Consider the following 230686-nt stretch of genomic DNA (forward strand, 5'->3'; position numbering starts at 1 on the left):
CAAGCACCACTGATGCTGAGCCAGGCAAGCATGCTGCTGCCGGCCATGGGCTGAAGCGGCAAAGCGGACGCACAGGAAGAATATGATGAACAAGCAAGATTATCTCGACTCTCTGCGGCGCGCGCTGGCAGGCTTGCCACCGGACCTGGTGGCCAAGACGCTCGATTATTACGAACAGACCTTCATCGAAGGCGCTGCGGCCGGCCGCAGCGAGCATGAGATCGCCGACGACCTGGGCGAACCGAAAAAAATCGCCCTCACCTTGCGCAGCAGCACGCACCGCCAGGCCTTCGAACAGAAGAAAACCCCCGTCAACCTGCTGCGCCTGCTCGTGTCGCTGGTGGGCCTGGCCATCTTCAACCTGTTCATGGTCGTACCTGCCGCCGTCTACGCGGCCCTGCTGGCCACCCTGTATGCGGTCGGCCTGAGTTTTTACCTGGCCGGCATTGCCATCACGGCCAGCGGCTTGTCCGGCGCCAACGAACTGGTGCTCGATGGCCCCTTGCGCCACGTCTTCATCCATGACGATGACGGCGGCGAAGGCGGCGAAGGCGGCGAGCGGCGCGAAACGCGCATCACCATCGGCGACACGGGCATCGAAATCGACCACGTGCCCGGCCCCTTGCAGCGTGACCCGGCCGAGTCCGAGGCCGGGGCGCCCGGGGCTTCCTCGCGCATGTTGGAGCGGGCCGAAGCGCTGGCCGGCGGCGGTATCCGCATCTCCACCGACATGGACCGCGATGCGCGCACCACGCAAACCATCTTTGGCGCGGGCATGCTGCTCGGCGGTATCGCCATCTTCCTGCTCAGTCTGGTGGTCACGCGCTATACCTTGATCGGTATCAAGCGCTACATCGCCATGAATGTCTCCCTGCTCAAAGGTCACTAGAAAGGCTGCCATGAAACGCTTGCTCAAAGTTGGCCTGTCCATGCTCTTGCTGGCCATAGTCCTGATCGCCATGTCGTATGCGGCGCTGCGCGCCAAAGGGATCAGCAATCCCAGCAGCGCTGCCGGCCGCGCCGTGCGCAGCGAAACGCGCCCCATTTCCGCCAACATCAACAGCATCGACCTGGCCGGGCCCATCGACCTGGTGCTGCGCCGCGGCGCCACGCCATCGATGAAGGTCAGCGGCGAACAGCGTCTGCTGTCGAATGTCGACACTACGCAGGATGGCACCACCCTGCATATCGGCCCGAAAGGCATGCTGTTCCACCATCGCCAGCCGCTGCAGGTGGAACTGGTGCTGCCATCGCTCACGCGCGTGGAAGTGCACGGCAATGGCGACAGCAAGATCACGGGATTTTCCGGCGACAGTTTCATCCTGGAATTGACGGGTTCGGGCGACGTCAGCTTCACGGGACGCTACAAGCAGGTCCAAGCCACCGTCAACGGCAGTGGCGACCTCGACATCAATGCCGGCAACAGCGACAGCGTGGTGCTGGAAATGGTGGGTTCCGGGCGCATCGCCGCCAGCGGCAACACGAAATTCCTGCGCGCCGACCTGAGCGGCTCAGGCGATATCGATGCCGAGCACCTGGCGGCCGACAAGGCCAGCGTCAGCCTGCAAGGCTCCGGCACGAGCACCGTCTTCGTGCGCGACGCCACCAACCTGACCTTGCGCGGCAGCGGCGACATCCACATCCACGGCAACCCGCGCCAGCGCGATGCGCAGAAAAGCGGGTCAGGCGATATTATCTGGCATTGACTTTCTCTTCCAGCCACGCCACCGCCTGCTCGCCAGCCGCCTTGCCTTGCGCCAGGCAGGCCGTCAGCAGGTAGCCGCCCGTGGGCGCTTCCCAGTCCAGCATTTCACCGGCGACAAACACGCCCGGCATGGCGCGCAGCATGCTGCCGTCGACGCCGCCGAAGTCCACCCCGCCGGCGCTGCTGATGGCTTCATCGATGGGACGCGGGCGCTGCAAGGTGACGGGCAGCAGCTTGATGGCGGCAGCCAGTTTGACTTCGTCGGCAAAGTCGGCCGAGCCCAGGCATTCGCGCAGCAAGCCCGATTTCACGCCTTTTATCCCCAGCCGGCTTTGCAGGTGGCTGGACATGGAGCGGGCGCCACGCGGGCGCGTGACTTCCTCGAACACGCGCTGATGACTGTGGTCAGGCGCCAGGTCGAGCCAGATGGTGGTGCGGCCGTCACGCGCGATCTGCTCGCGCAGCGCGGCCGATAGCGCATAAATCAGGCCGCCTTCGATGCCGCCCGCCGTGATGACGCACTGTCCCTGGCGCTTGACCGTCAAGCCATCGAGGTCATGCGCGGTGATGGCCAGCGTAGCCAGGTGCTCGCCCGCGTAACGGCTGCTGAAATGCTCGCTCCAGTCCACGTCGAAGCCGCAATTGGCCGGCGCCAGTGCTGCCACGGCCACGCCCTGCCCTTGCAGCAACGGCACCCAGGCGCCGTCCGATCCCAGGCGCGCCCAGCTGCCGCCACCGAGCGCCAGGATCACGGCATCGAAGGAGCGCAGGCGTTCGCCGTCCGGCGTGGCGAACGCCAGCTGGCCGTCGTGCCAGCCCGTCCAGCGGTGGCGCATGTGAAACTGCACGCCCGCTTCGCGCAAGCGGTGCAGCCAGGCGCGCAGCAAAGGCGCGGCCTTCATATCGGTCGGGAAAACGCGGTTCGAAGAACCGACGAAGGTCTCCACGCCCAGGCCGTGCACCCAGTCGCGCACCTTTTGCGGACCGAACTGGTCCAGCGCCGGTTTCACCCGGTGCGCTTGCCTGGCGTAGCGCGAGACGAAGGCCTGGTAGCCTTCCGCGTGCGTGATATTCATGCCGCCGCGCCCGGCCAGCAGGAATTTGCGGCCGACAGACGGCATGGCGTCGAACAATTCCACCTGCGCCCCCTGGTCGGCAGCCGCCTGGGCGGCCATCAGGCCGGCGGGGCCGCCGCCGATGACGGCGATGTGAAACGGAGGGGAACTGAAATGGGTCATGGCAAGCTGGAAAGACGGTGAAAACCCCGGCATTTTAGTCGAGATAAGGTCCGGGGATGGCAAGAATGCCGAAAAATGATGCATACTGCGCGGACATGCTGCAGCGATCAGTACTTTGACTTCACCAGACAACGCGACGACAAGAGGAGAAACACATGGGTGCAGGATTCTGGATTTCCCGTTATTTGCTGGCCAGTTCGATCTTATTCATCATCCTGACGGTGGTCGAATACAGCAAGGGCACCACCAGCAACGCCGACATCCTCAGCGCGCTGGCCTGGTCGCTGGTGGCGTCGGCCATCTTCATCGGCTCGAAATACTGGCGCTACAAGAAAGCCATCGCCTGCGCCACGTGCAGCGGGGACAAACCAACAACCAAGTCGTCATAAGAAAATGGCCGCTTCAGCGGCCATTTTCTTGAGTGGACATTTTCAGCCGCCCGTCACGGGCGGGAAGAATGCCACCTCGTCGCCTTGCGCAATCACGGTATCGGCATGGCACATCACCTGGTTATGCGCCATGCGCAGCGCACGCCCCTGCGCCAGCGCATATTCCCAGTTGCCGCCACGGGCGATCAGCAGGGTTCTCACCTCGCCCACCGTCAGCGGCGCAGCCACTTCCAGCACTTCCTGGCCCGTGCCCACCAGCTCGCGCACGCTGGCGAAAAATCGCAGATTGATCTTCATCGATACTTCCTTAGTACAGCAATTCGTTAAACGGGATAAAACGCAGCATGTCGCCGCGCGCAATCGACAGCCCAGGCGGGCAATCGATCAAGCCGTCGCCCCACACGGTGGAGGTCAGCACGCCCGAACTCTGGTTGGCGAACAGTTCCAGCTCGCCGTCGTCATTGACCTTGGCGCGCAAGAACTCGTTGCGCCTGTCCGCCTTCAGGCGCTCAAACGCGGCCGGCAGCTGGTAGCTGCGCGGCGCCAGATTGCCCGCCACGCCTTGCAGGCGCAAAATGAACGGACGCACGAACAGCAGGAAGGTAACAAAGCTGGACACGGGATTGCCGGGCAAGCCGACAAAGAAGGCCTCCTGCACTTCGCCGAACGCCAAGGGTTTACCCGGTTTGACGGCGATCTGCCACATGTTCAAGCGCCCTTCCGCTTCCACAGCCGGCTTGATATGGTCTTCCTCGCCCACGGACACGCCACCCGAGGTGATGATCAGATCATTGCCCTGGGCCGCCTGGCGCAGCACGGCTTTTGTCGCTTCCAGGCTGTCTGGCACGATGCCCAGGTCCGTGATCTCGCAACCCAGATTTTCCAGCAGGCCCCGCAGGGTAAAACGGTTCGAGTTGTAGACGGCGCCCGGCGCCAATGGCTGCCCCGGCATGGCCAGTTCGTCGCCCGTGAAAAACACGGCCACGCGCAGCTTGCGCAGCACGGGCACTTGCGCCAGGCCCACGGAGGCGGCCAGGCCCATTTCCTGGCTGCGCAAACGCCGGCCCGCACCGAGGATGACGCCGCCGGCGCGGATATCCTCGCCCTGGCGGCGCACCCATTCGCCCGCATGCGGCACGTGGTTCACCGTCACCACGCCGTCCGCCAAGGTGCACTGCTCCTGCATCACTACGCAATCGGCGCCGTCCGGCAGCAGCGCGCCAGTAAAGATGCGCGCCGCCGTCCCCGGCTGCAGTGGCTGGCCCACGTGGCCGGCCGCGATGCGCTGCGACACGGGCAGGCTGGCCGCGCCGCTGGCGCAGTCAATCGCGCGCACGCAATAGCCATCCATCTGCGTGTTGTCGCGCTCGGGCACGTTCAAGGTCGACGTCTGCGCCGTGGCCAGCACGCGGCCGTTGGCGCGCATGGTGTCGACCAGCTCGACTTCGGCCACCGGACGCGCCGCGCCCAGCATGAAGGCTTGCGCCTCGGCCACCGACAACATCGGTTTACGGGGTGCAGCCGGATCGCTCATCACAGGCCCGCTCATCACAAGCCCGTGTTGGCGGCGATGTACGCCTTCATTTTCTCGACGTCGGCATCCATCACGACAAACTTTTGCGGCAAGTCTTCGATGTTGTCGAAGCCGGCCGGGCGCTCGGCGTCCACGCCCAGCGCTTCGAGGATGGTTTCGTTGAACTTGGCCGCCAGCGCCGTTTCCAGCACGATCATCGGCACGTTCGGTTCCAGGTGCTCGCGCGCCACCTTGATGCCGTCGGCCGTATGCGTGTCGATGGTGATGCCATAGTCGTCGGCCACGTCGCGGATGGTATCGAGGCGGTCCTGGTGCGTGGACTTGCCCGACTTGAAGCCGTATTTGGCCACCAGCTTGAATTCGTCGCCATCGCTGCCAGGCTTGCCGGACAAATCAAAGCCGCCGTGCGTTTCCACTTTCGTGAACAGTGCGCGCACGCGCTCGCTGTCGCGGCCCACCAGGTCGTACACGAAGCGCTCGAAGTTCGACGCTTTCGAAATATCCATCGACGGGCTGCTCGTATGATAGGTCTCGGCGGACTTGCGCACGCGGTAGACGCCCGTGCGGAAGAATTCGTCGAGCACGTCGTTTTCATTCGTGGCCGCCACCAGTTTCGAGATCGGCAAGCCCATCATGCGGGCGATATGGCCGGCGCAGATATTGCCAAAGTTGCCAGACGGCACCGTGAACGACACTTTTTGCTCATTGCTGGTGGTGGCCGCCAGATAGCCGCGGAAGTAGTACACGACCTGCGCCACGACGCGCGCCCAGTTGATGGAATTGACGGTGCCGATCTTCTGTTTCGCCTTGAACGGCAAGTCGTTCGACACTGCCTTGACCATATCCTGGCAATCGTCGAACACGCCTTCGACGGCGATGTTAACAATGTTCGGGTCTTGCAGGCTGAACATCTGCGCCGTCTGGAAGGCGCTCATTTTCTTGTGCGGCGACAGCATGAAGACGCGGATGCCCTTCTTGCCGCGCATCGCGTATTCGGCCGCGCTGCCCGTGTCGCCGGACGTGGCGCCAAAGATATTGAGTTCGGCGCCCGTCTTGGCCAGGGTGTATTCGAACAGGTTGCCCAGCAGCTGCATGGCCATGTCCTTGAAGGCCAGGGTCGGGCCGTTCGACAGCGCTTGCAGCATCAGGGTGGTCGATCCGCCCTTGACGAGGTTTTCTTCGAGCACGCGCAGCGGCGTGATGTCGGCCGCGTTTTCGCCGGCGCGAGCGTTCTTGTAGACTGCCTTGGTATAGGTTTTCGCCGTCAATGCCTTCAGGTCCGCGGCCGGGATATCGGTGGCGAACTTCTTCAGGATTTCGAATGCCAGGTCGGCATACGACAATGTGCGCCAGGCGTTGAGCTCGGCACCAGTGACTTGCGGGTAGTGTTCTGGGAGATACAGTCCGCCATCGGGGGCCAGGCCGCCCAGGAGGATGTCGGAGAATTGCTGCAGATTCGATGGCGCTTTATCAGCGCGGGTAGACACGTAGTGCATAAATTTGAAGAGTCCAGTTGAGCTGAGTGCGGTTGATCATGAATGGCAGCGGATATTATAGTGCCAGCCGCTCCCCAAGGCGAATCCGTCGCGTTTGCCCGGGCAGCACCCGGCAGGCGCAGGGCGCGTCTGTTGTCAAACGACACACCTTGTCGCACGGCAACTGTATCATGGCCGCTTTACAGACTAGCCGGGCACGCCAGCCGGCCCACGACGACCATGCCACAGCTCATCGACCATATCGACGCCATCGCACGCCAGCGCCAGCGTGCCGTGTTGTATCTGGAGTTCCACCCAAAAAGCTACGAAGAGTCGCGCCTCTACCGCCATGACGACGATGCCGTGCGCAGCAGCATGCTCGACTGGTTTGACGCGCAGGCGATCGCCTGGCAGCCTTGCGGTCCCTACGCCGAACTGTCGGGCTTTTCGTCGTGGCGCGGCCAGATCTGCTTCGAGCTGCCGTATGACGAAACGCTGCCCGCGTATTGCCAGCTGCGCGATTACCTCGAGCATGCGGACGGCAGCATGCGCCACGCGGGCGTGCGCTTTTACCTGCTCACCCTCGATCTCGCCATGCAGAACGCGGCCCACGACGAACCCGGCTTCTGGGACCGCTGGGCGCAAGATCTGTAGGTCGGGCTCCGTTTTTACCCCAATTTAACAACACAGCAATGAACAGGAATGCCACATGAAGCGTGACGATTTTCTCAAGCAGGACGAGGTACGGGGTTTTATCGACTGGCTGGCGGCCGAACTGCCAGCGCGGCCCTTTCAGCTGAAGATGGCGCGCAGCCGCTTCGTGCCGGGCGGCCTGGACGTGCAGGCGACGGGCCTGGAAGCGGCACTGGGCCACTATATGTGGAGCACGCGCTGGACCGATGCGCAAGGCAAGGCTGTCGTCTCGGGTAACTGGCACGAGACGCGCGCCTCGCTGGCCATGCTGCGCGGCTGGCTGAAAGACGCCATCGCGCGGCAGGATGAAGACCAGGCGCTGGCCGCCTGCCTGGCCATCCTCGAATGGGGCGGCGTGCGCGGCGCCATCGTCTTCCTCAAGCGCCTGCACGCACAAGGCCGCCTGGTCGCCTACTTCACGCGCCTGGCGCCATTGATGTCGCTCGACTCGGACGCTTCGCTCGATGCGCTCGATACGGATAGCGTGGAACGCTTCGACGCGGGCATGACCAAGATCCACGCCCTGTTTGATGACAGCGGCTCGCCCATCTACGACAGCCGCGTGGGCGCCGCAATGGCCATGCTGTACGCGCAATACCGCAGCCAGGCGGGCAAGAAACTGGCAAAGAAACACTGGCTGGCCTTCCCTTCGGGCGCCGCGCGCGGCAAGCAAATCCGCAATCCCAAGGGGATCGACGTCGGCTTTGCCGGTGCACCGCAATTCTTTGGCAAGGCCGTGTCGTGCCAGGACTGGGCGCAATGGCAGGTCAAGCTGGGCTGGATCCTGCGCGCCGTGCTGGAACAGTGCGACTGGTTCAAGGCGGACAGCGCCGACATGGCCGCCCGCTGCCATGCCTTCGAAGCGTGTTTGTTCATGCTGGGGTATGACTTGCGGTGTTTTGCTGCGACACGCGTCCCGGAAGCGGTGGCCATCGCAGCGCCGGTCGAGGAAGACGAAGTGCCGCAATTTGGCTGGGTGCCGACTGGCTGCTCCTTTAAAAATGTCCTCCCCCTGTACGCACAGTTCCGCCGCGGACAGGAAAAAGACGACCTTGCCACTTTTGCCCAGTGGTATATCAGGACTCAGGGTGCCGCGCTGAAAACAGCCTATGCCTACTGTTTTCCATATTCAGAAAGCGAATTTGACCTATTTGGCAGTAACGAAGAGCGTCTGAATGACGTTTTGGCCGGTGGCAAGAGCGGGCTGTATGCCGCGGTGGCCAGTACGCAGCCTTTTGTAGAAAGCGCCGAGCGGGAACAAATCTGCCTGGTCGACGCCCTGCTGGTCGGACGCACAGCGGATATGCCGGCTCCGGTGCGCACAGCCTGGCTACTGAAAAAAGGCTATGCGGGAACGAAAAATGCAGCCGACACCCTGATGACGGTCGGACGTCAGGTCGGCCGTCATTTCGGCCTGCTCGACAAGAAAAATCGCCCCACAGCCTTCTACCACGAGTACTTCGGCGATTGCATGCGCGAGCCTTAAGTCAAAAAATCAGGCGCCCGTGCTGGCGCATGCGCCTGATTTGCGCCACACTGGTGTTTGTCGGCCCGCTTCCGGGCCATTCATGGAACCGGCCATGTCGCTGAGTAAAAAACCGTATCTGCAAAGCGCCACGCTGCGCCACGACACCGTCGTCGACCTCGATCACTATCCGTTCACCATCCCCGCCATTCGCGACTTCGTGCACATGGATTTCCACCGCGATGTGACGTTTTTCGTGGGCGAGAATGGCAGCGGCAAGTCGACCATGCTCGAAGCGCTGGCCGTGGGGCTGGGCTTCGGCAAGGATGGCGGCACGCGCAATGTGCGCATCGCCCTGCCGTCGGACGAGGAATCGGGTTTGCATGCGCATCTGCGCCTGAGCAAAAGCTACAAGAAGCCCGATGACAGCTATTTTTTGCGCGCCGAAAGCTTTTTCAATGTCGCCACCTACATGGACGACATGCCCGAGTACCTGGGCAGCTACGGCGGCAAGTCGCTGCACGCGCAATCGCACGGCGAAGCGTTCATGGCGACCCTGATCAACAAGCTGCGGGGCAAGGGACTGTATCTGCTGGACGAGCCCGAGGCGGCCCTGTCGCCCAGCCGCCAGATGGCTGCATTATCGGTGATCCACCAGCTGGTGCAGGACGACTCGCAGCTGATCATCGCCACGCATTCGCCCATCCTGCTGGCCTACCCGAACGCGAAAATCCTCAGCTTTACGGGCGGCGGCATCCACGAAGTGGCGTATGAGGATACGGAACACTATGCGGTCACGCGCGATTTTTTGAATCACTACCCGAGAAGGCTGGAGCAGTTGTTTGAGGAGGAGTGAGTTGGTGGCTGCTGCTTTGGTGATGTCGGCTTACTGCCTTGGTGATGTCGGCTTACGCCCTGCGGGCTAAGCCGACCTACGCCGACCGTGGCATAGCGTAGGTCGGATTAGCGCTGCGCGCGTAATCCGACGCCACCGCCAGCGCATCAGCAAGCGGCGTGGTTCACCGTAATCACGTGAACTGCCAGCCCGCCCAGCGAGGTTTCCTTGTACTTGTCCTGCATGTCCGCGCCCGTCTGGCGCATGGTTTCGATGACTTCGTCGAGGCTGACGAAGTGCGTGCCGTCGCCCTTCAGCGCCAGCGAGGCGGCCGTGATGGCTTTCACGGCGCCCATGCCATTGCGCTCGATGCACGGAATCTGCACCAGGCCGCCGATGGGGTCGCAGGTCATGCCCAGGTGGTGCTCGATGCCGATTTCGGCCGCGTTTTCGATCTGCTCGTTCGTGCCGCCCAGGGCCGCCACCAGGCCGGCCGCCGCCATGGCGCAGGCCACGCCGACTTCGCCCTGGCAACCCACTTCGGCGCCCGAGATCGAGGCATTGCGTTTGCACAGCATGCCGATGGCCGCTGCCGTCAGCATGAAGCGGCGCACGCCGCCGACCGGGTCGCTGGGGCGGCAATCCTGCGCGTAGTAGCGCAGCACGGCCGGGATGATGCCGGCGGCGCCGTTGGTCGGGGCAGTGACCACGCGGCCGCCGGCCGCGTTTTCTTCGTTGACGGCCATCGCGTACAGGCTGACAAGATGCACTGCGTCGTGCGGCAAGTCGTTGGCGCGGTTGTCCGACGCCTTCGCCTCCTGCGCCAGGCGCCATAATTTGGCGGCGCGGCGCTTCACGTTCAAGCCGCCCGGCAGGTTGCCCGTCGTTTCCAGTCCATGCGCGATGCAGTCGCGCATGACCTGCCAGATGCGGTCCAGACCTTCATTGAGTTCCGTCTCGCTGCGCTTGACGCACTCGTTCGCGCGCAGCATTTCCGGGATCGACAGGCCACTTTCCACGCCGTGCGCCAGCAACTGCTCCATGGTATCAAAAGGGAAGACGACGCGGGCAGCAGCGGCCGACTCCACGGCCGTTTCGGCCTGGGTCGCAGCTTGCACTTCGCCCGCTTCGCGGATAAAACCGCCGCCGATCGAGTAATACACCTTGTCGGCCCGGCTGCCATCAAGCAGTTTCAGGGTGAAGCGCATGCCGTTCGGATGCTCGGGCAAGGATACGCTCTTGTGCCAGATCAGGCCCGTGGCCGCCGTAAACGGCACCACGTGCATGCCCAGCAAGGCGATCTCGCCGGCCGCCTCGATGGCGGCCAGCTTGCTGTCGACCGCATCGGGCGCCACGTCTTGCGGCGTTTCGCCCATCAAGCCCAGAATGACGGCCTTGTCCGTGGCATGGCCCACGCCCGTCAGCGCCAGCGAGCCATACAGGGCCGCCTCAACGCCCACTACCTGGTCCAGCGGACCGTATTCGACCAGAAAACGCCGCGCCGCCACCATCGGCCCCACCGTGTGGGAACTCGACGGCCCGATGCCGATCTTGAACAGGTCAAATACGCTCATATCCATGTAGTGTCTCTTTATATTAGTATGTTTTTATGAATGCTTGTGTGGTACTCAGGCTGCCTTGGCGGCATGGCCCACGTCGACATTGGCCAGCATGTCGGTGACCATCTGCTCGACGCCGATCTGCGCCTTCCAGCCCCAGTCTGCGCTAGCCTTGCTGTCGTCCAGGCTTTGCGGCCAGCTGTCGGCGATGGCCTGGCGGCTGTCCGGCTTGTAGCTGATCTTGAAGTCGGGGATCATGTGCACGATGGCCTTCGCCAGCTGCTCGGGGTTGAACGACACGCCGGCCACATTGTAGGACGAACGGATCTTGATCTGCGACACAGGAGCATCCATCAGTTCGATGGTGGCGCGGATCGCGTCGGGCATGTAAATCATCGGCAAGGTGGTGTGCGCATCGAGGAAGCAATCATAACGCTCGCCGCGCAAGGCCGCATGGAAGATGGCGATCGCGTAATCGGTGGTGCCGCCGCCCGGAGGCGATTTGTAGCTGATGATGCCCGGGTAGCGGATGCTGCGCACGTCCACGCCATACTTGTTGAAGTAGTACTCGCACAGGCGCTCGCCGGCCAGCTTGCTGATGCCGTACATCGACGTCGGGTCCATCACCGTCATTTGCGGCGTGTTCACTTGCGGCGTGTTCGGGCCGAAGGCGGCAATCGACGACGGCCAGAAGATGCGCAGCGGTTTGCCCGCCTCGCCCCGCTCGCGCGCCAGTTCCAGGATATTGAGCAAACCATCCATGTTCAGGCTCCACGCCTTCAATGGCGCCGCTTCGCCCGTGGCCGACAGCATGGCCGCCAGCTGGTACACCTGGGTGATGCCTTCGTCGGCGATGAGCTTCGCCAGGCCGTCCTTGTCCAGCACATTCAACTGCGCGTAGCGTTTGGCCTGGTACAGATTATTCGTGCCGATGTCGCTGGCGATGACGTTGTCCGCGCCGTGCTGCTGCGCCAGTGCGCCCACCAACTCACTACCGATTTGGCCGTTTGCGCCAATGACTAAGATGCGTTCCATGCTATGTTCCTGAATTCTTGTTAGTTAGTGGTGGTAGTGGTCAGCAAACCGAGTTCCTTGCCGGCCTGCTCGAAGGCGGCCAGCACTTGCACCAGCTGTTCGCGCGTGTGCGCGGCCGACAGCTGCACGCGCACCCGCGCCTGGCCCATCGGCACGACCGGGTAGAAGAAGCCCGTCACCAGCACGCCCAGTTCATACAGGCGGGCGGCAAACTTCTGCGCCACGGGGGCGTCGAACAGCATCACAGGCACCACCGGATGCGTGCCCGGCTTGATGGTAAAGCCGATGCGCTCGATCTCGCTGCGGAAGAAAGTCGTGTTTTCATGCAGGCGGTCGCGCAGTTCCGTCGACTTGGCCAGGCGCTCGAGTACCGACAGCGAAGCGCCGGCGATCGATGGCGCCAGGGTGTTCGAGAACAGATAAGGGCGCGATTTCTGGCGCAGCGTGTCGATGACTTCCTTGCGCGCCGACGTGAAGCCGCCCATGGCGCCGCCCAGGGCCTTGCCCAGGGTGCCCGTGATGATATCGATGCGGCCCATCACATTGTGGTGCTCGTGCGTGCCGCGGCCCGTCGCGCCCATGAAGCCGGAAGCGTGGCATTCGTCGATCATCACCAGCGCGCCGTACTGGTCGGCCAGGTCGCAGATCTTGTCGAGTTGCGCTATCGTGCCATCCATCGAGAACACGCCATCCGTGACGATGACTTTATGGCGCTTGCCGGCGGCGACCGCCGCTTGCAGCTGCACTTCCAGGTCTGCCATGTCGTTATGCAGGTAGCGGTAGCGGCCAGCCTTGCACAGGCGGATGCCGTCGATGATGGACGCGTGGTTCAGCGCGTCCGAGATGATGGCGTCGTTTTCATCGAACAGGGGCTCGAACACGCCGCCGTTGGCGTCGAAAGCGGCCGCGTAGAGTATGGTGTCTGCGGTGCCCAGAAAAGCGGAAATCGCCTGTTCCAGTTCCTTGTGCACGGTTTGCGTGCCGCAGATGAAGCGCACGGACGACAGGCCGTAGCCGTATTTTTGCGTAGCGGCAATCGACGCTTCCTGCGTCTGCAGATCGCCGGACAGGCCCAGGTAGTTGTTCGCACACATATTGATCAGGGTACGGCCATCGTCGCACACCACTTCAGCGCCCTGGCGCGAGGCGATCACGCGCTCGGACTTGTACAAGCCCTGTTGGCGCAGTTGATCGAGATTCTGTTGCAGACCGCTGAAAAAGGTGTTCTTCGCTTGCTCGCTCATGATGATCCTTGTGTGTCCCTGTTGTATGCCTGTTGGCTGCATGGGCCGCCGCTTGACCGGCGCGCGCCATATGCTGTACCGTGAAGCGCTGTTTGAAGTCTGCACGTTTCCGTGTTTTTCCTCAAAATCCACTATGTCGAACTGAAATTCAATATAGTGGATATTACCCAAGCCTATTGAACTTTGCAAGCCACCTGCCGATGAAAACCAGCGTTTCGACCAATTCTCCCCCTGAAGTGGGTGCCACCCTGCAACGGCTGCGCCTGGCGCGCGGCCTGACACTCGAGGATTTGTCGCGCATCGCGGGCGTCTCGAAGTCCATGCTGTCGCAAATCGAGCGCGAAAAAGCCAATCCCACCATCGCCATTACCTGGCGCCTTGCCAACGCCCTGGGCGTGCAGATCGGCGAATTGCTGTCCAGCGCGGAAAAAGCCGTGGAAACCATCCGCATCACGGACGCCCACGAAACCCCCACCCTGCCCGGCGACCACGCGGGCTACGTGCTGCGCATCCTGGGGCCGATGGAACTGGCCGGCAAATACGAATGGTATGAAGTGACCCTGGCGCCCGGCGGCGAACTGGCGTCGCAGCCGCACGATCCCGGCACCACCGAGCATTTGACGGTGATCCACGGTAACCTGGAGCTGGAAGTGGGCACGGCGAAGAAAAAGGTCAAGAATGGCGGCACGGCACGCTATCCGGCCGACCAGCCGCATACGATACGCAATCTGGGCAAGACCGAGGGCAAGGCCCTGCTCGTGGTCATCCACAGGTAATAGCCCAAAGGCAAGAACTGGGGTCGTACCCTCAGGGTACGACCCCGGCGGCAGTGGGGTTCAAGTCAGGCACTGCATTCTCCAGTGCGCAACAAGCCCCTTTCCTCATGCTAAGATTTTAGTATAGACAAGATTTCCAGGCCTGGATGTCTTCGCAGAGCGTCGCGGCACATCCCGGCTCGTCCCTCCGCCGCAGCACGCGCGGCATCCAGGCCTCCACTGTTTTTACGGAGCCCACGCGATGACCATTTCCGACAGCACCACCACCTTCCACGACAAGCAAGTCGTCCAGTACGACCCGGACTTGCCCTTCGACGCATCACCAGACATCGTCTACCGCCTCTCGCTCGAGTATGACGACAAGCGCAAGATGCCGGACCTGATCACCGGCTTCCTGGAAAAAACCGACAAGAACACACTCGAAGCGCTGATCATCGGCATGTGGGGCGACCCGTACGAATCGGGCGCCGACGATGTGATCGCCGCGCTGATCGCCCATGCGCCACAGCTGCCCAACTTGCGCGCCCTGTTCATCGGCGACATGACGTACGAGGAATGCGAAATCTCGTGGATCGTGCAAGGCAGTTACAAGCCGCTGCTGGACGCGTTCCCGCAGCTGGAAGAGCTGCGCATCCGCGGCGGCAATGAGCTCGTCATCGAACCGTTCGCGCACCAGCACCTGCGTCGCTTCACCATCGAAGCGGGCGGCCTCGATCAAAAGATCGCCGAGGCGCTGGCGCAATCGAGCATGCCACAGCTGGAACACCTGGAACTGTGGCTGGGCACGGAAGAATACGGATTCTCGGGTGACGTGGACCTGTACCGCAAGGTGCTGGCGCAGCTGACCGTGCCGACCCTGAAATATCTCGGCTTGCGCGACGCGGAAATCGCCGACGACCTGGCCGTCTGGCTGGCCGAGGAACCGCTGGTGGCGCAGCTCGACACCTTGGACCTGTCGCTGGGCACCATCGGCGACCTGGGCGCCGTGGCCATACTCAATCACACGCAACTGGGCAAGTTGAAGCGCCTGGACCTGTCGCACCACTACATCTCGGAAGAAAACCAGGCCAAGCTGAAGGCGCTGCCCTTCGAGGTGGTACTGGACGACCCGCAGGAAGCCGATGAAGACGATGGCGAAAGCTACCGTTATGTCGCCGTCGGCGAATAAAACCTGATGCTTTTGCTGGCCACCGCCGGCAGCAAGCGCGTGCGCCTGATGCAGGCGGCGCGCGCGCAACTGCGCCTGCCGCCCGCACAGGTGCTGGAATGGCGCGACTGGCTGGCGCAGCCGGCGCTGCTGGAAGCCGCCCTGCGCCAGCCCCGCTGGCTGAAAATCGAACCGCCCGGCGACGATCCTGCCGCCCATTTGTTCTTGCTGCAGGCGGGCTGCCGGCTGCTGGAGCGTCCGCCCGTCGCTGCGCCCGCGCATGGCGAGCTGCTGGCGATGGATGCCTGGTTTGCCGGATTTGCATCCGCCATGGCTTCCCTGGCGCTGCAACTGGCCGACTTGCCGCAAGCGCGCGTGCTCAATGCGCCGGCCGAAATCACCCTCATGACGGACAAGCTGGCGTGCCAGCGACACCTGGCCGCGCACGGCGTGCCCGTACCTGCCTTGCTCGGCCCCGTGCACGGCTACGAGCATCTGCAGTCGCTGCTGCACGAACACCAGCTTGACCGCGTGTACCTGAAACCGCGCTACGGCTCGTCCGCGTCGGGCGTCGTCGCCTACCGCCGGAACAAGGCCGGGCGCCAGCAAGCCACCACCTCGGCCGCCTTGTACCGCACGGAGGGCATAACGCGCCTGATGAACAGCAAGCGCATGGCGCGCTACGAATCCGAACACGACATCGCCGCCCTCGTCGACGCGCTGGCCGCGCAGGAACTATACGCGGAAGCGTGGCTGAACAAGCCGCGCTGCGGCGACAGCCACTACGACCTGCGCGTCGTGACCCTGGCCGGCCGGCCCGCGCACCGGGTGGGGCGCATCGGCAAGCAGATGATGACGAATCTGCACCTCGACAACCGGCGCGGCGACGCAGCCGGCCTTTTGAACGCAGCCGACCTGGCCGCGCTGGAAGCGACCAGCGCCCAGGCCGCGCGCGCCTTCCCCCACAGCCACGTCACGGGCTACGATCTGGTGGTGCGCCAGGGCCAGGCACATGTGCTGGAAGCGAATGCCTTCGGCGACCTGCTGCCCGGCCTTCTGTGGCAAGGCATCGATACCTACACGGCGCAACTGGCCCATGCATAAAGAAACACCGCCCATCCCCGACATGCACGCCATCGTCGGCAGCCACGACATCGTCTTCATCACGCTCGACACCCTGCGCTACGACGTGGCGCAAGCGCTGTACGAGGCGGGCGAACTGCCCGTGCTGGGACGTTTTTTACCACCGGGCGGCTGGGAACGGCGCCACTCGCCCGCCACGTTCACCTACGCGGCGCACCATGCCTTCTTCGCGGGATTTCTGCCCACGCCGGCCACACCGGGCCGCCACCCGCGCCTGTTCGCCAGCGCTTTTGCGGGCAGCGAAACCACCTCGCCGCACACCTGCACTTTCGAGGAAGCGGACCTGCCCGCCGCACTGGCCGCGCGCGGCTATCGCACCGTCTGCATCGGCGGCGTGGGCTTTTTCAATAAACAGACCGCGCTGGGCACGGTGCTGCCGTCGCTGTTCCAGGAAAGCCACTGGAGCGCCGGCATGGGCGTGGCCAGCCGCCACTCGACGCAAAAACAGGTGACGCTGGCAATCGAACGCCTGGCGGACGGCGACCAGCGCAACTTTTTGTTCATCAACGTGGCCGCCCTGCACACGCCGAACCGCGCCTACCTGCCCGGCTGCCGTGCCGATAACCTTGACAGCCATGCGGCGGCCCTGCGCTATGTGGATGGCGCGCTGGCGCCACTGTTTGCCGCCTGCGCCGCGCGCGCACCCACGTTTGCCATCGTCTGCTCGGATCACGGCAGCGCGTATGGCGAAGACGGCTACCGGGGCCATAGAGTGGCCCATGACAGCGTGTGGAACGTGCCGTACGCGCACTTCTTCATCGCCCCCGATACATCTCCCAAGGAATCCCCACCGTGAACCCATCCGAACAGCCTGGCACCCTGGCGCAGCGCATGCGCCACACGCCCTACCAGGCGTATTCCTATTCGTATCCGCACAAGGCGGCTTACCGCGCCTTGCCGCAGGCAGCGCCGCTGGCGCCCCTGTGGGCGCAGCAAGACCGCTCCGCCCTGTTCGCGTATATCCATATTCCGTTTTGCGAAATGCGCTGCGGCTTTTGCAACCTGTTCGCCATGGCGCGCCCCAGCGCCGACATGGTCGAGCGCTACGTGCAGCAAGTGCTGGTGCAGATGCGCGCCCTGGCCGGCGCGCTGGGCGAACGGCGCTTCGCCCGCTTCGCGCTGGGCGGCGGCACGCCCACCTATCTGTCACCGGCGCAACTCGATACCCTTCTGTGCGGCGCGCGCGACATCCTCGGCATCGACTTGCAACACACGCCGGCCGGCATCGAAGCGTCGCCCGAAACCATCACGGCGGAACGGCTTGCCGTGTGCCGCGCGCACGGCATCGACCGGGTCAGCCTGGGCATCCAGAGCTTTGCCGCCGGCGAGATGCGCGCGCTGGCGCGCCCCCAGCAAAACGCCACCGTGCATCACGCCATCGGCCTGATACGCGCAGCCGGCTTTCCCACCCTGAACCTGGACCTGATCTACGGCATCGCGGGCCAAACCGTGGCCAGCCTGCTCGCTTCCATCGACAGCGCGCTGACGTTTGCGCCCGAGGAGATCTACCTGTATCCGCTGTACGTGCGAGAACAAACGGGTCTCGGCAAGGTGGCGCGCCGCCAGGGCGCGCAATCGCTCAACCCCATCATGCTGGCGCAGGACGGCGACAGCCGTTTGGCCCTGTATGCGGCCGCGCGCGACCATTTGCGCGCGCAAGGCTATGAGCAGGTCTCGATGCGCATGTTCCGCGCCCCGCATGCGCCGGAACAGAACGGGCCCTCGTACTGCTGCCAGAATGACGGCATGCTGGGCCTGGGCGCGGGCGCCCGCTCCTACACGGCCAGCCTGCATTATTCGAGCGAGTACGCGGTGGCGCGCACGGACACCATCAACATCATCGACGGGTATCTGGCACTCGATGAAGCGCGTTTCGCGCAGGCCGAACACGGCTATGTACTCGATGATGCGGAACAGCGCCGCCGCTACGTGATCCAGTCGCTGCTGACCGAACCAGGCCTGGACCGCGACGCCTACGCGGCGCGCTTCGGCAGCCGCTGCGAAGCAGACTTGCCCCAGCTGGCCGAATTGCACGCGCTGGAATTGGTGGAAGAAAATGGCCCGCTGCTGCGCCTGAACGAGCGGGGCTACAGCTACGCCGACACCATCGGCCCGTGGCTGGCCTCCGATACGGTGCGCGCGCTGATGGCCGAAGGCGGCCAGGCGTGCTGACAGCGCAAACGCAAACGCTGTCCCTGCTGTACCGCGGCACCCTGGCCAGTTGCAATTACGCCTGCGGCTACTGCCCATTCGCCAAGAAGCGCGACAGCCGTACCGCGCTGGCCCGCGACGCGCGCGAAGTGGCGCGTTTTACGGATTGGGTGGCGGCGCAAGACCGGAACATCAGTATCCTGTTTACGCCCTGGGGCGAAGCGCTGGTGCGGCGCCACTACCGCGCGGCCATGCAAACCCTGGCAGCCTTGCCGCACGTGCGCCAGGTGGCGCTGCAAACGAACCTGTCCGGCCCCTTGGGCTGGCTGGAGAACATGGACGGGCTGGACAAGATCGGCCTGTGGTGCACCTACCACCCGGACCAGACGACCCTGGCGCGCTTTCTCGCACGCTGCGCGCGTCTGGATGCCATGGGCGTGCGCTATTCCGTCGGCGTCGTGGCGATGAACGAACATCTGGAGGCCATCCGCGCCCTGCGCGCGGCCCTGCCGGCCCACGTCTACCTGTGGCTGAACGCGTATGACCGCCGTGGCCCCGGTTACTACAGCGAACAAGACCTGGTCTGGCTGGATACCGTCGACCCGTGGTTCGCGCAAAACCGCCGCCCATCGCCCTCGCGCAATAAACCGTGCCTGGCGGGCGAAGCGTCGCTGTCCGTCGATGGCGACGGCGAACTGGCGCGCTGCCATTTCGTGCCCGAGCGGCTGGGGAATCTGTACGTGGATGACCTGGCGGACATGCTGCAGGAACGCGCCTGCCCGCGCTTCAAGTGCGACTGCTATATCGGCTATGCGCAGCGCAAGGATTTGCCGTTTCAGGCAGTGTTTGGGGAGGGGGTGCTGGCGAGGATTACGCCGTTAAATGCTGGGGTCAGGAGTAGGTCGGATTAGCGGCGGCACGCCGCGTAATCCGACACATTGTTGGCGCTGGCAGTGTCGGATTACGCCCTTCGGGCTAATCCGACCTACCGTCTTACCACCTGTTTACTGCGCCGCCACCTTGGCCGGCTCCGGTGCCGCGACTGGCATCATCTTCAGCGAACGGCTGAGGAAGCCCCAGCGGTCGGCCACTTCTTCGATCTGCTTGGTCGTCGGCTTACCGGCGCCATGGCCCGCCTTGCTGTCGATGCGGATCAGCACGGGTGCCGGGCCGCCTTGCGCTGCCTGGGCGGCGGCGGCGAACTTGAAGCTGTGGGCGGGCACGACGCGGTCGTCATGGTCGGCCGTCGTGATCATGGTGGCCGGATAGCAGCCGCCTGCTTTCAGGTTGTGCAGCGGCGAGTATTTCACCAGCGCCTTGAATTGCTCGGCGTCGTCCGACGAACCATAGTCAGGCACCCAACCCCAGCCCACGGTGAACTTGTGGAAACGCAACATGTCGAGCACGCCTACTTGCGGGATGGCTGCCGCGAACAGGTCGGGACGCTGCGTCATGGCTGCGCCCACCAGCAGGCCGCCATTGCTGCCGCCGCCGATCGCCAGCTTGGATGGCGATGTGACTTTGTTGTCCACCAGCCATTGCGCCGCGCCGATAAAATCGTCGAACACGTTTTGCTTGTTCAGCTTGGTGCCAGCCTGATGCCAGGCTTCGCCGTATTCACCGCCGCCGCGCAGGTTGGCCATCACGTAGACGCCGCCCATTTCCACCCAAGCCAAGTTGGCCACGGAGAAGCTCGGCGTCAGCGAAATATTGAAGCCGCCATAGCCATACAGATAGGTGGGATTACTACCGTCGAGCTTCATGCCTTTTTTCGAGACGATGAACATCGGCACCTTGGTGCCGTCGCGGCTGGTGAAGAATTGCTGGCGCGTTTCAAAGGCGTTCGGGTCGAAATCGACCTTCGGCTGGCGGTACACGCTGCTCTTGCCCGATTTCATGTCGTAACGGTAGATGGTCGCCGGCGTCGTGAAGCTGGTAAACGAGTAGAACGTTTCCGTGTCGCCACGCTTTCCCGCAAAGCCGCCGGCCGAACCGATACCCGGCAGCGCCACTTCACGCACCAGCTTGCCTTTCAGGTCGACGATCTTGATTTGCGTTTGCGCATCCTTGAGGTAATCGAGCACCAGCTGGTTGTTGATCAGGTTGACGGCGACCAGGGTTTCCGCCGCTTGCGGCACGATTTCCTTCCAGTCGGCGGGCGCAGGTTTGCGCGTGTCGATGGCGATCACGCGCGATTTTGGCGCCTTGTTATCCGTCTTGAAGAAAAACACGGGGCCGTCGTTGTCGATGAACGAGTAGGACGCGTCAAACGCTTCCAGCAAGCCCACGACCTTGGCGTTCTTCTGGCGCAAATCCTTGTAGAAGACGCGGTTCTTGCGTTCCGTGCCCTGCGTGGCCGTGATGATCAAATAATTGCCGTCGTCGCTGACGGTGCTGCCGCCAAACGCCCATTCCTTCTGGTCGGGACGGTCGAAGACCAGCACGTCGTCGCTTTGCGGCGTGCCGATCTTGTGGAAATACAATTTCTGGAAGTAATTGATATCGGCCAGCTTGGTCGCTTCGTTCGGCGCGTCATAGCGGCTGTAGAAGAAACCGCTGTTGTCCTTGGTCCACGAGGCGCCCGAGAACTTGGCCCACTTGATGTGGTCCGTCAAATCCTTGCCCGATTCGATATCGCGCACTTTCCACTCGTTCCAGTCGGAACCGGAAGCGGACGTGGCATACGCCAGGTACTTGCCGTTCGGGCTGATCGAAGTGCCGGCCAGCGCCACCGTGCCATCCGTGGACAGGGTATTCGGGTCGAGCAGCAGACGCGGCTCGTCCGTCAGTTTTTTCACCGTGTACAGCACGGCCTGGTTCTGCAAGCCATCGTTGCGGCTGTAAAAGTAACGGCCGCCCTGCTTCGTTGGCGTAGAGAAACGCTCATAATTCCACAGCTTGGTCAGGCGCTGCTTGATCGCGGCGCGCTCGGGGATGGTGCCCAGGTACGACTGCGTCAGCTTGTTTTGCGCCGCCACCCAGTCGCCCGTCTCGGCGCTGTTGGCGTCTTCCAGCCAGCGGTAGGGGTCGGCAATGGTGGTGCCGAAGTAGCTGTCTTGCTGGTCGACTTTTTTGCTGACCGGATACGTCACGGGGGCGCCATCGCCGGCCGGGCAGGATTGTGCCAGGGCATTGCCACCGAAAGCGGCCAGCAAGCTGAATATGAGGGTTGCACTACGTAATTGCATGGGTTGTTGTCTCATTGTTGGATGTCGAAGAAAGCAGGCCGTTCACACTCACGCTGCGGCTGCCATGTTGACTTTCGCCAAGAGAAATCATAGCGCGGATTGGCACTTTTAAAGCACAGTTATCTGATGAATTTGCCGTCTTTTGTTTGGGCAATTTGCCTGAATCACCGTGATAAATCGCGTTTTTGACGAGAATCGGCAAACTGACGGGCAGGCAAGAAACATTATCAAAAGTTAATACGTTTCATCAAGCTGTCATAAATCTTCTTTACTATAGGCAACATGTTCATGGCCCGTCCAGAGGCCGTGCCGCCACATCCTCCTATGCACACTCTCGCCCTCCCTTCCACCACCGCCGCGCCGCCCGGCGCGATGCCATCGAATGTGGCGTATCTGAAGCCGCCGTCTGCCCCCATGCCCATCGAAGGAACGGATGCCTTGCACGAGATCCTGGCAGGCCGCAAGCTCAGCGCCCTGTTCCAGCCCATCATCCACATGCACAGCGGCGACATCATCGGCTACGAAGGCTTGATACGGGGGCCTTCCGACAGCCCCCTGCACGCGCCGATGAATCTGTTCAAGGTGGCGCGCGCGCATGACCTGACCCTGGAAGTGGAACACCTGTGCCGGCAAGTGGTGCTCGAACGCTTTGCCGAACTGCAGTTGCCCGGAAAACTGTTCCTCAACGTCAGCCCTGAATGCCTGCTGCTGCGCAATGCCCGCCATGGCGAGACCCTGGAATACATCGAACACATCGGCATCAATCCGGACCGTGTCATCATCGAGCTGACGGAAAACCAGCCCACCTACGATTACGAGCTGATGCGCGAAGCGGTGCTGCATTACCGCAACATGGGTTTCCAGATCGCCATCGACGACCTGGGTGAAGGCTTTTCCAGCCTGCGCCTGTGGTCGGAATTACGCCCGGAATACGTGAAAATCGACATGCATTTCATCCAGGGCATCAATCATGACCCCGTGAAACTGCAGTTCGTGCGCTCGATCCAGGAAATCGCGGAAAAATCGGGCACGCTGGTGATCGCCGAAGGCATCGAGGCGCAAACGGAATTGCTGGTCTTGCGCGACCTGGGCGTGGCGTTTGGACAAGGCTATCACCTGGGCCGGCCCAATGCCGTGCCGGCGCGCGCCCTGCCGGCCGAAGTGGTGCAGGCGCTGGGACGGAACGGCGTGGCCGTGTATCCGCAGCGCAGCAGCCTGGAAAAGAACGGCGCCAGCATTCGCAAGCTGCTGAACAAGGTGGCGGCCGTTTCGCCGCAACTCAATAACAACGAGGTGTACGATATCTTCCTGAAGGAACCGAAGCTGATGATCATCCCCGTCGTCGATGACGGCGTGCCGCTGGGCCTGATCAGCCGCTTCGAGATGATCGACCACTTCGCCCGCCCCTACCAGCGCGAACTGTATGGCAAGAAATCGTGCAGCCTGTTCATGGATGCCACGCCCCTGATCGCCGACCACGAGACGAGCTTGCAGGAACTCAGCTACACCATGGTGCAGTCCGACGCCCACCATCTGTTCAACGGCTTCATCATCACCGAGCACGGCCGCTACCTGGGCATGGGCACGGGACACGACCTGATGCGCGAAATCACGCAGATGCAGATCAATGCCGCACGCTATGCCAACCCGCTGACGCAACTGCCTGGCAACGTGCCCATCAACGAGCATATCGACCGTTTATTACACAGCGGCAGTCGCTTCTGGGTCTGCTATTGCGATCTCGACCACTTCAAGCCCTTCAACGACGTGTACGGCTATCGCAAGGGCGACGACGTGATCCAGCTAACGGGAGAAATCCTCAGCAGCCATTGCGACCCGAACCGCGACTTCATCGGCCACATCGGCGGCGACGATTTCATGATCCTGTTCCAGAGCGAAGACTGGGAAACGCGCTGCCAGGCCATACTGGAGCGCTTTGCCGCCGCCATCCTCGCCTATTACAGCACGGGCGACTGCGAACGGGGCGGCTACATCAGCGAAGACCGGCAAGGCAAGAAAGTGTTTTATTCATTGATCAGCCTGTCGCTGGGCGTCATCAAGGTCGAGGCGCACCAGTACTACACGCACCATCAGATTGCCACGCAGGCGGCCGAAGCGAAGAAACAGGCGAAGAAAATCCACGGCAACAGCCTGTTCCTGGACCGGCGGCAAGGCACGGGCGTGGCGCGCATGGATGCCTAGCCAGCGTCAATAGCAAGAGAATGAATGGGGATCAAATACGCACGAGGTCGCCAAACGCATTGCTGCTACGCGTATCGGGCACGAATGCCAGGCTGATGTGCGCGCCTTCGCGACGCGCCTGCACGCGGTAGCGGCCCGCGGGCACGTCCACGAACAGGCCGCCACAGGCCGTGTCCGGTTCCAGGCCGCCACCCGTCACATCTTCTCCGGCGCCGATGAAGACGCGGCCCGAGACGACGGCCAGATGCACGCTCGCGTGCGGCTCGGCAAGTTCCGCGTACAACGCGATGTCATATGCGCCGTCGCCACCCACGTTGAAAAACGCCACTTGCCCCGCATTCACGGCCGCCAGTTCCGCACTGGGGATGCTCCACCAGTCGCAGTCATCATCGAGTTTGTGGCGCGCCAGCGCCGGGTCGAACACGCACACGGTGGCCGTGCCGGTCACAATGGTGACGAGCTTGCCTGCCGCCATGCCGCCAGCGGCGCAGGCCCCAGCAGGGGCTGACTCTCCACGTACTGCGCACTGGCTTGCGCCTGCCAAGGGAAATGGCCATCGCGCGACGGCCAGACGATCTGGTACAGCATAAAATCATCGCCCTGATAATACCAGCGCGCATAGCCGACATAGTTGCGGTATTGCTCGACGGGCACGCGCACGAAGGCGCACTGATGGCCTTCCAGCAAGGCGTCCGTGGTAGCCGTGAAATCCGTGATGGCGCCGCTGCGCGCGGCGTCCAGCGCCACGTCGAGTATCTGGTGGGCCATGGCGCGCGGCAAGCCCATGATGAGAAATTCAGGCTGGCCGAAACTGTGGCAGGCGCCTATCGTGAAGGCATAGCCGGGACCGACTTCATCAGCACTGATATGCACGCCATGCCAGCCATGCGTGGCGATGTCGTCGATGACTTTTTGCTCGGATGCATCCTCGCCTGCCTGCCTTACCATGCTTCACCTTTCACTGTGCCTGAAACCCGCGCCGCCTTCGCGACATGCTCTTCGGCAATTATCGCATGCAGTGCGCGTCCGTGCGCGCACGCTGCCGGCGCTTCAGTCTGGCGGCGGCAGCGGCGGCAGCGGCGGAAAGCGCCCCTGGTGCCATTGCCGCATGCGCTGCTGCGCCTCTTGCAACTGTGCCGGCTCCAGCCTGGCGGCCGCCGCTTCCCTGGCCTTGGCCGCCCCGCTATCGCCGCCCTCGGCCGCCAGCGCCAGCCACATGTAGCCGCACAGCACATCTTTCTCCACGCCGCGCCCGCTGTTATACATGCCGCCCAGGTTGTACTGGGCCAGCGCATGGCCCTGGCAGGCCGCACGCGCATACCATTGCACGGCCAGGCCGTGGTCTTGCGGCACACCATGGCCGTTCGCATACATGACGCCCAAATTGTTTTGCGCGCTGGCATCGCCCTGCTCGGCGGCCGTACGGTACCAGCGCACGGCGCAGACATCGTCGCGTTCCACGCCCTGGCCATTGGCATACATCACGCCCAGGTTGAACTGCGCATTCGACGCGCCCTGGGCCGCCGCCCTGGCATACCAGTCCAGCGCCTGACGCAAGCCGCGGGCGATGCCGCGCCCGCCCGCATACATGCCGCCCAGATTGTATTGCGCCATGCAATGGCCCTGCAGCGCGGCGCGCCGGTACCAGGCCACGGCACGCGCCTCGTCCTTGTCCACGCCCTGGCCGCGCGCCAGCATCAGGCCCAGGTTGAACTGGGCGTCGGCATCGTCCTGCTCGGCCGCCCGCTGCAGCCAGGCATAGGCGCGCAGCTGGTCGGGCGCCACGCCCAGGCCTTCCGCATACGCCACGCCGAGTTGCCGCTGCGCCACCGCCAAGCCCTGGGCGGCGGCCTGGCGGAACCAGGCCAGCGCCTGCGCATCGCTTTGCGCCACGCCCTGCCCCCGCTTGTAGACGAGTCCCAGGTTCAGCTGCGCCTGCGCATCGCCCTGCAAGGCTGCCTTGCGGAACCAGGCCAGGGCCAGCGCATCGTTCTTTTTCGCGCCCAATCCCTGGGCATACGCTACACCCAGCATGGATTGCGCGCTGGCCACGCCCTGTTCGGAGGCGCGGTAAAACCACGCCAGGGCCAGCTCGTCGCTCTGCAGTACGCCCCGTCCCTTGCGGTACATCTGCCCCAGGTTTTGCTGGGCCGAGGCATCGCCCTGGGCGGCGGCGCGGCGAAACCACAGCACGGCGTCTTCGTCGCTCTGCGCCACGCCGCGGCCGTGGTAATACAGGGCGCCCAGGTGGTTCTGCGCGAACGCCAGCCCTTGCAGCGCGGCCAGGCGCAGCCAGACAAAGGCGCGCGCATCGTCCTGCGCCACGCCTTCGCCCTTCTTGTACATCAAGCCCAGGTTGAACTGGGCATAGGCATTGCCCTGTTCGGCCGCCGTGCGGAACCAGATATACGCCTGGTGGCTATCTCTGGCAGTATGGTGCTTGTCCATGTGCGCCCCCATCCACATTGCGCTTGCCGGCAGCACGCGCAAAACGGCGGCCCAGGGCGGCGAAATCGTGTGTGTTGCCTAAATTTTAAATTCGATACGGGGGAAGGATTTGAGCAGGCTCAAACGAAATAACAAAATTATATCGTTTTGATGAGCCCGCCTAGAGGCGATGCGAAGATCAGCGGCGTGATGGATGCTTCTGCAGGAATTGCGGCACTTTCGCGGCCGCCAGCTTGTTCAGCGACACCAGCAGGTCGGCGTCGACATCGGCGATGCCGTAGCTGCTGCGCAAATGGCGGCCGATATGGATCAGTACTTGCGCCGCCACTTCCGCATCGGACTCGGCCCTGTGGGCGGCGCTCTTGAAGGCGATGCCCAGCTGGCTCGACAGCAAGCCCAGCTTGTAACTGGCCATGCCGGGAAACACGCGGCGCGACAGTTTCAAGGAACACACGAGCGACTGGTGCGCGGGTGTCAGGTTCAGCCTGGCGCTTTCCGCGCGCAGGAATTTTTCATCGAAGCTGGCATTGTGCGCCGACAAGGCATCGCTGCCGATGAAATCGAGCAACTGCGGCACCACCTCGGCCACGGGCGGCGCCTTGTCCACCATCGCCTGCGTGATGCCCGTCAAGCCCGTGATGAACGAGGGAATGCGCGCATTGCAGTTGATCAGGGTCACATAGCGCTCCGTGATCCGCCCGCCCTCGATGCGCAAGGCCGCCACTTCCGTGATGCGGTCGCCCATGTCGGGTGACAGTCCGGTCGTCTCGAAGTCGATCATGACGATCGGTTTGTCAAACACATTCATGAAGTCAGGCTCTTTCTGCGATGCTACGGTGGGCCAGCTTAGCCGAACTTGCGCACGGCGTCCAGCGCGAGGCCGGCACCGATACTGCCGAACAGGTCGCCTTCGACCTTGCGCGCGGCCGGTACCAGGGCCGCGATCTTTTCACGCAGCAAGCGCACGCCGCTCGATCCGCCCGTGAAGAACACGGTGTCGACGGCTTCCGGCGCCACGCCCGCGTCGCGCAGCAGCCGCAGCACGGTTTCTTCCACGGAACCGCACAAATGGCCGATGGCGTCGTTGAATTGCGTGCGTTTGAGCAACAGGCTCTGCGCGGGCGACAAACGCTCCAGCTCCAGCTGCACTTCGGCCGCGTCGGACAGGGCAATCTTGCCCTCTTCGACTTTCATGGCCAGCCAGTGGCCGGCGCGCTCGTCGATCAGCTTTTGCAAGCGCCCCATCTTGTCTTGCTCACGCGCATCGCGGCACACGTCGGCCAGCTGGACCCAGATCTTCTTGGTGTACGCCAGGTTGATCGTGTGCCAGGTCGCCAGGTTGAAATAATAGCTGGACGGCACTTCGCTATTGTTATGCAGCCGGCTGCCATAGCCGAGCAAAGGCATGACCGAAGACAGGCTCAGGTATTTATCGAAATCCGTGCCGCCGATGTGCACGCCGCCCGTGGCGAGGATGTCGTCGCGCCGCTCAGCCTTTTTCGCCCGCGCGGGCGACAACCGCACCAGCGAAAAGTCGGAAGTACCGCCGCCGATGTCGGCGATCAGCACCAGCTCTTCGCGGTCGATCTGCGACTCGTAGTCGAAGGCGGCGGCAATCGGCTCGAACTGGAAGGCGACGTCCTTGAAGCCCACGGAACGGGCCACGTCGGCCAGCGTATCTTGCGCCAGCTGGTCGGCCTGCGCATTGTCATCGATAAAGAAGACGGGACGGCCAAACACGGCCGACGAGAATTCGCGGCCGGCCGATTGCTCGGCGCGGCGTTTCACTTCACCAATGAATTGTGCCAGCAACATGCGAAATGGCAAGGCGCGGCCGCCCACTTCCGTCTGGCCATCGATGAGACTGGTACCCAGCAAGCTTTTCAGCGAGCGCATCAAACGCCCCTCGTAACCGGCCAGATAACCGGCCAGCGCCGCGCGGCCAAAACTGACTTCCTCGTCTTCCGCATTGAAGAAGACAACGGACGGTAAGGTCGTCTTGCCATCTTCCAGGCCGAGCATGGTGCTCTGCCCGGGACGTGCCCAGCCTACCGTGGAATTTGACGTGCCGAAATCGACGCCGCAAGCATTGGCCATGTCGACCCTTCCCTGAATAAAGGGGCATTATCTTATCAGAAGGCACGCCATTGCACCAGAAAAATACTTCCGGCACGGCCAAGACAACAAGCTTGCTTTGCATCAAGTAGCGAAGGTGTGCACAAGCTACTCTTGGGATTGACGCCGAGCAACTCGGCAAGCTCCCGGAGACCCATCGTGCCCCATGCCCCCCTGCGCCACCTGCCCGCTGCTTTGCTGACTGCCATCCTCGTTTCTCTCGTCGGCTGCGGCGGCGGGGGCAGTACCGATAGCCAGGCTGGCGCCGGCTGCTCGCTGCACAGCACGGCAGGCTGCGGCGGCAGCCCGCCGCCACCCATCAATCCGCCCGTCACGCCGCCTGTCACTCCACCCGTGATTCCACCCGTCACGCCACCCGAGCCGGCCAGCCTGGCCAGCGCCGTCAACCTGGTGTTTTCCAGCACGGAACTGGCCTCGGCGGGCCTGCCCGGCAGTGAAGTGGCCGTCACGGCCCTCGTCAAGGATGGCGCCAACCTGGCCTTGCCAAACGCAACAATTTCCTTTGCTGCCGATTCCGGCATCCTCGGCAGCGTCGACGCCGTGACAGACAAGAACGGCCAGGCGCGCGCCCTGCTGGGCACCGGTGGCGCCAACAGCAACCGCAGCATCACCGTGACGGCCAATGTGGGCGCGCGCAGCGGCAAGGGCACGGTGGCGGTCACGGGCAGCAGCGTAGAGTTGCTGGGGCCGGCCGCCTTGATGCTGGGCCAGGGCGCCGACCTCACCGTCACCGTGCGCGACTCGGCAAAGCGGCCCGTGGCCGGCGCCGCCATCGCCTACAGCACGGGCGCCGGCAACGGCCTGCGCGTCAAGGATGGCGGCGCGGCGCTCAGCAATGCGCAAGGCCAGCTGCTGCTGCGCCTGACGGCAGGCAGCCTGGGCAAGGATGCCGTCTCCGTCAGCGCGCTGGGCGCTGCCGCCACGCAAGCATATGCCGTGGCCGGCAGCGAACTGCGCCTGAGTCCGGCCGTGGGCCAGGACGCCAGCGGCGCGGACGTGCTGCCGGAAGTGGCGATCCTGGCCTGCCAGCCCATCGACGTGCGCTACGACAAGGCTGGCGTGGCGCAAACGGGCAGCGCCAGCCTGTCGACCTCGCGCGGCAGCCTGTTTGCGGACAGCGCCTGCAGCCAGGCCTTGCCTGCCAGCTTGAACTTTAACAATGGCAACTTGCCACGCAGCTATGTGCAGTCGGCCAACGCGGGCGTGGCCACCGTCACGGCGGCCGTGGCGGGCGGGCCCTCGGCACAGACGCGGCTGGAATTCGTCGCTCCCCTGAGCGGCGCCAGCAAGCTGGCCGTGCAGGCGGAGCCGGCCGTGCTGCGCGCGAATACGGGCACTTCGGCGGCCTCGGTCGACAACGCCAGCAGCAGTATCAGCACAAGTATCAGCACCATCAGCGCCGTGGTGCGCGATGGCGCGGCGAACAACCTGGTCAAGAATGCGCCCGTGCTGTTCAGCATCTTGAGCGACCCCAGCGGCGGCTACCTGCGACAGGCGGGACGGGTGCTGACGGGCAGCGACGGCCTGGCGCGCGCCGTGTATGTGGCGGGGCCGGCCGATAGCGGGCGCGACGGCGTGCTGATCCAGGCACGCATCGAGGGCGCAGCGCAAGCGGCGGCCACGGCCCTCGTGCGCCTGACGGTGGCGCGGCAAGCGCTGTCGATCAAGCTGGGCACGGGCAGCCAGCTGCGCGAATACTCGACCAGCGTGCTGCAAAAGGACTTTACCGTATTCGTTTCCGACAGCGCAGGCAACGCCGTGTCCGGCGTCGCCATCACGGCTGCCGCCTGGCCCAGCCGCTATGCCAAGGGATATTATGTGTGGGAGGCGGACAAGCCCGAGTTCCCCGACACGGGCGTCTGGCGCCTGGCCCTGCCCCGCTACAGCTGCGCCAATGAAGATGTCTTGCGCAACGGCATTTTTGACGCCGCCTACGACCGCAACGGCAATGGCGTGCTCGATCCGGGCATCCCCCTGACCGTCAGCGCCAGCGGCCTGAGCGACGCGCTGGGCATGGCCACCGTCACCCTCAGTTATCCGCGCAACCATGGTTCCTGGGTGCACGTCGCCCTGACGGTGCGCGGCACGGTCAGCGGCACGGAAGCGAGCGCCACGGCGGATTTTCCACTACCCACGCTGGCCAGCGACTTCAGCGTGCGCCGCGTGGATCCGCCAGGACGCATCAGCCCCTATGGCAGCGGCCCCTGCGACAGCCCCGACTGAGGGGCAAGCATACCACTTGCCATTCAATCAAATTATTTGCAACATGGACAAGAAAACAGTCTTGCCACATGGAAATATTTTCGCTATGCTCATTTTTCCCGCCCACGCCGCCACAAGCGGCCGGGCCTGCAGGAATACTTTGAGACAGATTGCTTGCCAGACCAATATGCGAAAAAAGAATACTGTAGCCTGGACACCCGGCACCACCGTCCGCCCCGTACCCGGCGCCGGACGGCGCGTGACCTCGTATGACGTGGCCCTGCTGGCCGGCGTGTCACAATCGGCCGTGTCGCGCTGCTTCAAGCCGGGCGCCAGCATCTCGCCCGCCACCCAGGCCAAGGTCATGCAGGCGGCCATCAGTCTCGACTACATCCCCAACGCGGCCGCGCGCAGCCTGATCACGCGGCGCTCGAACCTGGTGGCCGTCATCATTTCCAACCTGGCCAACCTGTACTATCCGCAAGTGCTGTCCGACCTGAGCCAGCAGATCGCCCGCCAGGGCAAGCGTTTATTATTGTTTACCCTGGAGCGCGAAGCCGATATCGGCAAAGTCTTGAGCGATGTGTGGCAATACCAGGTCGATGGCGCCGTCGTGGCCGCCGGCCTGTCGGACGAGCAAATGCTTGAGTTTGGCCGGCGCGACGTGCCGCTGGTGCTGTTCAACCGCAGCCCCCGCGAGCACGCCGTGCATGCCGTGCTGTGCGATCAGGGGGAAGCGGCGCGCCTGCTCGTGTCGCGCCTGGCCGAGGCGGGTCACCGCCAGTTCGCCGTCATCGACGGCCCCGGCGACTCGGCCGTGGCGCAGGAACGCAAGGCCGGCGTGCTGGACCGGCTGTTCACGCTGGGCTTGCCCGCGCCCATCGTCGTCAGCGGCAACTACGATTACGCCAGCGGCGGACGGGGCCTGCGCAAAGTCATCGACCGCCTGGGCCGCGTGCCGGACGCCGTCATTTGCGGCAACGACATCATGGCCATCGGCTGCCTGGACACGGCGCGCCACCAGATGGGTATCCAGGTGCCGCTGCAAATGTCGGTGGCCGGTTTCGACGCGCTGGAAGCGTCGGGCTGGCTCAGCTACGACATCACCACCCTGCGCCAGCCCGTGCAAAAGATGGCCACCGACGCCGTCGCCATGCTGGGAGAACTAATGGAACGGCGCGGCGGCAATGCCGAACGGCGCCGCTATTGTTCCTATCTGGTGGAGGGGAGCACGGCGAGGCTGAGCAGCGAACCGGCGTATATGGCACAGCGTCTCGGCATGATGGCCGCTGCCTGAAAAACACCCGTGGCGTTGTTGCCGGCCCCTCGCAGTACTTGCGTACTGTCCTCGGGGCGGCGCCTAGCCACAGGCGTTTTTCAGACATTCAAAGTTCGCACACAAAACCTTGCACATAAAAAACCTCGCATCGCTGCGAGGTTTTTTTTGTTGTGGCTTCGGCTGCTCAACCGAAGATCTTGCCCTTGAGCATATTCAAGCCCTGGCTGACGAGGTCATTGCCTTCTGGCACTTGACCGTTCGGCGTCAGCTTGTCGATCAGCTGGGGCAGCAAGGCTGCCAGGCCGCCCGAGGCCGCGTCCGGTGCGACGCCCGCTTTTTCAGCGATCTGCGTGATCGTGTCGGCACCCAGCGCATCCTTGATCTGTTCGCCGGAGACGGGCGCATTGGCGCCGGTGCCGATCCAGCTGGCCACCTGGTCGCCCAGGCCGCTTTCCTGGAATTTCTGCAGCAGGCCCGGCAAGCCGCCATGCTGGTTGACCAGCTCCATCACGCTGGCCATCAGCCCCGATGACGCTTCCCCATCCGCGCCCTTGTTGCCCAAAGCGCTCATCGCCTGTCCTGCAAGTTGATCTAGCAAACTCATCGTATTCTCCTGAACGCTGTCGATTCATGCCGCGTGACTGCGGCGTCGGGCATGGCGCAGCCTATTCTCCGCCATGGAAATCATTATACTATGAATAATAACAGTGCCATAATTGCAATTTCAAGATGAACACACAGATAGGCTCAATGCCGAGCCGCCCACCTCTATCATATTTAGTTCAGCACAACATGCAAGCGTAAATTGACGCTTCGCAGAAACGTGTAACATTAATTTGCCTGCTTACGGAGGAGTATCAATTTCCGGGTGCTTAGCGGCTGGCATCACGCAATGCTCCTGAAGGTGCGCCCGCCCACAGTCGGCCTGGTCGCTTGTGCGTAGACTGGCCCCACCACCACCACCACCACCACCACCACGAGGACGGCCCCATGCCACACGCGCAACACCAGGATGAAGATGGCCAGCCCGGCGACGAAGGCGACTTGTCCGACCTGCTCAGCGAATTGCGCATCCTGCTGCCGGGCGCGCAGATGCTGACGGCCTTCCTCATCATCCTGCCCTTCAACGGCGGCTTCGCGAAGATCGTGCAGGCGGAAAAAGTCGTCTTCCTGCTGACGTTTTTCCTGTCCATGACCAGCCTGGTGCTGCTCAGCGCGCCAGCCATCCAGCACCGCGTGATGCGCCCCCTGCAAGACCGCGAACGCTTCAAGCGCGTGGCCGACCGCATCATGATGTGCGGCGCCTTTTCGCTGGCGTTGGCGTTCATCCTCGGCACCAATCTGGTGATGTCCGAAGTGTTCGGCCACATCGCCGGCATCGTCGCCTGCATGCTGATGGGTACACTCATCATTTGCATGTGGTGGTGGCTGCCCCTGCACTTGAAGCACGCCAGGAAAATCTAGACGGCAAGGCCCGCCTGCTTCAGCAAGGTCACGAGGAAGATCCCCCAACAGCGGATGCATTCCGTGTTATCGTTAACAACAAGAGCAAACACGGGTGTGTGCAGTGCAGCAGATTTTAGCCGTCGCCCTGCAGAGCTTGCCCGAATCTTTTACAATGTTGTCCTTGGGCAGTTGTTATAGCCCGAAAATACCGGCCATCCGTCGACTCTGGTGGCGCATTGCCACTTCCGGCCGGGCCACAGCACGCCTCTCCACCCTGTCATTCTTTACCCAACTAACAAGCACATGCACGCCTCCGTAGATCCCCTGATTCCGCGCGTCACTGCGCCTTTTGGCGCTGGCTATGCCGACCTGGCCCTGGCCCTCGGCGGCCTGGCCATCGGCACGGGCGAATTCGCCTCCATGAGCATCCTGCCCGTGGTCGCCGACGACCTGGGCACGACTTTGCCGCAGATGAGCCACATGATCAGCGCCTACGCGCTGGGCGTGGTCGTCGGCGCACCCCTGATCACGATCTTCCTGGCGCGCATGCCGCGCCGGCTGATGCTGATCTGCCTGATGCTGATGTTCGCGGGCGGCAACTTGCTCAGCGCCATCGCTCCCAATTATGGCTTGCTGGTGGTAGCCCGCTTCGTGGCCGGCATCCCGCATGGCGCCTACTTTGGCGTGGCAGCGCTGGTGGCGGCCGCCCTGGCCGAACCGGACAAACGGGGACAAGCCGTCGCCCGTGTCCTGATGGGCTTGACTGTCGCCAATATCTTCGGCGTGCCGCTGGCCACGTATATTGGCCAGACCCTGGGCTGGCGCTCGGCCTTTTTGCTGGTCGCCGCGCTGGGCTTGCTGACCATGCTGATGGTGCGCATCTTCGTGCCCATGGTGGCCGCCGGCGATTCCAGCCCGCGCCGCGAGCTGGGCGTGTTCCGCCGCCTGCAAGTGTGGCTGACCCTGCTGATGGTGGCGATCGGCTTCGGCGGCATGTTCGCCGTCTACACCTTCATCACGCCCACCTTGCTGGAAATCACGAAAGTGTCGCCCCTGGTCATTTCCATCTTGCTGGCCATCATCGGTGTCGGCATGACCTTGGGTAATCTGATCGGCGGCTGGCTGGCCGACCGCTCGCGCCTGTGGACCATCTTCGGCGTGCTGCTGTGGAACGTGGCCGCGCTGGCCGCGTTTACTTATACCAGCAGCAATGTCTGGCTGACGGCGATCAACCTGTTTGCCATCGGCGCCGGCATCGCCGTCGCTCCCGCCGTACAGACGCGGCTGATGGACGTGGCCGGCGACGCGCAAACGGTGGCCGCCGCCCTCAACCATTCAGCCTTCAACATCGCCAACGCGCTGGGCGCCTGGGCCGGCGGCATCGCCATCGCCATGGGCATGGGCTTGCGCTCGACGGGCTGGGTGGGCGCCATGCTGGCCTGCGGCGGCATCGTCGTGCTGGGTATTTCCGTGCTGGTGGAAAACCGCAGCCGCAATGTGGGCGGCGCGCAGCCGGCCTGATGCTGGCGCATAGGAATGCTAATTCTATTTGTATCGTTATCATTTCCTAAATCATGAATAGGGAGCGGATCTCGCAATTCCTGCGTCGGAATATGCATTGGCCGAAGTGGCTGAGGAACTCATTGAGGCGAATGCATTTCCCAACATCAGTCAACTAGGTAGCGGGATAGTCTTTGCCTCGAGAGAACTTCCACATCCTCAAGAGCTGACAGCGATCACACGAGACCTTGTTCCGGATCAACTGGCAAACGATGTTCTGGTTTTCGACTGGTGGCTGCATAACGAAGATCGTCATTTAACCGAGCGTGGCGGCAACCCTAACTTGCTTTGGGACATGCAGAACTCAGAATTGGTCGTGATTGACCATAACCAGGCCTTTGATCGCCACTTTAACCCGAGCAACTTCCTGAAAACGCATGTGTTTGCGAGCAGGTGGAACGTCATTTTTAGCGACCATCTTCAACGCGAGCACTACGCAAGCAAGTTAGAGGCAATTTTGCCAAGATTGGCAGGCATCCGTGCTAACATACCCGACTCTTGGTGGTATGTTGATGATGGCGTACCAGCAGACGTAACGTGGGATGAAATCGAGACCTGCCTGCAGCGTTGCCGCCAAGAAGATTTTTGGAATACCCCATGAAAAAGTTCGCCTGCCAATATGCTCTTTTGCGATTTCGCCCGTTTGTGGAAACCGGAGAGTTCGCCAACGTCGGTATTGCGCTGATCGCGCCCGAAGCGCGCTTCTTCGGCTTCCGTATACTGAAGCGGTATGGCCGTATCACGCAATTCTTTCATCAGCTTGACCGTCAAATCTACTTGGATGGCCGCCAACTTTTTAAAGAAGAGATGGATCGCTTCGCTCTTGAGCTTCGTCGGCTGGCATTGGATGGACGAAAAACGCAGCCCGATATAGTACTCGCAAGAAATCTGTTTGCTGAAGTGGTTCGTCCCCGGGAAGCGATGTTGCAGTTTGCCGATCAACGCGTCGTCCTGGCGGAGGATCCAAAGGCCAAACTTCTGCAGCTATTTGATCATTATGTCGAACGCAACTTTGTAACCAAGGAGTATCAAGAGCGTTTATTGGAAAACAATGTTCGCAAACTCCTCTTCAACGCGCAAGTCGGAGCTCGATATCAACGTGAAAAGGTTGGTACGGAAGATTTCGCCGTAAACTTTCCATTTGTCGACATGGTGGAAGGCAAAGCTGAACGAGTGATCAAACCGCTGTACCTTGCCCAAGGCGATAGCACCAAAATCCTCACACATGGCGGTCAATGGGTCGATAAAGTACGGCGCTTACGCAAACGCAATGCACTGCCGCCAAAAGTACTGTTCCCGGTCACTCAACCGGCAGCCAACACCAAGCCTTATTATGCATTCCAAGAGATCAGGCAAGACTTGCTTGCTGAAAATGTACAGGTAGTAGCTGCAGACGATGAGCGTCAGATTCTCAAGTTCGCTACTGATAGAGGCTGACTATAAGACAGGTATCCTACTCCTCAAGGGCAAACGCCACCGCCGCCACACAGTGAATGGCCGTGGTATTAAAGAGCGGCAGAGACACACGCAGGCAGCATGGTAACAACGGTGCGCCGGTTACCTTAGTGGTCCATGCAGCTCGCGCCAAAGCATGCACGCCATTGCTTGTAGCCGGCTCCGGCATTGGACACCTCGGTCAGCAGGCGCTCCACCTCATGAAAGCCGAACAGGCTGGCGCAGGTGCGCAGCGCAACGTCATCCACATCATCCTCGCAGGCATAGAGAAACAGCTCCGCCAGCAAGCCTTGCAGCGAAGCGTAGCTGCACCACACCTCGTCAACATTCTCCAGGCTGCAGCGCTCGAAGCGGCCGTTGGCGGGATTGAAGTAATCGAGCACCATGCCACATTCCCACAGGGGCACGATGCCGCGCCCGGCAATGGGAGAGGCACGCCATGCGTGTGCCTCCTGGCAACGGTAGTCGAATGGCGAAGCAACGCTGTCACCATCGAGATGGCACAGCATGGCTTCGGTGAGTCCAAGCGCGCGCAGCACCTTGTTGTCAATCATTCGCACTTTACTTAATGTCATGCACATTGGAAGTTTGTCGGCTGTATGCACGCTCGAACGCGGCCAGATTCCCCGCCTGCGCCCACAGGCTGGCGATATAGTGGAATTCATCCTCGAACGGCTGCTCGAAATCGGGTACGTCGATCGCATACTCGCAATTGCGGCTCAGCATCGTCAGCCAGTCGGGATAAGCTAGCGCCGGGTACAAGCGGGTAAAGATGGCATCGAGCGAAGATACGCTTTCCCGGCCCGCCAGGTAAGCTGCGCGCAGTTCGACGATGTATTTGCCGGCCAGGAACTGCTCGTCAAGCCGCTGCGCGCCCCGGTAGCGCGCGATGATCACGTCGGCCAGCGGCAGCACCTCGTCGCGGCCACGGGCGCTGGCCAGCAGCACGACCTCGAGGTCGTCACCTTCCTGGTCCAGGCGCAAACGCTCCACGGCCCAGTCCACGCAGCGGTCCGCCGGGCCAAAACCCATGCGCAGCTGGAAAACGGCGTTTTCAAGTTCTGTCAATTGTTCCATATCTTTCCATCCAATGCCGCTGACGGCCATGTCGTCCCCGAGCGTGCTTCAGCATCATCGCGCACCCAGGTTTCAAGCCTTTGTTTCCCGCCTGCCACTGCCACGCAAGGCTGACAGCCAGCGCGGCCACCAACCGTGCAAGCGGCCCTTGTCCACAGCTTCGCGCCAGCAGTCGTCATAGGGGAACAGATCATCGTGCGCTGTCGTGCTACTGACCAGGCATCGCTGCGTCAGCAACTCAATTCTTTGCGCCAGGGTCAGTACCGGAAACAGGCCGTCATCTGCCGTCTCGGCCGCCTGCTCCGCCAGATCATACTTGCCATCCACATTGTAAAATCGCGTATCGTCCACGACATAGTCGCGGCGGAAAGACGTGCGCCATTGCGAATTACTACCCCACCCATGCGACAGGTCGTTGACAGGGCGTCCCTTGCGGCGGTCAGCCCAGTACAGCGTCGATGCGTCGGCGATACCGGGCTTGAAAATTGTCTTGCCAGCGCAGACATCGACGCCACCACGCGCAAACAGCATGTTGCCGAGCATCACGCACGGCCATCGCCAGGCCATGATCGCGGCACGCGCATGCGCAGACCCAGCGGGCTGCAGCCCGACTATCTCGTGATAAAAAGGCGAAAACTCTGCCGGCCGCAGCACCGTCATGCCCAGCGCCTCGACGAAAGCCTCATACTCGGCGAGCGACAGCGGCGGTCCGGCCCAGCCTTCGCCATTGCCATTGCCGCGCCCCTGTTGCAAGGGCAAGACCAGCACCTGGCCTATGCGGCTGAACGCGTGGAGTACCCACAATTCCTCTTTGCTTGCTGGCGGAACAGGATTTCCTTGCCTTTGCGCAAATGAGCGCAGCCAGGCCAGCGCAGGCGGATTCGCGCGCAACCAGGGAAGGAGCAGGTCGGCATACACGCCATCGCCTTCGTAATCGAGCAAGGCATCGTGAAGCGCGCGGGCGCCATCCAGCAAATCACACAGATCCCATTCTTCCTGGATCACGCTGTGGGACGATTGTGGTTGACACGGCATGTATCGTTCACCCTGCCTGCAGCATCTTCTGCAGCACCGCATCGAGCTCATAAAAATCCACGGGCTTGGTCAGATGCAAATCAAAACCCGCGTCGGACGCCATCTGGCGGTCCTTGTCCTGGCCCCAGCCCGTCACGGCGACCAGGATGGCATGTTGGCCGCACGGCTGGGAACGCAGCAGGCGCGCCACGTCATAGCCATTCATGTGCGGCAAGCCGATGTCGAGCAGGATCACGCGCGGCATAAAGGCTTGCGCGGCCGCCATGCCGGCCACGCCATCGTAGGCCGTGCGCACGTCGTAGCCGAGGATGTCGAGCGCCAGCGCCAGGCTTTCGGCCGCGTCGACGCTGTCGTCGATGACCAGCACCTTGCCTTCGCGCGTGCCGGCCAGCAGGCGGCGGTTGGCGGGCGCAGGCGCTTGCAACGGCACGGCCGGCAGCGGCAGGCGCAATGTGAAGGTACTGCCCTGCCCCACGCCATCGCTGTGCGCGCTGATGCTGCCGCCATGCAATTCGGCCAGCCCCCGCACCAGCGACAGACCGATGCCCAGGCCACCCTGGGCCAGCGACAGGGCCGGCGGCAACTGCGAAAACAGGTCGAAGACGGTGTCCAGATGCTCGTGCGCGATGCCGATGCCCGAATCGCGCACGCTGATGCGCACCTCGTGTTCCGTGCATGCCACGTCCAGCCAGATGACGCCGTTGGCGGGCGTGTACTTGACGGCGTTGGTCAGCAGGTTGGCGATCATCTGCGCCAGGCGCGTGGCGTCGGCGTCGAGCCAGATGGGCCGCGGCCATTGCTCCACGTGCACCTTGTGGCCGGACTGCGCCGCCAGCTCGGCGACGCTGTCCAGGGCCGCGTCCACCACGGGCGCCAGTTCCACGCTGGCGCGGCGCAACTCCAGGCGGCCCCGCGTGATGCGCGACACTTCCGTCAAGTCGTCGACCAGGTGCGTCATGTGGCTCACTTGCCGGCCCAGCACGTCCCGTGCCCAGCACAGCTGCGGATCGTCCAGCTGCGCCAGGCGCAGCACTTCCAGCACATTGCGCATCGGCGCCAGCGGGTTGCGCAGCTCGTGCGCCAGGGTGGCCAGGAATTCGTCCTTGCGCCGGTCGGCGGCCGCCAGCTGCTCGTTGAGCTCGCCGGCCTCCTTGCGCGCCAGTTGCAGTTGCTGCTCGTATTTGCGCCGGTCGCTGGCGACAAAGACGGCGACCTCGTCATAACGCACGCCCTCGTGCACGCGCCGCACGGCGTTGAACAGCATGGGGATCGATAGCCCCTGGCGCTGGCGCATATCGAGCAGGATTTCCGATACGCTGCCCTGCACCTGCATCAGCGGCAGCCAGTGCGTCTGGTGGAACACGCGCCCGCCGATGGTCAGCAAGTCCTGCAGTTTCTTTTTCCCAAACAATTCCCTGGCGCCATAGCCGAGCCAGCCACAAAAGGTGGCGTTCGCCTGCACGATGGTGCCGTCGGCCGTGCACAGCAGCAAGCCGCAGGCCGCATGCTGGAACAAGGTATTGGCGTCAGGCAAGGAAGGCAGCGTGTCGCGCATTACAGGTGCAAGCCGTCGAGAAAGTGGCGGATGGCGCGGTAGCTGGCATCGGGCGCGCTCATGTGCGGGCAATGGCCCACGTTTTCGACCACATGCAGGCTGCTGTGCGGCAGCATGTCGCGCAAATACTCGCCCACGGGCGGTGGCGCGATGAAGTCGTCGCTGCATTGCACGATCAGGGCCGGCGTGCGGTTGTGCGGCAAGATGGCACGGTGGTCGGACAAGAAGGTGACTTGCGCGAAATGCCGGGCGATGGCGGGGTCCGTGCGGCAAAAGCTGCTGGCCAGGTCGTCGCCCAGCGCCGGTTGCCCGGGCGCGCCCATGATGGCCGGCGCCATGCTGGCGGACCAGCCCAGGTAATTGCTGTCCATGGCACCGAGCAAGTCGTCGATGTCGGCACGGCTGAAGCCGCCCCGGTAGCCGGACGCCGCGTCATCGATATAGCACGGTGACGGCGCCAGCATGACTTGCGCGGCGAACAAGTCCGGCTCGGCGATGCTGGCCAGCAAGGCGCTCATGGCGCTGACGGAATGGCCCACGCAAATGACGGGGCCGCCGCCGACGGCATGGATGACTTGCCGCAAATCGGCGCCATGTGCATCCAGGCGCGCATAGCGATCGACATCATAGGCGTCCAGGTCGGACGCGCCGCTGCCGACCAGGTCGAACAGCACCGTGCGGTAGCGGGGACGAAACAGCGGCTCCAGGTAGCGCCACATGGTCTGGTCGCAGCCAAAGCCATGCATGAACACCATGGTGGTTGCCGCGCCCGCCTGCGGCGCAGCGCTGCATTCGCACACGTGGATATTGTTCCGATCTTCTATGCGCATGCCTTGAGTATTTCTATGTGGAATGTAAATTAACTTCTTGCTAGCATCTTAGCATGCGCAATTTGACCCTAGGCAATACCATCGTCGCTGGACAAATTCTGCGCCACGGCGGATAATGAGAACGATTCCCATTATCAAAATACCAGGCCCGTGCCTGGCGTTCCCTGTGCGCCGCCATGGCGCCTGCTGGCGGCAACAAGCCGGTTTCATGTTGAAGGTTTGTACCGCATGCGCGCTTTCTGGACTGTCATACACCGCTGGGCCGGTCTCACCATCGCCCTCTTCCTCATCGTTGCAGGCCTCACGGGCGCCGTCACCTCATGGGACCATGAACTCGACGAGTGGCTCAACGCCGACATCATGGACACGCCGGGCCGTGGCCCCCTGCAGCAACCATTTGCGCTGGCGCAAAAGGTCGCCGCCGCCGACCCGCGCGTGGCAGTCAATTACATGACCCTGGGCCTGGAAGCAGGCCATGCGGCCGCCTTCATGGTGCGCCCGCTCACCGATCCGGCGACCAACAAACCGTTCGTGCTCGACTACAACACCGTGTACATCGACCCCGTCACCGCGCAGATCACGGGCACGCGCGATTCGACGGCCATTTCCCTGTCGCGCCGCAGCCTGATGCCGTTCCTGCGCCACTTGCACTACAGCCTGCACGTGCCCGCTTTCTGGGGCACGGACCGCTGGGGCTACTGGCTGATGGGCACGGTCGCCCTGATCTGGCTGCTCGACAGCATGGTGGCGTTTTACCTGACCACGCCACGCCGCCTTCGCCCACGCGCCCCGGACGAGACGCCGCGCCACCGCGACGCCGCCAGCTGGTGGCAGCGCTGGAAACCGTCGTGGCTGGTGCGCTGGGCGGCGGGCGGCTACAAGCTCAATTTCGATTTGCACCGCGCGGGAGGCCTGTGGGTGTGGGCCATCATCATCGTCGTCGCGTTCACCTCGTTCTCGCTGAACCTGTACCGCGAAGTGTTTTATCCCGTCATGTCGCTGGTGTCCACCACCACGCCGGGACCGTACGAAACGCAGACGCCGGCGCCCTACGGCACGTATATTACGCCCGTGATCGGCTTCGAGCAGGCCGTGGATATTGCAAAAAGACAAGCCGTGCAGCGCGGCATCACGGCGCCCATCGGCGGCATTTATTATGGCGGCAATTATTCGTTCTACAACGTCTCCTTCTTCGACCCGGCCGACGAATTCGGCGCGGCCGGCATGGGCCTGTCGAATCTGTACGTCGACGGCATGGACGGCAGCATCATCGGCCAGCACAAGCCATGGGAAGGCACGGCCGCCGACGTCTTCGTGCAACTGCAATTCCCTTTGCACTCGGGCCGCATCCTCGGCTTGCCGGGACGCATCTTGATGTCCCTCATGGGCATCATGGTCGCCATGCTGTCCGTGACAGGCATCGTCATCTGGGAAAGAAAGCGCCGTGCGCGCCGGCTGCAGGCGAAGAGCCATTGAAATTGACCTGAACGCGCGACTTCACAACGCATAGCCGCCATCGCACTTCCACACTTTGCTACCCAATAGCCGGCACATGCCGGCTGTCTGCGCTGCGCGCTTTCCGTGCGCCAGCCCGGCCAATGTCATCAAATGCAGTTTACTTGCATTAGCATTCCGCGCGAGCTATTATTGCAACTCGATTGCATCTATGCCGTCGCGCTGTGCCCGCGTCCAGCGCCAGCACCCCATTCCGCCTTTTTAGAGAGTCCCATGCGCCATCACGTATTCGCAGCTGCCATGCTGTCCACTACCCCGCTCGCTTACGCGGCAGACGACATCACCCTGCAGACCATCAACATCCGCGCAGACAGGCCGTCGGGCATCGACAGCGTCGTTGTCGTTGAAAATACGCAAGCGCAGAACAGGACGCTGGGCGGCATGCTCGAGCATGTCTCGGGCGTGCAAAGCAGCGCCTTCGGGCCGAATGCCGGCGCACCGGTGATACGCAGCCTGAGCGGCAGCCGCGTGCAGATCCTCGAAGATGGCCAGTCCATCCTCGGCATGAATGCGCTCAGCGGCGACATCAATATCCCGTTCGATCCGCTGTTTGCGCGCAGCGTCAGCGTGAACAAATCGTCCGATAGCGTGCGCTTCGGCGGCAATGCCATCGGCGGCAGCGTCGACGTCGATTCCGGCCTCATTTCCAGGAAGATGGAGGACAAGCCGAAAGACCTGGAACTGGTTCTGCGCAAGGGTTTCAATGATGCCGATGCACAAGGATTGCGCCTGAATTTCAACGACGGGCAGCGCTTTTCGACCAATCTGCAGATGTCATTCCAGAAGATCGGGCACTACACAATTCCGGGCAACAGCAAGGCCGGCGTGTGCAACAGCCAGCTGTTCCCTTCGAGCGGCGGCGTGAATACCTTTCTGGCTGACAGTTGCCAGAAAGAAGCGAGAATCCAGCAGGTCTACAACAAGGCATCGCAACCGTTTATCGACCAGTTCATGACGGAAAATCCGGATTGGGCGGACGGTGATTTTTCCTTCTACACCAATCATCCGACCTCCGTCTGGCAGCGCAAGACCTACGTCAATCCGGCCAACCCCGCATACGTGCCCGGTACGCCGTCGACGACCCAGAACAAGATCAACAAGGACGTCACCCCCGATTATCACGGCACCCTGGGCAACAGCCATGCCAGCAATTCCCACTTTGCCGTCGGCAGCACCTACTTTTTCGACCGTGGCTACGTGGCCGTCAGCCTCGATACCAAGAATAGCGAATATGGCGTGCCGGGCTTTTCCATGGAGAACAAGTCTTTCGGGGCGAATTATGACGAGGGACTGCCCGTCGGCGTGGTGATACAGCAGGATAAATATGCGCTGGAAGCCCATCTGCGCGATCCCGTCGCGTACATTGAAAGCGCGCAACTGCGCGTGTCCCGCCTGAACAATGCGTCGGGAGAACGCCTCGGTACTGCCAAGGCGAATGACTACCGGTTCAACACCAATCAGGCCGAGCTCCTGCTGGCACACCGGCGCGCCGGTCCCTTGAGCGGCATGCTAGGCCTGAGCCATCAGTCCAGGGATATCGCCGGTAGCGGCCCGCAGCTCTACCTGCCCGATGCCAGCACGCTCAGCCGCGCGCTATTCCTCAAGGAAAGCCTCGACGTCGACTGGGCCACCTTCGATGCGGGCTTGCGCCATGAAATAGTGGAGCACGACATCCGCCAGAGCGGCTTCAAGACGTCGAGGAATGCGAGCAATTCCAAACTCGAAGACAAATCGTTCAGTCTGAACAGCTATAGCCTGGGGGCCTCGGCCAAGCTGGGCCAGCTTTTCGGTGCAAAGCTGCGCTATGCCTCCTCGGAAAGAGCGCCCGACGTCAATGAGTTGTATGCGAGCAACCGCCACTATTCGATCATGACCCAGGAAGAAGGCAACCAGAACCTGAAGGCCGAGCGCGCCAGGAGTACCGAACTCACCGCCCTGTTCGGCCATCGCGGCTTCAACCTGTCCGCAACCGGCTACGTCATGAAATACGAGAACTATCTGTACCTTGGCCATTCCGGAGCCCAGATGGCCAATCGCCTGCCATTAAAATATTGGAAGCAGACCGATACGACGGTCAAGGGATTCGAGATCGACGTTTCCCAGGTCATTCAGCTGGGCAATTATGGCAAGCTGAATCTTTCCGCATTTGCCGACCTGGTCAAGAACAAGGCGGACCATCCCGACAAGCTGCGCGCGCACAACGACGGGGCATACCTGCCCAACATGCCCACCAACCGCTACGGCGCGAATGTGCAGTGGGAAAACCAGGGCTGGAAGGCCAGGGTGTCGAGCACCTGGTACGACAAGCAGAAGTACCTGGGCAAGAGTGTCAGCGAAGAAGTGCCGCTCGACGGCTACACCATGGTGAATTTCCAGCTGAGCCGCGCACTGCAGGTGCCAAATTCGCCGTTTGCAGGCATCGATGTATTTATTAGCGGCAGCAACCTGCTCGATGACGATGCCAGGCCGCACAATTCTCCACTGAAATACATTGCGCCCTTGCCAGGCCGTGGTTTCCAGATCGGCTTGAGCGCCCGGCTTTAAGGCACGTCGTGATACACAAGTCCGGACCGTCGAGCACCTGGCCGAAAAAGCCTTTTACATTCAAACGATGTGCTACGACTGGTCGCTCGGCTGGGGGGATTCCTCGGCCGGAAAAGCGACGGCGAACCCGGCGTCAAGACCATCTGGCTTGGCATGAAAGAGGTCTACGTCGCAGCGGAAACAATGGAGAAATTACGAGACTGGGCCAACGCCAAGAATTATGTATAACGGCGTGGAGTAAACCTGAAATGCGGCCAGTTTACAAGGGCTGCGGTAAGTCATTGATTGTTAAAAGTTTTTCGCAGCTGCGCTTGGCCGGATCGGACTTGTGTATAACTCGGTGCCTTGTCAGGGCATCCCATCGTCGGCAGTCTCGAGCGACGAGGAAATGCCAAGCGATTTCAGCCTGTCGCTTTCAATCGCCAGTTGGAGCAGGCCAGCACTGCTTGAATGCACATTCTGGTTTGAAAATGTCGATTTTAACTCGGCCATGTTTAGACTGAACATTCTTTTTGCCTCGGAACTGCCGATGATGGGATACCGGCAGTAGTCTGGATCATCGATGACAATCAAAAAAGACAGCTCATGGCGCAATACGGTCAAATCGGTGATGATGCCTAGAAAATCCATGCTCGCTTTGTTATCACCTATAAGTGTGATGAGCTGTGAAATATGGGGTTCCGCCAGAATGCTGCCGGAATCTCTTCCGTCACTGCGAAAGCTGAGCTCCTCGACATTATATAATTCTTCCGCATACTCTCTGAATAGCGCGGCACGAACATCAAAGCCTTGCCTGAGCTGTATGTCAAGATCATCATCCTCGTGCCCATACACTTCGAAGCCGCCGGCCGGCTGGATTTGCCACAGCTCCGGCTTGATCGCCACATTCTTGCCGCGTTGCGCAACGATCGCCTTCCACATTACGCTGTTGGGATCCTTGTAGTCCTTGTAGATCACCAGTGCTTGAACGCTGATTAACGGGAAAGCGTCGCATGGCTTTAGCACGGCTTGAAGTGGTGCTTGGCCTCCGTGATATGCCGAACGTAACTTCAATTCCGAGAGGATGTCGTCGGTGATTTCTGCATTTTTTTTGTAACGCTTGAAAAGCTCCCATTCCAGAACGTGCGCCGTAACAAGATTCTGCTGATAGTTTGTTGCCTGAGCATGCACGGCGACGATCTTTCCGTGTTCGTCCAGCAGAATTTCCTTGGTGGCGAATCCCTTCATCTTTGGTCGTTTTACCGAATCGCCGAGGAAGCGCAGATAATCCTTTTGTAATCGACTCAAGCGCAAGGGCTTGATATCCGTGGATGCTAAATGGCACAGCTCACTGAACGGATAAAGAAATTTTTTACTCGGTCTGAGAATAATTGCAGGATATTTTTTTCCATACAGCGAAACAAGCTCCCGGCCTGCATAAATTTTTGATATGACGCGCTGCATCCATTCCAGATAAGATGCACTGTTCATTTTAGTATTGGTAACAGCCCTCCTCTTCTGGCGCCGCCGGCTCATCATTGCTCTGATTTTGCCTATTGCTGGCAACATGATCACGGCGACTGCCAGAAAATTGGCAAGCCATCCCAGATCATTCCAGAATTTTATCAATTCGCTGACATAATGTGAGAAGTTTGGCATGGTCGCGCGCTTAGCTAATAATATGACGAGCGATAATAACAGAGATGCCTCTAACATATGCAGCGTTGGCACTAGCGATGAGCGAGATTCCGACCGTGCCCGAACCCATGGCGTTATACCCATCTTTTTCTGATGTTCGCTCATTTGCCGCGAATCGGCGTTTTGCGCAGTTTTTTGCCTAAAAATTAGGCGAAAATCCGCTGGCCTGACTTGAAATGTTTACCGTGTAGTTATCAGCGCACGCCTTGAAAACAGATGCAGGGAAGCGTCAAGCCATTGATTTTATTGGTGAAGAAAATATGTATAACGATATGGCTTTCAGGCGCGGCGAATAGATGGCAATCCCTGGCAACGCAGCCAGGGATAACGCTCAGGCCCGCGATCCCGGCCCGCTCTTAAACAGCGCTATCCCACGGCGCCGACAAGCGCACGGCGCAGTTGATCAAGCCCACCATCGAATACGTCTGCGGGAAATTGCCCCACATTTCGCCCGTGACGGGGTGCGTGTCTTCCGACAGCAAGCCCAGGTGGTTGCGCGCCATTAACATCGTCTCGAAGATTTTGCGCGCTTCGTCCTTCCTGCCGATGCGCGCCAGCGCGTCGATGCGCCAGAAGGTGCAGATGTTGAAGGCTGTTTCCGGTTTGCCGAAGTCGTCGGGCGCTTCGTAGCGGCGCATGTAGGGGCCGTCGCACAGCGATGCTTCCAGCGCGTCGACTGTCGCGATAAAACGCGGGTCCATGGGGTCGATGAAGTTGACTTCCGCCATCAGCAGCACGGACGCATCGAGGTCGCGCCCACCCAGGCTTTCCGCGAAGGCCTGGCGCTCTTCGCTCCACGCTTCACGCAGCAGGCGCTCACGGATCAGCACGGCGCGGCTGTTCCAGTGGTCGGCGCGGTCCGGCAAGCCCAGCTTATGGGCGACCTTGGCCAGGCGGTCGCAGGCGGCCCAGCTCATCAGCATGGACGAGGTATGGACGCGCGCCCGCGTGCGCAGCTCCCACATGCCCGCGTCCGGCTCCGCATGCAGGCGGAAGGCCTGGTCGCCCACGGCTTCCAGCGCGGCAAACTCGGCCTTGCCGGCCCGGTGGAACAGCCGGTGGTCAAGGAAAGCCTGCGCCGCGCCTAAAACAATGTTGCCGTACACATCGTGCTGGAAGTGTTCCTGCGCCTGGTTGCCCACGCGCACGGGACCATTGCCCCGGTAGCCGGGCAAGTGGTCCAGCGTCGATTCGGGCAATTGCTCTTCCAGGCCGATGCCGTAAAGGGGCTGGATGTGGCCGCCCTTCGAGCGGGCGACGATATTCGTCAGCCAGCGCAGATACTCTTCCATCGTGCCCACTTCCGACAGGCTGTTCAGGGCGCGCACGACGAAGAAGGCGTCGCGCAGCCAGCAATAGCGGTAATCCCAGTTGCGGCTGCTGCCGGGCGCTTCGGGAATGCTGGTGGTCATGGCGGCGATGATGGCGCCCGTGTCTTCATACAGCGACAGTTTTAATGTGATGGCCGCGCGAATGACCACGTCCTGCCATTCCAGCGGTACGGCCAGGCGGCGCGTGTAGGTGCGCCAATAGTTGATGGTGTCCTTTTCGAAGATGCGCGCCGTCTCGTCGATGCCGCCGGCCAGGGTTTCATCGGGGCCCAGCAGGAAGTTGGCCGTGCCGCCCAGCACGAAATAGGTTTCGCTCAATACATAGTTGAGCGACACATCGGTGTTCAGGCGCAAGGTCTGTTCCGGTCCCACGTAGCGGATGTGGTGGCTGCCCTGCGTGATCTGCGGCGCCAGCCTGCCCCAGTCGTAGCGGGGGCGCAGGCGCACGCGGATGCGCACGGCGTGGTCGAGCGGGCGCACGCGGCGGATCAGCATCAGCGGGCGGAACATGCGGTCGCGGCTGAGGAATCGGGGCGCGAAATCCGTGATTTCCACGCCGCGCCCCTGCGTATCGTACAGACGCGTGCGCAGTACGGCCGTGTTCGGCTCGTAGAATTGCTCGCTGCGCGCAAAGTTTTCAATGTCGATGCCCCACACGCTGCCGTTTTCCGTCGCGTCCAGCAGGCCGTTGAAGACGGGATCGCCATCGAAACGGGGCAGGCAGGACCAGACCACTTGCCCGGCCTGGTCGATCAGGGCGCTGAAGGCACAATTGCCCACCACGCCGCAGTTCAGGGACGCTTGCGCGGGCGGCTTGCTGCCAACGTGCGCGCCGCTGGGGGTGTCATAGGATGTTGTCATGGGCTACTCCTTCGATGTCGGGGATACGGAGGCGGCCAGCAGCGCCGTGCGCAAGGCGCCCGGGCTGGCCAGGCGCAGGGTGGCGGCGCTGGGGCCGAGGCCCACTTTCACGCCCTGCCCGCCAACTTGTTGTACAAAGGCAAAGCCTGCTTCGTCAGTGGTGTCGTCGCCCGCGAACACGGGCCGGCGGCCGGCAAACGGGGGTTCGCGCAGGAAGGCGGCGATGGCGCCGCCCTTGTCGGTGGCGGCCGGCTTGGCTTCCAGGACCATTTTGCCATGCAACAGCAACACCCCCGGGCACGCTTGCACGGCCGCTGTCATTTCCTGCGAGCACAGCTGTTCGAGTTCGGGCGCCAGACGGTAATGCAGGGCCACGGCACCCCGCTTCTGTTCCACCAGCAAACCGGGGTGGACAGCGGCCAGCGCCTGGGCACGGGCCAGCACGGGAGAGACATCGGGCGTGGCAGCCACATGCAGCGTTCCATCGACGCCGCGCCGCTCTACGCCATGCACACCGGCCACCGGCAAGACCAGGGGCGCCAGCATGGCATCGATCTGCGCCACGGGCCGCCCGGAAATCACGGCCAACGCACCGCCATGGCGTTCGGCCAGCAGCGCCAGCGCTTCCACCACACCCGGCTCCAGGCGCACGCCATCGGGCGTGGGCGCCAGGTCGACCAGGGTGCCGTCGAAGTCGAGGAAGACGGCTGTTCCGGGTGCACTCAACAGTTGCAACAGGGCCGCGCTATCGTCAAGAGTCTGCGTCATCAGAGCCCCTTGCGCCGCTTGATGCGGCTGTGGGCGTCGATCTTGGTCATGACCTTGTCGCGCTGGCGCAAGCGGGCCGCGTCCAGCAGCATGCGCCCGGCCCAGCGGTAGACATTGAAATGTTTCACACGTGCCCGCATGCTTTTCATGCGCTCGCGCTGCTCCACGGGCGGCATCACGAGGCCACGGTACAGGGCATCGGCGCCCTGCTCGATGTGATACGGATTGATGATCAGCGCTTCATGCAGCTCGCGCGCCGCGCCCGTGAATTGCGACAGCACCAGCACGCCCAGCTCATCGTCGCGCGCGGCGATGAATTCCTTGGCCACCAAATTCATGCCGTCATGCAAGCTTGTGACCATGCACACCTCGGAAGCGCGGAAATAGCGCTGCAAGTCGTCCTGGCCATGATGTTCGGCTTTCAGCAGGATGGGTACATAGCTGCCGCTGCCGAAGCGGCGGTTGATCCGCTCGACCATCTTGCGCACCCTGGCATCAAAACTTTGATATTCATCGAGCGAAGCTCGGCTGGGGGCAGCGATTTGCACGAAAGTGAAATGACCGACCATGCCAGGCTGCTGTTCCAGCATGCGCTCGACAGCCTGGAAGCGCTCGACGATGCCTTTCGTGTAATCGAGGCGATCCACGCCGATACCCAGCAAGTGATCGGCAGATACGCCCAGTTCGGCGCGGATTTGCGCGCGGCAGGTGGCCACGTCGGGCTGTTCGGGATTTTCCTCGGGCCAGGCGATCGAGATCGGGTAATCCTCGACCTGCGTCATCTCGCCGCCATAGGAAATCGTGGAAGCCTCCGGTTCGATGCGGGTTTCCAGATAGCGGTCCACCGTTTCGAGGAAATTCTTGCGGTGGAATGGCGTGTGGAAACCGAGGATCGTGCTGCCCAGCAAGCCGTCGAGGATTTCCTCGCGCCAAGGGCAAATGCCGAACGATTCCGAGTTCGGCCAGGGGATATGCCAGAAAGTGATGATGGTCGCCTTCGGCAAGGCTTCACGCACCATGCGTGGCAGCAAGGCAAAGTGGTAATCCTGCACCAGCACGACGGGGTTGTCCGTCTTCGCCTCGGCAATCACGGCGTCGGCGAAGCGGCGGTTGACCTTCACATACTGCTCCCAGTCGGACGAGCGGAACACGGGGCGCACGTGGGCGATATGGCACAGCGGCCACATGCCTTCATTGGCAAAGCCATAATAGTAGCCCTGCTCTTCCTCGTCCGTCAGCCACACGCGGCGCAAGGTATAGCTGGGGTTATCGGGCGGCACGGGCACGTGGTCGAATTTATCCACCGTTTCGCGGTCGGCGGAACCGGCGCCATGCGCGATCCACGTGCCGGAGCACGCGCGCATCACCGCCTCCACGGCCGTCACCAGGCCGCTGGCCGGGCGCTGCACGGTAATACCGGCATCTGTTTTGGTGTGGATATATGGTTCGCGGTTCGACACCACCAGCACCTGGTCACCGGCCAGGTCCGCCTCGAGCAAGCCGCGCAGTTTTTCCGGCGTCCACTCCGAGGTCCAGCCACTGTCACCCTGGCGTTCCAGATGATATTCCTGCAGCAATTCGCGCAAGTCGCCGATCAGCGGCTGCATTTCCGGCGGCGGCGCGGGTGCGGCGGCGGGCGCCGTGGCGGTGGCCACTGCGCCATTACTTTTCGGCAGCAATTCGCCCCGTAAAATATCCTTGACGGCGGACAGCCAGCCGCGCCAGCTCAGGTGGGCGACGAACACGGTCATCAGGGAAATGAGCACGGCCAGCACGGCCAGGAAGGCAAAAATGAAGCGCTTGGTATCGGTATTGCGGCGCTCGACAAAGCTCATGTCCTGCACCAGCACCAGGCGGCCCAGCTGGGATGCATCGTGCATGACGGGCGTTTCGCTGAGGTGGACTTGCCCTTGCGGCAATTGCGCCAGGGATTTGTACAGGCCGCCCGTGGGAGGCGTGCTCCAGCAGCCGATGGAGGCCGGGTATTGCGCGGATTGGTACAGCAAGTGGCCCGCATTGTCGCAAAAGCCGATGGCGATCAGGCGTTCGTCGCGCGTGGCGCCCTGGAACAGTTCACCGATGCGCGTGGCATCTTTTTCGGGCAGGTAGTCGGTGAGCGAGGGGCGGAGGGTTCCAGCGAGCAATTCCGCCCGGCTGTCGAGGTCGCGCACATACCAGCGCAAGGTAATATTATCGAGCAGGGGTACCACAATATAAGCAAACAATCCCAGCACCAGGGCCAGTGGCAGGATGAAGCGCAAGGACATTCGGAGTGATCGTACTATCATCGTTTTCCTTTGCAGACATGAACAACCATTGCAAGTATGGCTATATTTCCAATACGGCGGCGCGCGTTTGCTTTGCGTATTGAAACGTCAACGTGGCATGGCGCAGCGCAGCAATTTCTGCCAGTATCCACGTTGATGCAAGTCTTATCCGTTCGGCAACGCACGCCCGCGTGACGCCATCTGCCCGTAAAATACCCGCTTCCGACATCCATTTCACCAATAACGAAGGAGTTTTCGCCTATGGATCTCAGCACGTTTCACTCGCTGATGGGAGGCCCGCTGCGCTCGGCGCTGACCGTGCTCGTTTCCGCCCTGCTCGTCACCCTGGTCGCCATCGTCGTGCACCGGGCCGGCATCGGTTTGCTGAAAAAACTCGCCAATGGCCACGCGCTGGCCAGCAACGTCGCGCGCGTGGCCTTCCGCGCCAGCCAGCTGTGCCTGATCGTCTTCGGCCTGCGCATGGTGCTGGCCAGCGCGCCCGACGACACGCCGGGCCTGGTCGCCATGTCGCATGTCACCAGCGTGGCGCTGATCATCGCGCTGACCTGGCTGGCCATGCAATGCATCGAGTCGCTTTCCATCACAATTTCCCAGATCAACCCCGTCGACGCGGCCGACAACCTGCGCGCGCGGCGCCGGATCACCCAGGCCCGCGTGCTGACGCGCAGCGCGCACGCCATCGTGGTCCTGCTGGGCCTGTCTTTCGTGCTGCTGACCTTGCCCGGCGCGCGGCAGATCGGCGCCAGCCTGCTCGCTTCGGCCGGCGTGGCGGGCCTGGTGGCCGGTATCGCCGCCCGCCCCGTGCTCGGCAATTTCATTGCAGGGCTGCAAATTGCGTTCTCTCAACCCATCCGCATCGACGACGTGCTGATCGTCAATGGCGAATGGGGCACGGTCGAGGAAATCAAGGGCACCTACGTGGTCGTGCGCGTGTGGGATGAACGGCGTTTGATCGTGCCGCTGCAGTGGTTCATCGAAAATCCGTTCGAGAACTGGACGCATACCTCCTCGGACATCCTGGGCACGGTGTTCCTGTGGCTCGATTTCAGCGTCCCGATCGAACCGCTGCGCGCGGAACTGACGCGCATCTGCGAAGGGGCCAAGCAATGGGATGGGCGCGTCTGCACCGTGCAGGCGACGGATTCGAACGAGCGGGCCGTGCGCGTGCGCTTTCTGATCAGTGCAGTCGATTCCGGCACGGCATTTGAATTACGCTGCCTCGTGCGCGAGCAGATGCTGGCCTTTATCACGAGCAATTATCCGCACAGCCTGCCCCGCTTGCGCTCCACGCACGACCCCATCGAGGTACATGGCATGCAGGCGCAGAACGACAGCGTGTCGCCGTACAAGGCTGAGAATAAGGCGTAAAAAACCCTGCGGCGCGCTGCCCTCGCCCATGCGCCGCTAAAATAAGGCGCATGAGCACTACCGCCTGGTTCATCCTGATCGGCTGCCTGATGCTGGCGCGCGGCCTGGGCGCCGACCGCATCGCGCGCCTGCCCTTGACGTCGGCCATGGCTTACCTGGGCGTGGGTCTGCTGCTGGGGCCCATGTTCCTCGGCCTGTTTGCGTTCGACCTGCTGCAGCAGGCGCCCCTGCTGGAAACCCTGACGGAAATCGCCGTCCTCATCTCCCTGTTTTCCGCCGGTGTCAAGATGCCCGTGCCCTTCAGCCTGGCGCGCTGGCTGCCCTCGCTGCGTCTGGCCTGGCTGTCGATGGCCATTTCCGTGGCCCTGGTGGCCGCCTTTGCGTACCTGGTGCTGGGCTTGCCGCTGGGCGCGGGCGTGCTGCTGGGCGCCATCCTCGCGCCCACCGACCCCGTGCTGGCCACCGACGTGCAGCTGCGCCATGCGGGCGACAGCGAGCAATTGCGCTTCATCCTGACCAGCGAAGCGGGCATGAACGATGGCAGCGGCTTTCCTTTCGTCATGCTGGGACTGGGCTTGCTGGGCCTGCATGAACTGGGGCCGCATGGCGCCACCTGGCTGTGGCGCGATTTGGTCTGGGCCAGCGGCGCCGCCATCGCCCTGGGCGCGGCCGGCGGCGCGCTGCTGGCCTGGCTGGGCTGGCAGGTGCGCGCCAAGGAGCCGAAACACGCGATGCTGGACGACCTGGCGGCGCTGGGCCTGATCGCCTTGGTGTATGGCCTGGCCACCTGGCTGCACGCGTGGGGCTTTTTGGCCGTGTTCTTTGCCGGCGTGGCCCTGCGCCAGACGGAACTGCGGCTGGCCGGCGCGCCGAAAGACCGGCAAGGCTTGCTGCAAGCCGAGGCAACCCATGCCGTGTCCGCCGCCAAGCCGCACGGCAGCGACGTGCCGCTGACCGTCAGCGGCGAATCGCTCGTCTTCAAGGAACACCTGGAACGCCTGTCCGAACTGACCCTGGTGCTGTTGCTGGGCGGCACCGTCACGGCGGCGGCCTGGAGTTGGCAGGCGTGGAGCGTGGCGCTGTTCCTGCTGCTGGTGGCGCGCCCGGCCAGCGTGATGCTCGGTTTATTGGCGTCGGGCACCAGCGTGCGTCTGCGGGGCCTGGCCGCGTGGTTCGGCGTGCGCGGCATCGGCTCGCTGTATTACCTCAGCTATGCCATCGCGCATGGCTTGCCGCGCGGCCTGGCGCGCGAACTGGCCGACATCACCGTGGTCGTCGTCATCCTCTCCATCGTCGCCCACGGCCTGACCGTCAAACCCCTGCTGGAACGCTACTGGCGCAAATAACTGGTGCAAATAAGCGCTGGCCGGTCCCTTTGTCATTGCTGCAGAGCAATGATTTGTCAATTGCCCCTATGGTGGGCGGAAATATTGTTAAGATAATTAAAAATGGCAAAAGAAAGAATCAATGAAACGAAGAAGCGTGCTGGGACTCGGCGTCTCACTGGCCCTGCTGCAAACGGGCTGCGCCACCGATCCGGCCAGGCTGGCGTGGGAAACGGAATTTGACGGCTTCATGCGCGATGGCCTGGCCCGCACGGAAACGCCGGGCATGAGCGTGGCCGTGGTGCGCGGCGAGCAAACAATCTTCGCGCGCGGTTATGGCTGGGCCGACATCCAGGCCGGCAAGAAGGCCGATGCCAATACGGTGTTCCATGTCGCCTCCGTCAGCAAGCTCGTCACGGCCACGGCCGTCATGATGCTGCTGGAACAAGGTGCCTTCCAGCTCGACGACAAGGTGGCGGCCTATCTGGACTTCCCGCTCATGCATCCGAAGTTTCCCGACGTGCCCATCACCTTTCGCCATTTGCTCAATCACACCTCGGGCATTTCCGATGCCGTGTACGAAAAGACGACGGCGTTTGCCGTGCAGGGCGACCCGCGCTTACCGCTGCGCGACTTCGTCAAGGGCTATCTGTCGCGCGGCGGCGCCTGGTACGACGCGGATGTGTCGTTTGCCTCCCGGCCCGGCACGGAATGGCGTTACAGCAATGTGGGTATCGCCCTGCTCGGCTATCTGGTAGGCCGGCTTAACCCCGACGGCCTCGACGCCTTTGCGCAGGAGCACCTGTTCGAACCGCTGGGCATGGACAGCACGGCCTGGAACCTGGCCGGCTTGCCGCGGCGCGCCGTCGTGGCCCAGCCGTATGCACACAAGGAGCCGGGCCTGCAAGTGCTGCCGCCCGTCGGCTATCCGGACTGGCCGGCCGGCCTGCTGCGCAGCTCGGCGCATGACTTTGCCCGTTTCCTGGCCATTTTCAGCAATGGCGGCCGGGTCGATGGCCACCGCTATCTGCAAGATGCCACCCTGCAATTGTTTTTTGCCCCGCAAACGGCCCCCGTCGTGCCTGCCGACTCGTCCGTGCGCCAGGCCCTGGTGTGGCTGCTGCGCGATGTCGACGGCAAACCGCTGGCCACGCACAGCGGCGGCGACCCGGGCGCCGCGTCCGTCGTCTGCGTCGACCGCGCCAGCAGGACAGCCGTGCTGGCCTTCGCCAACGTCAGCGCCGACAAGGAGTTTCGTTCATTCCAGAAAGAAGTCGTGCTGCGCCTGCTCGCGCATGGGGGCAGCGGCGTGCCAGTTGTCAGGAAAAGCTAGGCGCCGAACCAGCCGCGCAGCTTGTCGGCGGCGCGCTCCTTGACCTCGGCCGTGATGTAGGTGGCGACCGTGGCGACGGCAGCCGCCAGCACGGCCAGGTCGTCCGCATAGCCGACAACGGGCGTGATGTCGGGAATCGCATCGATGGGCGAAATGAAATAGCCGAGCGCGCCATAGATGGCCGTCTTGGCCCACAGCGGGGTATTCGGCTGCTGCGCCGCGTAGTACAGCCACAGGGCTTTCTCGATGACTTCGCGTCCCGCCGTCTTGGCGAACTTGACGACCTTGTCCCAGAAGCTGTCTTCCGTGTATTTCTTTTCATACTGCTTGTCGGCCTGGGGGGCGTGGTCTTGTTCCAGATTCTTTTTTCTGCCAAACATCTGCTGCTCCTGTCTGCCGCGCACGGCGTTACGAATGCGCACCTTAGCATAACGGCGCGCCGGGTGCGCGGCGTGCAAGGTAAGCTATCGTCATGGAAATATCTGCCACCGCCACGGCCCGCGCGGCCGGCCTGCGCTACACGGGCGACCATCAGAGCGGCATCGCCCGCCTGGGCCAGGCCGGCAAATTCCGCTACCGCGACGCGGATGGCCAGCTCCTGCGCGATGCCGCCACCTTGACGCGCATCAAGGCACTGGCCATTCCGCCGGCCTGGACGGACGTGTGGATCTGCCCGCACGCGAATGGCCACCTGCAGGCGACGGGGCGCGACGCGCGCGGCCGCAAGCAATACCGCTACCATGCGCGCTGGCGCCAGGTGCGCGACGAAGTGAAATATGCGCGCATGCTCAGCTTTGGCCGCGCCCTGCCCGCCATCCGCGCCGCCGTCGCGCGCGGCATGCAGTTGCCCGGTTTGCCCCGTGAAAAAGTGCTGGCCACCATCGTGCACTTGCTGGAATTGACGATGATGCGCATCGGCAACGAAGAATATGCGCGCGCCAACAAATCGTTCGGCCTGACCACCCTGCGCACGCGCCACGTGCAAGTCGACGGCAGCGCCGTGGCCTTTCACTTCAAGGGCAAGAGCGGCGTGCGCCACGCTATTCGCCTGAGCGACCGGCGCCTGGCCAGGGTGCTGCAGCGCATGCGCGAACTGCCGGGGCAGGAATTGTTTCAATATGTCGATGAGGACGGCGCGCGCCATGGCGTCGATTCGGGCGACGTCAACGATTACCTGCGCGAGGTGACGGGCGAAGACTACACGGCCAAGGATTTCCGCACCTGGTCCGGTACCTTGCTGGCCGCGCTGGCCCTGCAGGCGTTCGAACAGGTCGATTCCGATGCGCAAGCGAAGAAAAACATCGTGCAGGCGATCGAATCGGTGGCAAAGAAGCTGGGCAACACGCCGACGATCTGCCGCAAGTGCTATGTGCACCCGGCCGTGCTGGAGGCGTATCTGGATGGCAGTTTGTTGGAAGGCATGCGCGCGCGGGCGCGGCAGCAATTGCAGGACGATTTACCGGCGCTGGCGCCGGAAGAAGCGGCGGTGCTGGCCTTGCTGCAGCAGCGCTTGCAGGCTAGTGTCAAGCCTGGCGGCCAGGCTGGCAGTGTGCCGACAGTGTGAGGGCATCGCTGCTGCAGACTGGCAAGGCGCCGTGGCCCACGTCGCGCGCCACGGGCGCCGGCGCGGCATCGCTGGCCGGCGCCTCGCCCGTACTCATCCAGGTGGCCGCCAGGATTGCCAAGGTAAACAGGCAAATCAGCAGGAACGGCTTGTTTACGTGAATGGACTGGTCTGGCTTTTGCATCGCATACTCCATCGGACTGGTTGGTTGTTGCAGCATGGGCACGATCATCGCGTGTTTCCGCAAGGCATACAATCAGACAGTTTCGACAAGATGGGTAGGACAGCGCTGACAAGCTCAGCCGTATCGGCCAGTGTCGGCAGATTTGACACCGGCGCCGGCCACCTCCAGCCAAGCCCTTGTTTTTACAGCACAATGTGTACGGGAACGCTTCCTGCTTGACCTCATGCCTGGGCACGCTTGGCGCCAGTCAACGGGAGAATGATCATGAGCTTCATTAAGCAGGCGCTGCTGGCGCTGCTGCTGTGCGCAATGTCTGCCGCGCACGCCGCCAGCATCGGCTACACGGCGACCTCGCTGGGCGGCACGCAGTGGCGCTACGACTATACGGTCAGCAATACCACGCTGGCCGTGCCCATCGCCGAATTTACCCTGTTCTTCAGCGTGGGGCAGTACGCCAATCTGCACGACATTTCCACGGCACCGGGCTGGGACTTGCTGCTGGTGCAGCCCGACCCCGCCATTCCCGCCAGCGGCTACTTCGATGCGCTGGCACTGGCCGGCGGTGTCAATCCGGGCGCCACGGCCACGGGCTTTTCCGTCACCTTCGATTATCTGGGCGCGGGCAGCCCCGGCGTCCAGCCGTTTTCCATCCTCGACCCCGTTTCCTTCATCGAGCTCGATACGGGCCTCACGCAGGCGGCCGCCGTCGCCCTGCCGTCCACGCCATGGCTGCTGCTGGCCGGCGTGCTGGCCATGGCCTGCCTGGGCCGGCGCCGGCTGGCCGCCGCCGCGCTGGCCCCATTGCTGGCCATGAGCCTGTGCGCCTGCGGCGGGCCGAACGATCCCACCCAGCCGCCCGCGCCGAAAGTCTTGCTGGCCGCCGCAGCGGCTACCAGCTCCACCGCCCAGGCCGCCGGGGACTTCGAAGTGACACAGCTGGAAAAAGTGGGCGAGCAGCGCGTCAGCCGCACGGTCTGGGACTATACCTATCGCGTGCACATCCGCAACAACAGCAGCGCGGCGGCCAGCAATGTGCAAGCCGTGCTGGCCAGCGCGCCCGCAGGCAGCATCATCCTCGATGGCGAGGTGCTGGCCGGCAACATCGACGCAGGCGCCAGCGTCACGCCCGCTGACACCATCACCCTGCGCATCGAGCGCAGCATCGCCTTCCAGAGCGCGGGCCTGACGTGGACCTTCAGCGCCAACGCCAGCATCGTCCTCGATCCCGTGCGGCCCGCGCAAGTGGTGACGCTGTCGCTGGCCGAGCTGGGCTTTACGGACGGCGCCGACAGCGTCAAGGTCAGCGGCGCCGTCACGGACGTGCTGCTGCAGGACGGCAGCCTGCGCTTTTCCACGCCCGGCGACACGGGCGTGGACCAGCATGCGCAATTTTCCCTCAGCAAGGGCAACAAGGTCACCACCCTGGACCTGCTGATCCAGACGGAACTGCCCACGGCCGTGGAAACCTATGTGGAGCCGGACGACGACGGCAACCTGCCGGCCACCGCGCCCGTGCTGGCCATCACAGGACTGGGGCCGAACAACCGCCTGCAGCCTGGCGGAATGACGTTCCGCCTGGTGGGCGCGCCGTCACTGGCCCTGCAGGACGACAGCGACGGCCTGCTGTCCAGGCCGAACGACGTGGCCGTCAGTCTCAAGCAGTATTGGGTATTCGATGCGGCCAGCGGCACCTTCAGCATCAGCGCCACGGCCATGCAGCAATTGCTGGCGTCCTTGCCCAACGGCAGCTATGACCTGAACCTCAATTTCGTCTCGCAGGATGGCGAATTCACGGCCAGCTATGCCTTGATCGTCGTCAAGTCATCTACCTCGCTGCAAGGCCAGCTGCGCACACCGGCAGGCGGCAATGCCACGGGACTGGCCGGCAAGAAGATGTTATTGGCTGGCTACAACAACCACCAGCGCCAGGTAGCCGTGGTTGACGCCACGGGCGCCTTCCACTTCGATGGCGTGCTGCCCGACACCTACCAGCTGACCTTGAACGACCTGGTCCACCCGAACGTGGTCAGCGTCAGCGCCGTCGTCTTCGGCAACAGCAGCACCGTCAGCGTCGGCATCGTGTATCCATACGCGCCCGGCCTGGCCCAGCGCACCGCCACGGCGCAGAGCTATGTGGCGGGCACGGTCACGCAGGATGGCGCCGCGCCGCCCGCCCGCGCGGTGTCCGCCAGCCCCCGTGCAGGCGACGTCACGCTGCAGGATGACGTGGACAGCAAGACGTTTACGGCCACGGCGGCCGCGCAAAACCAGACCATCACCTCGCCCGTCAGCTTCACGGTGCCCAAGGGCACGAAAAACGTGGGCGTGAAAATCACCGTCAGCACGGCCGAGTACCCCGTCTACACGACGGCGCAAAGCCAGTACAACGATACCTGGTCGTACGCCGTGACGGGGCTTCCAGGGGTCAACCTGGCCGCCACGGGCGCCGTCAACCAGACGCATTACACGCAGGGCAGCATCGTCAGGACGGAATGCGTCGATGTCAGCAAGCAAACCCAGGCTGGCGCTTTGAGCCTGGGCGGCAACGTCAGCGCCACGAATATCGGCGACAGCGCCCTGGCCACCGTGACGACGGTGGAACTGAGTCTCGTGTGCAAGGGTTTGAAGGTGACGCAGGCGAAGTTCAGCTCGCCGAACAAGGCCGCCCGTCCCGTGCTGCAGCCGATCAAGCTGACGGGCAATCTGCCGGGGCCGTATGTATCCGTGTCGCAAGGAGAGGCTACCGGCACGCACACCTTGCCGCTGGAATTGCACTACACGCCGGCGGCGGCGACGATTACGGAAGTCAATATCGGCATCTCGTCCGGCGGCGGCGATCCCGCCTTCAGCACGGAGAATTTATTGTCCCAGGCCAATACCAAGAGCGCGGGCAAGGTGACATTCCCCAGCCTGGTGCTACCCGCCTTTGCCGGCGCAAAACTCGACAAGAAGGCCGTCGTCACCTTGCGCCTGAAGGGCAAAGTCGACAATACGGACGCCAGCTCCGACCCGGCCGAAGGGGGCCAAGTGGAGTTCAAGGGAGACACGGCCTTCATTCCCCTGTACATGGCCAACAACGAGGCGGCGCTGGCGGCGCGGCGCTACGGCACGCGCGATGCGGGTGGCGATTCGTGGGCCACGCGCCTGGCCATCGCCTGGCTGGCGGGCAAGGCTTACCGTTTCGACGACATCAGCGGCCAGCATGTGACGCAGACGGCGGCGGGCGATTCCATCCTCGGCCACCGCGGCCACAGCGACGGCCAGCAGATCGACTTGCGCTACGCGGACGGCGCGGGCGGCTACACGGATGCGCTGGGCGGGCAAAACAATGGCGCCGCCATTCACCAGCTGATCCTCGACGCGAAGGCGGAAGTGGCGGCCAACCCCGCGCAAAAGCCGAAACTGGCGGCCCTGCTGGCGTGGATCGCGGCGAACCGCGCCATGCTGGCCCTGGAAGCGGCGCCGGCCAGCACGCGCGTCATCTACATCGGCCCCAGCTTCGTCAAGCTGGCCCTCGTCGACGGGCGTTTTTCCGCCGCACCGGCCGACAAGATTCCCGGCGCGGGGAGCTGGATCAAGCCGATCAAAGTGCATATCGAAGCGGGACACCTGAGCCACTGGCACATCAGCCTGACGGCCCATCCGTGACGCCGCGACAGATTCAGGCGGGCAAGTCGGACAGTTCCAGCTCCGAAAACCCGGCCCGGCGCCGCGCTTCCAGGTTGAACGGGCCGCGCAAGGTGGGCGCTTCGTAGCGCAGCGCCAGTTCGGCATAGGTGGCGCGCAACTCCAGGCCGCGCTGGTCGCACAGGTAGCCATACCAGCGGTTGCCGATTTCCACGTGCCCCACTTCATCGCGCAGGATGATGTCGAGGATGGCGGCAGCGGCCAAATCTCCCGCCTGGGCCAGCTTGGCGCGCAGTGGTGGAATCGCGTCGAGGCCCCGCGCTTCCAGGGTACGCGGCACCAGCGCCATGCGTGCCAGCACGTCGCCGCGCGTCTTGTCGACCATTTCCCACAGGCTGTCGTGGCCGGGAAAGTCGCCATACGTGTGGCCCAGCACCTGCAGGTGCGCCTGCAGCATGGCAAAGTGCGTCGCTTCTTCCTTGGCCACGCGCAGCCAGTCCGTGTAGTACTCGGTAGGTAAATCCGGAAAGCGCCACAGGGCGTCCAGCGCCAGGTTCATGGCATTGAACTCGATATGCGCGAGCGCATGCACCAGCATGGCGCGCCCTTCCGGCGTGATCATCGAACGCCGCCCCACCAGGCGCGGCGGCACCAGTTCCGGACGCTCGGGCCGGCCCGGCACGGGGCCGGTGGGCGCCAGCGGCGCCTGCGCATCGAGCGAAAGCTGCGCCTCGGCCATGGCCGCCACCATCGCCACCTTGGTGGCCGGGTCCGGTTCGAGCAGGCAGGAGAGCGCATAGGTGCGCAATTCCTGCGGCGCGGTGAAGGTCAGTGGGGATGTTGCGTGCATGGTGCTTCCTTCGTGCGCGTTCTTGAACAAGGGGCGCAGTGTATCAAATAGCCTGCCCCATCAGCCAGTCCAGCAGCGCCTGCACGCGCGCCGGCAGTGGCCGGGCGGCATGCACGAGGTAATACGCCTGCGAGCTGGCCAAGGCAAACCCGCCGAACGGCAAAACCAGCTGGCCGCTGTCGACCCACGGCTGCACCAGCTGGCGCCGGCCCATGGCCACGCCCGCGTGGTGGATGGCCGCCTGCGCGCACAGGTCGGCGCGGTCGAAGCGCAGGCTGCGCGCAGGCAAGTTCACCTCGGGCGCCTGCCCGTCCAGCCACAAGCGCCACTCGGCATCGGGCGCGCAGGCGGGCCAGGCCAGGGTGTCGTGCAGTGCCGTCGCGCTGGACAGGTGTTGCGGCGCATCTTGCAAGCGGTGCTCGCGTGCATATCGCGGGCTGCACACGGGCGCCAGCCATTCATCCATCAATTTGCGCGAGGCCAGGCCGGGAAAGTGGCCGTCGCCATAGTGCAGCGCCAGGTCGACCTGGCCGGCGCGAAAGTCCACGCTATCATTGCCCACGCGCAAATCGATCGACATATCCGGATATTGCGCAGCGAAGCTTGCCAGGCGCGGCACCAGCCAGCACTGGGCCACCGAGGGGCGCGCATGCACGCTGACGCTGCCAGTGAGTGCATCGCCGCCGGCCAGCGCCGCCTGCAAGCCATCCCAGCCAATTTGCAGGGCGGCGAAGATGCGCTCGCCGTCTAGCGTCAGTTTGACTTGCCGCGTCAATCGTTCGAACAGGCGCAGATTCAGACTGCTTTCCAGCCGCGCGATGCGGTGGCTGACGGCGCTGGGCGTGAGCGCCAGTTCCTGCGCCGCCATCGCAAAGCTGGCATGGCGCGCCGCTACGAGAAACGTATGCAGGTTGGCGAACTGGCTGGCCGTCAGCGTACCTGTGAGCGCCACGCCGGCCGGCATCAAACGGCTCCGGCCGCCAGTAGCGCGCGGCCACGCGCCACGTAAGCTGCCATTTCTTGCTCCGGCACCATGCTGCCGCCCGTGCCCCACACCAGGTGCGTGGCGGTATCGAGGTGCTGCTGATATTGCGGCGCGGCCAGCACGGCAGGAATGCCCGCGAAACCGGCCACGGCGGACGGTTCCAGGCGCAAGCCTTGCGTTTGTTCCAGCGTCGCCAGCAAGCGGTACAGTTCTTCATCGCTGACGGTGACGTAGCCGTCGATCAGCCGCTGCATGGCGCGCCCGACAAAGCCGGACGGGCGCCCCACGGCCAGGCCATCGGCCGCCGTGAGGTTATCGATGCCGATCTCTTGCACGCTAATACCCTCGTGCAAGCCGGTGTGCACGCCCAGCAGCATGCACGGCGAGTGCGTCGGCTCGACGAAGACGCAGTGGACGGCATCGCCAAAGGCCAGTTTCAAGCCGAAGGCCACACCGCCGGGGCCGCCGCCGACGCCGCACGGCAGGTAGACGAACAGCGGGTGCTGCGCATCGACCGCGACGCCGGCAGCGTCAAACTGGGCTTGCAGGCGCTGGCCCGCCACCGCGTAGCCGAGAAACAGATCGTGCGAGTTTTCATCGTCGACGAAGTGGCAAGTCGGATCATTCTCCGCCTGCCTGCGCCCCGCTTCCACGGCCACGCTGTAGTCGGTCGCGTACTCGACGACGGTGACGCCGTGGCTGCGCAATGTATCCTTCTTCCATTGCCGCGCGTCGGCCGACATGTGCACGGTGGCGCGAAAGCCCAGGCGCGCACTCATGATGCCGATCGACAAGCCCAGATTGCCCGTGGAGCCGACGGCGATCGCATACTGGCCAAAGAAGGCGCGCACGGCGTCGCTGGCCAGCAGGCTGTAATCGTCGCCCTGCTTCAGCAAGCCGGCGTCCAGCGCCAGCATTTCCGCATGTTTCAGCACTTCATAGATGCCGCCACGCGCCTTGATCGAGCCGGAAATGGGCAGATGGCTATCCTGCTTGAGCCACAGCTGACCGCTCGTCATGCCCAACGTTGCCTGCATGGCCGGCAGCGGCACGACGGGCGACTCGATGACGCCGCCGCTGGCCTGCGTTTCCGGAAACGCCCTGGCCAGATAGGGCGCGAAGCGGGCCAGGCGCGCGCTGGCCTGCGCCACGTCGTCTGCCGTCAAGCCCACGTCCTTCAAGGCCTCGGCCGCTGGCGCGATGCGGGGATTGAACCAGCTCAAGGGCTGCAAGGCCATCAATTCTGTAATCAGGGGAAATTTTTCGCACAGCGCGGCGATGGCGGGAGTGGGCAGCATGGCAACCTCGTCAAGGAACAAGCCATGATTAGACCGCATCCGGGCGCCGCTGGCAAAGGATGGTTGATCAGGCAATGGATGACGGGAGATCATCTGTCATGATGACCCGCTGCTCCCCTATTTCAATTTAATGTACAGATGCATGGCGGGATTCTTTTCGCTTTGAACTTCTTTGACTTCAACGAAAGGAAGGCGACGCACCAGTTCACTCAATTTCTGGCAGCCGTAGTGGCGCGGGTCGAAGGCTGGATTATTCTTCAAGATCAGACTGCCGACGCCACTCAAGGAGGCAAAACCATCATCACGCGCTGCGGCGATGATGGCCTTGCGCAGCACTTCCCGCGTATCTGCATCGAGGGAGACAGGCGCCAGCGCCTGTAACGGTTTTTGCTGCTTTTCTGCCAAAGGAAGAGGTGCTACCGGCCGCAAAATCTCTGTATACACAAACTTGTCGCAGGCGGCGACGAAAGCTGGCGGCGTCTTTCTTTCACCAAAACCATACACGGCCAGTCCTGATTCGCGTATCCGTGTTGCAAGGCGCGTGAAATCACTGTCAGACGATACCAGACAAAAGCCGTCCAGCTTTTCTGAGTGCAGCAAATCCATGGCGTCGATGATCAACGATGAATCCGTCGAATTTTTACCCGTCGTATAGCTGAATTGCTGGATCGGCTGAATGGCCATCAAATGCAGGATTTCTTTCCAGCCTTTCAAATTGGGCGTAGTCCAGTCTCCATAGGCACGCTTCACCGATGCGGTACCAAAGGTGGATACCTCCGTCAGCAATTCCTTGATGATCGACGCCTGGGCATTGTCCGCATCGATCAGGACGGCCAGTTTGGCATTACTTGTCATAATATTTGGGCCTCATCAGCTAAGCGCCGTTTGATTGCAGTCCCCACTATGCCGCCAAATGTCCCGTCAGGCAATACCAGAACCGGCAGCCCTATCCCTGACGATAGCTAAATTCAATTCCTGAATGCACTATCGAGTAAAGAAAAATTTCCACAACATCACAAAAATAAGTTATCTTAAAGGCAAATAAAAGGAGACATTTTTTCTCTTTTCTAGCGAGGCAAAAATGCGCTCCAAGAATGACAAAGTCACTGCTACGAATATGGACATCATCGACTGCGCAAGGCAGGACGATTTGACGGCCCAAAAGGTCGAGGTCGGCATTATCTTCCAGGAAATGCTCGATACCGCCACGGCCGCCGCCTACCTTGCCAGGAACGAGGTGCCGATTGCCACCGCGCTGCGCGTGCTGACGGGGTCACGGCGAAAAAAGAGCGGAGGCGGAAATTGATGGCTTTGTGCCGGATTACCTGGGGAGGCGCTGAATAGTCGACGCCGGGCACACCCGCGCTCCAGATTTTCCAGCCGTTCATTTGCCAATACCAGCGATCTGTCGATGCCATCGGAAAGAGGACTACCCGACGTAGGCCTGTGCAAAAAATGCCGGAGCCAGGATGCCATCGAGAATACCAAATGATCGAAAAGAAACATGCGCACATCGTCGCAAGCACTTGATTAGCATCGATGCGGTGACTCCCGCAGACGCCTTCCAGCACCACCGGTAGCAAGAAGGCGCTATTGCGGATTATCGACCTTAGAACTTCAGCTGCAGCCCCAGATCAATCGACCTGCCCTCGGCCGGCAAGGCTTGCAGCGCCCCGCCGTTCGCCTTCAAGCCGGACAAATACACGCCACCGAGCGGGTCCGCATACGCACGGTTGAACAGGTTGCTCACGCCGGCGCTCAGGCTGGCCATCTTGCTCAATGCCACGCTGCTACGCAGGTTGACGAGCGCGTAGCCGCCCGTTTCCGGTTCGAAGCGGCGCGCATCGACCTTGTCCTTGCGCGCAACGATCTTCGTTTCGATGCGGCTGCTCCAGGCGCCCAGCTTGTGCTCGACGGCCAGCAAGGCGTTGAACGGCATCATGCGGTACAGGTCGCCGCCATCGCTGCGCTTGCCCCGCGTGTAAGCGGCATTGCCACTGGCGATCAAGCTGCCCCATTGGCTGCTGCGCGCCAGCGGCAGCTGCCACGCCAGATTCGCGCCATACAGCTTGGCGTCGTGGTTGGCAAAGCGCAGCAAGTTGCCATTCGCGCCCATTTTCATGTACGGGTGGAAGGATGCCAGCACGTCGACGTCGATGTAATTGTCGACCTTGCTGTAGTAGGGATTGACGCGCAGGAACCAGCCCTCCTCGCCGCCGCCATGCCAGTCTGCCGTGAACGCGGCCGTGTAAGCCGTCTCGGGCTTGAGGTCGATATCGCCCACATAGCCGTTACCATCGCCAAACCAGTTGGTCATGGTCATGGCCATCGAGCCGCGGCCCCACGAATAGCGCTCGTACAGATTCGGCGAACGCACCTTGCGCGCCAGCGCGAATGCATAGCTGCTGGCCGCATCGGCCGTGAAGGTGGCTTGCGCCGAGGCATCGATATTCGTGTCGCGCTGGCTGCGGCTGCGCGCATTGAAAGCCCTGGCGGCCATCAGGTCCGGCATGTTCATCATGTTGGTGCCATACGATTGCACGGCGCCCGTGTCCATGCGCAAGGATTCGCCGCGCACGCCCAGCACGCTCGTCCAGCGCGCATCGTGCCGCGTTTCCAGTTCGCCGAACAGCACGGTGCGGTCGCGCTTGCCGTCGTTGATGTTCAAATAGGTGCGCGGCCCCATCATCATGGAACCGGGCACGGCAGGCCAATAGTCGTCGAGGCGGAAACCGTGCCACTCCTGGCCCAGGCGCAACTCGCCCGCAGCCATCGGCAGGCTGGCCATCAGCGCATAGCCCGTGTCGCGCCCGTGCGTCATCATCGGCATTGAACCCTTGCGCTCGGGCGAGAAAAAGCCCATTTCATGGTCCGTCTGCTGCCAGTAGGCGCGCGCATCCAGCACGCCCCAGCCGAACTCGCCTTTATAAGCGAGATTGGCGAACTGGCCGTGGTTGTCCGTCATGTCCATGTACTGGTTCGGAAAACCCTGGTACGGAATGTGCTGCACGCCGGCGCGCAGGGTCAGCTGCTGTCCATCGCGCTTGGCCGCCAGCACGATGGACTGGTTGATGCTTTCATACATGCTGGCCAGCACTTTATTGCCGTGACCATCGTCATAGCTGTGGCCGCGCGTATAGGCGCCGCTGTAGCCGATGCTCAAGCTGTCGCTGCCGGCCGAGGCATTCACGCTGGTCGCCACGCTGTTGTTGACGCTGCGTCCCGAGACGGCAAAGCTGCCTTGCGTCAGCAGCGCCGCGCCAGGCTGGGCGAACACGGGCGCGTTCGATTGCACCTCGATGGTGCCGCCGATGCTGTCGCCGCCTGCACTGACGGGTGTCACGCCCGCGATCAGGCGGATGCGCTGCACCTGCTGCGGATCGATGTAGGACAGCGGCGCATTCATGTGGTTGGCGCAAGCGGAGGTCAGTTCCATGCCGTCGATGCGAATCTTGATGCGGTCATCGGCAAAGCCATTCACCACAGGCAAGCCGGATACGCCGCCGCCGGCCGCCACGCTGTAGCCGGGCGTGCTGCTGAGCATCAGGGCCGTGTCGGCGGCGGGACGGTAGCCTTCCTTCAGGCCCGTGACGATGACTTTCATCTCGGGCAAAACATCTTCAGCGCGCGATTGGGCCACGGCAGGCATGGCGATGGCGAGGGAAATCAATAACGGTAAATGTTTCATGGTGCTGCTTTCAGATTCTGTAGAGGTAAGACGAACAGACGCAAGCGCGCGGCGCAAGACAGTTCAGGGAAAGGACAGATCAGAAAGCGGCAGGCGGCCCACGGGGATGGACGGGCGTCCAGGCGAACAGCGGCGTGGCGGATTGGTAGAACAGCTCGGGCAGCAAGCCCGTGATCAGTTCGCCGGAAGCGAGCACGAGGGAGGTAGGCGGCACCGACAAGGTGTCAGCATGCATGCTGCAGCACGGGCAATCGCCCATGCGCATGCTGCCCTTGGAAGTATCGGGCGCGTCCGTGGAGAGTGTTGCCGGTAGCATGGTCATGCCGCCCGTCACCGAACAGATTTCCAGGCGGGGCACGGCCAGGCCGCTGGCGAACGTCAGCGCGCGCGACACCGTAGGGGCGAGCGTGGCCAGGAAGATGGCGATACACGCGATCCACAGGACGATGCCGGCCTTGCCTTTGCTGATGCACATGGCAATATTGTATCAAGGCAAGCGCCCTGTGCACAGGGCGCAAGTCAAACCTTGCTTACAAATCCACCTTCATGCTCAGCTTGATGGCGCGCGGCGCGCCGGATGCCAAACGCGTGCCGGCGCCGGCCCAGTAACGTTTGTCGGCAAGGTTTTCCACGTTCAGCTGCCACACGACGGCCTTGTTCATTACCGTGCTGGCATAGCGGGCGCCCGCACTGAAAAGTGTCACCCCGCCGAGGAAAGCCTGGTTCAGGTCGTTCACGGGACGGGCGCTGTAGTAATACGCGCCGCCATTGACGGACAGGCCCGGTACAGAGTCAAACGCGTAGGCGAGAAAGGCGCTGGCCGTGCGTTTTGACGCGTTTTCCGGCGCCTTGCCATTGTAGTCGGCGTTGATATGGGCAAACTCGGGGGCGAGCAACTGCGCCGACGTCTGCCACGACAGCTGGCGCGTCAGCTTGCCTTGCGTCGAGACCTCCAGACCACGGTAGCGCTGTTCACCGTCCGACGTGAACACATTGCTGGCATTCGTGTAATAGCCGGGGCGCGTGATGTCGAACAAGGCGGCGGAGACCAGGCTGCCGCCCGGCGTCAGCCAGCGCGCGCCCAGTTCTTGCTGTTGGCTCACGCCGGGCGCCATCTTGACGCCCTGGTTGACGGTGCCCGTCGGGCCCGTCTCACCCTCTTCCAGCCCGCGCGCCGTGGACGCGTAAAACGACAACTGGGGCGTGGCCTTGTAGATCACTGACGCCATCGGCGTCGTCTTGCTGACGTCATAGTGGCTGGCGCCCTGGTCGCTTTGGTAACTGCTGCGGCGCACGCCGATGACGCTTTGCCATTGCGGGCTGAAGACCATGCGGTCGAGCGCGTACAAGCCCGTGTCGCGCGTGTCGAGCGCGGCCGTCGTGGGCGAAACCGGCTTGGGACCGAACACGACATTCGTCACGGGCACGGGGTTGTACAGGTTTTGCGACGCAATCGTGTAATTGCTCTGATAAATCGGATCTTGCGACTTGTCCGTGCGCGAAGCGCCCAGTGTCAGCTCGTGGGCAATAAAACCCGTATGGAAATTGCCGGCCAGTTCAAAGCGCAACAAGTCCGACGCCGTCACGCTGTGCTGGATATTGCCCGTGATGCGGCCCGCCCCCGTGGCCAGTGCTGCCGCATTGTTCAGGCGGAAGATTGCTAGGCGGCGGTCGCGCGCCGTTTCCGAATGGCCCGCCTCCACCGTCAAGGCCCAGCCATCCGTGATGGCATAGTCGGCGCGCAATTGCGCATTCTTCGTTTGCGCCTCGAAAGCCGACCAGTCGGGGCCGATCAGCTGGCGCGGATCGACGGCGCGCGGCAGGCTGATCACGCCTTTCACGGCGGCAGGCAAGGCCACGCCCGCCTGCTCCGTCACCCTGCGGCGCTCGTATTCGAGATCTGCCTTCAGCAGCAGTTTATTGCTCACGCGCCAGTCCAGCGCCGTGGAAATGAAGCGGCGGTTGCCGTTGCCCACATTATCGAGGTAGGAACCCAGCGTCCCACCGGCCGCATTGATGCGCACGCCGAATTGCTGCTGCGCGCCAAAACGGCGGCCCACGTCAATATTTGCCACGGCACTGCCACGGTCGTCGAGACTCAGGCCCATGCTGGTGACGGGCTGGCTGCCGGCCCGCTTGGTGACGAAGTTGACGACGCCGGCCGGCGACGTAAAGCCGTAGTACAGGGCCGAGGCGCCCTTCAGCACTTCCACCCTTTCCTTGTTTTCCATGGGCACTTGCGAAAAGTTCATGATGGGCATGGAACCGTTGAGGCGGTAATTCGTGCGGTTTTCGACGGCGATGCCGCGTATCACCAGTTGATCCCACGTTTCGCCGCCATTTTGCTGGCGCGTCACGCCTGCCGTATTGCGCACGGCGTCATACAGGCCGGAGACGGCTTGCTGTTCCAGCAATTCACGCGTGATCACGTTGACGGTCGATGGCACGTCCATGATGCTGGCACCACGGAAACTGCCCGCCTCCGTGGTGAGCGGCACCAGGCCTTGGGCGCGGGCGCCCGTCACCTGCACGGCTTGCATGACTTTCTCATCGCCAGCCGTCAAGTCGTCCTTGCCACTGCCCCCATTGACGGCGCCGGCCGTGTGGGAAGCGAAGGCCAGCGACAGGGCGGCGGCGACGGGAAGCAAGCGGGTGCGGGGAGAGACGACAGGCATGACATCGGGCTTTCAATGAAAAAAATATATACGAATGGAAACTAACGGTTAGTCGCCATGATACCGGTAATGAGAATCATTATCAAGAAAGAGTGAGTTTGTGTGAGTTTTACAGAAGAAACAAGGTATCCATGGCGTCTGTTATCACATGAACACGTTTGGATTTTGCAGACGAGGCCGCAAAGAGGCATACTGACAGTCACGGCGCGCAAAATGCGCCGCCCAACAAGATCAAAAGGTCAGTTCGTGAACACAATCGACAACAAAAGCGTGCAGACGAAGACATTTCGCTGGAAACGCTGGCAGCGCTGGGCCCTTGGCACAGGCTGCGCCCTGGCCGCCTACAGCGCGGCCGGCTTCTGGCTGGTGCCCTACGTCATCAAGCATCAGCTACCCAAATTTGCAGAAAAAGAACTCGCGCGCCAGGCCAGCATCGCCGATGTGCGCTTCAACCCGTTTACCTTGCGCCTGGAAGCGGACCAGATCGCTTTCAGGGAAGCGTCCAGCGCAAACAATGCGCCGCTGCTGTCCATCGGCGCGCTGGCTGTGCGGCTGGAATGGAAATCCATCGTGCGCCGCGCCTGGAGCCTGGCGGAAATCCGCATCACGGCGCCGCAAGCCCAGCTGACGATCACGCCGGATGGCAAGTTCAACCTGGCTGAAGTGCTGGCCACCTGGCAACGCAACCATCCTGAAAGAAGCGAAGGCGGCATGCCGCGCCTCGTCATCGCCCACTTTGCACTGGAACAAGGCAAAGTGGACTGGCAAGACCAGAAGGCGGGCTATGCGGACAACTTCACGCCGATCAACTTTACGCTCGACAATATCTCGACCTTGCCTGACGCCAACGGCAGCTACAGCCTCAGCGCGGATGCGGCGCGCGGCGGCAAGCTGCACTGGCGCGGCACGGCCTCGCTCAGCCCCATCCGCGGCGAAGGCGAACTGATACTGAACGACGCCTCCCTGCCCGGCCTGGCCGCGTATTTGAAAGCGTACACCCGCGCACAAGTGACCAGCGGCAAGCTGTCGGCGCGCCTGCCCTACGCCTTTTCCTATGCCGACGGCACGCTGCAAGCGACCGTCAAAGGTGCGGGCCTGGCCTTGCGCGACCTGGCGCTGGTGCAAAGTGGCAAGGGCGCGCCGTTTACGTCGCTGAGCACCCTGGGCATCGCCGGCGTGAACGCCGACCTGGCGCGCCAGAACGTCACCGTGGATAAAGTCAATCTGTACGGCGGCAAGGTGGCCGTGCGCCGCAATGCCAAGGGCGAGATCGACGTGGCGAACCTGATGCTGCCTGGCAACCCGGCACCGGCAGCCTCCGCCGCGCCAGCCAACCCGGGCAAGTGGAAAGTGGACTTGAAGCAAGTGGCCCTGGCCAACGTGGACGTCTCCGCCATCGATGAAACCGTCTCGCCCGCCCTGCAATTGAGCGCGAAACAGTTGCAACTGCAGCTGCAACTGGGCTTGCAACAGGGGCAGGCGGGAAACAGCATCATTGTCGATGGCGCCAGTTTTGCGCTGGCCGACCTTACCATGCAGCGGGGCGCGCAAACGCCGTTCAAACTGGCCCGATTGGGTTTTACGGATGGCAAGATCGACCTGGCCGCGCATACCGTGCACCTGGCCGCCGTGACGGCCAGCGGCGCCCAGATCGACCTGGCGCGCAACCGCCAGGGCGAGTTTGCGATTGCGCAACAGCTACCCGTGTTTGCCTCCGGCAAAGCCAACGCAGGCAAGGAAACGCCGTCCGCGCCCTGGTCCACCAAGGTAGACAAGGTAGAACTGAGCAAGTTCGGCGCCCGTTTCGATGATGCGGGCACTGGCATCAAGGGCACGCTGCAGGATGCGCGGCTCTCCTTGCACAACGTCAGCAACGATATGAAACAGGCGCTGCCGTTCGAACTGGGCGTGGGCTTGCGCGAAGGCGGCTTGCTCACGGCCAAGGGCAAGTTCGTGCCGGGCACGGGCGCCGTCGATGCGCAGCTGAATCTGCAACAGCTGACCCTGGCGCCCGTGCAACCGTTGCTGGCGCAGCATGTAAAACTGAAGCTGGCAGGCGGCACCCTCTCCGGCAGCGGCCGCCTGACGACGGGCGGCGGCGCGCCGAAAGCGCCCAAGGTCCGTTATGAGGGCGGCGTGGATATCGCCGGCCTGGTGCTCAATGAAACGGATGGCAAGCGTTTTGCCTCGTGGAAAAGCGTGCGCGCCGACAAGCTGACGGCCAGCGTGGGCCCCGATTTTGTCGACATCCCCGAACTGCGCGTGGTGGAACCGAACGCCCAGCTGATCATCGAAAACGACCGCAGCCTGAACGCGCAGCGCCTGCTGGTGAAGGCGCCCGAGCCGGCGACTGCGTCAGCTCCAGCAACCGCCAGCGCGCCCGGCGCTGCAGCGCCGGACGCCGCCTTCCCCGTGCGCGTGCGCCGCGTGCGCCTGCAAAACGCCAAGCTGGACTTTGCCGACCTGAGCTTGCGGCCCCAGTTCGCCGCCAAGATTTATGAACTCAATGGCGTCATCACGGGCCTGTCGACCAAGCGCGATGCGCGCAGCCAGATTGAACTGGACGGCCGCATCGATGAATTCGGCCTGGCCCGCGTGCGTGGTCAATTAAATCCGTTCGCGCCGACCGACAACACGGACTTGAACGTGGTCTTCAAGAACGTCGACATGGTCTCCGCCTCGCCGTACACGATGAAGTTCGCCGGCTACAAGGTGGCTGAAGGCAAAATTTCGCTGGACTTGCAATACAAGGTGCGCAACCGCCAGCTCGACGGCACCAACCAGGTCGTGCTCGACAAGCTGACTCTGGGCGAGCGCATCGACAGTCCGGACGCCTTGAAACTGCCGCTGGAACTGGCGCTGGCCATCCTCAAGGATAGCGACGGGCGCATCGACCTCGGTTTGCCCGTGTCGGGCGACTTGAACGACCCGCAATTCAGCTATGGCGCCCTGGTCTGGAAAGCCGTGGGCAATGTGCTGACAAAAATCGTCACGGCGCCGTTCCGCGCACTGGGCAACTTGCTGGGCATCAGCGCCGACAAGCTCGAATCGATCGACTTCGATGCGGGCAGCGCCGTGCTGCTGCCGCCCGAGCGGGAAAAGCTCAAGCAGGTGGCGCAAATCCTCGCCAAGCGCGAACAGCTGAAACTGGCCGTGCCGGGCCAGTACAGCGACACGGACGGGGCCGCCCTGCGCGCCCAGGCCGTGCGCCGCGCCGTGGCCGCCAAGGCCGGCATCAAGCTGGAAGCGGGCGAGGAACCGGGACCATTGAACCTGGGCGAACGCAAGATACGTGGCGCCCTGCGCGAGCTGTACGGCGAACGCTTCGGCAAGGCCGAGCTGGACAAGCAGAAGAAGGCGGCGGAGTCGGCTGCGCCTGGGGCAGCGGCGGCCGCCTCCACTGCGGCTCCGGCCAAAATCCCCGTCTTGCAACGCCTGGGCAAGCTGATCGAGGGCGAGCCGCAAGTGGCCGACACGGGCGCCTTCTACAACGGCTTGCGCGAGCAACTGGAAGCCAGGCAACCCCTGCCTGCCGATGCCTTGAATAAACTGGGCGCCCAGCGCAGCGCGGCCATCCTGGCGGCCCTGCAGCAGGACGGCACGCCGGCGGCCAGGGTCAGCGCGGGTGCGCCGGAAAAAACGGAGGCCGCGCCGGGCAAGCTGGTGGGGTTGACGCTGGGATTGGCGGCCCAATAAGCCAAAAGCAAAGTGCCGGGATCAGCCCCTCAGGGGCCGATCCCGGCACTTTCCGGCGCCCTCACCTTCCTACTTTTTCTTTTCCACCGCCTCATCCGGCAACGCAAACGCCACCAGGCTATCGCCCATCTTCGTGCCCAGCGAACCGTGGCCGCCGGCCATCACCACCACATACTGCTTGCCCGTCTTGTCGGAGATATAACTCATCGGTGTGGCCTGGCCGCCGGCCGGCAGGCGGGCTTCCCACACGGTTTTGCCGTTGCGCACGTCATAGCCGCGGATGGTGTAGTCGAGCGTGCTGCTGAGGAAAGCCACGCCGCCGCCCGTGGTGCTGATGCCGCCCAGGCTGGGTACGCCCAGCGGCAAGGCGATGGGAACGGGGGCGCTGTCGCGCGTGGTGCCGTTCTTGTGCATCCACACTTTTTTCATGGTACGCAAGTCGACGGCGGCGATATAGCCCCAGGGCGGCGCCTGGCAGGGGAAGCCCAGCGGAGAAAGAAAAGGCTTGATTTCCACGGCAAACGGCACGCCCGTTTGCGGTTGCAAACCCATTTCCGATCCCGTGCCACCTTTCGCATTGGCTTGCGCGCGCGGTACCAGGCGTTCCAGGAAGCCCATGTAGTCGGGATTCACCAGCAGCAACTGACGCACGGGATCGACGGCCGCCCCGCCCCATTCGAAGATGCCCAGCGGGCCCGGCGAGATGATGGCGCCCTTGATCTTGCCTTCGGCCACCGTTTGCGGCGTAAACGGCCCTTCGTAGCGGTGCTGGCGGAAGATGATGCGGCAGGCGAGCTGGTCGAATGGCGTCGTGCCCCACATATCCGTTTCGCTGATATGTTTCTCAGGCAGAAAAGTGAGGGCCGAGAACGGTTGCGTGGGCGACAGCTTGTCGCCAGGCGCGGCGTTGGCCGTCGGCACGGGTTTTTCCGGCGCCGGCACCACCAGGCTGCCGTCGCGCCGGTCGATCACATAGATGTCACCGCGCTTGGTCGTGGCGACCACGGACGGCACTCTGCCTTTTGGCGTGTCGATGTCGACCAGGGTGGGCTGGCCGCCGATATCCATGTCCCAGATATCGTGGTGCACGGTCTGGTACACCCAGCGTACTTTCCCGCTGACAAGATCAAGCGCGACGATGGCGCTATTGTATTTCTCGCCGTTCGGGTTGCGCTTGCCGCCCCAGGTATCGGGGGTTTCATTGCCCATCGGAATGTACACCATGCCCAGCTTTTCATCCACGCTGGACACGCCCCAGGAATTGGGCGAATTGTTGGTGTAGGTTTTCCCCTCGGCAATCGGCGCCGTGTCGTCCGGGTTCGAAGCATCCCAGTTCCACATCAGTTTGCCAGTGACGGGATCGTAGCCGCGGATCACGCCCGACGGTTCTTCCGTGGAAAAATTATCGGTCACGCTGGCGGCCATCACCACCACGTTCTGCGCCACGGCCGGCGGCGAGGTCGGCATCAGAAAGCCCCGCTTCTTCATGCCCATGCCGTGGTACAGGCCGATCACGCCATTTTCGCCGAAGCTTTTGCACGCTGCTCCCGTATCGGCATTGATGGCGATCAGGGTCGCATCCATGGTGGGCGCGAAGATGCGGCGCGGGCACGCCATGCCGGCCGCCTGCGGCGCCGGATCGTCCTTGGCGCGGCCCGCGTTCACGTCCCAGTACGCCACGCCACGGCAAATCATGTGCTGGTAGCTGGCCGCGTCGCGGTTGATCTTCGGATCGTGGCGCCACAGCTCCTTGCCCGTGTCCGGGTCCAGCGCGATGACGATGCTGTGCGGCGTGCACAGGTACAGCATGCCGTTCACTTTCAGCGGCGTGACTTCATTGGCGATCTCGTGCGGGTCGTTCGGGCCCTTGAAGTCGCCCGTGTGGTACACCCAAGCCTGTTTCAGCTGCGCGGCGTTGGCCGGCGTGATCTGCGCGGCCGGCGCGTAGCGGTCGCCATAGCCGGAGCGGCCATACGCGGCCCAGTCGTTGGGCGCCACGCCCGGGGCGAAATCGCCTTGCGGTACGGCCGCCATGTTCTCGGCCGGCACTTCGCCGTGCAAGGTGGTGTAGTCCTGGAACAGCGAGAACACGCCCACGGCGGCGGTGACCACCACGGCGGCGGCCAGCGCGCTGCGCGGTTTCGCTGCGGCGCTCAACGACGGAGCGAGCCGGCGGTCGACGAACGGCAGCAGCAGCCAGACGGCGGCGGCAAACCAGATATCGAGGCGCGGCAGCAATTGCCACCAGTCGAACTTCACTTCGATGACGGACCAGATCAGGGTGGCGAACAGCAGCAGCGCGAGAAACAGCTGGGCACTGCGCCGCCCCTTCCACACCAGCGCGCCCACGACCAGCATGCCGATGCCGGCCACGACGTAATACCAGGAGCCGCCAAGGCTGACCAGCCAGGCGCCGCCGCCCGCAAGCGCCAGGCCCGGCAAGATGAAGATGACTGCAGTGAAGATAAGCAAGGATCCAGGCCGGGCAGAGGCAGTCATGATGCTCCTTTACAAGAGTCAGTCAGCGGCAGGCGATTGCGCACCGTAGTTGATGGCGATCAAGGAGTTCCATTTTTTCACTATTTGGCAAAGCATGGCACACGCGTGAACGCGCTATCCGCGCGGTGTTGCTTTTCATCACAGTCCATCTCCGCCAGCCCGCCTTTCCTCTGTGATTTCAAAAAAAAAACACAAAATAAATCAAATAAATAACAAATTTCTCGAATAAATCAAATTTATATCGTAAAATGAAAATCACAAACTCTGACAACCGAATTTCCCAATTTTCAACCTTCTCGTGGAGCGGCACACATCATGACCATCGCCAAACGCCTGTATGCATTGATACTCTCCGTCGTCCTGGGACTGGCCGCCCTGGCGGGCTTCAGCATCTATGAAATGGACCGCGTGTACACGGCGGCCAGCTATGCCACCGTCAACACCGTTCCCAGCCTGCTGACACTGAACCACGCTTTCGTGCCCTTCACGCAGATGCGCACGGCCGTCTGGCAGCATGTGGCCACGAAAGACCCCGCCGCGCGCGACAAGCTCGAAGCGGGCATCAAGGAGGCGCGCGCAGCAGTCGGCCAAGCGCTCGACAAGTATGAAAAGGAAAACCTTTCCGATGAACAAGACAAAGCGCTGCTGGCCACGGACCGCGCCGTCCTGCTGCGCTACGATGGCGTGCGCGACAAGGTACTGGCCCTGTCGAAGGCAGGCGAGCTCGATGCGGCGCGTGACTTGCTGTTGACCAACCAGCCCATCATCAAGGAACTGGTCGACGCGTTTGCCGCCCACCACGGCTACAACGAAAAGCTGGCCAACATGGGCGCGGCGGAGGGCATCGCCACCGCTGCCAGCGCGCGCTGGATTTCCAGCGGCCTGGCCCTGGCCGTCATGGTACTGGTGGCCGGCATGGGTCTGCTGCTGGCGCGGCGCATCGCCTCTTCGCTGAAGAACGCCATCGAGGTGGCTCACACCATCGCAGGCGGCGACCTCAGCGTGCAAATCAGCGCCACCTCCAAGGATGAAGTGGGACAACTGATGACAGCCATGGCCGAGATGAGCGAGAGCCTGGTGCGCATCGTCGCCGAAGTGCGCTCCGGCACGGAGACCATCGGCACGGCATCGAGCGAGATCGCGGCAGGCAACCTGGACCTGTCGGCACGCACGGAACAGCAGGCCGGTTCGCTGGAAGAAACCGCCTCCGCCATGGAAGAACTGACGGCCACCGTGCGGCAAAACTCGGACAACGCCCGCCAGGCCAAGCAAATGGCCGTCAGCGCCTCGGACAAGGCGGTGCGCGGCGGCGAGGTGATGGGCGACGTGATACGCACCATGGAAGCGATCGACAGCGCGTCCAACAAGATCGCCGACATCATCAGCGTCATCGACGGCATCGCCTTCCAGACCAATATCCTGGCCCTGAATGCGGCCGTGGAAGCGGCCCGGGCCGGCGAACAAGGGCGCGGTTTTGCCGTCGTGGCGACCGAAGTGCGCAACCTGGCGCACCGTTCGGCGGCGGCCGCCAAGGAAATCAAGACACTCATCAGCGACTCCGTGGAGCAGGTGGAACAAGGTGGCAAGCTGGTCCAGCAAGCGGGCGCGGCCATGACGGAAGTGGTCGATACGGTGCGCAGCGTCACCGACATCGTCAGCGAGATCTCGGCCGCCAGCGCCGAGCAAAGCACGGGCATCGACGAAATCAACCGCGCCATCACGCAAATGGATGAAGTCACGCAGCAGAATGCGGCGCTGGTCGAAGAAGCGGCGGCGGCATCGCAATCGCTGCAGGAGCAGGCGAGCAAGCTGTCCAGCGTGGTCGGCGCCTTCAAGCTGGCGCAGGGCCAGGCCAACGCGGCGCAACACCGTACGCCGGTGCGCCCCGCCCCAGTCCCAGCCGCCAAGCCTGCAGCGCGCAAGGCGGCGCCGCTCAAGCTGGTCGCACAGCGCGACCCCGCTCCTGCCCGCAGCACGGCCAGCGCCGGTGCCGGCGGCGACTGGGAAGAATTCTGAACCCGTCGTCATGCAGGCTCACCTGCATCGATCATCCCGGAGCATCGCCATGACATCCGTTGTCAACCACTCTCACTGCATGCAGGCATTGCCATGAACTCCTTCCTCGCGGTCCATCCTTACCTTCGTTGCGACGATGTCTCGCTGATGCGGCCGGCGCTGGCGCTGGCGGGCATGTTGCTGCTGCTGGCCGCCCTGCTCTGGCGCCGCCTCCACTGGCGCCAGAGCAGGGTGGCCAGCAGCACGACAGTTGCCGACCTGCATCAGCAGCTGCAGATGCGCAAGGCCACCCAGACGGCCAAGTCGGCAGACACGGCACCGCCGCCACAGCCCGAGGCGCTGGACACGCCGCCGTTCGAGCTGGCCCGCCTGGACGCCATGTTCGGCTACGACCGGCGTTTGCAAGGTGAGATTCTGGCGCTCTTCGTGGCCGAGACGCGCGACCGCCTGGCCGGCATCGCCCATGCGCTGCGCTGCGAACGCCCGGCCCCGGCACGCGTGCTGGCCCAGGAAATTGTCGACAGCAGCTACGCCATGGGCTTGCTTCCCTTGCACGCACTGGCGCGCCAGGCCGTGCATGCGGGCTTTTCCAATGATATCGGCGCGCTGCGCCGCCTGCATGCGGAGCTGCTGATGGCGCTCGACGTGCTGTCGCAAGCGGTCACGGCCCTGCAAACGGGCGCCGCGCAGGTGGATGACTGCAGCGGTATCGGGAGCCGGCCATGAATGCGCCGCTCGATCTGGCGAGCCTGCTCGGCGGCGCCATCCTGCCCTCGCCCGCCTGGCGGCGCCACTGGCTGGCGACCTTGTTACAGCAACAGGTGCCGTTCGATGAGCTGGCCGAACAACTGGGCTGCGATCCGGCCCTGACCGGCAAGGTCATCGGCCTGGCGAATGGGGCCGTGCCACCGGGCGCGCGCCAGCATGCGGCAGTCGACGCCGCGATGCTGGCCGCCATCGGCCTGCCCGCCCTGCGCCAGGCGTTCGCCATCCCGGACCGGCCGACGGCCACGTGTGCGCACTTCGACGAGCAGCGATTCTGGGCGCACGCGCAGGCCATGGCCTGTGCCGCGCGCGTGGTGGGCGACGCGCTGCAACTGGCACCGGCCAAAGAGCTGTACACTTGCGGCTTGCTGGCCAACATCGGCCAACTCGCCTTGGCCGTGCTGCATCCGCAAGCGTATGGAGAACTGCTGAGCCAGCACGGCAGCGCTGCCAGGGCGCTGCTGCTGTGCGAGGAGTCGCGGCGCTTCGGCCACCATCAACTGGCGCTGTCAGCCAGCCTCATGCGGGGCTGGGGCATGCCGGACATCCTGTGCGACGCCGTGCGCTGCCATGCCGCGCCGCCCGGCTTCGGGCAGGCCGGACGCATGACAGAGCTGGCCTGGCTGCTGCAACTGGCCAGCAGTTTCGCCGACCTGATACTGCGCAATGGCGTAGGGCCGCGCGGGCCGGCCACGGCCGCCGCGCGGGTACTGGGTCTGGATGGGAACCACATGGAAACGCTGTTACGCCACAGTCACGCGGAGTGGAGCGAATGGCGCGCCATCCTGGAGCCGCACGCCCACATCGCCCTTGGCCGCACGCGCAGCAGGATCGGGCCCACCGCGCGGCAGGTTTTTAGTGAATTCATCTAATTTGTTGAAATTGATTTTTTGAGCGTGATTGCGTATCATTCCATTTAACTTCATCCTCGATCTTAAAGCCCATCATGCACACTGCAGACGTATGCACTACCCAAAAGGCTGCCGAAATCCTCGGCATCTCGGTCACATCGGTGCAGCAACTGGTCGAGGCAGGCGTTATCGAAGCCTGGAAGACCAAGGGCGGCCACCGGCGCATTCCCCTTGCGGCCGTCGAAGCCTACAAGGGCAATCCCGGCCAGCCAGGCCAGGATCAACGTGCGGCACGCGCCAGCCGCCCCGCAGCATCGGGCCGCCCGCCGTCCATCCTGGTGATCGAAGACAATCCGATCGAACGCGCGCTATATGAAAAGCAGATCGGCTCATGGGGCTTGCAGGCAAGCTTGCGCTTTTGCGAGAACGGCTACCAGGCGCTGATGGAAATCGCCCGCGACCAGCCCGACATCCTGCTGGCCGACATCATCATGGAAGGCATCGACGGCTACGAAGTGATCCGCACCATCCTGGCCGACCCGCTGCTGGCGGACATGCATATCGCCATGCTGTCGAGCCTGACGCCGGAGGAACTGGAAGAACGCGGTGGCGTGCCGCCCGGCGTGGTGTTCTTTGCCAAGCCCGTCAATTACGACGAGCTGCGTGGCTATCTGCGCGCCTGCTGCGCCGGTCATGCACGGCGCAACAGCCTGGCCGCCTAGTCCACCACCGCTTTCCCCGGAGCCCCCATGCAAGCCTACCGCCACATCGATCCAGCCGTGCTGTTCCAGGCCACCGGCCACGACCTGGAGATGTTCCGCGCCCTGTCGCAGACCTACCTCGATACGGCGCCAGCCATGTTTGCACGCGTCGAACAGGCCGTGCGCAGCGGTGCCACGCAGGCCATCGTGCATGGCTGTCATACCTTGCGCGGCACCGTGGCGCTGCTGGGCGCCAGTGCCCTGGTGGCGCGCCTGGCGGCACTGGAGCAGCTGGTGCGCCACCAGGGCGTGGCCGCACCGGACTGGCTGGCGGAAACGGCAGTGCTGGTCGGCGCAGTGGAGCAGGAAGTACACCGCAGCATGCGCGAGTACACGGGCACGCAGGCATGAACCTGCGCCAGGCCGTCTTGCGCCTGGCGCACCGCTATCGCCCGCGCACCACGGCGGCCGTGGTGGGCCTGGTGCTGGTGTGCCTGCTGGCGCTGCGCATCGTCGTTTCCGGCGCACTGCTGTACCGCGAAGCCGTTGATGACTGGAAGCAGGATCTGTCCAACCTGTCGCTGCTGCTGGCGGAAAACACGGCGCAAAGCATGACGGCGGCCCGCCTGGTGCTCGACAGCGTCAGCAACGACATCCAGGCCACCGCCCCTGCGGACGCGCACGCGCTGGCCACCAGCGTCGGCACCCCGGCCATGCACCAGATGCTGCAGCACAAGATCGGCGGCGTGCCGCAAGTGGACGTGGTGTCCATCGTCGGCAGCGATGCCAGCGTGCTGGTCTTCAGCCGCGCCTATCCCGCGCCGCCCATCCGCCTCGGCGAGCGCGATTACTTCGAGTATCACCGGCGCCACCCGGACGGCGGCATGCATGTCAGCGCGCCCGTGCAAAACAAGGGCAATGGCGCCTGGACCTTCTATATCAGCCGGCGCATCAACAGCCCGGACGGCCGCTTCCTGGGCGTGGTGCTGGTGGGCCTGTCGTGCGACTTTTTCAGTAAATTCTTCCAGAACACCAGCATCGGCGAACATACGGCCTTTTCCCTGTACCGCAGCGACTACACGCTGCTGGCCCGCTGGCCGGCCGTGCCCGCCATGATGGGCCAGCGCAACCTGACGGGCAGCACCTACCGCCTGCTGGAACAGGGCAAGACGCATGGCGTGCTGCAGGTGGACTCGCCGCGCGCGGCCGAGCAGGGGCGCAGAGTCGACCGCCTGGCCGGCGTACGGCTGGTGCGCGACTATCCGCTGGCCATCAACGTGACCATCACCGACGAGGTCTACCTGGCAGGCTGGCGGCGCATGCTGCGCACCATGGGCGGCGCGGCCGTGGTCAGTCTGCTCGTGCTGGCCGGGGCCATCGCGCTGATCATGGCCCTGCTGCGGCGCCAGGAGCGCGACGCGGCCATGGCGCTGGCGCTGCAAGCGCGCGCGGAAGCGGCGAATGCCGCCAAGTCGCGCTTCCTGGCCATCATGAGCCACGAGATCCGCACGCCCATGGCCGGTATCGCCGGCATGGCTGAACTGCTGCAGGAAACCGAACTCGAGGCGTCACAGCAGCAATATGCGCAGCGTATCGGCGATGGCGTGCAGCACCTGATGCGCATCCTGAACGACATCCTCGACCTATCCAAGGTCGAGGCAGGCCAGATGAACATCGAACTGCGCGACTTCGACCCGCGCCTGCTGCTCGATGACGTGCTGGCGCTGCACCGTCCGCAAGCCGACCGGAAGAAGCTGCACCTTGTCAGCGAGATCGGCAACAGCGTGCCGCAACGGGTGTGCTCGGACCGCACGCGCATCGCGCAAATCCTCGGCAACCTGCTCAGCAATGCCATCAAGTTTACGCCCTCTGGCAGCGTGACCGTGCGCCTGCACCTGGAAGCGGCCACGCCGGACGGCGCCAGCGCCTGCCTCGTCGCCAGCGTCAACGACCAGGGCATCGGCATGAGCCAGCAGCAGCTGAGCCGCATCTTCGAGCCGTTTTGCCAGGCCGACGACAGCATCAGCGGCGCGTATGGCGGCACGGGACTGGGCCTGAGCATCTGCAAGCAGCTGCTGGCGCTGCTGGGCGGCGAGATTTTCTGCAACAGCGAACCGGGCGCCGGCTCGCGCTTCACCGTACGCATTCCCTGCCAGGTGGCCCAGGCGCCAGGCGCCGCCACGCCAGAACCGCGACCGGAAGCGGAACCGGCGCCCGCTCCAGTTCCCCTGCACGCGCCCGCATCCGGGCCGGGCGCGCGCATCCTGCTGGTCGAGGATACGGCGCTGAACCGCCAGCTGGTATGCCTGCAGCTGGCCTCCCGCGGCTACCATATCGACACGGCGGAGAACGGCGCTCTGGGCCTGCAGGCACTGGCCGGGCAGCAGTACGACCTGGTCCTGATGGACTGCATGATGCCCGTCATGGATGGCTACCAGGCTTGCCAGGCCCTGCGTGCCCGCGAAGCGGCCAGCGGTGCGCCGCGCCTGCCCGTCATCGCCCTGACGGCCGGCGTGACCGAGGATGACCGGCAGCGCTGCATGGCGGCCGGCATGGACGACTATCTGTCCAAGCCCTTTACGGCCGCCCAGCTGCGCGCAATGGTAGAGCGCTGGCTGACGCGCTAGTTCCCTGCCGGCGCTGAATACAACACTTCCGCATAAAAATCATTTTATTCGATAAAATCAATTGTATTCGCTATAATTGACAAATCAACGTGCCAGTGACGCCGGACATCCGCGCAGAATGGACAACCTGGCAGACCTTGCGGAGGCAGCATGCGGCAGTACAGATACTGGAAGGCCATGGCCTGGGAGCGCTGCGATACGCGCATCCTGCTGTCGCTCTTCATGGCGGTCCTGCTGGCGGGGCTGTGGAGCATCACCCTGCTGCAATTGCAGCGCGCGCACGACGCCGCCATCACCGATGCCGGGCGCGAGGCGCGCAGCATGGCGCGCGTCTTCGACGAACACGCGATCCGCACGATCGAGGCGGCGGACCAGGCGGTCACCTACCTGCGCGGCCGCTACCAGGCGCTGGGCAACCGCCTCGACATCGTGGCGGACCTGCAGCAAGGCCTCAATCCCGGCCCCCTGTACAACCTGTTTACCATCGTCGACGAACGGGGCGACACGGTACTGTCGAGCCACCCCTTCAAACCGACCAACCTGGCCGACCGCGAACACATCCGGGTACACATGCAGCGCGACAGCGGCGAACTGTACATCAGCAAGCCGGTGCTGGGGCGCGTGTCGAAAAAATGGTCGATCCAGATGACGCGCCGCATCAACCATGCCGATGGCCGCTTCAAGGGCGTGGTGGTGGTCTCGATGGATCCGTATTACTTTACCCGCCTGTACGACGAAGTCGACCTGGGCGACAACAGCTCCATCACGCTCGTCGGCAGCGATGGCGTGGTGCGCGCGCGCCGGGTCGGCGCCGTCAACAGCATCGGCCAGGATGTCGACGGCAGCAAGGTATTTTCCATGATGCAAGGTAACACGCGCGGCAGCTTCAGCGAGCGCAGTCCCGTCGACGGCACCCTGCGCATTTACGCCTTCGAAAAACTGGCCAACTACCCGCTCTACATGCTGGTCGGACTGGACCGCAATACGGTATTGGCCGACTACGTCTTGCGCCGCAACCAGGCCTTGCTGATGGCCGCCGTCACGAGCGTGCTGATCGTGCTGTCCTGGGCGGCGCTGGTGCTGCTGATCGGCCGCCTGGTCGACAGCCGCGCCAGGGCCATCGCCGCCAGCGAGGCCAAGTCGCGCTTCCTGTCGAACATGTCGCATGAATTGCGCACGCCCCTCAATGGCATCCTCGGTTTCTCCGAGCTGCTGCAAGAGCAGCTGCGCGAGCCGGAACAGGCCGCCTACGCGCAGACGATACAGGACAGCGGCCGCCAGTTGCTGGCCATGGTCGAGGCGGCGATGGAACTGAGCGCGCTTGAAAACGACCAGGTGCGGCTGGAGTCTGCCGCTGCGCCGCTGGACCAGCTGCTGGCGCTGGCGCTGGCGCCGCACCGGCAGCGCGCGGCGCACAAGGGCCTGTCGCTGGCCGCGCACATCGCGCCCGCAACGCCGCCCAGCATCGATTGCGACCGCGTGCGTCTGGTGCGCGTGCTCGACATCCTGCTCGATAATGCCATCCGCTACACGTCCGCAGGGCGGGTCGATGTCCACGTCATGCTGAGTGGCGCGGATCTGCAGATCGAGGTGCGCGATACGGGCATCGGCATCGCGCAGGCGCAGCAAGCCGACATCTTCGATAAATTCTCGCAGGCGGACGACTCGCCGAGCCGCGCCCATGGCGGCGCCGGCATGGGCCTGGCCATCGCGCGCCAGCTCGTCACCTTGATGGGCGGCAGCATCGGCGTGGCATCCGCGCCGGGCCACGGCGCGGCCTTCCGCCTGCGGCTGCCGCTGGGCGGCACGGCCCGCGCGACGGCGGCGGACGGCAAATTGACCACACTTTCGCATGCATAGTCATACGTAAAAGTTGTCCTGCGTGCCCATCGGGTATAGCATCGTTCCATGAGCTATCACACAAATGCGGCGGCGGTACGCAGACAATGGATCGAATGGCTTTTTTTACTCCTCGGCTTGCTCCTCATGGCGGCCGCCTTCACCTACGCGCATTTGGCCGAAGCCGCGCGGCACGACGCCGCCGAACGTGAACGCTTGAGCGTGCTGACGGCGCTGCTGGCAAAAAATATCGAAGTCGACCTGGCAGCGACCAACCTGGTGCTCGGCGGCGTGATCCGCGACTATCTTGGCGATGGTGCCGCGGCGGGCTCCGCGCAAGCCCTGCCCCGGCGCCTGGCCGCGCTGGTCGACGCCATGCCGGGCGTGCGCACCATGCTGGTCATCGATGCGAAGGGCAAGCCGATCGCCACCAACATCGCGGAACTGGCCGACCAGGATTTTTCGCGCCGCAGCTACTTCCAGACGGCGCGCGACGCCCCCGATGCGCGCATGCTGTACATCTCGGCGCCCTTCCATTCCTTCAAGGGTGACCTGGTCATCACGGCCGCGCGCATGGTGCAGGACCAGCAGGGCCGCTTTGCCGGCGTGGTGCTGGCCACCCTCGATCCCGAATACTTCACGGCCAAGTTCCGCACCGCCATGTATGCCCCCGACGTCTGGGCCGTGGTGCTGCATGGCGACGGGCGGCAATTCCTGAACTATCCGGTCAGGAGCGTCAATGGCGGCAATGTGGACCTGCCCGGCGGCTTCCTGCGGCGCTTTCGCGACAGCGGCTATCAGGCTGGCGTGCTGAGCGGCGTCGAGATTGCCGGCGCCGCCGCACCCCGCGTCATGGCCATGGCGACCATCGCGCCGCCCGCGCTGCACATGGACCGTGCCCTCATCATAGGCCTGAGCCGCGAAGAAGCGGCCATCGCCGCCCCGTTGCGGCGCCAGGCGCTGGCCTACGTCCTCTGCTTTGCCACGCTGGCGCTGGCCGGGGCCAGCCTGCTGTTCTGGAGCCAGCGGCGGCGGCGGCAGCAGGCCGCCTGGCAGGCGGAACAGGAAACGGAGCGCCAGGCCATGCAAGCCGTGTCCGACAGCGAAACGCGCTTTCGCACCTTGATCGAAGATGCGCCCGTGGCCATCGCCATCCTGCGCCACGGCCGCTTCATCTACTCGAATCCCCGCTACCGCAGGCTGCATGGCTACTCATTCGAAGACGATCTGAACGGTTTGCCCTGGTCCGCCATGATTTCCGCGCAATCGCAGGCGGCACTGGCCACCAACGAAGCGCTGATCGAGGCGGACTCGCCCAGCGAGCAGGTGTTCGAAGCCATCGGCCTGGACAAGCAGGGCCTTCCCGTGCCCGTCTTCAAGACCACCACGCGCGTGATGCTCAAGGATGGACCGGCCACCTTGATCTTTGCGCAGGATATTTCCGCGCAAAAGCAGGCCGAAGAGGCCATGCTGCTGGCGCGCGATGCAGCCGAGGGGGCCAACCGCAGCAAGGCGGAATTCCTCGCCAACATGAGCCATGAAATCCGCTCGCCGCTGAACGCCATCCTCGGCATGGCATGGCTGCTGGAACGGGGCAAGCTGGACAAGGAAGGACTCGAGATGGCGCGCAAGATCCGCGCCGCCGGCCAGTCCTTGCTGGGCATCATCAACGACGTGCTCGACGTATCGAAAATCGAGGCGGGCCACATGAGCATCGAACGGGCGCCGTTCCGCCTGGCCGAGGTGATCGAGAAGATCGCCGCCAGCATGGGCGTGGCCGCGCATGACAAGCCGATTGCCGTGCGGATCGGGCCGCTGCCCGATGGCGTGGACCAGGTGCTGGGCGACGCGCTGCGGCTGGAACAGGTGCTGGTCAACCTGACCAGCAATGCCATCAAATTCACGGCGCAGGGCACGGTCGAGCTGTTGAGCGCACTGGAAAGCCGCGACGGCAACGCCGCAGTGCTGCGTTTCAGCGTGCGCGACACGGGCATCGGCATCGCGCCCGAGGTGCAGGAAACGATCTTTTCCGCCTTCTCCCAGGCCGACACGTCCACCACGCGCCGCTTCGGCGGCACGGGCCTGGGCCTGACCATCTGCCGCCAGCTGGTCAGTCTGATGGGCGGCTCACTGCACCTGCAAAGCCGCCAGGGCCAGGGCAGCGAATTCAGCTTCACGGTGCCGCTGCAACTGCTGCCCGCCGGCACCCTGTCCTCGCCGGACATGCAAGCCCTGCATGCCTTGCTGGCCGATGCCAACGCCGACGCGCGCGCGGCCGTTGCCGCCGTGGCGCAGGGCCCGGGTACGCCGGAAGAACGCGTGCTGGCCGGCGTGCGCGTGCTGGTGGTCGATGACAGCGAAATCAACCGCGATGTGGTCAACCATATCCTGTGCGACCAGGGGGCAGTTCCATCGTTCGCCTGCGATGGCAGGCAGGCGCTGGACTGGTTGCTGGCCCACCCCGCCGATGTCGACATCGTGCTGATGGATGTGCAGATGCCTGTCATGGATGGCTTGCAGGCGACGCGCGCCTTGCGCCAGCTGCCGCAGTTTCAGGACTTGCCCGTGGTGGCGCTGACGGCCGGGGCGTTCCAGACACAGCGCACGGCGGCGCTGGAAGCGGGCGTGAACCATTTCATCAGCAAACCGTTCGACGTGCCGCAGACCATCGCCCTGATCGCGCGCGCGCATCGGCGCCATGCGCAAGGTCTGCCAGCCCTGCTGCCGGTCGTGACCGAAGCGGCGATGCGCTTGCCGCCGTGCGGCACAGAAGCCGTAATCGACCTGGCGCAAGGCATGGCGCAGTGGCTCGATGAAGCGCCCTACCGCCAGCATCTGTCGCGCTTTGGCAGCAATTATTGCAATACGGTGGGCGCCATGCGCGCGCTGCTGGCAGCCGATGCGCGCGACGATGCCGCCGCGCTGGCGCACAAGCTGGCCGGCGTGGCCGGCAGCCTGGCCCTGCCCGCCACCGTGCACGCGGCCCAGCAAGCCGAACAGCTGCTGCACGCCGGCGACGATGCATCGGCCGCGCTCGACGCCCTGGAACAGGCGCTGGCGCGCGCCATCGAGGCCGCCGCCGCATTCACGGCACAGACGCCGCCCGGCCAGCCGGCCATGCCAATGACAAAATGAGCAAGATGAAAATTCGGGGGACGCCATGATCTGCTGCAGGGATTTGCTGCTGAGGGCCTTGATGCTGGCCATGCTGCTATTCGTCGTGGGCGAATCGCTGTCCTACTGGACGCCGGAACTCAAAAAACTGCTGGCCTGGCGCCCTTTCTGACAACTTAGCCTTCGCGCCCATCCACCCTGGCGCGCCACAGATAGGGCGCATACACGCACGCATACAAGCCAAAGGCCAGCGACCAGCAGGCGCCGGCAGCGAGCAGCAGCGGCATGGCCAGCGCTGCGGGACCGACGGCAGCCAGCAGGCGCGCCAGCGCGCCCAGCTGGATCAGCCAGTACATCGCCGCTTCCGCCCGGCCGCCCTTCAAAGGACGGCCCGTGTGGCCCAGGGTGGTGCGCGTCATCATGCCGATGATCAATCCCGCCATCGAGCCCACCGTCAGCGCGTGAAACGCGGCGCTGGCCGGCAGCAGCCCCAGGCTGGCAGCCGCCAGCAGCGCAAAACCGACGCCTATCCACGCATACGACAAATGCAAAATCCACAGCAAGGGCACGCGCAAGGTGCGCTGCGGCTGCCAGGCCAGCAGATTGGCCAGCGACACGCCGCTAGCCACGAGGGCCAGCGGCGCCGTCAGCCAGGCTGGCGCGCCGGCCAGCCACGCGATGGCCGCCGCCGCCATGCAGGCCACGGCGACCAGCGCCCGCTTCGGACTGGCCACCGGCGTACTGCCCGGTGCGCCATTGCGCGTAAACATGGGAATGACGCGCGCGCCGATCACCGATTCGATCAGCACGATGATGAAGATGGCCGCCTGCACGGGCACGAACAGGGATAGCGTCAACCAGCCCAGCACGGCCGCGTGGAACAGGCCATTGGCCAGCGCCAGCAAGGCCAGCAGAGCGACCAGGAACAGGTTGCGCGTATTGCCCGAGCGGCGCAGCACCTGGTACAGGGGCCAGGCGGCCAGCGGCAGGAACAGCCACTCGACCAGCGCCGGCACCAGCCCGGGACCGCACAGCATGGCGATGCGCCCCGCCAGCCACAGCGCCGCCAGCGCCATCAGCGGGGTACCGTGCGGCGTGGGCAAGCCCGTCCAGTTGCGCCCCGCCGTATACAAAAACCCCACGACGACGGCCAGCGCGAAGCCGAACACCATTTCATGCATATGCCAGCCCAGCCCCACCTGCAGGCCGCCCGTCAGCAAGCCGGCATAACTGGCCAGCCACAGGGGAATGCTGATGGCCGCAAACACGGCCGCCAGCAGATAAAACGGGCGGAAACCCAGCTGCCAGACGGCATGGCGGGCATGCCAGGGAGCGGCGCCGGCTGTCGTGGAAGGTGGAGAAGGTTCGCTGATCGGGGTAATGGCCATGATGGGCTCGCTTTTAAAGATATATTCAATATACTACTTTAAAAGCGCAAGAACAGCCATCGGCAAAAAGGACTAGAGAGAGATAATAGCCATGAGGTCTGACCCGGCGGGTCAGACCCCAACTACCGGGTTACTTGCCCTGGCGGTGCTCGACCGCATACACGGCCGCTTGCACGCGGCTGGTGAGGTTGAGTTTTTTCAGCACGTTCTGCACGTGGATCTTGACCGTGCTTTCGGCCAGGTCGAGGGTGCGCGCGATGCCCTTGTTGCTCTCGCCGCGAGACAGGCAGTCGATGATTTCCTTTTCGCGCGGCGTGAGCTTGTCGAGTTCCGACACGGGCTCCTCGCGCCGCGTGCCCGCCTGCAGCTGCGCCACCAGCTTGCCCGTCATGGCTTCGGCGATGACGACTTCGCCGGCGGCCGCGCGGCGGATGGCGCGCACCAGGTAGTCGGCGTCGATATTCTTGATCAGATAGCCGCAGGCGCCCGCGCGCAGGGCCGTCGCCAGGTCTTCCGCGTCCTCGGAGACGGTGAGCATGACGATGGCCGTGTCGGGACAGTCGTGCTGCATCAGCTGCAGCGCTTCCACGCCCGACATGCCGGCCATGTTCAGGTCCAGCAGTACCACGTCGGGCTGCAGCTGGATGGCGCGCTTGATGCCTTCGACGCCATCGGCCGCCTCGCCCACCACGGAAAAATCGGCATGCCGCTGCAGCAGCGAGCGTATGCCGCTGCGGAACAGCGCGTGGTCGTCCACCAGCATGACGGTGATCGGTTTATCGGGAGTCTCCATTTTTTTTGTACTTTCAGATAGTGGCTTAGGCGGCGCGGCGCTGTTCGCGCGACAGGTGCAGTTCGACGGTCGTGCCGCCACCGGGACAGGCGTGCACGTCGAACGTCGCCTCGATGCGCTGCGCGCGCTCGCGCATGATATGGATGCCGACATGGCTGTCGCCCTTTTCCAGCACGGCGGCAGCATCGAAGCCGACGCCATTATCGCTGATCGTCAGGGTAAAGTCCTGATGATCGGCGAGACGCACCTCGACGTGGCTGGCCTGGGCGTGCTTGCGGATGTTCGACAGCGCTTCCTGCACGATGAATAGTAACTGCAATTGCTGCTCGCGGGGGAATGGCGCGCCGTCGACATCGGCCAGTAGCTCGGCCTCGATGCCCGTCTGACGGCGGAATTTCTCGATTGCCGCGCGCAGGGAGCCGATCAGGTCGTCCTCCATCAGGCGGCTGCGGAAGTTGGCCAGCAATTCGCGCACGTCCTCGTAGCTTTCCTTCACGCCCGCGTGCAGGGCCGGCACGATGCCCGCCACCTCGTCGAAACGGGCATTGCGCACGGAGTCGTCCAGCATCTGCACCTGCAGGTTGAGGAAATTGAGGCTTTGCGCGATGCTGTCGTGCAGGCCCTGCGCCACCAGGTTGCGCTCCTCGGAAATGGCCATCTCGCGCTCGCGCGCGGCCAGGCGCAGGTTTTCCAGCGCGATGCCCAGCAGCTGGCCCAGGGTTTCCAGCAGCGCCAGCTCGCGCGCGGAAAACACGCGCGCATGACGGAAATGCAGGTTGAAAAAGCCCAGGTGCTGTTCGTGCGCATGGATGTGGAAGACGGAGACGGTGGCAAAGCCCTCGCGGTGGCAGCGCAGCTCATGCGCCTTGTCGATGCGGCGCATGTCGTGCACCTTCGCCACCTTCATCTCGACGGCCGTGCCGCACAGGCAGTCGCCCACTTTCAGGCAGTGTTCCGACGCCACCAGTTCCTCGGACAGACCCGTATGTACCACCATGTGCAGGTTGCCCCGTTCGGCATCGAGCACGCGCACGGTGGAGCCGTCCGCCTCGAAATAATCGACGATGCGCTGCATGAAGCCGCCGCAGATGTCTTCCAGGGGCTGCGGGCGCTGCAGGAATGCGGCGCTTTCGTACAGCAGCGCCAGTTCGCGGTTGCGGTACTCGAGGGTGGCCGTCTTGCTGCGTACGCCCTCTTCCAGGTTGCCGTACAGCGCCTGCAGGCGGTCGGCCATCTGGTTGAAGCCACTGGCCAGCTGGCCGAATTCATCATTGCTTTCGACGGCCAGGCGCACGCTGAAATCGCGCTCCTTCATGCGCTGCATGCCCAGGCGCAGCCGCGTGACGGGCTCGATGATGAGCATGAACATCAGGTAAATCATGCTGACCGTGCCGATGACGGCCATGCCGACCAGGATCAGCTGCGAAGCACGCAGCCAGAAGGTGCGCTGCTCACTATCGTGCTCGATCAGGCGCACCAATTGATCGACCTGGCCCACGAAGGTATCGGCGTCATGCTCGAACTGGCGCGCCTGCGCCGTGGAATCGGCGGCCAGCGCCGACGGGCGCAAGGCGCCGCGCCAGGCGGCGCCGATGCGTTCGAATTCGGATTTGATGGCCGTGCTGGGCGGCAGGAACAGGGGCCGCTGCGGGTCGCCATGGCCGATCTTGGCCAGGGTCTCGTCGATCAGCAGCACTTGCTGGCGCGCCTGCTCGCCGGCGTCGCTGGCCAGCAGCAGGGTCAGGCGGTAGGTCTGCATGCGCAGCCGGCCCGTTTCATTGATGGCGGCCGAACTGCCTTCGAGCTGCCACGACAGGAACAGGGTGCAGCCGATGGCGCTCAGGGCCAGTACCAGCATGAGCAGCAGCGCGCCGACGATCTTGGTCGACAGCTTCTGCCAGGAGGAAAACATCGCCTTGAATTTCATACCGCCCTTGAATGTAAATGCAAACTGCCTCAGCCGCCCGTCTGCGCCATGAACCTGATGATTTTATCGGGCTGCGTATTGAAATCGTGCTGCTGCGGCTTGAGTTCGATGGCGGCGCGGATCGCCGCTTCCAGCTCTTCATCGGTGGCCCCGCCGCGCAGCATGGGGCCAAGGGCGAATTTCTCTTCCTGCCCCAGGCACAGGTACAGGGTACCATCGACGGACAGGCGCACGCGGTTGCAGGTGGCGCAAAAATGCTGCGACATCGGCGTGATGAAGCCGATGCTCGAACGGCCATCGGCTGTCGCCATATAGCGTGCCGGCCCGCCACCGAGTTCTTGCGCCTGCGGCACCAGGCCAAAGCGGGCCGCCAGGCGCTCGCGCACGGGGCCCAGCGGCATGTAGCTGGCATTGCGGCCCGTACTACCCATCGGCATGGCTTCGATCAGGCGCAGGATGAACTGCTGCTCGATGCAAAACGCCGCCATGGCCTCGATCTGGCCATCATTGACGCCGCGCATGGCCACCATATTGATCTTGATCGGGTCGAAACCGGCCGCCTTGCCCGCCATCAGGCCATCCAAAATAGGCTGCAGGCTGTCGCGTCCCGTGATCTGCTGCATGCAGGCGCGGTCCAGCGAGTCCAGGCTGACGTTGATGCGGTCCACGCCCGCCGCGCGCAAGGCCACGGCGTGCTTGCCCAACTGGGTGGCGTTGGTCGACAGCGACAAATCGTCCAAACCGGGCAACGCGGTCAGCCGCTGCGCCAGTTCGGGCAGGTTGCGCCGCAACAGCGGCTCGCCGCCCGTCAGGCGCACGCGGCGCGTGCCGAGGCGAACGAAGATGCCCATCAGGCGTTCGATCTCGTCGAACGTCAGCCAGGCCTTCGGCTCCTCGAAACCGCGAAAGCCCTTGGGCATGCAATAACTGCAGCGCAAATCGCAGCGGTCGGTGACGGACAGCCGCACATAATCGATCGAACGGCCAAAACGGTCCTGCAACTTGACGCTACTCATGACGCTACTCCTGATTCTTCCGTGATTGTAAAGGCTGGGGCACGATCTGGCTGTGCCCCAGAAGGCCTAGCGGCCTACGCCTTCTTACCTATTGCACCAGCGGGCTGCCTGTGTCTTCGACGCTGGCACCTTCCAGTTCAATGCCGGCGATGTCGGCGCGCCCCACCAGCAAGTGCAGATACTGGTGCACGGCGCGCTGCCACGCGGCGCGCGCCAGCCGGTCGGCGATCTGCGCCTGCACCGCCTCGTAGGCGATAGCCTGGCCTTCGACCCGGCGCAGCACTTGTACGATGTGGTAGCCGAAGCGCGTTTCCAGCAAGTGGCCGGCCAGCGCGCCCGCTTCCAGGCGGAACAGCAGCGCGTCAAATTCCGGCACGCTCTGGCCCGGCGACAGCTGGCCCAGGTTGCCGCCCAGGGCGCCCGACGGGCAGTTCGAATACTGCGCCGCCAGTTCGCCGAAGCGTTCCGGCGCCAGCTTCAAGGCGTCGAGCACGGCTTGCGCCGTCGTGCGCAGCAGCTCCAAAGGCGCCTCGGGCGTCACCTGGAACAGGATGTGGCGCGCCTCGACCAGCGCGCCGCTGCGAAACAGCTGCGGGCGCTGCGCATAAAAGGTACGGCAAGCCGCATCGTCGGCGGGCGGCACGCGCACTTCCTGCTCGAACAGCGCTTCGACCAGGGCATCGTCGCTCTCTGCTTGCAAGCCCAGGCGCTGAGCCTCGTCCAGCAGCAGACGGCGCAGCACCAGTTCATGCACGGCCTGCTTCAGCGGATTGCCCGCCTGCTGGTGGTGCGGCAGTTCCTGCGCGATGTCGGCATCGTAGATATCGATGCCGTTGACGGAAATTCCCATGATGATTCTCCTTTCAATGACCGCCTTAGCGGCGGCGCACCAGTTGCCAGGTGCGGCCCAAATAGGCAACTGCGCCAAAGCCGCTCCACACGTGCACCAGGCGGGTGAACGGGAAGATGACGAACAGCGACATGCCCATGAACAGATGCAGCTTGAACACCAGCGGCGCATCGACGATGAAGCTGGCGGCGTCGCCGCGGAAGGTGACGATGTGCTGCGCCCAATTCATCAGCAAGACCATCATGTGGCCATCCATGTGCGAAGCCGAGACAAAGATCGACGACAGGCCCAGCAACAAGGTCAGCAAAATCCACAGCATTACCAGCTTGTCGCCGGCCGTGGTGACGGCGCGCAGCCGGTCGTTGGAAAAGCGGCGCACCAGCAGGATCAGCAGGCCGGCAAGGCACAGGCCGCCCATGATGCCGCCAGCGGCCATGGCCACGCCCTGTTTCAGGCTATGCGTCACGCCCAGCGTATCCCACACCCAGACGGGCGTGAGCAAGCCGGCCGCATGGCCGAACAGCAGGCCGATGATGCCGATGTGGAACAGGATATTGCCCAGGCGCAGGCTGCCACGGTGCAGCAGCTGGCTGGAATCAGACTTCCACGTGTATTGCTCGCGGTCGAAACGGATCAGGCTGCCGAGGAAAAAGATCGCCAGCGCGATGTATGGATAAATGCCATACACAAATTGATGCAAGTAATTACTCATGATGTACTCTCCTCATGCGGGCGCAAGCGGCCAATTAAACGGCGCGCCGCGGCTGCGGGTGAAAATGCACGGGATGGACGCCGCCCGGGGCTTGACGCAGCAAGGGCTCGACGCCATCCGCACCGGGACCGAAGGTTTCCAGCGCTTCATCCATGTCGCGGATGGGCGGCTCGGCCAGCATTTCGGCCGCCACGGGGCTCAGGCGTTCGAGCACCGTGAAGACGGGCGCATACGGACTGCCATTGGCCGTCAGCTTGCGGCCGATATGCGCCAGTACGTGGACGGCGTCGCCCAGCAGCGGCGCCGATGCCGCCTCGTCGAGCTGCGCCAAAAATTCCAGGAACAGCGGCACGAAGTCGGGCAAATCGTCGCCCGTCATCTGCAAGCCATGGCGCTTGTATTCCTCCATCAGGTCAACCATGGCCTGGCCCCGGTCGCGCGATTCGCCGTGGATATGCTCGAACAGGTGCAGCGAGTGCGACGGATTGCGGTCGAACGTGGCCACGTACTGCTGCTGCAGGTCGATCAGGCTGCTGCTTTCCAGGTGCGCCAGCAAGGGTAGCAACAGCGCGTGCTGCTCCGGCATGGCCGCCAGCGCCGCATCGAGCTCGGGCAGATGCGCGATCAGCTCGGGCTCGGGATACAGCAGCAGGCGCGAGAGGATTTGATACTGATTCATAGCGTGTGTCATCTCAGCTCCTTAAGCGCCTGGCGCCGTTTTGCGCGACTTCGGCATCTGCATGAAGATGGCCGAACCGTGTTTTTTCTTGCCGAACAAGGTCGGTTCGCTGGTGCCGTCCGAGCAGCCATTGCCGAAGCTGAAGCCGCACGAACCCTTCTCGTTGAAGCTGTCCTCGGCCATTTCCTTGTGGCTGCTGGGGATGACGAAGCGGTCTTCGTAATTGGCGATTGCCATGATGTGGTACATGTCCTCCACCTGCGCCTTGGTCAATCCCACTTGCTTCAATACGGTCAGGTTCTCCACCTTCTCGACCGTTTTGCTGCGCATGTAGGCACGCATGGCCAGCATGCGGTCCAGCGCCGTGACGATGGGCGGCTGGTCGCCGGCCGTCAGCAAATTGGCCAGGTACTGCACGGGAATGCGCAGGCTTTGCGTGTCCGGCAGCATGCCGTTCACGCCCAGCTTGCCCGATTCGGCCGCCGCCTGGATCGGCGACAGCGGTGGCACGTACCACACCATCGGTAAGGTGCGGTATTCGGGATGCAGCGGGAACGCCACTTTCCACTCGACGGCCATCTTGTAGACGGGCGACTTGACGGCCGCTTCCAGCCAAAGATCAGGAATGCCCTGGCGGCGCGCCTCGGCGATGACGGCCGGGTCGTGCGGATCGAGGAACAGATCGAGCTGCGCCTGGTACAGGTCCTGCTCTTGCGGCACGGAGGCCGCTGCCTCGATCTTGTCCGCGTCATACAGCAGCACGCCCAGGTAGCGGATGCGGCCCACGCACGTTTCCGAGCACACGGTAGGCTGGCCAGCCTCGATGCGGGGGAAGCAGAAGGTGCACTTCTCGGCCTTGCCGGACGACCAATTGTAGTAAATCTTCTTGTACGGGCAACCGGAGATGCACATGCGCCAGCCGCGGCACTTGTCCTGGTCGATCAGCACGATGCCGTCGTCTTCGCGCTTGTACACGGAGCCCGATGGGCACGACGCCACGCACGTCGGATTGAGGCAATGCTCGCACAGGCGCGGCAGATACATCATGAAGGTGTTTTCGAACGTGCCGTACATCTCCTTCTGCATGTTGTCGAACAGTTTATCTTTGCTGCGCTGGGCAAACTCGCCGCCCAGGTCATCTTCCCAGTTCGGACCCCACTCGATTTTCTCCATCTTCTTCCCCGTCAGCACGGAGATCGGACGGGCCGTCGGCGGCGTCTGCGACAGGGGCGCGCTTTGCAGGTGCTCGTAGTCGTAGGTGAACGGCTCGTAGTACTCGTCAATCGCGGGCAGGTTCGGGTTGGCGAAGATATTGGCCAGGATTTTCAAACGGCTGCCCTGGCGCGGCTCGATCTTGCCAGCGTCCGTGCGGCGCCAGCCGCCATTCCACTTGTCCTGGTTTTCCCACTGCTTCGGATAGCCGATGCCCGGTTTGGTTTCCACGTTGTTGAACCATGCGTACTCGACGCCATCGCGACTGGTCCACACGTTCTTGCAGGTGACGGAACAGGTGTGGCAGCCGATGCACTTGTCCAGGTTCAGCACCATGCCGATTTGCGCTCTGATTTTCATACTATGCTCCTTCTTCCTGCAACGGGCCTTCGAGCCAGTCAACCTTGTTCATCTTGCGCACCAATACGAATTCATCGCGGTTGGAGCCCACCGTGCCGTAGTAATTGAAGCCGTACGCCAGTTGCGCATAGCCGCCGATCATGTGCGTCGGCTTGGGCACGGCGCGCGTCACCGAGTTATGGATGCCGCCCCGCTTGCCCGTCATCTCCGCGCCAGGCACGTTGATGATCTTTTCCTGCGCGTGGTACATCATCGTCATGCCGGCCGGGATGCGCTGGCTGACGACGGCACGCGCCGTCAGGCTGCCGTTCACGTTGAAGACTTCAATCCAGTCGTTGTCGACGATGCCGGCAGCTTGCGCGTCGGTCTCCGACAGCCACACGTGCGGTCCGCCGCGCGACAGGGTCAGCATGCGCAGGTTGTCCGAATACGTGGAGTGGATGCCCCACTTCTGGTGCGGCGTCAGGAAGTTCAGCGCCAGTTCCTTGTTGCCGTTCGGCCTGGTGCCCAGCAGCGCTTCCGTCGTCTTGGTGTTGATCGCCGGCTTGTACACGCACAGGCCTTCACCGAAGTCGCGCATCCACAGGTGATCCTGGTAAAACTGCTGGCGGCCCGTCAGGGTGCGCCAAGGGATCATTTCATGCACATTCGTATAGCCGGCCGTGTAGCTGACTTCTTCGCTTTCCAGGCCCGACCAGGTGGGCGAGGAAATGATCTTGCGCGGCTGCGCCTGCACGTCGCGGAAGCGGATGCTGTCATGCTCGCGCGGCTTGGCCAGGTGCGTGTGCTCGCGTCCCGTGATGCTTGAGAGCGCGGCCCAGGCCTTGACGGCCACGTGGCCATTCGTTTCCGGTGCCAGCGTCAGGATCATCTCCGCCGCGTCGATGGCCGTGTCCAGGCGCGGCTGGCCCTTCGACACGCCTTCATCGAGCACCGTGCGATTGATGCCGCGCAGGATCTCGACTTCATGGCCCGTTTTCCAGGAAATGCCCTTGCCGCCATTGCCGATGCTTTCCAGCAGTGGCCCGATCGAGGTGAACTTCTTGTACACGTCGCGGTAATTGCGCTCGACCACCGTCATGTTCGGCATGGTCTTGCCTGGAATGGCGTCGCATTCGCCGGCGCGCCAGTCCTTCGGATCGAAAGGCTGACCCAGTTCACCGGGCGTATCGTGCATCAGCGGCGTGAGGATGATGTCTTGCTGGGTGCCCAGCAGCTCGCCGCCGATTTCCGAGAATTTTTCGGCCAGCCCCTTGTAGATCTCCCAATCCGACTTCGATTGCCACAGCGGTTGCACGGCTTCCGACAGCGGGTGGATGAACGGGTGCATGTCCGAGGTGTTCAGATCGTCTTTTTCATACCAGGTGGCCGTCGGCAGCACCACGTCGCCATACAGACAGGTGGTCGACATGCGGAAGTCCAGCACCACCAGCAGATCGAGCTTGCCTTCGGCGGCGGGACGCACTTTCACCTGTTTCGGCGTGATGCAGTCATCTTCGTCGCTGAGCAAGCCATTCTGCGTGCCCAGCAGGTATTTCAGGAAGTATTCGTGGCCCTTGCCCGAGCTGCCCAGGATGTTCGAGCGCCAGACAAACATATTGCGCGGGAAGTTGGCCGGATTGTCCGGGTCGTCGCACGAAAACTGCAGCTGGCCGGCCTTGATCTGGTCGAGCGCATATGCGGCCGGTGCCTGCCCCGCCGCCTTGGCGGCCTTGGCCACTTCCAGCGGATTGGTTTGCAGCTGCGGCGCCGATGGCAGCCAGCCCATGCGTTCAGCCTTGGCGTTGTAGTCGAGCAGGGTCAGGTCGCCCGTACCGCCGGCCGCCGATGGCGAGGCGATGTCGCCCGTTTCCAGCTTTTCGTGGCGCCATTGGCTGGTATGCGCATAGAAGAACGAGGTGCCGTTCATCTGACGCATCGGCCGTACCCAGTCCTGGGCGAAGGCCAAAGGCGTCCAGCCCGTTTGCGGACGCAGTTTTTCCTGGCCCACGTAATGCGCCCAGCCGCCACCGGACTGACCGATACAGCCGCACATCATCAGCATGTTGATGATGCCGCGATACGTCATGTCCATGTGGTACCAGTGATTCAGGCCGGCGCCCACGATGACCATGCTCTTGCCGCGTGTCTGGTCCGCGTTTTGCGCGAACTGGCGCGCCACGGTGATGACGTCGGCGCGCTTCACGCCCGTGTGCTTTTCCTGCCACGCGGGGGTGTACGGCACGTCGTCGTCATAGCTTTCCGCCACGTTTTCGCCACCCAGGCCACGGTCGATGCCGTAATTGGCCAGGGTCAGGTCGAACACGGTGGTGACCAGGGCGGTCGTGCCGTCGGCCAGGCGGATGGTTTTCACCGGCACCTTGCGCAGCAGCATATCGGACGCATCCTTGCCGCCGAAGTAGGCGAAACCCACTTCCGTGACGGCGTCGCTGTCGTTGATCATGGACAGCATCGGCACGATGGGCACGCCGCTGCCGCCGGCCTTCTGTTCCAGGTTCCACTTGCCCGACTCACCCCAGCGGAAGCCGATCGAGCCGGCCGGCGCGGTAATCGCACCCGTGGTTTCGTCGATGACCAGGGTTTTCCATTCCGGGTTATTCGTTTCGTCGAGGTTGTTGTCCAGATGCGAAGCGCGCAGGAAGTAGTCGGGCACCAGGGTGCCGTTATGCTCCTTGAGCAGCACCAGCATGGGGAAGTCCGTGTACTGGCGCGCATATTCGCGGAAGTAGTCGGACTGGCCTTCCGAGTGGAATTCCTTCAGGATGACGTGACCCATGGCCAGCGCCAGCGCGGCATCGGTGCCCTGCTTCGGCGCCAGCCAGATGTCGCCGAACTTCACCATTTCGCCGTAATCGGGCGAGATGGCCACGGTTTTCGTGCCCTTGTAGCGCACTTCCGTGTAGAAGTGGGCGTCCGGCGTGCGCGTCATCGGCACGTTCGAGCCCCACACCATCAGATAGGTCGAGTTGTACCAGTCGGCCGATTCCGGCACGTCCGTCTGTTCGCCCCACACTTGCGGGCTGGCCGGTGGCAAGTCGCAGTACCAGTCATAAAAGCTCAGGGCCACGCCGCCAATCAGCGACAGGTAGCGCGTGCCGGAGGCATAGCTGACCATGGACATGGCGGGAATCGGCGAAAAGCCGACGATGCGGTCCGGGCCGTATTTCTTGATCGTCAGCGCATTCGCGGCGGCGATGATTTCATTCGATTCGTCCCACGTGGCGCGCACGAAGCCGCCCAGGCCACGGATGGATTTGTACTGCTGCGAGCGCACGGGGTCCTGGCTGATCCAGTCCCAGGCGGTGACGGGATCCATGGTCTTGCGCGCTTCGCGCCACATTTCCATCAGGCGGCCGCGCACCATCGGGTACTTCACGCGCTGGGCCGAATACACGTACCAGGAATAGCTGGCGCCGCGCGGGCAGCCGCGCGGTTCGTGGTTGGGCAGGTCGGGCCGCGTGCGCGGGTAATCGGTTTGCTGGGTTTCCCAGGTGATCAGGCCATTCTTGACATACACCTTCCAGCTGCAAGAGCCGGTGCAGTTCACGCCATGCGTGGAACGCACGATCTTGTCGTGCTGCCAGCGCTGGCGATAGGCGTTTTCCCAGGTGCGGTCTTCATCGACCACGGTGCCATGGCCGTTCGAGAACGGCTCGGCAGGCTTGCTAAAAAATTTAAGACGGTCCAGAAAGTGACTCATGCTACCTCCACATTGCGCCGCAGGAACGGCGCCAGGTCATAAAAACGCTGCAAGCAGGATGGCTCAAGCGTCGATACAAACAGTCTATCGATGTGCCCTGCCCGGCGGTATTGGCAAGAAGTCGGTTTCGCGCACCAGGAATGCATAGATGCGTAGTCACCCGGATAGTCACTATTGCCTATGGGCGCGGCGAGCGTGCTGCGGTATACCTGTCGTCATCGTTCAACACAGAGAAAGAGCACCATGTCGATTACCGATTACGCCAGCCTGCTGCGCAGCGCCCACGACCAGGAGCAGCCGCAACGCCTGCTGTTCACCTTTACCCAGGCACAAGCCCAGCCTGGCGGCCAGGGCAAGTCCCTCACGCCCGTGATGTGCGCCGACAAGCTGCCCGATGAACTGGGCAGCTTCGAGACATTGATGGAGGAGTCGAAACAGATGCAGACGCACTGGGACGTGGTCTTCGTGGCGGGACTGGCGGGCCAGGACGGCCAGCCGCCCGCCGCACAGGAATGCGAGGCGCCCCTGCGCGCCATGGTGACGGCCATCGAGCAAGGCCGCATCGACGGCCTGCTGGCGTTTGACCGCAGCGGGGATTTATTGCGTTTTAGCTGAGGGAACTTGTCGGATTACGCCCTGCGGCCTCGGCGGCCCCGCCTAATCCGACCTACCTGATGAGGCAACAGCGACGTAGGTCGGATTTGCGTAGCGTAATCCGACACATTGTTGGCGGCACGTTTCGGATTACCTGCCCGCATCCGGCCACGGGCGCTCATGCAAATGGCGCGCCCTTTCTATCGGACAGACCAAGGGCAAAAACTGCTGCTGGCGCGCCGAATACGCCATCAGGGCGCCGCTGTCGATATCGAAATACCAGCCATGCAGTTTCAACACCCCCTGCTCCACCCGGCGCTTCAGCCAGGGATAGGTCAGCAGGTTGTCAAGCGACTGCAATATGCTGGCCAGCTCGCACGCATGGTGCTGTTCTTCCGACGAGCGGTGCGCCAGCTCGCGCCGCACGCGCTGCGCCACCGGTTCGGCGATGCGCATCCACTGTCCCACGAAGTCCGTTTCCTGCCCTTCCGCGCGCGGCTGCGGTTCCAGTAGCGCGCGAATGCCGCCGCAGCGCGCATGACCGAGCACGATAACCCTGGCCACTTCGAGCTTGCAGACGGCAAACTCGATGGCCGAACTGACGCCGGGCGGCGCGTCGGGCGTGCACGGCGGCACCAGGTTGGCGATATTGCGCACGACAAACATATCACCCGGGTCGCTGCCCGTCAGCAGCATCGGGTCGACGCGCGAATCGCAGCAGCCGATCAGCAAGGTCGTGGGACGCTGCCCGTCGCGCAGGCTGTCGTACAAGGTCTGCGGCTCGCTGAAGTACTGCTGCTGAAACAGGCTGAAGCCGTTGACGAATTTTTCCAGTTCTTCCATGACATACTCTCATTTCTTCAACGTCTGGCAAGAACGACTTGCCAGACATTCCAACTTTAGCAAGGCATCGGCGCATTCTTGCGCGCATAGCACCACCAGGTGATCGCGATGCAGCTGACATAAAAGCCGATGAAGCACCACAGGGCCGCGTCGGGGCTGCCCGTCAGCGCAATCGAGGTGCCATAGCTTTTCGGGATGAAGAAGGCGCCGTAGGCCGCCACGGCCGACGTGAAGCCCAGGACTGCCGCGCCTTCCTTGTTGGCGTCGACGATGGCTTGCTCCTGCGCCGCCTTGCCCTTGCCGGCGGCCGCGCGCTGGTGCTCCGTCAAAAAGATCACGGGGATCATGCGGAAGGTCGACGCATTGCCGATGCCCGTACCGGCGAACAGCAGCATGAACATCCAGAAGAAGCCACTGAAGCTGCCGCCTGCACCGGCTTGCGGCATGAAGTACAGCACGCCCAGCACGGCGCCTATCATCAGCAGGAAGGACCACAGGGTAACGCGGGCGCCGCCCAACTTATCGGAAATCACGCCGCCGGCCACGCGCGCCAGTGCACCGACCAGAGGGCCGAGGAAGGCGTAATCGAGCGGGTTGACGTCAGGGAACTGGATCTTGATTAACAGCGGAAACGCGGCCGAATAACCGATGAAGGAGCCGAACGTGCCTGTGTACAGCCAGCACATGAGCCAGTTGTGCTTGCGCTTGAAGATCACGGCCTGCTCGGAAAACGAAGCCTTGGCCGAGGCCAGGTCATTCATGCCGAACCAGGCCAGCAAGGTCGACAGCGCGATGAACGGCACCCAGATGAAGCCCGCGTTTTGCAGCCACATGTCCTTGCTCACGCCATTCTTGACCCAGGTCAGCGAATCGCCGCCCCAGGCGCCGAAGACGGCAAACGTGATCACCAGCGGCACGACGAACTGCACCACCGACACGCCCAGATTGCCCAGGCCCGCATTCATGCCCAGCGCGAAGCCCTTGCTCGCCTTCGGATAGAAAAAGCTGATGTTGGCCATCGACGAGGCGAAATTGCCGCCGCCGAAGCCGCACAGCAGGGCCAGAATCAGCATGGTCGGATAGCCCGTATTCACATCCTGCACGGCCAGGCCGATGCCGATGGCGGGAATCAGCAGCGAGCCGGTGGAAATGGCCGTCCAGCGGCGGCCGCCGAAAATCGGCACCATGAACGAATAAAAGATGCGCAAGGTGGCGCCGGACAGGCCCGGCAAGGCCGTCAGCCAGAACAGCTGGTTGTTACTGTAGGTGAAACCGATGTTGGGCAGGTTGACCACCACCACGCTCCACACCATCCACACGGCGAACGCCAGCAGCAGCGCGGGAATCGAGATCCACAGATTGCGCGCGGCCGTGGACTTGCCCGTGTTTTGCCAGAAGCTGGGGCTTTCCGGCTCCCAGGTATTGATCATATAGCGGCTCATGCTTTAACTCCTGCAGGTTGAGTAGTTGGTGCCGCACGCAGCGGCTTGAACGAGAAATACATCCAGACGAGGGAAACGCAGACGGTGCCGTACAACAGCATGAAGGCGCTCGAACGCACGCCGGTGAAGTCCACCAGGGCGCCGAACATCACGGGCAGGATGAAGCCACCGAGACCGCCGGCCAGGCCCACCACGCCCGAAACGGCGCCGATGTTGTCGGAAAAATCATCGCCGATAAACTTGAAGACGGACGCCTTGCCCACGGCCATGGCGATGCCGACGATAAACAGCAGCGCGGTGAACCACAGCGGCGACAGGCCGATATGGATGGCCAGCGGCCCCGTGACGGTCTCGATCACCATCTGCGTTTGCGGATACGACAGCAGGAAGAAGCACACCCAGCACACCCACATCACGGCCCACGTCACTTTCGCCGCACCGTATTTGTCCGAGATCCAGCCGCCAAACGCACGCAGCACGCCGCCCGGCAGCGAGAAGCAGGCCGCCAGCAGCGCAGCGTGCTTCAAATCAAAACCGTATTCGGCCACGTAGTACTTCGTCATCCACAGCGCCAGCGCCACATAGCCGCCAAACACCACCGAGTAGTACTGGCAGTAGCGCCACACGCGGGGGTCTTTCAGCACCTTCATCTGCGCCGAAAAACTTTCGCCCGATGGCGCCAGGTGCGATTTGTCCGTGTACGAAAACAGCCAGAAGATGATGGCCGTGGCCAGCATGGCCACCGCATACACCTTCGGCAGCATTTGCCAGCCGAAGGCGGCGACGATGCCCGGCGCGACGAACTTGGTCAGCGCGGAACCGGAGTTACCAGCGCCGAAGATGCCCATCGCCAGGCCGCGGCGCTCTTTTTCATACCAGCGCGCCACATACGGCGTGCCGACGGAAAACGAGCCGCCCGCCAGGCCCACGAACATGCCCAGCACGAGGAAGTGCCAGTAGGCGGTGGCGTAGGAAATCAGGTAGATCGGCACCACGCTGGCCAGCATCAGCCAAAAGAAGACGCGGCGTCCGCCGTATTTGTCGGTCCAGATGCCCAAGGGCACGCGCACGAGGGAGCCCGTCAGCACGGGCATGGCGGCCAGCAGGCCGAATTGCGTTTCCGTCAAGCCCAGGCTGGTCTTGATGGGGATGCCCAGTACGGCAAACATCATCCAGACTGCAAAGCAGATGGTAAATGCGAAGGTACTGCTGACCAACACGGAAAACTGCTTGCGCCGCATGCCGGGTTCGACTGCCTTGTTACTACTGTTGTTCTTAGTGCCATCTAGGGTAGCCACGATGTTTCTCCATGAATGCACTGGCCGTCTGGCCAGCCGTCCCGACCAGCTTACGTGGCAGAGGCGAAAGGCACTATCGGCCACAGGGTGATTCTGGAAAGGCAATCTGGATAGCCGTATCGGCAAAAGTGACTAGATGACGCAGTGTGAACCTAGGCTGGATGGCGGGCGTTTTACAAACGCAGGTATTTTTGGCACACTCGGCACCGGCACAACAGGGAGCGGCATGGAGAACAGAACGGAAGCAGATGAAATCGTCACCCGCATGGCCGGGCATGGCGATGTGGCAGCCATGCTGGCCTGCGACGAATATGCGCAGGCGCACCCGGAGCGTGGCGATGCCGTGCGCGCCGCCGTCGGCAAAGGGCACTGCCAGGTGGCCATCGGCAATGGGCAGGTGGCTGGCTATGTGCTCACGCACGACGACTTCTTCGGCTACGGCTTCGTCTCGCTGGTGGTGGTCGCTCCCGGCCAGCAGCGGCGCGGCGTGGGCTTGCGCCTGCTGGCCGCCGCCGAAGCCGCGTGCCAGACTGAGAAGCTGTTCACCTCGACGAACCAGTCCAACGGCGCCGCGCAACGGCTGTTCGCCAGCGCGGGCTTCGTGCGCAGCGGCCAGATCGACCATCTCGACGAGGGCGACCCGGAGCTGGTGTACATGAAATGGTGCCGCTGATTGCGCGTCCTCCCGACGGCGTATGGCGCAGGACGCCAAAGGCGGCTATGCTGGCGCCATCGTCAATCAACGCCCATCACATCACGCATGGATTATCTGAGCCTCAAGCACTTCCACATGGCTTGCGCCGCCGCCAGCGGCTGTCTTTTCCTCTTGCGCGGCGCCTGGATGCTGCGCGCCTCGCCCGCCTTGCAGCAGCGCTGGGTAAAAATCCTGCCGCACCTGATCGACACGGCCCTGCTGGCCAGCGCCATCGCCCTGGCCGTGTGGAGCGGCCAGTCGCCGGGCAGCCAGCCCTGGCTGGCCGCCAAGCTGTGCGCGCTGCTGGCCTACATCGTGCTGGGCACCATCGCGCTAAAACGGGGCAAGACGCCGGCCGTGCGCGGCGCCGCCTTCGCGCTCGCCGTGCTGGTCTTCGGTTACATCGTCGCCGTGGCCGTCACCAAACAGGCCTGGCCGCTCTGATGCATCAGAAGATGTAGCGCAGGGTCGCGCCGGTAGTACAGAGTGCTGAGCACGCCCTTGGCCACCGTCGTCAGGAAGGCCCGCGGCTCGCGCGCGGCGATGGCCTCGTCGCGATTGAGCAGGCGCATGAAAGTGTCGTGCGCCACGTCGGCCGCGTCAAAGGCGTTACCCAACTTGTGCCTGAGCCAGCCTTGCAGCCACCGATGGTGTTCGTAATACAGGCTACCCACCTCCTGGTGGACGCCGGGTTGGGCAGCCGACACGTCGCAACCTCCCTGGTTCGCAAATAATAATGATTCGCATTCTATATCCAGGCGGTACTGCGGCGCAAGCAGCCGGGCTGAGGACCAGCGCCTACTGCATCGGCAAGGCCGTCACATCGACTGCCGGCGCCTGCCCCGTGGCCGGGCGCGTGAAATTCTGGCCGGTTTTCACGTACTCGGCGAAGAAGCCACCGTTACGCAGATAGAACTTGCCGTTTTCCAGGCCGCCCGCGTAATCCATGCGCTGCGCGTTGGTGGCCGTGGCGTCGCCCGTGTAGCGCCCTGCCGTCACTTCCGACCAGGTGCCCGATGCATTCCTTGCCCACTGGTTGCCGAACTGGACGCGGCGCTCCGTGTGGCCCAGGGTATCGATGAAGTTCTCGAGGAAGGAATGCACGCGCGTCAGATACGTGGAAATCGCCGGCCGCTTCCAGGTGGCGATATAGCGCCACTTGCCCGTCTCGGGCGCGAAGAACCAGGCCGAATAATCGCTGCCGCCCTTGCCGTCGGGCCGCGCGCGCGTAATGAAGCGGTACGTGGTGCCGGCTGCCCAATTATATGAAAGGTAGGTTTGCCCACCTGTGCCCTCGCCGCCAAATGCATTGTCGATGACGCCCTCGCCCTTGCTGACCAGGGTGGTCTTGGCGCCATTCTCGGCGTCCCACACGGAAAACAGGATCCAGCGCTCGGCGGGCGACTTCACCTGGATGCCCATGTAGCCCTGGCCGAAGCCGTTGGCCATGAAGTAGGAACCGATGGTGTCCTGGCCGACGGGTATCGTCATCTCGTTATAAAAATACTCGGTATTGGCCGGCACCGTATAGCCCATGTGCACGGACGGCCCGCGCCGCGACCAGTAGTAATTGGCCGGGTCGTTGGCATAGTTCAGCGTGGCACTTGCCGTCACCTTCAATGCCGAAACGTCGCCGAAGGTGGCCTTGGCGCGCGTCAATCCCTGCAAGTCCACCTTCACATAGCCGGCCGCCGGCACATTGACCGTACCGACGGAGTAGGTCTTGCGCGCCTTGCCGGCCAGTTTGACGTCGAACGGCGTGCCGTTGATCTTCACGCGGACGGTGCTGTTGCCGCCATCGGCCAGGCTGGCGTCCAGCGCCACCTGGACGGGACCTGCTTCCGCCACGCGGAAATACGTGCTGGCGACGGTAGCGGGATTGCTCCAGCCGGTCAGCCCATGCTCGCCGATGACGGCGCCCTTGTCTGCACTGGTGATGAAGGCATTGCCGGCCAGTTCCACGCTGGCGGGCGTCGCGCACGCCATGGGCGCGGCCAAGCAGGCGGCCGCGCAGGTGACCAGTAAAGGCATGGCGGGAAGGACTGCATAGAGCAATGAACTTGTGTGTTTCATCAACGTCTCCTGGGATGGAAAAAACCCGCTACGGCGGCAGGCGCGGTAGCGGGTTGTGAAGGCTTAGTACTTGCCGTCGAGGGCGAAGATCGGCTTGCGCGCTTTCCACTGGCCGCCCGTGAAGTCGGGGAAGTCCAGGGTCTGGAAGTTGGCGGCAATCGATTGCTCGGACAACGGCGTGATGGCGCTCCACGTCACGGCGTCGTAAATATCGATCGGCATCGGCGCATTGGCCTTGAGGGCTTCGACAAAAGCGTGGATGACGAAGAAGTCCATGCCGCCGTGGCCCGCGCCTTCGGCTTGCGCCGCGTACTTGCGCCAGAGCGGATGCTCATACTTGTCCTGGTAAGCCTTGAAATCGTCCCACTGGTGCGGCTTGCTGACGCCTTCGATATGAATCGAATTATTCAAGTCCATCCACAGGCCGTCCGTGCCTTGCACGCGGAACCCCAGCGAATACGGGCGCGGCAGGCTCGTATCGTGCTGCAGGATGATGGTTTCGCCGTTCTCGCACGCCAGCGTGGTGGTGACCACGTCGCCCAGCTTGAATTTCACCTTGGCGTTCGCATGCTGCGCGCCGCCCGGCTGCTTGACGATGTAGTCGTGCAAGCCGCGCGCCTTGGTGGCGAAGGCGTTGATGCGCGTAAAACGGTTGCCGCGGTTGATGTTCGTGTACATGGCGCACGGGCCGATGCCGTGGCTTGGATACAGTTCGCCATTGCGCTCGACCGAGTGCTGCGTGCGCCAATGGGCTTCCGACCAGCCCTTTTCGCCGAATTCCACGCCGCCGCCATACGGCTTGGCCGGATTGCCGCTGTTGAATTTGACGGCGCGCAGGTCATGCTGGTAGCCGCCCTGCAGGTGCAGCAGTTCGCCGAACAGGCCTGCGCGCACCATCTGCAGCGCAGCCATCACGTCGCGGCGGTAGCATACGTTTTCCAGCAACATGTATGGCGTACCCGTCTTCAGCTGGGTATTGAGCACATCCCAGTGGTCTTGCAGGGTAATGCCGGCCACCACTTCGCAACCGACTGCGATCTTCGCCTGCATCGCGGCGATCGCCATGGGCGCGTGGAATTCCCACGGCGTGGCGATGATCACGCCATCGAGGCCGCCCGCGTCCAGCATGCGCTGGTAGGCTTTCTGGTCGCGGTCTTCGCCATACGTGCGCGGACGCGGCTTGCCGGCTTTCGCCACCTGGCCCAGCGCGTGTTTCAGCATGATGGGTTCGATATCGCACAGCGCGACCACTTCCACGTCATCGCGGCGCACCAGTTCGGCCAGCAGCACCTGGCCGCGCATGCCCGTGCCGATCAGGCCCAGGCGAACCTTGTCGCGGCCGGTGGCCGTTGCGGCGTTGGCCGCGCCAGGCAGCAAGGCGCTGCCGGCCATGGCACCACCGGCCAGCGCTGCGCTGGCGGACAGGAAATTGCGTCGATTGATTTGTGTCGTCATTGGTCTCTTCTCGCTTCCGTTGGTAAGGATCGTCACCGGCCCGCCGCGCGGCAGGCCGGCTGCAGTTTAATAGGTATATTCAGCCGTAAAGCGCACGGAACGCGGCGCCGTGCGTCCATCGACCTGCAGGTAATTGCGGGAGATGGCGCCATGGTCTTCGCGCGTTTCGGTATAGCGGGTGACGGTCTGGCTGTTGAAGACGTTGAACACGTCCACTTTCAGGCTCAGGCCTTTGACGGCGCTGGGAGTATAGGCCACATTCATGTCCAGCTGGGCTTGCCATGGCAGGCGGCCCTGGCTGCCGCGCGGCGCCGGCTTGCCGTTGCAATAGAAGTAGGAATCGCCGTAATTGCCCTCGAACTTCAGATTATCGGGCAACGCGCCGATGCAGTTGCGCGGCGCACCCGAGATCAGCGACAGGTTGGCGCCCACCATCACGTCCGGGATGACCTGTATGAAGCCGTAGGCCTTGAAAGCGTGGCGGTGGTCGCCTGGCAGATAGCCATACGCGTTGTACATCAGTTCCTTGTGGTCGTCGCTGACCGTCAGGCCCACGTCGCCGCCGCCGATGCTGTCCGTCTGGCCTTCCATATTGCCCTTCAGGCCGGACAAGGTGTAGGTCAGCTTGCCGTACCAGCCGTTCGTGTACGGGTGCTCGACGAACATGTTCAAGGCGCGGTAGGTGCGCGATGGCAGCGGGTTGCCCCACTCTGCCGCCGATATATCCACGCGGCGCAGGCCCTTGCCATCGTCAAAGTCCACCATCAGGCTGTTGTCGCGGCCCGGATTGATGATGGCGCACTGGAAGCCGCTCCAGTTAGCCGTATCGACGCTGTTGCGCGTGGCCCAGGCTTGCAGCGGACGCGCGTCGCAGCTGTCGTCGTTGGTGTCGTTCAGCTTGCGGTACAGGACGCTGGCGCCCACCACCAGCTTCTTGCTCAGGGCGCGTTCGAAGCCCAGCGAGAATTCATCCTGCGACAGCGGTTTCAGGCCAACGGCCGTCACTTCGCGCGCATCGCGGCTCTGGCCATACGCATTGTTGGCCGAATACGGCTTGCTGATCGCATGCAGGCCCGTCGGCGCGCCCGTGACGGGATCGACGCCCGTGTAGGTGAACATCTCGCTGGTGGCCAGGAAGGGGCTGGCCATGTTGCTCGACAAATTCGATGGCACCGGCAGGTGGTAGCGGCCGCCGTTGGCGAAGAATTTCAGGCTGCCGTCGCCCAGGTAATCCCAGGTGGCGCCCAGGCGCGGGGCGATCATGTTGCGCTGCGAAATGAAGGCCACGCCATCGCTGCTGTAGTTGGTGAACTGTTCGCGGCGCAGGCCCAGGTCCAGCAGTACCCGCTCCGTGACCTGATAGTGATCCTGGATGTACTGCGCCGATTGCACGCTGGTCGGACGCGCCAGGTTGGCGTTCAGTTCCTTGCTGACGTAATAGCCCTGCTTGCCGTAGCCTTCGCCCTGGTACGGCGTTTCAAACGCGCCGTTGATCGGCAGATTCGGATTCGGGGCCCGCTGGTAGTTCCAGCGGTAGCCGCCGGCCAGGCTCAGGCCCACCTTCGATTCCACGTCGATGCGGTCGATGCCGCCGCGCAGCGAGTGCTTGCCCAGCTTGTATTCGAGGTCCAGGCGCTTGGCTTTCTGGCGGTCTTCCGACGACGGATCGACCAGGGTCCCCGTCACCGTTTGCGGATTGGTGTACGTCAGGCCAGGCACCTGGGTCGATTCATTCGACGACGTTTGCGCCAGCAGCGGATTGTAGCCATCCGGGGTACGGCGGTGCGAAGTGCGCGACTGCCCCATCATGGCCGTCACCGTCAGGTTATCCGTCAGGTAGCCCGTGTACTTGAAGATGTCGACATTCGCGCCCGGCGCAGCCGACGAGCCGCAGCAGTTGATGGTGGTCTCGCTGCCGCCGCCAGGCACGTTGTTGCGTTTCAAGGTGGCATAGTCGAAGCCATAGCTCTGGCTATCCGTTGTCGTGCGGTCATACAGCTTGGTATATTCAAAGTGATGGTCGTCCGTCAGGTTGTAGTCCAGCTTGGCCATCATGCGGTCAACCTTGCTCTTGCTTTCGCGCCAGCCGTTCGGCAACACCTTGTCCACCAGGTCGTCGCGCGCACCGGCGACGGCGCCGCCGTCCGTGCGCGTCTGTTCCAGCGCCACGAAGGCGAACAGCTTGTTCTGGATCAGCGGCCCGCTGCCGTACAAGCCGACGACCTTGCTGGTGCTGCCGTTATCGCGATTCCAGTACTTCAAGGTGCCATCGGTCTTCGGATTGGCGCCCGTGTTCGGGTAATACCGGTTTTCCGTTGTGCCCTTCAGCGAACGGGGGATGATGGAGACCTTGCCGCCGAATTCGACCTTGTTGCCGCCGCTCTTGGTAGTGATGTTGATCACGCCGCCAGTGGAGCGGCCAAATTCCGAACCATAGCCGCCCGACAGCACCTGCAGGTTGGAGATCGCGCCAAACGGCAGCTCCGACGCGCCCACCTGTGTCAGGAGGTTGGTGATGGGGAAGCCATTGACGTAGAACGCGTTTTCCGACTGGCCCGAGCCGCCGATCGACGGCGCATTGCCATACACGCTGTTGGTGCCGCGCGCCACGCCCGGCGTCAGCTGCACGATGGAAGCCACATCATTCCCGACCGGCAGCGCTTTCAATTCCTTGGCCGTGAAGATCACGCCATTGTTCGTGTTCGACACATCGATCGTGTTGCGCGACGCTTTCACCACGACGGTTTGCTCCTGGCCCACTGAACCGGCCACGCTGGCCGGACCGAAGTTCGCTTCCGCACCGGCGCCGATCAGGGCTTCGACTTCCTGCGACGCTTCCACCGAACCGGCACGCAGCACGCGCACCGCATAGCGGCCTGGCGGCATGGAGTTGGCCACATAGCGGCCCGACGTATCGGGCGTCAGGCTGCGCCGCACGCCCGTCGCCAGGTTTTCCAGCACCACGGTGGCGCCGGCCGGTGCGCTCACTTCACCGAAAATGGTACTGGTGGCGTTCGACTGTGCCCAGGCCTGGCCTGGCACGCCGGCCGCCAGTGCGATCACGATCGCGGCGGCGCGGCTGATGTCGCGCAATTTGAGTCGGGTGGTATGCATGCTGTGTCTCCGTCTATATCGAGGGTTATGCGCGCCCTCCCCGCTCCGGGGCGGAGTCGGGGGGGCGCCATTTTTATGGTGGTCGTCGGAAGGCAGCGCCAGACAGCCGCACCTTCCGGGAAATCAGTCCGTATCGGCTGATTTTCGTTTTCTTGGGATTACTTTAAAAAGAAAAATAAGTATCGTCAACAAAAAGAAAGTTATAACGCAAATTTATCGCTCAACCGCGTGAATAAACGCGATTTATCTTTCGCATTAATGACTGACGCGACATATGACTTTCGTTATCGTGGTGTGACAGATACACACGTCGGCAGGGAGGTGAGCGGGAATGGTGAAACGGCCCAAAAATCCGGCGAGAAAAACGCGAAAGCAGGCCTGATGATCTGCTTTCACTTACGTTTATCTTTCGTATTACATATTTCGGAATATTGTCTTTTCTTTTCCATGGCAATACCCCGGCCCGCACAGGCGGGCCGGGGCAAGGTCACGTATTAAAAGAACTTGTAGCTGGCCGAGAGCGCAAACTGGCGGCCGAACAGGTCCTGGCTATGGTTGTAGCCTTCCCAGCCATTCGGGTCGTAGTACGGCCGCTTGTTGAACGCGTTTTTCACGTTCAGGCCCACGTCCAGGTTCTTGACAGGCTTCCAGCTGAAGGCCAGGTTCACCGTGGTGTACGACGGCGCACCCTTGCACTGGCCGGCCGGCAGCGATACCGAGGCGGCGGTGCAGTTCTCCGGCGTGTTGTCCTTGTCCCAGGGACCATACGCCCAGCGCGTCTTGCCCGAGTAGTTGACGAACACGCTGCTGACGAAGTTGCGGTAGCTCCAGTCGGCATTCACGGTGGCGCGGTAGCGCGGCGAATCGTAGTAGCCGACGGTATTGCCCTTGATGTCGCTGCCGTCTTCGCTGTCATGGGTATCGCGCTTGCGGATGGTAGCGGCGATGCCGGTGCTCAGCTTGCCCCAGTCACCAAGCGCAAAGCGCGTGCGCGCATCGATGTCCACGCCGTCCATCAGGGTGCGGCCGCGGTTCGAATACGAGTTGATCAAGCCGCCCAGGTTGCCCACCGAGTAGCGCGGCACGCCGCCCGCGCACACGCCAGCATTGGCGGGATTGGCGCACATGGCCGCCACCGCCGCCACGTTGGCCCGGTCCGTATCGGTCAGGTCGTTGCGGATGGCGTTAGGCGTGCCGGCCAGGGTCGGACCGTGCTTGTCCACCAGTTCCGTAAACAGCTCGTTGAAGTCCTGGCGCACGATTTCGTCGCGACGGTTGATGAACCAGTAATCGATGGAAATGCTCACGTCCTTGGCCGGCTGCAGCACCAGGCCCACGGTGGAAATCTTGGCCTTTTCCGGACGCAGGTTCTGGTTCGGCGGCGTCAGGCCGCCCACCGTCGTCGAGCAATTTGAATTGAGCAGGCTCTTGCCCAGGTCCGCATCCGTCGCCACCTTTGACTTTAGCAAGGCACGCGCCATGGCATTCGTTTCATCGCAGCGCACCGTGTCGCGGATGCCGCCCACCTGCGCAAAGACGCCGCCCGTGCCCGATTCGGCCAGGTTGGGCGCGCGGAAGCCTTCCGAATACGTCCCGCGCAGCATCAGGTCGGGCCGCGCGCGCCAGATCACGCCCAGCTTGGGCGCCAGGTTGGCGGCGAAATGCGGATATTTGTCCAGGCGCGCGGCCGCATTGACTTCCAGGGTGTCGGAAAGCGGCACCACCACTTCGCCAAACACGGCGGCGATGGTGCGCTTGCCATCAAACCAGGAACCGCCCTGCTGCGTGATCAGGCCATTCGCGGCATCGGCGTTGCCGGGCGTGAGAAAGCTCTCGCGCATGATGTTGGTGCCCACGGCGGCGCGCACTTCGCGTTCGCCCAGCTTGAACAGGGTACCTTCGACCTTCGCGTCCCAGGTCATCAGCTTGGTCCAGGATTCGATGGCGAAGGTCGGGTAGGCGGCACGCAGGAGCGCCGCGTTGGCGTCACTGATTTCGCCGAACTTGTAGGCGGGATTGTCCGAGATATACGTGCGGCCGCTGACGGGGTCTTTCGTGAACGGGCCAAACGCCTGCTCGAAGCCCTTGATGTTGATGTTCGCCGTCTGGAACAGGGTGGAATGGCTGCCCGCCACGCTGAGCGCCGTTTCAAAATCCCAGCCACCGCCGATGCTGCCGCGCAGGCCGACGAGCGCGCGGTAGTTTTCATCGACATTTTTCTGGCCGAAGTGGCCTTGTGCATCCTGCAGCAGGTAATTCAAGCCGGCCGCGCCGCCCATCTTGGCCTGCATGTCGGCATCGAGCTTGCCCTTCAGGTAGACGTTGTTGGGACTCAGGAAAGGCGTGGCAAACGTGTTCAGGGTATTGCCCGTATTGCGTGCGAACCAGTTGTTCGTGCTGCCGCTGTTGAAGCTGGACGGGCCATTCTCGCCGCGCATCTTGATGTGGGTGAAAGCGCCTTCCGCGAACGCTTCCATGTCGCCACCCAGTTTCAGCCGGCCGCTCAGGTAAGCCGTGGCCCGCTCCGAGGTAGGACCCGTGTCGAGCTGGTTGGGCAGCGCATTCCACACGCAGCGACTACCCGACGCCTCGGTGATGCTGGTGTTGCAGCCGGGCGCGGCGCGCTGGGTGCGCGCATTGTTCTTCGCCTTGTCGAAGACAAAGAAGGTCCCCGGGTTCATCACGCCCGGCTCACTGCCGACGCCCACGCGCATGTTCGGGATGAAATTCGGATTGTTCGCATAAAAATACGCGGGGCGCTTCTGCCAGGTGTCGGCCAGGGCGATGCGGTCGCGCTGGTAAACGTTCACGGAACCATAGATGTTGTAGCCGTCGCTGGCCAGGTCGCCCAGACCATACAGCACGCTGGCCTGGCGCTCGCCATAGGCTTTCACGCTGGGCGAAAACTCGCCATTGGCGCGCGCTTCCAGGCCTTGATACGATTTTTTGGTGATCACGTTGATGACGCCGGCCACGGCATCGGAGCCATATACGGCCGAGGCGCCGTCCGTCAAAATTTCCATGCGTTCGATGGCGGCGGCGGGAATCGCATCGATATTGACGAACATGGTCTGGAAACCGGCTGGCGCGCCGTAGAAGGACAGGCGGCGGCCATTCAAGAGCACCAGGGTGCCCTGCGCGCCCAGGCCGCGCAAGTTCGCTTGCGAACCGCCATCGGACCCCGTGAACATCGAGCGGAAATCCTGCTGCGCCGGGCGGGCGGCAGGCAGGTTGTCGAGCACTTGCAGCAAGGTGAGCGCGCCCATGTTTTCGATCTGCTTGGCGTTGATCACCTGTACCGGCGACGCCGTTTCTGCGTTGATCCGCTTCAGGCTGGACCCCGTCACTTCGACACGCTGCAGTTTTTCCTCCTCCGCTGCCAGCGCTGTCGACGCCAACCCTACCGCCACCATGGCGGCCATCAGTTTTTTCAAGTGCATTCCCATCTCCCTTATTATCAGTGGTTATCAGTGATTTGTTTTCGTCGGCTTGCAAGAGCCCCTCCCCGGTCCGAAGAGGGGCTCTTTTTTAGTGAAATGATTGATTGCTTAGCGCGGCTTGACTGTCGCGCCTTCCGTGCCGGTCAGCACGGCGTTGGCCCAGTTACCGCAGACCTGGGCCGGGTGGGCGCCGCGCGCACCCAGGGTGCGCAAACTGAGCTGGCTCAGGCCGCGCACGTCGATTTCGGGTTTGACCACCCCGGGAGCCGTGACCAGGCCGCTGTCATACAGCAGCCGCTCACCGCTCCAGACCTGGAATTGCAAGCCGCCCGCGCTGCGGCAGCTATCGTCCACGCCCAGGTCGGCGCGCAGCAGATTCCAGTTGCCGGCCAGCTGCAAGTCGATGCGGCTGGCCGGTCCCACGCCGAGGCCCTTGCGGAACCACAGCCCGTTCATGCGCATCTCGACCGCCTTGCCGGCCGGCCGGTCGCGTCCGATATTCTTCGGCAGCACCAGGTCCGACAGATAGCGCTGCACCTCCTCGCCTTCGGCCACGCGGTGCTCGAGCACGCGAAATTCGGACAAGGTGACGGGCGCCACGTCGGTGGCCAGCGCCGCGTCGTACGCGCGCGCCACCTGCGCACTTTGCGCCGCCGTCACCATCGGGTCGGTGGACGCGGCGCCATCGCCTTCCGGATTTTGCGTGCTCATGACGCGGAAGCGCAGCAAGCGCCCGGCCGTAGCGGGGAAGTTGATCGTCTGCGCACCCTGTTCCAGTTTGAGCGTGCCGCGCGCAAGCGCCGCGCCCCATTCGCCGTTGTTGTCGCCGATATAGATTTCATAGTCGCGCACCTGGCCATGCTTCCAGTGCTGGTCGTTGCGCGGCGCCAGTTCGATGCCATCGACCAGGCGGCGTTCCGTAAAACCGATCACCCATTCGTGCGGACCGCTTTTCACGGACGGGCTGCGCACGGTGCGGAACCACGTCTCCGGCTTGCCATCGAAGGCGTTTTCCAGCGGATAGCCGCTTTCCTCCGCAGGACGCGCCACCACCTGCATGGCGTCGGCCGGCAAGGCGCGGCCCGGCACGGGGGCGGCGGGGAAGTCGGCGTCGATTCTGGCCACGGCCAGCGCACCGGCGACCCGCAGCAGCAAAGGCTGGCGGATGTCCTGCGCCTCCACTTTCACGTGCAGGGTGCCTTGCCGGTCGGCCGCGTCGAAATACCAGCCTTCGACCGCCATGTCGTAGGCGGCGCGTTCGCCCGCTGCCGCGATCAGCCGTTCGCCGGCGCGCACGGCAGCCGGCGCCTGGCCGGCCAGCATGCGCAGCGCATAGCCGCGGCGCGCTTCCTGGCCCTGGTACTGGCCATCGACGGCGCCGATATCGACCTGCGCATCGCCGCCCGTCTGGCGCATGCGGATGACTTGCTGGCTGAAGGCGCCGCCCTGGTACTGGCGCGTGTTGCCGTCGTCTTCATACAGGGTGTAGTCGGACTCGCCGTGCGGGTAGATATCGAGGGTCAGCTGATCCTTCGGCTTCTGGCCGTCGTACAGCATTTCAGGATACATGGGCAGGATGGCGCCGGCGCGCACGAACACGGGCAGCTTGTCGAGCGTCACCTGCATATCGAGGTCGCGCCCCTTGGCGTCGGCCGTGGCCTGGCGGCCATCCCAGTAGTCGTACCACGTACCCTGTGGCAGGTGGATGCCCTTGCGCCAGCCGCCGCTGACGGCCTGGCTGCGGTAGACGGGCGCCACCAGCACGTCGCGCCCCAGCAGGAATTGGTATTTATAGGCTTCCGTGTAGGCGGCCGGGTCTTGCGGGTAATCCCACATCAGGCCGCGCACCAGCGGCGCGCCCGATTGCTCCGCTTCGCGCACCAGCGTATACATATATGGCGTCAAACGCATCTTGAGCTTCAGATAGCGGCGGTTGATGTCGCGGTACGGCTGCTCGAACCACCATGGGTGCTTGCGCTCGGCCGCGGCCCAGCCGGACATGCCCATCAAAACTGGCGTAAAGCTTTTCCACTGCAGGTCGCGCAGATAGGTTTCCGGGCTGCCGCCGAAGATGGCGTCGACGTCGCCGGACGCATACGCCTGGCCGGACAGGCCCGAGCCGATCAGGGTCGGGATATGCCAGCGGATGTAATCCCAGCTGGCGCTCTGGTCGCCCGTCCACGCCACGGCGTAGCGCTGGATGCCGGCCCAGCCCATCACCGTCCACAGGAACGGGCGGCTATCGGAGTTGTTCAGGATGCCGTCGTAGGCCGACTTGTTCGCGTCCATGGCGAACTGATAGCCCTTGCCCGTCCACGCCACGTCCAGCTTTTGCACGCGGCTGCCCGCCTGGCCCACTTCCCAGGCGATCTTGTCGACGCCGTTTTCCGTCCACAGGCCCGTGCGGAAGCCATAGCCGGCCAGGCCCTTCACCGTTTCCGGCAAATTCGTGTAGCCGCAGCCATAGCCGTCGTTGGGTAAAATCCAGCCGCCCGGCATGTCGTGTTCGCGATACTGGCGCGCCACCGTCTCCACCACGTCGGGCGTCTTGCCCGTCGGGCCATCCGTCCAGCCCTTCGGCACGGAACCGGGCTTTTTTACATTGTCGCCATCGTTGTAGCAATCGGCGTCGCCGTATTCCAGCGCCCAGCGGGGCAGCATGCGCGCGCGGCCCGTCAAGTCCGTGTAGCGGGCGACGACGTCGCGCAAGTCCTTGCCGACAAAGAAATAGGCGTCGAAGCGGCCTTCCGCATGCTGCAGCGAGATCTGCTCCTTGTCGCGCAAATCGTAGTGCCCGTCGGACCAGGTATTGCGCAGCATGCCCCATCCGCGTGAACTCATCAAAAATGGCGCGGGGTTCGGCCGGTCGCCCTCTTCCCAGCCGCCCGAATACGACACGGGCACTTGCTTGCCCTTGAATTCGAAGCGGCCATTTTGCTGGCCGCCGCCGAAGTAACGCTCGCCCGGCAGGCTCGATAGCACTTGCACGCCCTGCTTGTCATCGAGCGACAGCGGCTGCACTTCGCGCCACAGCGGCACCGTGTCGCCCTTGCGGTACAGGGTAAAGCGCAAGGGCTTGCGGTCGATACGCAGGCTCAGGGCTTCGGTAGTGATCAGGATATGCTCGGGCTGTTCATGGATCTGATACGCCACCTGCGCGGCCGGCTGTCCCACGACGATGGGCGCGGCCTTGTCGCCCGGCCCCGTCAAGCCCCCCTTGCCGCCCGCCTGAATGCGCAGCACGTCCGCCTGCGGCAGGCTGACACGCAACTGCATGCCCGTGTCGCTGCGCAGATCCCAGCCCAGTGCCTCGCCCTTGGCCACGTCGGCCGCATGCACGGCACTCAAGCTGGTCAGATTGCCGACAGGCGCGGCCTGCACACCGGGCGCAGCCAAGGTGGCGAGGGCGGCGAGGACACAGGCGACAAGGGCGCGGCGGGGAAGCGGGAGAGGTTTCATCTGGCGGCTTTCAGAAAATCGAAGTGATGGAAATACTTTAAGAAGAAAAATAAATATCGTCAATTAAAAGAAAGATAAAGCGACAATTTATTAATAAAATGCCCAGAATTGGCGCATTTTTCTTACGTTTCACCAAAAAGTCACAAAACATACTTTCGTTATCGTCGTATTTCAGCGACAGGCGGCAGCGCCACTGGGTTTCATGCGGCACTGCAACACGATTGAAAGGGGATAAAACGACATTATTTCGCAAGCCATGCAACTATTTACTTTCGTTTTACTTTCGTATTTGACTTTTCGAAATTTAGTATTTATGCTTTCTCCAACAAACACTTTACTGACACTCCATGACTACCCTTCTTCAGCGTGACATTCAAACCTGGCGCGACATCGGCGGCCTGCACACGGCCGAGGAAATCGCCCACCAGCCGGCCATCTGGCGCGCGCTGGCCGGCATCTTGCGCAAGGAACAAGCCAGCCTGGCCGCCTTCCTCGGCGACGCGCTGTCCAATCCGCAACAACGCGTCATCCTGACGGGCGCCGGCAGCTCGGCCTATGTGGGCGAAATCGTCGCCGACACCTTGAATGCGGCCTGGCCCGCGCAGATCCGCGCCATCGCCACCACGACGTTGCTGACGCACCACGAGCTGTACCTGGAAGCGGACGCCCCTACCCTGCTCGTCTCGTTTGCCCGCAGCGGGGACAGCCCGGAAAGCCTGGCGGCCGTGGAACTGCTGCGCCAGGTCGTGCCCGGCGCGCGCTTTTTGAACATCACCTGCAACGCCGATGGCAAGCTGGCGCGCCAGGGCGCCAATGACAGCAATACGTATAACTTGCTGATGCCGGAAGGCAGCTGCGACCGCGGCTTCGCCATGACCAGCAGCTTTAGCAGCATGCTGCTGGCGGCCCTGTCGGTACTGGGCCAGGACGTCGACTTGACGCGCCTGGAGACCCTGGCGCAGCTGGGCGAACAAGCGTTGCGCGACTGGTCGGCGCCCGTGGCGGAGCTGGGCTCGACACCCGTACAGCGCGTGGTCTACCTGGGCAGCGGCCCGCTGGAAGCGCTGGCCAAGGAAGCGGCATTGAAAATCCTGGAATTGACGGGTGGGCGCGTGATGGCGATGGCCAATACCGCGCTGGGTTTCCGTCACGGCCCGAAATCGGCCGTCACCACGGAATCGCTGGTGATCCTGCTGCGCAGCAGCAAGCCCCTGGCGCGCCAGTACGAAGACGACCTGTTGAAAGAACTGCAGCGCGACAGCGTGGCGCAGCGCTGCCTGACGGTGGGCATCGGCGGCGACTTATCTGCCAACATATCTGCCAACTTAGCGGCCGACGCGCCAGCCTGGCCCGACGCCTGGCTGGCCCCGCTGTGGCTGCTGATGGCGCAGCAATATGCGCTGCACCAGTCCGCGCTGCTGCAACTGCGCCCCGACAATCCATTCGCCGGCGGCATCGTCAACCGTGTCGTGCAGGGCGTCACCATCTATGGCCATGACCAATTCTAATTCCATCCAGGGCTTTCACGGCATCGACATCGGCGGCAGCAAGATCGAGCTGGTGGCGTTCGCCGACCGCGACGGCGCGCTGGCCGAGGTATTCCGCGAACGGGTGGCCACGCCCGGCGACGATTTTAGCGCCTTCGTGCAAGCGATCACCGGCCTGGTGGCGCGCGGCGACGCGGCACTGGGCACGACGGCGCCCGTCGGCATCGGCTTACCCGGCGTGATCGACAGCGCCAGCGGCAGGCAACTGAGCTCCAACGTGCCGGCCCTGAACGGCCGCCTCGTAGCGCAAACGCTGCAGCAAGCCTTGCAGCGCCCTGTCGCCATCGGCAACGATTGCCAGTGCTTCGCCCTGTCGGAAGCGCAAGGCGGCGCGGCCGAGAATGCCGCCAGCATGTTCGGCGCCATTCTCGGCACGGGCGCCGGCGGCGGCTATTGCGTGGGCGGCCAGCTGCTGCGCGGCTTTAACGGCGTAGCCGGCGAATGGGGCCACTGGAGCCTGCCCGCCACCCTGCTGGCGCAGCACGGCCTGGCCGAATACCCCTGCCCATGCGGCAAGACGGGCTGCCTGGAACGCTATGTCTCCGGCCCCGCCATAAGCAAGTTATATGCGTATTTTGGCGGCGAAGGCACAGAACCGTTGGCCACGCTGGCCATTGTCGCCCGCGCCAACATCGGCGACGCCGTGGCCCAGCGCACGGTGGCCGTGCACCTCGACGTGCTGGGCCACGCGCTGGCCGGCCTGGTACTGGCCTACGACCCGCACGTCATCGTGCTCGGTGGCGGCCTGTCCAAGCTGCCGCACCTGTACGACAAGCTGCCGGCCGCCGTGAAGCGCCATCTGTTCCCCGGCGTGCACGTGCCGCCCATTTTGCCGCCCCGCTTTGGCGACGCTGGCGGCGCGCGCGGCGCGGCCCTTTTGATACGACAACATACCAAGGCGTCAACATGATGAAGCAAGTGGAAAACCCGACCTTTACCCTGTCCCCGATCCAGCAAGTGATCAAGGCGCACCGCCGCGGCGAACCCGTGGGCTTGTACGCCGTGTGCTGCAGCCACCCGAGCGTGCTGCGCGCCGCCATGCGCGTGGCCAGCGAGTACGACACCGTGCTGCTGGTCGAAGCGACCTCGAACCAGGTCGACCAGTTCGGCGGCTACACGGGCATGACGCCGGCAGTTTTCCGCGACACCATGCTGGCACTGGCGCGCGAACAGGGTTTCCCCGCCAGCCGCCTGGTGCTGGGCGGCGACCATCTTGGTCCGAACGCCTGGCAGCACCTCGATGCGGCCACCGCCATGGCCCACGCCGAGACCCTGATCGCCGCGTATGCGGCGGCCGGTTTCCATAAGATCCACCTCGATTGCAGCATGCGCTGTGCCGACGATCCACTGCAGCTCGACGATGAAACCGTGGCCGCCCGCTCGGCGCGCCTGTGCCTCGTCGCCGAAGCGGCGGCGGCTGCCGCCGGCTTCGCGCCGCCCGTCTACGTGATCGGCACGGAAGTGCCGATACCGGGCGGTGAAGCATCGCTGGCGCAAGCCGGCGCCGTCACCAGCCCGCAGGCCGCGCGCCGCACGCTGGACGTGCACCGCCGCGCCTTCCTGGACAACGAGCTGCATGGCGCCTGGCGCCGCGTCATCGCCATGGTGGTGCAGCCTGGCGTCGATTTCGACCAGAGCAGCATCCAGCATTACGATGCGAATGCCGCCGCCGAGCTGTCGGCATTCGTCGCCGAGCAGCCTGGCCTTGTGTTTGAAGCCCATTCCACCGACTACCAGCGTGAATCGGCCCTGCACGCCATGGTGCGCGACCATTTCGCCATCCTGAAAGTGGGACCGGCCGCCACCTTCGCCCTGCGCGAGGCGCTGTACGCGCTGTGCCAGATCGAGCAGGAACTGCTGCCGGCGCACGCCACGTCGCAACTGATGCAGGTACTCGACGATGTGATGCTGGCCAAGCCGAAGCACTGGATCAAGCATTACCTGGGCACGCCGCAAGAACAGCGTCTGATGCGCCGCTACGGTTTGAGCGACCGTTGCCGCTATTACTGGGGCGAGCCGGAAGTGGCGGCCACCGTCGACAAGCTGCTGGCCAACCTGGACGCCGTGACGATTCCGCTGCCGCTGCTCAGCCAGCATTTGCCGGAACAGTACCTGGCCATGGTGCAGGGCAGCCTGGCAGCCGAGGTGCCGGCCCTGATCGAGCACAAGATCGGCAGCTTGCTGGCGCAATATGCGCGCGCCTGCAGCCGCAATACGGCCGTCCCCGTCGTTGCCGAAGCGGCAATCTGTTAAGCTCGATATTTTCATTTTTACTGAGCCCGCCACCATGCGAAATACCAGCCAACGCCGTGAATCCATCCTCCACATGCTTACCCAGCAGGGTTCGGTGCAAGTGACCGATCTGGTGGAAAAGCTCGGCGTGTCCGCGGTTACCATCCGCAGCGACTTGAATGCGCTGGAAGCGCAAGGCATGGCCACGCGCAGCCACGGCGGCGCGACCCTGACGCGCACGCCGCCGCTTGAACACACGATACGCCAGAAGGATGCCATCAACCACGAGCAAAAGGAGCGCATCGGCGCCTATGCGGCGCGGCTGGTGGAACCGGGCGATAACATCATCATCGACTCGGGCACCACCACCATCTCGCTGGCGCGCCATTTGCGCGACGCGACCGGCGTGACGGTGGCCACGAATGGCCTCAACATCGCATGGGAACTGGCCGACGCGCCCGGCGTGGACCTGATCCTGACGGGCGGCCTGCTGCGCAAGCAGTCGCTGTCGATCCAGGGCAGCCAGGCGGAAACCTGTTTGCAGGCGTACAGCTTCGACAAGCTGTTTCTGGGCGTGGACGGCTTCGACCTGCAGTTTGGCGTCACCACCCACCACGAAGCGGAAGCAAGCCTGAACCACAAGATGGTGGAACGGGCGAAGAAAATCATCGTCCTCACGGACGCCTCCAAGTTCGGCCGCGTCAGCCTGCACCGCATCGTGCAGCTGGACCGGGTCGATACCGTCATCACCGATGCCAGCATCAGCCAGGAGTACCGCGAAGGGCTGCAAAAGCTGGGCATCGAACTTTTTATAGCGGAATAACACATGCTGAGCGGCAGAATCCTTACCCCATCTGGCTGGATCACGGGCACCATCACTTTTGACCAGCGCATCGTCCAGATACAAGAAGACCCTGCCGCCGACAGCGCGCTGACCATTTTGCCCGGTTTTATCGACCTGCACGTGCACGGCGCGGCCGGCGTCGACATCATGGAAGGCGGCAACGCGGGCGCCAGCGTGGCGCAAGTGCACGCGCGCCACGGCACCACGGCCCTCCTGGGCACCACCCTGACAGCGAAGGAACCGTCGATTTTGCGCGCCCTGCAAGGCCTGGCCGGCGTCATCGCCGAGCGTCCTGCCAACGGCGCGCGCATGCTGGGCGTGCACCTGGAAGGCCCGTTTTTGAATTTGCACCGCCTGGGCGCGCAGCCGCCCGACGTGGTGCAAGCGAGCCTGGCGCTAGTGCAGCGCTTCCACGCCATCGCGCCCATCAAGGTACTCACCATGGCGCCGGAAATCCCCGGCCACCTGGAACTGATCCCGCAACTGGCGGCCATGGGCATCCGCGTGCAGATCGGCCACAGCGCCGGCACGTATGACGAAGGCGTGGCGGCCCTGATGGCCGGCGTCTCCGGTTTTACCCACCTGTACAACGGCATGACGGGCATGACGCATTACGATCCCGGCATGGTGGGCGCGGCGCTGGCGCATGCCGAATACGCGGAAATCATCCCCGACCTGCAGCACGTGGCAAAGGGCGCCCTGCGCGCGGCCCTGCGCGCCATCCCGCGCCTGTACGGCGTGACGGACGCCACCTCGGCCACCGGCATGCCCGATGGCGAATACGGCCTGGGCACGCAGCGCGTCTACAAATGCCTGGGCTGCGTGCGCCTGGCCACGGGTTCCTTGGCCGGCAGCGTGCTGACCATGGACCAGGCGCTGCGCAATTTCGTCGAACTGGGCCTGGACCTGGCCGACGCCTCGAACCGCTTGTCGCTATACCCGGCCGATTACCTGGGCGAATCCGCACGGGGCCGCCTGGCGCCCGGCGCCTGGGCCGACATCGTCGTCCTCGATCCCCAATTACAGCCAGTGTCCGTCTTCGTCGAAGGCGCGGCCATCGATCTTTCCACCCGCTAGATTCAGTCTCTAGACCCAGCCCCCAACCTCAACCCCGTCCCGGAGTTACCATGCACGACACGTCACACAAGGCCCCCGTGTGGGCCATGCGCTACCTGCTATTTATTGCCGGCATGGGGGGATTGCTGTACGGCATAGACATCGGCATCATCGCCGGCGCCCTGCCCTACCTGGAATCAACGGCCTCGGTGGCCTGGAAACTGACGGCCCAGCAGCTGAGTTTTATCGTCGCCGCCGTGCTATTGGGTTCAGTCCTGTCGTCGCTGTTCGCCGGCGCCCTGGCCGATATTATCGGCCGGCGCTGGGTGATGTTCCTGGCCGGCGCCCTGTTCAGCGCCAGCATCCCGCTGATCGCCCTGGCCGACGGCTACACGCCGCTGCTGCTGGGCCGTCTGCTGCAAGGCATCAGCGGCGGCTTGATCGGCGTCGTCGTGCCCCTGTACCTGGCCGAATGCCTGCCCGCGCAACAGCGCGGACGCGGCGCGGCCCTGTTCCAGCTGCTGCTGACCATCGGCCTGGTGGCTGCCGCCCTGATCGGCCTGCAGCAAGCGCAGACGGTGGAAACGGCCACGCAGGCGGCGCAAGCGTTGCCGGAAGCGGGCCGCATCGCCGCCATTTTTACCGCCAAGGACCACGCCTGGCGCAGCATCTTCTGGGTCTGTTTGACGCCGGGCCTGGTGTTTACCATCGGCGCCCTGCTGCTGGCCGAGTCGCCGCGCTGGCTGGCGCAACGGGGCCGCATCGAGCAGGCGCGCCAGTCGCTGCTGCGCACGCGATTGCCCGCTGCCGCCGACATCGAACTGCGCGAGATGCAAGACACGCCGGAAAACGCGGCCAAGATCAGCGGCAAGGCCAGGGATCCGCTGCTGAGCCGCCGCTACGTGCTGCCCTTCCTGCTCGCTTGCCTGATCCTCGCCTGCACGCAGGCGACGGGCATCAATTCCATCCTCGCGTATGTCGTCAATATCTTGAACCAGGCGGGCCTGTCGGGCGCCTCGGCCAACATGGCGGATGTGCTGCTGAAAGTACTCAATGCCGTGATGACGGTGGTGGCCGTGCTGCTGGTCGACCGCAAGGGCCGCAAATTCCTGCTGATGCTGGGCACGGGCGGCATCGTCGTCTCGCTGCTGGCGGCCGGGCTGCTGTTCCGCAGCGCCGAAGCGCACCTGGCCGACGTGCGTCCCGCCATCGCCGCCCAGGTACAAGCCGATGGCCTGACCCTGCAGCTCGATGCGCCCACCTTGACGGCGCTGGGCGCGGCGGCCGACGGCACGCCGCAGCAGCTGACCATCGCCTACGCCTACGGCCCGTTCACCAATGTGAAAAGCCTGCGCAGCGATGACCCCGTGCTGCGTCAGGTCAGCATCGCGCGCGACGACGCCGTGCAGGCCGACAGCGTGATCGGCGTGTTCTTCCGCCAGTTGCACCTGAACCCGTTCGCCGACCCGGCCGCCGGGCGCGAGGCGCCGCTGCGTATCGAGAAGGCCAGCCTGGGCCCCGTGCCCTCGTCCTCGCACGGCTGGCTGGTAGCGATTGCCATCTGCGTGTTCGTTTCCAGTTTTGCCGTGGGGCCGGGCGTGTGCGTGTGGCTGGCCCTGTCCGAACTGATGCCGACGCGCATCCGCTCGAACGGCATGAGCATCGCGCTGCTGGTGAACCAGTTCGTCTCGACGGTGATCGCCGCCATCTTCCTGCCGACCGTGGGCTTGCACGGCTATTCGACCTTGTTCTTCTTCGGCGCCGGCTGCACCGTGCTGTATTTCCTGGCTGCCGCCTTCCTGCTGCCGGAGACGAAGGGTAAAACCCTCGAAGAGATCGAAGCGCACTTTGCAAAGTAAGACAGAGTAACCAACTGTAGCAGTCTCCTTTCCAGCCCCGGCCCAACGTCCGGGGCTGTTTTTTTGCCTGTTGGACAAGTTTACCGGGCTGGCGCGCACGCCACCGTACGGTTTTCCTTCTGGAATCACGGGCGCGTGGGCTAGAATCTGGCTGCGTCGTGCTACTCACGAGGCGGCAATGGCGCCATGACAAAAACCACCAGGAGACACAGTGAGCTTATTTAGAACCAAGAATTTGGATGACATGATCGCCCACAGCAAGAAACCGGGAGGACTGGCCAAGGTGCTGGGGCCGTTCGACCTTGTCCTCATGGGCATAGGCGCCATCGTCGGCACGGGCATTTTCGTGCTCACCGGCACGGGCGCGCTGACGGCCGGCCCCGCCCTGTCGCTGTCGTTCGTCGTGGCCGCCGTTGCCTGCTGCTTCGCCGCCCTGTGCTATGCGGAATTCGCCTCCACCGTGCCGGTGGCCGGCTCCATCTACACCTACAGCTACGCGACTCTGGGCGAGCTGGCCGCCTGGATGATAGGCTGGGACTTGCTGCTCGAATACGGCCTGGCCGCGGCCGCCGTCTCCGTCGGCTGGTCCGGCTACTTCCAGTCGCTGCTGGCGGGCTTTGGCATCGCCCTGCCTGCGGCCCTGTCGGCCGCACCGGGCGCCCTGCCCGGCGTGACCACCTTCATCAACCTGCCGGCCCTGGTCATCATGCTGCTGCTGACGGCCATGCTGGGCTGGGGCGTGCGCGAATCGGCGCGCCTGAACAACATCATGGTGGCCATCAAGGTGGGCGTGGTGCTGCTGTTCATCATCTTCGGTGCGCGCCACGTACAGCCGGCCAATTGGCAGCCCTACATGCCGTTCGGCTACCACGGCATGCTGAGCGCCGCCGCCCTCGTCTTCTTCGCCTTCATCGGCTTTGACGCCGTCACCTCGGCCGCCGAGGAAGTCAAGAAGCCGTCGCGCGATCTGCCGATCGGCATCATCGGCTCGCTGGCCGTGTGCGCCGTGCTGTACGTGGTGGTCTCGGCCATCATGACGGGCATCGTGCCGTACCAGAAATTCCTCGGCGTCGACCATCCCGTCTCGCTGGCCCTGCAATATGCGGGCGAAAACTGGATCGCCGGCTTCGTCGACCTGGGCGCCATCCTCGGCATGACCACCGTGATCCTGGTGATGGCCTTCGGCCAGACGCGCATCATCTTCGCCATGTCGCGCGACGGCTTGCTGCCCAAGCGCCTGTCGACCGTGCATCCGCGCTTCCACACGCCGTTCTTCGCCACCTGGCTGGTGGGTATCGTCTTCGGCCTGATCGCCGCCGTGATCCCGCTCAACATCCTCGCCGAGCTGATCAACATTGGCACCCTGGCCGCCTTCACCATGGTGTCGATTGCCGTGGTGGTGCTGCGCAAGAAGCGCCCGGACCTGCCGCGCGCCTTCCGCTGCCCCGGCGTGCCGTATGTGCCGGCACTGGCCGTGATCCTGTGCGTGGGCCTGATGACTTTCCTCAGCTGGGTCACCTGGGTGGCCTTTACCATCTGGCTGGTGATCGGCCTGGTCATCTACTTCGGCTACGCGCGCCGCCGTTCGCTGCTGCACCCGCAGCAGTAAAAAGTCCCGTGCAGCGACATATCCTGTCGCTGCCGCAGTTAAGATGGCGGTCTCGCAACCACCGCAGGCCGCCATCCATGCAACCTTCCCCCGACCTCATCGCACAACTGGACCAGAGCACGGACCAGCTCAAGCGCGCGCGCCTGCGCAACATGCAGTGGCTGGCCGTCGGCTTGCTGCTGCTCGCCGCGCTGGTGTTTGCCGTGGCCCGCTCGCAGCGCGGCGGCCACCCCGCCTGGGGCTATGTGGAAGCGTTCGCCGAAGCGGCCATGGTGGGCGCGATAGCCGACTGGTTCGCCGTCGTCGCCCTGTTCCGCCACCCGCTGGGCATCCCCTTGTGGCATACGGCCATCATCCCGAACAGCAAGACGGACATCGGCCGCAGCCTGGGCGCCTTCGTGGAAAACCATTTCATTACCGAGCAAGGCATCGCCGAGCGCATCGTACAAGCCGACCCCGCCGCGCGCCTGGGAGCCTGGCTCAGTGACGAGCTCCACGCGCAGCAACTGGGCATGACCAGCGCCGGCGTGGCGAAACAGCTGCTGGCGATGCTCGACCATGAGAAGCTGGGCCGCCTGCTGCGTGACCAGGCCAGCAACTACCTGGGTCAATTGAACCTGTCGGAGGTGGCGGCCGACTGCCTCGACGCGCTGATCGCCGACGGCAAGCCGCAGCAGTTGCTGGACTTTATGCTCGACCGCAGCGCCGCCTACCTCGATGACGAGACACACCACGCCGCCATCGGCGACTTCGTGCTGGGCGCCTTCCAGATCGAGAACGCGCTGGTGAAAAAAGCCGTGAAAGCGTACGAGCCGCGCATGATCGCCTCGCTGCAAAAGTTTGCCGTCGCCGTGCGCGTCGATGCGCAGCACCCGCTGCGCCAGCGCATCGCCGGCTGGATCGCCGACAGCGCCTTGCACCTGAAGGCCGACCCGCACTGGCAGGAAACCGTGCGCCGCTACCAGCTACAGCTGATCGCCAGCGATACCGTGCAAGCCATGCTGGGCGACGTCTGGAGCAACATCAGCACGCGCCTGCTGGCCGACCTGCACGCGGACGCGCCCGTGCTGGCGCAAGCCATCGCCAGCCTGGCGCGCAACACGGGCAAGGTGCTGGCCGAAGACAGGAGCGCGCGGGAATGGCTGAACGATGCCATCGTCGCCGGCAGCGGCTCGCTGGTGCGCCGCTACCGGGGCGAAGTGGGCGCCTTCATCGCCGCCCGCCTGGACTTGTGGAGCAAGGATGAAATGAGCGAGCGCATCGAACTGGCCATCGGGCGCGACCTGCAATTCATCCGCATCAACGGCACCATCGTGGGCGGCCTGGCCGGCTTGCTGATTTATTCAGTCAGCCAGGCGTTTTAAGCGCCGGTGGCAGGCGCGGGAAGCGTGACGCCCAGCTGCACGGCCGGGCGGGCCGCCACGCGGGCATACCAGGCGCCCAGGTGGGGCCAGGCGGAAAAATCAAAGCCGACCAGCTGCGCGATATGCAGCCAGCCAAAGCTGGCGATGTCGGCGATGGAATAATCGTCGCCGGCCAGGTACGGACTGCCGGCCAGGCGGCCCTCCATGGTGGCGAAGGCCGCGTCGCACAGCTGGCGGAAGTGCGCCGTGGCCGTTACGTTTGCGCCCGCGTCGGCGATCTCGAAATGCACGCGCTGGCCCAGCATCGGCCCCATGCTGGCCGCGTGAAATTGCAGCCAGGTGATGGCGGCCCAGCGCTGCTGCGGCTGCGCGGGCAGCAAGCGCCCCGTTTTCTCGGCCAGGTACAGCAGGATGGCGGCCGACTCGAACACGGTGATGCCCGTGTCGTGATCGACCAGCACGGGAATGCGCCCGTGCGGATTGAGGGCCAGGAAGGCGGGCAGCCGGTGTTCGCCCTGTTCGATGCGCACATGGCGCAGCCGGTATGGCAAGCCCAGTTCGGCCAGCGCTATCGTGGCTTTGAAACCGTTCGGCGAGCTGTCGGTGTAGAGTTCCATCATGCTGCCGCCTCCTGGCGCGCGGCCTTGCCAGGCAGGATGGCGATGGCGCACGCCAGGCCCGCTGCCACCAGGCAGGCGGAAACGAGGATGGCGCTGCTGTAGCCTTGTGCCGCCGTTCCGCCGCCGGCCAGCACGGCAATGCTGACGGCCACGCCCACGGCCAGGCCGACGGCCGATCCGACTTCCTGGGTGGTGGTCAGCATGCCGCCCGCCAGGCCATGGTCCGCTTCCGGCACGCCATCGATGCCGGCCACGGTCCAGGCGGGAAACGCCAGGCCATAGCCGATGCCGGCCAGTACGGTGCCTGGCAGGATGGCTACGCCCCACGAGGCGAGCGTGGCCAGCGACGCGCCCAGCAGGGCCAGGCCGCCGATGAACAGCAGCATGCCGCTGACGATGACGGGCTTGGTGCCGCAGCGGGCGATCAGCGCCGGTCCGGCCCAGGCGCTGGCCAGGGTAAAGGCGACGGCCATCGGCAGCAATCCCAGTCCCGTGCGCGTGGCGGAAAACGCCAGCACTTCCTGCATGGCCAGCGCCACCACGACAAAGGTGGGGCCCAGGGCCGTGTTGGCCAGCAGGGAGACGATATTCGCGCCGCCCGTGGAGCGGCGCCGGAACACGGCCAGCGGCATCAGCGGCGCGGCAACGCGTCCCTCCACCCACACGAACAGCGCCAGCAAGGCCAGCGCCAGCGCGACCAGGGCAAAAGTGAACGGATGCGCCAGCCCCACATGCTCGCTATTGGCAAAGGCAAACACCAGCGTCGCCGCGCCCGACGCCACCAGCAGCGCGCCCCACACGTCGAGCGTGCCGCCAGCCGCAGCAATATCGGCATCGGGCCGGCCCAGGGGCAAGGCCGGCGACAGGGCCAGCACCAGCAAGCCGACGGGCACATTGATCCACAGCACCCAGCGCCAGCCCAGCAGGTCCGTGATGAAGCCACCGAGGATCAGGCCCGCGACAAAGCCGCTGGCCGCCACGGCCGTCCAGGCACCCAGCGCCCGGTTGCGCTGTGGCGGTTCGGGAAACACGGCCAGCAGCAGGGAGAATGCGGCCGGCGAAAACATGGCGGCGCCAAAGCCCTGCAGCGCGCGCGTGGCCACCAGCATGGCCGGGCTATGCGCAAAGCCGCCCAGCAGGGACGCCGCCGTAAACAGGACCACGCCCATGAGAAAGACGCGGCGGCGGCCGAACATGTCGGCCGCGCGCCCGCCCAGCAGCAGGAAGCCGGCAATGGCCACACCATACGCATTGATCACCCATTGCAGGCCGCCGGACGTAAAGCCCAGACTGTGCTGGATTTGCGGCAGGGGAATCATGGTGATGGAAAAATCGAGCAAGGCGACGAATTGCGTGGTGCACAGCAAAACCAGGCAAAGTTGCCTATGTGAAAGTAACATGGAGATCCTATCGATATAGTTTTACTCGACGTCAAAACAACGCCGCATGCCCCTATAATGCGTTTTTTAAGAGTGAAAATGAAACGATGATTTTTCGCTCGCAACTATAGAAAAACTATATCGATGAAGCATCCTTTACCACTCCAGGCCCTGCGCGCCTTTGTCGAAGTGGGCCAGCGCGGCAGCATCAAGGCGGCCGCCGAGGCGCTGCACGTGACGTCGGGCGCCGTCAGCCAGCAAATCCGCCTGTTGGAAGAGCGGGTCGGCATGCCCCTGTTTACCCGCGAACGCCAGGGCTTGCGCCTGACCGAAGCGGGCGCCATGGTCCACCCCACCCTGCTGGGCGCATTCGCGCAGATCGCCAGCGCCAGCCAGGCACTGGAAGACATGGGAGGGCGCCAGACGCTCACCGTCAGCACGGTGGCCACTTTTGCCGCCGCCTGGCTGGTGCCACGGCTGGGCCGCTTCAACCAGCGCCATCCGCATATCGAGGTGCGCGTGGAAGCAACATCCGCACTGGTGGACCTGCGCCGCGACCGGGTCGACGTGGCGCTGCGCCACGGCCTGGGCGAGTATCCGGGCCTGCAGGTGACGCGATTGATGGCGCCCGTGCTGGTGCCCGTCGCCAGCCCCGCCCTGATGGCGGGCCAGCCGCCCATCGCCACGCCAGGCGATTGCCTGCGCTACCCGCTGCTGCACGATACGGACCGCGCCGACTGGCCCTTGTGGCTGGCAGCGCATGGCGCCCAAGACGGCAGTGCCGATGCGGCGCGGGCGCTGCGCGGCTCCGCCTTCGAAGATGATTTTCTGTTGATCCGCGCAGCCGAGGCCGGCCAGGGCCTCGCCCTGGTGCCGCAGCTGTACGCGCAGGAGGAAATCGCCGCCGGGCGCCTGGTGCAAGTACTGGACTTGCCCTGGCCCGCGCGCTTTGCGTATTACCTGGTGGCGCGGCCCGATGCGGCCACACGCCCCGCCGTACAGGCATTCATCGCATGGATCTGCGAGGAGGCGCAGGCCACCGGTGCAGGCGGCTAAAGCGCCCCATCTGCGGCCGCGCACGACACTACGCCGCACACGGTACTGAACAACATCGGCATGCCGGCGCGCCCCGTGGCGATGCAAGTCACGGCCGGTATCACCGCCAACAACAGGGCCAGGCAGGCAATCGCCTTCAGGCGCCGCACGGGTGAGCGGAACACGCCCGCGCCCGGTCCTTGCGGATGGCGCGCGCTGCCGGACGGCGGCTGGTCCTTGTACACCGCTTCGCTGCGCCTTGCCGGTATTTTCGTAAGCATGTCCGCCTCCTCCATCCACAGTGATCCGCCTGGCATGTCAGGCCGGCCGCGCCACACGCGTACCGATCTGCATGCATTCCATTTTGCTGCATAAATTTACCAAATACAATAAATAAATCCACAAAGAAAATAATTTTTCCATCAACAGACACGCGACATGATGGAAAACTTGCCCGACCAGACAGTAAAAATACCTACAACACGCTGTCACTTCCGTCAAGACTTGAATTTCTTTGTGCTCAAAAACCAAATAAATCATGAAAATCGTAATATTTGTTGAAATCATTTTTATTTGATGTATGATGATTCTCAAGGAAATATCAAGGCGATGCAGCAGCGCTCTTTGCTTCGATCGCCAGACATCTCTGCCTTCTTTGTAGGGGACAAGCACATGAACAAAATCCTGGCCTTGCGCCTGCTCAACGCCGCCGACGCCGCCATCATCATCGATGCAGGCTCACGCATCCGCTATGCAAACGACGCCATGTATGCGCTGAGCGGCTATGCCCCGGGCAGCCTGTCGGGCCAGCAGATCGAGGCGCTGCTGCCGGACTCGGTGCGCGAGCAGCATGGCGCACGGATCGGCGCCTATCTGGCCGGCGACAGGAAGTCCACGGTACTCGGGCACAAGCGCCATTTCGCCATCCGTCACCACGATGGCACGATGCTGCCCATCGTGCTCAAGGCCGTGGACCTGGGCAAGCTGGACGACGAAAACTATCTGGGTGCCTTTTTCATCGACCAGCGCCACGAACGCGCCATCGAAGAGCAGAATGCGGCCCGCTGGCAGCAGTTGCAGCACATCGCCCTGAGCGACCCCCTGACCCACCTGCCGAACCGCCGCGCCTTCGAGATCGAAGCCGTGCGTTCGGCCGCGCGGGCCAGCCGCGCGGGCAGTGCGATGACCATCGGCATCGCCGACATCGATTTCTTCAAGAAGGTCAATGACCGGCATGGCCACGCCGCCGGCGACGCCGTGCTGCAAGCCATCGCGGCCGCGCTGCAGTCCCAGGCACGGGCATCCGATGTCGTCGCCCGCGTGGGCGGCGAGGAATTCGGCTTGCTGTTCCCGCATACGGACATGACCATGGCGTACAAGGTGGCCGAACGCATCCGCCTTGCCGTGGCCGCAACGTGCGTCGACTTCGAGCACACGGCCATCACGGCGACGATCAGCATCGGCCTGGCGCCGCTGCCCAACAACGGCGACTGGAAAGCCTGTTTCATGCAAGCCGACGCCGCGCTGTACCAGGCCAAGAGCAATGGCCGCAACCGCACCGAGCAGATTTGAGCACCAGCCGGTCACCCTCGCAGTTTCATGCATCACGCATCACCTGACAGGAGCAAGCACATGGAAACCACCACGACACATGCCGCGGCAGCGAGCCAGCCGGCACAAGCGGGCGCCCGGGAATTACTGGTCTTTGGCCTGGGCAATGAGGAATACGCGATCGACATCGGCCTGGTGCAGGAAATCCGCGGCTACGGCGCCGTGACCCATATGGCCAATGCGCCCGCCTTCCTCAAGGGTTTCATAAACCTGCGCGGCAGCATCGTGCCGCTGATTGACCTGCGCATCGCACTGGGCCAGGCCGAGCCCGCGTACGACGCCTCGACCGTGGTGATCATCCTCATCTTCGCGCATGGCGCCACCGGCATCGTGGTCGACCGCGTGGCCGATGTGGTGCCGCTGGCACCGGCACAGATCAAGCCTCCGCCGCAGCTGCATGGCTCGGCGATGGCCGGCCACGTAACGGCCATCGGCAGCCTGGACGAACGCATGCTGATCGTGCTCGACATGAACAGCCTGCTGGCGGGCCTGGGCGTGCAAGCCACGGGCAAACTGGCTGCCTGAGGCGCCATCGCGTCCGCTACCTGACCGCCAACCTCCGGAGACACCATGAGCATCCTGATCGTCGATGACAACGACACCAACCTGAACCTGCTATCGACGCTGGCGCGCAAGGCCAGCAGCATCGAGCCCGTCTGCATGAACGACCCCATCGATGCGTTGACCTGGTGCGAGTCGCATGTGCCGGACCTGGTCCTGCTCGACTACCGGATGCCCAGCCTGTCGGGCAACGAATTTCTCAGCATCTTTCGCAAAATGCGGGGCATGGCCGACATCCCCATCATCATGGTCACCACCGAAAACGACCGCGCCGTGCGCAAGCAGGCTTTTTCGCTCGGTGTCACGGAGTTTCTCACCAAACCCGTCGACACCATCGAATTCAGCCTGCGCGTGCGCAATCTGCTGGCCCTGCGCATGGCGCAAACCTTGCTGGCCGACCGCGCCAAGCTGCTCGAACATGAAGTGCGCCAGGCCATCGCCAACGTCACGGCGCGCGAGATGGAACTGGTCACGCGCCTGGCGCGGGCGGCCGAATTCCGCGACCCCGAAACGGGTGCTCACATCATGCGCATGGCGCGCTATTCGGCGCTGATCGCCAGGAACCTGGGCATGGATGCGCAATGGCAGGAATTGCTGCTCAAGGCGGCCCCCATGCACGACGTGGGCAAGCTGGCCACGCCCGACCATATCCTGCTCAAGCCGGGCCGGCTGGACCCCGGGGAAATGGCCATCATGCGCCAGCATGCGGAAATCGGCGGCAAGATCCTCGCCGGCAGCGATGCCCCACTGATCCAGCTGGCCGAGGAAATCGCCCGCGGCCACCACGAAAAATACGACGGCAGCGGCTATCCGCGCGGCCTGGCGGGCGAACAGATACCGCTGTCGGCGCGCATCGTCGCCGTGGCCGATGTCTTCGACGCCCTGAGTTCGGCGCGCCCGTACAAGCCGGCCTGGCCCGTGGAGCAGGCGCGCCTGTTCCTGCAACAGAACCAAGGCAGCCATTTCTGCCCGCGCTGCATCGACGCCTTCCTGGGCGCCTGGGACGAGGTGCTCGATATCCGCGACAGCCTGCCCGACCCCGTCCAGCATCACGCCCACCCACTGTAAGCGAGGACCCTGCCATGCGCGTGCAACAACTGATCCTGAAAAACCGTGCCGACATCGATGCCGTACTGGCGCCCCTGGCCGCCATGCAGCCGCAGCTGGTACTGGTGTTTGGCGCCTGCGCCTATTTTTCCACCCCCGAACTGACGGCGGCGCTGCGCCGCCAACTGCCCGGCGCCGTGATCGCCGGCTGTTCCACGGCCGGCGAGATCGCCGGCAAGCGCGTCTACGACGGCAGCTGCGTCATCACCGCCATCAGCTTCGCGCACACGGCAGTGGCAATTGCCGACGCCATCATCTGCGACATGGCGGACTCGCACGAGGCGGGCCAGCGCCTGGCGCAGGCGCTGCCGCAGGACGGCCTGACGGCGGTCTTCATGCTGGGCACGGGCGTGGCCATCAACGGCAGCGCCCTGATTGCTGGCCTGCAGGCGCATCTGCCGCCGGGCGTGACCATCTCGGGCGGGCTGGCCGCCGACGGCGGCGCCTTCCGCCAGACCTGGACCCTCGGTCCGCGCGGCGCGGCCGACAATACCATCGTCGCCGTCGGCCTGTACGGCGAGCATATCCGCCTCGGCTACGGCAGCCATGCGGGCTGGGAAGCGTTCGGCCCCGCGCGCAAGGTGACGCGCTGTGTCGACAACGTGCTGTATGGCCTCGATGGCGCGCGCGCGCTGGACATCTACAAACTGTACCTGGGCGACCATGCGCGCGACCTGCCCGGCTCGGGGCTGCTGTTTCCGTTTGAAATGCTCTCGGCGGCGCATGAAAAAAGCAATGTGTTTCGCACCATCCTCGCCGTCGATGAAGAACAGGGTTCGCTGACACTGGCCGGCGACATCCTCGCCGACGGCTACCTGAAACTGATGCATTCCAGTACCAACCGGCTGATCGACGGGGCTGAAATGGCCGCGCGCGGTGTCCAGCGCCATGCCGATACGCTGGGCGACCAGCTGGCCCTGCTGGTCAGCTGCGTGGGGCGCAAGCTGGTCATGGGCGACCGGGTCGAGGAAGAGGTAGAAGCGGTGGCCGACGTGCTGGGCAGCGGCGCCACCTGCATCGCCGGTTTTTACTCGAACGGCGAAATCGGCATCACGCAGCCGCATGGCGCATGCCAGCTGCATAACCAGACCATGACCGTGACTGTGCTGAGCGAAACATGAACCGCACCCTGGCACGCCAATTGAGCCGCGTCTGCGATATCGACTCGGAAAGCGCCTGCATCGCCTTGCTGGAACAGGCCCAGGCATTTGCGGCGCAAGCGGGCACGCCGCCCGAACTGGCCGCGTTCCTGGCCGGCCTGCCGGCCCTGCTGCTGCGCATCGACGGCAGCTACGAACAGGCCGAACGCGACCTCGACTTGCGTTCGCGCAGCCTGGAGCTGAGTTCGACAGAACTGAGCATGACCAATGACCTGCTGCGCACGGAACTGGCCAGCCGCAACCGCGTCCTGCAATCGCTGCGCGTGGCGGCCGTGCGCCTGCTCGACAACGACGATTCCGGCCTGCACCTGCCGCAGGAAGGCGATATCGAGGGCCTCTCGGTGCTGCTCGCCGAGCTGATATCGCAGCAGGAATTGCGCCGCATCGAACTGCAGAACCAGCGCTTTGCGATGGACCAGCATGCCATTGTCAGCATCACCGACACGGCCGGCGTCATCATTTACGTCAACGACAAGTTCTGCGCCATCAGCGGGTTCGCGCGCGAAGAACTGATCGGCAAGACGCACCGCCTGATCAATTCGCACACGCATCCTGACGCCTACTTCGCGCAGATGTGGCAAACCATCACCACGGGCCAGGTCTGGCATGGCGAAATCTGCAACCACGCCAAGGATGGCGGGCAATACTGGGTCGACGCCACCATCGTGCCCTTCCTCGACGCCGCCGGCGAACCCTATCAGTACATCGCCATCCGCACGGAAATCAGCGACAGCAAACGCATGGCAGAGACCATCGCGAAAAGCGAGCGCGAATACCGCAATGTCGTCAACAGCCTGCATGAAGTGGTCTTCCGCACCGACCTGAACGGCGCCTGGACCTTCCTGAACCCCGCCTGGGACACCATCACCGGCTTCGGCGCCGCCGACAGCCTGGGCAAGCATGTGTTGCAATTCATCGATGCGCGCGACCGCGAGCGCGCCGCCGCCGGCCTGTCCCAGCTGCTGAGCGGCCAGGTGGACAGCATGCGCCATGAAGCGCGCTACGTCACCCGCGACGGCGACGTGCGCTGGGTCGACGTGTGCGCGCGCGCCGAACGCGATGGCCAGGACCGCCTGACCGGCATCACCGGCAGCCTGACCGACATCACGGAGCGGCGCCTGGCGGCACGCGAGCTGCGGCACAACCTCAACTTTGTCGACGCGCTGATCGAAACCATTCCTATCCCTTTGTACCTGAAGGATGTACAGGGCCGCTACCTGCGCGCCAACCGCGCCTATTGCGCCTTCTTCCAGCGCGCGCAGGCGGACATCCTGGGCAAGACGGTAGCCGACATCCTGCCGCAGCAGGAGGCGCAGCAAGTGCTGCGGCGCGACCTGGAACTGCTGCAGGAGCGCGGCAACCAGACATATGAAGAGCGGCTGAGCGTCGGCGCGCGCCAGGTCGATGTGCTGTTCAGCAAGGCTGCCCTGCTGAAGTCCGATGGCAGCCTGCACGGCCTGGTCGGCACCATTGTCGACATTTCCAGCCAAAAGGCGGCTGAACGGGCGCTGCTGCTGGCCAAGGAAGTGGCCGAATCGGCCAGCCGCTCGAAGAGCGAATTCCTGGCCAACATGAGCCACGAAATCCGCACGCCGATGAACGGCATCCTGGGCATGACGGACCTGGTGCTCGACTCCGAACTCGACGTCCACCAGCGCAAATACCTGGAAATCGTCAAGGCTTCGGCCGATGCCCTGCTGTGCATTATCAACGACATCCTCGATTTCTCGAAGATCGATGCGGGCATGCTGACCCTGGAAAGCATCCCTTTCAAACTGCGCCAACTGATGCAGGAAACCATGCGCGCACTCGCCATGCGGGCCCAGGCCAGCGGCCTGGAACTGGTGCTCGACATCGATCCCGCACTGCCGCACACCTTGCTCGGCGACCCTGGCCGGCTGCGCCAGATCCTCACCAACCTGGCGGGCAACGCCATCAAGTTCACGCCGCGCGGCGAGGTCACTGTCAGTGCCCGGCTGCGCGCCAGCGGCGATGGCATGGCCCAGCTGCAGCTGTGCGTGCGCGACACCGGCATCGGCATCGCCGCCGACATGCAGGAGGCCGTCTTCGACGCCTTCCAGCAGGAAGACGGTTCGACCACGCGGCGCTTCGGCGGCACGGGACTGGGCCTGTCGATCACGCGCCGCCTGGTGGGCATGATGGGCGGCAGCATCAGCCTGTCGAGCGAACTGGGCAAGGGCAGCAGCTTCAGCGTCGACCTGGCCCTGCCCATCGGCGAGCATCAGCCTTGCCTGCCGCCGCCGGGCGCCTCGCTGGCGGCGCGGGCGATCCTGCTGGTCGACGACAATTCCAGCAGCCTGACCATCCTGCGCAAGATCTTCGAGCACAGCGGTGCCAGCATCATCGCCTGCGAGTCGGGCGAGGCGGCGCTGGAACACTGCCGCAGCGCCCTGCCGGCCGACTGCATCATCATGGACTTTGCCATGCCGGGCTTGAATGGCTTCGACACGGCATCGGCGCTGGCCGCCCTGCCCCACTGGAGCCAGGTGCCCATCGTCATGCTATCGTCCGGCGGCAGCCTGGGTGACGCGGCGCGCTGCCGCGAACTGGGCATCGACGGCTATCTGCTCAAGCCGGCCAGCCCCGAGGAATTGCTGGCCATCACCATGAGCGTGCTGGGCACCTGCCGCGGCATGCCCGGCGCCACCCCCGTGATCACGCGCCATGCCGTGCGGGAAAGCATGCCTGGGCTGGACGTCCTGCTGGTCGAGGACAACGCCATGAACCGCGAACTGGCCACCGTGCTGCTGTCGAATGCGGGCCACCGGGTCACGCATGCGGAGAACGGCCACGAGGCGCTCGACCGTCATGCCGCCGGCCATTTCGACATGATCCTGATGGACCTGCAGATGCCGGAAATGGGCGGTTTCGAAGCCACTGCGCAGATACGCCAGCGCGAAGCGCAAGGCATGCCGAAGAGCGTCATCATCGCCATGACGGCCAGCGCCTTCGAAGGCGACCGCGAACGCTGCATCGCCGGCGGCATGGACGACTACCTGTCCAAGCCTTTCCGCACCGCCGCCTTCCAGAGCCTGATCGAGCAGCATGTATTGCAAATCAGCAAGCTGCCGCTGCCGCCCGCCATGGCGTCGCAAGTGGCAGTGCTGGCCACCGGCAGCGCGCCACGCTTCGACTACGGCGCCGCGCTGTCCAACGCCGACGCCGAGGTGGTCGCCATCATCGGCACCTCCTTCCTGGCCGGCTTGCCGGAGCAGCTGGCCGCCTTGCGTGCAGCCCTGCAGGCGGGCGAGCGGCCCAGCGCGAGCCGGCAGGCACATACCCTGGCCGGCTTGCTGGCCAACTTCCATGCCATCCCCGCCGTCGCCATCGCCGCAGCCATCGAGCGCGAATCGGCACAGGCCCCGCAGGCGGCCTTGCTGGCGCGCCTCGCTGCGCTGGAGGAACAGTTGCGGCTGTTCCTGCAGGAAACGGGCGCGGCCATCCAGGCGGCAAGCGGGACGCTGCACGCATCGGGGCAAACTTGATGTAGATCATAATTTTTTGAACAAGCTCTTGCTATCCTGTAAAAAAATGACAGGAGTCCTGAATGAGCAAGACGCAGGCGAGCAATGCGCAGCAAAACCTTGAACATGAGCGCCAGGGCAGCGCCTGGCAAGGCGTGCCGGTGCCCGACTATCCGGAGAGCGCGCCAGAAGGCGCCACCCTGGACCTGCTGCTGAACGCCTGGCTGGGCAAGTTCACGGGCGGCATTTCGCCGGCCGCGCTGGGCAATGCCTATGCCGACTGGCTCAGCCACCTGGCGCTGGCGCCATCGAAACAGCTGACCCTGCTGCAAGAAGCGTGGAAGAAGATCGCTCGCTGGCAGCAGTACGCGCTGCAATCTGCGCTGCAGCCGGCGCAGAGCGGCAGCGCCGGTGCGCCGCCATGCATCACCCCGCTGCCGCAGGACCGGCGCTTCGAAGACCCCGCGTGGCAGCGCTGGCCGTACAACCTGGCCTACCAGGGCTTCTTGCTGCAGCAGCAGTGGTGGCACCGCGCCACCACGGGCGTGCGCGGCGTCTCGCCGCACCACGAAGATGTCGTCACGTTTACCGTGCGCCAGTGGCTCGACATGCTGGCGCCGTCGAACTTCATGCTGACCAATCCCGTGGTGCAGCAAACAACCCTGGCGAGCGGTGGCGCCAACCTGGCGAACGGCGCGCAGCACCTGGCCGACGACTGGCGCCGCGCCGCCATGGGCGCGCATGCGCCCGACCAGCGCAGCTACAAGGCGGGCGAAAACGTGGCCGTCACGCCCGGCAAGGTGGTCTACCGCAATGACCTGATCGAGCTGCTGCAGTACGCGCCGGCGACAGCGAGCGTGCATGCCACGCCGCTGCTGTTCGTGCCGGCCTGGATCATGAAATACTACATACTCGACCTGTCGCCGTCCAATTCGCTGGTGCGCTACCTGGTGGGCCAGGGCCACACGGTGTTCATGATTTCCTGGAAAAACCCGCAGGAAGAAGACCGCGAGCTGTCGCTGGAAGACTACCGCCAGCTGGGCGTGATGGACGCGCTCGACGCCGTTGCCCGCATCACGGGCGCGCCGCAGGTACACGCGGCCGGCTACTGCCTGGGTGGCACCCTGCTGGCGATTGCCGCCGCCAGCATGGCGCGCGACGGCGATACACGCCTGGCCAGCCTCACCATGCTGGCGTCGCAGGTGGACTTCAAGGAACCGGGCGAACTGTCGCTGTTCATCGACGAGAGCCAGGTGAGCTTCCTGGAAGCGGCCATGTGGAAGCAGGGTTATCTCGACACGAAACAGATGGCGGGCGCCTTCCAGCTGCTGCGTTCGAACGACTTGATCTGGTCGCGCCGGCTGCGCCATTACCTGCTCGGCCTCGATGAGCAGGACAGCGACCTGATGGCCTGGAATGCGGACGCCACGCGCATGCCCTGCCGCATGCATTCGGAATACCTGCGCCGTTTGTTCCTGCACAACGACCTGGCCGAAGGCCGCTACCGCACGGCAGGGCGCCACATCGCCCTGCCCGACATCGATGCCCCCATCTTTGCCGTCGGCACCCTGACGGACCACGTGGCGCCATGGCGCTCCGTGTATAAACTGCAGCTGCTGACCGACACGGACGTCACCTTCCTGCTCACCTCGGGCGGCCACAATGCGGGCGTGGTCTCGCCGCCGGGCCAGGCGCGCCGCAGCTACCAGCTAGCCACGCACCGCCACGACGCGCCCTACATCGACGCGGACAGCTGGCAGCGCGACGTGCCGCACCACGACGGTTCGTGGTGGCCCGCCTGGCAAGCCTGGCTGGCAGAGCGCTCGGGCGCGCAGGTGGCGCCGCCGGCCATGGGCCCCGACCTGGGCGACGCGCCAGGCAACTACGTGCTGCAGACTTGACAACCGACTTTCGACAACCGAGGAAAACGCCATGCCCTACACTACCCTGCTGGTCCACGTCGACAATTCCAGCCACTGCGCCCAGCGCATCCGCCTGGCCGTGCGCCTGGCCATTGCCGAAGGCGCCCACCTGATCGGCTCGGCCATGAGCGGCCTCTCGCGCTATGCGTATGGCGGCGGCGTCAACGCGCTGCAGTTTGCGCCGGCGCAGATGCAGGCGCTGCGCAGCCAGGCCAGCGAGGCGCTGCACGACTTCGAGCGCATCGCCCGCGAAGAAGGCCTGGGCACCTACGAAACGCGCTTCGTCGACGACGATGCGCAAGGCGCGCTGCTGCTGCAGGCGCGCTATTGCGACTTGCTGATCCTCGGCCAGACGGACGCGCAGGATACGCCCTCGCGCGTCATCGCCGGCACGCCCGAATACCTGATGCTGCATTGCGGCCGGCCCGTGCTGATGGTGCCGCACGCGCCGACCACCGCGCTATCGGATACCGCGCAGCATCCGCTGCTGGCCTGGAACGGCAGCGCCGAAGCGCTGCGCGCCATCACCGATGCGCTGCCGCTGCTGCAACGCGCGCGGCAGGTGACCCTGGCCGTCGTCAATTCGCACGCCCAGCCGGCCGCGCACGGCGAGCAGCCGGGTGCCGACCTGGCCCTGTACCTGGCGCGCCACGGCGTCAACGTCGAAGTGCTGCAGCACGACACGCCGCACGGCCAGGACGTGGGCGCGGCCCTGCTGGCCATGGCGACGCAGCGCCAGTGCGACCTGATCGTGATGGGCTGCTACGGCCACATGCGCCTGCGCGAAGCGCTGCTGGGCGGCGTCACGCGCACGGTACTGCAGGACATGACCTTGCCGGTGCTGGTGTCGCACTGACAGCGTCAGGCTGCCGGGGCGCCGAACAGCGCCCCGATACCCGATGCCGCCGCCATCGACAGTGCGCTCCAGAACACCACGCGCAGCACGCCCCGGCCCACGCGCGCGCCGCCGGCCCTGGCGGCCAGGCCACCCAGCAAGGCGAGCGATAGCAGCGACGCCACGACGATGGCCGGCGCCAGCATGGACAGCGGCGCCAGCAACACCACCAGCAGCGGCAACGCCGCGCCGACGGCAAAGCTGAGCGCCGAGGCCAGCGCCGCCTGCAGCGGGCGTGCGCGCATGCTCTCGGTGATGCCCAGTTCATCGCGCGCATGCGCGCCAATCGCATCGTGCGCCGTCAGCGCCCTGGCCACCTGCGCGGCCAGCGCCGGTTCCAGGCCGCGCGCCACATAAATGTGCGTCAGCTCGTGCAGCTCCCCCTTGGGATCGTCGAGCAGCTCGCCGCCCTCGCGCTCGAGCGCCGCCTGTTCCGTATCGGCCTGCGACTGCACCGAGACATATTCGCCCGTGGCCATCGACATGGCACCCGCCACCAGGCCGGCCACGCCGGCCACCAGGATGCTGTCGTGCGTGGCGTGCGCCGCCACCACGCCCAGCACCAGGCTGGCCGTCGAGACGATGCCGTCATTGGCGCCCAGCACGGCGGCGCGCAGCCAGCCCACGTTGTCCATCCGGTGAAACTCGCGGTGTCGCAATGGCATATTCTCTCCTTTATGTAGGCATGGGCGCGTCGGCGGGCGCGGGAAAGCGCACCGTCACCACCAGGCCAGCGCCATCGGGGCCGGCGGCCAGCTGCACGCTGGCGCCATGCGTTTCGGCGATGCGCCGCACGATCGACAAGCCCAGGCCGCTGCCTGGCTGGTGCGCGCCGGCGGCGCGGAAAAAGCGTTCGAACACGCGCTCGCGCAACTGTTCTGCGATGCCGGGCCCCGTGTCGCTCACGCGCAGCAGCACGCCATCGGCCTCGCTACGGCAGGCCAGCACCAGCGTGCCGCCAGCCGGGGTGTAGCGCATGGCGTTGTCCATCAGGTTGCGCGCCAGGATCAGGACGTGATCCAGCTGCAAACGGCACGGCGCCGTGGCCAGGTCGGCCCGCAGCAGCAGATCCTGGCGCTGCGCCTGTGCCATCCAGGCGGGCAGCTGTTCGGCCAGCACGGCGGCCAGGTCCAGCACGGGCAGGTCGGGCGGCGGCTGCGACTGCGGGTCGAGCCGGGACAGGGTCAGCAACTGCCCCACCAGCCGCGTGGCGCGGTCCACGCTCAGCCCCAGGCCCGTCACGGATTCCTTGCGCTCGGCATCGCTGCGCGCGCGCTGCAGCACCTGCAGGTTGGTCTTGATGGCCGCCAGCGGCGTGCGCAGTTCATGCGCGGCATCGGCCGTGAAGCGCTGCTCCTGCTCGCGCGTCTGGCGCACGCGCAGGAACAGGCGGTTGATGGCCTGCAGCAGCGGTTGCACTTCCACGGGCGCGCCCGTCACGCTGACACTGGCCAGATCGTCGGGCGTGCGCAGCGCCACTTCATCGGCGCTGCGGCGCAGGGCGCGAAACACGCGGTTGATGCTCCACCAGATGGCCAGCGCCGCCAGGGCCGCCATCGGCAAGCCGATGGCCAGCAGCTTCAGGGCGAAGCGGCTGCTGATTTCCTGGCGGTGGCTGGCCGGTTCCGCCACCTGGATCTGCAGCTGCGCGTTGTGATTCCAGCTCGTGTAGATGCGCCACAGGCGGCCATCGTTGTCATGCCAGCTATAGCCCACATCGACCGGCGCGGCGAACGCCCGGTCCGGCGCGCCGGCGTTCTTGTACAGCAGGCGCTGCTGCGCATCCCACACCTGAAACAGCAGATACTGGCGGTGGTTGCGGTTCTGCGCCACCGGCATCACCAGCGATGTGCTCGCGCCATGCTCCTGCACCTCGTGCTCGGCCAGGGAGAGCAGCAAATGGCCCGTCTCGGCCAGCGACTGGTCGAACAGTTCCTGGCTTTCGCGGCCCGCTTCCAGGTACACGATGGCGGCGCTGAAGCCCCACAAGATGAACGTCAGTCCCAGCAGCACGGCCAGCAGCGTGCGCCGCAGCGACCATGCGCCCGCGTTGCCCGGGATGGCGGGCATCACGGACACGCCTGCGTGTCGGGCGTATCGGGCGTGTCGGGCGTATCAGGCGTAGCGGGCTTGTCGATACTGTAGCCGATCGCATGCACGGTGCGGATCAGCGCCTTGCCCAGTTTGCGCCGCAAATGGTGGATATGCACCTGCAACGCGTTGCTGTCGATTTCCTCGCCCCAGCTGTAGACGCCCTCTTCCAGCTGCACGCGGCTCAGGATGCGCCCGCGCTGCTCGACCAGCATCAGCAGGATGCTAAACTCCTTGCCCGTCACGGGCACCTCCACGCCGCCCTGGCGCACCTGGCGCGCGGCGACGTCGATGACGATATCGCCGTGCACGAGTTCTTCGTGCGTGCGCCCGGCCGCGCGGCGGCAGGCGCTGCGCATGCGCGCCGCCAGCTCATCGAGGTCAAAGGGTTTGACGATGAAGTCGTCCGCGCCCGCATCCAGACCGGCCACCCGGTCGATGATCTGATCGCGCGCCGTGACGATCAGGATCGCCCCGTCATAGCCGCCGCGGCGCAAGGTCGCCAGCGCCTGCATGCCATCCTCGCCCGGCAGGGCAAGGTCGAGCAACAGACAGCCATAGCGGTGCAGGCGCACGGCCATATGCGCGCTTTCAGCCGACTGCACCCAGTCGACCGCATAGCCGGCCTGCTCCAGCCCCATCTGCGTGGCGCGCCCCAGCTGGGGGTCGTCTTCTATCAGCAATATGCGCATCGTGGCCTGTCCTGTCGGGAAATTTCATGCTGGCAGCGTAGGCGCCGGACATTAAGAACTTCTTAACATCTGCTGGCGACCATCGATCCATCGTCCACTTCCGGCTGCCTCCCATGCCCGCTTTCCCCCATCTTAACCGCTGCCAGCCTTGCTGGCCAATACTGGCCCTGCTCGGCTGGCCGCTGCTGTCGGCCGCCGCGCCGCAGCAACTGCTGCTCAGTTCGCAACAAATCAGCCATGCCGGCATCGCCACCACGCCGGCGCTCGCCACGCTGGCCGGAGAAGGCACGCCGGCAGGCAACGACCTGGTCCTGTCGGGCACCGTGGTGGCGCCGCCCGGCTCGGGCGCCGTCGCCAGCGCCGTACTCGACGGCGTGGTGCAACAGGTGCACGTGACGCCGCTGCAGCAGGTGCGCGCCGGCATGCCGCTGCTGACCCTGTACAGCCAGGGCTGGCTGGAGTGGCAGCGCGCCTACCTGGAAAAGGCCAGCGCGGCGCGCCTGGCCCAAGCCAGACTGGCGCGCGACGAAGGACTGTACGGCGACGGCATCATCGCCCGTGCCCGTCTCGATGAGAGCCGCGATGCGGCGCAGCTGGCCACGCTGGCGGCCAGCGAACGCGAACAGGCACTGCGCAGCGCCGGCCTCGATGGCGTGGCGCTGCGGCGCCTGCGCGAACAACGCACGCTGTCGCCCCTGCTGACGGTGCGCGCCAGCCGCGCCGGCAGCGTGCTGGCCTTGCCGGTCGAGGCGGGGCAGCACATCGAAGCGGGCGCGCTGCTGGCCCGCATGGCCGCCAGCGGGCCCCTGTGGGTGCAGTTGCAGGCGAGCCGGGCGCAACTGCCGCTGCTGCGCGTGGGCGACCTGCTGCAGGTCGACGGCTGCGCCAGGCTGCGTGTGACGGCCATCTCTCCCGTCGTCGACGCCGCCACGCAAAGCGCGCAGCTGCGCGCGCAGCAAGTGGGCCAGGAGCCATGCCTGAAGGTGAATGCCTTTGTCGAAGCGCGCCTGCTGCGCCCGGCGCAAACGCCGGGCGGCGTGGCCGTGCCGGCGGCGGCGCTGGTGCGGCGCATGGGTGAGGCACGCCAGGAGTACGTCTTTGTCGCCAATGCCAGGGGCTACACGGCAGTGCCCGTGCAAGCGACGCCGGCCGGCGGCGGCATGGCCTGGGTGCGCGGCGCTGTGCTGCCAGGCGACGCGGTGGCCGTGCGCGGCCTGGCGGCGCTGAAAGGCAGCTGGAGCGGCCTGGGAGCGGTTGCGGACGCGCCCGTCCAGGGAGGCAAGTGATGCTGGCCCGTTTGATCGCCCTGTCGCTGTCGCAGCGCCTGATGGTGCTGGTGCTGGCCGCGCTGATGGCGGCGGCCGGCGTACAGGCGTTCCGCGCGCTGCCCATCGACGCCTTTCCCGATGTCTCCGGTACCCAGGTCAAGCTGATCCTGAAGGCGCCCGGCATGACGCCGGAAGAGGTCGAGGCGCGCATCGTCGCCCCCATCGAGCAGGAATTGCTGGGCATCCCGCGCCAGGCCGTGCTGCGCTCGCAGTCCAAATATGCGATCGCCGACATCACGCTGGACTTCCAGGAAGGCACGGACGTCTTCTGGGCGCGCCAGCAGGTCAGTGAAAGGCTGGCCAGCGTGCTGAAGGACTTGCCCGCCTCCGTCAGCGGCGGCCTGGCGCCCATCACCACACCGCTCGGTGAAATCTTCATGTTCACCATCGAGGGACCCTTGAGCCTGATGGAAAAGCGCACGCTGCTCGAATGGACCATCCGCCCCCAGCTGCGCAACATCGCCGGCGTGGCCGACGTCAATTCGCTCGGCGGCATGGTGCGCAGCTTCGAAGTGGTGCCCGACCTGGCCGCCCTGGCTGCGCGCGGCCTGTCGCTGGCGCAGCTGCAGCAGGCGCTGGAAGCGAACAACCGCAGCGACGGCGCGGGCCGCCTGGGCAGCGGCGAGGAGGCACTGCTGATCCGCAGCGACGCGGGCATCCGCACGCTGGACGACGTGCGCGCCATCGGCATCGACCGGCGCGGCGGCATGGCCGTGAACGTGGGCCAGGTGGCCACGGTGCGCATCGGCCAGCTGACGCGCTATGGCGCCGTCACCCAGGACGGGCGCGGCGAAGCCGTGCAGGCGCTGGTGCTGGCCATGCGCGGCGCGAATGCGCAGCAAGTGGTGCAGCAAGTGCGCGCGCGCCTCGACGCGCTCGGCCCCAGCCTGCCCAAGGGCACCACCATCAGCACCTTCTACGACCGCGGCAAGCTGGTGGAGCGGGCCGTGGCCAGCGTCACGGGCGCGCTGGCCGAAGCGACCGTGCTGGTGATCGTGCTGCTGTACGTCTTTCTGGGCAACCTGCGCTCGGCACTGGTGGTCGCCTGCATCCTGCCGCTGGCGGCGCTGGGCACCTTCCTGCTGATGCAGGCGTATGGCCTGAGCGCCAACCTGATGTCGCTGGGCGGCCTGGCCATCGCCATCGGCATGCTGGTCGATGCGGCCGTGGTGGTGGTGGAAAACATCGAAGCCCATGGCGCCCACGCGCAGCCGGGCGTGCCGCGCCTGCACCGCATCTACCGGGCCGTGCGCGAAGTGGCGCTGCCCGTCAGCGCAGGCATGCTGGTGATCATGATCGTCTTCCTGCCCCTGCTTACCCTGCAGGGCCTGGAAGGCAAGCTGTTCGCGCCCGTGGCGCTGACCATCCTCTTCGCGCTGGCCGCTTCGCTGCTGCTGTCGCTGACCGTCATTCCCGTGCTCGCCTCGCTGCTGCTGCCCGAAAGCCACGCGGGCACGCCGCGCCTGGTGCAAAAAATGGAAGCGGCCTACCTGGCTCTGCTCGGGCGCGCCCTGCGCCGCGAGCGCCTGATCGGCGGCGTGGCCGTGGCGGCCCTGCTGCTGGCCGCCGGCGTCTTCCTGCAGGTGGGCAAATCGTTCATGCCCACGCTGGACGAAGGCGACATCATCATGCAGATCGAAAAACTGCCGTCCGTCAACCTGCAGGAGTCGGCGCGCCTGGACATGGCCATCCAGCGCCGCATCCTGGAACAAGTGCCCGACGTGCGCCGCATCGTGGCGCGCCTGGGCTCCGATGAACTGGGACTCGATCCCATGGGCCTGAACGAAACGGACTCCTTCCTGGTGCTCAAGCCGCGCGCGCAATGGCACAGCGCGAACAAGGAAACGCTGATCGATGCCCTGCGCGCGGCCACGGCGAGCTTTCCGGGCGTCAATATCAGCTTTACCCAGCCCATCGAGATGCGCACCTCGGAAATGCTGTCCGGCGTGCGCGGCGACGTGGCCGTCAAGATCTACGGCCCTGACAGCAAGGCGCTGGGCGCGCTGGCCGCGCGCATCGTGGCCCAGCTGCGCACGCTGACCGGCAGCGAGGATGTGCTGACGACGCAAAACTCGGGCGTGCAATACCTGCAAGTCGATATCGACCGCGTGGCGGCCGCCCGCCTGGGCCTCTCGGTGGAGCAGATCCAGGGCGATTTGCGCACCCTGATCGAAGGGCGCCAGGCTGGCATCGTCATCGAAGGCGGCAAGCGGCTGCCCCTGCTGCTGCGCGGCGGCGAACAGCTGCAGCTGTCGGCCGATCTGTTCGGCCAGCTGCGCCTGCCCATGGCCGATGGCCCCGCCATCGCCCTGAGCCAGGTGGCCAGCCTGCGCACGGTCGACGGCCCCGTCAAGGTGGAGCGCGAAAACGCCTCGCGCCTGGTGGTGGTGCGCGCCAATGTGCGCGGGCGCGACCTGGTCGGCTTCGTCGACGAAGCCAAGGCCCTGGTGGCGCGGCAAGTGCCGCTGCCGCCCGGCTACCGCATCGCCTGGGGCGGCCAGTTCGAAAACCAGCAGCGCGCCGCCGCCCGCCTGGCGCTGGTCGTGCCCATCGCGCTGGCGCTGATCTTCCTGCTGCTGTATACGACCTTGCGCAGCATCCGGCAAACCCTGCTGGTGCTGGTCAACATCCCGTTCGCGCTGACGGGCGGCGTGTATGCGCTGGCCCTGACGGGCGAGTACCTGTCCGTGCCCGCCTCGGTGGGCTTCATCGCGCTGATGGGCATCGCCGTGCTCAATGGCCTGGTGATGATCACCTGCTTCAACGACCTGCATGCGCGCGGCGTGCCGGTCGGCGAGCTGGTGCTGCAAGGCGCCGTGCGGCGCTTCCGCCCCGTCATGATGACGGCCTGCATCACGGGCCTGGGCCTGGTGCCGCTGCTGCTGGCCACGGGACCCGGCTCGGAAATCCAGAAGCCGCTGGCCATCGTCGTCATCGGCGGCCTGCTCAGCGCCACCGTGCTGACCCTCGTACTGCTGCCCCTGCTGTTCCGCCGCTACGGCGTGGCGCAGCCATCTGTCCCTAGCATTGCCCTCACTGGAGCCCACCATGCAGCACCCTGACCATTCCCCCTGCGACGCCATGCTGACGCTGGCCATGCCCGTCGCCCTCGAAGAGGACGTCCTCGATTTCCTGCTGTTGCACCCGGCCTGGGCGGCCGGTTTTTCCGTGCTCGATGCGCAAGGCATGGGACCGGGCGCCGCCTACCCCTCCAGCCTGGAACAGGTACGGGGACGGGGACGGCGCAAGCTGGTCCTGGTCGCCGGCGCCGACACCGACTTGCGCCTGCTGGTGCAGGCGCTGGCGGCACAGCTGCCCAAGCCCGACATCGCCTACTGGATCAGCCCCGTGCTGTGCCACGGGAGGCTGGCATGAAGGCGCGCGCCCTGCTGCTGCTGTTCCTTGCGGCGGGAGCGCAGGCGGCGCCTGGCGCCCCTACCGCGCTGCCGCCCGAAGCCGAGGTGCGGCGCGTGCTGGCCAGCCTGCCGGCGCTGCGCCAGGGGGTGCTCAATACGCAACTGGCCGGCGCGGAACGCGACAAGCTGGCCTCCGGCCCCTATGAATGGACGGTGCGCGCGGGCGCCAGCCGGCGCACCGCCCCCGGCGCAGAACGCTACCTGGAACAGGAAGTGGCGCTGGAGCGGCCCCTGCGCTGGTTCGGCAAGGCCAGCCTGGACCAGGCGCTGGGCGAGCAAGGCCTGGCCGTGGCGCGTGCGCTGCATGGCGATGCCTGGCACGAGGCGGGACGCGCCCTGCTGCGCGACTGGTTCGACGCGCTGCGCGACCTGGCCGGCGTGGCGCGGCTGGAAGAGCAGCTGGCCGTGACGCAGCGCTTGCAATCGATTGCCGCGCGCCGCGTGCAGGCCGGCGACGGCGCCGCGCTCGACTTGCTGCAAGCCGACACGGAACAGCGGCGCGTGCTGGCCCTGCTGCAACAGGCACGCCAGCGCAGCGAGCAGTCGCTCACGCTGCTGGCCATCAGCTACCCCGGCTTGCCGCGTCCGCAGGCCGACTCACTACCGCTGCCGCACACCGGCAGCGAGTCGGCAGCCAGCTGGGCCGAGCGCATCGTGCACGACAACCACGAACTGCAGCTGGCCCAGGCGGAAGCGGACCTGTACGCCATGCGCGCCAGCCGGCTGGCCAGCGACGCCATGCCCGACCCGACGCTGGCACTGCGCGCCGCGCGCGAGCGCGACGGCCAGGAGCGGGTGTTCGGCGTCAGCCTGTCGTTTCCCCTGCCCGGCGCCGGACGTGCGGCGGACCGGTCGGCGGCGGCCATCAAGGCCTCGATGGCGCGCGAACGGGTGGCGCAGACGCAGCTGCGCGTCGCCCTGGCGGCCCGGCGTGCCGCCAGCGACAGCGTGCATAGCCACGCAATATGGGAAACATTGCAAGAGGTACAACAACAAACCATGCGCCAGGCGGAACTGATGCAGCGCGCCTACCAGGCGGGCGAATGCACGCTGGCCGTAGCGCTGGCCGGCAGGCGGCAGGCGCTCGACGCGGCGCTGACGGCGCAGACGGCCCAGATCGAGGCGCTGGCGGCCCAGGCGCGCCTGCAACTCGACGCGCACGCCATCTGGTCCATCGACTGATGCGGCGCCAACACGATTCATCCACGCGATTGACCGAGAAGGAAACACCATGAACACCGAGAAATTGACGACGCAAGACTGGCGCTATGCCGCCCCGGCGCGCCTGCTGCACTGGCTGATGGCCGTGCTGATCCCCGCCATGCTGGCCCTGGGCTGGACTATGATGGAGGTCGAGGACGATCCCGGCAGCGAGGTGTATTTCAATCTGCATAAATCGCTGGGCTTGCTGCTATTGCTGCTGCTCGCCGCGCGCGCCGCCTGGCGCCTGGGTCACAGGCCGGCTAGGCTGCCGCCGTCCGTGGCGCCGTGGCAAGCGCGCCTGTCGCGCCTGGGCCATGGCTTGCTGTACGCGGGCATGCTGCTGGTGCCGGCCACGGGCCTGGCCGGTGCGCTGCTGAGCAAGAGCGGCGTGGCCTTCTTCGGCCTGGCCCTGCCGCGCTGGTTCGCGCCCGACCACGCGCTGGCCGAACAATGCTTCGAACTGCACGAACTGGGCGCCTGGACCCTGGCCGCCCTGATCTTGCTGCACGCCATTGCCGGCCTCAAGCATCTGCTGCAGGACAAGGACGGCGTCTTCCAGCGCATGCTGTAGACGGCTGGCGTGCCATGATGCTTATGTAGCAACAAAAAACGATGGCGGTCCCGGCTGGAAACCAGTCCGCGCCGTGCGCAAAGCCCGGCGCGCCGTACCGATGCCGCCGATGACGGTCTGCCCCGTCTGCGCGGCGCAGTGGTCGAGCGCCTGCCGCAGCAGGGTGTCGACGCTGCGCAGCGAGATGCCGTGGCGCGCGGCCACCTCGTCGCGCGTGGCGTCCTCCAGGCGCAAGCCGAACAGCACCTGGCGGTGGCGCTGCGGCAGGCACGCCACCGCCCGGTCGACGGCGGCCAGCTCGGAGCGCACTTCGGCCAGCGTGGCCGGTCCCGCCGCGCCATCTGCCAACTGTTCCAGCACCGCTTCGGCGCCGTCCGCGTAGTACCAGGGACGCGCCTGGCGCAGCCGGTCCACGGCCAGGTTGCACGCCACGCGGCAGACGTAAGCATCCATGCTGCTGGCGGGCGGTGCCGGCTTGCCCGCCAGGCGCAGCCAGGCGTCGTGCAGGCTGTCGCTGGCCAGCTCCGCGCAGCCCAGGTAGCGCGTCAGGCGCCGGTGCAGGCGCGCGTAGTGCGTGGCCAGGTGCACCTGCAGGCACGGCGACAACGCTTCCACGCTGGCCATCACAGGTCCAGCTCCTGCTGCTCCTGGCGCGTCAGGTGGGCGCGCTGAGTGGCACCCGTGCCGCCGAGGCCCAGGATGGCGACGGGGCTGTCCGGCCGGTAGCTGGCCGCCTTGCCGCGCTTGTCGCCGTCCTCGACCGGCTCGTCGCCAAAGCCCAGCACGCGCACGGAAAAGATCGATGGCAAGCTGCCGCGCGCCGCCGCCCGCTCGCGCTGCAGCACTTCCTGCGCCGCGCCCGTCGCCTGTGACGCCGCCGCACTGGCGTTGCTCAGGGCGGCCACGTTCACGGCGGCCAGCACCGGCATGCCGCTCGATTTCCCCTGCACCTGGATGTTCGCCGCGTTCACCACCTGTAGCGCCGCCAGGTTGATATTGCCCGAGACGCGGATGCCCGCCTCGCCCGCGTCGATGGTGCCCAGCGGGGCGATCAGGTCGATATCGCCGGCCGGCACTTCCGGTATCGGCGCCAGCGTGGCGATGCCGGCGCCCGTGCTCGGCACGTCGGACGCCAGCGTCACATTGCCCCATTGGTCATACACGCGCTTGGGCGGCGTGTAGACGATGGTCGACTTCGAACCGCGCCCCGCATTGATGTCGCCCAGCGCCGACCAGCCCAGGATGGCGCCGCCGAAGGTGGTCATGATGCGGCTTTGGCCCAGCAGCATGCTGTCCTGGGCGTACAGCGCGATATCGCCCGCACCCTGCGTGAGCACGCCAGGCACCAGACCAGGCACCGCGAGCGGCGCCTGGCCCTCCGTGCCGAAGACCTGCTTGCCGCCCGGCGCGAGCATGCTGATATCGCCGCCAAACAGGGTATTGACGCCAGACGGGCCATACAGGCTGATATCGCCCTGGTAGCGGATGCTCTTGCCGTGCGCATCCTGCGCGGGGAACAGCGCCGCGATGGCGTTGCGGCCGCGCAGGTAGCTGCCGAAACGCAGACCTTGCGCATCGTTGTATTCGCGCCCGCCCGCCTTCAATTCATCGAAGAAGACCTGGCGCGCGAAGATCCGCTGCTGCTCGGGCGGCAAGGCGGCAAAGCGCGTACTCGCCTGTTGCGGCGTGCCGGTGAAACCCTCGCGCGCCGCCAGCCAGGCGGCCAACTCCGGCGCATAGGTCCTGGCGACCTTGCCCGCCTGTTGTGCCAATGGCACGCCAGCCTGGGCCAGGTTGGCCGGGTCCAGGTAGCGCTGCGCGAAGGCAGCGAAATCGACGCCATTCACGCCGGCTTCGCCCAGCCCCGCCTGCAGCACGATGCCGGCGCCGGGGCGTTTGTCGCCTGCCACCACGGCGCCCAGGCTGACCAGCGCACCCTGCTCTTCCATGCGGATATGCCGCCCCGCCGTCAGTTCCAGCGTGCCGGGACCGGCCACGTTGAAGCTGCTATGCAGGATGTCGCGGCCGGCCGCGACGATGGACACGTCGGTGGCATGCGCATGCACGAACAGGTTGCCCGTGCTGACGCCATTGCCATACGCGTTCTCGCGGGTATTGGCGATGGCATTCGGCAGCGCCGTCGGCTGGCCCGGCTGCGTGCCGGAGTTGACAATGTCGCGCCCGGCCCTCATCCATACGGGCGCGGCACCCTCGTACCACGTCTGTCCGGCCCGCTGGCCATTGGCAAATGCCAGAATTTCGCCGCTGCGCAAGCCGACGATATCGCCCTTGCCCGCGTACAGGCGCGACGGCGTGCCGGCGGCGTCGCCGAGCGGCGCGGCGCTGGGGCTGCCAAACGCGAACAGGGGAAAGCGCACCAGGCTCGACACGATCCCGTCCGCGCCGCCATTGCCCGCCACGTAGGTGGCCGGCTGCTCATAGCCGGCGAAGGCGGGATGAACGGGCGTGGGCAGGCTCGACGCGGCGGCGCCCGAGCGGCTCACGGCATAGCCGCTGGCATACAGCGAATCGCCCGCCAGCAAGTCGAGCCGGCCGCTGGCTGATGGCGCCAGCAGCATGGAGTAATCTGGCGCGTAATAGTCTTGCCCGCCCAGCGCCGACTTGCCCAGGAAAATGCTGCCGTTGGCGGCCACCGCCCCCAGCTGCGAAGGGAACAGGAAACGCCCGTCCGAATCGGCATGGTTGCCCTGGCCGGCCGGCGTCCTGCCCGAATTGACGTCGCCCAGCTGCACGCTCGGTGCCAGGCTGCCGCCGGCGGAGAACAGGTCGATCGCCGTGCCGTCCGTCCACAGCGAAAACCAGCCATAACCGCCCTGCGCATAGGCCTTGCCATTGGCCTTGAACGCGGACGAATGGGGCGTCTTCACGCGGCCCGGGTCGCCCGTGCCGGCCAGTACCAGGTCGCCCCGCGTGGACACGCGCGCCGCCGCATCGCCCAGCATCAGCGTCGCGCCGCCGGTGGCCGTGCCCAGCGTGGCGCCGTAGGGATTGTAGGCGCGCTGCTCCTTGCTGTCGTGCTGCTGCGGCATGCCGCCATAATTGAAGGCGACGCCGCCCAGGCTGCCCGTCTGCAGGGCCAGGGCGCCGCGCAGATTGCTCAGCACGCCGTTCAGGTTCAGGTTCTGGTTCTGGTAATCCGTCGCCGCGCCCAGTTGCATGCCAAAACCGTTGTTGACGGCCGCCCTGGCCTGCAGGCCGGGATTGAGGTCGCCGCCGATGCGCACGTCCATGTCGCCGCCGCCCGTCAGCAGCATGCCGCCGTCGGCGCCGACACGGCCCGTGCCGGCCACGGCCAGCACCAGTCCTTCGCTGCGCGGCGACTGGTCGCCATCGGCCGAGCCGCGCCGCGCCTGCATGCCCGCATGGCCGCCCACATCGACGCTCAGGTTGCCGCCGCCCAGCGTGCCCATGCCCGTGAAGCCCACCAGCATGGGCAGCTTGTCGATTATCGGCTGGTCGGGCTGCAAGACGCTCGCGCCACCGGCTTCCTTGATATACGTGCCAAAATTGATCCACCAGCTGGCGGGTATGAGGTCGACGCCGGCCGTGCCGCCCGTGCCCTGGCGCCACAGCCAGTTGCCCACGTTGGCGCTGGCCGCCTGCCTGCGCAAGTCTTCCTGGCGCGCAACGCCGAACGCACTGACGATGTCGCCCGTCAGGTTGCCGCCCGCGCGCAGCAGCACATTGCCGCCATGGTCAGGGTACCAGGCCGCATAGGCGCTGGCCGCGCCGCCATCGACCAGGGATTCATACGCGGCGCCGCCGCTGCCCAGCACCGTCGCGCCGTCGCCGGCGCGCCCGCGCGCCTGATTGTAGGCGGCATTGCCCAGGCTGGCGGTGGGGGTGCCCGCCGTATAGATGCCATATGGCGACAGGGTACTGACGTTGCCGGCCGCGATCAGGTCCAGGTCGCCCGTCCCCGTGCGCAGCACGCTGAAATGCTGGGTCGCAGGCGTCACGCTTTTCAGCGCGCCGATTTCCACCCGGTCCGGCGTGCCGGGAATCGCCTTGCCCAGCGGGATGCAGAGCTCCGCGTCGCACTGTCCTTCCACATCCAAGGGCACCGGCTTGCCGGCCAGCCAGGTGGGATCATACAGGCTGGCGCTGTCGCTCCAGGCATAGTTGTAGCGGTCGCAGGCGCCCTCGTCGCACCAGCCTTCAAGATCAGGCGGCACCGGCGTGCCTGGCTCGTACCCCAGCTCGCCCCCGAACGCATTCCAGAACCAGGCACCGCCCGGCCGCGCCGGCGTACCCGGGATGATTTTCCGGTCATATGTTTCATACAGCGCGTAATGGCTGTCGGCCAGCCGCAAGTCGCCCGCCAGCACGGGCCGGATGCTGCGCGTGTCGGCCGCGCTGGTATCGGCGCCGGACACGAGCCGCATCGACCACGACAGCGAGCCTTCGGGCAGCATGGGCGCCACCGCCCAGTTACGGCCCTGCACGCCGCCCGCGATGGCACGCAGCGGCACGCTGAGGGCGCCGCCCGGCAGCTTGACGCGGGTATCTGCGGGGATCAGCGCACCGACGCGCAAGGCCAGCGCACTGGCCAGCATGACCCCGTTCGGCTTGAGGTAGTTGTCAAACTGCGCCAGGCCAGGCAGGGGCACGCCAGCCGGCCAGGTCAGGCCTTCCAGCGTGGCCGTCCCGGGCAACTGCGAACCGGCGCCCAGCTGCGTGCCTTTCGGCAGCAGCAGCGGCTGGCCCGCAACCAGCGTGCCGGCCGCATGCAGCAGGCGGCCGGCGCTGTCGCGCACATCCGCGCGCAGCACCGTATCGAGCGGCACTTCCAGCGCCGCCGCCAGGCTGGCCGCCACCGGCAGCACGGTGCCCACGGCCAGCGTCGCCGGCTGGATGGGCAGGGCATAATTCAAGACCTTGCCGGCAGGAAACAACGTTCCCTCGGCCAGCACCACGCCATGGCCCGGCACCACCACGTCGCCGCCGTAGGCCTGGCGACCCGGCGTCAGCACCCAGCCCTTGTCGTCCGGCGTGGCGGGCGGCGGCGCGAAACCGTCATTGATGCTGCCAAAGATGTCGAGATTGCCGCCCGCGCGCAACACCAGGCTGCCCGGTTCGCCCGAGCCGGCCACGGCGGTTTTTGGCGTCTTCGCGTTCAGGCCCGCATAGCGGTGCGCGGACAGGTCGATGTCGCCGCTGACCACCAGGTCGCCCTGCGTGACGATTTCCACGCCGGGCCGCACATGCAGCGCCTCGGCATGCGCGGCCGTCCGCAAGCCGGCCAGCTTATTTTCCAGCAAATTGGCGTTGGCCAGCGCCGCCGCCATGAAGGCCGTGCTGTCGTCATGCTTGCTATCGAGGTAAGCCTGGTCGATGTACTGGTACGGCCGTCCGCCCGCCGCCAGGTCCGCCTGCGGCAAGCCGTCCGGGCCCGGCACGACCTGGCCATTAGCATCCTTGAGCACGCCTTGTGGCGCATCGCCGTAGCGCGCCGTGCCGTGCACGGCGATCTCGCGCGCGCCTTCGATGCGCAGGCCTGCGCCGGCCGCGATGGCGATGTCGCCGTGCGTGGCCGCGTCGGCGTCGTTGGCGCCACCGGCGCTGCCCAGGCGCGCCGCGTGCAAGTCCAGCGTGCCGCGCGCCTTGCCGTCATGCCGGCCCTTGCCCGCGCCGCTGCCGGCGGCCGTGCCGTGGCGCAAATCAAGCCGCGCGCCGCTGTCCAGGGCCAGCACGCCATCGCCTGCATTGATTTCGATTAACGCCCGGTTCGGCGCATCGATGATCTTGCCGTAGCTGTCGACGCGCAGCGTGCTGCCATGCGCGTCGAGCACGGCCGTGCCGGCCAGCGTCACCCCATGCTTGCCCGCCAGGCGGATGGCGCCCACGCGCTCGCCGCTGGCGTCGATGGTGCCCGCCACCGTCAGGCGGCCATTATCGAGCGAGACATTGACGCTGCCCGCCCTGATCTCGTCACCGATGGTCAGATCGCCCCGCTTGATCTGGAAACTGCGTTCGCCGTCGAGCTTGCCGTCGTTCAGGCGCCGGTTCAGGGCCGCGAAATCGCCCACGTCCTGCGCGCGGATATCCACGGCGCCGCCCCTGTAGGGCAAGACGGTGCCGCCCGCGTCATAGCGGCCGCTGGCGCCGCCCAGCAGCCCGCCCAGCAGGTCGACCTTGCCTGCGGCCGCATCGAGGGCGATGGCTTGCAGCTTGCCGCCCTGGTTGTTGCGGGCCGACACATCGATACTGGCGGCCGCCGCCTGCGCGATATTCCCGCTGCGGCTGGTCAATATCACCTCGCCGCCCCAGCTGTACTTGTCCGCATCGTGGATGCTGACCTTGCGTCCCGCCAGGTCCAGCTGCGCGCCGTCCAGCAGACGCACGTCGCCTGTGGCGGCCAGCGTCAGTTTGCCGCTAGGTAACACCACGGCCGTATCGAGCGTCACGCTATTGCCCGCCAACAGCAGTTCCGCGCCCAGCGCCTCGCTGCCGGCAAGCGCCGCCGGCCTGGCGCCGCCCGCTCCCGCAATATTGAGCGCCCCGCCTGCCGTGATGCGGTTGACGGAACCGGCTTGTCCCGTCAGCAGCGGCGTGTTCAGGTACAGGTCGCCGCCTGCGTACGCGTAGCCCTTGCCCGTCGCATAGGCGCCCTGCGACTGATGCACGGCCAGGCTGCCCTGGTGGTTGGCCGTGATGCGCTCGCTGGCATTGAGCCTGACGTCGGCGAAGCCCAGGATCAGGCGCTGCGCGTCGGCCAGCGGGTCTGGTCGCGTGTCGGGCCCATAGCCGAACTCGATGCGCCGCGCGTTCACGTCCAGCGTGCCGCTGCCCGTGCCGGCACCGCCGGCCAGCACGGCGCCGGGCAGCGCTGCCGGGCCGGCCGTGCCGCCATTCCAGACGAGGGTATCGGTGACGATGCGCGCCGCCTCGCCCGCCTTGCCGCCGCCATACATGGCCGGCGTCGTCAGCGACAACTTGTCCAGCAGCGACTTGCCGCTGGCATCCATGGTGCTCAGGGTCGTGTCGCCGTAGAAATTGAGCGACTGGGCGGCCGTCAGCGACAAGGTCTGCAAGGCCGGCGCGCCCGTGCCGGCATCGCCGCGCAGCAGGCGGTCCAGGACCTCCTGGTTCAAGGTCAGCCCCGGCGGCAGGGCACCGCGCGCGGCGGCCGCATCGAGCGCCTGCGCACTGCCCACATTGATGCCGCCGACCGCCAGGGTCAGGTGGCGCGTGCCGTAGCGCACGGCGTCGCCGAGCTCGAAGGCACTGCTGGTGGCAAAGGCGATCGAACCTTCCGAATACAGCGAGGTGGCGCTGGCACAAGCGGCCTGCGCGCAAGTGCCGATGCGGATGCTGGCCGGCGTGCCCGCGCTATCGTATTCCGGCGCCAGCATCTGCAGGCGGCCGTTGGACACGGCCAGCACGCCGCGGTAGCCGGGCTGGTAGACGAAACCGTCGTCGGCATCGAAGGCGGACTTGCCGCGCCCCAGCGTGCTGATGGCCGCACCCTGCTCGACCTTGATGCCGGCGCCCTGGTTTGCCACTGTTGAGTTAGCGATGAGCAATACTTCGGCTGCCGACAGCGACGCCCCGTCACGCACGGTGATGGCGCCGGCGGCCCCGCCAGTGGAGAAGTCGAGCAGGTTGCCGCCCTGGCCGTAGCGCACCACGGGCAAGTTGCCCAGCGACAGGCGCGCCGCGCCCACGGCGTTGACGTCAACGGCGCGCAGCGATACGGTGCCAAGGTCGGCGCTGGCCTGGCCAGCGGCCGCCAGCACTTCCAGATGCCCGCCGTCCATCGGAAAGGCCAGCGTGCCGCCATGCCCCTTGTCGGCGGGCTGAAAGCGGGCCTGGCCCTTAAAATGGAAATCGATGGCGTCGCCATTGCCTGGCATCAACTGGACCAGCATGGTCCGCGCATCCGCTTCCAGCATGGCGCGCGGCACATCCAGCCTGGCCGCATCGGCGCGCACGAAATCGGCATAGCTGGTTTCCCGGTACTGCGAATAACTGCGCAACACGCTGGCCGGCGTCACGATCAGCTGTCGCGACAGGGTGTCGCCGATGCCCGTGCCTGCCACGGACAGGCGGCCGCTGGCAGCCCAGGAACCATTGCGCATGGCATTCGGCGCGGCCGGCGCGATGCCGGCCTGGCCATTGAACTCGACGCGGAAGGCGCCCGGCAGCAAGGCGTAGGTCGACGGCAGCAAGGTGTAGCTGCCGGCCGGCAAGCCCGGCACGCCGGCGCCTATCGTCACCTGCTGGCCCGGCACGGGCACACTGGCGCCCCGCTCGCCATCGGCGGGGGCCACCGGTGCCTGCGCGCCCGGCACGATCGCGTACACGGGATTGCTGGCCAGTTCCGGCAGGATGAAGCCGCCGTTGGCCCGCGTCTGCACCAGCGGATGGTAGCGCGCATCGGTGGAACCGCCACGGCCGGCCACGAAGGCGGCGCCCAGCAACTGGCCGCCACCCGACAGATCGAGCACGGCGCCCGGCTGCACGTCGACCGCGCGGCTCTTCATCGCCAGTCCCACCTTCAGATTGGCCGTCGTGCCATAGGTGCCGCCCGCGCCCAGCAGGCTGACATCCTGGCCATCGTAGCGCCAGCTGACGCCATCGGCCGTGCCGCCATACGGCAGCATCAGGCCGGCGCCGCTGACCGACGTCACGCTGCCCGGCAGGAAGCGCAAGGAACGCGTGTCCGACATGCTGGCGCCCGTACTGGCGCCCAGCACGAGGCTGCCCAGCGGGGCCAGCAACACGCCGCCCTGCTCGATCGCGGCCGCGCCCAGGGTCAGCGCGCCGAAGGCGGAAGGCGGCAGCGGCGGCGCTTGACCATCCGTGCCGGCGCGGCCTATGCGCAGCAGGCGCTGCTGCGCAAAATCGCTGCCCCCGCCCAGGTAGCCGGCCCGCACGATGGCGTTGGCGCCCGTTGCCGGATAAATGCGGGCCGCCGTCAGCGCCAGGTCGGCCGGCGTGTTCAGGATGGTATTCTGACCGCTGACAGTGGCGCCCAGGAAGCGCAAGTCGCCCTGGCTGGCCAGTTCCACGCTGTCGAAGGCACGCCGGTCGAGCGCCATCGGCAGTCCTTGCGTGCGCTCCTTGCCGCCATGCGCACCCGTCGTCAGCACGTCGCGCACGTCGAGCAGTTGCGTGGCTTCCAGGCGCAAGGTGCCTGCAGCCGGCTGCGTCGATACGCCGCCCGTCACAGTGGGACGTATCTGGCCATCGCCCGTGCCGACGGCGCCGATGCCGGCCAGGCGCATGTACGGCGCCGCCAGCAGCACGCGCGTGGCCGCCGCCGCGCCGTCGGCCAGTACCAGGGTGGGCGCATACAGATGCAGACTCTGGCCCAGCGACAGGGATAGGTCGCCATCGAAGCCGAGCATGCCGTTGCTGAGGATGGACAGGTTGTCGAAGCCGCCAGCGGCCACCTGCGAGGCGGCCAGCGCCGCGTGGCCATACACGAACTGCGCGGCCGCCTGTTCCGGCTGCGTGCCGGCCAGCGTGTCGCCGGCCAGCTGCTGGCGCAGCATGAACTCGCGCGCCTGGCGCACGCGCGCGCCCGCGGTATTGCGGTACTGCGGCGTTTCCAGTGCGAGAGCAAGCGTGCCGCCGGCAGCGCCGGCGCCGCCCGCGCCAGCTTTCATCTGGCCATCAAGATACAGGCCGTTGTTCGACGCCAGCGTAATGCTGCCGCCACGGCTGGCCACTTGCGTGGCACCCAGGCCCGCCACGTCGAGCTGCGCCTGTGTGCCGGAAGCGTCGAGCAGCGCGCCTTCGCGCACGGCCACGAACAGGTGCGCCGCATCGGCCTTGCCCGTGGCCTGGTCGAGCGTGCCGCCCACCACGATGCTGCCGCCGTCGCGCACCAGGCCATAGCGCTGGCCGCGCGCATCGACGGCCGTGGCGGCGCGCGCCGCCGCGTCCAGCACGGCCCCGTCGCCGATCCAGATCGAGCGGCCGTGCCCGGCGCCGTTGGCCGTCTCGGCCGCCTGCACATCGCCCGCCATGCCTTCCAGCACGATCTTGCCGCCCCAGGCGTTCAGGCGGCCATCGAGCGTCAGCTGGCCGATGCCGGCCACCGTGATCGACTGGCCAGGATCGACTTCCAGCGTGGCGCCGTGGCCGATGCGCGCCTGGACGCTGGCCATGTCCGCGCCGCCGGAGACGTCCGCCACACCGGCCTGCAGCCGCAAGCTGGCGCCGAGGCGCTGGATCAGCACGCCCTTCCTCGCGTCTTCGCGGTATACGGGCGACAGCCACGCTTCCACCTCCTGCCCGGCCAGGCGCAGCAGCGGCATCGTCACCGCGACCTGCGCGCCGTCGGCCACCGTCAAGCCGCCGTTGCCGCCGATATCGTAGCGGGAAAACCCCTTGTCAAAAAAGCCGCTGTCGAGCTGCAGCGTGTCGGCCGCCGCCTGCGCCGCTCCGCCGATCAGCACCTTCGCCGCGCGCACCTGCAGCGTGCCACCGCCCTCCATGCCCTGACCCAGCAGCGCGCCATCGAAACCCAGGCTGGCTGCGCGGTCGCTACCCTGCATGCGCGTTTCCAGCGTCACGTTGCCGCCCTTGCCGCCGCGTACCGCACCGCCAGCCAGCTCTGCCGCACCCGAGCGCACGTCGATGCGGCTGTCCTGGCGCAGCAGCACGTCGCCGCTGCTGCGCAGGGAAACACTGCCGCCATGCCGGTATGCCAGCCTGGCGCCAGGCAATGATTCTTCCTCCTGGAGGGACTGGCTCCACAAGCCGCTCGCGTCCAGCGTCACGCCGCCGGCCACCTGCACGCCGGCCTTGCCGCCGGGCGGCGCCTTCAGCACGCTGTCCTCGATGCGGTCGTTGACAGCCTGCCGCAGGATATTGCCGATCTGGATGCCGCCCGCGTGCGCCGTCACGTCGGCATTCACCGCCACAGCGCTGCCGTACAGGGTCACGTTGCCGCCGTCGGCCACCCGCACGGCGCCATTGACGGCGATCGTATCCATGGCGGCAATGCGCAGGGCGCCCAGTTCGAAGCCGTTCAGGCGTGCCGTATCGAGCACCAGGCGCCCCTGGCGCGACGTTGGCAGCAGCGTGCCCAAGTCCAGGCCTGCGGCGATATCGTCCGCGCCGCCGGCCAGTTGCACGTCGTGCATGACGGCGCCCAGGCTGTCATGCGTCAGGCCCGTGCTCTTTTCGAACATGGACACCGAGCGGCCGACGATCAGCTGGCCGCGCGTGGCGGCGGCCTTGTGCGACTGATGGTAGCCATCGACACCGGCCTGCGCCGCCTGCTGCTGACCCGGACCCTGGACGGCGCTGGCGTCGATCAGCCCTTCCAGCACGGCGGCCTGCGTGCCGATCACCAGCTTGCCCGCATCGCGCCCCACCGCATACCCGTTTTCCAGCCGCTGCAGCGGCGCGATCAACGGACTGCGGTAGGAAGCCGTGGCGGACTCGCCCCAGCGCGCGTGCAGCTCTTCAAAGCCCCGGTACAGGCCCGTGTAAAGCAGGTCGCCGGGCGCGCGCGATGCTTCGTACTGGCGGCCGTCGGCCCCATTCACCCAGGTCTGGCGGATCGAGCCGCCTTCCACCCGCAAGGTACCGCCCGACAGGTTGATGCTGGAGCCGGCTTGCGTGACGACGTCCTTGCCGTCAAAACTGAGCGTACCGCCCTGCGCCATCCATTCTCCCACCGTGTGTCCCTGCATGCCCAGGTAGCCGCCCACCTCCAGCAAGCCGCCCGCCGTGTACCAGCGGTCGCTGTCATAGCCGTTCGTTCCCTTGGGAACAAACACCAGGCTGCGCCTGTCCAGCCAGATATCGCTGCTATTGAGCCCCTTGCCATCGCGGTTGCCCGGTGCGTCGCGCTGTTCGTTGCCCTGCACGTTGACCTTGACGTTGTTGCTTTCCATGGCCAGCCGCACGCCGGCCGCGCCCGCCACGTCGATCTGTGCGCCATCGCGCACCAGGCTGCGGCCGGCCGCATTGACGCTGATCTGCCCACCCGTGGCCAGCGTCAGCGACGCGCCCTGGAAATCCACCGTGCCGGCGCTGTCGATGGCGATGCGCGACTGGTCGCGCCGGTCCGTCAGCGGCAGCATGGACTCGGCGCCGGCCACGGCCGGGGCGCGCAAGCCGTCGCGCTGGCTGTCGAGCGCCGTATTGCTCGCCTCTTCCTCGATCAGGATGGCTGTCGTGGCACCCTGTCCCAACACCACGGCGGCCTGCTCGCCCAGCGCCTGCAGGTGCAGCGTGCCGCGCGCATTGACGCTGGTGCTGGCCAGCAGCACGCCATCCTGGCGCACCTCGCGCCCGGCCAGGGTCGCATCGCCTTCGCGCGCCTGGATCAGCCCCGAATTGGCAACCTTGCCTGTCGCCCCCGCCACGCCGGACCGGGGCACGACCTCATTGCCACGCGTGGTGGACAGCGCATTGCCATCCGTGCCCACGCCCTTGCGGATGACGAAGCTGTCACCAGCGGCCAGCAGCGCCTGTCCCTTCGGCGCCAGGATCTCGCCGCCGTTATGCACCTCGGCGCCCGCCAGCAGTACATAACCGCCCCCCTCGGTGGAATTGGCGGGCGCGCGCGTGGCGAGGCGCGCGCCGCGCAGCACGTCGACCTTGCCCAGTGCATCGCTGATCGATGGCACGCTGCCATTGCTGTAAATGCCGCGCTCGCGGAACTGCACGTCGCCGATGCCGGCGGCAGCAGCCACCAGGTTGCGCGTATCGACCTGGCTGGCGCCATGGAAGACGATGCCGTTGCGGTTGACCAGCAGCACCGTGCCGTCGCCCTCGATGCGGCCCTGGATCTGGCTGGGACGCGCCAGCGGATCATTGACCCGGTTCAGCACGGCCCAGTCCTTCTGCTGCTGGAAGGACAAGGTCGTATCCTTGCCGACATTCAACGTTTCCCAGTTCAGGATGGCCTTGTCGGCCGTCTGCCGCACCAGCACCGTCGTCTTGCCTCCCTGCACCGTCTGCACGGGCGCCTGGGCGTTGAGCCAGCCAGCCGTCAGGCTGTTGGCATCGATCTTCAGGCCGCCATTCACCAGGCCGTCGGGCACGCCGGGCGCAGCGGCCGCTCCCTGGCGCGCCTGTGCCTGCGCCGCCTGCTGCGCAGCGATGGCGCGCGCGGCCAGATTCAGGTTATTGAGCGAACGCTGCAACTGCTCGCCAGTCTGCCCGCCGGGCGCCACCGGCCGTCCCGCCAGCGGCACGCCGCCAGGCTGCCGCCCCGTTTGCACCGCTGTCGCCTGCGTCGCGCCCTTGCCGGCAAACCAGGCGCCGCTGAACGCCTGCTGCGCCTGCGCCTGCTGCACCGTGCCACCCGCCGCCAGCAGCACGGCCACGGCATACGCGAGTGGCGTAAGCCGCATGGCCGCTTGCGGCGCGGGCACGCGCAGCGTCTGTGTCATGGTCTTGCGCCGGGCAGTGTGAAACATGGTCATGGCAATGATTTCCTGGAAAAATGAACGTGCTGGTTGGTCAGGGAAGGCGCGCTGAAAATGCGCTGCTCATGACTGGGACGCATGCTGCCCGCCTAACCCGCATTTATTTTTTCCAGAAACACTATCGAAGGCAACGCCGGCAGCGTTCCCATAGTGGAAGGCGACATACCGTGGGTCCACGCCCGGCTTGATGCGCGCGTGTGACAGGGCCTAGCTGAGCAAGACCAGATTGCCAGGCAAGTAGGTGAGCCGGGCGCCGTACAGGTCGCGGATCAGCGCCAGGGCGACATCGAGCTTATCGATGGAAAACTGCGCTTGGACGCGGCGCATGCCCAGCTCTTCGCTTTGCAGGAAGATCCTGCCGGGCCGGTATCGGTTGAGCTCCTCGACCACCTGGGCCAGCGGCGTGTCATTGAACAACAGCAGGCCGCGGCGCCAGGCCAGCACGGCATTCGAATCGGCCGGCGCGGCCAGGCGCAGCTCGGCCGGGCCGTAGCGCAACTGCTGCGACGCGGACAAGCTGGTGCGCCGCTGCGGGTGGTCGACCTCGACCCGGCCTTCCAGGCAGCTCAATTCCACGTCACCATCCGGCAGGCAGCGCACGTTGAAACTGGCGGCGCGCGCCTGCAGCCGTGCGCCGCCGGCCAGCACGGTACACGCCTCACGGCCACCCGTGACGATCTGCGCTTCACCGGCCAGCAATTCGATGAACGCGGCGTCATCCGCGCCGCGCAGGTTCAGGCGTGTCTGCGTATTCATGCGCACTTGTGCGCCGCCGGCCAGCGCCAGTTGGCGCTGCTCGCCCGTGCCCGTGCGATAGTCGGCGGCCAGTTCGCCCACGGACGGCCACAGGGCCAGCGGCGGACGCAAGGCCAGCAGCGCCACGCCCGTGGCCAGCGCGCCGCCCAGGAAGGCGCGCCGGCCGCGCGACGGTGCACGCATGGCCTGCTCGCGCGCCACCGCGGGCGCCGCCATGCGCAGCCCGCGCCACAGCTGCCCCAGTTCCCGCGCCGCCCGGGCGTGGTGGGGACTTTGCGCGCGCCAGCGGGCGAACGCCTGCGCTTCGGCCTCGCTCGCCCGGCCCGAACGCAGGCGCACCAGCCATTGCCTCGCCTGTTCCTCGATATCGCTGTAGCTGTCGTTGCTGTGTTGGGTCATGATGAAGAATCGTATCAGAAGCGGCGCGGGCCGCCACGGGCAGCCATGTCGGCCGGCGCGCCCACGTACTGCTGGCAATGTCGCAGGGCATGCCGCAACTCTTTTTCCACCAGGCTCAGCGAAATATCCAGGCGCGCGGCGATTTCGCGATTGAGCTGGCCATCGATATGCGCCGCCAGCAGGATCTCGCGCTGGCGCGGCGTAAGCTGGCGCAGCGCCGCTTCCAGGGCGATGATCTCGCTGCGCGCCGCGACGATGCGCTCGGGATCGGCCAGTTCATCCTCCACGTCGAACAGGGCGTCGATATCGGCATCGTTCAATTTCCGGTGTTCGCGGCGGTACTGGTCGGTGGCGACGTTGACCGCCATCTGCAGCAGGTAGGCGTCGGGATTGCGCACGGCGGTATTGCCGGGCATCGACTCCAGGCGCAGCCAGGTCTCCTGCAGGGCATCGCTCGCGCGCTCCCCGGTGCCGACGATGTATTCAAGCTTGCGGCGCAGCTGGCCATAGCGCGTCACCAGCACGCCGCGCAGGCGCGCGCGCAAGCTATCGGGCATCTGCCTGGTCCTCCGCGGGTGCCGGCTGGCAGGCGCCGCCAGCGTCATCTGGGCGCAGCAGAATGGTGATCGGCTGCGGCATGGCCGGCGGCGGCGGCTCGAATACCTGCGCACGCAAGCTGCGCGAGATCACGGCATCGCGCACCGGGCGTCCCGTGCTGCCCGCCTGTTTCAGCGTCGCCACGCTGCCCGACGCGGCGATGCGCAAGCGTAGCGCCAGACGGTAGCTGCCGGGGCGCGTCAGGGCCGAGCGGCACAGGACGCGCAGCAACTGCGCCTGCACGCCGCTGACATAAGCGCCATAATCAGCACCTTCCGCATGCACGGCATCGATGGCGTCCAGGGCGATGGCACCGCTTTCCGGCGGCAGTGGCGGCGCAGCCGGGGTCTCGCCGGCAGGCAGCTGGATGATGGCGGCATTCGCCGCTGGAAAATGGGCCTGCAGGCCGGTGCCCGACAGCAGGCGTTGCAGCGCCTCCGGCGCCGGCAGGCTGCCTTGCACGGCACTGCTGTAGCGCTGGCGCAAGGCGCCGCTGGGCGCCAGCACGGAAATCCCCGTGATCAGGCCATACGCCCTGAGCGCGTCGGCGAGCGGCTGGGCAGGAATCTGGAACGCATACAGCGGCGGCGCGGCGTGCGCCGCTCCTGTCGCGGCGAAGCCGGCCAGCAGCAGGCATCCGGCCAGCGCCAGCACACTGAGCGACGCCGGGCTTGCTGTCATCACGCTATCGTCCTGTTCTCGAAATGGGGCTGTTGCCGACGGATGGCCCATCGACAGCAGCAGGCTACACGGCAAAAGTGACACCATCGTGACACGCCGTGACCGGCCGCCATCCGTGCCGTCGAACTGCTCTGTGGCTCAAGCCCGAGCAATACCATGACAGCTTTTGCCAGGACCTCGATGCGGAAGAAGGCGCCGTGCTGGGCGTGGTGCAGAAAGCGCCGCTGGCCAGTAACTTCGGCGACACCGTCAGCGACCCGGCCTGGAAGCATAAACCCAGCTGGTACCAGGTTTCCACTGCCGACCGCATGATTTCCCCCGTCAACCAGGAGCGCATGGCAGCGCGCTTGCAAGCGCGCCAAGTCATCACGCTGAGCCAGCCACGTCTCGCTGGCATCCCGGCCCGCCGAAGTGGCGGCGCTGATATTGGAAGCGGCTGGCGCGGTGGCTGGCGTGTAAGCCTGCTGCCTACAGCCAGCCCTCGCGCTTCAGGCGCCGGTGCAGCCAGTAGCAGCCGGCGATGATGACAACGATCACGGCCGGATAGCTGCCGCGCCACTTCAGTTCCGGCATGAATTCGAAATTCATACCGTACAGGCTGAAGACCATGGTGGGCACGGCCAGGATGGCGGCCCAGGCGGCCAGGCGCTTGACCACCTCGTTCTGGCGGATCGAAATTTGCCCCAGCGCCACCTGCATGGCCGAATTGACCAGTTCGCGCATCTGGCCCGCCGTGTGCGTGACGCGTTTGACGTGATCGAGAATGTCGCGGTAATAGATGCGGTTTTCCTTGGGCACGATGTCGCCATGGAAACGGATCAGCTGGGTGCAGATGTCATGCAGGGGATTGACGGCCGCGTCGAGCTTGAGCAGTTCCGTCTTGAGCTGGTAGAAATCCTGCAGCTTGTCTTCGGAGAGACTGGGCTGGAACAATTGCAGCTCATAGTGCTGGAAGCGCGACTGCAGATGGTCGATACAGGGCTGGTACTGGTCGACGATGAAGTCGATGATGGAGTACAGCACGTAGCCAGGGCCACTGGCCAATTTCTCGGGCATGCTTTCCTTGCGCTCACGCAACTTTGCATAACCGGCCGAAGCGCCATGGCGCACCGTGATGATGAAGCGGGGGCCGAGAAAGACGTGGGTTTCGCCGTAGACGATGGCGTCGCCGTCCAGGGTAGCCGTGTGCATCACCATGAACAGGGTGTCGCCGTACTCTTCCAGCTTGGGACGCTCGTGCGCCCCCTGCGCATCCTCGACGGCCAGTTCGTGCAAGCCAAACGCCGATTGCAGCGCCTGCATGGCGATGCTATCGGGACCGGCCAGGCCTATCCACACGAAACAATCGGGGTCGCCGAGGAAGTCGCCCACCTTGTCGATGTCGAAATGGGCGATCTTCCTGCCATCGCGATACGCTTCGCAGTTGACGACGGCGGCGTGGGTACTCAGGTCCATGGTGATTTTCGGCTAGTGGCGGCAATATTGGGGGGCCAGTATAGCGGAGACCACGATAACCATGCCAACTGAGCGGGCGCATTGACGTGCCTGCATGCGCCAGCGGCACGGGACTTCCGCACCAAGCTGGAGCATGGAAGTGGGCGTGAAGGGGGAATGAGCCGACGGCCACGCCAATGGCTCCATCGGCATCTTCGAAATCAAGCAGGATAAGGTGGCCCAGCCGCTGGCCCAGCCGGACGGCGCGCACAGAGTCCCCGGCACCACGACGCAAGCGTATTACGCGGCGCGCGGTGCCACCAGCGGCGGCATCGAGGGAGAATTGTCGGGCCGCCTGGCGCCGGGCTGGAGCGTGACGGCCAGCGCCAGCCACTTCCGCGCCAAGGACCGCGAGCAGCAAGATATCAATACCCTCTCGCCCCACTCGACGGCGCGATTGTTCACCACTTGGACAGTGCGGCCCGGCCTCACCGTGGGCGGCCCCGGCCACCAACCAATATCCACTTTTGCACGATCAAATACCCCGCGGTGCGCAAGCGCTTGGGAGGACGCCAGACCTTGTGAGAGGCGAGGCTTTGGACATACCGGACACAGGTGTCGTCGTAAGGACTGAGGTCGCCAGCCCGGGTTGGCTGAAGCTTCGATGTGACAACCCAGCACATTTCACGCCGGCCGACCTTGACCCAAAAATCGACAAGTTGCTGATCGTTGTCGTGGCGCCAAAACGCAGGGCGTTCGCAATAGCGATCACACGGGGACTGCCTTCCAGGAGGGTCCAAAGCCGAACTTGGAACGGGTCGAACAGCATCACCCGCCGCCGGAGCTTGAGTGCCCAACACTCAAAGCGCGCCGCGCCTTTTGGCCACTCGCTGGTCATCGGATTCGTAAAGTGTAAGTAAGAAATGCTAGGCACCATGCGGCTCTCCGGCTCTTTTCACACAATTTAGCACTTTTACTTCATATTTCAAGGATGTCGCAACTTTACCTCGCTCGCATGCGAAGTCAAAGTGTATAAGCTGCCGCACTGGCATCAGAAACTCAATGAGTTACAGGAAGAAAGGTGTATACACAATTACTTCGATTGACGGACCCGGGCCATTTCGCCAAGCAGGGCCTGGAGTTCGTCACCGCCGCCGGCACCACCGTGCCGCAGTTGTCTAGCGCCAACTTGGACGCCGTGATGCGCGGGCAATGGCGGATCCGCCAGCGGCCGGGCCCGATGAACGCGCTGGGCGACATCAAGTTCATATTCCCCAACAGCGACAACATCTATCTGCACCACACGCCGGCGGTTCAGCTGTTCAAACGCGACCGGCGCGACCTGAGCCATGGCCGAATCCGCGTGGAAGACCCGGTGGCATTGGCGAAATTCGTCTTGCAGGACGAGCCGGAATGGACCGAGCAGCGCATCCGCGACGCCATGGGCAGCGGCAAGTCCAACACGATACGGCTGAAGCGTCCGCTGCCGGTGGTGATCGCCTACGGCACCGTGCTCGCGAAAAACGATGAGAAAATGTATTTCTTCAACGATATCTACGGCAACGACAAGTTGCTCGATACCGCCTTGAAGGCGAAGCAAGCGGCGCGCGGCCTGTCACAACAGTACCTCCAGCTCCCCTTGCAGCCGATAACGGTGGGCCAATCCGACAGGGTTGACCGGCGCGTCGCGGTAAATCCGGAACGCCACATACTGGCCGGGCGGCGGTAGCCAGTTTTCCTTCTGCGCATCGACGACGCGCCAGCCGCCGTCAAGGTAAACCTCGGCCCAGTTGTGGTAGTCCCGCGGCCGCGGCGCCAGGTCGCGGTCGCTCACGTAGCCGCCAACCATGCGCGCCGGCAAGCCGTTGGCGCGCGCCAGCGCCACCACCAGGTCGGCATATTCCGTGCAGTCACCGCGCAGCGCGCGCAGGCCCTGCAACGCGCCCGCCTCGTCGGCCAGATAGCCGGCATAGCGCATATTGCCCCTGACCCAGTCGTAAATCGCGCGCGCGCCGGCCAACTCGTCCGCGCGCCGCAATTGCTCGGCCAGGGCGCGGATTGGCGCGGCCTCCGATTCGATATAGCGCTCGGCCGCCAGCCACTGCGCCCGCCCGGGCAGGACCGCCCGCCGCAACGCAGCGGTGGGATCGAGTTCGACCACCGCCGTCAACGTGACGACCTGCTGCGCGAGCGGCGGGAAGTTGTCAAACCACAGCTCCAAAATACGATGTTCGAGGGCGTCGGCTTGCAGCCGGTACGGCGCCGACACCTGCACCTCGCGCAAGCTCTGGCCGGCGGCCGCGCTGGCCGGCAGATAACACCAAAAACGCTGGCGCTCGAGCCGGCGATCCAGGGGATTGCTAAACGTCACGCTAAAACGCAGGCGCCGCAGCACGGCCTGCCCGGCAGGCTGCGCGGCGGCGGGCGCCGCCGGCCCCAGACCGGCAACCGGCGCCCACAACAGGCGCTGCAGGAAGTTCCGGCGGCGCACGGGCCGGCCTAAAAACCGCAGGCGAGTTGTTTCGGGCCGCGCGCCTGCGCCGACCAGATCGCCTTCTGCAGCGCGAGCTGGCGCACCAGCGCCTCGCGGCTATCGGCATACACCAGCAAGGGCAGCGGCACGAGCGCCTGCTGCAACTGCTCGATTTGCTGGTCCTCCACGCCAGCGTCGACGGCCAGCACGACCGCAGACAGCGGCACGCCCTTGCGTTCCTTGCGGTGCTGCTCCAGCGCGGCCTTGAGCGACCCGGGCGTCGTCTCCGGCAACACCAGCGAAAACGCCACGTCGCCCTGCAAGGCGCTTTGCTGCTTCGACAAGACGACGAGGTTGTCCAGGCTCTGGCTCGCCAGCCAGAACTCCGACGCCGACAAGCGCGCCAACTGCGGTGCGGCCGGCGCCCGTCCGGCCACGGGCTGGTTCTCGGCCAGCCACTGCGGCATGCCGCCGCGCAGCACCGCCACCTGCTTGTAGCCCAACTGCTTGAGGCGCGCACATTCGCTATACAGCTCCAGCTCGGCCTTGCCGTCGCCGATCAGGACCACCGTCTTGCCACGCCAATAGAGTTTACTGCGCAAGTCGAGCGCACTCAGGTTCAGCGCACCCTCTATGTGGAAGGCCTGGTGCGCCGCGCCGCCGCGGGTGTCGACCAAGGCGGTAGCTGGCAGCGCCAGCATGGCCTGCAGCGCGCTGACCGGAATGGCGCAGCCGAAATCCGGGCTGACCGCGGGCGACGCGTCGGCGCCCGCGCCGGGCCGCGCGTCATCGGCCCGGCATACACCGCTTGCGTGTTTGATTCCCCGCAATGCCTCGGGGAGGCCGTCCGCGCCTGCCGCCTGCGCGCCCGCGCCGCAGTGCCAGGCGGCAATGGCAAGGACACACAGCGCACGGCGCCAAGGCAAAGCATGCAGAAAATAGCTCATTTCAGTTCTTCCTGTAAATGGTCCGGCGTGCCGACCGGGGTGGCAGCCGGTATTGCGCCCGTTTCGCCCGGCGGCAGCAGCAGGTCGGCCGGATAGACGAAGCGCCACTCGGTGTAGCGCTGCTTGCCGCGCAAGCCCATGTGTTCCGCGGCGAAACCGTCCTGTTTGATCGGTTTCTTGCCGGACAGAGAATGCACGCCTGCGATGCGCCCGCCCACCAGCACCAAGCCCCACTCCGCCCGGCCGGTGAGCGGATCGACAAATACCTTGCGCAAATGGCGCGTGACACCCGGCGCGCGCGGATCGCGCAGCAAGTCCTCCAGCGTTGCCGGATATTCCTTCCTGCCGCCCGCTAAACCACTTTCGTAATAGCGCGCGATCGCCGTCTGGAACTGCCGCCCTATCGCCAGCAAATGCTGTTCGCGCTCGCGCTGCGCAGCCGTGGCGTCGATTTCCACCGCCACGCTCAGGGCCACCCCCATGAACGCCACCAGCAACAATACCCACAGGTAGGCAAAGCCGGCCTGCACCCGCCGGCCCGGGCCGTCACAGCGATTCATAGGTGTTGCCCTCCTTGTCCGTTCCCGCCGCGCCACTCTTGACGTCGGCCACGCCGGCGGCCTCGGCGTCGGCCGCCGGCACGGCGATCCAGGTCAGCGCCGACTCGGTCATCGGGTCGATTGGTACGGCGCGCAAATAGTTGTGCTCGACCAGATCGGCCAGGGTGTCCGGGAAGCGCCCCCGGTCCGCGTAGAATTTGTCGAGCGAGACGCGCATGATTTTCAAGTTCTCGCGCAGGACGCGCTCCCTGGCTTGCTCGAGCGAACCGATATAGCGCGGCAGCGCCAGGGTCAGCAGCAAGGCGATCACAACCATGACCACCAGCATTTCGATCAGGGTGAAACCGGGTCGGTGGGCGCGCATGGGGTTGGCCTTCACCATTGCCGGTAGGGCACGCCGTTCAGCCCCGGCTTGTCGGATTGCGAATAGACGTCGAACACGTCGTCGCCCTCGGCCGGTTCGTCCGGCGCCGCCGCGTAGCTGCGCAGGCCCCAGGCGCCGTCCGCCGCCATCGGGTCGTCCGGCAGGCGGCGCAGAAAATACAGCTTGCGTTTGCTCGGGCTGCGCTGATCGTCCACCCCTTCGACCAGTTGGGCCAGCGCGCTCGGATAGCCCGACTCGCCCACCTTGAGCGCGATCCGGCCTTGGTCCGAGGCGCGCTTGTAGGCGTCGAGCGCCTCGCGGATGTCGCCCAGCGCGACGCGCAGCGCATGTTCCTTTTGCCGCTGCACGCCGAGTTGGGCCAGCGGCACGGCGACCGTGGCCAGCACGGCCATTATCGCCAGCGTCATCATCAATTCGATGAAAGTAAAACCGCGCGCGCGCGCCGCCGCGCCCATCAGGGCAGCACCCGCACCAGTTGCTCGGGCGGCAGCGCGATCGGGAGCGCCGGGGCGGGCTCGGGCGTGGCCGACAGCAACTGCAACCTGGCCGCCGGGACCGCCTTGAGCGCCTTGAACGTCACGCTGAGCAGATCGCCGCTGCCGTTGACGCCGGCGTCGTCGCCGTTGACGCCCTGCCGCACCAGCGCCACGAACACCTTGCCCTGCACCGCGTCGACGCGTTCGCTGAAGCTGGTGCGGCCGTTCCCCTGTTTGAAGAATTCGCCCTCCTGCACGCCGACGATCTGCAGCTCCTGCGGATCGAAACCGAGCAGCAAAGGCAGGCCGCGCAAGGCCTGCTCGCTGCTCAGGCGCAGCACCGCGCTGAACTGCTCGCCCACCCGCACCTGGGCCGGGGCTTGCCAGCTCAGGCTGGCGGGCGCCACGTTGGCTGCGGCCGGCGCGGCGCGCCCCTGCGCGGGCAGCGGCGCAGGCGCGCCGGCGCCGGGCGGCGTGGCGGCGGGCGCTTCCACGGCGCCCAGGCGCAGAGTCTGCACGCCGACGCTGCTCTCGGTGCCGGAGTCGAATTCGGCGTCCAGCATGTCGGGGCGGCGCACCGTGCGCACGATCCGCGGCGTAATCGAGAGCAGAATCTCGCTGCGCTGGGTATCGTCCTTGCGGCTGCCGAACAGACGTCCGGCGAGCGGCAACTCACCCAGCAGCGGCACCTTGTTGGCCGTGCTGCGGTCCTCGTCGCTGATCAGGCCGGCCAGGATTTGTGTTTCGCCGTCCCTCAGGCGCAGCACCGTGTTGGCGCCGCGGGTGCCGATCTGGTAGGCCAGCGTGCCGGCCTTGCTGATGATTTCCCGTACCAGGTTCGAGACCTCCAGGTTGATCTTGATCGCCACCTCGTCGTCCAGATAGATGGTCGGTTCGACTTCCAGCTTCAAGCCGACATCGACGTACGTCACCGACTCGGACACGAAACCGGTCGAGGTGGCGGTCGTCGTGATCACTGGCACCCGGTCGCCGATCTGGATTTTCGCCTTGTCCTTGTTGCGCACGCGAATGCGCGGATTGGCCAGGATGTTGCCGTCCTGGTCTTCCTTGCGCGCGTTCAGCACGACGTTGCCGAGCACCGCCTGGATGCTGCCGGGGTTCAGGTTGTCGAAGGCGCTCAAGGTCAGCGGCGCGCCGGCGGCCTGTAGCGGCGACAGGCTGAGCTGGCTCGGCCAATGTATGCCCAGCTCCATCAGGCGCGAGCGCTTCACCTCCAGGATCTCGACTTCCAGCATCACCTCCGAATCGCCCAGGTCCTGCAGCGCGACAATGCGCTCGGCGATGCGGATTGCCTCCGGGGTGTCGCGCATGATGATGATGCCCAGGCGCTCATCAACGACCAGGTCCTTGCTTTTGACGATGGTTTTGATCGAATTCGACACCGCCTTGACGTCGGCGTTGGTCAGGTAAAAGCTACGTACCGCCAGGCTCTGGTAGTCCTTAATCTTTTGCGGCGTGCTCGGGTAGATCAGCAGCGAATTCTCGTTGAGGATTTTTTGTTCGAGCTGGTTCGTCACCAGCAGCAGGCGCATCGCGTCCTCGATCGTGGTGTTCCTGGCGAACACCGTGGCCTTCAGGTCGGGGCGGATGTCGCGGTCGTAGAAAAAATTCAGGCCCGACAATCTGGCCACCACCTCCAGCACCGACTTCAACGGCGCCTCGCGGAACTCCAGCGAGATCGGCTGGCGGAACGTTGCCGCTAGCTTGGTTTCGGGCCGCGCCTGCCTGGCGCGGGCCTCTTCGACGCGCGCACGCAGATTCAGCGCGTCGCGCTGGCGCGGCTCCTCTGCCAGCACCGGGCGCAGCTTTTCCAGGGCGTCGCCCAAATCGGCAAGCGCGCCCTTCTTCAGCAGCGCCTCGGCCTCGGCCAGCAGCAGGCGGTGGCGGCGCGCGCCGACCAGCGCCGCCATGCCTTGGGCCGCCATCGCGTTGTCGGGGTCCAGCACTTGGGCCTGGCGGTAGGCTTTCTCGGCCTCGCTCAGCGCGCCGGCGCGGCGCGCCGCCTCGCCCGCCGCGACCAGGCGGTTGACGCTGCTGGCGCGCCCGCCCGCCAGCGCGATGCGGTACTCGGCATTCTTCGGCTCCAGCCTGACGGCGGCCTCCAGCTGGGCCAGGCCGGCGGCGGCCTTGCCTTCGGCCAGCAAGGCCTTGCCCTCGCGGTAAGCCTGCGAGCCGGCGCAGCCGGCCAGCGCCGCCGCCAGCAGGCCGGCGCCCAGCAGGCGAACGGCACGCCGCAGTGACGCACGGCACATCCGTCGACAGCGATTCAAGGTCATGGCTCGTCCCTTTTTCAACGCGTGCCCACTTCCAGCGTCTGGATTTGGCCCGACGGGATGTAACGCAAACTCATCGCATTGCCGACGAGGCTTTCCACTTTGTATTGTTCGGCTATCGTGTCGCCCACCCGCACCAGCAAGTTCAGCTCGCCATGCTGGAGGAACACCACCGTCTGGCCCGCCTGCTCGTACTGCCCCAGCACGCGGAACGGCAGCAGCGGCGCCTGCTCCGGCGCCGCCGCCGGCTCGGCGGGCTCGGCGGCCGCCACCGCAGCCGCGGGCACGGGTGCGGTGGCGGTGGCGGTGGCCCAGGGTGCCGGCGTAAATAACTGCCCGTCCTCTTGCTCGTCCTCTTCGACGCGCCGCCGAATGCTCAGCACGTCGAGCGCCGGTGCCGGCGGGGCGCCGCGCGCGCCCCTGCCGGCGGCGGCCCGCCGGCCGTCCGGCTTGGCCGTGCCGGCGCGGGCCGGCGCGCCGTCGGCCGGCGCATACCAGGCCGCGGCGACGCTGGCCAGCAAGGCCAGGCCCAACAGGGCGCGCAACAGGCCCGGGCTCACGGCGCCCCCCCGTCGCCGGCGGCCGCCGCGCGCGCCGGCAGGCGGCTCAGGATGAGCCATTCGATGCGCGCCTCGACGTCGGCCGCGCCGGCGCGCGCGCGCTTCAATTGCACGCCTTCCAGCGCCAGGCTGGGATGCTGGCGCAGCGCCGCTAGGATAAAACGCTGGAGCGCCGCCGCCGAGCCGGTGACCGGCAGCGTCATGCGATAGCGCAGGAACGCGCCGGCGCCGTCAACCTGGGGACGGTACTCACCGCGCTGCATAGACAAGCCCTCCCGCCCGCCCAAGTCCAACAGTTCCTGCAGCGTCGACGGGATCGCCTCGTGCGCCAGCAGATGCTGCTCGAACGCGCGCAGGCGCGCGCGCGCGGCGGCGTCGCCGCCCCCCCCGGCCGGGGCGGCCGCAGTGGTCGGCGGCGGCGCCGCCAGGCGGGCTTGCAGCGCGGCCGCCGCAGCCAGTTGATACTGCTGCGCCGCGACGGCCAGGACAGCGCCACTGGCGCACGCCAGCATGCTCCAGCCCCAGGCGCCGAAACGGCGCGACAGCGCGCGCGCGCCGCGCCGCGCGGCCCAGTCCACTTGTTCCACGCAGCGCGGCAAGCATGCCGCGGCCCGGCCGGCGGCCGCCATTATTCGCTCCATCTTGCCTCCACCATGAAACGAAAGGGCCGTTCGGCCGTCGTTTCGTCGACCTCGTGACGCACCAGGTAGGCGGTGACGAACGGCCTGCTCTCGGCCACGAAGGCGACGTAGCGCGCCATCTCCGCGCTGCTGGGTGCCTCGGCCACGATGTTGACGCTGCCGGCCCCGGCCTGCGCCGCGCCGGCGCCGGTCTGCACGCTCAACAGGGCGATGCGCAAGTCGCGCGGCGGCGCCAGCGCGCGCAGGATGGCGGCGAGCGGCACGTTCAGCGCGGCGATCGCCGCGTTGACCGCCCGCACCCGCGTCGCTTCCTCGCCGCTCCAACCGGGCGGGCGGGCCGGCGCCGGCGCGGTGTCGGCGCGCGCGACCGCGGCCGCGCGGGCCGACACCGCCCGCAGCGCAACGTTGCCCCGCCAGGCTTGCAGCAGCAGCGCGCCGCTGAGCAGCGCGCACGCCGCCAGCGCCAGCGCGCGCGGCGCCGACCAGGCCGCGGCGGCGGTGACGCCGTCCACGCTGGCGCGCAGGCGGCAGGCGTGCGCCGCAAGCCGCAAGCCCGGCGGGGCGCCTTCCGGCGCCCCGCGCGGCGGCAGCGCCAGCGCCGCAAACGGCGCCCCGGCGCGCGCGGCCGCATCGCCTTCCTGCGCCAGCTCGAATACGCCGACCTCGGCCACCGCGGCCAGTTGCGGATCGCGCAGGCAAGCGCGCCGCCATGCGTCGCGCAGGCGCTGTGGCTGCGCCGCGCGCGCGTCCTCGCCCGTGCGCAGCGTCACCTCGCCGAGGTGGTGCCGGCCAGCGCCGGCGCCGCGCGCCAGCACCAGGGCACCGCCGTCGAGCAGCAGCAGCGCGCGCGGGCGCGCCGGGCCCGGCCGCCGCGCCACCTCCCAGGCCGCCACCGACAGCGGCAAAACCGACGCCATGTGCACGCCGAGGCGCCCCGCCAGTTGCCCGAGCGCGTACAGCAGGGGCGCCGGATAGGCCAGCGCCAACCGGGGGGCGCCGAAGGGCGCGTCGTCCAGCCTGAAGGTGGCATCGGCGCCGACTTCGAAGCCGGCCAGCGCCAGCTGGACCCGGGCATAGGTCAGCGCGCCGTCGCGCCGGCGCGCGCACCGGTTCCACGGCGCCCCGGCGACGGCCAGCCAGCGCTCGGCCAGCACCACCCGTAGCTGGCGCGGCGCGGCGGCGCCGGCCCGCGCCGGCAATTGCAGCGCCGCCTCGGCGAGCGCCTGCAGCGCCGCCTCGACGCCGCCAGCGGCCTCGATATCGACCCGCAGCAGGCTGTCGCGGCGCCATTGCGCGGTGGAGCCGGCGCCGTCCAGCACGCCGCATTCGACGCCGCGCGCGCCGACGAACAGCAGCAGCGTGGCGCGCCGGCCCGCCCTACCCGGCCACACGGACCAGCTCCTCGAGGGTGGTGTCGCCGCGCGCCACCGCGCGCCACGCGACGGCACGCAGCGGTTCCATGCCGGCCAGCGCGGCGCGCTCCTTGAGCTGCGAGATCGGCGCCTGCGCGACGATCATCTCGCGCAGCGCGTCGTCGAGCAACAGCACTTCCGCCACCGCCTTGCGGCCCTTGTAGCCAGCGCCGCGGCAGTGGCCGCAGCCGCGCCCGGCCTTGAAGGTCCAGCCGGCGACCTGGGCCGCCGACAGGCCGGCCGCCTCGAGCAGTTGCGCGTCGGGCTCGATCGCCACCGCGCAGTGCGGGCAATTGATGCGCAGCAGGCGCTGGGCGACGATGCCGTTGAGCGCCGCCGCGAAACTGTAGGCATCCACGCCCATGTGCAGGAAGCGCCCCAGCACGTCGAACACGTTGTTGGCGTGCAGCGTGGTAAACACCAGGTGGCCGGTCAGCGCCGCCTGCACCGCGATCTGCGCCGTCTCGTCGTCGCGGATCTCGCCGACCATGATTTTATCCGGGTCGTGCCGCAAGATCGAGCGCAGCCCGCGCGCGAACGTCAGGCCCTTCTTCTCGTTGACGGGGATTTGCAGCACCCGTGGCAGGCGGTACTCGACCGGATCCTCGATGGTGACGATCTTGTCGCGCCCGGTGTGGATCTCGGTGATGGCCGCGTACAGCGTGGTGGTCTTGCCCGAGCCGGTCGGGCCGGTCACCAGCAGCATGCCGTGCGGCTTGCCGGCCAGCCGGCGGATCGCGCCGATCGCCCAGCCATCCAGGCCCAAGTGCTCCAGCCGCAGCGCCTCGGTCCGCTCGCCCAACGACTGCCGGTCCAGCAGGCGCAGCACAGCGTCCTCGCCGAAGATATTCGGCATCACCGAGACGCGGAAGTCGATGTCGCGCCCGTTCACGCGCACCTTGAAACGGCCGTCCTGCGGCACGCGGCGCTCGGCGATGTCGAGCTCGGCCATCACCTTGATGCGCGACACCACCTGCTCGGCCGTGTCCTGCCCCTGCACCTGGGTGATCGGCACCAGCACGCCGTCGATGCGGTACAACACGTGCAGGCAGCCGGCGTCACACTCGAGGTGGATATCGCTGGCCTGCAGCTTGAGCGCGTCGTAGAGGGTCGAATTGACCAGCTTGACGACGGCGCTGGCGTCGTCGTTGATGCTGGCCAGCGTGATCACGGCGGCGACCTCCTCGTCGTTGCGCCCGGCCGGGCCGGGCGCGCAGCCGTCCATGGCGCGCAACTGCTGCTCGGACTGCAGCAGGTAGGCCTGCACGTCCTCCGGGTGGGCCAGCGCAACGCGCGGCGCTGCGGCGCCGCAGCGCCGCAGCGCCCAGTCCTCGGCCGCGCCGTCGAACGGGTCGGACAGCACCAGATGGGCGGCGCCGTCGCCGCCGCGCGCCAGCAGCAGGCCGCGCTGCACGCAGTCGGCGTAGCCGAGCGCGTCGAAGTCGGGCCGCAGCGCCTGCAGCGCGGCCATCGCCAGCACCGGATAGCCGCAGCGCGCGCCGAGCACCTGCATCAGGGCGGCGGCCGGCCAGCCGCTGACCTGCTGCAGCGCCGCCAGCAGCGCCACGTTGTCGCTGGCGCAGAGCGCGCGGGCCTGCGCCATCAGCGCCGCCGTCAGCGGACACGGCAACGCCGCCGCGCTCATTGCACGCTCCCGGCCAGCTCGAAAATCGGCATGTACATCAACATCACCACGGTGCCGACCACCAGGCCGATGAGCACCATCAACACCGGCTCGAGCAGGCGCGAGGCCCAGTCGACCCAGCGCGAAAACTCGTCGTCGGCGAAGCGCGCGGTGCGCTCAAGCATGTCGGCCATCTGGCCGGAACGCTCGCCCACCTTGACCAGCGACTCGGCCACCGCGCTGGCCAGGCCGGCGTCGACCAGCGCCGCCGACAAGCTCCGGCCCTGCTCCAGCGCCAGGCGGCACGACGCCAGCGCGGCCTGCTGGCGCGGCCCCAGTAGGCCGCCCACCATGCCCATCGCCCGCGGCAGCGCGATGCCCGAGGCCAGCAGCAGGCTAAGCGCGCGGTAGAAGCGCGCCAGGCGGAACGCGTCGGCCCGCTGCGCCAGCCAGGGCAGGTCCAGCACCCTGGCCGCCAGCCAAGCGCGGCCGCCGGCCCGGCCGACGCCCCAGGCCAGCGCGGCCGCCGGCGCCAGCAGGGCCGCCGCCGCTGCATGCCAATTTTTATCGACGAGTTTGCCGAACGCCAGCAGCATGGCCGACAACCACGGCAGCTCGCGCCCGGACGACTCGTACACCACTGCGAAGCGCGGCACCACGTAGCCGAGCAGGAACAGCGTGACGAAGCCTCCGACCAGCAGCAGCATGGCCGGGTAGATCGCCGCCGACACCAGCTTCTTGCGCAGACCCTCGAACTGCACCTGGTAGGCGATGTAGCGCGTCAGCGCCTGCGCCAGGTCGCCGCTGCGCTCGGAGGCGCGCACGGTGGCCACGTAGACGTCGGGGAAGTGCTGCGGCGCCTGCGCCAGCACGTCGGAGAAGTTGCGCCCCTCGCGCAGCGCCTGCAGCACGGCCGCCAGCACGGCGCGCACGCCGGCGTGGCGCTCCTTGCTGTGCAGGGTCGACAGGGCCTCGGCCAGATTCAGGCCGGCCTCAAGCAGGGCCAGCAGTTCCTGGCTGAACAACACCAGCGGAAAGCGCGTCGGCGCGGCGCGCGCGCCGCCACCACCGGCCACGACGGCCTCGAGCGCCAGCACGCGCAGGCCGCGCGCGGCCGCGCGGCGCAGCGCCTCGGCCTCGCCAACGTCGCTGAACTCCAGCGTGTGGGCGCGCCCGTCCACGCCCTGCACAGTCAGGCGCAAGCGCGGCACGGCGGCCGTCATGGCGCACCGCCCACGCCTGCCACGGCGCGGCCTAGCGGACGACGAGAACTGACCATGTCAAACCCTTCTGCAAAATGGAGGAGGCACCGGACGCCCCGGACGGTGCGCGCACCGTCACCGTCGTGCGCGAATTGGCAAGCTCGCCGGCGCCGATGGCGTTGAACTCAAGCGCGCCGAAAACGCTCACACCGGGCGCGTTCGCCAGCGGCGCCGCGTTGGCGACGGCGATCGCCGCGCCAAGATTGCTCAGCTTGGCGGAGACGGTGAACTCCGAATAGGCGGCATCGAGCTTGCGTTCCGCCACGATGCGGATATCGCACACCCGCAGCGACTCGTCGCCGGTGTTCGACGGCGCATAGACCACCTTGCGGGCGCCGGTGCTGGCGACGCGCCCGGCGAAGTTCAGGTCCTCGGTCAGCACGGCGCCGATACGGGTTGTGATCGACAGCGGCTCTTTGTTGCACTGGTAGGGCAGCGAGAGCGTAACCAGGCGGGTTCCCGATGCGCCCGACACCGCCAGCGCATCCGGCGAGGTCGGCACGGCGTTGCCCGACATGGGCAACAGCATCGCGCTCTCCGAGGCGCCGGACCAGCTCACCGCCACCGTGCCCGCCGCCGCCTCGTACCAGGTGCCTGGACCGGATATGCCCAGCGTTCCGCCCGGTTGAGCGTTCGGTATCACCACCGCGCCCGGCGCGTAGGCCCGGCCGACCCCGCTGCCATCATAAATTTCGGCGTAGACGTAGTACACGCCCGGGGCCAGCGCCGCCGCGTCCCACACATAGCCGCCCGACTGCGCGCCGCCCTGCGGCGGCAAGCCGTCGACGATGCGGGTGCCGCCGAAACCGTTCGCGCTGGCGCTGAAGTACAGCGCCACCGTCGCCGTCGAATTCGGGTCGGCGCCCTCCCAGCGGATCGTCACCTGGCGGCGGCCGTCGCTGAGCTGGGGGACGACCAAGGCGACCGGCGACGTCACGGCGATCGCCAGCCCTTGGCTGGGGGCACTGCGCACATGCAACATGGACGCCGCGCTCCAGCCGCTGGCCGCGCCAGACGCGTCGAGGGCGCGCACGCGCCACCAGTAGGCGGCGCCGTCCACCAGCGGCGCCGGCAAAACCAGCGCGCTGTTGGCGGAGCTGCCGTCGGCGAACTTCTGGCCGAGCGCGGCGTCCTTGTACACCTCGAACTGGTAACGCACCGCCTCGCCCTCCGGGTCGGCCACCGGGTTCGCCTCCAGGCTCGGATGCAGCGACGCCGTCCACGCCGCGTTGCCGGGGTTTTTGACGGTCGGCGCCGGCGGCGCGTGGTTGGCGGCGCTCATCAGGAAGTGCGAGCCGGCCCAGGCCGACTCGATCGGGCCGAGGCGCGCCTTGACCCGCCACCAGTAACGCTGGTCCTCGACCAGGTTGGTAGCGCTCCAGCTGGCGCCCGCCGCGCCGGACGGTTTCACCAGGCCGGATATGCGCTTGTTGCCGGAGTCGAAAGTGCTGACGGTATCGATCTCAAACACATAGACATCCGGTAGCGCTTCCTGCTCCGTGCGGCGGCCCGCGACCAACGCGGTGGTGGGACTGGTGCCGCGGCCGCCGGCGGCCGGACTGAGCGGCAACGGGAGCGGCGCCTCCGGGCTGGTGGTCTTGACCGTAAACGTCCTGGCCGCGGCCTGCGTTTGCCCGTCCAGCGCGTCCTTGGCGAGCACGCGCCAGTAGTAGTTGGGCGCGTCCGCCAGCGGCACCGGCACGGTCCACGACGTGCTGCCGCTGGCGTCGCCCGGCAAGTCGGCCGACTGCGCCAGGACCGTGCTGAGCGCCGCGTCGCGGTACACCGTCACAGCGTAGCGGATCGCGTCGCCGTCACTGTCCTTGCTGTTGGTCCACGCCAGCGCCGGCGTGTGCGAGGCGACGGCCCAGAGCGGGATGGGACCGTTCAAGTTGAACTGGTCCGGCACATTGTTGAACGTGTTGACGGAAAAGCGCGCGTAGACCCACGGACTGAACACTGCGCCGTCGAAGGCGCGCGCGCGCCACCAGTAGGCGGTGTTGTTGTTCAACGCGTCCGGCAGCTGCCAAATAGTGGGGACCGACAGCGTGACGCCGCCGGCGCCCGCGCCGGGCGGCCCCTTGTCCAGCAAGGCGCTCGCCAGCAATTTGGTGGCGGCCTCGTCCGCATACAGTTCAAACTGCACCTTGCTGGTCGGATCGCCCGCCTCGCCCGAGACCTGCACCGCCAGAACGGGTGTGCGGTGCGTCAACCGGGCCCCCGACAAGGGCGACAGTATCCTCGGGATGGCCGGTCCCGGCGGCGCCTTCGCGGCCTCAACGCGGATGGCGGCCGAACGCACCGCGCTCAGGCTGCCGTCGCTGGCGCTGTAATTGATCGGGTAATTTCCCGCGCTGCCCTTGGCCGGCGTCCAGTCGAAAATGGCGCGCGCCAGGCCCGCCGCAGCGGCGGCCTGCGGCGTCAAACGGGCGCCGACCGGCAGCGGCGCCGCCGCGAACATCAACGCCTTGCCGTCCGGGCTGCTGGCCTCGACCAGGAAAGAAACCTGCTTGCCTTCCTGGACCACGCGGTCCGGGATAAACTGCATCACAGGCGCGCGTGGGCCCGCCGGCGGCGCCTGGAACTGGCTGTCGTACTCGCCGCTGCTGTTCACGTCAAACAGGTTGACCCAGTACTCCCACTGCTTGGTGCCGGCATTGCGCGTCTTTGACAGCCACACGTTCTCGGCCGACAGTTGCTTGGCATCCGAGCGCATGACCTTCCCCGGCACCTTGCTGCCGTTAAACGGATCGGCCAGCCGGACATAGGAAAAACCGGCGGTGGGCGGAAAGCTCAAGCGGTACTGCACGCCGCCCGGGGTTGTGCCGGCCGTCAGCGTGGCCACGCCACTGCGGTCGCTCACCACGGTGTCCGGGCCGTCGGACTCGTACACCCGGACGACGTCGCCGTCGCGCGCCAGGAAGTCGCGCACATAGTCGCGCCCCGGCAAATCGACGCGCACGTCGTGGATCAGCGCGTGGGCATTGGCCGCCTGCAAGATCGACGTCAGCGCGCCGCCCAGCTCGTCCGAGTGGCTGAATTTGGCGGTGAATTCGACGAACTTGCCGGCCAGCGTGGTTTCCATGTTCCAGCGCGCCATCTTGCTGGCGCCGCCGGCGACGTCGCCGAAATTGGCTAGCAGCGTGTTGTGCACCGGCGCGTCGTTGACATAACTGCCGGTCAGCAGGAAATTGATCAGCAAGCCCTGCAGGTTTTCGACGATCTTCGGCTGAGCCGAGTCGATCTTCAGCGCCTTGGCGGTGGCGTAGCCATTGTTCTTGACGCGCACCCCCAGCGTGAACGGCTCGGCCGCCTCGATGGCGGGCGTGAGCGGGTCGTCGGCGTTGACGTCTTGCGGCAGAAAATAGTCCAGCGTCAACGACGGCAGCGGCTTGACGGTGATCACGGCGGGGGCGATGTCCAGCACCGTTTGCTCGGCGCCATATTGATATTTCAGCGTGGCGCCGACCAGGTATTTCTTCCCCAGCGCCGTCGCGCCCGCAGAACCCGGCGCGGGAATCAGCAGCCAGTTGACGGTGCCGGTCGTCATTGGCGCGACCGCGCCGCTGCCGTCGATGGCGGCAATGTTGGTTTTGTTGGACACGCGCACGAAAAACCGCGCCGAGGTGTCGTTCGGATTGTCGCTGACCGGCACCGGGCTGCCGCTTTCATCGCGGACCTTCAGCTCCACCGCGACGTTTTCGATCACCCCGGTGTCGGTGGTGTTGCTGATCCTCATCTCCGCGTCGAAGGCCTGGCGCTCCAGCGTCAGCGCCTGCTTGATCTCGATCTTGACGCGGGCGCAGACCGTCGCCTGAGCCAGGACGGCGGGCACGGACAGCAAGCCGGCCGCCAAAAGCAGCACGGCGGCGAACCACCTGCCGGATGCGCTACGGGATAGTTTCATTGCAGGTGTGTTTGTCGCGTTCGTTTTCATCGCTTACTCGGCTTGAAAAAATCAATACACCGGAATACCCAAAATGATAGCGAGCGACCTGACGACCGGTAGCTATTTGGCGGGCCTTGCGTCCGCAGTCGAATTAACAGGTACGTCTTGTAGGGAGGATATATGGCGGCGGCCAATCCGCAATGCCGCTTTGGGCATTAGTTGATGCGCAGCAACAATCTCAACAGTAAACCAAAAGAACTACGATTCTTTTTTTCCCATTTGATGTCATATAAGAACGACCAGGAGGCGCCGGCACCAACGCCGCACGCTTGTCCGCGTCAAATTCCCCAGAGCGCCTCAAAAATACTCCTAAGTGACGGTTTAAAAACTTCATAGCAACTTTCGGGTCAAAGCATCTTTGATGTTTTGGAGCGATTGATGATGTGGACGCAAGAGAATCGAAACCGGCATCAGCAGGTGAGGACGGGACTCAAACGTGGCTATCCCACGGATGTGAAAGATGAAGAGTGGCGCTTGATCGCACCGCTGCTACCAAAGCAAGCGAAGACGGGAAGGCCTCGCAAGACGGATTTGCGTACGGTGATCAATGCGTTGCGTTACATGGTGCGGTCTGGATGCGAGTGGCGCATGCTGCCGAATGATTTCCCTCCGTATCAGACGGTCTATTACTGGTTTCGGCGGCTGATGCGGCGCATGCTGTTTCGTACCATCCATGACTTGGCGCTGATGCTGGATCGCTTGTGCAATGAGCGGGAGGTGCTGCCGAGTGCCGGTGTTGTCGATAGCCAGAGCGTGAAAGCGCCCGGCGCGCGAACGCGAGGTTATGACGCCAACAAGAAACTCAGCGGGCGCAAACGCCATATCGCAGTCGACACGGATGGTCGCTTGCTGGCGATGCACCTGACGCCAGCCGACATTGCCGACTCCACTGGCGCGCAGATGGTGCTCGATGGCTTGATCAAACGCTGGCCGTGGGTGAAGCATCTGTTTGGAGATGCGGCATACGACCGCAGACAGTTGATGGACAAGGCCGCGTTTCTCGACTTTACTGTGGAAGTCGTGCGGCGTTTGCAGGGGCAGCAAGGTTTCGCTGTTCAGCCAAGGCGCTGGGAGGTCGAGCGAACGTTCGCATGGCTGATGCGTTACCGGCGCCTGGTGCGCGACTACGAACAGCGCATTGACGTGTCGGAAAACATGATCTACCTGGCCATGGGATCGTTGCTGCTGCATCGACTAAATTTCCGCTAAGTTATTAAACCGTCTCTAAGGGGTCAGTTCGGATGACAGGGTTGCCCCCAACATACCCATAGGTATTGATACCACCTTCCAGCCCAATCGGGTCGCTCTGAATATACCTGCCAGTCTGCGGATCATAATCCCTGTAGTAATTGTAGTGCAATCCCGGTTCCTGGTCCTCATACTGCCCCGGCAACCGCAGGTTCGATGTGATCGTCGGTTTGTCAGCCGTCGCGGCCGGCGTGATAATGTGCGCCCGCCCGAACGGTTCGTAGCGCGCCGCCCACACCACGTTGCCCTGCTTGTCCGTCGCCTGGATCGGCGTGTCCAGGTGGTCGTGGTGATAGTAAGCGTATCTGTCTTGCCCGTTGCTGTCTTGCGTTTTCACGAACAACACGCCGGTGCCGAACATGGCGTCGGGGCGCGGTCCGTATTGCGTGGTGATCGCCGCGCCGCCGTTGGCGGTAACGCTCAGGTCGGCGTTGAGCGTGATGCTTTGGCTGGCCTCGGCGATCAGTCCCTCGTCCGCGTACAGGAAATGGGTGCGCCGGGCTTGCGCGAGGGCCGCGCCGTTTTTGTCGCGGTACTGCTCTTTCCAGATCCGCCTGCCAAGCGGATCGTAACCGTATCGGGCGACCAGTTGGGCGGCGCCATCTTTGACCTCCACCAACTGGTTACTGGCATTGTAGCCGTATCGGGTGAGCTTCGCGCCTTCCGTCTGCCTGCCCAGGTTGCCCGCCGCGTCGTATTCGTAGCAGACCACTCCCGGCGCGCCGCACGCGCCGCTGCCGCGCCGGGTCAGGCGGTTGTTGGCGTCGTAGAGCCACGCCCCGCTTTGTTTGGTGTGCGCGACGCGGTTGGCCACGGCGTCGAGCGTAAAACCCTCCGTGTCCGTGCCGAACACGCCGCCGCCATCCGTCGTCGCGACGGCGAGCCGGTCTTCCTTGTCGTACTGGTAGTCGTGGCTTTGGGTGGTACTGGTGTTGTTGGCCGTGTCGGTGCGGCTGCGGCTTTTCAGTTCCTGCACCTTGCCGTACTGGTGGCTCAGCTCCAGCACGCTCTGTTGCGCCGGCGACTTGACTTTGAAGGCCGCACCGTGATGCTGGCGTTGGCCACCCCGGCGACCAGGCGGCCGTCCTTGCCCACCGTGGCGATGTAGATGTCGGCCGCCTTGAACAGCAGATTGCCCTTGCCGCTCTGGCTCAGGTTGACGTATACGCCCAGCGCCTGGGCCGGCAGGTTGTCGCCGGCGATGTGGAGCTTGAATTCGTACACGCCCTCCGGCGTGAACGCCAGGTCGATCGCCCGGCTGGCGCCGACGGCCAACGTGCCGGCGGCCTGGCTGCCAATGCCGATCCAGCCGGGCGCGGCGCCGCCGTTCACCTTGCTCAAGCTGAACCGCAGGTTCAGCGCCTCCTGCAAGCCCTGGTTCTTCAGCGTGAACGATTCGACCTGGCTGCCGCCTTGCGCCAGGCCGGTTTCGATATACGCCGGCGTGCTCACCAGATACGGTTTCGCCTGCGACAGTTGGTAGTCCACCCTGACCTGGGCCAGCGGCGCGCCGGCGTGTTCGTCGCTGACGACGTTCAAGACCAGGCTGCCCGACGGCTGCGCGTCGTTGTCGGCGCTAAACTGCACCGGCACGTTCAGGCTCTGGCGCTCGGCCAGGCTGACCGGCGCCGGCAGTTGCACGCTGACGCCCGCCGGCAATTGCCCGGACGGCTGGCTGGCCGCGTCCAGCGTGAAGCGCAGCCGCGGGTGAGGACGTCGGTGGCCATGCCGACCACCAGCGCGCCCTCGCCGGCAACCCAATTCTGCCCGCCGCGTAGCGGCTGAACAGTTACGAAATACCTTTTACTTTCCGAAACGATGCGCCAACCAGGAAATAATCAACACAATGCATAGCATGGCGCCAGCAAATACTGCTCCACAATCAAGTGCGTCCTTGATACTTTGGTATGCCAAACCAAGACCAGCGATACCAAGCAAATAAATATGTTGTTTCTTCATATATGCCTTCAGCGCCGACATTCGCAAAAATTGGAAGAATCGGAAGGATCATTAATGTGTTTGCCGGCTTCCTTAGCTCCTTGGAAAATACCTTGCGTGATAAGCGCATTCTTAATTTTGTCTTTGTGATCGTTGATGCGGTTTTCAACTTTCTGAGCTCGATTCGCCGTGCGCACCCGGCCAGCTTGCTCTGACAAATTTTTGATTGCACCACTATACTGCCACGTGGTCTTTCCCCACGTTAAGCCAACCAGGCCCTGCAGCGCCAACACCACCAGAAACGACGACATCCCACCAATCGTAATTACTCGGCAGTGTCGATGTGCAGCTTGTACCCATTGCTACTTACGTAGCAAGTGGCGCACGCTCCCACATGCATGCTATTTCCCAAACTTTTCGGCAAGCCCCCGCAATATAAGTAGATATAAAATTGCGAAGCCAAACGCTGGCAGCTCGTTAACAGTCGCTCTCAACCATTCCTGTCCAAAGGCAAGCGGAGCGAGTCCAATAACGTAAATTAGTAACTTTCGCATTGCAGGTCCAATCATCGTTTACATGAACAATCATCGCCATTCACATATTTTCCAATCGCCTTGTAGCCTTGCCAGGCGCCTTGTGCAATTAACGCACCCGCAATTTCACCACGATGAGTTTGTATACGTCTTGCAATTTTTCCTGCACGATTAGCCGTGCGTGCTCGCCCCAATTGTTCCGACAAATTTCTAAGCGCGCCACCGGACTGCATCGTGGTCTTACCAACGCCAAGCCAACCAGGTGCCAGTCCACCAGCCGCTGCCGACCATGCAACATCCCACCAGTCATAATTACTCGGATCGAAGACATCACATCCATTTTGGTAATTTTTGTAGCCTTGCATTCCGATTTCAAAAGCAGCACCAATTCCCGCGCCAACAATACCAACTTCTCCAGTCGGATCGGTGTACATCAGTGGATTAGCGTTTGCGTAAAGGTATGTGTTCGGCCCGCCTTCGAGACCATTCGGATCAGACTGGATATATCTTCCCGTTTGCGGATCATAATCCCTGTAGTAATTGTAGTGTAATCCCGTTTCCTGGTCTTCGTACTGCCCCGGCAACCGCAGGTTCGATGTGATCGTCGGTTTGTCCACCGTGGCGGCCGGCGTGACGATGTGCGCCCGCCCAAACGGCTCGTAGCGCGCCGCCCACACCACGTTGCCCTGCTTGTCCGTCGCCTGGATCGGCGTGTCCAGGTGGTCGTGGTGGTAGTAAGCGTACCGGGCTTGCCCGTTGCTGTCTTGCGTTTTCACGAACAACATGCCGGTGCCGAACATGGCGTCGGGGCGCGGTCCGTATTGCGTGGTGATCGCCGCGCCGCCGTTGGCGGTAACGCTCTGGTCGGCGTTGAGCGTGATGCTTTGGCTGGCCTCGGCGATCAATCCTTCGTCCGCATACAGGAAGTAGGTGCGCCGGGCTTGGGCGAGGATCGCGCCGTTTTTGTCGCGGTACTGCTCTTTCCAGATCCGCCTGCCAAGCGGGTCGTAGCCGTATCTAGCGACCAGTTGGGCGCCATCTTTGACTTCCACCAACTGGTTACTGGCGTTGTAGCCGTATCGGGTGAGCTTCGCGCCTTCCGTCTGCCTGCCCAGGTTGCCCGCCGCGTCGTATTCGTAACACACCACCCCCACCGCGCCGCACGCGCCGTTGCCGCGCCGGGTCAGGCGGTTGTTGGCGTCGTAGAGCCACGCCCCGTTCTGTTTGGTGTGCGCGACGCGGTTGGCCACGGCGTCCAGCGTAAAACCCTCCGTGTCCGTGCCGAACAGGCCGCCGCCATCCGTCGTCGCGACGGCGAGCCGGTCTTCCTTGTCGTACTGGTAGTCGTGGCTTTGGGTGGTGCTGGTGTTGTTGGCCGTGTCGGTGCGGCTGCGCTTTTTCAGTTCCTGCACCTTGCCGTACTGGTGGCTCAGCTCCAGCACGCTCTGTTGCGCCGGCGACTTGACTTTGAAGGTCTCCAGCTTCAGCAGGCCGTCGTATGTTTTTTCCTGCGCGCCGCCGCCGGGCAGCGCGGTTTGCTCGGCGGCGGTCCATTTGTAGCGGTTGACGCTGATCGCGCCCTCGCCCGGAATAGTGACGGAGGCGAGCATGCCGTGCGGGCTGTAGCCATACGCTATCTGCGTGCCGTCGGGCCAGGCAAGTTGCATCTTCTTGCCGGCGGCGCTGTAGGCGTAGCCGTAACCCAGGGTGTGGCCGCCGGGGTAGGTGACGGTTTCGCCGGTTTTGCGGTTGGCGTCGTCGAAGGTGGCGCGGGCGCCGCTGGTTTTGTTCGCGACGTGGTCGGTATCGCTCCAGGCGGCCAGGTTGTCGTTGGCGTCCAGGGTCAGGGTGCTGCTGCGCAGCAAGGTGCCGTCCGCCTTGTATTGCCTGATTTCGACCAGGCGGTTGGCCGCGTCGTAAGTGGCGCTCAACTTATTCCCGAGCGGATCGATTTTTTCGATCACGTTGCCGGCGGCGTCGTAGTCGAAGCGCGTGCTTTGGCCCAGCGGCAGCGTCTGCTTGACGACCCGGTCGTTGCGGTCGTAGTCAAAGCGGTGGACGTTCCCTTTGGCGTCGCTTACTTGCAGCAGGTTGCCGCGCGCGTCGTACTCGTAGCTGGTCTTGCCGGCCAGGGCATCGACGTGTTCGGTCTGCTGGCCAAACGCGTTGTAGCCGCGCGTGCGGCTGTGGCCGTTGGCGTCCAGTTCGCTTATGACCTGGCCGCGCTTGTCGTAGCCGACGCTGCTGGTGAGGGTTTCCTGGCCTTGGGCATTGCTGTTTTTCAGGCTTTCGCTGGTCTGGCGCTCGCGCCGGTCGAACCGGGTTTGCCGGGTGAAGGTGGGGTAGCTCACCTCGGTGGCTTGATTCAGGCTGCCAAGTTGGCCTGCGGCGCTGCCATCGGCGACCTGGTAGCCGAACCGGGTCGCATTGTTCAACGCGTCGGTTTGCTTTGTCAGCGCCAGGAAGTTGTCGTACTCGGCCAGCGTGGTTCTGCCGTCTTCGTCGGTTTCGGAGACCGCCAGGCCCTGGCCGTTGTATTGCACCTCGTACACCCCACCCACCGCGTTGCTGCTTTGCCAACGCCGGTTCATCGCGTCGTAGGCGGCCCGCACTGTCTTGGCGCGGGCGTCCGTGAACACAATCAAATTGCCCACCTTGTCGTACTCGTAGCTGCGGCTACGGCCCAGGGCATCGCTGACCTTGCTCAAGTTACCGCCCGCGTCGACCTCATAACGTGTGGCGTTGCCGCGCGGGTCGGTCGTGCCCACCAGATTGCCGGCATGGTCGTAGCGGTACTGGCGCACGTTCGCTTCGGGGTCGGTGGTTTTTTTGAGCTGGCCGAGGGCGTCGTACTCAAGCAACCAGACCGCGTCCAGGGTCAGCGTGCCGTTCGCCTCCGTGCGCCCCCGGCTGGTGACCGAGGTGATTTGTCCGAGGCTGTTGCGGGTGTAGTCGGTGACGCGCGCGTCCGCGCTTCCGGCCGCTTCGGTCTTCTTCGCCAGCCTGCCTTTGTCGTCGTACTGGTAGCGGGTCTTGACGCCCAGTTCGTCGACTTCCTCGGTCAAGCCCAGGTGCTGCGCGGAATAGCTGCGCTTCTCGCCGGCGCCGTCCGGGTGGACGATCTCGACCGCCTGGTCGAATTCGTTGCTGCTCACGCGCGTCGTGAAGCCGCGCGCGTTGGTGACGATGCGGCTGCGCGCCGCCGTGTCGTAGCGCACCTCCGCCTCGGTACGCCCGTTGACGATCGTGCGCACCAACTTGCCTACGCGGTTGTGGGCATAGTCTTCCACGCGGCGCCCCGCCGCCGTTTCCGGGCCGGTGATCTTGCTGCCAAACTGTTTGTTGGTGTCGTCGTAGTCGAACTCGTAGTCCGTCACCGCGCCGTCGGGCGCCGTGCGCCGCTTGACCGTGTCACCGCTGTAGCCCAGCTGTTCTGTGCGCCCCTCGGCATCCGTGATGGCGACGATGCGGTTGCCCGCATCGTAGTCGTACTTGCTGGCGTTGCCGCGCGCGTCGGTGACCCGCACCAGGCGGTTGTGGGCGTCGTATGCGTATTTGACCGAGCGTCCCGGGTCGCCGGCGCCGACCCCGTAGTCCCGCACTTCGGTGACCAGTTCGCCGGTGTAGTGCAGGCTGTACAGCACGTGGCCGTTGGCGTCGGCCACGCCGCGCAGCACGCCGCCGAGGTCGCGCAGCATCCAGACCCTGTTGTCGTTCTGGTCGCCCCAGGCCACCACCTGCCCCTGGGTGTTGTAGTCGATCCAGGCGCCGCCCCGGTCGATCCAGCGGAAGCCCTTGGCGTTGTCCACCGGCGCCAGCGCAATGGCGCCCGTCGCCAGGGCGGCGTATTGCGCGGCCGCGCTCGCGCCAGGCAGCTGGCGCACGCCGCGTTTTTCCAGGATGGTGCGGTTGCTGAAGGCGAAGCGCCCCGCTTCGCCCAGGTACAACTCGTTGGCCTTGCGGATGGCTTCCGCGTCGCGCGCGCCGGCGCCGCCGCTGCCCGCGCACAGCGCGGCGTAGTCGACGCTGACGTGCTGCGGCGGCGGGTAGTCGCCGTCGCCCTCGCCCATCACGCGGTTGAACGGCGTGGTGCGTATCGGCACCATGGGGCCGGCCTGGGGCACGCCGCCAATCACCACGCTGCCAGTCGACGGCTGCCAGTCGTCGTCCACCCACACCCAGCAACCGCCGCCGTTTCCGCCCGACGACGCCGTCGACGCGCCGGACGTGCCGCCGGTGGTGTTGGCGCTCTGGCTGCCGGTGAGGTTTTTCCACGACTGCGACAGGCTTTCCCAGTGCGGGTTGAATTTCCATTCCTGCCCGTCCCAGTGGCGCGTCCAGCGCACCGCGCCCGCCGTGCTCGCCACGCGCAGGTCATCGACCGCCACGTTGGCGTAGCCGTTGGGCAGCGTTATCCGCAGGCCGTTGCGGGAGTCCTCGGCATGCGCTGTCGGCCATGCCAGCAGGGCCAACAGCGCCAACGTCAAAAATGAGACTAGTGGCTTGTTCATCGCTTGCTCATCCTTCGCAGCTGGTTCCGCCCTTGGGCACGTATTGGCATTTTTTGCCTTTCATCTTGATTGGCGTGGAATGTCCGCCAGGACCGCTGACGCCGCCAGCACCACCGTCGCCGCCACCGCAACTGCCGGAATATCCGTTGCCGTAGGTCCATAAGGCGCTGGAGCCGCCGCTCGACGTGGCGCCGTTGGCGCACACGTAACTGCAGCTCACCCTGGTGCTGTAGGAATGGCCGCCGCAGCCGCCGCCACCGGAGGCGTTGGCGCCGCTGGCCGCGGCGTCCGGCGATTGCAGCGCGATCACCCGGTACGGGATGGTGACGCGCTGCTTGGCCCCCAGCACCGGCGGCACCTCGACCAGGAATTCGAAGCGGAACATGGCGTCGCTCGCCGGCAGCACTTGCGTCACGTTGTCGGCGCGAACCAGGCCGTAGTTGGTCAGCGTCAGTTCGCCGAAATACACGTCGCCGGCGCGCATCCTGGGCAGGTTGACGCTGGCCGGCTCCAGCAGCACCACCGCCGCCGGCACGTCGGTCTCGAAGGTGGTGTTGAGGTTGATCTCGTAGCGGTCTTCGATGGCGATTTCGCGTACCGTCCACTCCACCGTGATCAAGTTATAGTTGAGGAACACCGGCTGGTTGGATGTGATGCCCGGCTTCACCTGCAGGCGGCCCCCGGCCTCTTGGTGGTTGGCCGCCCTGGCGCGGAATTGATAGCGGCCGGCGGGCAGGTTCTGGAACAGCGCCTCACCCGCGGCGTCGGTCGACAGCTCCCGCGTGATGGTCGGCATGTCTTCGTTCTGCACTGTGATGCTGGCGTTGGCCAGCCCGGCGACCAGGCGGCCGTCCTTGCCCACCGTGGCGGTGTAGATGTCGGCCGCCTTGAACAGCAGATTGCCCTTGCCGCTCTGGCTCAGGCTGACGTACACGCCCAGCGCCTGGGCCGGCAGGTTGTCGCCGGCGATGTGGAGCTTGAATTCGTACACGCCCTCCGGCGTGCCCGCCGGCGGCGTGAACGCCAGGTCGATCGCCCGGCTGGCGCCGACGGCCAGCGTGCCGGCGGCCTGGCTGCCAATGCTGATCCAGCCGGGCGCGGCGCCGCCGTCCGCCTTGCTCAAGCTGAACCGCAGGTTCAGCGCCTCCTGCAAGCCCTGGTTCTTCAGCGTGAACGATTCGACCTGGCTGCCGCCTTGCGCCAGGCCGGTTTCGAGATACGCCGGCGTGCTCACCAGATACGGTTTCGCCTGCGACAGTTGGTAGTCCACCCTGACCTGGGCCAGCGGCGCGCCGGCGTGTTCGTCGCTGACGACGTTCAAGACCAGGCTGCCCGACGGCTGCGCGTCGTTGTCGGCGCTAAACTGCACCGGCACGTTCAGGCTCTGGCGCTCGGCCAGGCTGACCGGCGCCGGCAGTTGCACGCTGACGCCCGCCGGCAATTGGCCGGTCGGCTGGCTGGCCGCGTCCAGCGTGAAGCGCAGCCGGCTCGCCGTCGTGCCCGGCCCGGCCTTGGCGACGAAAGGAATCGGGAACGGATAGTTCCTCGGCACGTCGAGCCGGTACGGCGTCGGGCCGACCGTCACGCGGTGGATGGTGAAAGCCTTTTGCTCGGGCCGGTCGGTGATGTCGGGGTGCACTGCGCTGACCTTGTACAGGCCGGCGTCGGTGAGGGTCGGTTTGAAGCTGTAGGAAAAAGCGCCCGCGGCGTCGGTGAGCACGCTGAAGCTGCGTTCGTAGCCCTGCTGGTTGAGGACCAGTTTCAGGCGCGTATTGGGCAGCGCCGCGTTGCCGGCGCGTTCCAGCGCGCGTCCGCGGATGAGCACGTCCTGGTCGCCGAAGGAGCTCAGCGGCGCGACGTCGCTGACCTCGCCGACGTAGGCGGTGTCGAGCAGCGAAATCGATTTCTCCGAGCCGCGCCCGGCGATCTGCAGCTCGTCGTCCTGGCCCGTGTGGTAGCGCAATTTGTCGACCTCGAGCTTGACGCGGATGCGGTTGGGGCTGGAAGCCGGCACGTTCAGCGTGAACAGTTCGGAAACATAGCTCGCCCCGGCCGCGATGCGCGCCACGGTCAGGCCGTTGCTCAACGTAACGACGTTGGCGCCGCCGGCCTGGACGTAGGGTTGGGTGGCCAGCACGTTGCCGTCGGCGTCCAGGATCTTGAAGCGCAACTCCGACGACGGCGCCTTGCCGTTGCCGGTGGCGACGAGCAATTCCACGTCGACTTCGCTGGTGTTCTCGATGGTCAGCTTCAGCTTGCCGGCGCCGCCGCGGGTGAAGGCGTCGGTGGCCATGCCGACCACCAGCGCGCCCTCGCCCACCGCCACCGTCTGCGGCCGGGCGATTTTGACCAGCTCGCCCTCGTTGGGCGCGATCTCGACACCAACCTGGGCCTCGGGCGCCGCCGGCAGGCCGGCGTAGCCGGCCACCACCACGGGCACCAGCAGCGTCTGGTTGGCGGCCAACGCGAACGCGGCCGACTTGTGCTCCTTGAATTCGCTGGCGTCCGGGTTCACCGGCAGGCGCACCACCACACGCACGCCGTCGAGCGCGCTGGCCGAGGTGTTGGCCACCTGCACCTGCAGCCGGTTCATCACGCCGCGCCGCAGCGGCAGGCCGGCGGCGATCTGCGCCGCCACGTTCGGCAGCAGCACGTTGCGCGGCATTTCCACGCCGTTGGCGTCGACCGACGCCACGCTGTAGCGCCGCTCGCCGCCCGTATAGCCGGTGTCGACCAGGGTGGTGGCGCCGGTCGGCGCGGCGCTCAGTTTGGTCCTGCCGGCGTCCGGGCCGACGTAGACCTGGTAGGACACCACGTTACCGTTCGGCGCCGCCCAGCTCAGTACGGGCAGCCCGTTGCCGATCTGCTCGACCTTCAGATTACGCACCGGCAGTAGGCTGGGGTTCAGATAGCTCGAATTCGAGATCGCCGACTCGTTGCCGGCCGCGTCGACCGACGTCACCACGTACGCGCCCGCCGACGGCTGCGGATTGGTGTCGTAGGTGAACGGCGTCTTGACGCCGCTCTTCAACGGACTCAGCCCCGCAACGCCGGTGATGGCGCTGCCGCCGGCGCGGTACAGATTATAGGAATCCACCGTGCTCGCAAGCGGCGGTTGCCAACTGGCGTAAATACCCCGCCCGGTCAGTTGCAGCGCCAGGTTCTGCGGCGCGCCCGGCGCGGTGGCGCTGGCGAGCACGTCGACCGGCGCGCTTTGCCCCGACACCGACTCCTGGCCGTTGGCCTGCCGCACGGCGGCGACGGCATAACGGTAGGCGCCGTCTTGCGCGGTCTGGTCGGTGTAGTCGGCGCCGCCGGCGCGCTGCAGCGCCTGCAAGCCGCCCTGGCCCGGCGCCTGGCGGAACAGCTGGTAACTGGTGGCCTCGTCCACCGCCTGCCAGGCCAGCCTGACCTTGCCCGCGGCCTGCGCCTTGGCCGTCAAACCGAACGGCACATTGGCCGGCGGCAGCGTGCCCTGGTAGACCTGGAAGCGGTTGGCTGCCGCCACCCTGGTCGAGACGTTCATTAAATCGTCCTGCGCCTGGAAGCTGAAACTGAGCGACTCGGGGCCGCCCAGGCCGGCGTCGCCGGGCAGCACGAAGCTGCCCTGGTAGGTGTTCGGATTGAGCTGCGTCAGCGCGGCCAGCACCACCGGGGTGCGCAGCGGCCCGGAAAGCGCATATTTGACCTGGGGCGCGGCCGCCGGCGCCTTGCTGAAGCTGAACGTGGCTTGCACGGTGCGCGCGCTGTCGTTCTGGATCGGCGTGGCCGGGCTCAAGACGATGCCGGACAGGTCCGGGCCGGCGGTGTCGATTTTCAGCGTGGCACCGGCGCCGATATCGGTGCCGCGGTTGCCGACCGCGTCGCGCGCCGAAAACAGCGCGTTGGCGACGCCGGACGGCGTGTTGGCGTCGACCAGGAAGCGGCCGGCGTAGGTGTTCTCGCCGCGCTGGGTCAACTCGACCGGGATCGGCGCGCCGCCCTGCGGCACGATCGACAGGAACAGGCTGGCGAGCATGGGCTCGCTGACGGTGACGGTCAGGTCGACCGCGCCCTGGCCGATGCGCCCGCTGGCAGCGTCGTACTTGCCCGCCGGCGCGTACAGAATCGACGTCGCCTTGGGCGGCGTCGAGTCGGCGCGCGCCAGTACGCTGTTCGACAGCGCGCTCAGGGTGCCCTGCGGGTTCACCGAGGCGACCCGGTAATAATAGCTGCCGTCGGCCGCCGGCAGGTCTTCGAAGCTGCGCTCGGCCAACGGACTGGCGTTCAGCCTGACGGCCTGCGCCGCCGTGCCGAAGGCCGTGGCGGAGCGGTACACGACGCTGCCCAGCGAAGCCTGGTCCGTCGACGGCGTCCAGTTCAGGCGCACCTTCCCTTGCGCCTGCGAGATCGCGGTCAGCGCAACCGGGCCGGCCGGCTTCGAGCTGTCGAGGGTGACCTGTACCGCCGCGCTGGCCGGGCTCAGCCCGCGATTGTTCCTCACCTGGATGGCGACCTGGTTGGCGCCCTCGGCCAGCGTCAGCGTCGAGCTGAAAGCTTGACCGGCGACCGCGAACCAAGCGCCCTGCCCGACGCCGTTCAACAACAATTGCGCCTCGGCACCCAGCGCCGTCGTGCCGCTGACGGCAAGCGACGCTTGATTGGTTTTGAAATTGCTTGCCGGCGCGGTCAACGTGGGGGCGGCCGGCGCAGGCAGATTGATCACCACCGCGACCTGGGCGGATGATGTATTGCCAAGCATGTCCTTGGCGTTGATCGTCAGGACGTAGTTTCCGTTGGCGTATTGCAGCGGATCAAGCGTCAGTTGGTAGTTTCCGCCACCCATGTTCGGGACGCCGATTGCCTGGCCCGACAAATTCGCCGTCACTGACTGCACGCCGCCGGCATCGGTCACGGTAAAGTTCAACTGGCTGCTCTGCTGCAATGCCAGTGTTGCGCCAATCGGGACACCGGCCGATACGATCGGACCGAGCGCGGGGCCGGTGACGTCGGCGCCCAGCGTCACTACTTTGGTCGCTTCGGTATAGCCGCCCATGCCGGTGGCGCGCAACACGACGTTGAACGTACCGGCCTGGCTGAACCGGACGGTCGGGCTGGCTACGCTACTGGTACGGCCATCGCCAAAGTTCCATGCGTACGACGTGGCCGTCCCGCTGCTCGTATTCTGGAACGTCACGTCAAGCGGCGCTTCGCCGGAGCTGACGCTGGGGGTGAAATCCGCCGTCGGCGGCGGCAACACCAGCGCAAGCGAAAATGTCGCACTAGCGATGTTTGCGCCGCTCGGATCCATCACGATGGTGTAACTGCCCGTGGCCGGCAGCGTCAGCGCGCCCATAGAATAGGAAGAAGCGCAATTGTAGCTTGGTGCGCTCAAGGCGCTGCCGTCGGGATTGAGCAGCGAGAACGTCGCGCAGGAGACCGTGTAGGAAATTCCACCGGCGTTCAGACTGATGCGCTGCCCGGAAGTGCCACTGAACGTGAGGCGGGCGTTCTGTCCCGGCGCCGTCGTCGTCAGCGTCACCGGAGCGCCCCCGACGGTGATGCTGCCGCTCGCATCCGGCGGCACCGTGTAAAGCGAAAACGTTGCACTACCGGTGTTCGCGTCGCTCGGATCCATCACGATGGTGTAACTGCCCGTGGCCGGCAGCGTCAGCACACCGATAAAATAAGAGGAACTGCAACTGGTATTGGGGGCACTCAGGTTGCTGCCATCGGGGTTGACCACGGAGAACCTCGGGCAGGGGAGCGAAGGGGAAATGGCACTGGCATTGACGCTAATGCGCTGTCCGGCCGTGCCGCTGAACGTGAGGCGGACATCCTGCCCCGGCACGGTCGTCGTGAACGTCACAGGGGCGCCCCCGACGGTGATGCTGCCGCTCGCATCCGGCGGCACCGCATAAAGCGAAAATGTCGCGCTAGCGATGTTTGCGCCGCTCGGATCCATCACGATGGTGTAGCTGCCCGTGACCGGCAGCGTCAGCACACCGATAAAATAAGAGGAACTGCAACTGGTATTGGGGGCACTCAGGTTGCTGCCATCGGGGTTGACCACGGAAAACCTCGGGCAGGGGAGCGAAGGGGAAATGGCACTGGCATTGACGCTAATGCGCTGTCCGGCCGTGCCGCTGAACGTGAGGCGGACATCCTGCCCCGGCACGGTCGTCGTGAACGTCACAGGAGCGCCCCCGACGGTGATGCTGCCGCTCGCATCCGGCGGCACCGCATAAAGCGAAAACGTTGCACTACCGGTGTTTGCGCCGCTCGGATCCATCACGATGGTGTAACTGCCCGTGGCCGGCAGCGTCAGCACACCGATAAAATGAGAGGAACTGCAACTGGTATTGGGGGCACTCAGGTTGCTGCCATCGGGGTTGACCACGGAGAACCTCGTGCAGGTGAGCGAAGGGGAAATGGCACTGGCATTGACGCTAATGCGCTGTCCGGCCGTGCCGTTGAATGTGAGGCGGACATCCTGCCCCGGCACGGTCGTCGTGAACGTCACCGGAGCGCCCCCGAAGGTGATGCTGCCGTCCGCAGCCGGCGGCACCGCATAAAGCGAAAACGTTGCACTACCGGTGTTTGCGCCGCTCGGATCCATCACGATGGTGTAACTGCCCGTGGCCGGCAGCGTCAGCACACCGATAAAATGAGAGGAACTGCAACTGGTATTGGGGGCACTCAGGTTGCTGCCATCGGGGTTGACCACGGAGAACCTCGTGCAGGTGAGCGAAGGGGAAATGGCACTGGCATTGACGCTAATGCGCTGTCCGGCCGTGCCGCTGAATGTGAGGCGGACATCCTGCCCCGGCACGGTCGTCGTGAACGTCACCGGAGCGCCCCCGACGGTGATGCTGCCGTCCGCAGCCGGCGGCACCGCATAAAGCGAAAACGTTACACTACCGGTGTTTGCGCCGCTCGGATCCATCACGATGGTGTAACTGCCCGTGGCCGGCAGCGTCAGCACACCGATAAAATGAGAGGAACTGCAACTGGTATTGGGGGCACTCAGGTTGCTGCCATCGGGGTTGACCACGGAGAACCTCGTGCAGGTGAGCGAAGGGGAAATGGCACTGGCATTGACGCTAATGCGCTGTCCGGCCGTGCCGTTGAATGTGAGGCGGGCGTTCTGCTCCGCTAGCGTAGTCGTCACCGTAACTGCCGGTCCGTCAATCGCAATGGCGGCAGTCGCGTCAGGAGGGCTGGCCATGGCGGCAGGCGCTGAAACGATAAAATAGCTGAAGAAGAATACTGCCAGCAATCTAACGATAGTGATAAGCGATGGAAAACTCTGCATATCCTAGCCTCTATTTTTTCAATTCATTGTCGGACAATAAATAGCCAAGACAAACCATCCCACGCAAACGGTAGTTATCAACAAAGATGTCGCGTCAAGTCATGCGGCTTGCGTTAGTGCTTCTGGCTGACTCCGCTCCGAATTCAGCCAAACCTCCTCCTTCAATTACCAGTCCCGAGTCACGCCGGACCATCGCTCTGGACGCCGCTGTTTCGCGGCCTCGTAGACGTGCTCTCGGTGCCGCAGGATCGCGGCATCTCGGCCATCGTGGCGCTGTGCCGGCGCCACGAATTTCGGACCGCTGTGTTTGTGCTGGTGGTTGTACCACTGCACGAATTTCAGTATCCATTCGCGCGCCTCATCGATGCTGCCGAACGGCTTGTCCGGGTAGTTCGGCCGGTATTTACACGTCCGGAACAAGGACTCTGCGTAAGCATTGTCGTTGCTCACCCGCGGCCGGCTGAACGACGGCGCCACGCCCAGTTGCTTCAGCATGGCGAGCATGGTTGAGCCCTTCATGGCGCTGCCATTGTCCGAGTGGAGCACCAGCGGTCGGCCCGCCAGCCCTTCAGCCAGGCTGGTGCGGCGCATCAGGAGCGAGGCCAGTTCCGCCGATTCGGCCACGTGGACCTCATGACCGACGATTTCCGGCTAAAGATATCGAGCACCATATACCAGTAATAGTATTGGCCCTTCACGGCGGCCGGCATCGACGTAATATCCCAACTCCAGACTTGGTTCGGGCCGGTGGCGCAGTGGCTGGTCAAGACACGACTGGCGGGCTTCTTCGCCCGGCCCAGGTGATGCTGCTGAGATGCCGCTTTCAACACACGATAGAAGCTCGATTCCGAGGCGATGTACACGCCCCGGTCGGCCAGTGCCGGCACGATTTGGCTTGGCGGCAGGCAGCCGAATTCCTCGCTGTTGGCAACGGCCAGTATCTGCGCACGCTCTTCCTCGTTCAACTTATTGGCCGGCTCAGGGCGCGGACTGATCGTGCGGCTTGTCGGCGGCCACCGCTTCGTCGCCATCGCGCACCCAGCGCTGGAGCGTACGCAGGCTCATTTCCAGCTCCTTGCACGCTGGCGCAAGACGGCTTCCGGCATCCACCGCCTCACGGACTAGTTCAATACATTTCAGGCGATCCGGGACGCTGGTCAGTCTTCCTCTTTGTCCCCCCAGATCGCCTGGGCTTTTTTTCGCAGGATCAGCAGCACGGCCGCTTCAGCCAGCGCTTTCCCCTTGCGACTCAAGTCTTTCTCCAATTCGCGGATGCGCTTCTTGTCTTCCTTGGCCTGCTTCTGCTGCTCGCGCGTGAGCGGCACCAAGCTGGCATTGGCCGACATGCAGGCCGCTTTCCACGCGGCGATTTGCTCGACGTACAGTCCCTTGCGGCGGCAATATTCCGCCAACGCGGCTGCGTTCAGCGCCGCCGTTTCCAGCACCACCGCGAACTTGTCTTCCGAGGTCCATTCCTCAGCATTTTTCCCACTACCTGGCACCGGCGTTCCTTGATTACGAAGTTGACGGCGCCAAGTATAAAGGGGTTGCTCCGTGATTCCACTCTCCCGGGCCAACTCCGACACCGGCTTGTTTTGGGGCGGCATCATCTGCCGCAGTAGCGCTTCTCTTCGTTCTGCTGGATACTTGTTCACACGACTCTCTTGCCCGCCCCCGATACGTTTTTACTCATCAGGTGACGCGACAACTATTCTGACACCGGGGAAAAAACAGACTTCAAAATTAAAATTGAAACCTGTCGATATTTTTTATTGCTTTCCATAATCATATATGGACATTTCAATTGCGCAATAATACTTTCCATGTGGATTGATTCAGCGCAAAAGTCACGGCCGAAACGCGGCCGTTCCTTCCCGCAGTGGCGGCTCAACCGCACCGTGTACGACGCGTTGGTGCGGGAAGGCGAAGCTCTGCATCCCGAAACCGCACAGTCGCCGGGCCAGCGCGGCCGCGGCAAACAATCGATCGCGGCCAACCTTCTGCGCCGCTTCCGCTTGCACGCCGACGCCGTCCTGCGCTTCATCAGCGACCCGGCCGTGCCCTCACCAACAACGTTGGCGAGCGCGCCGTGCGCATTCCCAAGGTCAAACAGAAGGTGCGACACGAAGTCGCTTACAGAAGTTATTCCTACTTCAACAGGAAGGAAGCATTTGCGTCACCGAATGAATCTAGGTGTTGCACTGTCTGACGTGATAGCCCAGCCAATTTCGCTAGACGTTGCTGCGTTAACCCGACGGCCAACCGGCGAGCACTAACTGCTTTTCCGACCTCGTAGATGTCCATGAACTGCTTTCTGTAAATGTATAAAATATTGTGACTGTTCAGCCGCTACGCGGCGATCTGGATAGGATTGCCATTGAAGGCCCGAAGCAGAACCTCGAGCATGCCAAGGCCTTGTTTGCGTAGCGTGTCGAGACATGAGCGGATGACGCAGAAGTCCCCCTGTATCAAACTGTTGTTAGACAACTTCATCGCTCTAATTAAGGAAGTTGACACACATAGATTCTAAAATGACAATAGCAGCTGAACAGCCAGATGTTGGCCCGGGTGGTTGTCGCCGTGGCGCGCCGCCGCAAATTCACCACCAGCTACATGCAGCGCATCGTGCGCGAGGCCGACGCCTACACCGCGCCTGGCGCCATCGGCGCGCTGCTGCACCGGGAAGGCCTGTACAGCTCGCATCTGAGCAAGTGGCGCCTGGAGGTCGCGGCCAGCGACGCAGCCACCGCGCCGAACAAGGGCGCAGCCCCAAACCGGACGCCGCCAAAGCGGTCGACCGGCGCGTTGCCAGCCTGGAACTGGCTAACGAGAAACTGCGCAAAAAGCTCGAGCGGGCCGAGCAGATCATCGACGTCCAAAAAAAACTTTGCGAACTTCTGGGCTTGCCCACGGCCGGGGAAGCGCCGTGATGAGTGCCGCCGCCGGCCTCGTGGCGCTGCACGGCGCGCTCGCCGTGTGACGCAGCCTGGGGCTGCCCCGCGCCAGCTATTACCGTGCGCAGCCGCCGCGTGCGCCGCTGCACACGGTGCGTCGGCCGCGCCGCTCGCCGCTCGCCCTGAGCGCACTCGAACGCCAGGGCGTGCTCGACGTGCTGCACTCGCCCGAGTACGCAGACGTGGCGCCGCACACGGCGTACGCGATGCTGCTCGACGCCGGCATATTCCCGGCGTCCGCCTCGACCTTCTACCGCATCCTGCGCACCCACAGCGGCACGCGAGGGCGGCGCAACGAACTGGCGCATCCGGCCTATGTGCGCCCGGAGTTGCTGGCGATGCGGCGTGCGAGGTGTGGTCGTGGGATATCACCAAGATCAAGGGGCCGGTCAAGTCCGCGCATTTCCACCTCTACGTCATCCTCGATATTGATAGCCGTTACGTGGTCGGCTGGATGATCGCCGACTGCGAATCGGACGCGCTCCAAGCTGGTCGCCGACCTGCTGGTCGACCTGGGCGTCGTCAAGAGCCACAGCCGGCCCTACACCTCCGACGACACCCCCTACTCGGAAGCGCAGTTCAAGACGATGAAGTACCGGCCCGACTTCCCGGAGCGGTTCCAGTCGCTGGCCGACGCGCGCGCCTTCTGCCAGACGTTCTTTACCTGGTATAACTACGAGCACAGGCATTCAGGCATCGGTTATATGACGCCGGCGGCCATGCACACCGGCGTGGCGCCGATCATTTACAAACAACGCGAACAGGTGTTGGAAAGCGCCTTCTCGCAGCATCCGAATCGATTCAAAAACCGCCGCCCCCAGCCGCCGGCGCTGCCGACCGAAGCCGGGATTCGTATGCCAAAACCAGGTTCTTTGGAGAATAAACAAGCCAAAATTGCTCCCTAAACTACTCGCAAAAATGGTCTCAAATAGTTTGACACGCTCCGAAGTCGCCCACCTTGTCGATGTCGAAATGGGCGATCTTCCTGCCATCGCGATACGCTTCGCAGTTGACGACGGCGGCGTGGGTACTCAGGTTCATGGTGATTTTCGGGCTACGATGTCGGGCCGTCAGTATAGCGGAACGAAACTGTCACTCTGTTAAGTTAAGTAATCCTCAGGAAATTATTGTGAATTTATGACGAACAGAACCGGATGCTCTGCAAGGCGCCCGCTGCGACGCAGTGCGAGCACTGCTAGCAGCGGGCAACACCGCAGAGCGCCGGTTATGGAAGTCAGAAGTCACAATAATTTATTGGGGGTTACTTAGCCACCGTCGCCCGCAACGAAGCTTAAAACAGGCCGAACAGCGATTTTTTCGGCGCCGTGCAGGCCGCGGTAACGGGCGCCTCGATTTCCTGCTTGGCCGCCGGATCCGTCACATCGAACAGCATCTGCTTGCACTTGTTTTCACCCAGGAAGTGGAATTCCACCTGATATTTCTTGCCCGCTTCCGGCGTCAGCTGCAACGTCAGCGGGCCGCAGGAACCGGCACGCAAGCCGTGTTCGGCCGGCCAGTCGGCGTAAGCCTGCACCCAGACCGGTGCACCCGCCGTCAGCGTCTTCTCCACTTCCGGCAGCACGCCCGTCATGCGCCGCGAACGCTCGACCATCTTCGAGATAAACGGCAACAATTTTTCGCGCAAGGTCGTGGCGTCATACACCTTGCCCGCCGGCGTGAAGTCCTTGCACTCTTCCGCGCTGCCACTGGTGCCGTAGTCCACCACCATCTGCTCGCCCGACGATATCAGGCTCAGTTTCGCAACCGTGGGCACGGCGGCCGCTTCCGCGACGACAGGCTGCGCCACCGGGGTTTCCACCGCCTGCTTCGCCACGACTTCGTCACCCGCCTCGGCCGCCCAGGCACTCACGCTGGCGGCAGCCAGCAAGACACTCAATACACCACGCACACTATCTTTACGCACAAGAAATCCAGATTCAAAGTAGGTTTCATCGAAACATTAGTTAATTCAACACAACCAATATTGCCATAAAAGATAATATATTAAATATTTCCATATGGCAATTTTATCTCGTGCGGTTTGCCAGCGCGCGAGCGCACGCCGTCGATGGCGCGGCAGGCATCCATGTCCGTCATCTTGTTGACGGCATCGGCAGATTCGGCAAAGTTATCCTGGCAGCCCGGATATCGCTGGCGCCCAGGCATCATGGGGCGAAGACCGGACCTTGAGAAATAGCGGTATTATCCATTCAATATCACCCCAATTTGACATCCGCCATCGCATGCATTCATCCTCTGTCCCGGGCACCGAAGGGTATGCCGAAGATGCCGAGCAGCTCATTGCCCGGTATGAAAACGTAATCGCTGCGAATAAATACCAGGTCGTGCGCCATTTGCTGCCTGGACGGGCAGGCGCCGTGCTCGACATCGGGGCCGGGACAGGCACCGACTCGGCGTGGCTTGCCAGCCTGGGGCACAAGGTGGTGGCAGTTGAGCCCGTCGTCGCGTTCCGCGAGGCGGGCATGAAGACCCACGCGTCGTCCGATATCGAGTGGCTGGACGATAGCCTGCCCGCGCTTGCCGCGACAGGCGCACGTGAGGCCAGGTTCGACCTGGTTGTACTCGCCGCCGTCTGGATGCATCTTGCAGCGGAAGAAAGAAGCAAGGCGATGGGAAATATCAGCAAGCTGCTCAAACCGGGCGCGTTGCTCGTCATGTCACTCAGGCATGGTCCCGCCCAGGCGAACCGGCGCATCTTTGAGGTCTCGGCCCATGAAACGATCACCCTTGCGGCACGCCACCATCTCAAGGTCGTTTTGAGTGCGCAGGCGCCGTCCGTTCAGCAGCAGAATCGCCAGGCGGGAGTCAGTTGGTCCTGGCTGGTTTTTTCAGCGATGAGAGATGCCGCAGCAGGCTAGCCCGTCGACATGACCGCATTCAGCGCGCGCCGCAACTCCTTCAGCCGGGGCGGCTTGCCCAGCACGCAGTCGACGTGTTCGGGATAGTCGCTGTCGGCGGCCAGGCGCTGGCCCCAGCCCGTGAGCATGATGATGGGCGTGGCCGGCGAGCACTGGCGCACCGCGCTGGCCACCTTGCGCCCGTCCACGTGGGGCATGCCCAGGTCCGTGATGACCACCGCAAACTGTTCGTGCCGCTCGTATGCGGCCTGGAAGCAGTCGATGCCGGCCTGGCCGCCATCGGCGGACACCACGTCGTGGCCATCGATTTCCAGGATGTCGCGCAGTGACTTGAGCACCATCGGGTCGTCGTCCACCACCAGGATGCGCAGGCGCGGCGGCACGGCGTGGGCCGCGTCGGGCGCGCTCTCCCCCTCGCCTGCCGCGCAGGCGGGGAAATCCAGGCGCACCGCCGTGCCCTGTCCCGGCGCCGTGACGATGTCGATGCTGGCGCCATGGCGCTCCATCATGCCGTACACCATGGCCAGGCCCAGGCCCGTGCCCCGCTCGCCCTTGGTGGTAAAAAATGGCTCCAGGCAGCGGCGGCGCGTGTTCTCGTCCATGCCGATGCCCGTGTCAACCACCTCGATGCGCACCTGCCGCGCCTCTCCCGCTGCGCCGGTGCAGCTGGTGCGCACGCTCAGAGTGCCGCCGTCCGGCATGGCGTCGACGGCGTTGAAGACCAGGTTGGTCAGCGCTTCGCGGATTTCCCCCACGCTGCCGGGCAGCATGGGCAGAGCGTCCGCCAGCTGCGTGCGCAGGACGATGACGATGCCGCGCTGCTGCGGCATGTCGCTCCAGCGCGCGCGCGTCAGGTCCAGCACCTGCTGCACCACCAGGTTGGCGTCGATGGGCGACAGCGCCAGCTGCGGTTCGCGCTGGCGGTAGAATTCGCGCATGCGCGCCACGGTGGCGGCCACGTCGTCGATGGCGCGCTCGATCACTTCCAGGCAATGCCGGCCCTGCGGACTGAGATTGGTTTCCGTCTCCAGCAAGGACTCTGTGTACAGCGCCACGGGGGAAATGGCGTTGTTGATGTCGTGTGCGATGCCGCTGGCCATCTGCCCCAGCGCGCGCAGGCGTTCCTGCTGCATCACCGACTGCTGCGTCTGGCGTAAGTCGTCATACGCGCACTGCAGCGCGCCGTAGAGCTGTGCCTGGTTGGCGGCCAGCGCCACATGCTCGCTCAGCTGGCTGAGGAATTCGCATTCGCCGCTGGTAAAGCTGTGCGCGGCGCGGCGCGCCACGATCAGGATGCCGAACACCGTGTTTTCAGCCAGCAGGGGCGCCATGACGAGAGCGCGCAGCCCCCCTTGCGCCAGCCGCTGCGGAAACGGAAACGCCACCTCGGCGATGTCGGCTTCATACACGAGCTTGCCGCGCACGCAACTCGACAAGCCATTCTCGTCAATGGGGATGTGTGCCTGCTCGCCCATCATGAACGACTGCGCCAGCGCCTCGCTGCGCACGCCCACGCACGTCACCTGCAGCGCGTGCTGCGACGGTTGGTACAGGCAGATGCAGCTGAAATCGATGGGCAGCTGGTCTTCCAGGCTGCGCACCACGACCTGGAAGATGCTGCGCAAGTCCTGCCGCTCGCCGATCGAGCGCGTGATCTGCTGCAGCAGGTTCAGGCGCTCGAGCTGCTCATGTACCTTGCGCTCGGCCAGCTGGCGCTCGGTGATCTGCGTTTCCAGGGCGGCATTCGTGTGCGCCAGCTCGTCGCGCGAGACGGTGGTGCGGCGCAGCTTTTCCGTCATGCCGTCGAAGGCGCGCGCCAGTTCGCCGATTTCATTTTTCGTGTACACGCCGAGCGCAAAATCGAGCTTGCCGGCGCCGACGATCAGGGTCCCCTGGCGCAGCTTTTCCAGCGGTCCCGTGACGCTGGTCATGGTGAAGTAGATCAGGCCAGCCACGAGGGCGATGATCATGCCGCCAAACAGCATCACGGCCACGTTGGCCCGCTGCTGCGCCTCGAGCACACCTTGCCGGCTCAATTCCGACAGCCGCATCGCGTCCGAGATCATGCCCTGCACCCTGCCCATGATCTGGCCGGACAGGCGCGACTCCAGTTCGCCCAGCACCTCGCGCCGCTGCGGGTCCTGTCCCAGCTCGCGGTGATTTGCCACAAACAGCTCGAACAACCCGCCCACGCCGGCCAGGTCGCCCTGCAATTGGCGCAGCAGCGTGCGCTCCTCGCCGCTGCTGAAGGCGGGCGTGGCCAGCAGGCCCGTGCCCAGCGATTCGCTGCGCAGCTGCCACTGGGCACGCGTGCGCGCGCCATGGTGCAGCGCATATTCGATCGACAGGTAGCGCAGTGACGTGACCGCTTGCAGGATATCGCCTGCAGCCTTGTTCTTCGCCAGTTCGCGCTGCATCGCCACGGTGGTGGAGAACAGCACGGCGACGATGATGGCCACCAGCAGCACGCAAAACAGTTCGGCCAGCTTGAAGCGCGTTACGATTTTCACGGTGGCTTTCTCAATGAATGACCGTCACGGCCGCAGGCGCCACGGCTTCCAGGCCGTCCAGGTACACGGCATCGAGGAAGTTCGGCATGTCGCCGCGTTCGGCCAGGCGGTTCTTGATGGCCCAGCGCGCCTCGTCTTCCAGCGCCAGCAACAAGCCCTGGTCGAGTACGATGCCAAACCGATAACCGCGCCAGGCCGCCTGCAGGCGCGCCGCCTCGCTGGCCGACACCGTGGTAAACAGGGCGCGCGCGGCGTCGGGTTCGTCGCGGCAAAAGCGCGCGCCGGCCAGCAGCGCGCGCAGCACCTTGCGCATCGTCGCCGGGTGGCTGCGCACAAAGTCGCCCGTACCGGCCACATTGAACAGGCCCGCATACACGTCCTCGCCATAGAAGATGGCCGCCTTGCCCGCGATGGCATGCGTCATGCCCGTCAGGAAGGGTTCCCAGCCGGCCGCCGCGTCGACCTCGCCGCGCGCCAGCGCAGCGGCCAGCTGGTCCGGCGCGTAGTTGCGCAAGGTGACTTCCGCGGGCAACAGCTTCTGGCGGTTCAGGAAAGCGTCCAGCGTGAACTGGCCGGAGGTGCCCAGGGTCACGCCGATGCGCTTGCCTTTCAGGCTGGCGGGCGTGGACACGCCGCGGTCCAGGCGTCCCACAATGCCGTGGTCGCGCTCGGCTTCGAAGATGCTGGCGATGACGACGACGGACTGGTTTTTCAGGCTGGCCAGCACCACGGGAATATCGGACACGGTGCCCAGCTCGGCCCTGCCCTGCAGCACGGCTTCCAGCGACGCCTTGCCCGACGAATACGCTTGCAGCCGCGCATCGATGCCCTCGTGCGCGAAATAACCGTGTGCGCGCGCGGCCAGCACGGGGCAGCTGCCCACGTATGCCGCATTCACGGCCAGGCGCAGCACTTCCACCGGGCCGGGCGGCGCAGCGGGACGGGCATTCAAGCGCCAGATGGCTGCGGCGGCCAGCGCCAGCAACAGCGCGATGGCCGCCAGCCAGAGCGCCCGCCGCACCGGCGCCGCCCCGTTCATGCGCTGCGCTGCGCCGTGGCCGACTCCAGCGCGCTGTTGATGGCCTCGGAAAACGCCTGCACGTCGAGCGGCTTGGTCAGATAGCGGTAATAGCCCGCCGCCAGTCCCTGGCGGATATCGCCCGGCCCGGCCACGGCCGTCAGGGCGATGACGGGAATATGCGCGGTGCGGGCATCGGCGCGCAGCAGCTGCATGACTTGCGTGCCGCTGATGTCGGGCAGGTCGCTGTCCATCAGTATCAGCTGCGGCAAGTGACGGCGCGCCAGCTCCAGGCCCGTTTGCCCGTCGCCGGCCGACAGCAGGTCGAGGTCGGGGCGAAAATGGATCAGGCCCGCCACCAGGGCCAGATTCAGGGGATTGTCTTCCACATACAGCAGCGTCTTGCGGTCAGGCAGCCGTACCGTTTCTGCGGGCCGGGCAATGGTGGACAGGCGCACACTTTCCTGCTGCAGCTGGCGCGCCGGGCAACTGGCGATATCGAGCCAGAAGGTGCTGCCGCGTCCTGGCGTGCTGGCCACGCCCAGCCTGGCCTGCATGGCTTCGGCCAGGCGCTTGCTGACCACCAGCCCCAGGCCCGTGCCCTCCTCGTCGCGCACATCGCGTCCCAGGCGGTTAAAGGGCTGGAACAGCGCGTCGAGCTGCGCGGCGCTCAGCCCGCCGCCCGTGTCGCGCACGGACAGGCGCAGCTGCCGTGCATCGACGGGCTGGCAATCGACGTGGATTTCGCCCTGTTCCCGGTTGTACTTGACGGCGTTCGACAGCAAGTTGAGCAGTACCTGCTTGAGGCGCGTACGGTCGGCCAGCACATGCAGGCCGACCGCTTCCACGAACGTCAGGGTGATGCCGCGCTTCTTCGCCAGCGGTTCCATCATTTGCCAGCATTCGTGGTAGATGCCGGCCAGGTCGACGGGCTCCATCGACAGCGACATATTGCCCGACTCGATCTTGGCGATATCGAGGATATCGTTGATCAAAGTCAACAGGTGCCGGCCAGCGCCGAAGATGTGCGAGGCAAAGATTTTCTTTTCCTGCGCCGTCGAGGGGATGGAATCGGACATCAGCATCTGCGAAAAGCCCAGGATGGCGTTGAGCGGCGTGCGCAACTCGTGGCTCATGCTGGACAGGAAATTGGTCTTTTCCTGGTTCGCCCGCTCGGCCACTTCGCGCGCCAGCTGCAAATCCTTGTTCATGGCGTCGAGTTCGTCCGTGTGCTGGCGCAGCAGCAGTTCCAGGCGCGCATTGGCGATGCGCAACTGGCGCGTTTCCAGCGCGCGCGCCAGTATCAGCAGGATGCCCGACACCTTGAACGGCTTGACCACATAGTCGAGCGCACCCGCCTGCATGGCCTGCACGGCCGAGGCGATCGTGCCTTCTCCCGTCATGATGATGCAGGCCAGGTCCGGATCGATCTTGCGCGCCGCTTCCACCACGGCGATGCCGTTGATGCCCGGCATCATCAGGTCGACCAGCAGCAGGTCGAACGATTCGACGGCCAGCAGGGCTAGCGCCGCCTCACCCGACGCGAGGCCCGTCGTGTCGTAGGCCTGCCCGCGCAAGGTGTCGCACAGCGCGCGCATGTGCGCCAGCTCGTCATCGACGATGAGGATACGCGGCGGCATTGATGAGCTGTTCATGCATTCTCCTGGCGCCCCACCTGCGCCTCGCGGTGCGGAGGCAGGCCTGCAAGATGCGTTTCGAGCATAACACTTGCAAATTACCAAAAATACACGAATTGTCACGCGCACGGGGCCTAGGCGAGCGCGGGCAGCCCCCGCAGCAGCTTGTCCAGGGTCAGCGGATAGTCGCGCACTCTCACCCCCGTGGCGTTGTAGACGGCATTGGCGATGGCCGCTGCCACGCCGCAGATGCCCAGCTCGCCCACACCCTTGGCTTTCATGGGCGATGACATGGGGTCCGTTTCATCGAGAAAAATGACGTCCTGATGCGCAATGTCGGCGTGCACGGGCACTTCGTAGCCGGCCAGGTCGTGGTTGACGAAAAAGCCGCGGCGCTTGTCGACCACGAGTTCTTCCATCAGGGCCGCGCCCACGCCCATGGTCATGGCGCCGATCACCTGGCTGCGCGCCGCTTTCGGGTTCAGGATGCGGCCGGCCGCGCACACGGCCAGCATGCGCCGCACGCGCACTTCACCCGTGTCGCCGTCCACGCCTACCTCGACGAAATGCGCGCCAAACGTCGATTGCTGGAATTTTTTGTCCAGGTCGCCATATTCCATATGGTCTTCGGCGACGATGTCGCCGTTCGCCGCCGCCTGCGCCAATGGCACGCTGCGTTCGCCCTGGCTCACTTGCCCATCGGAAAAACGCGCTTCGTTCTGATCGAAACCCAGCTTGCCGGCGATGGCCTGGCGCAGGCGCACGCAAGCGGCATACACGCCCGCCGTGGAACTGTTGCCGCCCCACTGCCCGCCCGAACCGGCCGAGACGGGAAAGTCCGAGTCGCCCAGGCGCACGACGACACGGCTCAAGGTCACGCCCAGCATTTCCGCCGCCGTCTGGGCGATGATGGTATAGCTGCCCGTGCCGATGTCCGTCATATCCGTTTCCACGGTGACGATGCCGTTGCCATCGAGGCGCACGCGGGCGGCGGACTGCATGACGAGGTTGTTGCGCAAGGCAGCCGCCACGCCCATGCCCACCAGCCAGCGGCCGTCGCGCCGCATGCCGGGCCGGCTTTGCCGCTCTTTCCAGCCAAATTCCACGGCGCCCGTGCGCAGGCAGTCGATCAGGCGGCGCTGGGAAAACGGTCTGCTAGGCTTTTCCGGGTCCACTTTCGTGTCGTTCAGGATGCGCAAGACGATAGGGTCCAGGTTCAGCTTTTCCGCCAGCTCGTCCATGGCGATTTCCAGCGCCATCAGGCCCGGTGCCTCGCCCGGCGCGCGCATGGCGTTGCCTTCCGGCAAATCGAGCACGGCCAGGCGCATGGCCGTCATGCGGTTTGGTCCCGCGTACAGCAAGCGCGTCTGCATTACGGCCGTTTCCGGCTGCCCGCCTTTGAGGTCGCCCGACCACGACTCATGGCCGATGGCCGTGATCTTGCCATCGCGCGTGGCGCCGATGCGCAGGCGGGAGATGGTGGCGGGCCGGTGCGTGGTGTTGTTGAACATCAGGGGCCGCGTCAGCGCGACCTTGACGGGGCGCTGCGCCGCGCGCGCGCCCAGGGCCGCCAGCAAGGCTTCCGCGCGCACGAACAGCTTGCCGCCGAAGCCGCCGCCGATATACGGCGAGACGATGCGCACCTTGTCCTTCGACAGCCCCAGGGTGCGGGCCAGGTCGCCCCGGGCCCAGTCCACCATCTGGTTCGCCGTCCACAGCGTCAAGGTATCGCCCTCCCAGGCGGCAATCGAGGCGTGCGGCTCCATCATGGCGTGCGACTGGTCAGGCGTGGTATAGCTGGCGTCGAGGCGCACGGGAGCATTCGCATACGCGCTGGAGAAATTGCCCGTCTTGCTGTCGGGCTTGCCACCCTTCGGCTTGCTCGCCGTACTCTTCGCCTTGGCCAAGTCGAAAACGCCCTGCTGCTCGGCATACTTCACGTCGAGCAACTGCGCGGCCGAGCGCGCCTGTTCGAAGGTTTCCGCCACTACCAGCGCGATGGCCTGGTGATAATGTTCAATGTCCGGCCCGCCCAGCAGATTGGCCGTATTCATTTTTCCCTTGCCCAGTTTGCCCGCCGATTGCGCCGTGACCACGGCCAGCACGCCCGGCGCCCGGCGCGCCGCGCTGGTATCAAGCGAGGCGATGCGGCCTTTGGCAATCGCCGCGCCGACGACGTAACCGTAGGCGGCGTGCGGCGCGGCCTTGTTCTGTTCATATGCGTACAGCGCCGTGCCCGTGGTTTTCAGAGGGCCATCGATGCGGTCCGTGGGACGGCCAACGACTTTCAGCTGGTCGATGGGATTGGTGGTCGCAGGTGTCGTAAATTTCATGGCCCTAGCCTTTCTGGTCGGGTGCTTGCGCCATCACGGCGGCTATCGTGCGCTGCGCCAGGGTCAGCTTGAAGCCGTTGTCGGCGGTGGGATGGGCACCGGCCAGCAGCCGTTCGCTCACGGCGGCCGCGCCATCGGGCATCGCCTGCTCGGCGCCAGCCACTCGCCACGGCTGCGGCGCGACGCCGCCCAGGGCCAGCCGGCCCGTGCCGTTGGGCAAGATAATCGCCGCGACGGACACCAGCGCAAACGCGTACGAAGCGCGGTCGCGCACCTTGCGATAGACGTGCGTGCCGCCAACGGGCGGGGGCAAGGTCACGCTGGTGATCAGTTCGCCCGGCTGCAGCACGGTTTCCAGTTGCGGCGTGTTGCCCGGCAAGCGGTAAAAGTCGGCAATGGGGATCGTGCGCGTGTTGCCGTCGGCCCGCACCGTGTCGATGCCGGCGTCGAGCACGCGCATGGCCACGGCCATGTCGCTGGGGTGCGTGGCGATGCAGGCCTCGCTGCCACCCACAATCGCCAGCGGCCGGCTGAAGCCGGCGATGGCGGAACAGCCGCTGCCCGGCACGCGCTTGTTGCAGGCCTGGTGCGTGTCATAGAAATACGCGCAGCGCGTGCGCTGCAGCAGGTTGCCCGCCGTCGTCGCCTTGTTGCGCAATTGTGCCGAAGCGCCGGCCAGCAAGGCGCGCGACAATACGCCATAATCGCGGCGCACCGTGGCGTGGGCCGCCAGCGCCGTGTTGCGCACCACGGCGCCGATGCGCAAGCCGCCGTCTGCCGTCGTCTCCACTGTATCGAGCGCGAGGCCATTCACGTCGATCAAATGCGCGGGCGTTTCGATTTCCAGTTTCATCAGGTCGAGCAGATTCGTGCCGCCCGCGATGAAGCGCGCGCCCGGCGTATGCAAGGCGGCGGCCGCCGCTTCGGCCGGTGTGGCCGCCTTCTGGTAGCTGAACACTCTCATGCCGGCCTCCCCGCCACTTCGGAAATCGCCTCGATGATGTTCGAATACGCGCCGCAGCGGCACAGATTGCCGCTCATGCGTTCGCGCAATTCTTCCGGCGTCACCGACGGCGGTGCGTTCAAGTCCGCGCTGACGTGGCTGGGGATGCCCTGGCGTATTTCTGCCAGCGCAGCCACCGCCGAGCAGATCTGCCCCGGCGTGCAGTAGCCGCATTGAAAGCCGTCGTGCGCGATGAAGGCGGCCTGCATCGGGTGCAGCTTGTCGGGCGTACCCAGTCCCTCGATAGTGGTGACCCTGGCGCCGTCATGCATCACGGCCAGGGTCAGGCAGGCATTGATGCGCTGGCCGTCGAGCATGACGGTGCAGGCGCCGCACTGGCCGTGGTCGCAACCCTTCTTGGTGCCCGTCAGCTGTAAATGTTCGCGCAAGGCGTCGAGCAAGCTGGTGCGCGTGTCGAGTTCCAGGCTGTGGCGCTGGCCGTTGACTTCCAGGCTGACTTTCATCAGGACGGGCGGCGGAGAAGCACTGGCCTGGGTGGCCGTATTCACCGCTTCCGCCGCTCCTGCCACACTGGGCACGGCCACGGCCGTGGCCGACAGCGCGCCGGCGATCAGCAAACCGCGCCTGCCGGCATTGATGTGATTACACTCTGTCATCTCGCGCTTCCTCCTGGCTGTGGACTGGCTCAGTGGGCGCATGCAGGCCCGAAGTGCCAGTCTGGCGACAGGAATGTTACGCGTCTGTACGCGAACGTACCTTCAGCCTCAGACTGCGCCGGGGCGTGCCGGCGCCGCCCAGCGCCGCATGGCCCGTGTGGCGCGCGCAATGGTCGAGCGCCTGGCGCAAGGCCGTATCGACATTGCGCAGCGACATGTCGTGCCGCTCGGCCACCTCCTGGCGGGTCAGCTCATCCACGCGCAGCGCTTCGAGCACTTGCTGGTGGCGCCGCGGCAGCAACGCGACGGCCTGCGCCAGCTGGCGCACATCGGCATGCAGTTCGGCCAGGCGTTCCGGCCCCGCCGCCGTATCGGCCAGGATATCAACGAGGACGGCGGCACCGTCCTCGTCGCCTTCGCCCGCATACAGCCAGGCGCGGTTGCGGCGCAGGCTGTCCGTGGCCGCATTGCAGGCCACGCGGAACACATAGGCGACGGGGCTGTGCGCCAGCGCAGCCCCGCCCCATGCCGTCCACGCGCCCAGGCGCAGCCAGGCGTCGTGCAGGCTGTCGCTGGCCAGTTCGGCGCAACCGAGGTGGCGCGTCAGGCGCCGGTGCAAGCCCGCATAATTGCTTTCCAGTACCGCTTGCAGCTGGGCGCCCTGCCCTGGCGCTGGCGCGGACAGGGGCGCCACGTCATTGGCCGCCTGCAAACGGGGCCGGATGGCGGGCCGGTACCACTGCATGCCCACCATGCGCAAGGGATCAACCGTACTCGCCAAGCGGGCCATCATGGCGACAACCTGCTGCGCTCTTGCGCCGTCAACTGGCGCGTGGCCGATTCCGGCAGCGGGCCCAGGCCCAGCACGCGCACGGCGCTGCGCGGGTTGTAATCGGCCGCCTCGATGCGTGCGCCGTCGGCCGGGGTGGCTTGCGCGCTGTCGGGCGGCGCGTCGCTGCCAAAACCCAGCACGCGCACCGTAAACACCGAGGGCTGCGCCGAACGGGTGGCGGCGCGTTCGCGCTGCACCACCTCCTGCGCCGCCGCCGTGGCCTGCGTGGCGGCAGCGCTGGCGTTGGTCATGGCAGCCACGTTGACGGACGCCACCGTCGGCATGCCCTTCGCCTCGCCCTTGACCTGGATATTCGCCGCGTTCATCACCGTCAGCGCGGCCAGGTTGACGTTGCCCGAGACGCGGATGCCCGCTTCGCCCGCGTCGATGGTGCCCAGCGGCGCCAGCAAGTCCACGTCGCCGGCCGGCACTTCGGCAATCGGCGCCAGGGTGGCGATGCCGGCGCCCGTGCTCGGCACGTCGGACGACAGGGTCACGTTGCCCCAGTTGTCATACACGCGCTTGGGTGGCGTGTAGACGATGGTGGACTTCGAACCGCGCCCCGCGTTGATGTCGCCCTGCGACGACCAGCCGAGGATATCGCCGCCAAACGTCGTCATGACGCGGCTCTGGCCCAGCAGGATGCTGCCGTGCGAGAACAGCTCGATATTGCCACCGCCCTTGGTGATGACGCCCGAAGTCGACGGCGGCGCCTCGCCCTCGATGCCGAACACCTGCTTGCCACCCGGCGTCAGCAGCGCGATATCGCCGCCGAAGTTGGTGTGCACGTAGCCGCTGCGGGGAACGATGCGGTCGTTTCTTCCCGAGCTCGGGTTGTAGAGACCAAACGTGCCGCGGTACATGACGATGTCGCCCGCATAGGCAATTGCCTTGCCGCTGGCGTCGGTGGCCGGCGCCAGGCCCGCGATGGCGTTGCGGCTGCGCAAAAAGCTGCCATGGCGCGAACTGTCCTGGTCGTTGTACTCGCGCCCGCCCGCCTTCAGTTCCGCGAAATACACGTCGCGGGCAAACACGCGCTGCTGCGGCTCGGGCAAGGCCAGATAGAAGGCTTGCGCTTCGGCGGGCGTGCCCTTGAAGCCGTAGCGCTCGACTAGCCAGGTCACCAATTCGTTTTCGTAGGATTTCACCACCTTGCCGGCCTGCCCGGCCAGCGGCACGCCCGACTTTGCCACGTTGGCCGGGTCCAGGTAGGGCTTGACGAAGCGCAGGTAATCAAGGCCGGCCGCGCCCACGCCTGCCTGCATGGCGATGCTGGCGCCCGGGCGCTTGTCTCCCTGCACGACAGGGCCCAGGCTGACGACGCTGCCCTTGTCCTGCATCAATATATTACGCCCGGCGCTGATGTCGAGCGTGCCAGGGCCGGCCACGTTGAAGGAGCTGCTGAGGATATCGCGCCCGGCCGAGACCAGCGATACGTCGTAGGCGTTGTTGTGCACGAACAGGTTGCTGCTGTTGTTGAACATCATGCCGCTCTCGCTGCCGTCCACGCCTTCCAGCAGCGCCGTGCCGCTGCTGACGATGTCGCGGCCCGCCTTCATCCAGACCGGTTGCGCACCCTCATACCAGGTGATGCCTGCATGCTTGGCGTCGTAGAACTCGACGATGCGACCGACGTTGACGCCGAGCAAATCGCCCTTGACGGCATAGATACGGGCCGCCTGCGTGCCGCTGTTGCCAGGGCCGGCGGCCGAATCGGGACCGAAGGCGAACAGCGGGTATACGCCTTCCCTCGCCGGCGCCCCCGTGCTGGACAGATTGCTGGCCAGGGGACCAGTCGACCACGAATTCGGGGTCAGGGCGAGATAGGCGGGCTTGAACGGCGTCGCCATGCTGTCCGCTGCCGCGCCAGATTGGCCGATGGTAAAACCGCCAGCATAGATGGAATCACCGGCCAGCCACTGCAGTTGAGCATTCGGCGAAGGCGCCAGCAGCAATGGTGCGGCATAGCTGTTGGCAGCATTGCTGTTCACTATCGCCTTGCCGTAGTACAGGCTGCCATGCGCGGCGGCAACGCGCACGATGGAGGGGTAGATGGTGGCGAAGTCGGTTTCCGTGCCGATCGACGCCGTCAATGGCGTCAGATTACCGCCGGCGGAGAACAGGTCGAGCGCCGTGTGCGGCGTCCACAGGCTGAACCAGCTGTTGCCGATACCCAGTTCGCCAGATGGCGCAAGCGCCGAGGTCGGGTTGACCATCAGTACGCGGCCCGGGTCGGCCACATCTTGCAGCACCTGGTCGCCCAGGGTGGCTACGCTGAACGTGGCGTCGCCAGGCACCAGGGTCATGCCGCCCTGCGGCGTGGCGCGCGTGGCCGTAAAGGCATCGTAGGCGCGTGTTTCTTTGGGCGCGTGATCGGTACTTTGTGTGCCATATTGCAGCTTCAGGCTGCCCAGCTGTGCGGCCGACGTTTCCACATGGCCGCGCAAGTCGACCAGGGCGCCATTCATGTGGCCAGCATACGGCATGCCTGCAGGGTTGATGGCGCCGCCCACGCGCAGGTCCAGGTCGCCGCCACCCGTCAACAGCATGCTGCCATCGGCATTCACGCGGCCCGTACTGCCCACGGCCAGCAGCAAGCCCTGCGAACGGGTATTGATATTGCCGTCATAACTGCTGCCCTGCGCCAACGCCAGCGCGCCGGCGTCGCCCGCCACGTCGGCGCGCAGATTGCCGCCACCCAGGGTACCGAAACCCGTAAAGCCCAGGACGTCGTCGGCGAGGGTGCTGCGGCCCACATAGGTGCCGAAATTGACCCACCAGGCCACCGGCTGTGCCAGGCCACCGATGGCGAGACCACCGCTGCCCTGGCGCCACAGCCAGTTGCCCACCGCCGTGCTGTCGTAGCCCGCGTCCGCCGTAACGGGACGCAAATTGGTCGCGGCACTGCGGCCCAGTAGCGAACCGCTCAGGTCACCGTCGACCTTCAGCAGCAGGTTGCCGCCCTGGTCGGGGTACCAGGCGCGGTAGATGCTGCCGGCACCGCCATCGACCAGGTGTTCATGCTCGCCGTCTGGATTATTCAATACCTTGCCGTCGGCATTGCGCGCCCGTGCCTGGTTGAACGGGTCGCCGGGCAACGTCGCCGTAGACGACATGCCGGCCGTGTACACGCCATACAGGCTGTCCATGTGCAAGTCGCCGCCGCTGACCAGGTCCAGGTCGCCCGTGCCCGTGCGCAACACGCTGTAGCGCAAGCTGGACGCCTTGTAGTCAAACGTGGGACTGGAGGTGCCGCACCAGGTGGGATTTTCCTCGCACATGGTCGGCCAGCCCAGTCCGTCAAGGTCGACCACATCGCCCGCCTTCACGCTGGGGTCGGCAAATTCTTCCGCGCCGGCCCTGGTCCACACATAGGCCACCTTCAGCACGCACATGGTCGCGTCGCCGGCGCAGAAATCCGCGATATTGGTACCGAACTGGCTGAGGAATTCGTCGGTGATGATTTCACCGGCCACGATGCCCTCGATGCCCAGATCCGCAGCGGCCTGGCTCCAGTACTGCACGCCCTTCGGCGGCACCAGCACGCCATACATGCCGTAGTGGCTGTCGGCCAGGCGTAGCGTGCCGTGCGCGGGATGCGCCTGCACGCCGCGCGTGTCGGCCGCATCGAGGTCGGCGCCGGCCACCAGGCGCATGCCCCACGCCTGCGAGCCCTCGGCCAGCATGGGCGCGATGGCCCACAGCTTGCCCTGGCTGCCCGCCACTTCCGGACGCAACTGGATGGACGCCACGCCGGCCATCAGCTTGACCTCGGTGCCGGACGGGATCAATGAGCCCACGGCCAGCGCCAGGTTGCCATTGAGTGCGAACACCGAGAGTTCGCCCGCCACGCCGGGCAGCGGCAAGCCCTTGGGCCAGGTCATGGCGCTCACTTTCACCGTTTGCTTGAGCACGCTGCCTGCGTCAAGGCGCATGCCGGCGTCCAGGGTTTGCGCCGTGGCCAGCAGGCTGCCGGCCGCATGGACGATATTGCCAGCGCCGTCGCGCACGGCGGCCGCCAGCACCGTGCCGGCCGGCAAGGTCGTGGCCTGGTCCAGGGTCACTGCCACGGGCAGTCGGGTATTGGCGACCAGATTGAAGCCCTTGAGGGGCAAATCGTAGTTGAGCACGGCGCCGCCCGGGAACAGCGTGCCATCGGCCACGGTCACGCCCTTGCCCGGCACGATGATGTCGCTGCCGTTGATATCGCGTCCCGGCAGCAAGATCCAGCCTTTGTCATCCTTGGTGGCCGGTGGTGGCGCGAAGCCGTCATTGATGCTGCCGTAGATGCTCAGGTCGCCGCCAGCGCGCAGCAGCAGGCTGCCCACCTCGCCCGAGCCGCGCGCATTTGTTACTTGAAAGCGCGGATTCAGGCTGGCGTAGCGCATGCCTGACAAGTCCAGGTCGCCCTGCACCACCAGGTCGCCGTCCGGCGTCTTGCTGACGATATCGACGCCGGGACGCAAATGCAATGCATCAGCATACGCGGCCGTGTTCAAGCCCGCCAGCTTACCGTTGCGCAAGTTCGTGTTGGCCAGCGCCGCATCGATGAAGGCCGTGCTGTCCGCATGCTTGCTGTCAAGATAGGCCTGGTTGACCACCTGGTACGGGCGGCCGCTGGCCGACAGGTCCGTGGCGTAAGCCGCGTCGTCATAGCGCTGCATGGCGTTGACGGCGATCGATTTCGCCCCGCGCACGGTAAAACCGCCGCCGGCCGCGATGGCGATGTCGCCAAAGGTGGCCGCATCTGCGTCCGTGCGGGCGCCGCCGCTGCCCAGGCGCGGCGCGCTCAGTTCCAGCGTGCCGCGCGCGGCGCCGTCGTATTCGCCCTTGCCCTTGCCAGCCACGGCCGCCGTGCCGTGGCGCAGGTCGATCTGCGCGCCGCCGGCCAGATCCAAGGTGCCCTGGCCCGCGTTCAATTCCACCATGGCCCGGTTCGGGCTGTCGATGATCTTGCCATAGCTGTCGACGCGCAAGAGCGTGCCATGCGCGTCGAGCACGGCGTTGCCGGCCAAAGTCAGGCCATGCTTGCCGGCCAGGCGGATGCTGCCCACGCGCTCGCCGCTGGCGTCGATCACGCCAGCGACGGCCAGGCGGCCATTGTCGACGGCCACCTGTACTTCGCCGGCCTTGATTTCGTTACCTATCGTCAAGTCGCCCTGTTTCAGCTGGAAGCTGCGCCCGCCCGTCATGCCGCCTTCCGTCAGGCGCGTGTTCAGCGACGCGAACTGGCTATCCAGCGTGCCGCCCGCGCCCAGCGTTTGCGCGCGCACGTCCACGCTGCCCTTCTTGTATGGCACCACGGTACCGCCCGCGTCGTAGCCGCCGCTGGCGCCACCGAGGATCTTGCCCTGCAAGTCCACCATGCCGGCCGCGCCGTCCAGCGCCACGGCCTTCAGGCTGCCGGCACGGTTATTCTCGGCCGACAGGTCGATCACGGCGCCGCTAGCTGTGCCGATATCGCCGGCGCGGCTGTCCAGGGTCACGTCGCCGCCCCAGCTGTATTTGTCCACGTCGAAGAAGGTGGACTTGCGGCCCGCCATGTCGATGCGCGCGCCGTCGGCCAGGCTGATGTCGTGCTGCGCGCTGATCGTCAACTTGCCGCTTGGCAACACCACGGCCGTCGCCACGCTCACGCTGTCGCCGTTCAGCGCCAGTTGCGCGCCCAGCGCTGCGTTATTCTTGACGGGAGCCGCTGGCGCCGCGCCGGCCGGCGCCGCGACCTTCAGCGCGCCACCGGCCGTATAGCTGTGCGCGGAACCGGCGTCGCCCGTCAGCAGCGGCGTGCTGATAGTGAGGTTGCCGCCGCTGTGCTGGTAGCCCTTGCCCGTTTCATAGGCGCCCTGCGCCTGGTAGACGGACAGGCTGCCCTTGTGGTTGGCCGTGACCTGGCCCGACGCTTTCAGGTTGACGTTGGCAAAACCCAGCGCCAGGCGGTCGAACGAGGCGACGCCGGCCGGCTGCGTGAACGGGCCGAAGCCGAAATCGATGCGCTCCGCTTCCAGATTCAGGGTACCGCTGCCCGTGCCGGCGCCGTGCGTAATCACATTGCCGGCCGGCGACAGGGCGCCGCCCCAGATCAGGTTGGCCGTGCGGATGGTGGCCACCGTGCCGGCCTCGCCCTGGCCATACATGGCGGGCGTGGTCAGCACCAGGCGTTCCAGCGTCGATTTGCCGCTGGTCTTGTCGTAGGTATCGAGCACCACGTCGCCGTAGAAATTGACGCTGTCGGCCGCGCTCAGCATCAGCGCCTGCAGCGCCGGTGCGCCCGTGCTGGTATCGCCGCGCAGCAGGCGGTCCAGCACGCCCTGGTTCATGGCCAGGCCGCTGGAACGCGTGCCGCTGGCCTGGGCCGCCGCCAGCGCCTCGCTGCTGCCCATGTTGATGGCGCCCACGGACAGGCTCAGGTTGCGCGTGCCGTAGCGCGCCGTGTCGTCCAGCGCAAAGCTGCCGTTGGTCGACAGCAGCAAGGTGCCTTCCGAGTACAGGCTCGCTGTACTGGTGCCGGCGCAAGCGTCATCGCACGCGCCGATGCGGATGCCGCCGAGCGCCGTGCCGCTGACCGGTGCCACATTGAGCAAGCCGTTCGAAGCGGCCACCATGTGCACGTCCGCGCGGCCCTTCTTGTAGATGAAACCATCGTTGGCGTCATACGCGGCCTTGCCGCGCCCCAGGGTGCTGATGCCGGCGCCGGCGGCGATATCGATCAACCCTATGCCCAATTCGTAATTGCCAGGATCCTGGGCAACCAGGAATACTTCGGGTGCCGACAGCACGGCTCCCGGTCGCAGGTAGATGGCGCGCGCCGAACTGGCGCCGAAGCTCACGTAGTTGCCGCCCTGGCCATATTCCACCCACGGGACATTGCCCACCAGGATACGCGCCGCGCCGAGATTATTCAGGCTCGAAGCGCGTATGCTGACCTGCCCCGCGCCAACGGTGGCCGGCGCGCCGTCGGCGAGGATTTCGATGTCGCCAGCGGAGCTATCGTTCGACATCAGCACCACGGTGCCGCCGTAGCCGCCCTCGGCCGCGGCGAACTTGCCGGTGCCCTGGAACTGGAATGTATCCACGCCACCACCGGGCACCATTTTCAGCTTGAGCGTTTTCGCATCGGACGGCAGCAGCGCGCGGGGAATGCCCCGCGTTTGCGCATCGGCCAGGGCGAAGGCGGCATAGCCCGTTTCATTGTACTGGGAGTAGGTGCGCAAGACCTTGGCCGGCGTGAGTATCAGCTGGCTGGCCAGCGGCGCGCGGATGTCCGTGCCGGCGATCGACAGGGTGCCGGGCGCGGCCCAGGAACCGTTGCGCAGCTGCTGCGCCAGCGTGCCTGCGCTGCCCTGGCCCGCCAGGCCGTTCAGTTCCACGCGGAAGGCGCCCGGCAGCAAGGCATAGGTCGAGGGCATCAGCGTGTAGGTACCGGCGGGCAAGCCCGGCACGCCATTACCTATCGTCACCTGCCGGCCCACGGCCGCATCGGACGCCACCTTGTCTCCGCCCGAAGGCGATTGCGGCGCCTGCACGCCCGGCACGATGGCGTACACAGGGTTGGTCGCCAGGCCCGGCAAGACAAAACCACCGTTCGCGCCCACCTGCACCAGCGGATGATAGCGCGCGTCGGTGGAGCCGCCGCGGCCGGCGATGAAGCCGGCGCCCGTCAGTTCGCCGCCGCCGGACAGGTCGAGCAGCGCGCCCGGCTGCACGTTCACGGCCACGCCAGCCATTTCCACGCCGACGCGCAGGCCGCCCTGCGCATTGACGCCGCCCACGCCCATGAAGGCCGCCGGCTTGCCGTCCACATTCCAGTTCAGGCCATCGACGGTGCCGCCATACGGCATGACCAGGCCGGTACCGCTGACGGAGGTGATACTGTTGGCCAGCAGATTGACCGTCAGGCTCTTGTCATTGTCATAGCCGGCCGCGCCGATCGACAGGCGACCCAGCGGTGCGCGCACCACGCCACCCTGCTCGATATGCGCAGCGCCCAACTCCAGCGAGCCGAAGGCGGAATACGGCATCGCCGGCACGCTGTCGGTCGTGCGTGCAATGTTCAGGCGGTGCGCGGGATCGTAGCCAAACTTACCGTCGATCAAGCCATAACCGGCGCGCACGGCGGCGCCGGCGCCCGTTTCCGGATACAGCTGGGCCGCACTGAGTGTCATGTCGCCTTGCGTGGACAGCACCGTCGTCGGCTGGTTGCCATCCCAGCCCAGCGGCGACAGCAGGAAACGCAGGTCGCCGCGACTGCTCAGGCGCACGTCGTCGGCCAGGATGGAGACCATACCGCGCACATCGATCAAGTCGCCTGCCATGCTGATCTGGCTGGCGACCGGCGATGCTCCCGCGCTGCCTGGCGTCGTATAGAAATCGCGGCCAACGGGCTTGATGCTGGCCAGGCGCACATACGGCGCCGCGATGCTGACCTTCGCGCCAGGCTTGCTGCCAGGCGACAGCATAGGCGCACCGTACAGCTGGAAGCTTTGCTGCATCTTCAGCGACACGTCGCCATCGAAGCTTGCCGCGCCAAGCAGGGCCAGGTTGGCGAAACCGCCCGCGTCCACCTGCTCCACGGAGAGGCGGCCATGGCCATACTGCAGCACTGTCTCCCCATCCTGCGCAGTCACATCAGCGGCAAGGTCGCTGGCGACCTGCTGCTGCGTCAACTTCAACTGGCGTCCCTGCAGCACCCTGGCCTGCGCCAGCTCCTTGCGGTATTCGGGCGTGCCCGTGGCCACGGACAGGGTGCCGCCCGCCGCGCCCGCGCCGCCCGCCCTGGCCAGCAGCTGGCCATCGAGGTACAAGCCATTGTTCGACGCCAGCGCGATGCTGCCGCCCGCGCTGGTCACGTCGACCGCCGCGCCGTTCACACCGTTCACATCCAGCACGGCGTGCGCGCCCGAAGCGTCGAGCACGGCGCCGTCGCGCACGACGACAAACAGGCTGGCCGCAGATGTGCTGCCCTGTGCGTGGTCGATCTCGCCGCCGACGACAATGCTGCCGCCGTCAAGCACCTTGCCGTAGCGCCGGCCCTGCACGTCCGTGGCCGTGACGGCGCGCGACGCCACGTCCAGCACGGCATTCTCGCCTATCCAGATGGAACGGCCATGGCCGGCTGCCTCCACCGCCTCGGAGACCGGCGTATCGACGGCCACGCCACCGAGGCTGATCTTGCCGCCCCAGGCATTCAGGCGCCCTTCCACCGTCAGCTGGCCCACGCTGGACAGCTTGATGGCCTGGCCAGCATCGACATTCACCACGGCATTCTTGCCCACCAGCAGTTCGGCGATGGCCATATCGGCCGTGCCGGACTGCACATCGCCCACCTGCAAGGCCAGGCTGGCACCCTTGCGCTGCGTCAAGGTGCCCTTCAATGCGTTTTGCGTGTATTGCTCTGGCGTCCACAGGGCCAATTTTTCATTGTCCACCACGCGCAGCACGGGCATGCGCACATCGACCTGCGTGCCGTCCGCTACCGTCAAGGCCTGCTTGCCGAGCAGGCTGTAACTGGAAAAACCCTTGTCGAAGAAGTCGCCGCCCAGCTGCAGGGTACCTTTCTGTGCGGTATCGGCTGGGCCGACCAGTATCTTGTTCGCCTGCAATTCCAGCTTGCCGCCGCCTGCCACACCATGGCCGCGCACTTGCGCGCCCTCGCCCAGCAGCAAATCGGCCTTGGCGCCATAACTGGCCAGGGTCACATTGCCACCCTTGCCGCCCTGCTGTTTCGCCTGCGACAGGATGGCTGCGCCCGAGCTGACGTCGATCAGGCTGCCATTGCCGATGCGCACGTCGCCAACCGCGCGCAGGGACACGCTGCCACCATTAATATATGGCAAGCCGGCGGCGGCCAACGGGTCGCGCAGCACATTGGCCAGCAAGCCGCTGGTGTCCAGGGGCACGCCATCGGCCAGCACCAGTTTGCCTGCGGGTCCGCCCGGAATGACGAAGGTATCGAGCATGCCCAGCGCGCCGATCTGGTTCAGCACATTGCCAGCCATGATGCTGCCGCCATGACTGCGCAGGCTGGCGTTCAGCGCCAGGTCCGTGCCAAACAGGGTGATATTGCCGCCGTCGGCCACCTGCAGCGCGCTGTCTACCGTGATCGATCCTTTCGCCGCGATGCGGATGGCGCCAAGCTGTTGTTCGTTCAGCAAGGTCGTATCGAGCAGCAGCTTGCCCTGGCGCTCAGATGCCAGCGCGCCTGCCACGTCGAGGCCGGCGGCGATGCCGTCCTGCACGCGCGTCAGGCCCACCTCGTCCATGACGGCCGACAGCACATGCTGCAGCACGCCCGTGCGCTTGTCGAACATCGGCTGATACTGGCCGACGATCAGCTGACCCCGCTGCGCGGCCGCCAGCTGCGACTGCTGGTAGCCGTCGAGCAGGGCCTGCGGCGCCTGCGTCTGGCGCTCGCCCTGGAAGACCTCGCCCGCGATGCCGCCTTCCAGTACGGCCGACCCGGTGGCGATGACCAGCTTGCCCGCGTCGCGGCCCGCCGTGTAGCCGTTTTCCAGGCGCTGTTGCGCGGCGATCAATGGATTGGCGTAGAACGCGCTGGCATCCTTGCCCCAGCGCGCGTGTTCTTCCTCGTAACCCTTGTACACGCCCGCATACGCCAGGTCGGCCGGCGCGCTGCCCGCCTCATACAGCTTGCCGTCCGCGCCTTTCAGCCAGGTCTGGCGGAGCAGGCCCGTCTGCACGTCCAGGGTGCCGCCCGACAGGTTGATGCCGGAACCGGCCTGCGTGACGACATCCTTGCCGCCGAAGCTGACCGTGCCGCCCTGCGCCATCCACTCGCTGACGGAGTGACCCTGCGTGCCCAGGTAGCCGGCCACTTCCAGCAAGCCGCCCGCCGTGTACCAGCGGTCGCTGTCATAGCCATTCGTGCCCTTCGGTACGAATACCAGCTTGCGGCGGTCGACCCAGATATTGTTGTTGATCAAGGCCTTGCCGTCGCGGTTGACGGGCGCATCGCGCTGCTCGTTGCCCTGCACATTGATGTCGACATTGTTCGCCGCCATCGCCACCTTGACGCCGACGGCGCCGGAGACGTCGAGCTGGGCGCCGTCGCGCACGAGGCTGCGGCTGGCCGCATTGACGGCGATCTGACCGCCCGTGGCCAGGGTCAGGGAATCGCCCATGAATTCCACCGTGCCGGCGCTGCCGATCTCGATGCGCGACTGGTCGCGACGATCGTTCACGGCGAGGATATTTTCCGTCGACGTCACGACCGGACTGCGCATGGCGTCGCGCTGGCTGTCGAGCGCCGTGGTCTTGCCGTCGTCCTCGACCAGGATGGCCGTGGTGGCGCCGCGTCCCATGGTGACAGCCGCATCGCTGCCCAGCGCGTTCAGGTGGATCGTGCCGCGCGTGGCCGTCGTGGTGCTGGCAAGCAGCACGCCGTCCTGGCGCACGTCGCGCCCGGCCAGGGTGATATCGCCTTCGCGCGCCTGGATCAGGCCCGTGTTGACGACCTTGCCCGCCGTGCTGGCGGCCGCGAACTGCGGCGTGACTTCGCTGCCGCGCGTGCTCGACAGCGGGTTGCCGTCCGTGCCCACGCCTTTTTTAATGCTGAAACTGTCGCCGGCGGCCAGCAGGGCCTGGCCCTTGGGCGTATTGATCTCGCCCGCATTGTGGACTTCCTTGCCCAGCAGCATCACATAGCCGCCGCCTTCCGTGCTGCCCTTGGGCGCATTGCTGGCGATGCGCGCACCCGCCTGCACCTGCACCTTGCCAGCCGCATCGGTGAACGTCGTGGCGCCGGCCGTGCCGGGGCTGTAGATGCCATCCTTCTTGAATTGCGCGTCGCCGATGCGCGCCGCAGCCGCCACCAGGCTGCGCGTATCGACCTGGCTCGTGCCCGTAAACACGATGCCGTTGCGGTTGACCAGCAGCAGCGTGCCATCGGCCTTGATCTGGCCCTGGATCTGGCTGGGACGCGCTTGCGGATCGTTGACACGGTTCAGCACGGCCCAATCCTTCTGCTGCTGGAAGGTCAATCTCGTGTCCTTGCCCACGTTAAACGTTTCCCAATTCAGGATGGCCTTGTCCGCCGTCTGCTGCACCACCACGGCCGTCTTGCCG

Annotated in this window: 154 protein-coding genes and 5 pseudogenes (2 of these 159 cut by a window edge); 67 read left to right on the plus strand and 92 right to left on the minus strand. The window is 65.1% G+C overall.

Annotated features, from left to right (window positions below; translation table 11 throughout):
• The 3 genes in view from CLU93_RS28335 to CLU93_RS25735 are tightly spaced (at most 28 nt apart) and all read left to right on the plus strand, a layout consistent with a single transcriptional unit that may run on beyond the window.
• Nucleotides 1–54, plus strand: the 3' portion of a protein-coding gene (locus CLU93_RS28335) for a hypothetical protein (RefSeq protein ID WP_165829442.1). Its footprint begins 102 nt before the window's first position; 54 of the gene's 156 nt are visible here — the last part of the coding sequence; its start codon lies off the left edge, out of view; the stop codon is at nucleotides 52–54.
• Between the two features lie 28 nt (nucleotides 55–82).
• Nucleotides 83–889, plus strand: coding sequence for a DUF1700 domain-containing protein (locus CLU93_RS25730; RefSeq protein ID WP_257225097.1), 807 nt, complete (start codon nucleotides 83–85; stop codon nucleotides 887–889).
• Between the two features lie 10 nt (nucleotides 890–899).
• Nucleotides 900–1706: a head GIN domain-containing protein gene (locus CLU93_RS25735; protein WP_099763926.1), complete on the plus strand. Its 807-nt coding sequence runs from the start codon at nucleotides 900–902 to the stop codon at nucleotides 1704–1706.
• Here CLU93_RS25735 and CLU93_RS25740 read toward each other — a convergent pair.
• The gene (locus CLU93_RS25740) at nucleotides 1693–2943 is read right to left on the minus strand and encodes a TIGR03862 family flavoprotein (RefSeq protein ID WP_099763927.1); all 1251 of its coding nucleotides are present in this window, start codon (nucleotides 2941–2943) and stop codon (nucleotides 1693–1695) included. The genes CLU93_RS25735 and CLU93_RS25740 overlap by 14 nt on opposite strands.
• Nucleotides 2944–3098: 155 nt before the next feature.
• Here CLU93_RS25740 and CLU93_RS25745 point away from each other — a divergent pair, with 155 nt between their 5' ends.
• Entirely contained in the window at nucleotides 3099–3332 is a 234-nt protein-coding gene (locus CLU93_RS25745) for a hypothetical protein (RefSeq protein WP_099763928.1), read from the plus strand.
• Between the two features lie 42 nt (nucleotides 3333–3374).
• On the opposite strand, the gene moaD is transcribed toward CLU93_RS25745, so the two are convergent.
• Genes moaD through thrC form a run of 3 tightly spaced genes read right to left on the minus strand, consistent with a single transcriptional unit; the run spans nucleotide 3375 to nucleotide 6362 of the window.
• Nucleotides 3375–3629: a molybdopterin converting factor subunit 1 gene (gene moaD, locus CLU93_RS25750; protein ID WP_099763929.1), complete on the minus strand. Its 255-nt coding sequence runs from the start codon at nucleotides 3627–3629 to the stop codon at nucleotides 3375–3377.
• Between the two features lie 10 nt (nucleotides 3630–3639).
• The gene (locus tag CLU93_RS25755; RefSeq protein ID WP_099764602.1) at nucleotides 3640–4866 is read right to left on the minus strand and encodes a molybdopterin molybdotransferase MoeA; all 1227 of its coding nucleotides are present in this window, start codon (nucleotides 4864–4866) and stop codon (nucleotides 3640–3642) included.
• Between the two features lie 14 nt (nucleotides 4867–4880).
• Nucleotides 4881–6362, minus strand: a complete 1482-nt coding sequence (gene thrC, locus CLU93_RS25760) for a threonine synthase (RefSeq protein ID WP_099763930.1) — start codon at nucleotides 6360–6362, stop codon at nucleotides 4881–4883.
• A 219-nt stretch (nucleotides 6363–6581) separates the two neighbouring features.
• On the opposite strand from thrC, the gene CLU93_RS25765 reads away from it, so the two are divergent.
• From CLU93_RS25765 to CLU93_RS25775, 3 genes are all read left to right on the plus strand, one after another.
• Nucleotides 6582–6995, plus strand: a complete 414-nt coding sequence (locus CLU93_RS25765; RefSeq protein ID WP_071077491.1) for a hypothetical protein — start codon at nucleotides 6582–6584, stop codon at nucleotides 6993–6995.
• A 55-nt stretch (nucleotides 6996–7050) separates the two neighbouring features.
• On the plus strand, nucleotides 7051–8520 hold the full coding sequence (locus CLU93_RS25770) for a hypothetical protein (protein WP_099763931.1): 1470 nt from the start codon (nucleotides 7051–7053) through the stop codon (nucleotides 8518–8520).
• Nucleotides 8521–8614: 94 nt separating this feature from the next.
• Nucleotides 8615–9355, plus strand: coding sequence for an AAA family ATPase (locus tag CLU93_RS25775; protein ID WP_180287947.1), 741 nt, complete (start codon nucleotides 8615–8617; stop codon nucleotides 9353–9355).
• A gap of 146 nt (nucleotides 9356–9501) precedes the next feature.
• Here the strand turns inward: CLU93_RS25775 and CLU93_RS25780 are convergent, their stop codons facing one another.
• The 3 genes from CLU93_RS25780 to kbl are packed head-to-tail and all read right to left on the minus strand — an operon-like array spanning nucleotide 9502 to nucleotide 13172.
• Complete coding sequence (locus tag CLU93_RS25780; RefSeq protein WP_099763933.1) at nucleotides 9502–10914, minus strand: L-serine ammonia-lyase; 1413 nt, start codon at nucleotides 10912–10914, stop codon at nucleotides 9502–9504.
• A 48-nt stretch (nucleotides 10915–10962) separates the two neighbouring features.
• Entirely contained in the window at nucleotides 10963–11928 is a 966-nt protein-coding gene (locus tag CLU93_RS25785; RefSeq protein WP_099763934.1) for an NAD-dependent epimerase/dehydratase family protein, read from the minus strand.
• Between the two features lie 20 nt (nucleotides 11929–11948).
• Nucleotides 11949–13172, minus strand: a complete 1224-nt coding sequence (kbl, locus tag CLU93_RS25790) for a glycine C-acetyltransferase (RefSeq protein ID WP_099763935.1) — start codon at nucleotides 13170–13172, stop codon at nucleotides 11949–11951.
• A 200-nt stretch (nucleotides 13173–13372) separates the two neighbouring features.
• On the opposite strand from kbl, the gene CLU93_RS25795 reads away from it, so the two are divergent.
• From CLU93_RS25795 to CLU93_RS25820, 6 genes are all read left to right on the plus strand, one after another.
• Nucleotides 13373–13948, plus strand: a complete 576-nt coding sequence (locus CLU93_RS25795; protein ID WP_034751403.1) for a helix-turn-helix domain-containing protein — start codon at nucleotides 13373–13375, stop codon at nucleotides 13946–13948.
• 241 nt (nucleotides 13949–14189) lie between these two features.
• Nucleotides 14190–15116: an STM4015 family protein gene (locus CLU93_RS25800; protein ID WP_099763936.1), complete on the plus strand. Its 927-nt coding sequence runs from the start codon at nucleotides 14190–14192 to the stop codon at nucleotides 15114–15116.
• Between the two features lie 6 nt (nucleotides 15117–15122).
• Nucleotides 15123–16199 carry an STM4014 family protein gene (locus CLU93_RS25805; protein WP_099763937.1) on the plus strand — a complete coding sequence of 359 codons (1077 nt, stop codon included), beginning with the start codon at nucleotides 15123–15125 and terminating at the stop codon, nucleotides 16197–16199.
• Nucleotides 16192–17034 (plus strand): STM4013/SEN3800 family hydrolase, encoded by an 843-nt coding sequence (locus CLU93_RS25810; protein ID WP_099763938.1) that lies wholly within the window; start codon nucleotides 16192–16194, stop codon nucleotides 17032–17034. Before CLU93_RS25805 ends, CLU93_RS25810 begins: the two co-directional genes overlap by 8 nt.
• Nucleotides 17031–18410: an STM4012 family radical SAM protein gene (locus CLU93_RS25815; RefSeq protein ID WP_218968361.1), complete on the plus strand. Its 1380-nt coding sequence runs from the start codon at nucleotides 17031–17033 to the stop codon at nucleotides 18408–18410. Before CLU93_RS25810 ends, CLU93_RS25815 begins: the two co-directional genes overlap by 4 nt.
• Nucleotides 18404–19300, plus strand: coding sequence for an STM4011 family radical SAM protein (locus tag CLU93_RS25820; protein ID WP_099763939.1), 897 nt, complete (start codon nucleotides 18404–18406; stop codon nucleotides 19298–19300). Before CLU93_RS25815 ends, CLU93_RS25820 begins: the two co-directional genes overlap by 7 nt.
• Before the next feature lie 93 nt (nucleotides 19301–19393).
• Here the strand turns inward: CLU93_RS25820 and CLU93_RS25825 are convergent, their stop codons facing one another.
• On the minus strand, nucleotides 19394–21577 hold the full coding sequence (locus tag CLU93_RS25825; protein ID WP_180287948.1) for a prolyl oligopeptidase family serine peptidase: 2184 nt from the start codon (nucleotides 21575–21577) through the stop codon (nucleotides 19394–19396).
• 414 nt (nucleotides 21578–21991) lie between these two features.
• On the opposite strand from CLU93_RS25825, the gene CLU93_RS25835 reads away from it, so the two are divergent.
• Complete coding sequence (locus tag CLU93_RS25835) at nucleotides 21992–23779, plus strand: GGDEF domain-containing protein (protein WP_099763942.1); 1788 nt, start codon at nucleotides 21992–21994, stop codon at nucleotides 23777–23779.
• A 31-nt stretch (nucleotides 23780–23810) separates the two neighbouring features.
• On the opposite strand, the gene CLU93_RS25840 is transcribed toward CLU93_RS25835, so the two are convergent.
• From CLU93_RS25840 to CLU93_RS25860, 5 genes are all read right to left on the minus strand, one after another.
• The gene (locus CLU93_RS25840; protein WP_099763943.1) at nucleotides 23811–24254 is read right to left on the minus strand and encodes a DUF6386 family protein; all 444 of its coding nucleotides are present in this window, start codon (nucleotides 24252–24254) and stop codon (nucleotides 23811–23813) included.
• Nucleotides 24224–24727: a DUF4262 domain-containing protein gene (locus CLU93_RS25845; RefSeq protein WP_099763944.1), complete on the minus strand. Its 504-nt coding sequence runs from the start codon at nucleotides 24725–24727 to the stop codon at nucleotides 24224–24226. Before CLU93_RS25845 ends, CLU93_RS25840 begins: the two co-directional genes overlap by 31 nt.
• 102 nt (nucleotides 24728–24829) lie before the next feature.
• Nucleotides 24830–26227 carry a tetratricopeptide repeat protein gene (locus tag CLU93_RS25850; RefSeq protein ID WP_099763945.1) on the minus strand — a complete coding sequence of 466 codons (1398 nt, stop codon included), beginning with the start codon at nucleotides 26225–26227 and terminating at the stop codon, nucleotides 24830–24832.
• 178 nt (nucleotides 26228–26405) lie between these two features.
• On the minus strand, nucleotides 26406–27035 hold the full coding sequence (locus CLU93_RS25855) for a 3'-5' exonuclease (RefSeq protein ID WP_180287949.1): 630 nt from the start codon (nucleotides 27033–27035) through the stop codon (nucleotides 26406–26408).
• 38 nt (nucleotides 27036–27073) lie between these two features.
• Entirely contained in the window at nucleotides 27074–28324 is a 1251-nt protein-coding gene (locus tag CLU93_RS25860; protein ID WP_099763946.1) for an Hsp70 family protein, read from the minus strand.
• Between the two features lie 177 nt (nucleotides 28325–28501).
• Between CLU93_RS25860 and CLU93_RS25865 the strand changes: the two genes are divergently transcribed.
• A complete protein-coding gene (locus CLU93_RS25865; protein ID WP_099763947.1) occupies nucleotides 28502–30586 on the plus strand; it encodes an Ig-like domain-containing protein in 2085 nt (694 codons plus the stop codon).
• Nucleotides 30587–30752: 166 nt separating this feature from the next.
• Nucleotides 30753–31862, plus strand: a complete 1110-nt coding sequence (locus CLU93_RS25870; protein ID WP_099763948.1) for a LacI family DNA-binding transcriptional regulator — start codon at nucleotides 30753–30755, stop codon at nucleotides 31860–31862.
• A gap of 166 nt (nucleotides 31863–32028) precedes the next feature.
• On the opposite strand, the gene CLU93_RS25875 is transcribed toward CLU93_RS25870, so the two are convergent.
• Nucleotides 32029–32448, minus strand: coding sequence for a YidB family protein (locus CLU93_RS25875; protein ID WP_099763949.1), 420 nt, complete (start codon nucleotides 32446–32448; stop codon nucleotides 32029–32031).
• A 386-nt stretch (nucleotides 32449–32834) separates the two neighbouring features.
• Here CLU93_RS25875 and CLU93_RS25880 point away from each other — a divergent pair, with 386 nt between their 5' ends.
• The 4 genes from CLU93_RS25880 to CLU93_RS25895 all read left to right on the plus strand — a co-directional run bounded on the left by CLU93_RS25880 (nucleotide 32835) and on the right by CLU93_RS25895 (nucleotide 36287).
• Nucleotides 32835–33308, plus strand: a complete 474-nt coding sequence (locus CLU93_RS25880) for a DUF6328 family protein (protein WP_099763950.1) — start codon at nucleotides 32835–32837, stop codon at nucleotides 33306–33308.
• A 285-nt stretch (nucleotides 33309–33593) separates the two neighbouring features.
• Nucleotides 33594–34811: an MFS transporter gene (locus CLU93_RS25885; RefSeq protein ID WP_099763951.1), complete on the plus strand. Its 1218-nt coding sequence runs from the start codon at nucleotides 33594–33596 to the stop codon at nucleotides 34809–34811.
• A 76-nt stretch (nucleotides 34812–34887) separates the two neighbouring features.
• A complete protein-coding gene (locus tag CLU93_RS25890) occupies nucleotides 34888–35451 on the plus strand; it encodes a HipA family kinase (protein ID WP_306595378.1) in 564 nt (187 codons plus the stop codon).
• Nucleotides 35448–36287: a DUF3037 domain-containing protein gene (locus CLU93_RS25895; RefSeq protein ID WP_099763953.1), complete on the plus strand. Its 840-nt coding sequence runs from the start codon at nucleotides 35448–35450 to the stop codon at nucleotides 36285–36287. Before CLU93_RS25890 ends, CLU93_RS25895 begins: the two co-directional genes overlap by 4 nt.
• Before the next feature lie 125 nt (nucleotides 36288–36412).
• Here the strand turns inward: CLU93_RS25895 and CLU93_RS25900 are convergent, their stop codons facing one another.
• From CLU93_RS25900 to CLU93_RS25920, 5 genes are all read right to left on the minus strand, one after another.
• Nucleotides 36413–36859, minus strand: a complete 447-nt coding sequence (locus CLU93_RS25900) for a hypothetical protein (RefSeq protein WP_099763954.1) — start codon at nucleotides 36857–36859, stop codon at nucleotides 36413–36415.
• Between the two features lie 7 nt (nucleotides 36860–36866).
• Entirely contained in the window at nucleotides 36867–37382 is a 516-nt protein-coding gene (locus CLU93_RS25905; protein ID WP_099763955.1) for a hypothetical protein, read from the minus strand.
• Nucleotides 37383–37454: 72 nt separating this feature from the next.
• Nucleotides 37455–38417, minus strand: coding sequence for a hypothetical protein (locus CLU93_RS25910; protein WP_143451818.1), 963 nt, complete (start codon nucleotides 38415–38417; stop codon nucleotides 37455–37457).
• Nucleotides 38418–38424: 7 nt separating this feature from the next.
• Nucleotides 38425–39972 carry a hybrid sensor histidine kinase/response regulator gene (locus CLU93_RS25915; protein WP_099763957.1) on the minus strand — a complete coding sequence of 516 codons (1548 nt, stop codon included), beginning with the start codon at nucleotides 39970–39972 and terminating at the stop codon, nucleotides 38425–38427.
• Nucleotides 39972–40802 carry an alpha/beta fold hydrolase gene (locus tag CLU93_RS25920; RefSeq protein ID WP_099763958.1) on the minus strand — a complete coding sequence of 277 codons (831 nt, stop codon included), beginning with the start codon at nucleotides 40800–40802 and terminating at the stop codon, nucleotides 39972–39974. Before CLU93_RS25920 ends, CLU93_RS25915 begins: the two co-directional genes overlap by 1 nt.
• A gap of 228 nt (nucleotides 40803–41030) precedes the next feature.
• Between CLU93_RS25920 and CLU93_RS25925 the strand changes: the two genes are divergently transcribed.
• The 3 genes and pseudogenes from CLU93_RS25925 to CLU93_RS25935 all read left to right on the plus strand — a co-directional run.
• Complete coding sequence (locus CLU93_RS25925) at nucleotides 41031–42278, plus strand: PepSY-associated TM helix domain-containing protein (RefSeq protein ID WP_099764605.1); 1248 nt, start codon at nucleotides 41031–41033, stop codon at nucleotides 42276–42278.
• A gap of 279 nt (nucleotides 42279–42557) precedes the next feature.
• On the plus strand, nucleotides 42558–44861 hold the full coding sequence (locus CLU93_RS25930; RefSeq protein ID WP_257225098.1) for a TonB-dependent receptor: 2304 nt from the start codon (nucleotides 42558–42560) through the stop codon (nucleotides 44859–44861).
• 63 nt (nucleotides 44862–44924) lie between these two features.
• Nucleotides 44925–45089, plus strand: a pseudogene (locus CLU93_RS25935) (IS4 family transposase); the annotation flags it as partial.
• A gap of 120 nt (nucleotides 45090–45209) precedes the next feature.
• Here the strand turns inward: CLU93_RS25935 and CLU93_RS25940 are convergent.
• From CLU93_RS25940 to CLU93_RS25955, 4 genes are all read right to left on the minus strand, one after another.
• Nucleotides 45210–46499 (minus strand): hypothetical protein, encoded by a 1290-nt coding sequence (locus tag CLU93_RS25940; RefSeq protein ID WP_143451819.1) that lies wholly within the window; start codon nucleotides 46497–46499, stop codon nucleotides 45210–45212.
• A 395-nt stretch (nucleotides 46500–46894) separates the two neighbouring features.
• Nucleotides 46895–48730 carry a glycoside hydrolase family 15 protein gene (locus tag CLU93_RS25945; protein WP_099763961.1) on the minus strand — a complete coding sequence of 612 codons (1836 nt, stop codon included), beginning with the start codon at nucleotides 48728–48730 and terminating at the stop codon, nucleotides 46895–46897.
• A gap of 3 nt (nucleotides 48731–48733) precedes the next feature.
• Complete coding sequence (otsB, locus tag CLU93_RS25950; RefSeq protein WP_099763962.1) at nucleotides 48734–49498, minus strand: trehalose-phosphatase; 765 nt, start codon at nucleotides 49496–49498, stop codon at nucleotides 48734–48736.
• On the minus strand, nucleotides 49498–51765 hold the full coding sequence (locus CLU93_RS25955; protein ID WP_099763963.1) for an alpha,alpha-trehalose-phosphate synthase (UDP-forming): 2268 nt from the start codon (nucleotides 51763–51765) through the stop codon (nucleotides 49498–49500). The genes otsB and CLU93_RS25955 overlap by 1 nt, the downstream gene beginning before the upstream one ends.
• 261 nt (nucleotides 51766–52026) lie before the next feature.
• On the opposite strand from CLU93_RS25955, the gene CLU93_RS25960 reads away from it, so the two are divergent.
• The 3 genes from CLU93_RS25960 (at nucleotide 52027) to CLU93_RS25970 (ending at nucleotide 55812) form a co-directional block, all read left to right on the plus strand.
• Complete coding sequence (locus CLU93_RS25960) at nucleotides 52027–53154, plus strand: mechanosensitive ion channel family protein (protein ID WP_099763964.1); 1128 nt, start codon at nucleotides 52027–52029, stop codon at nucleotides 53152–53154.
• A 50-nt stretch (nucleotides 53155–53204) separates the two neighbouring features.
• On the plus strand, nucleotides 53205–54500 hold the full coding sequence (locus CLU93_RS25965; protein WP_099763965.1) for a cation:proton antiporter: 1296 nt from the start codon (nucleotides 53205–53207) through the stop codon (nucleotides 54498–54500).
• A 121-nt stretch (nucleotides 54501–54621) separates the two neighbouring features.
• Entirely contained in the window at nucleotides 54622–55812 is a 1191-nt protein-coding gene (locus tag CLU93_RS25970; protein WP_099763966.1) for a serine hydrolase domain-containing protein, read from the plus strand.
• On the opposite strand, the gene CLU93_RS25975 is transcribed toward CLU93_RS25970, so the two are convergent.
• A complete protein-coding gene (locus CLU93_RS25975; RefSeq protein ID WP_099763967.1) occupies nucleotides 55809–56192 on the minus strand; it encodes a YkvA family protein in 384 nt (127 codons plus the stop codon). The two genes, CLU93_RS25970 and CLU93_RS25975, sit on opposite strands and share 4 nt — an antisense overlap.
• 92 nt (nucleotides 56193–56284) lie before the next feature.
• Between CLU93_RS25975 and CLU93_RS25980 the strand changes: the two genes are divergently transcribed.
• Nucleotides 56285–57376, plus strand: coding sequence for a DNA topoisomerase IB (locus tag CLU93_RS25980; RefSeq protein WP_099763968.1), 1092 nt, complete (start codon nucleotides 56285–56287; stop codon nucleotides 57374–57376).
• Here the strand turns inward: CLU93_RS25980 and CLU93_RS25985 are convergent.
• Nucleotides 57336–57596 carry a hypothetical protein gene (locus CLU93_RS25985; protein WP_143451820.1) on the minus strand — a complete coding sequence of 87 codons (261 nt, stop codon included), beginning with the start codon at nucleotides 57594–57596 and terminating at the stop codon, nucleotides 57336–57338. The genes CLU93_RS25980 and CLU93_RS25985 overlap by 41 nt on opposite strands.
• 228 nt (nucleotides 57597–57824) lie before the next feature.
• On the opposite strand from CLU93_RS25985, the gene CLU93_RS28340 reads away from it, so the two are divergent.
• Complete coding sequence (locus CLU93_RS28340) at nucleotides 57825–61208, plus strand: hypothetical protein (RefSeq protein ID WP_180287951.1); 3384 nt, start codon at nucleotides 57825–57827, stop codon at nucleotides 61206–61208.
• 13 nt (nucleotides 61209–61221) lie between these two features.
• Here the strand turns inward: CLU93_RS28340 and CLU93_RS25995 are convergent, their stop codons facing one another.
• From CLU93_RS25995 to CLU93_RS26010, 4 genes are all read right to left on the minus strand, one after another.
• On the minus strand, nucleotides 61222–62037 hold the full coding sequence (locus CLU93_RS25995) for a ferritin-like domain-containing protein (RefSeq protein ID WP_099763970.1): 816 nt from the start codon (nucleotides 62035–62037) through the stop codon (nucleotides 61222–61224).
• Between the two features lie 43 nt (nucleotides 62038–62080).
• A complete protein-coding gene (gene dsdC / locus CLU93_RS26000) occupies nucleotides 62081–63001 on the minus strand; it encodes a DNA-binding transcriptional regulator DsdC (RefSeq protein ID WP_099763971.1) in 921 nt (306 codons plus the stop codon).
• On the minus strand, nucleotides 63001–64320 hold the full coding sequence (locus CLU93_RS26005; RefSeq protein ID WP_099763972.1) for a D-serine ammonia-lyase: 1320 nt from the start codon (nucleotides 64318–64320) through the stop codon (nucleotides 63001–63003). The genes dsdC and CLU93_RS26005 overlap by 1 nt, the downstream gene beginning before the upstream one ends.
• Before the next feature lie 117 nt (nucleotides 64321–64437).
• Complete coding sequence (locus CLU93_RS26010) at nucleotides 64438–65175, minus strand: NYN domain-containing protein (protein WP_099763973.1); 738 nt, start codon at nucleotides 65173–65175, stop codon at nucleotides 64438–64440.
• A 262-nt stretch (nucleotides 65176–65437) separates the two neighbouring features.
• On the opposite strand from CLU93_RS26010, the gene CLU93_RS26015 reads away from it, so the two are divergent.
• Nucleotides 65438–65626 carry a hypothetical protein gene (locus CLU93_RS26015; protein WP_133250749.1) on the plus strand — a complete coding sequence of 63 codons (189 nt, stop codon included), beginning with the start codon at nucleotides 65438–65440 and terminating at the stop codon, nucleotides 65624–65626.
• A gap of 303 nt (nucleotides 65627–65929) precedes the next feature.
• On the opposite strand, the gene CLU93_RS26020 is transcribed toward CLU93_RS26015, so the two are convergent.
• From CLU93_RS26020 to CLU93_RS26030, 3 genes are all read right to left on the minus strand, one after another.
• Nucleotides 65930–68008, minus strand: a complete 2079-nt coding sequence (locus tag CLU93_RS26020; RefSeq protein ID WP_099763975.1) for a TonB-dependent receptor — start codon at nucleotides 68006–68008, stop codon at nucleotides 65930–65932.
• Nucleotides 68009–68087: 79 nt separating this feature from the next.
• Nucleotides 68088–68483 carry a DUF2946 domain-containing protein gene (locus CLU93_RS26025; protein WP_099763976.1) on the minus strand — a complete coding sequence of 132 codons (396 nt, stop codon included), beginning with the start codon at nucleotides 68481–68483 and terminating at the stop codon, nucleotides 68088–68090.
• A 55-nt stretch (nucleotides 68484–68538) separates the two neighbouring features.
• Nucleotides 68539–70683 (minus strand): TonB-dependent siderophore receptor, encoded by a 2145-nt coding sequence (locus CLU93_RS26030; protein ID WP_180287952.1) that lies wholly within the window; start codon nucleotides 70681–70683, stop codon nucleotides 68539–68541.
• A gap of 246 nt (nucleotides 70684–70929) precedes the next feature.
• Here CLU93_RS26030 and CLU93_RS26035 point away from each other — a divergent pair, with 246 nt between their 5' ends.
• Nucleotides 70930–74379 carry a DUF748 domain-containing protein gene (locus CLU93_RS26035; protein ID WP_257225100.1) on the plus strand — a complete coding sequence of 1150 codons (3450 nt, stop codon included), beginning with the start codon at nucleotides 70930–70932 and terminating at the stop codon, nucleotides 74377–74379.
• Nucleotides 74380–74448: 69 nt separating this feature from the next.
• Here CLU93_RS26035 and CLU93_RS26040 read toward each other — a convergent pair whose 3' ends face one another.
• Nucleotides 74449–76878, minus strand: coding sequence for a membrane-bound PQQ-dependent dehydrogenase, glucose/quinate/shikimate family (locus CLU93_RS26040; protein WP_099763978.1), 2430 nt, complete (start codon nucleotides 76876–76878; stop codon nucleotides 74449–74451).
• A 315-nt stretch (nucleotides 76879–77193) separates the two neighbouring features.
• On the opposite strand from CLU93_RS26040, the gene CLU93_RS26045 reads away from it, so the two are divergent.
• The 8 genes from CLU93_RS26045 to CLU93_RS26080 all read left to right on the plus strand — a co-directional run bounded on the left by CLU93_RS26045 (nucleotide 77194) and on the right by CLU93_RS26080 (nucleotide 88812).
• Nucleotides 77194–78894, plus strand: a complete 1701-nt coding sequence (locus CLU93_RS26045) for a methyl-accepting chemotaxis protein (RefSeq protein WP_099763979.1) — start codon at nucleotides 77194–77196, stop codon at nucleotides 78892–78894.
• Nucleotides 78895–78987: 93 nt separating this feature from the next.
• The gene (locus tag CLU93_RS26050) at nucleotides 78988–79620 is read left to right on the plus strand and encodes a hypothetical protein (RefSeq protein ID WP_143451821.1); all 633 of its coding nucleotides are present in this window, start codon (nucleotides 78988–78990) and stop codon (nucleotides 79618–79620) included.
• Nucleotides 79617–80531 carry an HDOD domain-containing protein gene (locus CLU93_RS26055; protein WP_099763981.1) on the plus strand — a complete coding sequence of 305 codons (915 nt, stop codon included), beginning with the start codon at nucleotides 79617–79619 and terminating at the stop codon, nucleotides 80529–80531. The genes CLU93_RS26050 and CLU93_RS26055 overlap by 4 nt, the downstream gene beginning before the upstream one ends.
• Before the next feature lie 74 nt (nucleotides 80532–80605).
• Nucleotides 80606–81232 (plus strand): response regulator, encoded by a 627-nt coding sequence (locus CLU93_RS26060; protein WP_071077537.1) that lies wholly within the window; start codon nucleotides 80606–80608, stop codon nucleotides 81230–81232.
• 27 nt (nucleotides 81233–81259) lie between these two features.
• Nucleotides 81260–81622 carry an Hpt domain-containing protein gene (locus tag CLU93_RS26065; protein WP_099763982.1) on the plus strand — a complete coding sequence of 121 codons (363 nt, stop codon included), beginning with the start codon at nucleotides 81260–81262 and terminating at the stop codon, nucleotides 81620–81622.
• Complete coding sequence (locus CLU93_RS26070) at nucleotides 81619–83838, plus strand: hybrid sensor histidine kinase/response regulator (protein ID WP_099763983.1); 2220 nt, start codon at nucleotides 81619–81621, stop codon at nucleotides 83836–83838. Before CLU93_RS26065 ends, CLU93_RS26070 begins: the two co-directional genes overlap by 4 nt.
• A 150-nt stretch (nucleotides 83839–83988) precedes the next feature.
• Nucleotides 83989–85698 (plus strand): sensor histidine kinase, encoded by a 1710-nt coding sequence (locus CLU93_RS26075; RefSeq protein WP_257225101.1) that lies wholly within the window; start codon nucleotides 83989–83991, stop codon nucleotides 85696–85698.
• 48 nt (nucleotides 85699–85746) lie between these two features.
• Nucleotides 85747–88812 carry an ATP-binding protein gene (locus CLU93_RS26080; protein WP_099763985.1) on the plus strand — a complete coding sequence of 1022 codons (3066 nt, stop codon included), beginning with the start codon at nucleotides 85747–85749 and terminating at the stop codon, nucleotides 88810–88812.
• A 155-nt stretch (nucleotides 88813–88967) separates the two neighbouring features.
• Here the strand turns inward: CLU93_RS26080 and CLU93_RS26085 are convergent, their stop codons facing one another.
• The 9 genes from CLU93_RS26085 to CLU93_RS26125 all read right to left on the minus strand — a co-directional run bounded on the left by CLU93_RS26085 (nucleotide 88968) and on the right by CLU93_RS26125 (nucleotide 101428).
• Complete coding sequence (locus tag CLU93_RS26085; protein WP_099763986.1) at nucleotides 88968–90179, minus strand: NnrS family protein; 1212 nt, start codon at nucleotides 90177–90179, stop codon at nucleotides 88968–88970.
• 130 nt (nucleotides 90180–90309) lie between these two features.
• Entirely contained in the window at nucleotides 90310–90972 is a 663-nt protein-coding gene (locus tag CLU93_RS26090; RefSeq protein ID WP_099763987.1) for a response regulator, read from the minus strand.
• 25 nt (nucleotides 90973–90997) lie between these two features.
• A complete protein-coding gene (locus tag CLU93_RS26095) occupies nucleotides 90998–92884 on the minus strand; it encodes a type IV pili methyl-accepting chemotaxis transducer N-terminal domain-containing protein (protein WP_306595262.1) in 1887 nt (628 codons plus the stop codon).
• 44 nt (nucleotides 92885–92928) lie between these two features.
• The gene (moaA, locus tag CLU93_RS26100; RefSeq protein WP_099763989.1) at nucleotides 92929–93915 is read right to left on the minus strand and encodes a GTP 3',8-cyclase MoaA; all 987 of its coding nucleotides are present in this window, start codon (nucleotides 93913–93915) and stop codon (nucleotides 92929–92931) included.
• Between the two features lie 88 nt (nucleotides 93916–94003).
• The gene (locus CLU93_RS26105; RefSeq protein WP_099763990.1) at nucleotides 94004–94765 is read right to left on the minus strand and encodes a peptidylprolyl isomerase; all 762 of its coding nucleotides are present in this window, start codon (nucleotides 94763–94765) and stop codon (nucleotides 94004–94006) included.
• A 25-nt stretch (nucleotides 94766–94790) separates the two neighbouring features.
• The gene (gene narI / locus CLU93_RS26110) at nucleotides 94791–95477 is read right to left on the minus strand and encodes a respiratory nitrate reductase subunit gamma (RefSeq protein ID WP_099763991.1); all 687 of its coding nucleotides are present in this window, start codon (nucleotides 95475–95477) and stop codon (nucleotides 94791–94793) included.
• A 34-nt stretch (nucleotides 95478–95511) separates the two neighbouring features.
• Nucleotides 95512–96156 (minus strand): nitrate reductase molybdenum cofactor assembly chaperone, encoded by a 645-nt coding sequence (narJ, locus tag CLU93_RS26115; protein WP_099763992.1) that lies wholly within the window; start codon nucleotides 96154–96156, stop codon nucleotides 95512–95514.
• A 21-nt stretch (nucleotides 96157–96177) separates the two neighbouring features.
• Complete coding sequence (narH, locus tag CLU93_RS26120; protein ID WP_099763993.1) at nucleotides 96178–97728, minus strand: nitrate reductase subunit beta; 1551 nt, start codon at nucleotides 97726–97728, stop codon at nucleotides 96178–96180.
• Between the two features lies 1 nt (nucleotide 97729).
• On the minus strand, nucleotides 97730–101428 hold the full coding sequence (locus CLU93_RS26125) for a nitrate reductase subunit alpha (protein ID WP_099763994.1): 3699 nt from the start codon (nucleotides 101426–101428) through the stop codon (nucleotides 97730–97732).
• Nucleotides 101429–101671: 243 nt separating this feature from the next.
• Between CLU93_RS26125 and CLU93_RS26130 the strand changes: the two genes are divergently transcribed.
• Entirely contained in the window at nucleotides 101672–102043 is a 372-nt protein-coding gene (locus CLU93_RS26130; protein ID WP_099763995.1) for a ribonucleotide reductase subunit alpha, read from the plus strand.
• 129 nt (nucleotides 102044–102172) lie between these two features.
• Here CLU93_RS26130 and CLU93_RS26135 read toward each other — a convergent pair whose 3' ends face one another.
• Genes CLU93_RS26135 through CLU93_RS26145 form a run of 3 tightly spaced genes read right to left on the minus strand, consistent with a single transcriptional unit; the run spans nucleotide 102173 to nucleotide 105548 of the window.
• Nucleotides 102173–102865, minus strand: coding sequence for a carbonic anhydrase (locus CLU93_RS26135; protein ID WP_099763996.1), 693 nt, complete (start codon nucleotides 102863–102865; stop codon nucleotides 102173–102175).
• Between the two features lie 56 nt (nucleotides 102866–102921).
• Nucleotides 102922–104307 (minus strand): NarK family nitrate/nitrite MFS transporter, encoded by a 1386-nt coding sequence (locus CLU93_RS26140; RefSeq protein ID WP_099763997.1) that lies wholly within the window; start codon nucleotides 104305–104307, stop codon nucleotides 102922–102924.
• Nucleotides 104304–105548: an MFS transporter gene (locus CLU93_RS26145; protein WP_099763998.1), complete on the minus strand. Its 1245-nt coding sequence runs from the start codon at nucleotides 105546–105548 to the stop codon at nucleotides 104304–104306. Before CLU93_RS26145 ends, CLU93_RS26140 begins: the two co-directional genes overlap by 4 nt.
• A 283-nt stretch (nucleotides 105549–105831) precedes the next feature.
• On the opposite strand from CLU93_RS26145, the gene CLU93_RS26150 reads away from it, so the two are divergent.
• Together CLU93_RS26150 and CLU93_RS26155 are read left to right on the plus strand one after the other, a co-directional pair.
• Nucleotides 105832–106278, plus strand: a complete 447-nt coding sequence (locus tag CLU93_RS26150) for a GNAT family N-acetyltransferase (RefSeq protein WP_099763999.1) — start codon at nucleotides 105832–105834, stop codon at nucleotides 106276–106278.
• Between the two features lie 87 nt (nucleotides 106279–106365).
• Nucleotides 106366–106743 (plus strand): SirB2 family protein, encoded by a 378-nt coding sequence (locus CLU93_RS26155; RefSeq protein ID WP_099764000.1) that lies wholly within the window; start codon nucleotides 106366–106368, stop codon nucleotides 106741–106743.
• Here the strand turns inward: CLU93_RS26155 and CLU93_RS26160 are convergent.
• The 6 genes from CLU93_RS26160 to CLU93_RS26185 all read right to left on the minus strand — a co-directional run bounded on the left by CLU93_RS26160 (nucleotide 106698) and on the right by CLU93_RS26185 (nucleotide 119840).
• On the minus strand, nucleotides 106698–107006 hold the full coding sequence (locus tag CLU93_RS26160; RefSeq protein ID WP_099764001.1) for a sigma factor: 309 nt from the start codon (nucleotides 107004–107006) through the stop codon (nucleotides 106698–106700). The genes CLU93_RS26155 and CLU93_RS26160 overlap by 46 nt on opposite strands.
• 91 nt (nucleotides 107007–107097) lie before the next feature.
• Nucleotides 107098–108330 (minus strand): DUF3472 domain-containing protein, encoded by a 1233-nt coding sequence (locus CLU93_RS26165; RefSeq protein ID WP_099764002.1) that lies wholly within the window; start codon nucleotides 108328–108330, stop codon nucleotides 107098–107100.
• A gap of 105 nt (nucleotides 108331–108435) precedes the next feature.
• On the minus strand, nucleotides 108436–109827 hold the full coding sequence (locus CLU93_RS26170; protein WP_207781002.1) for a Gfo/Idh/MocA family protein: 1392 nt from the start codon (nucleotides 109825–109827) through the stop codon (nucleotides 108436–108438).
• A 66-nt stretch (nucleotides 109828–109893) separates the two neighbouring features.
• Nucleotides 109894–112941, minus strand: a complete 3048-nt coding sequence (locus tag CLU93_RS26175) for a TonB-dependent receptor (RefSeq protein WP_099764003.1) — start codon at nucleotides 112939–112941, stop codon at nucleotides 109894–109896.
• Nucleotides 112942–113435: 494 nt separating this feature from the next.
• Nucleotides 113436–116381, minus strand: coding sequence for a TonB-dependent receptor plug domain-containing protein (locus CLU93_RS26180; protein ID WP_099764004.1), 2946 nt, complete (start codon nucleotides 116379–116381; stop codon nucleotides 113436–113438).
• Nucleotides 116382–116489: 108 nt separating this feature from the next.
• Nucleotides 116490–119840, minus strand: a complete 3351-nt coding sequence (locus CLU93_RS26185; RefSeq protein WP_099764005.1) for a TIM-barrel domain-containing protein — start codon at nucleotides 119838–119840, stop codon at nucleotides 116490–116492.
• A 347-nt stretch (nucleotides 119841–120187) separates the two neighbouring features.
• On the opposite strand from CLU93_RS26185, the gene CLU93_RS26190 reads away from it, so the two are divergent.
• The 8 genes from CLU93_RS26190 (at nucleotide 120188) to CLU93_RS26225 (ending at nucleotide 130351) form a co-directional block, all read left to right on the plus strand.
• Complete coding sequence (locus CLU93_RS26190; protein WP_099764006.1) at nucleotides 120188–121348, plus strand: SIS domain-containing protein; 1161 nt, start codon at nucleotides 120188–120190, stop codon at nucleotides 121346–121348.
• Nucleotides 121335–122297: an ROK family protein gene (locus CLU93_RS26195; protein WP_218968362.1), complete on the plus strand. Its 963-nt coding sequence runs from the start codon at nucleotides 121335–121337 to the stop codon at nucleotides 122295–122297. Before CLU93_RS26190 ends, CLU93_RS26195 begins: the two co-directional genes overlap by 14 nt.
• Nucleotides 122297–123640, plus strand: coding sequence for a D-tagatose-bisphosphate aldolase, class II, non-catalytic subunit (locus tag CLU93_RS26200; RefSeq protein WP_218968401.1), 1344 nt, complete (start codon nucleotides 122297–122299; stop codon nucleotides 123638–123640). The genes CLU93_RS26195 and CLU93_RS26200 overlap by 1 nt, the downstream gene beginning before the upstream one ends.
• A 34-nt stretch (nucleotides 123641–123674) precedes the next feature.
• The gene (locus tag CLU93_RS26205; RefSeq protein ID WP_096235221.1) at nucleotides 123675–124442 is read left to right on the plus strand and encodes a DeoR family transcriptional regulator; all 768 of its coding nucleotides are present in this window, start codon (nucleotides 123675–123677) and stop codon (nucleotides 124440–124442) included.
• A 3-nt stretch (nucleotides 124443–124445) separates the two neighbouring features.
• The gene (locus tag CLU93_RS26210) at nucleotides 124446–125540 is read left to right on the plus strand and encodes an N-acetylglucosamine-6-phosphate deacetylase (RefSeq protein WP_099764007.1); all 1095 of its coding nucleotides are present in this window, start codon (nucleotides 124446–124448) and stop codon (nucleotides 125538–125540) included.
• 50 nt (nucleotides 125541–125590) lie between these two features.
• Complete coding sequence (locus CLU93_RS26215; RefSeq protein ID WP_099764008.1) at nucleotides 125591–127378, plus strand: MFS transporter; 1788 nt, start codon at nucleotides 125591–125593, stop codon at nucleotides 127376–127378.
• 211 nt (nucleotides 127379–127589) lie between these two features.
• The gene (locus tag CLU93_RS26220; protein ID WP_099764009.1) at nucleotides 127590–128987 is read left to right on the plus strand and encodes an amino acid permease; all 1398 of its coding nucleotides are present in this window, start codon (nucleotides 127590–127592) and stop codon (nucleotides 128985–128987) included.
• A 77-nt stretch (nucleotides 128988–129064) separates the two neighbouring features.
• Nucleotides 129065–130351, plus strand: coding sequence for a DUF445 domain-containing protein (locus CLU93_RS26225; RefSeq protein ID WP_099764010.1), 1287 nt, complete (start codon nucleotides 129065–129067; stop codon nucleotides 130349–130351).
• Here the strand turns inward: CLU93_RS26225 and CLU93_RS26230 are convergent.
• Complete coding sequence (locus CLU93_RS26230) at nucleotides 130348–130971, minus strand: glutathione S-transferase family protein (protein WP_099764011.1); 624 nt, start codon at nucleotides 130969–130971, stop codon at nucleotides 130348–130350. The two genes, CLU93_RS26225 and CLU93_RS26230, sit on opposite strands and share 4 nt — an antisense overlap.
• Nucleotides 130968–132371 (minus strand): MFS transporter, encoded by a 1404-nt coding sequence (locus CLU93_RS26235; RefSeq protein ID WP_099764012.1) that lies wholly within the window; start codon nucleotides 132369–132371, stop codon nucleotides 130968–130970. The genes CLU93_RS26230 and CLU93_RS26235 overlap by 4 nt, the downstream gene beginning before the upstream one ends.
• Before the next feature lie 123 nt (nucleotides 132372–132494).
• Between CLU93_RS26235 and CLU93_RS26240 the strand changes: the two genes are divergently transcribed.
• Nucleotides 132495–133406, plus strand: coding sequence for a LysR substrate-binding domain-containing protein (locus CLU93_RS26240; protein ID WP_099764013.1), 912 nt, complete (start codon nucleotides 132495–132497; stop codon nucleotides 133404–133406).
• Here CLU93_RS26240 and CLU93_RS26245 read toward each other — a convergent pair.
• A complete protein-coding gene (locus CLU93_RS26245; RefSeq protein ID WP_143451822.1) occupies nucleotides 133403–133666 on the minus strand; it encodes a hypothetical protein in 264 nt (87 codons plus the stop codon). The two genes, CLU93_RS26240 and CLU93_RS26245, sit on opposite strands and share 4 nt — an antisense overlap.
• Before the next feature lie 391 nt (nucleotides 133667–134057).
• Here CLU93_RS26245 and CLU93_RS26255 point away from each other — a divergent pair, with 391 nt between their 5' ends.
• The 7 genes from CLU93_RS26255 to CLU93_RS26285 all read left to right on the plus strand — a co-directional run bounded on the left by CLU93_RS26255 (nucleotide 134058) and on the right by CLU93_RS26285 (nucleotide 144087).
• The gene (locus CLU93_RS26255; RefSeq protein ID WP_180287953.1) at nucleotides 134058–134957 is read left to right on the plus strand and encodes a GGDEF domain-containing protein; all 900 of its coding nucleotides are present in this window, start codon (nucleotides 134058–134060) and stop codon (nucleotides 134955–134957) included.
• 60 nt (nucleotides 134958–135017) lie between these two features.
• A complete protein-coding gene (locus tag CLU93_RS26260; RefSeq protein WP_099764017.1) occupies nucleotides 135018–135521 on the plus strand; it encodes a chemotaxis protein CheW in 504 nt (167 codons plus the stop codon).
• Between the two features lie 45 nt (nucleotides 135522–135566).
• Entirely contained in the window at nucleotides 135567–136625 is a 1059-nt protein-coding gene (locus tag CLU93_RS26265) for an HD domain-containing phosphohydrolase (protein WP_099764018.1), read from the plus strand.
• A gap of 14 nt (nucleotides 136626–136639) precedes the next feature.
• A complete protein-coding gene (locus tag CLU93_RS26270) occupies nucleotides 136640–137785 on the plus strand; it encodes an FIST signal transduction protein (protein ID WP_099764019.1) in 1146 nt (381 codons plus the stop codon).
• Entirely contained in the window at nucleotides 137782–141330 is a 3549-nt protein-coding gene (locus CLU93_RS26275) for a PAS domain S-box protein (RefSeq protein ID WP_099764020.1), read from the plus strand. Before CLU93_RS26270 ends, CLU93_RS26275 begins: the two co-directional genes overlap by 4 nt.
• A 62-nt stretch (nucleotides 141331–141392) precedes the next feature.
• Nucleotides 141393–143210, plus strand: coding sequence for a PHA/PHB synthase family protein (locus tag CLU93_RS26280; RefSeq protein ID WP_180287954.1), 1818 nt, complete (start codon nucleotides 141393–141395; stop codon nucleotides 143208–143210).
• 31 nt (nucleotides 143211–143241) lie between these two features.
• Nucleotides 143242–144087 carry a universal stress protein gene (locus CLU93_RS26285; RefSeq protein ID WP_099764021.1) on the plus strand — a complete coding sequence of 282 codons (846 nt, stop codon included), beginning with the start codon at nucleotides 143242–143244 and terminating at the stop codon, nucleotides 144085–144087.
• 5 nt (nucleotides 144088–144092) lie between these two features.
• Here CLU93_RS26285 and CLU93_RS26290 read toward each other — a convergent pair whose 3' ends face one another.
• The 3 genes from CLU93_RS26290 to CLU93_RS26300 are packed head-to-tail and all read right to left on the minus strand — an operon-like array spanning nucleotide 144093 to nucleotide 146909.
• Nucleotides 144093–144791 (minus strand): VIT1/CCC1 transporter family protein, encoded by a 699-nt coding sequence (locus CLU93_RS26290; RefSeq protein ID WP_071077573.1) that lies wholly within the window; start codon nucleotides 144789–144791, stop codon nucleotides 144093–144095.
• A 10-nt stretch (nucleotides 144792–144801) separates the two neighbouring features.
• Nucleotides 144802–146196: an ATP-binding protein gene (locus tag CLU93_RS26295; protein WP_257225103.1), complete on the minus strand. Its 1395-nt coding sequence runs from the start codon at nucleotides 146194–146196 to the stop codon at nucleotides 144802–144804.
• Complete coding sequence (locus CLU93_RS26300) at nucleotides 146196–146909, minus strand: response regulator (RefSeq protein ID WP_099764023.1); 714 nt, start codon at nucleotides 146907–146909, stop codon at nucleotides 146196–146198. The genes CLU93_RS26295 and CLU93_RS26300 overlap by 1 nt, the downstream gene beginning before the upstream one ends.
• Before the next feature lie 113 nt (nucleotides 146910–147022).
• On the opposite strand from CLU93_RS26300, the gene CLU93_RS26305 reads away from it, so the two are divergent.
• Genes CLU93_RS26305 through CLU93_RS26325 form a run of 5 tightly spaced genes read left to right on the plus strand, consistent with a single transcriptional unit; the run spans nucleotide 147023 to nucleotide 153427 of the window.
• Nucleotides 147023–148195 (plus strand): efflux RND transporter periplasmic adaptor subunit, encoded by a 1173-nt coding sequence (locus tag CLU93_RS26305; RefSeq protein ID WP_257225104.1) that lies wholly within the window; start codon nucleotides 147023–147025, stop codon nucleotides 148193–148195.
• Nucleotides 148195–151299, plus strand: coding sequence for an efflux RND transporter permease subunit (locus CLU93_RS26310; RefSeq protein ID WP_099764024.1), 3105 nt, complete (start codon nucleotides 148195–148197; stop codon nucleotides 151297–151299). Before CLU93_RS26305 ends, CLU93_RS26310 begins: the two co-directional genes overlap by 1 nt.
• Nucleotides 151286–151612 (plus strand): DUF3240 family protein, encoded by a 327-nt coding sequence (locus tag CLU93_RS26315; protein ID WP_099764025.1) that lies wholly within the window; start codon nucleotides 151286–151288, stop codon nucleotides 151610–151612. The genes CLU93_RS26310 and CLU93_RS26315 overlap by 14 nt, the downstream gene beginning before the upstream one ends.
• On the plus strand, nucleotides 151609–152835 hold the full coding sequence (locus tag CLU93_RS26320; protein ID WP_099764026.1) for a TolC family protein: 1227 nt from the start codon (nucleotides 151609–151611) through the stop codon (nucleotides 152833–152835). Before CLU93_RS26315 ends, CLU93_RS26320 begins: the two co-directional genes overlap by 4 nt.
• A 49-nt stretch (nucleotides 152836–152884) precedes the next feature.
• A complete protein-coding gene (locus CLU93_RS26325; protein WP_099764027.1) occupies nucleotides 152885–153427 on the plus strand; it encodes a cytochrome b in 543 nt (180 codons plus the stop codon).
• Between the two features lie 21 nt (nucleotides 153428–153448).
• Here the strand turns inward: CLU93_RS26325 and CLU93_RS26330 are convergent, their stop codons facing one another.
• The 5 genes from CLU93_RS26330 to CLU93_RS26350 form a co-directional block, all read right to left on the minus strand.
• Nucleotides 153449–154051, minus strand: coding sequence for an RNA polymerase sigma factor (locus CLU93_RS26330; protein WP_099764028.1), 603 nt, complete (start codon nucleotides 154049–154051; stop codon nucleotides 153449–153451).
• Entirely contained in the window at nucleotides 154051–166845 is a 12795-nt protein-coding gene (locus CLU93_RS26335; protein WP_257225105.1) for a filamentous haemagglutinin family protein, read from the minus strand. The genes CLU93_RS26330 and CLU93_RS26335 overlap by 1 nt, the downstream gene beginning before the upstream one ends.
• A 210-nt stretch (nucleotides 166846–167055) precedes the next feature.
• Entirely contained in the window at nucleotides 167056–168003 is a 948-nt protein-coding gene (locus CLU93_RS26340; protein WP_099764029.1) for a FecR family protein, read from the minus strand.
• Nucleotides 168004–168017: 14 nt separating this feature from the next.
• The gene (locus tag CLU93_RS26345; RefSeq protein ID WP_071077582.1) at nucleotides 168018–168560 is read right to left on the minus strand and encodes an RNA polymerase sigma factor; all 543 of its coding nucleotides are present in this window, start codon (nucleotides 168558–168560) and stop codon (nucleotides 168018–168020) included.
• Nucleotides 168550–169284, minus strand: coding sequence for an STN domain-containing protein (locus CLU93_RS26350; protein WP_143451824.1), 735 nt, complete (start codon nucleotides 169282–169284; stop codon nucleotides 168550–168552). The genes CLU93_RS26345 and CLU93_RS26350 overlap by 11 nt, the downstream gene beginning before the upstream one ends.
• A 128-nt stretch (nucleotides 169285–169412) precedes the next feature.
• Here CLU93_RS26350 and CLU93_RS26355 point away from each other — a divergent pair.
• Nucleotides 169413–169740 (plus strand): annotated as a pseudogene (locus CLU93_RS26355) (alpha/beta hydrolase); the annotation flags it as partial.
• Between the two features lie 9 nt (nucleotides 169741–169749).
• On the opposite strand, the gene CLU93_RS26360 reads toward CLU93_RS26355, so the two are convergent.
• On the minus strand, nucleotides 169750–170736 hold the full coding sequence (locus CLU93_RS26360) for a magnesium and cobalt transport protein CorA (protein ID WP_099764031.1): 987 nt from the start codon (nucleotides 170734–170736) through the stop codon (nucleotides 169750–169752).
• A 1087-nt stretch (nucleotides 170737–171823) separates the two neighbouring features.
• Between CLU93_RS26360 and CLU93_RS26365 the strand changes: the two are divergent.
• A pseudogene (locus tag CLU93_RS26365) lies at nucleotides 171824–172444 on the plus strand (L,D-transpeptidase family protein); the annotation flags it as partial.
• Here the strand turns inward: CLU93_RS26365 and CLU93_RS26370 are convergent.
• From CLU93_RS26370 to CLU93_RS26425, 12 genes are read right to left on the minus strand one after another with little or no spacing between them, the layout of a single operon-like run.
• Nucleotides 172331–173206, minus strand: a complete 876-nt coding sequence (locus CLU93_RS26370) for a transglutaminase-like domain-containing protein (RefSeq protein ID WP_180287955.1) — start codon at nucleotides 173204–173206, stop codon at nucleotides 172331–172333. The pseudogene CLU93_RS26365 and the gene CLU93_RS26370 overlap by 114 nt on opposite strands.
• Before the next feature lie 8 nt (nucleotides 173207–173214).
• Nucleotides 173215–174135, minus strand: coding sequence for a rhodanese-like domain-containing protein (locus CLU93_RS26375; protein WP_099764033.1), 921 nt, complete (start codon nucleotides 174133–174135; stop codon nucleotides 173215–173217).
• Nucleotides 174132–174695, minus strand: a complete 564-nt coding sequence (locus tag CLU93_RS26380) for a type II secretion system protein (RefSeq protein ID WP_180287956.1) — start codon at nucleotides 174693–174695, stop codon at nucleotides 174132–174134. Before CLU93_RS26380 ends, CLU93_RS26375 begins: the two co-directional genes overlap by 4 nt.
• Nucleotides 174682–175059: a type II secretion system protein gene (locus CLU93_RS26385; RefSeq protein ID WP_099764614.1), complete on the minus strand. Its 378-nt coding sequence runs from the start codon at nucleotides 175057–175059 to the stop codon at nucleotides 174682–174684. Before CLU93_RS26385 ends, CLU93_RS26380 begins: the two co-directional genes overlap by 14 nt.
• Before the next feature lie 11 nt (nucleotides 175060–175070).
• Entirely contained in the window at nucleotides 175071–175535 is a 465-nt protein-coding gene (locus tag CLU93_RS26390; RefSeq protein ID WP_099764034.1) for a type II secretion system protein, read from the minus strand.
• Nucleotides 175535–177853: a cohesin domain-containing protein gene (locus CLU93_RS26395; RefSeq protein ID WP_099764035.1), complete on the minus strand. Its 2319-nt coding sequence runs from the start codon at nucleotides 177851–177853 to the stop codon at nucleotides 175535–175537. Before CLU93_RS26395 ends, CLU93_RS26390 begins: the two co-directional genes overlap by 1 nt.
• 14 nt (nucleotides 177854–177867) lie before the next feature.
• Nucleotides 177868–178410 (minus strand): hypothetical protein, encoded by a 543-nt coding sequence (locus CLU93_RS26400; RefSeq protein ID WP_099764036.1) that lies wholly within the window; start codon nucleotides 178408–178410, stop codon nucleotides 177868–177870.
• A complete protein-coding gene (locus tag CLU93_RS26405; protein ID WP_143451826.1) occupies nucleotides 178407–179051 on the minus strand; it encodes a hypothetical protein in 645 nt (214 codons plus the stop codon). Before CLU93_RS26405 ends, CLU93_RS26400 begins: the two co-directional genes overlap by 4 nt.
• On the minus strand, nucleotides 179039–180442 hold the full coding sequence (locus tag CLU93_RS26410) for a hypothetical protein (protein ID WP_099764038.1): 1404 nt from the start codon (nucleotides 180440–180442) through the stop codon (nucleotides 179039–179041). Before CLU93_RS26410 ends, CLU93_RS26405 begins: the two co-directional genes overlap by 13 nt.
• Nucleotides 180429–182108, minus strand: a complete 1680-nt coding sequence (locus CLU93_RS26415; RefSeq protein WP_099764039.1) for a GspE/PulE family protein — start codon at nucleotides 182106–182108, stop codon at nucleotides 180429–180431. The genes CLU93_RS26410 and CLU93_RS26415 overlap by 14 nt, the downstream gene beginning before the upstream one ends.
• Complete coding sequence (locus CLU93_RS26420) at nucleotides 182105–183310, minus strand: type II secretion system F family protein (RefSeq protein ID WP_099764040.1); 1206 nt, start codon at nucleotides 183308–183310, stop codon at nucleotides 182105–182107. Before CLU93_RS26420 ends, CLU93_RS26415 begins: the two co-directional genes overlap by 4 nt.
• 31 nt (nucleotides 183311–183341) lie before the next feature.
• Entirely contained in the window at nucleotides 183342–187286 is a 3945-nt protein-coding gene (locus CLU93_RS26425; RefSeq protein ID WP_143451827.1) for a hypothetical protein, read from the minus strand.
• 393 nt (nucleotides 187287–187679) lie between these two features.
• Here CLU93_RS26425 and CLU93_RS26430 point away from each other — a divergent pair, with 393 nt between their 5' ends.
• Nucleotides 187680–188507, plus strand: coding sequence for an IS5 family transposase (locus tag CLU93_RS26430; protein ID WP_099764615.1), 828 nt, complete (start codon nucleotides 187680–187682; stop codon nucleotides 188505–188507).
• 4 nt (nucleotides 188508–188511) lie between these two features.
• On the opposite strand, the gene CLU93_RS28795 is transcribed toward CLU93_RS26430, so the two are convergent.
• From CLU93_RS28795 to CLU93_RS28840, 8 genes and pseudogenes are all read right to left on the minus strand, one after another.
• Nucleotides 188512–189552: an RHS repeat-associated core domain-containing protein gene (locus CLU93_RS28795; RefSeq protein ID WP_099764042.1), complete on the minus strand. Its 1041-nt coding sequence runs from the start codon at nucleotides 189550–189552 to the stop codon at nucleotides 188512–188514.
• The gene (locus tag CLU93_RS26440; RefSeq protein ID WP_143451828.1) at nucleotides 189540–190187 is read right to left on the minus strand and encodes a hypothetical protein; all 648 of its coding nucleotides are present in this window, start codon (nucleotides 190185–190187) and stop codon (nucleotides 189540–189542) included. Before CLU93_RS26440 ends, CLU93_RS28795 begins: the two co-directional genes overlap by 13 nt.
• A gap of 162 nt (nucleotides 190188–190349) precedes the next feature.
• Nucleotides 190350–190505 carry a hypothetical protein gene (locus CLU93_RS28350; RefSeq protein WP_180287957.1) on the minus strand — a complete coding sequence of 52 codons (156 nt, stop codon included), beginning with the start codon at nucleotides 190503–190505 and terminating at the stop codon, nucleotides 190350–190352.
• Nucleotides 190506–190513: 8 nt separating this feature from the next.
• Nucleotides 190514–190795 (minus strand): hypothetical protein, encoded by a 282-nt coding sequence (locus tag CLU93_RS27980; protein WP_143451829.1) that lies wholly within the window; start codon nucleotides 190793–190795, stop codon nucleotides 190514–190516.
• Between the two features lie 254 nt (nucleotides 190796–191049).
• Nucleotides 191050–195528: an RHS repeat domain-containing protein gene (locus CLU93_RS26445; RefSeq protein WP_099764044.1), complete on the minus strand. Its 4479-nt coding sequence runs from the start codon at nucleotides 195526–195528 to the stop codon at nucleotides 191050–191052.
• Between the two features lie 7 nt (nucleotides 195529–195535).
• A complete protein-coding gene (locus CLU93_RS26450) occupies nucleotides 195536–202822 on the minus strand; it encodes a PKD domain-containing protein (protein WP_099764045.1) in 7287 nt (2428 codons plus the stop codon).
• A 99-nt stretch (nucleotides 202823–202921) separates the two neighbouring features.
• Nucleotides 202922–204477 (minus strand): annotated as a pseudogene (locus CLU93_RS26455) (IS3 family transposase).
• 493 nt (nucleotides 204478–204970) lie between these two features.
• Complete coding sequence (locus CLU93_RS28840; protein ID WP_143451830.1) at nucleotides 204971–205126, minus strand: helix-turn-helix domain-containing protein; 156 nt, start codon at nucleotides 205124–205126, stop codon at nucleotides 204971–204973.
• 252 nt (nucleotides 205127–205378) lie between these two features.
• Between CLU93_RS28840 and CLU93_RS28845 the strand changes: the two are divergent.
• Nucleotides 205379–206681 (plus strand): annotated as a pseudogene (locus tag CLU93_RS28845) (integrase core domain-containing protein).
• Nucleotides 206682–207067: 386 nt separating this feature from the next.
• On the opposite strand, the gene CLU93_RS26475 reads toward CLU93_RS28845, so the two are convergent.
• Nucleotides 207068–207700: a hypothetical protein gene (locus CLU93_RS26475; RefSeq protein WP_143451831.1), complete on the minus strand. Its 633-nt coding sequence runs from the start codon at nucleotides 207698–207700 to the stop codon at nucleotides 207068–207070.
• Between the two features lie 319 nt (nucleotides 207701–208019).
• Here CLU93_RS26475 and CLU93_RS26480 point away from each other — a divergent pair, with 319 nt between their 5' ends.
• Nucleotides 208020–208655 carry a class I SAM-dependent methyltransferase gene (locus CLU93_RS26480; protein ID WP_099764048.1) on the plus strand — a complete coding sequence of 212 codons (636 nt, stop codon included), beginning with the start codon at nucleotides 208020–208022 and terminating at the stop codon, nucleotides 208653–208655.
• Here CLU93_RS26480 and CLU93_RS26485 read toward each other — a convergent pair.
• The 8 genes from CLU93_RS26485 to CLU93_RS26520 all read right to left on the minus strand — a co-directional run.
• A complete protein-coding gene (locus tag CLU93_RS26485) occupies nucleotides 208652–211165 on the minus strand; it encodes an ATP-binding protein (RefSeq protein ID WP_099764049.1) in 2514 nt (837 codons plus the stop codon). The two genes, CLU93_RS26480 and CLU93_RS26485, sit on opposite strands and share 4 nt — an antisense overlap.
• 10 nt (nucleotides 211166–211175) lie before the next feature.
• Entirely contained in the window at nucleotides 211176–212204 is a 1029-nt protein-coding gene (locus CLU93_RS26490) for an ABC transporter substrate-binding protein (RefSeq protein WP_099764050.1), read from the minus strand.
• Nucleotides 212201–213838 carry a response regulator gene (locus tag CLU93_RS26495; protein ID WP_257225106.1) on the minus strand — a complete coding sequence of 546 codons (1638 nt, stop codon included), beginning with the start codon at nucleotides 213836–213838 and terminating at the stop codon, nucleotides 212201–212203. Before CLU93_RS26495 ends, CLU93_RS26490 begins: the two co-directional genes overlap by 4 nt.
• 116 nt (nucleotides 213839–213954) lie before the next feature.
• Entirely contained in the window at nucleotides 213955–216153 is a 2199-nt protein-coding gene (gene paoC, locus CLU93_RS26500) for an aldehyde oxidoreductase molybdenum-binding subunit PaoC (protein WP_099764052.1), read from the minus strand.
• Nucleotides 216154–216157: 4 nt separating this feature from the next.
• Nucleotides 216158–217117, minus strand: coding sequence for an FAD binding domain-containing protein (locus tag CLU93_RS26505; RefSeq protein WP_099764053.1), 960 nt, complete (start codon nucleotides 217115–217117; stop codon nucleotides 216158–216160).
• Entirely contained in the window at nucleotides 217114–217773 is a 660-nt protein-coding gene (gene paoA / locus CLU93_RS26510; RefSeq protein WP_099764054.1) for an aldehyde dehydrogenase iron-sulfur subunit PaoA, read from the minus strand. The genes CLU93_RS26505 and paoA overlap by 4 nt, the downstream gene beginning before the upstream one ends.
• Nucleotides 217774–217849: 76 nt before the next feature.
• Nucleotides 217850–218566, minus strand: a complete 717-nt coding sequence (locus CLU93_RS26515) for an RNA polymerase sigma factor (protein WP_099764055.1) — start codon at nucleotides 218564–218566, stop codon at nucleotides 217850–217852.
• Nucleotides 218563–230686 carry the 3' portion of a filamentous haemagglutinin family protein gene (locus tag CLU93_RS26520; RefSeq protein WP_099764056.1) on the minus strand. Its footprint extends 497 nt past the window's final position, so only the last 12124 of its 12621 coding nucleotides appear in the window; the start codon falls outside the window, past its right edge; it ends in the stop codon at nucleotides 218563–218565. Before CLU93_RS26520 ends, CLU93_RS26515 begins: the two co-directional genes overlap by 4 nt.

Origin of the sequence: Janthinobacterium sp. 35 (assembly GCF_002754575.1) — a bacterium.
Lineage (GTDB): Bacteria > Pseudomonadota > Gammaproteobacteria > Burkholderiales > Burkholderiaceae_D > Janthinobacterium > Janthinobacterium tructae.

Coding starts and splice junctions, on each gene's coding strand:
- CLU93_RS25730 (WP_257225097.1), top strand. CDS start 83: ATGATGAACAAGCAAGATTATCTCGACTCTCTGCGGCGCGCGCTGGCA.
- CLU93_RS25735 (WP_099763926.1), top strand. CDS start 900: ATGAAACGCTTGCTCAAAGTTGGCCTGTCCATGCTCTTGCTGGCCATA.
- CLU93_RS25740 (WP_099763927.1), bottom strand. CDS start 2,943: ATGACCCATTTCAGTTCCCCTCCGTTTCACATCGCCGTCATCGGCGGC.
- CLU93_RS25745 (WP_099763928.1), top strand. CDS start 3,099: ATGGGTGCAGGATTCTGGATTTCCCGTTATTTGCTGGCCAGTTCGATC.
- moaD (WP_099763929.1), bottom strand. CDS start 3,629: ATGAAGATCAATCTGCGATTTTTCGCCAGCGTGCGCGAGCTGGTGGGC.
- CLU93_RS25755 (WP_099764602.1), bottom strand. CDS start 4,866: ATGAGCGATCCGGCTGCACCCCGTAAACCGATGTTGTCGGTGGCCGAG.
- thrC (WP_099763930.1), bottom strand. CDS start 6,362: ATGCACTACGTGTCTACCCGCGCTGATAAAGCGCCATCGAATCTGCAG.
- CLU93_RS25765 (WP_071077491.1), top strand. CDS start 6,582: ATGCCACAGCTCATCGACCATATCGACGCCATCGCACGCCAGCGCCAG.
- CLU93_RS25770 (WP_099763931.1), top strand. CDS start 7,051: ATGAAGCGTGACGATTTTCTCAAGCAGGACGAGGTACGGGGTTTTATC.
- CLU93_RS25775 (WP_180287947.1), top strand. CDS start 8,615: ATGTCGCTGAGTAAAAAACCGTATCTGCAAAGCGCCACGCTGCGCCAC.
- CLU93_RS25780 (WP_099763933.1), bottom strand. CDS start 10,914: ATGGATATGAGCGTATTTGACCTGTTCAAGATCGGCATCGGGCCGTCG.
- CLU93_RS25785 (WP_099763934.1), bottom strand. CDS start 11,928: ATGGAACGCATCTTAGTCATTGGCGCAAACGGCCAAATCGGTAGTGAG.
- kbl (WP_099763935.1), bottom strand. CDS start 13,172: ATGAGCGAGCAAGCGAAGAACACCTTTTTCAGCGGTCTGCAACAGAAT.
- CLU93_RS25795 (WP_034751403.1), top strand. CDS start 13,373: ATGAAAACCAGCGTTTCGACCAATTCTCCCCCTGAAGTGGGTGCCACC.
- CLU93_RS25800 (WP_099763936.1), top strand. CDS start 14,190: ATGACCATTTCCGACAGCACCACCACCTTCCACGACAAGCAAGTCGTC.
- CLU93_RS25805 (WP_099763937.1), top strand. CDS start 15,123: ATGCTTTTGCTGGCCACCGCCGGCAGCAAGCGCGTGCGCCTGATGCAG.
- CLU93_RS25810 (WP_099763938.1), top strand. CDS start 16,192: ATGCATAAAGAAACACCGCCCATCCCCGACATGCACGCCATCGTCGGC.
- CLU93_RS25825 (WP_180287948.1), bottom strand. CDS start 21,577: ATGCAATTACGTAGTGCAACCCTCATATTCAGCTTGCTGGCCGCTTTC.
- CLU93_RS25835 (WP_099763942.1), top strand. CDS start 21,992: ATGCCCATCGAAGGAACGGATGCCTTGCACGAGATCCTGGCAGGCCGC.
- CLU93_RS25840 (WP_099763943.1), bottom strand. CDS start 24,254: ATGGCGGCAGGCAAGCTCGTCACCATTGTGACCGGCACGGCCACCGTG.
- CLU93_RS25845 (WP_099763944.1), bottom strand. CDS start 24,727: ATGGTAAGGCAGGCAGGCGAGGATGCATCCGAGCAAAAAGTCATCGAC.
- CLU93_RS25850 (WP_099763945.1), bottom strand. CDS start 26,227: ATGGACAAGCACCATACTGCCAGAGATAGCCACCAGGCGTATATCTGG.
- CLU93_RS25855 (WP_180287949.1), bottom strand. CDS start 27,035: ATGAATGTGTTTGACAAACCGATCGTCATGATCGACTTCGAGACGACC.
- CLU93_RS25860 (WP_099763946.1), bottom strand. CDS start 28,324: ATGGCCAATGCTTGCGGCGTCGATTTCGGCACGTCAAATTCCACGGTA.
- CLU93_RS25870 (WP_099763948.1), top strand. CDS start 30,753: ATGCGAAAAAAGAATACTGTAGCCTGGACACCCGGCACCACCGTCCGC.
- CLU93_RS25875 (WP_099763949.1), bottom strand. CDS start 32,448: ATGAGTTTGCTAGATCAACTTGCAGGACAGGCGATGAGCGCTTTGGGC.
- CLU93_RS25880 (WP_099763950.1), top strand. CDS start 32,835: ATGCCACACGCGCAACACCAGGATGAAGATGGCCAGCCCGGCGACGAA.
- CLU93_RS25885 (WP_099763951.1), top strand. CDS start 33,594: ATGCACGCCTCCGTAGATCCCCTGATTCCGCGCGTCACTGCGCCTTTT.
- CLU93_RS25895 (WP_099763953.1), top strand. CDS start 35,448: ATGAAAAAGTTCGCCTGCCAATATGCTCTTTTGCGATTTCGCCCGTTT.
- CLU93_RS25900 (WP_099763954.1), bottom strand. CDS start 36,859: ATGATTGACAACAAGGTGCTGCGCGCGCTTGGACTCACCGAAGCCATG.
- CLU93_RS25905 (WP_099763955.1), bottom strand. CDS start 37,382: ATGGAACAATTGACAGAACTTGAAAACGCCGTTTTCCAGCTGCGCATG.
- CLU93_RS25910 (WP_143451818.1), bottom strand. CDS start 38,417: ATGCCGTGTCAACCACAATCGTCCCACAGCGTGATCCAGGAAGAATGG.
- CLU93_RS25915 (WP_099763957.1), bottom strand. CDS start 39,972: ATGCGCGACACGCTGCCTTCCTTGCCTGACGCCAATACCTTGTTCCAG.
- CLU93_RS25920 (WP_099763958.1), bottom strand. CDS start 40,802: ATGCGCATAGAAGATCGGAACAATATCCACGTGTGCGAATGCAGCGCT.
- CLU93_RS25925 (WP_099764605.1), top strand. CDS start 41,031: ATGCGCGCTTTCTGGACTGTCATACACCGCTGGGCCGGTCTCACCATC.
- CLU93_RS25930 (WP_257225098.1), top strand. CDS start 42,558: ATGCTGTCCACTACCCCGCTCGCTTACGCGGCAGACGACATCACCCTG.
- CLU93_RS25940 (WP_143451819.1), bottom strand. CDS start 46,499: ATGCCAAACTTCTCACATTATGTCAGCGAATTGATAAAATTCTGGAAT.
- CLU93_RS25945 (WP_099763961.1), bottom strand. CDS start 48,730: ATGACAACATCCTATGACACCCCCAGCGGCGCGCACGTTGGCAGCAAG.
- otsB (WP_099763962.1), bottom strand. CDS start 49,498: ATGACGCAGACTCTTGACGATAGCGCGGCCCTGTTGCAACTGTTGAGT.
- CLU93_RS25955 (WP_099763963.1), bottom strand. CDS start 51,765: ATGTCCTTGCGCTTCATCCTGCCACTGGCCCTGGTGCTGGGATTGTTT.
- CLU93_RS25960 (WP_099763964.1), top strand. CDS start 52,027: ATGGATCTCAGCACGTTTCACTCGCTGATGGGAGGCCCGCTGCGCTCG.
- CLU93_RS25965 (WP_099763965.1), top strand. CDS start 53,205: ATGAGCACTACCGCCTGGTTCATCCTGATCGGCTGCCTGATGCTGGCG.
- CLU93_RS25970 (WP_099763966.1), top strand. CDS start 54,622: ATGAAACGAAGAAGCGTGCTGGGACTCGGCGTCTCACTGGCCCTGCTG.
- CLU93_RS25975 (WP_099763967.1), bottom strand. CDS start 56,192: ATGTTTGGCAGAAAAAAGAATCTGGAACAAGACCACGCCCCCCAGGCC.
- CLU93_RS25980 (WP_099763968.1), top strand. CDS start 56,285: ATGGAAATATCTGCCACCGCCACGGCCCGCGCGGCCGGCCTGCGCTAC.
- CLU93_RS25985 (WP_143451820.1), bottom strand. CDS start 57,596: ATGCTGCAACAACCAACCAGTCCGATGGAGTATGCGATGCAAAAGCCA.
- CLU93_RS28340 (WP_180287951.1), top strand. CDS start 57,825: ATGAGCTTCATTAAGCAGGCGCTGCTGGCGCTGCTGCTGTGCGCAATG.
- CLU93_RS25995 (WP_099763970.1), bottom strand. CDS start 62,037: ATGCACGCAACATCCCCACTGACCTTCACCGCGCCGCAGGAATTGCGC.
- dsdC (WP_099763971.1), bottom strand. CDS start 63,001: ATGCCGGCCGGCGTGGCGCTCACAGGTACGCTGACGGCCAGCCAGTTC.
- CLU93_RS26005 (WP_099763972.1), bottom strand. CDS start 64,320: ATGCTGCCCACTCCCGCCATCGCCGCGCTGTGCGAAAAATTTCCCCTG.
- CLU93_RS26010 (WP_099763973.1), bottom strand. CDS start 65,175: ATGACAAGTAATGCCAAACTGGCCGTCCTGATCGATGCGGACAATGCC.
- CLU93_RS26015 (WP_133250749.1), top strand. CDS start 65,438: ATGGACATCATCGACTGCGCAAGGCAGGACGATTTGACGGCCCAAAAG.
- CLU93_RS26020 (WP_099763975.1), bottom strand. CDS start 68,008: ATGAAACATTTACCGTTATTGATTTCCCTCGCCATCGCCATGCCTGCC.
- CLU93_RS26025 (WP_099763976.1), bottom strand. CDS start 68,483: ATGTGCATCAGCAAAGGCAAGGCCGGCATCGTCCTGTGGATCGCGTGT.
- CLU93_RS26030 (WP_180287952.1), bottom strand. CDS start 70,683: ATGCCTGTCGTCTCTCCCCGCACCCGCTTGCTTCCCGTCGCCGCCGCC.
- CLU93_RS26040 (WP_099763978.1), bottom strand. CDS start 76,878: ATGACTGCCTCTGCCCGGCCTGGATCCTTGCTTATCTTCACTGCAGTC.
- CLU93_RS26045 (WP_099763979.1), top strand. CDS start 77,194: ATGACCATCGCCAAACGCCTGTATGCATTGATACTCTCCGTCGTCCTG.
- CLU93_RS26050 (WP_143451821.1), top strand. CDS start 78,988: ATGAACTCCTTCCTCGCGGTCCATCCTTACCTTCGTTGCGACGATGTC.
- CLU93_RS26055 (WP_099763981.1), top strand. CDS start 79,617: ATGAATGCGCCGCTCGATCTGGCGAGCCTGCTCGGCGGCGCCATCCTG.
- CLU93_RS26060 (WP_071077537.1), top strand. CDS start 80,606: ATGCACACTGCAGACGTATGCACTACCCAAAAGGCTGCCGAAATCCTC.
- CLU93_RS26065 (WP_099763982.1), top strand. CDS start 81,260: ATGCAAGCCTACCGCCACATCGATCCAGCCGTGCTGTTCCAGGCCACC.
- CLU93_RS26070 (WP_099763983.1), top strand. CDS start 81,619: ATGAACCTGCGCCAGGCCGTCTTGCGCCTGGCGCACCGCTATCGCCCG.
- CLU93_RS26075 (WP_257225101.1), top strand. CDS start 83,989: ATGCGGCAGTACAGATACTGGAAGGCCATGGCCTGGGAGCGCTGCGAT.
- CLU93_RS26080 (WP_099763985.1), top strand. CDS start 85,747: ATGAGCTATCACACAAATGCGGCGGCGGTACGCAGACAATGGATCGAA.
- CLU93_RS26085 (WP_099763986.1), bottom strand. CDS start 90,179: ATGGCCATTACCCCGATCAGCGAACCTTCTCCACCTTCCACGACAGCC.
- CLU93_RS26090 (WP_099763987.1), bottom strand. CDS start 90,972: ATGGAGACTCCCGATAAACCGATCACCGTCATGCTGGTGGACGACCAC.
- CLU93_RS26095 (WP_306595262.1), bottom strand. CDS start 92,884: ATGTTTTCCTCCTGGCAGAAGCTGTCGACCAAGATCGTCGGCGCGCTG.
- moaA (WP_099763989.1), bottom strand. CDS start 93,915: ATGAGTAGCGTCAAGTTGCAGGACCGTTTTGGCCGTTCGATCGATTAT.
- CLU93_RS26105 (WP_099763990.1), bottom strand. CDS start 94,765: ATGGGAATTTCCGTCAACGGCATCGATATCTACGATGCCGACATCGCG.
- narI (WP_099763991.1), bottom strand. CDS start 95,477: ATGAGTAATTACTTGCATCAATTTGTGTATGGCATTTATCCATACATC.
- narJ (WP_099763992.1), bottom strand. CDS start 96,156: ATGAATCAGTATCAAATCCTCTCGCGCCTGCTGCTGTATCCCGAGCCC.
- narH (WP_099763993.1), bottom strand. CDS start 97,728: ATGAAAATCAGAGCGCAAATCGGCATGGTGCTGAACCTGGACAAGTGC.
- CLU93_RS26125 (WP_099763994.1), bottom strand. CDS start 101,428: ATGAGTCACTTTCTGGACCGTCTTAAATTTTTTAGCAAGCCTGCCGAG.
- CLU93_RS26130 (WP_099763995.1), top strand. CDS start 101,672: ATGTCGATTACCGATTACGCCAGCCTGCTGCGCAGCGCCCACGACCAG.
- CLU93_RS26135 (WP_099763996.1), bottom strand. CDS start 102,865: ATGGAAGAACTGGAAAAATTCGTCAACGGCTTCAGCCTGTTTCAGCAG.
- CLU93_RS26140 (WP_099763997.1), bottom strand. CDS start 104,307: ATGAGCCGCTATATGATCAATACCTGGGAGCCGGAAAGCCCCAGCTTC.
- CLU93_RS26145 (WP_099763998.1), bottom strand. CDS start 105,548: ATGCGGCGCAAGCAGTTTTCCGTGTTGGTCAGCAGTACCTTCGCATTT.
- CLU93_RS26150 (WP_099763999.1), top strand. CDS start 105,832: ATGGAGAACAGAACGGAAGCAGATGAAATCGTCACCCGCATGGCCGGG.
- CLU93_RS26155 (WP_099764000.1), top strand. CDS start 106,366: ATGGATTATCTGAGCCTCAAGCACTTCCACATGGCTTGCGCCGCCGCC.
- CLU93_RS26165 (WP_099764002.1), bottom strand. CDS start 108,330: ATGCCTTTACTGGTCACCTGCGCGGCCGCCTGCTTGGCCGCGCCCATG.
- CLU93_RS26170 (WP_207781002.1), bottom strand. CDS start 109,827: ATGACGACACAAATCAATCGACGCAATTTCCTGTCCGCCAGCGCAGCG.
- CLU93_RS26175 (WP_099764003.1), bottom strand. CDS start 112,941: ATGCATACCACCCGACTCAAATTGCGCGACATCAGCCGCGCCGCCGCG.
- CLU93_RS26180 (WP_099764004.1), bottom strand. CDS start 116,381: ATGCACTTGAAAAAACTGATGGCCGCCATGGTGGCGGTAGGGTTGGCG.
- CLU93_RS26185 (WP_099764005.1), bottom strand. CDS start 119,840: ATGAAACCTCTCCCGCTTCCCCGCCGCGCCCTTGTCGCCTGTGTCCTC.
- CLU93_RS26190 (WP_099764006.1), top strand. CDS start 120,188: ATGACTACCCTTCTTCAGCGTGACATTCAAACCTGGCGCGACATCGGC.
- CLU93_RS26195 (WP_218968362.1), top strand. CDS start 121,335: ATGACCAATTCTAATTCCATCCAGGGCTTTCACGGCATCGACATCGGC.
- CLU93_RS26200 (WP_218968401.1), top strand. CDS start 122,297: ATGAAGCAAGTGGAAAACCCGACCTTTACCCTGTCCCCGATCCAGCAA.
- CLU93_RS26205 (WP_096235221.1), top strand. CDS start 123,675: ATGCGAAATACCAGCCAACGCCGTGAATCCATCCTCCACATGCTTACC.
- CLU93_RS26210 (WP_099764007.1), top strand. CDS start 124,446: ATGCTGAGCGGCAGAATCCTTACCCCATCTGGCTGGATCACGGGCACC.
- CLU93_RS26215 (WP_099764008.1), top strand. CDS start 125,591: ATGCACGACACGTCACACAAGGCCCCCGTGTGGGCCATGCGCTACCTG.
- CLU93_RS26225 (WP_099764010.1), top strand. CDS start 129,065: ATGCAACCTTCCCCCGACCTCATCGCACAACTGGACCAGAGCACGGAC.
- CLU93_RS26230 (WP_099764011.1), bottom strand. CDS start 130,971: ATGATGGAACTCTACACCGACAGCTCGCCGAACGGTTTCAAAGCCACG.
- CLU93_RS26235 (WP_099764012.1), bottom strand. CDS start 132,371: ATGTTACTTTCACATAGGCAACTTTGCCTGGTTTTGCTGTGCACCACG.
- CLU93_RS26240 (WP_099764013.1), top strand. CDS start 132,495: ATGAAGCATCCTTTACCACTCCAGGCCCTGCGCGCCTTTGTCGAAGTG.
- CLU93_RS26245 (WP_143451822.1), bottom strand. CDS start 133,666: ATGCTTACGAAAATACCGGCAAGGCGCAGCGAAGCGGTGTACAAGGAC.
- CLU93_RS26255 (WP_180287953.1), top strand. CDS start 134,058: ATGAACAAAATCCTGGCCTTGCGCCTGCTCAACGCCGCCGACGCCGCC.
- CLU93_RS26260 (WP_099764017.1), top strand. CDS start 135,018: ATGGAAACCACCACGACACATGCCGCGGCAGCGAGCCAGCCGGCACAA.
- CLU93_RS26265 (WP_099764018.1), top strand. CDS start 135,567: ATGAGCATCCTGATCGTCGATGACAACGACACCAACCTGAACCTGCTA.
- CLU93_RS26270 (WP_099764019.1), top strand. CDS start 136,640: ATGCGCGTGCAACAACTGATCCTGAAAAACCGTGCCGACATCGATGCC.
- CLU93_RS26275 (WP_099764020.1), top strand. CDS start 137,782: ATGAACCGCACCCTGGCACGCCAATTGAGCCGCGTCTGCGATATCGAC.
- CLU93_RS26280 (WP_180287954.1), top strand. CDS start 141,393: ATGAGCAAGACGCAGGCGAGCAATGCGCAGCAAAACCTTGAACATGAG.
- CLU93_RS26285 (WP_099764021.1), top strand. CDS start 143,242: ATGCCCTACACTACCCTGCTGGTCCACGTCGACAATTCCAGCCACTGC.
- CLU93_RS26290 (WP_071077573.1), bottom strand. CDS start 144,791: ATGCCATTGCGACACCGCGAGTTTCACCGGATGGACAACGTGGGCTGG.
- CLU93_RS26295 (WP_257225103.1), bottom strand. CDS start 146,196: ATGCCCGCCATCCCGGGCAACGCGGGCGCATGGTCGCTGCGGCGCACG.
- CLU93_RS26300 (WP_099764023.1), bottom strand. CDS start 146,909: ATGCGCATATTGCTGATAGAAGACGACCCCCAGCTGGGGCGCGCCACG.
- CLU93_RS26305 (WP_257225104.1), top strand. CDS start 147,023: ATGCCCGCTTTCCCCCATCTTAACCGCTGCCAGCCTTGCTGGCCAATA.
- CLU93_RS26310 (WP_099764024.1), top strand. CDS start 148,195: ATGCTGGCCCGTTTGATCGCCCTGTCGCTGTCGCAGCGCCTGATGGTG.
- CLU93_RS26315 (WP_099764025.1), top strand. CDS start 151,286: ATGCAGCACCCTGACCATTCCCCCTGCGACGCCATGCTGACGCTGGCC.
- CLU93_RS26320 (WP_099764026.1), top strand. CDS start 151,609: ATGAAGGCGCGCGCCCTGCTGCTGCTGTTCCTTGCGGCGGGAGCGCAG.
- CLU93_RS26325 (WP_099764027.1), top strand. CDS start 152,885: ATGAACACCGAGAAATTGACGACGCAAGACTGGCGCTATGCCGCCCCG.
- CLU93_RS26330 (WP_099764028.1), bottom strand. CDS start 154,051: ATGGCCAGCGTGGAAGCGTTGTCGCCGTGCCTGCAGGTGCACCTGGCC.
- CLU93_RS26335 (WP_257225105.1), bottom strand. CDS start 166,845: ATGACCATGTTTCACACTGCCCGGCGCAAGACCATGACACAGACGCTG.
- CLU93_RS26340 (WP_099764029.1), bottom strand. CDS start 168,003: ATGACCCAACACAGCAACGACAGCTACAGCGATATCGAGGAACAGGCG.
- CLU93_RS26345 (WP_071077582.1), bottom strand. CDS start 168,560: ATGCCCGATAGCTTGCGCGCGCGCCTGCGCGGCGTGCTGGTGACGCGC.
- CLU93_RS26360 (WP_099764031.1), bottom strand. CDS start 170,736: ATGGACCTGAGTACCCACGCCGCCGTCGTCAACTGCGAAGCGTATCGC.
- CLU93_RS26375 (WP_099764033.1), bottom strand. CDS start 174,135: ATGAGCTATTTTCTGCATGCTTTGCCTTGGCGCCGTGCGCTGTGTGTC.
- CLU93_RS26380 (WP_180287956.1), bottom strand. CDS start 174,695: ATGAATCGCTGTGACGGCCCGGGCCGGCGGGTGCAGGCCGGCTTTGCC.
- CLU93_RS26385 (WP_099764614.1), bottom strand. CDS start 175,059: ATGCGCGCCCACCGACCCGGTTTCACCCTGATCGAAATGCTGGTGGTC.
- CLU93_RS26390 (WP_099764034.1), bottom strand. CDS start 175,535: ATGGGCGCGGCGGCGCGCGCGCGCGGTTTTACTTTCATCGAATTGATG.
- CLU93_RS26395 (WP_099764035.1), bottom strand. CDS start 177,853: ATGACCTTGAATCGCTGTCGACGGATGTGCCGTGCGTCACTGCGGCGT.
- CLU93_RS26405 (WP_143451826.1), bottom strand. CDS start 179,051: ATGGAGCGAATAATGGCGGCCGCCGGCCGGGCCGCGGCATGCTTGCCG.
- CLU93_RS26415 (WP_099764039.1), bottom strand. CDS start 182,108: ATGAGCGCGGCGGCGTTGCCGTGTCCGCTGACGGCGGCGCTGATGGCG.
- CLU93_RS26420 (WP_099764040.1), bottom strand. CDS start 183,310: ATGACGGCCGCCGTGCCGCGCTTGCGCCTGACTGTGCAGGGCGTGGAC.
- CLU93_RS26425 (WP_143451827.1), bottom strand. CDS start 187,286: ATGAAAACGAACGCGACAAACACACCTGCAATGAAACTATCCCGTAGC.
- CLU93_RS26430 (WP_099764615.1), top strand. CDS start 187,680: ATGTGGACGCAAGAGAATCGAAACCGGCATCAGCAGGTGAGGACGGGA.
- CLU93_RS28350 (WP_180287957.1), bottom strand. CDS start 190,505: ATGAAGAAACAACATATTTATTTGCTTGGTATCGCTGGTCTTGGTTTG.
- CLU93_RS27980 (WP_143451829.1), bottom strand. CDS start 190,795: ATGTCGTCGTTTCTGGTGGTGTTGGCGCTGCAGGGCCTGGTTGGCTTA.
- CLU93_RS26445 (WP_099764044.1), bottom strand. CDS start 195,528: ATGAACAAGCCACTAGTCTCATTTTTGACGTTGGCGCTGTTGGCCCTG.
- CLU93_RS26450 (WP_099764045.1), bottom strand. CDS start 202,822: ATGCAGAGTTTTCCATCGCTTATCACTATCGTTAGATTGCTGGCAGTA.
- CLU93_RS28840 (WP_143451830.1), bottom strand. CDS start 205,126: ATGGACATCTACGAGGTCGGAAAAGCAGTTAGTGCTCGCCGGTTGGCC.
- CLU93_RS26480 (WP_099764048.1), top strand. CDS start 208,020: ATGCATTCATCCTCTGTCCCGGGCACCGAAGGGTATGCCGAAGATGCC.
- CLU93_RS26490 (WP_099764050.1), bottom strand. CDS start 212,204: ATGAACGGGGCGGCGCCGGTGCGGCGGGCGCTCTGGCTGGCGGCCATC.
- CLU93_RS26495 (WP_257225106.1), bottom strand. CDS start 213,838: ATGAACAGCTCATCAATGCCGCCGCGTATCCTCATCGTCGATGACGAG.
- paoC (WP_099764052.1), bottom strand. CDS start 216,153: ATGAAATTTACGACACCTGCGACCACCAATCCCATCGACCAGCTGAAA.
- CLU93_RS26505 (WP_099764053.1), bottom strand. CDS start 217,117: ATGAGAGTGTTCAGCTACCAGAAGGCGGCCACACCGGCCGAAGCGGCG.
- paoA (WP_099764054.1), bottom strand. CDS start 217,773: ATGACAGAGTGTAATCACATCAATGCCGGCAGGCGCGGTTTGCTGATC.
- CLU93_RS26515 (WP_099764055.1), bottom strand. CDS start 218,566: ATGATGGCCCGCTTGGCGAGTACGGTTGATCCCTTGCGCATGGTGGGC.